The organism is Myxococcales bacterium, from assembly GCA_016706225.1.
In the GTDB taxonomy this organism is placed as follows: Bacteria; Myxococcota_A; Polyangia; order Polyangiales; family Polyangiaceae; genus JADJKB01.
This window is the reverse complement of the sequence record JADJKB010000002.1, coordinates 169,939-397,588: the sequence shown is the minus strand read 5'-3', so window position 1 is coordinate 397,588 and position 227,650 is coordinate 169,939. Positions and strand designations below refer to the sequence as shown.

Here is a 227,650-nt window from a genome sequence, read left to right as displayed (position 1 = left end):
CCCTGAGCGATGACCTCCCGCACCAGCGCCACCACCGCCCGCACGTCCGCCCGCACCTCTTCCGCCCCCACGCGCACCACGCGATACCCCCACCGGGCGAGATCTCTGTCTCTGCGCGCATCAGCCTCCCTTCGCAGCGAGTGATACCCACCATCGACTTCGACGACGAGCTTCACGCTCAGCGCGGCGAAGTCCGCCACGTATCGCCCGATGGGCACCTGCCGCCGGAACGCCACCCCGAGCCTGCCGCCCGGTTCTCCCGCCACAGGATTTCCTCGGTCTCGGTGCAGGAGCGCATTTCGCGAGCCCGTGCGATGATGAGCGGAGAGCTTCTGGGGATGATGGGCCATGGTGCTTCCTCCTCCCGGCGGGACGGCCGGGCTTTGCGACCCCACGGCGCACGATCTGTGACACGCCGCTTCGCGCTCGCTTCATCCGCGGTGCGCGTTGCAGGCTCGGGCTCACTCCGCATGCCACGCGCGGCGTGGCGCAGAGCGTGCGCCACCGGAGCACAGCCCGACCGTCACGCCGGGCGGAACACCACCCGGCGCAACATCGCGACGCTCGCAGCGAGTCATCGCGCCGCCAGACCTCGAGCAGACCCCTCAGGTCACAGTCCCTCCCCTGCCGCGCGAGCGGCGGAGCCGCGAGCACGGCTTTGGAGGGACCGGCGCGCAGCGGCGACGAGGGTGGCAGCACGAGTGGCGGGCAACCTCGGTGACGTCGAGGTGTTCCAGGGGAAGTTCCGGGATGCGGCGGAGCACCTCGAGTACTCACTGCGCAACTGGCCTGCGGGTCAGGAAGCCTCGCGCAAGCGCACGGCCGCGCGGTTCGAGGAAGCAAAGCAGAAGATCGGCACGCTGACGTTGAAGGTCAGCGAAGGCGCTGACGTCTCGGTCAACGGCAAGAGCGTCGGCAAGTCGCCACTCGCGGGACCGGTGTTCATCGAGGCGGGGGCTGCCACGATCGAGGCGAAGATCGGGGAGAAGGTCGTCAAGAAGACGGTCGCGCTCGACGTTGGCGACGCGCGAGAGATCGAGCTCGTGATCGAGGGTGAGGCCGCGGCGGTGGGGCCGGCGGCGGGGCCATCGGAGAACGGCGACGGGACGGCTAGCGGCAACGCAAACGCAAGCGCGGGTGGTGATCTCAAACCGCCAGGTGGATCGTCAGTCAAAACCGTCGGCCTGATCGCGTCCGGGGCGGTTGCGCTGATCGGTCTCGGTGTTGGGGTGGGCTTCTACATGAAGAAGCAGTCGGCGAAGGATGATGCGGACGCACTCCAGAGCGACAACAAGCTCGGCGATAGCGGCTGCAGCGGGAAGACCAAACCCGCCGCTTGCTCCGACCTGGCGGGCGCTGTCGATCGCGCGAAGAGCAGCGGCACGATTTCCACGCTTGGATTCATCGGCGCTGGTGTTGGCGCTGCAGGCTTTGTGGCATTCATGTTGATGCCCGGCTCGAACAACAAGACTGCGGTGTATCCGCTGCTCGACCAGCACACGGCGGGCCTCGGCGCCTTCGGCCGCTTCTGAGAATCAAGGGGATGAAATGAAGACGATGGGCTTTGCTTTCGTGCTTGCTGCTGTCGCCAGCGGCGGTGGGTTGATCGCCTGCGGCGGAGACAACTTCGACTCCTGCGAGGCAACCTCGACCTGTCCGCAGAAGGACGGCGGCACCGGCGCAAGCGGTGGCACCAGCGGTACCGGGGGTTCAGGAGGCACCGGCAACACGGGAGGCACATCCGGCACCGGCGGCACCGGCAACACCGGCGGAACTGCTGGAAGCGGCGGAGTTGCCGGCGGCGACGGCGGCACTTGCGACCCGACGAAGTCGCCTGGCTCCGAGCCATGCCTCATCGCTGACGACTACGGCGTCTTTGTGTCGCCGAAAGGCGACGACACGAGTGGCAGCGGCACCAAGGCCAGCCCGTACAAGACGCTGGGCAAGGCGCTCGCCAGCGCGGGGACCACGGGCAAGAGTGTCTACGCTTGTGACGACGGAGGCGGATTCAGCGAGACGGCGACGCTGGCGGTAACGGCCACTCACGACAGCCGCGGCATGTATGGCGGCTTCGACTGTGGCACCTGGACCTGGTCGGCCAGCGCAAAAGCAAAGGTGAACGGAGCGGCGGTCGGCCTGACGATTTCCGGCATCTCGACGAGCTTCACGGTCGAGAGCTTCGACATCATCGCAGCGAACGCCGCGAACTCTGGCGAGCAGCTTCGGCGCCATTGTCGCGAGCTCGAAGGGCGTCGCGTTCAAGAACGTCTCGCTCACCGCCGGCGACGGCAAGGCTGGAAACGCGGGCAGCGACGGCACGCAAGGGCTGGACGGTGACAACGCAGCGGCGGCGCAGAATGGCGCGGCGGCGACTTGCACGGGGGCGCCGGCGCAACTGCTGGGCGGTTCCTGGAGCGCACCAAGTGGATGCAACTCGCTTGGGGGTGTCGGTGGGTTGGCGGTGAAGGCTACGTCAGGGTTCGGCGGAGGGGCCGGGACGCCCAAGACCAACGTGACGCCTGCAAATACCGACAACGGCGGCGCCGTCGGTACCGGGACTGCGAATGGCAATCTTGGTCAGTCGGGTTCTAACGGCAACTCTGGCTTGCTCGGCTCGGCAGGGGGCACCGGCGTCTTCACTTCCTCGGGCTTCACTTCCGGCAACGGGAACGACGGGGGTGATGGATTCCCCGGCCAAGGCGGCGGGGGTGGCGGAGCCAGCTCGAGTTCGTCAGCCAGCTGCATTGGTGCCTCTGGCGGCGCCGGTGGAATGGGCGGTTGCGGCGGCGGCAAGGGGAGCGCCGGCAAGGGCGGAGGCGCAAGCGTCGCGCTGTTGTCCTGGCAAAGCTCAGTGTCACTAACTGGTTGCTCGCTCACCTCGAAGAAGGGCGGCGACGGCGGCAAGGGCGGAGCAGCGGCTGCCGGCGGCTCGGGCAAAGCAGGCGGACAGGGCGGGCTTGCGGGTGGGGGCCTGGCGAAGGGTGGAGGCGGGGGTGAGGGGGGTAACGGAGGCAACGGAGGATCCGGATCTGGTGGCTCCGGCGGCGGGAGCTATGCGCTCGTTTGGAACGGCTCCAAACCAGCGGCGGCGACGACCACGCTAAAGGAAGGCGCCGGGGGCGGGAAGGGTCTGGGCGGTGCGGTTATGGGTTCTGGGCTGAATCCCGCACCAGATGGAACCGGGGGCCTAGCCGCGCTGGAGTTCGAGCAGAAATGACCAAGTCGCGCGGCTTCACTTCAAGCGCCAGCGCCTAGGTCCATCACCGACGATCGCGCCGGCTTGCTTCAGTCTCGTCCTAGCCCAGGCCAACCTGTAGGCAAGCTCTGTACGAACCCCAACGGATGCATGGCGTGCTTCGCGCTGTGCGGCCGTCAAGCGAAGCGCATTCCCGACATGGAGTTCGAGCTGCTCGTTGGTCGCGCTGCCTCCCAACTCGCGCAGGGCAGCCAGCACGGGCTCCTGCAGCTCTGCTTGCGTCGGAAGACGAGGCCGGTCGTCACGGTCCATCTTCTGCCCCAAGCTCGCGCGCGGGTTGCCTGGCGCGCGCACGCGCACCGTAGCCCTTGCCAGTTCCCGGGTGGGCCGTGTGGCGTCCAGCCAGTGGCCGAAACTCGTGCGGCACATCGCGAACGCGTTCCGCGGTCGGCGCTGGCGATCGGTCCGGAGGCAGGAGCTTGGGTGTACCGCGCGGTGCACGACGACCCAGCAGTTGCACGCGAATCTCGCGGGCCAGCACTTCTCCCAGGAGGGACGGGACCGCGTTTCCAACCTGCCGCTGCACGGATGTCCGACCGCCACAAATCTCTACGTCATCAGGAAATGTCTGAAGCCTGCAAAGCTCGCGCATGCTTAGCCTGCGATTCTTCCAGTGGAAAGGGCCCACCGCGGGGCCGGGCTGAGCCTGGATAGTCCATGATGGTTGGCTCTTCGCGAGCTTGAGCAAGAAACTCCAGTAACGGCGTCTCCACCCGAAGAGAGGCAGACCACCTCCCCTGTCGGTATGCCAGAGGTAGTTGTTGCCCTCCGGAATTGAGGGGAGAAGCCTGGCCCACTTTCCACGCACCGCAAGGTCCTCGTTAGGAGATGGCTCAACATCTGCGAGCGCGTCCCAGGCCGTGCGGTATAGCGGCAAGTCAGCCTCTTTGAACAGGTTGGCCTGCTCGACCGCCGCTTGGTGCGTGGGTTGCGGAAACTGAAAGTGGGTTCCGTCGCGCGCCCCAATCACGAAGACCCGCTCGCGAACTTGTGGCACGCCATAGTCCGCGGCGCGAAGCACGGCGACACGAGGTTGGTAATTGCTCTTGGTTCTGCGGTTGATCACGCGAATTCGCTCGACGAGTAGCCGTAGTCCCTCATCCTTTCCGGAGTAAGCGAGTCCCTCCACGTTTTCGAGCAAAAAGGCGCGAGGCAGCGCTTCTTCGAGAACGCGAAGGTAGGCGCTCAATGTGTCTGCGCGCGGGTCGTCGAGGCGCTTGGTGTCGCCTTTGGCCCAGTAGCCGGACTTGGAAAAAGGCTGGCACGGTGGACCTCCAATGAGTACATCGACGTCACCCTGGCGCAGCCCAGCGCGCTCGAGCATCTCGCTCGTAGGAACGTCGAAAATGCTGCGCTCGATGACTTCCCAGCCACGGCTCGACCGCAAGGTCTCACAAGCGTCATGATCGAACTCAAGGGCCACCGCAGAGTGAAAGCCGGCTGCCTCGAAACCGTAGTCGAGCCCGCCCGCGCCGGAATAGAGGCTGATGACTGTTGGTCCACCCATCGCTTCGGCCATAGCATGACCTGACCCAGGCAAGGAGGGCGCTCCACGCTTGGGTCGGACACAGAAAGTCCCACCTCGGGAGATCATGGGGTTGTGAGCGTCATCGAGTACTATCGCGGAGTCCACGGGCACGCGAACGTCGGCAGAATCACCCGCGCACTCGAGGAGTCAGGCGCCCAAATCCTCGCGGCGCCTGATGCGACGGTCGCGCCATTTGAGTACCGGATCCGGTCGCCCAGAGGCGAGGTACTCGACCTAGTTTGCTACGCGTTTACGGCAAACAAGTACAAACAGGCGGGGCGCCCAGTCGATGAACACCGATTCCAAGTGAAATACGGAAGCGAGTTCAAGAGGTACCACGACCTCTTTGTCGATGAACGCCGACGAAAGATCACTCTCATGTTCGGCGTTCACCATGAGATGGACCTCTTTGTCGCCGTGGACCCCTCGGTCCACACACCGACCTGGTTCTCAATGTCGGTGGAATTCAAAGGCGCGGATCTTCTCGCCGCGAAACGATCTGGTTGGGTGAGCTGGGAACGCGAGCGCTCGGCAGCTCGCCGAAAAGCGGAGATGCCACGCCTCGACTTCAGCACGGAGGTGGTGTCCGCGTTTCGGCCAGGTCACTTCCTTCGATTCATTGAGTTCGAGCGTGTAGCAACTGGACTCGATCCCGGGGAGCGCCTGCTGCTCGCAGATCGAATCGCTCGCCGTCTCGACGCGCCCGAGCCCGGAAAGCGCGAGAAGCTCCACCCTCTGGAGAGAGCGCTCGGGCTGTCCGGAGGGGAGTTACTCGACGTTTTGGGCAGCTCCTTCCGGCTTGCCGCCGCCATTAGGGGTCGTGTTGCCGAGCACCACCTCGGGGGTGAGTTGGAGCGTACTGCTGGAGTCAGCGATGTCCGACATCTGGACGAAGATGGCCAGCCAGACTTCACCGTCCGGTACGAGCGGAACCTGTTCAGAATTGAATGCAAGAACGTTCTGAGAAGGAGAAACAGGGACGGGTACCCAAGGGTGGATTTTCAGAAGACACGCGCGTCCAAGGGCAACCCGTGCAGTCGCTACTATCGTGCCGCCCAGTTCGAAGTGCTCGCCGCTTGCCTTCATCCAGTAACAGAGCAGTGGGAGTTCAACTTCTGTCCGACCCGGGTCTTGGCGCCGCATCCCAACTGTCGCGGGCACCTTTCGGAGAAGGTGCTTGTCAGCGGCCGTGGTTGGCGCGAGCAGCTTCCCGCTGTGCTGGAAACGATATTGCGCAGTCGTGGCTAAGCAAACGAACATCCACCGGGCCCCGGCATGAGCGACCGGCAACGTGTGCTGCCTTGTCGTGCGACGCAGAGCGAGAACTCGACAACAATGGCCCGTCTTCGTTCCGGCTACGTGGATCCGCTGTGGCTCGTGGGAGTCCCGGCGCATTTACCGCGTGGACGTGCCTTGCAGAACCCGACGTGCCCTGTCGACAACCCTGTCCACCTCAGCCCGCACCTCGTCCGCCCCCACGTGCAGCACGCGAAAGCCCCACCGCGCGAGATCTCTATCTCTGCGCGCATCAGCCGCCCCTCGCAGCGAGTGATACCCACCATCGACTTCGACGACGAGCTTCACCGACAGCGCGGCGAAGTCCGCCACGTACCGCCCGATGGGCACTTGCCGCCGAAACGCGACGCCGAGCCGCCCACCCGAGAGCTCGTGCCACAGGATTTCCTCGGTCTCGGTCATTGCAGAGCGCATTTCGCGAGCCCGTGCGATGATGAGCGGAGAGCTTCGGGGATGATGGGCCATGGTGCTTCCTCCTCCCGGCGTGACGGCCGGGCTTTGCGACCCCACGGCGCACGATCTGTGACACGCCGTCTCCAAGTCGCTCCGATGCGCGCGCACCACTCGAGCCTCGCACACGCCCGCTGCATCACGCGCGGCGTGGCGCAGAGCGTGCGCCACCGGAGCACAGCCCGGCCGTCACGCCGGGCGGAACACCCACACGGCCCGGCATCGCCAAGCTCGCAGCGAGTCATCGCGCCGCCAGACCTCGAGCAGACCCCTCAGGTCACAGTCCCTCCCTGCCGCGCGGAGCGGCGGAGCCGCGAGCACGGCTTTGGGAGGGACCGGCGCCGCGCAGCGGCGACGGGGGTGGGCAGCACGAGTGGCGGGCAACCTCGGTGACGTGGAGGTGTTCCAGGGGAAGTTCCGGGATGCGGCGGAGCACCTCGAGTACTCACTGCGCAACTGGCCTGCGGGTCAAGAGGCCTCGCGCAAGCGCACGTGGGCGCGGTTCGAGGAAGCAAAGCAGAAGATCGGCACGCTGACGTTGAAGGTCAGCGAAGGCGCGGACATCAGCGTCAACGGCAAGCCGGTCGGCAAGTCGCCGCTGCCGGGACCGGTGTTCATCGAGGCGGGGGCGGCGACGATCGAGGCGAAGATCGGGGAGAAGGTCGTCAAGAAGACGGTCGCGCTCGATGTCGGCGACGCGCGAGAGATCGAGCTCGTGATCGAGGGGGAGGCGGCGGCGGTGGGACCAGCGGCGGGGCCATCGGAGAACGGCGACGGTTCCGGCGGCGCGAACGCGAACGGCAACGCGAGTGGTGATCTCAAACCGCCAGGTGGATCGTCAGTCAAGACTGTCGGGATGATCGCGTCCGGAGCGGTTGCGCTGATCGGTCTCGGTGTTGGGGTGGGCTTCTACATGAAGAAGCAGTCGGCGAAGGATGATGCGGACAGTCTCCGCGCAGACAACAAGTTGGGAGCCGGCGGTTGTCGCAACAACAACTCGACTGTCTGCGCAGATCTGGCAGACGCGAATGATCGCGCTGAAAGTAGCCGAACCATTTCCACGATTGGATTCGTCGGCGCCGGTGTTGGCGCTGCGGGCTTCGTGGCATTCATGTTGATGCCCGGCTCGAACAACAAGACTGCAGTGTATCCGCTGCTGGATCAGCACACGGCAGGCCTCGGCGCCTTCGGCCGCTTCTGATGATCAAGGGGACGAAATGAAGAAGATGGGCTTTGCTTTCGTGTTGGTGGCCATCGGCGCGTCCGCAGCGCTGGTCGCCGGTTGTGGTGGTGAAGACTTCGGTTCCTGTGAGGCCAACGCCACGTGCGGTACCGGAGGCAAAGACGGCGGCACCGGCGCGACCGGAGGCACATCCGGCACCGGCGGTTCAGGAGGCACCGGCAACACCGGAGGCACCTCCGGCACTGGCGGCACTGGCAACACCGGCGGCACCGCTGGAAGCGGCGGAGTTGCCGGCGGTGACGGCGGCACTTGCGACCCGACGAAGTCGCCTGGCTCCGAGCCATGCCTCATCGCTGACGACTACGGTGTCTTTGTTTCGCCGAAAGGCGACGACACTAGCGGCAACGGCACCAAAGCCAGCCCGTACAAGACGCTGGGCAAGGCGCTCGCCAGCGCGGGGACCACGGGCAAGGGTGTCTACGCTTGTGACGACGGAGGCGGATTCAGCGAGACGGCGACGCTGGCGGTAACGGCCACTCACGACAGCCGCGGCATGTATGGCGGCTTCGACTGTGGCACCTGGACCTGGTCGGCCAGCGCAAAAGCAAAGGTGAACGGAGCGGCGGTCGGCCTGACGATTTCCGGCATCTCGACGAGCTTCACAGTCGAGAGCTTCGACATCATCGCAGCGAACGCCGCGAACTCTGGCGAGAGCAGCTTCGGCGCCATTGTCGCGAGCTCGAAGGGCGTCGCGTTCAAGAACGTGTCGCTCACCGCTGGCGACGGCAAGGCTGGAAACGCGGGCAGCGACGGGACGCAAGGGCCGGATGGTGACAACGCGGCGGCAGCGCAGAATGGCGCGGCGGCGACGTGTACGAGTGCGCCGGGCACACAGGACGGAGGGAAATGGTCCGGCGCGAGCACGTGCGGATCGAAGGGCGGCAATGGCGGTTTGGCGAACAAGGGCCTTGCCGGCGAAGACGGAGCCGCTGGCCTGCCCCAAACCAGCGTGACTCCGCCCAACATCAAAAACGGCGGCGCCGCCGGCTCAGGCACGAACAACGGAACGGCTGGTGTAGCAGGCTCCAACGGAAACTCCGGCACGCTCGCAACCGCCGCTGCCTCGAGCGGGACCTTCACCTCGTCCGGGTTCACTCCCGCGAACGGCAACGACGGCGCTAATGGTTTCCCGGGCCAAGGCGGCGGCGGCGGTGGTGCAAGCGCGGGCTCGGGGTCGTGCATCGGCGCGTCCGGCGGCGCGGGCGGAATGGCGGGTTGCGGCGGCGGCAAGGGCACCGGCGGCAAGGGCGGCGGCGCGAGCGTTGCGCTTCTCTCGTGGCAGAGCGACGTGACCGTGAGCGGTTGCTCGCTCACTTCCAAGAAGGGTGGCGACGGCGGAAAGGGCGGGAGCGCCGCGCCGGGAGGAAGCGGAAAGAGTGGTGGAAGCGGGGGTCTTGCCGGGGGCGGTCTGGGGGCTGGCGGTCCGGGCGGTGCTGGCGGCACGGGCGGCCCTGGCGGCTCCGGCTCCGGCGCCACAGGTGGCGCGAGCCACGCGCTCGTGTGGAACGGAACCAAGCCCAGCATTCCCTCGACCGTGCTCGCCGAAGGCACTGGCGGAGCAAAAGGGCCCGGCGGCGCGGTGCAAGGTTCCAACTTGAATCCTGCTCCGGAGGGCACGGCCGGACCTGCTGGCAAAGAGTTCGAGCAGAAGTGATGCAGGCGCGTGCGCGTCAGCCTGCACACTCTCACCCCTGAGCGATGACCTCCCGCACCCGCGCCACGACCTCGTGCACGTCCGCCCGCACCTCTTCCGCCCCGACGCGCAGCACGCGGTAGCCCAACCGACGCAGCGAGTCATCGCGCCGCCAAATCTCGAGCAGACCCCTCCAGGTCACAGTCCCTCCCTGCCGCGCGGAGCGGCGCAGCCGCGAGCACGGCTTTGGGAGGGACCGGCGCCGCGCAGCGGCGACGAGGGTGGGCAACCCCAGAGGGTGGGCACGGGGCAGAAAGACCGCAACCCGACCCAGCCCGGGCACGACCTGGCCAAATCCGACGTCACCTGGCCCAAACGCCAGGTGAAAACTACTGAATGAGGCGCTATTCTGGGCGACTCGGGAGGGCTCATGAGCCACAGAACTGCTTTCTTTTCTCGAACGGCGCTGCGCGCGGCGTTCACCTTCGGTCTGGCTGCCTCGGCCGTGTGCGTTGCGGTTCCGGCGTGCTCCAGCGGTGACGACTTCAGCACCGAGAACACCGGCGGCAAGAGCAACACCGGCGGGAGCGCCGGTGACGCGAGCACCACGGGAGGCTCGGGCGGCGGCGGTGGCGCGTCGGGCTCGAATACGGGCGGCGTCGCGGGGACAGGAACGGGCGGCGTCGCGGGGACAGGAACGGGCGGAGCCGCGGGCTCGGGCACCGGTGGTGTTTCGGGAAGCAGCGGCAGCGGCGGTACCGCGAGCGGCGGCGCCTCCGGCAGCGACGGCGGCAGCGGCAAGGAAAACGGAAAGCCCTGCGCCAACGGCACCGAGTGCAAGAGCAGCTACTGCGTCGATCAGGTTTGCTGCGAGAGCGACTGCAAAGGCGACTGCCGCAGCTGCAAGGTCTCAGGCAAGGAAGGCTTCTGCACTCCGTACTCTCAGGGCACCGATCCGGAGGGCGATTGTGTTGGCGCCGGGACACCGACAGACCCTTGTGCAGGTACTTGCGACGGCAAGAGCGCGTGCACCTATCCGGACAGCTCGAAATCGTGCGGGGCCCAGGCGTGCGCGAGCGCGACGCAGAGCAACTACTCGTGCAGTTCGACTGGTAGCTGCACCACGATCAACAAGCCTTGCGACCCGTATCAGTGTTCCGGCAACAGCTGCCTGTCGAACTGTACCGCTGACGCCGAGTGCATCAGCAGCAACTGGTGCAATACGCCCAAATGCGTGATCAAGGCCGCGATAGGCGGCACTTGCCCCAAAGATAGCGCGTGCCAGAGCAGCCACTGCGTTGCCGGACTCTGTTGCCCGACGGCTTGCGACCAGAGCTTCACCTGCGAAAGCGGCAGCTGTAAGTGCAACGGTCAGACCTGCGCGGCTGGTGCGAGTTGTGTCACCTACTATGCAGACGTCGATGGGGACGGGTTCGGCGACCCCAACGCGCCAGCGCTGGGCTGCAGCAGCCCCGCCCCGGCCAAGTACGTGCTCAACAAGACCGACTGCGACGATGGAGACAACAAAGCGTTTCCAGGTCAGACCAACTTCTTCGACGTCCCGCGCAAGGGCAAGGGCGGGTACGACTACAACTGCGACGGGAACGCCACGCCGTTCTACGCCAATGTATCAGGCAAGAGTTGCGGTCGATGTGCACCCGGCGGGCTGTGTAGCGCGCTCTTTTGCAACATGGCTTGGGGCTGCAACCCAGCCGGCTGCTCCGGTGACGGACCGGCTGAGGGGTACTTTGGCAACGTCGCCTGCGGACAGTCCGGCACCCTCCAGACCTGCGCGGACAACCCGGGAGTTTCCGGCTGCCAGAACGTGACGGGAACGGTTTCCAACAAGCTGCAGCCCTGCTTGTAACGCCGATCACATCCAAATTCGCGCCAGGTAGATCTTGTCCGTCGGCGCCTTTTGGCTGATGCCGACCACCAGCGCCTTGCCGTCCGGCAGCATGTAGATCCCTTGCGGGATCACATTCGCGCTCACGTCCACAAAGCCTGCGCCTACAACGCCACCGTTCGCGCCGAAGACCGCGATTCGAAACGACTGAGCTGAGCGTCCGGCGGTGACGATCTGGCCAGCGGCATCCAAGGTCATCGCGTCGATGCGAATGCCAGAGTTCTTGTAGATCCCCGTTGCGCCGAAGGTCGCATCGGGAGCCCCCTGCGCATCGAGCTGGAGCAAGAAGTACTGGTCGGGCGCGGCGCCCCCCGCGCCGACGATCCGCTTGTCGGGACGCACCGCCATCCCCGTGAGAACGAGGCCGCTACCGAGTGTCATCGTTGCAACGCCGGCGGTGCCGAAGGCGTCGGCAGCGCCACCAGGGGTGAACCGCGCGACGACCGCGACCGCACTCGGGGTGTTGCCCGCAATCACAACCTTGTTGTCTGCATCGATCGCGACGGCGACGGCGTCACTGACCGTCGAACCAGTGTTCGCGGTGACAAAGGACTGGTTGCCGAAGGCAGTATCCGGCGTGCCATTCTCGTTGAGCCGACCCGCGAACCCATGCGCCGGCGTCTTGTCGTCTTTGCCCGCCGCGACCAGCTTGGTTCCCGAAACCACCAACGCGTAGGCGCTTCCACCGGGACCCGTGACCTCGCCGGCCGAGCCAAAGGTCGGGTCAAGCACTCCGTTCGTGTCGAAGCGCGCGACATGAATTAGGTCGCCAGTGAAGTACCCGGCTACCGCGGGGCGCTGTTGTGAGTCGACGACGACGCCGCGAAGAACGTGCTCGCCAGTCGCGGCATTCAAATAGCGTACGACCACCCCGTTCGTGCCAAAGGTCGGGTCGATCTGCCCCGACGGCAGATAACGCGCGAGAAAATACGCGTGGTTGTTGCCCACGGTCGAGCCAGCCTCACCCGCGACGTAAATGCTGCCATTGGGGGAAACCGCCGCGGCCCGAGCGCGGCTCCATTCTGCGTACAGGTTGACGGAAACCTCACCCCCGACGCCGAACGCGTTGTCGAGACTTCCGGGCGCACCGCGCACGAGGAGGTCCATGGCGACAGTCTTGGTGACGCCATTGGCCTGAGCACGCAGGTTCACTTTCCCCGCGATGTGGGTAGCGCCCGCTGCTGCCTGGACATTGAGGGCCACCCACTGATCCGCACTGTTCGCAATGACCGGAGCGGCGGTGACTCCCGCGGGCAGCCCCACGAAGTCCACGGTGATCGGATCGGTCATCTTGTCCCGCGCGACGACCACCCCGACGTTGATGCTCTTGCCGACCTCCAGCGTGAGCGAGGTGACGTCCGGGAAGATTGCGAAGCTCCCCGCAGGCGCGGTTCCTCCGCTTCCACCACCATCGCTCCCGCCCACGCCGCCGAAGCCGCCCACTCCGCCAAAGCCACCGCCCCCGCTGCCACCCGCACCGCCGCCGCCACCGCCCGCACCGCCGGAGCTCGCGCCACAGGTACGCGTCTCTTCGCAGGTCGTCTCCGCACACGACAACGAGCTCGACGAAGCGGCGAGCGCGACAACCAGCGCGCCGCCCATCACCCGCATCCGCCGACCACCCGTCACCACCGAACCTGACCTCCCGAATCGCTTCGAGCCTAACAGATTCTCGTTGCCGTTTTGCGCTCGGGCGCGGGATCGGACGTCCCACCTTGCCCGCGCGCCGTTACACGGCCGCGAGCAAAGGGCCGGGCCGGCGCTCGGCACGCCTTCGCGCAAAAAAAGGCGGACCCCTCTCGGGATCCGCCTTCTCTACAGCTTCAGCTCACGCGCGCCCTTGCGAGCGCGGCGCGCTCAGAAGTCGTGGCCGTGGCCGGCGTGACCGCCGCCGCCGCCGCCGCCCTTTTCCTCTTTCGGCTTCTCGGCAACGAGCGCCTCGGTGGTGAGCATCAAGCCCGCCACGCTGGCCGCGTTCTGCAGCGCCGAGCGCACGACCTTCGCCGGGTCGATGACACCCTGGGCCACGAGGTCACCGTACTCGCCGGTGGCCGCGTTGAACCCGAAGTTGCCCTTACCCTCGCGCACCTTCTGCACGATGATGGAGCCCTCTTCGCCCGCGTTCGCGACGATCTGGCGGAGGGGTTCCTCGATCGAGCGACGGATGATCGTGACGCCGAAGCGCTGATCGTCGTTGACCTTCAGCGCATCGAGAGCAGCCTGAGCGCGGATCAGAGCGACGCCGCCGCCGGGGACGATGCCTTCCTCGACCGCCGCACGGGTGGCGTGGAGGGCGTCTTCGACGCGGGCCTTCTTCTCCTTCATCTCGGTCTCGGTCGCAGCGCCGACCTTGATCACCGCAACGCCGCCCACGAGCTTGGCCAGGCGCTCCTGGAGCTTCTCGCGGTCGTAGTCGCTGGTGGTGTTCTCGATCTGACCGCGGATCTCGCTCTGGCGAGCCTTGATCTTCTCTTTGACGCCAGCGCCATCGACGATGGTGGTGTTGTCCTTGTCGATCTTGAGCGTCTTCGCGCGGCCGAGGTCGGTGATGGTGACGTTCTCGAGCTTGAGGCCGAGCTCCTCGGCGATGACCTGACCGCCGGTGAGGGTCGCGATGTCCTTGAGCATCTCCTTGCGGCGATCACCGAAGCCCGGGGCCTTGACGGCGCAGCAGGCCAGCGTGCCACGGAGCTTGTTGACGACCAGCGTCGCGAGCGCCTCGCCCTCGACGTCCTCGGCGATGATGAGCAGCGGCTTCTGCTGCCGCGCAATCGCCTCGAGGACCGGGAGCAGGTCCTTCATGTTGCTGATCTTCTTCTCGCTGAGGAGGATGTAGCAGTCGTCCAGGTGCGCTTCCATGCGCTCCGGGTCCGTCACGAAGTACGGCGACAGGTAGCCGCGGTCGAACTGCATGCCTTCGACGACCTCGAGGGTGGTCTCGGCGCTCTTCGCCTCTTCGACGGTGATGACGCCTTCTTTGCCCACCTTCTCCATGGCCTCGCTGAGCAGCTTGCCGATGGTGGTGTCGCCGTTGGCGCTGACCGTGCCGACCTGAGCGATCTCGTTCGGGTCCTTGGTCTGCTTCGCCATCTTCTTGAGCTCACCGACGATGGTCTCGACGGCCTTGTCGATGCCGCGCTTGACCTCCATCGGGTTGTGACCGGCCGCGACGAGCTTGCTGCCCTCGCGGAAGATCGCCTGCGCGAGCACGGTGGCGGTGGTGGTGCCGTCGCCGGCGACGTCGCTGGTCTTCGAGGCGACCTCGCGGACCATCTGCGCGCCCATGTTCTCGAAGCGGTTCTCGAGCTCGATCTCCTTGGCGACGGTGACGCCGTCCTTGGTGACCGTCGGCGAGCCGAAGCTCTTCTCGAGCACGACGTTGCGGCCCTTCGGGCCGAGGGTGACCTTGACCGCGTCCGCGAGGGCGTTGACGCCGTTGAGGATCAGGGTGCGAGCTTGCTCTTGGTAAACGATTTCTTTTGCTGCCATTTTTGTCTCTCCTCTAAATCTTTTGTCGGGGGTACAGGTTCACTTCTCGATCACGCCGAGGATGTCGTCCTCGCGCAGGATGAGGTGCTCCTCACCGTCGATCTTCACCTCGGTGCCGCTGTACTTGCCGAACAGCACACGGTCGCCCGCCTTGACGTCGAGCTTGCGCAGGGTGCCGTCGTCGGCGACCTTGCCGTTGCCCACCGCGATGACCTCACCCTCGATGGGCTTCTCTTTCGCGGTGTCCGGGATGATGATCCCGCCTTTGGTCTTCTCGTCTTCTTTGACTCGTTTCACGATGACGCGGTCTTGCAGGGGTCGGATCTTCATGGTCTTCCTCTCCTCATTCGGTGGGGGCCGGGATGTGACCGGGGCGGTCGCGGCGAACGTCGCTGCGGGCCCTAGCCCCGGGAACAAACCCGGTTTTCTGGGGGCTTTTTGACGCGGACGCGCCGTTCAAACCCTTGAAATTATTCGGCTAAAGAGTTAGCACTCACCTAATGAGAGTGCTAACAGGTCACCGAATCTAGTCAGCTCTCGGATGGAGTCAAGGGGGGCACAGTGTAGGCAGGAATTGGCAGCCTCACTCGGCGAGTGCTGAGGAAATGGTGTGCAGCCTCACTTCAACTTGGCCAGCTGTGCCCGCCTCGCTCATATTGAATCAAGCTAGTTGAAGAAGGCGCGCAAGGTCACCGAAACCACGACTGACTTGCCGGCCCCGCCCACTGAATGCGGGGCATGCGGTGCCGCCTCCCTCACCCCCCCTCTACGGCCCAGTTCCGGCCGCACAGGAGAGATCCGCAATGAGTGACAGCCCCAACCGTTCCCCCATCGACCTGGCCTCCAGCGTGAGCGACTTCTTCGCTCCGGTGGTTGCCGACGCCATCCGGGCTCGCGGCTACGAGGCCACCGACGCCGCCGAGGCCTACATGGTCGCGCTGCTCGCGGACTACACCAAGCCGGGGCAGCTCGGCGAAGAGACGCTGTCACGACCGCTCACGCTGCTGCTCGACGAGGCCATGCAGACCGCGGGACCCGAGCGCTTCGAGCGCCTGCGCGTGCTGGGCGACGGTGTGCTCTACGTGAGCGGATTTTTTGGTGAGCACCTCGACACCCGAGGCGTCGAGCGGCGCTACGTGAGCTCCCTCGGAGCGTGTGCGTACGAGAACGCTTCGGCCATGCTGCGGCAGCGCGAGAGTGATGGCAACGCTCCCGATCTGTTCCGGGAGCTTGCCGCGAAGTTTCGCATGTTCGTCAGCTTGATCGCCGACATCGCCGAGTCGCTGCGAGCCAAGTCGGCGCGCACGGACGGCGCGGTCGTGAAGTTGTACGAGCGTTGGCTGCGAACCGGCTCCTCGACCTTGGGCGACGCGCTGGTAGCGCGAGGCATGGTGCCCGTGCGCGGCGGCGGGATGGTGCATTGAGCGATCCGCACCGGCTGACGCTGCGACGAGTTCAACTCGAGCTCGAGCGGGTCTACGGACTCGAGCGGGCGCCGGACGTCGTGGACTTCGTGCGCGAAGGGGCCCACGACTCGCGGGAGACCCTGGTGCTCCGACAAACGGACGGCGAGCTGGAAATTGCCCTGGTTCTGCCGCCGGTCGCCGATCCTCGGCAGCTGAACGCCGCCCACCACGGCCCCACGGATGCGTGGCTGCAGCTGGTCGAGGGGGTCAGCCACTTCGTGTACGTCGCCGAGCGCGCGCGCACTCAGCTGCCCGCGACACGACTCGAGCTGGAGCTGCAAGCCGAGGTCGACAAATTCGTGCTGCTGGCCTTCGTGGGTGAGCCCCTGGAGCCAGAGCACAGCTCGGCGCTGCACGGCCATTTGTACGAGCGCGTGCGCTATCTGCACGCCGCGGACACCGAGGACGGTGTGCGCTACCGCATGGCGAACGATCTGGCCGCGCGCTTCGTGGCACGCCTGGCCCGAAACGAAAAGGCGCCGGCGGTGCTGCGCACTCTCAGGCGTTTCTACCGCGCGGGTCAGACCGAGAAGATCCAGCTCGCGCTCGCCGCTTGAGTGGACCAGAGTTCGAACCGCCGTGCAGGTCGTGTTCGTCGCCCAAGACCTCTGGGAAGCGCAGCTTCTGCTCGATCAGTTGAAGGAGCTGTGGATCCCGGCGCGCATCGACAACGCCCTGAGCATGTCGGCCTACGGCGAGCTGCCGTACCTGGCCTCACGGCCCCGGGTGGTGATCGAACGCGACGCTGACTTCGAGCGGGCGCGAGCGGCGGTGGACGAGTTCGAGACGCGCCGGCGCTCCAAGCTGGAGGGGGAAAAACCCTGCCCCAGCTGCGGGGAAGAGAGCCCGGAGAACTTCGAGCTGTGCTGGAAGTGTGGTGCGGAGCTGGGCTCCACGAAGTGAGCGCGCGGGCGCTCGAGTCAGAGCCCCATCAGCTTCGCGAGATAGTAGGTCATCGTCTCGCTGGTGCCGCCGCCAATCTTGAGCAGGCGTGCGTCACGCCAGGCGCGCGCGATGGGGTACTCCTCGATGTAACCCCAGCCGCCGTGGAACTGCAGGCAGGTGTCCATGACCTCGGCCACCAGCTCACCAGCGACGATCTTCGCCATGCTGATCAGCTTCACCGTCTCCATCGAGACGTTCGCCTTTTTCAGGTACTTGTCGGTGTTGTAGGCGTCGACACACTTGTCGACGAACGCCTGCGCCATCTCGACCTTCGTGTACATGTTCACGAACTTGTGCTGCCACACCTCGCGCTTGATGATCGGCTTGCCGAACGCAACGCGGGTCTCGCCGTACTGGCGTGAAAAATCGATGGCGTAGCGCGCGCCCGCGACGCCCGCGACGGCGCCGATCAGGCGCTCGGCCTGGAAGTTCTGCATCAGGTACATGAATCCCATGTCCTCCTCGCCGAGCCGGTAACGCTCGGGGATGCGCACGTCTTCGAGCCACAGCTCCGCGGTGTCCGAGGCGTGATTGCCGATCTTCTCCAGCTTCCTGCCGACCTTGAAACCCTTGGTGTCGGTCGGAACCAGGAAGAACGTACAGCCGTGGGAGCCGGTCTCGGGGTTGGTCTTGGCGAGCAACGTCACGAAGCTGGCGCGGGCGCCGTTGGTGATGAAGGTCTTCTGGCCGTTCAGCACGTAGTCGCCGCCGTCCCTGCGGGCCGCCGTGCGAATGCCCGCCACGTCGCTGCCGGCGCCGGGCTCACTCACGCCGATGGCGGCGATGCGATCTCCTGCCAGCGCAGGCTTCAAGAACTCGTCGATCTGTTCGGGTGTACCGAGATCGGCGATCACCGGCGTCGCCATGTCGGTCTGCACGAGCAGCGCCATCGTCACACCCGCCGAGCGGCCGCGCGGTAGCTCTTGGGCCTTGGCCACGCTGAACCAGTAGTCGCCGCCGGAGCCACCGCACTCTTCGGAGTAATGCGCGCCAAGGATGCCGAGCTGGCCGGCCTTCTTGAACAGCTCGTCGGGGAAGTCCTTCGCTTTCTCCCACTCGTCCGAGAACGGCTCGATCTCCTTCTCGGCAAACTGACGCACGGTCTTGCGGAAGTGTTCGTGTTCTTCGGTGTACGGATTCCACATGGCGTTTGCTCTTCCGGGTTCGGCCCCCGCGCGGTTCTCGTGCGGGGCCGCCGCGGCCGCGGCGAATTGATTCGTACACGAAATTTCTCCCGCCGCAACGACCGGAGAAGGCGCATTTTTGGCGGCTTTCCCGGGTTCGGGCTTGGACAGCAGGCCCTCGGACCCGTAACTTGGCGGGGCCGATGACCCCCATCAAGACCTGGCTGTGTCTGGCGCTCGCGCTACCCGTGGCGGGCTGTCACGCCAAAGAAGCGGAAGATCCCCAGAAGATCTTGGGCGATCTGACGGAGCACGGCGGCGTCGATGGCACCGTGGGGGCGCGCGGCAAGACGGAGCCGCGGTCGCAGAAAGCTCAGCAACCCGCCGAGAGCCTGGCGACCAAGACCGAGTGCGCGGCTGCAGGGCGCCGCATCGAAGAGCTGGCGCTCGAGCTTGCGGTCAAACAAGCTGAGGATGCGGCCGAGCGCGCCGAGCTCGAGAAACGACGCGCGGAGGTGCTGAAGAGCGCAGCTCATCGCGAGCGCATCACCGAAGCGGCCGACGAGTGCCTGTCTCGCGATACGTCGCAGCGTGAGGCCGTCTGCATCGCGAAAGCAAGGACCGAGCTCGACGTCGATCGTTGCAGCCGCGGCCGCTGACAGGTGACTCGCCACCGGATCGGGGTTAGCTCCGCTGTATGAGTGAGCCCTCGCCCCCTGCGCCGGTCGTGCCCGCGAGCATGCCCGAGCTGACGCTGCGATCCGTGCTGACCGGGATGTTGATCGGCGGCGTGCTCTCGACCTGCAACATCTACGCGGGGCTGAAGATCGGCTGGGGCATGAACATGAGCGTGACCGCGTCGCTGCTCGGCTTTGCGCTGTGGAAGGCGCTTCAGGTGACGGGCACCCGCGAGTTCTCGATCCTCGAGTGCAACCTGAACCAGACCACGGCGTCCTCCGCGGCGGCGGTCTCGTCCGCCGGTCTGGTCGCGCCGATTCCGGCGCTGACCATCATGACCGGCTACCAGTACACCTGGCAGATCCTGGCGGGCTGGACGCTGAGTGTGATGCTGGTTGGCATCGTGGCGGGCATTGGCCTGCGGCGGCAGCTGATCGTCGTGGACAAGCTGCCCTTCCCGGGCGGTCTCGCTGCGGCGGAGACACTCAAACAAATGTACGCCGTGGGCAAAGAGGCCATGGCTCGCGTGAAGATGCTCGGCCTGGGCGCCGTGCTGGCCGCTTCGGCCGCGCTGACGATCGAGCTCGCAAAGATCCAGAAATGGGCGCCCGCGCTCGGCTGGGCCGCACCGGCGCCGGTTGCGGCCAAGGGCATCACGAAGGTGTCGCTGACCAACCTGGGGTTCGCCCTCGATCCTTCGCCGCTCATGGCCGCCGTGGGTGTGCTGGTGGGGATCCGGGCGTCGACGTCGCTGTTTCTCGGCTCGCTGATCGCGTACGGCATCCTCGGACCGTACGCGCTCAGTCAGGGCTGGGTGCTGCCGTCGCCCAAGCTCGCCGACAAGAGCTGGTACACGCCGCTGCTCAGCTGGCTCTTGTGGCCGGGTGTATCGATGATGGTGACGTCATCCCTCGCGTCGCTGGCGTTCTCGTGGCGCTCCATGCTGCGCGCGTTCATGCCGGGCTCGAAAGGCAAGGCCAGCGATGACGACGAGCTGCCGGCGGACTCGCGACTGCGCGACGTGGTGCCCATGAAGTGGTTCCTGGGGGCGCTGGTGGTGGTGGCTATCTTCGCCACGATCACGCAGGTGTCGCTGTTCTCCATCGCCTGGTGGACCGCCATCTTGGGCGTGCTCCTGACCTTCGTTCTGGCCATCGTCACGGGACGCGTGACCGGTGAGACCAACGTCACGCCGGTCGGCGCCATGGGCAAGGTCACGCAGCTCGTCTTTGGCATCATTCAGCCCGGAAACGTGGCAGCGAACCTGATGAGCGCGAACGTGACCGGCGGCGCCGCCTCACAAGCTGGCGATCTGCTGCACGACCTGAAGGCGGGGCTCATCCTGGGTGCATCGCCGCGGCGTCAGGCCATCGCCCAGGCTTTCGGTGCACTCAGCGGCGCGCTGATTGGCTCGGCCGCGTATCTGGTCCTGGTGCGCGACGCAAAGACCATGTTGCTCACCGATCAGTGGCCGGCCCCGGCAGTGGCATCGTGGAAGGCCGTCGCGGAGCTGTTTGCGAAGGGGTTGTCGGCGATGCCGCCGGGCGCGCTCGCGGCGATCTGGATCGGCGGCGGCGTGGGCATTCTGCTCGCGGTGCTCGAGAAGAAGCTGCCGGTCGCCGCGCGGAAATGGGTGCCGAGCCCGTCGAGCATGGGGCTCGGTTTTGTGATCCCCGCCTACCAGGGTTTCTCGATGTTGCTCGGCGCCGTGCTCGCGTTGATCGTGCAGAAGCGCGCGCCGACCTGGGCCGAGCGGTTTCTGATCGTGCTGGCGAGTGGGTTCATCGCCGGCGAGAGCCTCACGGGCGTGGGCATCGCGCTTCACAAGATGCTAGGCGGCTGAACGGCTCAGGGCGGCACTGCAGGCGGATCCGCCGGAGTCTTCTGGCAGTTGATCAAGGGTGGGCTCGGCGGTGTGCTGGCCGAGGGGTATTGCTCCAGGGTCCAGGTCGAACCGGCGAGGCTCGCGCTGAGCGGTTGGGTCAGCTGCCCACCGCCGTCCCCGCAGTAGAACGGCCCCTTCCCGCAGATCACCCCGTGCATGGACACGTTGCCGACAATCGCCAGCCCGGAGATCGGGTTCGCGGGCCCTGGAATGTTCAGATTCTGTGCGGTCAGGCTGAACGTTCCGTCTTGCGCGATGGGCGCTGACGGTAGCGAGATCGGCGAGCCAACCGGGGTCGTGCGATCGGCCGCGTCGAGGGGCGTCAGGGTCAAGGCCAGGTTGGGGGCCGCGCCTTCGACGAACACGTCCGCGCGGAACAAGATCGGCTGACCCGTGGCGAGTGGTGTGGAGAACGTCAACAGGTAGTAGCCGTAGCTCCCGGTCACGTGCTGGCAGGCCGCGCCGCCTCCGCTGCCGCCTCCGCCGCCGCTGCCGCCTCCACCGAAGCTGCCACCGCCACCGAAGCTGCCGCCGCCGCCGACGACGCCGCCGGCGTTCCCGTTACCGCCACCGCTGACGACGCCACCGCCGCCACCCGCGCCGGCGCCACCCGCGCCGGCCCCGCCAACCCCGCCGCCGACACCGGCAGAGCCGCCGACGCCACCGCCCGAGCCCGCGCCGCCGCAGGCTCCGAGCGCACACACGAAGAAACAGAACGTACCAAAACGCGGGATGTGCATGACTCTATGTTCCTTCAAGATTTCCGGAGCTCGTCGATGGCCGCAACAAAACCCAAGAGCTCGTCGTCGGTCGTGTAGAAGTGCGGGCTAGCACGGATGCCGCAGCGCGGCCGGTAGTCGTGCAGCATGTCCCGCTGGAGCAGCGCACGACTCACGACCTCGGCGCCGTCGAAGTCGAAACAGATCGTTCCGCCGCGCTCGCTGTCCTCCTCCGGGGTGTTCACCTTGAAACCCCGCTCGCGCACCAGGCTGCGCAATAGCGCGGTCTGCCGCAGGGACTTGGCTCGAATGGCATCGACCCCGATCTCGGCGATGAGCTCCCAGCCCGCCCGTGCGCTGTAGAGCGCCGGAATTGCCGGTGTGCCGCCGATCATGCGCCAGCGTGTGTCCGCGTAGTTGATCGGCCCCGGCTCGAAGGCGAACGGCCGCGCATGACCGAACCAGCCGGTGCTCGCCGGTCGCAGCGTGCCCTGCAGCTTCGGGCTCACGTACAGATACGCGCATCCAGGTCCACCACACGCCCACTTCACGCTGCCGCCGCAGGCCATGTCCACACCCCACTCCTCGAGCGCGAGCGGGATTGTTCCGGCGCTCTGGTAGGTGTCGAGCAGCACCAGCGCTCCGACCGAGTGCGCCTTCTTCACGATGGCGCGCACGTCCTTCACCCCGCTCGAACGAAAGAGCACGTGGCTCACCGGGACGAGCAGCGTCCGTTCGTCGATGTTCGCCAGCAGCTCTTCCATGGGCGCGTGCACGCCGTCGCTCTTGACCACGACGACGTCGGCGCCACGCCGGCGTTGCTCCTGCCACACGTAGTCGACGGTGGAAAAATTCATGTCGGTGTAGACGACCTTGTTGCGCGGAGCCACGAAGTCGAAACACGACGCCACCATCGCCTGTACGGTCGAGACGTTCTGGTTGATGACCACCGTGCCGGCGGGCACACCCAGGACCTTCGCGATCAAGTCACCGACGGCCTCGACCTGAGGCAACCAATGCCGGCTCCAGGCCTCGATGGAGTCGTCCTGCCACTGGTCCAGGAACGCGGTCACGTGCTCCCGCGCGCGCTTCGGCATCGCGCCGAGCGAGTGGCTGATGAGGTGAGTTTTTTTCGCGAGCGTCGGGAACTCGCTGCGAAGGGAGAGCAGGCGCGTCTCGTCAGTCATGGCGGCGCGCCCAGCTTAGAGCGGCTGCAAGCCTCGGAACAGGGTCCGGCCCAGGACGGGCTCAGACCTGCGTGCGGTCCAAGATTTCTGCCGTCGAAGGCTGCCCACTGAGCCCGTCGGTCAGGAGATCGGCCGGAGAGCGCCCGGCTTCGTTCAGGGCGGCGAGCTTCGTCAGGTGGATGCGCTCGTCCTGACCGGAGTCGTTCTTGCGCGCCCGCCGCTCGAGACCCGACGACGCGATGTCGAGCAGCTCGACCGCGAGGTCCCGGGCCGAGCGCGAGCCGATCTTGGCGCCCAGGCCGATTCGCACGAGCTCGGGGCGCGCGGCGTCCACCGCATCGAAGTCGAAGCTCGACGCGAACTCGAGCGCCCGCTCGAGCGCCCGCTCGTCGTACATGAGCCCCGTGTAGAGCGCCGCGACCGAACAGGCGAGATCGGTGGGCAGCGAGTCACACGGCCGCACCTCGAAGGTGCTCTTGATGCGCGCCTCGGGGAAGAGGGTGTTCACGTGGAGCTTCCAGTCCGCGAACGTAGCGTGATGCCCTTCGAAGCCGTTCTGCATGAAGTCACGGAAGGTCTGCCCCGTGTTCGCGACGGTCTTGCCATCGCGCTTGATCAAGAACATGCCCGCGTCGAGCGCCCACTCGACGTAGTCTCGATAACGCAGCTCGGGCTTCTTCCAGAGCGCCGGGATCAGCCCCGAACGGCTCGGATCCATGCTCAGCCAGACCTCACCGCGCACGCTCTTCTTGCCCGCGAGCTTGCCCTCTTTGAAGGGTGAGTTCGCGGTCATGGCGTTGATCAGCGGTGCGAGCACGAGCCCCACCCTGAGCTTTGCCATGGCGTCCGCCTCGTTGGAAAAATCGAGGTTGGCCTGCACGGTCGCGGTGCGGCGCATCATGTCGTGCGCCGCACTGCCGCGGGTGGGCAGGTAGGCCTTCATGATCGCGTAGCGTTGTTTCGGCACCCAGGGCAGCTCGGCCTGCTGCGCGAGCGGGTGAAATCCGACCCCCAGCCAGACCAGATCCATCTCGGCCGAGATCTCGGCCAGCTCGGTCAGGTGAGTGCGAAGCTCGACGCAGATCTCGTGGATGTCCTCACACGGCGCCCCGGACAACTCGAGCTGCGCACCGGGCTCGAGGGTGATCGAGGACATCTCGCGTTTCAGCGAGATGATCGGGCCGCCTCCGCTCTCGGCCTCGGGACTCCAGCCGTGTGTGCCGGACAGGGTCTCGAGCACCCGGAGCACACCGTGCTCACCCTCGTATTGGAGCGGCCGTCCATCCGAGCGACGGACACCGAACTTCTCCGCCTCGGCGCCGATCCGCCACTTTTCCTTTGGCTTCTCGACAGAGCGAAATACCTCCTCGAGCTCGTCCAGCTCGCGAAGGGGTCGGTCGGCCGCGGGGTCTTGGTCGGTCTGGCCCATGAAGTCTGGAACGGGGTCCGGCCCGAGCGAGTATCACACGCCCCGCGCTGAAGCGAGATGCCCCAGCGTCGCGACCTCTCGTCGAAGCGTCCCCCAACCCCTCAGCCCAGCACCCCTCAAACCTACCGCCCTTGCTCCGACTTCCCGCCCCTCTCGCACCCTCAAACCTTCCCGCCCTTGCGCCGACTTCCTGTGATCTCTCTTCTTCCCCGGCCTGTTCCGACTTCTTGTGATCTCTCCTCCTCCCCGTTCCGCCTCTGCATGCCCAACCCCCCGCGCCACAGGACTTTGGGCAATCAACGCCCCTCTCGCACCCTCAAACCTTCCCGCCCTTGTGCCGACTTCCTGTGATCTCTCTTCTTCCCCGGCTCCGCCTCAGTGGTGCAACACGGACAGCATCAAGCCGAACGACATCGATGAGGCCGTCAAGTCCCCGGCGTCGTCGCTCTTCTTGGTGATCGCCCCGCCGAAGCGCACGAGCCCGCCAATGGCCCATTCGTCCGCGACCCACGCGTCGTAACCGGCCCAGGCCGCACCTCCGAACCCCGTCAGGGTGTCACTCGCGCCGCTGGAGCCCAGACCTTCGAGCGTGAGCGCCGCGAGTCCAACCGCGCCGCCCATGTGAAAGCCGCCCTTGGGATCGAAGAAGCCGTCGACGAAGGGTCCGAGCAAACCGAGGCGCACGTTTGCGTCACCAACCGAACGACCGTCACGCTCGACGCTGTGTGATACGCCGGCCTCACCGAGCAGCGCGCCACCGATGGCCAGGCCCTTCGCGGGTGTGCCACCCACCAGCACGTCGAACGCGAGAGTCCCGCCGTGTGAGTCGGCGGACACACCAGCGAGATCGTACTTGTTGCCCAGGGCGGTCACGCCGAGGTTCAGCCGCAGATAAAAACCATCGTGAACGTGATAGCTGCGCTCCACGATCGGCGGCGTCGGCGCAACGTGCAGATCGATCTTGGGCGGCGGAGCTTCGGTCGCGGGAGCCGCGGCCTTGGCCGCGGGCTCAGCGGGCGCGGGCCTCGGGCGCCGCAGTCTTTGCCGGTGCTTCCGCCTCCGCCGGCGGGTCGGTAGCTTGACCGAACACCGGGGGGGCACTCAGCAGCCCGACACACGAAATGCCGACGGCAAACGCGATCTTCATGTGCGAGCGGTGTAGCAGACCCGAGAGCCGGATCAACGGGCCGCGGAGAGTTCTCTCGGCCTGTGCTGGATCGGCACTTTTCCCGGCGCCCAAGCGGTATCAAGCTTCGGGCATGACGCTCGTTCGCCAAACGAAGACCCTGTGCCTCGCGTTCCTCCCGCTCGTTGCCCTCGCCGGGTGCGGCAGCCCACAAGCGGTGCGCGGTGAGCAGGTCGCGGGGCTCGACGACGAAGCCATGAGCACGGGGCTCGACAAACGAGACCTGCAGAAGATGCTGCAAGAGAACATGAAGGCCCTGCAGGCCTCCGCGGTGATTCAACGCTGGCAAAAGGAGAATCGGCCGACGCTCGCGGTCATGCCGCTCAGAAACGAGACGAGCGAACACGTGGACGCCGCCCTCGAGTCCCTGCTCAGCGACATCGAGACGACCCTGGTGAACGCCGGCCACGTGCAGGTCGTGAGCCTGGAGCGCCAGCCGCAGCTCATCGAGGAGGTGCGACGCCAGTACTCCGACGCCTTCGACCCGCAGGCCGTCGCGCGCTGGGGCAAACAGATCGGCGCCAAGTATTTCATTACGGGGAAGGTCTTCAGCGCCGACGAACGCCAGGACGAAGAGCGGCGGGTGCAGTACTTCCTGTTCCTTCAGGTGATCGACGCGGAGACCGGCGCGATCCAGTTTCAGCACAAGAGCAGCCTGACGAAGGCCATCGTGAAGTGACGAGCCGCCCATGATCGCGCGCCCAAAGAGCGCGCCGCTCAGCGCGGCGTGGCTCCTCGCTCTCGCGGTCGCGGTCGCGGGTTGTGCGAGTCACTCGGACCACACCAAAGAGGCGCGCAGCGCTCTGGATGCGGGTCAGCCGAAGCGCGCGCTCGCGCTCTACAACGAAGCCCTGGGAGTGGACCGGGCGGAGCAGGTGCCGAAGGACACGAGCGGCGACAAGATCCTGTTCCTGCTCGACCGCGCCATCATTCTCCAGCAGCTCGACCGCTACGATCTGTCGAGTCGCGATCTGCAGACCGCCGACAAGCAGATCGAGCTCCTCGATCTGTCGCGGGGGGTCGGCTCCGATCTCGGGCGTTACCTGTTCTCGGACGAGTCCGGCCCGTATCGTGCACCGGCGTACGAGAAGCTGATGATCAACACCATGAACATGGTGAACTACCTGGTGCGCGGGGATCTGAGCGGCGGTCGCGTGGAAGCGCGGCGCCTGGCCGTGATGCAGAAGTATCTCGCGGAGCGGAAGGACCCGAGCGCGAGCTTGCTGGGTCCGGGCAGCTACCTGGCGGGGTTCATGTTCGAGAAGAGCGGGCGCAGCCAGGAGGCCTTGCGTTATTACGACGAGGCGCTCGCCTACGGCAGTTACCGCTCGCTCGTGGAGCCGATTCGTCGGCTGGCAGAGTCCGCCGCGTACCGCTCGCCTCGCATTCGAGCCATTCTGGGTGACGCCGATCCCAAGCTCACGCCGAAGACACCGCCACCGACCAAGACCCCCGAGGGCAATCCCGAGCCGAAGGGCGGAGAAGAAGCGAACGACGGCGGCGCGAGCGAAGCGCGAGACGCAGTCAAGGCCGACTCGGACGCCAACCCGGGGGGGAGCCAACCCGCCGACGACAAAACGACACCGCAGGCCCCCGCCAAGGGTCCGGCGAAAGAAGAGCTCGCCGAGCTGCTCGTGATCCTGAGCTTCGGTCGTGTGCCCGCGAAGGTCGCCAAGCGGGTGCCCATCGGTCTCGCGCTCACCTGGGTCTCCGGGGATCTCGCGCCGCACGATCGCAATCGCGCGAGCGCGCTCGCAGCACAAGGCTTGGTCACCTGGGTCAACTATCCGGAGCTCGGCAAACCGCGCGGTCAGTACGACATTCCGGAGTTCGCGGTCGACGGCCGCTGGCAGAAGCTCGAAGGCATGGCCGCGGTCGATCGCGAAGCCGTGCGCGCGTGGGAGAGCGCAAAGGGCGCCATCGTCGGCAGCGCGATCACACGACTCATCACCCGCATCGCTGCCGGCGAGGTCGTACGCAGAAGCTCGGGCGGCGGCGCCCTCGGCATGCTGCTCAGCCTTGGTACGCAGGCAACGTTGGTCGCGGCCGACACACCCGACACGCGCAGCTGGTCGACGCTGCCGGCGCGCATTGCCTTCGGGCGAGTCTGGCTCGCGCCCGGCACTCACAACGTCTGGTTGGGCGCCCGCGGCGTCGGTAAGTCACAGCGCATCACGCTGAAGAAGGGCGGTTTTGGCGCGGTGAATCTGACCGTGTTGCAGTGAACCAGCACGCCGGCGTCAACGCCGCTGGTCATTCCTCAGCGCGACGCCGGGATCGACGGGTGCAGCGCCGTCAACTCTTCGACGAGCGTGCGGGTGAACGCTTCGGTGGTGCCGGCGCCACCGCCGATGATGCGCGCGCCGCCGCTGTCGAGCTCGAGAGCACGGGCGGCCCAGCGCACGGGATCGATGTCCTCGCTGGGAAATCCGCGCACACTGTCGCTGCTCGCCGAGAGCAACACCCCCGCCGCCAGTGAGCCTGCGAACGGCCCCATCCGGTCGAGCAGCAAGATGCCGTCGTCGATGCTCGATACCTCGAAGAGCGCCGCCGAGGCGCCCGCGCGGGACAGATCTTCGAGCAGCTGACTGAGCAGCCCTCCGTGTGCGAGCTCGCCGCCCGGCAGACACTCGACCACGGCCCAGGTCGGCAGCTCGGTCTGCGCGGCTGCGCCCACCGCGGCCATCAGCTCCAGCCGCGAGCCCTGCCCGCGCGCCAGGATCAGCTCGGCGCCGGCCGTTGCGATGCGGGTAGCATGCTCCACCAGCTCTTCGCTCATGCGATGCGGCTGCAGCGCCGCGACCATCTCACTACCGAGCACACCGGCCACGGCCACGGGTTTCTCGCCCGCGCGGGCGGCGTCGAGCGCGAGCTCGAGGGCCATGCCGGTCAAGAGCGCCGAGCGATGCTCCATGCCGACCTCGGCCAGCGCCCGCGGAGTGGTGTCGGCGGTGAGAGCAGTGAGGATGGTGACTCGACTCTTCACCTCGGCCCGGTAGTGATCGAGGACGTCGTCCGGGCGACTCCGCAGCAGCTGCCCCACCGCGCCGGGTGAGTCGATGGCCACGCCGCGCGAGCGAAAACACGCGCCGGTGTCGGCGTCGACCACCAAGGGCCGGCCAGCTACCAGCCGTGGGCTCACCGCACCGAAGCTCAAGTCAGTCCCAGCCGCACTTCTGACCCTTGTTCTGCTCGTCCAACCAGGTCGCGAGCGGCGCGTAGTAGTCGATGATCGCCGTGGCGTCCATACGACGCTCGCCCGAGATCGTCTCCAGCGCCACCGTCCAGGGGCGACTTGCCCCGAGCTTCAGCATGTCGATCATCTTCTTGCCGGCGGCGGCGTTTGCCGTAGATCGAACACTTGTAGAGCGGCCCGGTGTAACCCGCCGCTTTGCACAGCGCGCGGTGGAACTGGTACTGCAAGATACGCGCGATGAAGTAGCGCGTGTACGGCACGTTGGCCGGAATGTGATACTTCGCGCCCGGATCGAAGTCCGCCTCGCTGCGCTCCACCGGCGGCGCGATGCCCTGGTACTTGCGGCGCAGCTCCCACCAGCTCTTGTTGTACTCCGTCGCCTTGGTGCGGCCGTCGAATACTCGCCAGCGCCACTCGTCGATCAGCTTGCCGAAGGGCAAGAAGGCCACTCCCTCGAGGGCTCGCGACATCAAGACATTGAGATCCGACTTCGGGTCGTCGTTCACCTTGTCCAGCAGGCCGATCTTCTTCAAGTACTCGGGCGTCACGCTCAAGACCAGCGTGTCCCCGATGCCCTCGTGGAATCCGTCGTTCGCGCCAGCCTGAAACAGCGCGGGCAGGTTGCCGTACTGCTGGTAGTAGTAGTTGTGGCCCAGCTCGTGGTGGATCGTGACGAGGTCGTCCAAGTTGGTCTGGATGCACATCTTGATGCGCAGGTCGCCCGACAGGGCGACGTCCCACGCGCTCGCGTGACACACCACGTCGCGGTCTTTCGGCTTCAAGAACAGGCTGCGCTCCCAGAACGTCTTGGGCAGCGGCTGCATGCCCAGTGACGTGAAGAAGGCCTCACCGGTCTTGACCATCTTGGTGTGGTCCCAGTGTTTGGCCTTCATCTGCTTGGTGACGTCGATGTTGCCCTTGCCCTTGTGGGGTTCGACCATCGAATACAGCGACTGCCACTCTTGCGCCCACATGTTGCCCATGAGGTGGGCGGGGATCGGCCCGTCGGGTTTCACCTTGTCGGCGCCGTACTTCTTGGATAGCCGGCCGCGTACGAAGCAGTGCAGCTTCTCGTAGAGCGGCTTCACCTCGGTCCACAGGCGATTCATCTCCTGCTCGAAGTCGGCCGCAGACATGTCGTAGCCGCCCTTCCAGATCTCGGCCATGTCGCTGAACCCGAGCTCGCGCGCACCTTCGTTGCCGAGCCCGACGAACTCGCTGTACATCGGGCGCATCGGCGGCGAGATCGTGTGCCAGCCCTTCCACACCTCGAGCAAGAGGTCGTAGTCCTTCTCTTTGGCGAGGATGTTCCCGAGCTGATCTAGATCGAGGCACTCGCTCTTCTTGTCTTCGCCCTTGCCCTTCAGCCGAGGTGAGCAGTACTTGCCTTTGCCGTAGATGCTCTCGAGCTGCGTCGTCAGCTCGGCCAGCCGGGCACGCTTCTTGGGATCACTCGGCGCAGGCAGACCCGCCGAGAACTTGAGCAGGTACAGACTGCGCGCTGTATCCGGCGGCAGTGTGAGCCCCTCGAAACGGCGCGCCTCCTTCACCTTGCGCGTGAGGAACTCCATCACCTTCTCGCGCTCTTTGGACTCGAGGTGCTCGGTGTCGGGCGTGATGTAGGTGGACTTGACCCACGCCGCGCGGTCGGCGTCCTGCGCAAGATCGAGCAGCGTCTGATTCACGTCCTTGACGAACTCGGCGGCTTGCTCGGCATCGGGTTTGCCATCGCTCTCCGAGTCCGTGGACGGCATTGGTGTGACGACCGGCGCGATCGGCGCTGGGGTGTAGGGCGCGCCGCCGCCGCAGCTGACGGCAAGCAGGCAAGCGGGCAGGAAGACGGCGGCGAAACGGGTCTTGGTGAGGGTCATCGCGAGCCCGGGAGTACCGTCCCACGCCGATGAGATCAAGCGGCGCGGCCCGATTTTCGGCTGCGCTCGGCGGCTTGCCGGGGGTCACATCTTGGCTAGCGGGCGCGACCATCAGCGGTAGTACCGCACCGCCAGCGCCAGGGTCAGCCCGATCCCGATCGCCGCGACCGCCCAGCGCACACGCCTCGGATCGGCGCGCCGCGCGATGGCGGCCCCGGAGTATCCACCGATCATGGCGCCGACGGCCATGACCAGCGCGGTGACGAGCTGCACGCGACCCGCGACCAGGAAGTACAGCGTGGCGGCCGCGTTGATGCTGGCAACGATCACACACTTCATCGCGTTTTGCTGGTTCAAGGTCGCGCTGCCGAGCAGTGCAAGGAGCGCGAGAGTGAGCATGCCGATGCCCGCGCCAAAATAGCCGCCGTACACCGCGATGACCGCGAACCCGAGGGCCACCAGCCAAACTCGGGCGCTCGTCGGCGCACGCACGGCGCCGGCACGTGTGGGCTTCGCGAGTCGATCTTGAACGATGAGCAGCAGCGTCGCGCCGCCGATCAGCCACGGCACGACGAGCTCGAACACCCGCGGAGGCGCGGCGAGCAGCACGCTCGCTCCCACGACTCCGCCCAGCGCCGCGCACGCCGCGAAAACCAGCGTGAGGGGCCAGCGTTGTCGGAGCTCGGCTCGGTAGGCAACCGCGGATGAGACACCCCCTGGAGTGAGTGCCGCAGTGTTGGTGGCGCTCGCGATCACCGGCGGGACTCCCAGCGCGAGCAGCGCCGGAAACGAGATCAGCGAACCGCCGCCCGCGACGGAGTTGATGATCGCTGCCACCGCGGCCGCGAGCCCGAGCAAGACGAGGCGGCCGGCATCCACGCGCGCATCATGCCCGCGAGTGCGATTGAGCGCGCGGCTCTGCGGTCATGGGGCCGCGACGGCGTCACCCCAATGGCGGCTCATGACGCGCTGCGCTCAGCTGGCACGCTGCGAATGGACGCCGGCCGGTGGACCGAACAAGCTCCTGCTTGTACGCTTCGCTGCACATGGCGCGCTCGAAGCTCGGAACCGTGGTTGTACCGGCGGTCATTGGGGTGGCACTCGCCGCAGCTTGCTCGGCGACGAGCAACGATCCGGCGGGCAACGGTGGGGCCGGCGGCGGCGGCTCCGGTGGAACCGGGACCGGCGCTCAGGGCGGCGGCGCCCAGGGCGGCAGCAGCGCGAGCGGGGGCGGCGGCTCCGGCGGGGGCGGCGGGGTGAACATCGACACGGGCTTGAACGACACGGGGGATCCCGACGCCGCGTGCACGACATACACGGAGACCGCCAAGAAACCCGCGGTCGACATCGTCTGGGTGATCGACAACTCGTGCTCGATGGGCGACGAGATCGCGAAGGTTCGCGAGCAGATCAACAAGAGCTTCGTGCCGACGATCTCGAAGAGCATCATCGACTGGCAGGTGATCATGATCGCCGCGCGCGGCACCAGCTCGCAGAAGGTGTGTGTCGATCCACCGCTTGCTGGCCCGAGCTGTGGCAACAATCCACCGAAGTTCACCCAGCTCGACTGCGAGGTCGACAGCTCGAATTCACTCTACGCCGCCGCGTTCAGCTACGGGGGCGTGGGGTTTCCGCCGCTCTTCACCTGCAATCTCACGGGCGGGCCGTGGAACAAACTGGCGCGCTTCGACGCCACCAAGGTGTTCGTCGAGGTCACGGACGACGAGGCGGATTTCCCCGGCTGGAACGCCGCTGGGTTCGACAACTGGGCGCTCAACTCGGCACAGCCGCCGGGCATGTTCGGCACCGCGCAGAACCGCAAGTACATCTTCCACTCGATCATCGGGCACGACCCCACGGATCCCACCAAGACCTGCAACACGAGTGGACAGGATGCGGGCAACGCCGCCGTGGCACCCGGGATCGAATATCAGGCGTTGAGCAAGCTGACCGGCGGCATCATCCGCAGCATCTGCGAGACGGACTGGTCCGACATCTTCAACTCCATCGCGGCGGGCATCGTCGACAAGCTGAGCTGCGAGTTCGTGTTGCCGGCGCCCAAGGACGGCGGAACCATCGATCCAACCAAGGTCAACGTCAGCTACACCGCAAAGGGCGGCACTGCCCAGGAGGTGCTGCAGGACAACAACAAGGCCTGCGCAGAGGGCGCGGACGGTTGGCAGTGGGACTCAACCAAGACCAAGGTGCTGCTCTGCGGTCCCACCTGCGACAAGGTGAAGGCCGACGACGGCGGCAAGATCGACGTCGTCGTGGGCTGTCAGACGAAGGTCGCTCCGCCACCGAAGTGAGCGGCGAGAGCGCAGCAAATACACCGAGTAAGGCCGGGTGAATCGCGTCAGCGGTCCGAACGACCCGGCGGCATCCACCCGGGCGGGGCACGACCTGATAACGTCCATGGCAGGAGCGGAGCATGGCCCGAGCCGAGATCTCCCTGGGGTTCACCGAGCAGCGATTTCCTGCGGGAGCGCACGTCTGCCAGCTCTTCACCGACGACGAAGAACGGCAGAACGCCGTGCTCGCTTTTCTGCTGAGCGGGCTTCGCGCCACCGAGCGCGTCAGCTGTTTTTCGGACAAGACGAGCGAGGAGCGCGTCGCGGAGTTCCTCGACGACCACGACATCTCCTACGCCGAGCGCAAGGCTTCCGGGGCCATTTCCCTGGCGCCCGCCGGAGGCGTCTACTTCGAGGACGGCCGCTTCGATCCCGACCGCATGCTGTTGGTACTGACCGCCTTCCACGACGACGCGGTCCGGGATGGGTACGTCGCCTCCCGCGTGATTGGCGAGATGTCACCCGAGATCCAGCAGATGCCGGGCGGCTCGCGGTTGCTGGAGTATGAATCGAGGGTGAGCGTCTTGCTGCGAACACACTCGGTCACCACCGTTTGCCAGTACGACGCGCGCGGCTTCGACGGCGCTATGATCCTGGACATCCTCAAGGTCCATCCCTTGATGGTCGTCCAGGGTTCGGTCGTCAACAACCCGTTCTTCATCACGCCGGAGACGTACCTGGGTTTGTAATCGGGCCAGGCAGCGACACGATGCATCCGGACCCCTCGCCGTTGCCGAACGCGCGTGTCCTCGGACAGCTCCTGCTCATGCAGGGTGTGCTGGCCGCGCTGCCCGACGCGGACGCGATCATGGACTTCGTGTGCCGGGGCTTGGCCGACATTCCCGGTGTCGCCAGCGTGCACCACGTCGATGACGGCCGCGGGCCGACCGACGAAGTTCACCCGCAGGTACTCCGGCTTCCGCTGCGGTGTGGGCAGACCCATCACGGACAATTGCGGGTTACCTTGTCGGACCCGGATGAATTTGCACCGTACGAGCCGCATCTCCGAAACTTTGGCGTCGTTTTGGCCGTGATTCTACAGGAACGCCGGGAGCGGCGGCTCAACGAGCAGCACGCTCGCGAGCTCGAGCAGCGCATCGGTGAACGCACGCAGCAGCTGACCCAGACGATCGCAGAGTTGAGGCACACGGAGCAGGAGTTGTCTCTGTTCCGCGCGCTCATCGATCAATCGAACGACACCTTCGAAGTGATCGATCCGACGACGGGCCGATTCCTCGACGTGAATCAGAAGGGCTGCCTCGATCTAGGCTTCAGCCGTGAAGAGTATCTCTCGTCGAGTGTCTTCGACATCGATCCGAGCGTCGATCCCGGAAGGTTCCCGATGACCAGCGAGGGGATGGCACAGGACGGCTCGCTGTTCTGGGAGGGGGTACACCGGCGCAAGGACGGCTCGACATTTCCGGTGGAGGTCAACATCAGGCTCGTTCACCTCGACCGAGACTACCTGCTCGCCGCAGTCCGCGACGTGAGCGCGCGCCGGCGCGCAGAGCACGAGCATCGCCAATTCATGCTGGGAGTGGCGCGCTCGAGCGACGCGATCTTCTTGACCGACCGCGCCGGCACCATCACGTACGTCAATCCGGCGTTCGAGCTGCTCTACGGATTTACGAGCGGAGAGGCCATCGGCAAGACCCCGCGCATTCTGAAATCGGACGCGCAAGCTCCAGAGTTCTACGCCCGCTTCTGGGCGGCGCTGACGGCGAACGAGGTGGTCCGGGCCGAAATGGTCAACCGGGCGAAAGATGGCCGCGTCGTGCACGTGGATGCTTCGGCGAACCCCGTCGTCGACGAAGGCGGTGCCTTGATCGGCTTCCTCGCGATCCAGCGCGACATCACCGAGCGCAAACAGGCGGCCGAGCAGCAATCGAAGTTGGAGGAGCGACTCCGCACAGCCCAGAAGATGGAGGCCATCGGGGGCCTCGCGGGGGGCGTGGCGCACGACTTCAACAATCTGCTCGCCGTGATCCTCAGCTTCACCGGCTTCGCGCTGGAGGGGCTGCGGGAGGGTGATCCGATGCGGGATGACCTGTTGGAGGTGAAACACGCGGGTGAGCGGGCCGCCGCGCTCACGCGCCAGCTCCTCGCGTTCGGCCGCCGGCAGGTGCTCAGTCCGGTGCTGATCGACCTGAACCAGATTGCGACCGGAATCGACAAGATGCTGCGCCGGATCATTGGCGAGGACGTGGCTTTGGTGCTCGAGCTCGCGCCGGACCTCGGGTCGACGCTGGCGGATCCAGGTCAGATCGAGCAGGTCATCATGAACCTGGCGGTCAACGCGCGGGACGCGATGCCTCGCGGAGGAAAGCTGACCATCCAAACTGCGAATGTGGAGCTCGACGAGGCACTCGCGGCACGGCACCTCGCTCCGGGACCCGGACCCTACGTCCTGCTCGCCGTCAGCGACACGGGCCTCGGCATGGACGCACAGACCTTGGCGCAGATCTTCGAGCCCTTCTTCACGACCAAACAGCAGGGCAAGGGCACGGGCCTCGGCCTCTCCACGGTGCACGGCATCGTGAGTCAGACCGGGGGCAGCATTTCGGTCAGCAGCGAACCTCGGGAGGGGACCCGGTTCGAGATTTACTTGCGTCGAAGCGTCGAGGGCAGCGCGACTGTCATGCCATCCGTCAGACCCGCTCCACCTGCCCGCGGCACCGAGACGCTGCTCGTGGTCGAGGACGAAGGGGCCGTGCGCAACCTGGTCCGGCGCATCCTCGAGGCAGAAGGTTACTCGGTGCTCACCGCCGCAAGCGCTGGCGAAGCCTTGTTGACGAGCGAGACATTCGACGGGGAAATCCAGCTCGTCCTGACCGATGTGGTGATGCCCAAGATGAGCGGCAGCGAGCTCGCCGAACGGCTGACGCTGACCCGTCCCGAGATCAAGGTCCTGTACATGTCGGGCCACGCCGACGATGCGCTCTTCCAGCACGGTGTCGCGACGTCAGGGACGCACCTGATCAACAAACCGTTCAGCCCCGTGGAACTGGCGCAGAGGGTGCGGGTTCTGCTCGACGGTCGAGCGCGTTGAAACGTGCGCGATCGGCAAGTGACGGCGAGGGTCAACGACGCGGCTTGCCGCACGTAGTCATGCGTTTGCCCTGGCTGTTGATCACGACCGCCCGGTCGGTCATCGAGACTGCACGGCGCACGCCGTCGCACATTCCTTCGCGGTGCTCGCGATGGGTGTCCGTCTCCGCAAACAGGTCCGAATGGACCTCGATCTCCCGGGCCCCTTCGCGCTGGTACACACAGGCGATGACGGTGTGATTCCACCAGTCTGCACAGCCCTCGAGCAGCGACTTGTCCTTGCAGCCCTCGCTCTTCAGCTTGGCAAGGGCGGACTCGCTAGCGACCTTGTCGAAGCCGACCTCCTTTTCGCACTTGGCACGCGCCTCATCGCGCTCGGCCTGTTTCACTTCGCCGCCACAGGCGAGGAGGGCGAGCAGCACGCCGGCGGCAGCCAAGGAGCGGGTCATGTGCCGGGTTCTAGCCGGAACTGGTCGAGGCGGTCGACCGCTGCCGCAATGCGGCGTTGGATGTGTGTGCACGCGCTGCGTCCGAAGCGGCCTCAGCGCTGGTGGAATGGCTCAGCTCCGGCACCGAAGTGAGCGGCGAGCATGCCGCAGGCCGCGTGTTTCTCGGCGCCGCCGGAGTAACGTCGGACGATGGGTGCGCCCAGGACCTGTAGCGCGCTCATGAAGGCCTTGCGCTCCTCGTCCGGAGCCTGCCGAAACCCGCCGGGGCGGGCGTCGTTCACGTCGATCAGGTTGATGCGAAGCCGGAGATCACCGAACAACCGCGCGATCTCCGCGACCTCCGCCGCGTCCGTGTTCACGCCGGACATCAGCACCCAGGCCAGGGTCAGGCGACCGTGTTTGGCGACGCTCGCATATTCGCGAACCGCCGCTGCCAATTCTTCGAGCGAGACGCGACCCGCCACCGGCAACAGCTTGCGCCGGCGCTCTTCGATGGCGCTGGTCAACGAGATGATCAGCCGAAACGGCTGCCGCTCGGCAGCAAACCGTCGGATCTGCGGCGCGAGCCCGACGGTTGAAATCGTGATCGACTTTCCCGATACCCGGCCACCGCACGGGTGAGACAACACACGGGCGGCACGGATCACGTTGTCGTAGTTCTGAAGCGGCTCGCCTTGACCCTGGAACACCGCGCCGACGATGCGCCCCGGGGCTTCGTCTCGCACGTGCACGAACGCCGACACCATCTCCCAGGCCTCGAGGTTGCGGCTCAGTCCAAGCCTGCCGGTCGCGCAAAAGGTACACTGCATCGCGCAGCCCACCTGCGACGATAGGCACACGCTGAAACGATCCGGTTTCTCGAGCGGGATCCGCACCGCCTCCGACAGCGCGCCGTCCGGCGAGCGGAACAGGTACTTCACGAAACGGTCCCGAGGATTTTCGACCCGCTCGATCAGCTCGAGACGCGCCCGGTCGAACAGCTGAGCCACCCCCTCGGACTTCCGCTTGGAGAGCGGCCGTTTGGTCGGTCGCGCGGTGGGTGGCTCGAAGACCTGAGCCATCAGCCGCCGGGCCTCGTCCTCGGCCATATCCAGTCCGTCGCGCCCGCAGGCGTCCGCGATCTCGTCAGGCAGCAGCGCGAAAAGGTGCGGGCGGTCCACGGCTGCCGCAATAACACGGCGTTCGGGGGAACGCCGCTGCGACTGATGACGACGCACGCCCGCCGGTCGCGTCTTCGCGCTGCGTTGACGTGCGCCCGCGCCCGGGCAAGAGACTCCGCTGGCGACATGACTAGAGCGGGCTACGAGACTGCGCGACTCCGGCTCGCGCGCCTGCGCGTCGAGGGTGACGAGGCTCGCTGGGTAGGCGCGCGGCACGCACTGCAGATCAGCTCCGGCGCGCTGAGCGTGGAGCGAGTGGGGATCTGGCTGTTTGATTCAAGCCACAAACGCATCGACTGCCAGCAGCTCTACATCGGCTCGAGCCGCAGCTTCGGCGCCGGCAGCTCCCTCACGGCCAATGACTTCCCCGGCTACTTCGCCGCGCTCGGTGAGCGCCGAGCCATCGCTGCGGACGACGCACGAACCGACCCCGCGACGGCCGAGCTTCGTGAGGCGTACCTGGTTCCGAACGACATCAACTCGATGCTGGACACTCCGATCATTCGTGCAGGCCAGGTCGTCGGAGTCGTGTGCCACGAACACGTTGGCGCGCCCCGCATCTGGCTTCAGCGTGAGATCGACTTCGCGAGCACGGTCGCCGACATGGTCGCGCTGATCTTCGAGCAATCCGATCGACTCACGCTCGAGGCCTCGCTGGCTGCACACAACGAACGTTCGCTGGAGAACCAGAAGAGTGAAGCGCTCCGGCGTTTGGCGCGCGCCGTGGCCCACGACATCAACAACGTGCTGACTAGCCTATCACTCGCCGGTGACCAGCTCGCGGCGCGCGGAGACCCCAGCGTGACAGCGCTCGCCGAGAACGTCATGCACTCGGTCGGCCTGGTGCACGCGCTCTCGAAGCAGCTGCTCGAGCTCGGTCGGGGGCCGGCGTCTTCACCCGAGCTGAGCGACGTCCGAAGCATCTTCGAGGCTGAGCGCCCAGCGCTCACCGCGATCTTGGCCGGACGGGCAACCCTGACGTTCGAAGACCGCACGGACAGCGCGCGCGTCATGATGGAAGCGACCGAGGTCGAGCGTGTGCTGCTGAACCTGACGGCCAACGCCCGCGACGCCGTTCAGGCGGAGGGCCACGTCTCGGTCGTGCTCCGGAACCCGACCGCGGAGGACGCGGTCGCCCACAATCACCTGATCCTGGAGTTCACCGACGACGGCGCCGGCATGGACGACGCCACCCGCGCCCGGGTGTTCGAGCCTTTTTTCACCACCAAAGACCAAGGCTCCGGCCTCGGCCTGGCGCTGGTCCACGCCGCCGTGATCCGCGCCGGTGGCTCACTCGAGGTCGAGAGCTCACCGGGACACGGCGCGCGTTTCATCGTCGCACTACCGCGTGCCGAGTAGCCGAAGGTTCGATCCCTGACCGAGGACCTGCGCGAACTTGCGCTGGGAAAAGCGCGCCACCCTTCCCAGGAACAGCGCCACCCTTCCCAGGAATAGCGCCACTGGAACCGCGCCACCCTTCCCAGGAAGCGGCGCCCACCCTTCCCAGGAACAGCGCCACCCTTCCCAGGAATAGCGCCACCCTTCCCAGGAATAGCGCTCCCACCCTTCCCAGGAATAGCGCTCCCACCCTTCCCAGGAATAGCGCCACCCTTCCCAGGAATAGCGCTCCCACCCTTCCCAGGAATAGCGCTCCCACCCGTCCCAGGAATAGCGCCACCCTTCCCAGGAATAGCGCTCCCACCCTTCCCAGGAACAGCGCCACCCTTCCTGGGAACAGCGCCACCCTTCCCAGGAATAGCGCTCCCACCCTTCCCAAGGAACAGCGCCCACCCGTCCCAGGAATAGCGCCACCCTTCCCAGGAATAGCGCTCCCACCCGTCCCAGGAATAGCGCCACCCTTCCCAGGAATAGCGCCCACCCTTCCCAGGAATAGCGCTCCCACCCTTCCCAGGAACAGCGCCACCCTTCCCGGGAACAGCGCCACCCTTCCCAGGAATAGCGCTCCCACCCTTCCCAGCAGCGCCCCCCTTCCCAGGGACAGCCCCACCCCTCCCAACGGAACAGCGCCCACCCTTCCCAGGAATAGCGCTCCCACCCTTCCCAGCAGCGCCACCCTTCCCAGGAACAGCGCCACCCTTCCCAAGGAACAGCGCCCACCCTTCCCAGGAATAGCGCTCCCACCCTTCCCAGCAGCGCCACCCTTCCCGGGAACAGCGCCACCCTTCCCAGGAACAGCGCCCGCCCTTCCCAGGAATAGCGCTCCCACCCTTCCCAGCAGCGCCACCCTTCCCGGGAACAGCGCCACCCTTCCCGGGAACAGCGCCACCCTTCCCGGGAACAGCGCCACCCTTCCCAGGAATAGCGCTCCCACCCTTCCCAAGGAACAGCGCCCACCCGTCCCAGGAATAGCGCCACCCTTCCCAGGAATAGCGCTCACCCGTCCCAGGAATAGCGCTCCCACCCTTCCCAGGAACAGCGCCACCCTTCCCAAGGAACAGCGCCCACCCTTCCCAGGAATAGCGCTCCCACCCTTCCCAGGAATAGCGCTCCCACCCTTCCCAGCAGCGCCACCCTTCCCAGGAACAGCGCTCACCCTTCCCAGGAACAGCGCCCGCCCTTCCCAAAAATAGCGCTCCCACCCGCGCGCCGCCCGATCGCTCAGGAGGCGCGCTTCTTTTTGGGGACGAACTTGCGGTCGAAGATCCGGATCCTTCGCACCAGTAGATCCAGCAGGAACATCACGATGGCCGCCATGATGAAGCGGCTCCAGAGCTGCTCGAAGTAGACGATCTTTTCACCACCGGGATCGAACAGCTCTTTGGGCTCCGGGTCGACCTTGCCGCCGCCGGCGAGCGCCGCGCGCGACAAGCGCTCCAGATCAGGCTCGAAGCTCGCGTACTCCCGCGGGTAGGGGTTCGAGACGTGGCCGTAGCTCATGCCCACGTTGCTCGTCTCTCCCTTCTTGTTGGTCTTGTTGTGCTCCGCGCGCAGCAAGAACGACCCGTATTTCTCCAGCTGGAAATCGGCCTCGTATCGCCCCGGCGCGGTCTGGCGCATGGGGAACTCGCGCCGCTCTCCGCCCGGCTCCGGACCGATGACGAAGAGTTTGCTCTCGATCTCGTTGTCGAAGCGCTCGTCGACGGTGAACGCATCCACGACCGCGTGCACCTTGCCACCGACGACCTCGGTCTTCATGTCGAGCTCACGGCGGTGTTTGTGCCGCATGTGCTCGCGCACCAGCTGACCCCAGAACTTTCCGAAGCCCGACCAGCGCAGCCAGTCGACGGCCCACAGGTTCTTCACGTCACTCGTCCACGCCAGCGTGTAACCAAGGCCAACCCGCCAGCGCGCCAAGATCGGCTCGCCGTTGTCACTCGCCAAGATCAGCTGCGCCGGCGCCTCTTTCATCTGCGTCGCGACGTAGCCGTGCAAGAGCGGCGCCGACCCGACACTGATCCCCTTCAGGAAGTCGGCGTTGGTCACCGTTTGAACCGGGAACCACTCCTCGACGGCCGCCTGGCGCGCGATCATCTCGGTCTCACGCGTGAAGATCTTCGGCAGGCTGTTGGGGTCCGGCACCGCGTGGTAACGCCCGCCGCCGGTGTCCGCCAGCATGCGCAGAAGCTCGTGGTCGGCGCCGTCGCCCAGGCCCACGGTGGTGAGTGTGATGTTCTCGGCGATCATCGCCTGCACGACGTCCTTGAGCCCTTGAGTCGGCGCCCGACCGTCGGTGAGCAAGATCACGTGTTTCTTCCGGGCTTGGACCACCGAGATGTCCTGGTACGCCATGTCCAGGGCCGGAAAGATCTCGGTGCCACCGCCGGGCTGAACCCGCGCAATCTCGTTGTTGATCCGGCTGCGGTACCGCGCCGGCTGGAACTTCACGTAGCGGATCGGCGTCGAGTCGAAGGCGATGATCTCGATCAGATCGTCTCCCTCGAGCGTGGTGACCGTGGCCTTGCAGGCGCTCTTGGCCATCTCCATCGGCAAGCCCGTCATCGAGCCCGAGCGATCGATGACAAGCGCCATCGCGACGCTCGGCATCTCCTTCTTGCGCTCCGCGTCCATGCGAACCGGCAAGATGCGCTCCATGGTCGTGTGCGCCCAGCCGCCGAGCCCGTAGCCGGCCTCACCACCGGCGAACAAAAAGCCGCCACCGAGGTCGCGCACGTATCTCTCGACCAGATCTTGTGAGGCCTCGCCAAAAGCCTCACGCGCCACATCCGACACGACGACGAAGTCGTAGCGCTCCAGCTCCTTGACGCTGCTCGGAAAGCCGCTTGGCCCTCGCACGTCGACGTCGAACTGCTGCGCGGTCAGCGCGCCCGACAGGTACGTGGCGCGCTGCGGCTGCCCCTCGACGTAGAGCACGGTCGGGCGACCCGGCACGTCCACGGTCACGGCGTACTGGTTGTTCTCGGGGAACTTGTCGTCCTTGATGCTGCTGAGCTTGAGCGCGTACGTGACCTGCCCGCCGACACGCACGACACTCTTGAACTTGACCTCGTTCTCGCCCGGTTTCAGCTCCAGATCACGGATCGAGTCCAGCCCGTTCAGCGACTCACCCTGGTAGAGCTGCGCCCGCGCCTTGGTGGCGCGGCTCGAATACACGTTGGCGATCACGTCGAAGGGCTGGCCAATGTCGACCTTCTCCGGAACCTGAAGTGAGCGCAGCGCGACCTCACCCGGCGGCGGCCGCCGGAACGGCACGCTGAACACCTTCACGTCGAAACCACGGGCGCGATTCGACTCGGCGAGCATGTCCCCGCTGGTCTCGACGCCGTCCGTGATCAACACCATGCGCTTGAGATACCCCGGCGGGAACACCCCGTAACCGAGCTGCATGCCCGCCTGCACGTCGCTGCCGGCGCCGGGTTTGTCGACGCCGAGCTTCTGCAGAGTCTCCTTGGTGCTGTCCCGCAGCTCCTGGGCCGACGGCACCACGGGCTTGCCACCTTCTTCCTTGAGCTCGATCAGCCGCGGTCGTTTCGCGAACGTGATCAACCGGATGACGTCCTCTTTGCCGCGCGCGTCGATGGCAGCCTCGAGGGTCTTGCGAGCGTCTTCGAGCGACGGATCTTCGACCGAGTCACTCACATCCACGACAAAGACCGTCGCCACCTTCGAGGTCTCGGCGGTGCGGGCGAGACGCGCCAGGCCAAGCGCCACGAGCCCGATGAACATCACCCGAAACAGCACCGCCAGCACCCGCTGCTGCCACGGCAGATCTGCCAGCGAGCGGCCGAGCAGAAACAAGAGCAGCGGCGCGAGCAGAAGCAAGCCGAGCGTGCGCGGCTCGAGCAGCTCGTAGTTCTTGCCCTCGCGCACCCACTTGAACGCGGGCGCGTGGGGCCCGATGACGTAACGCTGATAGGCCCAGAACAGCCCGGCGCCGACCAGCACGATGAACAGACCCCAGATTATTTTGCGCAGGCGCGGGCTCACACCGTGATCCTCCGGTGATAAGTGAACCACTCGATGGTCGAGACGATGACCGCCGCGAGCAGCAGATAGAGCCAGATCTCACGCCGCATGCCGGGGTCGAAGCCGCTGGGCAAGATCGCCGGTTTGCCGCCGATGTCCAGCGTGTCAGCGGGTTTGATCCGGCTCTCGTCCAGGTTCGACAGGTTCGCCGCGAACATGCTGGTCGTGGGCTCCGGCTCCGTCTTGACCAAGAGCTCGTAGAAGCCCGCCTGGTCCCCCAGGTAGACAGCGCGGCCTTCCTTGACCGGAATGCTGTGGGTCTTGCCGTCGGGTGCCTTCAGCGTGGCCACCTCTGCGCCGCTCGGCGCCGGGATGTTCCACACGTCACCGGTGAAAAACGACGACACGTAGCTCGTGTCCTCTTCGATGAAGTCGTTGATGGTGTTGAGCACGAACAGCGGCCAGGCCACCCGCAGCACGAAGTCGCTGTCGCGCGGGTCGAAACCGAGCGCGACGAATTTTCGTCCACTGCGCCGCCCCGAGACCAAGATCGGCCCCGCCTCGCTGGCGCCGATCACCTTGTCTTCTTTCTCAGGCTTGAAAGCGTTGCCCTTCGCGACCTGGATGTCACCCATGCTCATCCAGCGCACGATCGGGTGTTTCTTGTCCCACACGTCGAAGCCGAACTCGGTGATGGCCTTCGCCAGCTTGACCGGCCCGCCCTCGGGCGGCGGGTTCAAGTACAACGAACCGCCGGTGTTGGGCGCGAGCGGCGGCGCCACTCCGTCGAAGATCGTGACGTCGAAGTTGCCGGGCGGCGGGTACTTCGCCGGCGCCACACTCGTGACGTCCAGGTACTCGTCGAGCAACAGGGTTGCTTCGAGGTAGGTGTTGCCCGGGGTCACCACCAGCACCCGCGCGCGCCGGCGCTCCGGCATCAGCGCAAACGCGTGATCGTCCGCCGGCAGATCGTCGCTCTCGCCGTTGCCGAGCGAGATCTTGGCCTCCAGGGTGCGGCTGGCACCCGCCAGGTCCTTGTAGAACCGTGGCAGTTTTTCGTTCGGCTGCAGCGAGATGCGCGTCACGTCGACGACCTGGCCATCACCAATCAGCGTGAGCTCGACGTCGGCCGGCTCGTCGTTCGTGTTGGTGACCTCGAGCATCACCTCGTAGCGCGCCTTGTCGAGCGGGTAACGCCGCACGGAGAAGCCGGTGATGGCAACGTTCTTGCTGCTCTTGCCCACCGGCACGTAGCGCACCTCGACCCCCTCGAAGTCGAGCCCCTCGGACAGCTCCTTCGGATCTCCGACCGCGCCGTCGCTGACCAGCACGATCTCCGGCTTGGAGAGGCCGCTCAAGCTGTCGAGGGCGAACCGGAGCCCGCGCTTCACGTCGGCGCGAGTGTCCGTTGCGTGGAGCTGATCTACCGCCGCGTCCAGATCGCTGAGCTCACCCGTCATGGTGGAGAGCGGCATGATGGCGGCGTCCATCTGTGCCACCAGCATGCGGTCGGAGCCGCTGATGCCGCGCACCAGCTTCTTCACCTCCGTCTTCGCCTGCTCGATGCGCGACGGGTAGACGTCCTTGGCCTTCATGCTGGCGCTGGCGTCCACGAGCACGATGATGTTGCGCCCCTGGATCAGCGCGCCCGTGATGCGCGGATCACCCAGGGCCAAGATCAACAGGCTGAGCAGCGCCAGCTGCAAGAGCAGAGACAACAGGCGCTTGAGGCGCGACCACCAGCTGGTCGCCTCCTTGTCGCGCAAGATGCGCTCCCAGATGCGGCTGAAGGGCACGGCCACCGGGCGCCGGCGCAGCTTCAGGATGTAGAACAAAACCGTCAGCCCACCGGCCGCAGCGGCGATCGTGACGAGTGTCCCGAAGGGCAGGCCCGCGAACAGCATCAGCGCAGGAACCCTCCACGGCGAAAGACTCGCAAGACCAGCTCGTCGAAGGGGGTCTCGACGTCACCGGCGAAATAGGGGACCTGGTGTTTGGTGCAGAAGCGCTCGATGTCGTCGCGGTAGTCGTTCCAAGCGCGCTCCATGCGCTCCAGCATCTTGGCCGTGACGGTCACCTCGCGCTCGTCGCCGGTCTCACAGTCGTAGATGCGAACGTCGCCCTTGAGCGCGGGGTGAGCCTCGGCCGGGTCGACGATGTGCAGCACGTACGGCTCGAACTTGTTGTAGCGAAGCACGTTGATGCCCGCCTCGAAGCCAGCCGGATCGTAGAGATCGCTGATCAGCACCGCCAGGCCGCGGCGTTTGTGCTGAGCGACGAAGGTCTTCAGGCTGTCCTCCAGCCCGGTCTGCCCATCGCACTCGATGCGCCGCAGGAAATCGAACACCTTGAAGATGCGACCCTTGCCCCGCGTCGTGGGCATGCGCGCCACGATCTCGTCCGTCGCCGACACGATGGTCACACGATCGAGGTTGGCGAGCCCGACGTAGGCCAGCGCGGCGGTGAGCCGTCGTGCCTGATCGAACTTGCGCCCGTCGCCGAAACCCATGCTGGTCGAGCAGTCGATGATGAAATAGATGCTGAGATCTTCCTCTTCTTCGTACAGCCGCACGAGCAGCCGGCCGAAGCGCTGGAAGATGTTCCAGTCGACGGAGCGAAAATCGTCCCCCGCGCTGTAGTCGCGGTGGTCGGCGAACTCGATGCCGCTGCCCTTCTTTTTGGTGCGTCGCTCCGCGCGCTGACGGCCGGCGAACACCCGCCGACTGACGATCGCGAGGGTCTCCAGCTTCTTCTGGAAGTCGTCGCCGAACAGGTCTTCCTTCGCCGGCTTGGCCATGCCGAAGCGGCGCGAGACGGGACCCAGACGCCGGGACACCGGCGCCGTCGCACGCTTGAAGACGTCGAGGAGGCTCATGCGAGAGGGCTGACCGCTCAGGTCTTGGCTTCCGGAAGCTCCTCGAGGATCTCACGGATGCAGTCGTCCGTCTTCACACCCTCGGCCTCGCCCTCGAAGTTGAGCAGCATGCGATGCCGCAGCGCGGGGGCGGCGCTGGCCTTCACGTCGTCGATGCTCGCGGCGAACCTGCCCTCGAAGAGCGCCCGGATCTTGGCGGCGAGCAGCACGGACTGCGCGCCGCGCGGCGACGCACCAACACGCGCATAACGCCGGACCTTTTCCGGAGCGTCCGGCCCGTCCGGATGGGTGGCCTGGAGCAGGCGCACCGCGTAGTCCTGAACGTGGCGGGCCACCGGCACGGTGCGCACCAGCGCTTGCATGCCGAGGATGTCTTCGGCACTCACGACGGACTCGACCTTGGCGGAGTAGTCCGTGGTGGTGCGCTCGATGATGGCGTGCAGGTCCTCGCGATTCGGAAACGGCACCTGCAGCTTGAAGAAGAAGCGGTCGAGCTGCGCCTCGGGAAGCGGGTAGGTGCCCTCCATCTCCAGCGGGTTCTGCGTCGCCATCACGAAGTAGGGCTCCTCGATCACGTAGGTCGTTCGACCCACGGTCACGCGGTGCTCCTGCATGGCCTCGAGCAGAGCGCTCTGGGTCTTGGGTGTGGCGCGGTTGATTTCGTCGGCCAGGACGATGTTGGCGAAGACCGGCCCCTTGCGGAACTCGAACGCATGTTTGCCGCCGCCCGCCTCCTCGATCACCGTCGTGCCGATGATGTCGGCGGGCATCAGGTCCGGTGTGAACTGGATGCGCGAGAAGTTCAGCCCCACGGCGTCCGCCAGCGTGCGCACGAGCATGGTCTTGCCCAGACCCGGCACGCCTTCGAGCAGCGCGTGCGAGCCGGCCAGCATGCAGGTCAGGACACCGTCGACGACCTCTCGGTGCCCGACGATGATGCGAGCGATCTCTTCCCTGAGCGCGCCAATCTTCTTGCGGAACGCTTCGACCTCAGCCTTGGCTTCTTCTTCAGACATCTGCCCTCTTTCCGATTCCATTCTCCAGCGGAGAGACCGGGCGAGCGTGGCCCGCACGCTCACCGAGCACGGTGCTCGCTGTCTTCAACGCCTCAATCCCTCGGCCGGATCAGCTGAAAGTAGCGCTGCACGTAGAAGCGGTACCCCGGCGGGATCTGGTCCTCGTTCATCACACGCTCAGCCACGGTCTTGTAGTCCGTGTAGACCTTCTTGTAGCCCCGCCCGACGAAGCCGCGCTGCGCAGCGCCGTAGATCACCTGGCTCGACGCGCCGCCCTGCCCCGTGTCCTGCGCTGCGGCGGTGACGTCCTTGGTGCTGCCCTTCAGGTTGCTGGCTTCACCCTTCAGGTTTTCATCGTGGCCGGTGCCGTAGCTGTCGCCGCCTTTGCCGGCCCCGCCACCGGGTTTGTCCCCGCCTTCGCCCTGACCTTGACCCTGGCCCTGGCCTTGGCCCTGACCCTGGCCTTGACCCGAACCCTGGCCCGGCATCGGGATCGATTTGCCGCCGGAGCCTTGCCCCATCACCAGATCGCCGCCCGAGCCGCCGGGTTTCATGCCCTGGCCCTTCTTGCCGCCCTGACCATCTTCGTCGCCTTGATCGCCGCCCTTGCCGCCCCGCGCTTGTTTGCCGAACTTGAGCATGCGCTGCATCCGAGCTTTGCCGCCCTTGCCCTGCTGCCGCATCACCTCACGCATCTCTTGCAGGCGGCGACGCAGCTCTTCCTTCTCTTGGTCGGACATCTCTTCCTGCGCCATGCGGTTGATGTCCTCGGCAGCCTGATCGAAGTCCTCGGCGGAAGCGCCCATCTCTTTGAGCAGATCTTCGGCGGCCTTGGCTAGCTCGCGGTCCAGCTTCGAGAGCTGACGTTGCGCGCGCTTGGCCTGATCCTTTTCGCGATCGAGGCGCTCGAGCTGTCGGTCCTTCTTCTTCAGCAGGCTCTTGTCGCTCTCCGACAGGCCGCCGTCGTTCTCCTGCTTCTTTTTCAGCAGGCGCTTCTGCTCCTCTTCGACCTTCTGCCGCTCCGCCTCGAGCTTCTTCAGCGTCTCGGCGCTCTTCTCGCTGGCCTTCTTCACCGCCTCGCGAAGTTTGTCGAGCTGGGCCTTGGTCGGCGGCTGCTTCTTGTTCTTCAGCTTCTCGGCCAGCTCACGCATGGCCTTCTCGGCGTCGGCGAGGTTCTTCTGTTTGAGCGGCTCGGCGATGGGCTTCGACAGCTCGCTCTTTTCGAGCTCCTGAGCCATGTTTTTGAGCCCCTCTTCGAGCGCCTCTTTGTCGGCCTCCGCGCCCTTCATCAGCTGGCGTTCGAGCTCTTCCAGCCGCTTGAACACCTCGCTGCGGTCGAGGCGGCGATCGGCGATGTCCTCGATCAGCTGGTTGAACTTCCGGACCGCCGACTGAACCTCCGGGTCTTGGCTCTTTTGCTCGAGCTCTTTCGCCATGTCCTTGAAGAGCTCGATGTCGTCGGGGCTCATCACCATGGCGTCGAAGGTCTTCTCCGGCGGCAGCACCTTGGTCGTGCGCACCTCGAGCAGCGCCACACCCACGAGCCCGGCGATCAAGAAGGCGACGAGCGGAACTTCACGGGGCAGGTGAAACGGCGCGGCCCGCCGCGGCTGCAGCTGTTTGGCGTTGACGATCGCGTCGTCGATGGCGGCGTTCATCAACATCGAGCGTTTGCCGGGCTCCTCTGCGGAAAAGGAGAGCGCGCTCGTGATCCGATCGTGCAAGCCGTGGTGGCGGTCGAGGGCGATCGCGCCGGCGTGCTCCGGTCTGGATTTGAGCCAAGCGTGCGCCGTGCCCACCAAGAAGAACAACAGCGGTACCAAACCCGCGAACCCGAGCGTCTGGATGGTCTCCGCAGGGGGACGGGCCACCTTGACGTAGGTCAAGGCGCCGACCGCGTACACGAGTGGAACCGGGAGCAGGAGAAAGGCGCGACCGAGGGTCAGGTCCAGACGCAGGCGGATCGCGGTCCAGAGCGCGGCACGCCGCAGGCTCTTGATGGAAGCGTCGCGGTCAGACGGGTTCACGTTGGGTTCTCGACTTGACGGTTGTAACGCACGAAAGTTCCGTCTGCTTTCGGTGACGCTGGGGTGGTTGGCGATGGTAGCCCGTAAGGGCGCTCGCCGGGGTGGGTGCAATTGCCGGCGGCGCCCGGCCCAAAGGCCTGAGAGTTCGCGCCGTTACCCTGATTGGGCGGCAGCGAGCTCCTGCTGGGATGGACCCGGTGGGCCCAGCCAACCTTGGCGGCGAAAGCTCGGGCGTCAACGGCTCTCCTTCGCACGAGTACCCCGGTGCGTGACGCCCGTCCCGGGCAGATTCTTTCCAATCGAACCCGCGGGGGTCGGTCGGGCTTGACCCACCGCACACCGCTGGTCTCACATTGGCGCCCAAACGGTCAGACAGGAGCGAGCGATGCCCGACGAGACGAAGACTCTAGTTTTGGTGGCGGACGACGAGCCGAGCACACGCGCGCTGGTGGTCGGACACCTCAAACGCAGAGGCTATCGCGTCGTCGAGGCAACGGACGGGGATGAGGCCTGGACCCTTGCGCACGAGCACCTGCCGGACCTGGTGGTGCTCGACGTGATGATGCCGGGCATGAGCGGCTGGGAGGTGTGTCGCAAGATCCGTGAGGCCGTGTCGCTGGCGCACACGGGCGTCGTGATGCTGACGGGGATCGGGGAGCACCTGAACGAGATGACGTCTCCGCTCTACGGCGCGGATGCTTACCTCGACAAGCCCTTCGAGTTTTCGATGTTGGATGCGCGCGTTCAAGAGACGCTGGCGCGTCGGCGTGCGGGTCAGGTCGGGCGAGGTGACAGCCCGAATGCGGGGACACCGAAGAAGGCGAAGGCGGCTAAACCCGCAGCGAAGAAGGCGGCTCCCAAGAAGAACGCGGAGAACGCAGAGAACGCAGAGAACGCAAAGAGCGCAAAGAGCGCAAAGAAGAACCCAAAGAAGAGCGCGAAGAAGGGCAAGGTCGTAGAGGCCAAAGCCGCGGCGCCGAGCAAGAAAGCGAAAGTCGCCAAGCCCAGCAAGACCGCGAAGCAGGCGCCCAAAGCCAAGAAGACCGCCAAGCCCGCGAAGCCGGCGCCCAAAGCCAAGAAGACCGCCAAGCGCGCCAAGCCCGCGAAGCCGACGCCCAAAGCCAAGAAGACTGCCAAGCGCGCCAAGCCCGCGAAGCAGGCGCCCAAAGCCAAGAAGACCGCCAAGCGCGCCAAGCCCGCGAAGCCGGCGCCCAAGCGCAAGAAGAAGTAACGGCGCAGATCGGCCGGCAGGGCGCACCGCGTCCCGACCGCAGACGACCGGAGATCCGCCTCGTGGAACGGCGCCCGGCGCGCCAACACGAGGCGCAAACCCAAGGTTGGCGTCCGGGCCACGAGCTGCAGCAGTCATCGCAGTTTTCCCCTCCCACCAAGCAGGCACGTCCATTGCAGCCGACGCCGGCATGTCGATGCCGCAGCGACTCCTGGTTCTGGTCGACCCCACGCTCGTTGACGACGTGAGTCGCTACGTGGCTGCGCCCCGCAAGCGCGAGGCCATTGCGCTCTCGTTGGCGGCACGTGGTCCAGCCTCGGCCGGTGCAACTGAGGTCATCGAGCGGGCTGCAGGCATTGCGGCTCGCCTCGACGGCGCCGTGCGGGCGCGTGCGCTCGCCGAGACGACACGCTCGAGCGACGACGCTGCAAACTACGGACGCCGCGTGTGGAACGAGATCGCTTGGCTGTCTGCTACGAGTGGCCCCAGCTGGGGTGAGGGCGTGGGTCGCTCACTCGCCTTCCTCGCGCACCCGGAGCGTTTTGCTCTCGCCGGTGCTCCGCGCGCCGTGCGCCACCTCTCCCGCGCCATTCGGCACCTCTTGAGCTCGACCGCCGACGTCGCGCCGGCCCTGGCGCTGCCCGGCTGGGAGGCAGGCTTGCCGGCGTGGGGCGGCAGCGGCTTCGCGAGCGGCTGTATCCCCGCCGAGTTCACCGAGTGGCTGGGCCTCTTGCTCAGCGGAGAGCGCTGGCCGCTCGAGAATCTGGCGACGGAGCTCTTTGGTGCGAGCGGCGCCCGCGCCTGGCGCGACAACGCCCGCCGCGCTGCGCGTGCCGCCGCGCGCAGCGGCTGCCATCTGCTCGAGGTCGAGACTCGCTCGCTGCGCGCGCAGTGCCTCGTGGACCCTCGCTCGATCCAGATCGCCAGCAGCCGTTTTGATTGGTCCGGAACCCTCGCGGCGCAGGTCGCCTGACACCGGGTGTGGGCGACTCTCAGCGTTTCGCGCGCTCGGGCCGTGAGCGACGCCTGAGCAGAGTGAGGCCGAACAGCGCGCCGAACGCTCCGCTGGTCGTCGGTGGGTCCCAGAACACGGTGATGTCGTTGCTCGTCGCGATCGCCGCCTCCGCTACGGATTTGAACTTCATGTCGACGAGCTGCGCGTGACCGAGCCGACCCCGCAGGCGCGCGAGGTGGATCCCCTTGGGGAACATTCGAGGCGCAGTCGTCGCCAGCGGGCTCGGCGGGGCCGTGCTGCGCTCGGCGAAGAAGCTGGCTCGAAAGTTCACCATTCCGCTCTCGAGTACGAACGCACCCGTCTCCGTCATGCGCGTGAAGACTTCGTCGTAGTTGCTGCGCGTCGGAGAGATGGCCTTCACCCCGGCTGCGATGCGCGCCGCGCGGTAGTTGGCCGGAAGAAATGGCCTCGCGCCAGCCAGGTACAGCAGCACCTCCACCCGCGCCGGCTCTTTGACGGACTCCGCTGAGAGCGCGAACGGGTACTCGAGCTCCTCGAGCGGCAGCTTGGCATAGTGGATCTCGATCGGCGCGAGGGAACCCGCCGACGCGGTGGGCCGAATTCGAGCCGCCAGAAACAGCCAGTCGCGCTTGGCGTAGCTGTCGAGCGAAGCTTGGAGCTGCGCGGGCACCGGGAACTGTTCCTTGCTCAGCCACTCTTGCAGCGAGGCTCCCGAGCCTCCCCCAACGACGACGTATTGATAGGTCTCTGTCTCACCGCGCTGAACGACGGTGACTTCTTCACCCCGCCCGGCACCGCCCGGCGCGCCGGCGCTCTTGTCACCACCCGCGCAGCCACAGCCGCTGCCGGAGGGCGTTCGCGCGGTCCGGTCGATCACACTAATGCGCGGGGCGGTCAGCTGCTCCAACTCGTCGAAGATGGCCCGATCCGCGTCGGCGACCTGAGCGGGTGCGCGCTGCAGCGGTAGCACGAAGGCATTGTCGCCATCGGCGCCTTCGTAACCGACGCTCACGACGATCGCAGTGCTCGCCTCGCCCTCGGCGATCAGCACCCGCTGGGCGTTCATGCCGGCGGCATGCTGCTCGTTGCTTCCAATCATGCCGCCGCAAGCCAACGCGGGGGAGCTGGAGAGCCAAGTGACGAATGGGATGGCCAACGCCGCCACCAGGGCATGATGAGAGTGCATGGTCACCAAAGCATACGGGAAGCGCCGAGCCGAGTGGAGCGCGGTGTGGCCCGGCCTCCCCCTCTCGCGTCGGGCTTCGGTCATCCGCCCGCGCGCGGTGCTCGTTCAGCTCGGCCCGCCGAAGATCGGCAGCCGACTCACCGGCTCCGCCAGACGTCGTTCGACGTAGTCCGCAGGCGGCAGCGCCTCGAGAGTGAAGGTGATCTGCCGTGTGTGCGGGTGCTCCTCCAGTGAAAGGAAACCCTCGTCGGCCAGCGTACACAGCATGCCGAAGGTGTGGCTGGGCGTCGAAATGGGATGGGAGCCCGCACTAGGAACGAAGGCGTTCAGATCACACGCGCGAAACGGTTTGTTGCGGCGCTCGGCTTCACCGAAAAAGTCATCCAGCAGCGCCCGATAGATGCCGCGGAAATACCCCTCCGCAAACTCGACCCACTCGAGGGGCCGGGTCACCGCGAACTTGCCGTGGGGCGCGAGCACCGCGCGGACGCTGTAGGTTCGAAAGAACTCGCGCAGGACTCGGATGCTTTCCAGAAACCGCTCGTAGGCCACCGAGTACGACTGGCCGGCGACGGTGAAGATCGGGATCACGTAGCCGTGCGTCTCGGGTTTGTCGACCAGGCCGGTGCAGATGATCGTGTCGCCCGGGACCGCGATCTGAAGCTCGGTGTCGTAATACAGCACACAGTCCAGCGAGTGCCCCGGCGTCTCGAGAGCCAGCATGCCGGGCGGCAGTTTGCCGGCGTCGACGAACGAGAGCGCCCCCTTCGGTGTGCGGGCGAAGTAGCCGCTGAAGCGCTTGCGTAGCGCGTTGTTCAGCATCTGTTCGTCGCTGAACGCGTTGTACTCGTGCAAGCCCCAATGGGCGCGGGTCTGAAAGATCTCGTAGGTCTCGTTGAGAAACGCCGCCTCGGGATGGGTCAAGAATCGGTAGCCCGCCGAGTGCAGATACACCGGCGCCCGTTCCCCTTCCGGTCGGCCGTGACCCGCAACGATGCCGGCGCTGCCCGCGTGATCGCCATGACAGTGTGTGACCAAGAGCGCGTCCAGCTTGCGTACGCCGTGAGCCTCGAGCGCACGCCGCGTCTCCTCGATGACGTCGGGGCGCGCCGGCCCGCACTCGAACAGGTAGGTCGTGCCCGCGTGCCGGCGCAGGATCAGGTTCACGTGTTTCGGGCTGGGATAGCCGCTCGGAATCGGCAACACGTCGAGGCGACCATCGAGGCCGAGCTCACGAAAGGCATCTTGAAAAGGCTGCATCAGTGGCGCTTCGTGGGAGGTCTACCACGGCCTCACCCCGGAGCGCGTTCGCTCCAGAACTCTCTCACGTCAGCCAGCTCGTCCGTTCGGCGCGCGGGCGGCAAGGCCGCAAGCACCCGTCGACCGTAGCTCTTGCGATGCACCCGGTCGTCGAACAACGCCACGACGCCGAAGTCGGCCCGGGTGCGGATCAAGCGACCGAACCCTTGTTTCAGCGCCAGCGCCGCCGCGGGCACGAACAGCTTCATGAAGGGGTTGTCCCCTTGTTCTTCCAGGCGCATCGAGCGCGCCTTCACGATGGGATCGGTGGGCACGAGAAACGGGATCTTCTCCAGCACGACTAGCCGCAGCGCGTGACCGGGGATGTCCACCCCTTCCCAGAAGCTGCTCGTGGCGACCAGCACCGCGCGCCCGTCGGCCCTGAACCTGTCGAGCAGAGCGCTCTTCGGCGCTTCCCCCTGCAAGAGCAGCAGGCGCCGCCCGACCATGCCCTGCAACATGGCGTGCAGCGCCCGCATCGAACGCACGCTGGTCGTGAGCACAAAGGCACCGCCGTCGGTCAGCGCCACTAGCTCGGCGATTCGCCGCGCCGCATCTCGAACGAACGCCGGACTGTTCGGCTCCGGAAGATCCCGCGGCGTGTAAAAGAGCGCGTTCTGCCCGAAGTCGAAGGGCGAGTCGATCAATCGCTCCGTCACCTCGGTCGAGCCGTTGGTCAGCCCGAGCCTCGAGCGCAGGTAGGCAAACGGGCTCTCGTCGGCGCGCGCCACGCCCGTCGCCAGGGTTGCGCTCGTGAGCACGACCGCGGGCACAGCGTCGAACACCAGATCGCGAAACAAACCCGAGACGTCGACCGGAGACGACGACAACACCGTGCTTCGGCTGCCCGTCTCCAGCCAGGTGACCCGACCCGGCGCGCCGTCGATGGCAACAGCGAGCTGCTCACGAAGACCCGTCACGCGGCGTCCGGCGATGTCGAGGGCATCGGTCAAGCTCTGGGGGCTCTGACGCAGGCGCGCCTTCTCTTGACTCACGCGGCCTCGCGCCGACTCCAGCAGCGCGACCACACCTTCTAGCGCCGAGTCGAGCTCGTGCCAGCGCGTCTCGAGCTCGCCGGTCCACACGTCGCGTTCGATCGCGAGCCGCCCATCCGGGCCGCCCGCGCTGGACAACTGTCGCACCAGCCGCGACCAGAAGGCGTCCGACGCGCGCCGCGCACCATCGACCGCGCTCGACCCGCGCAAGACGGCGTCTGCGGTGGCAAACACGCCGAGCAAGGTCTCCACGTCGCGCAGCACGGCGTCGATGCGAGCGCTCGATACCCGAACGCCGAAAAAATCCGTGGCGATGTCCTCGAGCTGGTGCGCCTCGTCGAAGATGACGGCGTCGTAGTCCGGGATCACACGCCCGGGATGCGGTCCGCGCAGGGCCAAATCGGCAAAAAACAGGTGGTGGTTCACCACGACGAGGCGTGCGGCCTCGGCGTCCCTGCGCATGCGAGTGACAAAACACTCGTCGAAGTGCGCACAACCAGGACCAACCCGGGTGTCGCTCGAAGCCGTGACCTCGCGCCACAGTGGGTCGTCCTCCGGCAAGCCGTCGAGCTCACTGATGTCGCCGCTCGACGTCTCGTTGCGCCACGCCTCGAGCCGCGCCATGGCCGCTTCGTGAGCGGGCTCACGGTATTTGCGCCGGTGTTCCTCGAAGCGCCGCAGACACAGATAGTTGGCGAGCCCCTTCATCACCGCAGCCTGGGGGTCGATGCCCAGGTGTTTGCGGATCAGCGGCAGGTCTCGTGTTGCAATTTGCTCCTGGAGCGCGCGTGTCGCGGTCGAGACCACGACCTTCTTGCCGCTCAGGACCGCGGGCACCAGGTACGCGAGGGTCTTGCCCGTGCCGGTGCCCGCTTCGCACAGCAGAACTCGATCGTCCGCGAGCGCACGCTCCACCGCAGCCGCCATTTCGAGCTGACCCGGACGTGACTCGTACCCCGCGAGCGACGCACCGAGAGGGCCGGCGTCTCCGAGCAGCTCGGCGGCGCGGCTCACCTTCCGTCCGGCGGCTCGCTCTTCGAATCGGGCGCTGGCGGCAGGCTGCCCGTGGGCGGCGGACCGGCGTTGGTGTCCATGTACTGCACACCCGCGATCTGTCCGTCCGCTTCTTCTTGCAGCCAGACCACTCGGCAAGGGCGGCGCACGTGCTCGTCGTCACCGAGAGAAATTTCGTAATCTTTCCCCAGCTCCACCCGGTCCTCGACGATGATGCGGACGCCCCCTCGGCTGACGTTGAGCGTCCACCCCTCGTACACCGCGGTTCCGGCGTAGAGGCGCACACGATCGGAAGCCTCACGCCGAGCGCCACCGGATTGCCGCCGGGTTCCGTGTGTGTCCGGTCCTCCGCCATCGGGCGGCGGGGTGAGATTGCGGCGGGTCACGTTCGAGCTGAACATACCAAACCTCTCCGTGAGATGCGCAGGCTGGTCGCAGATTCGTCGCCCCGGCGCGCCTGCCTTGACGCTGGCGGGCGGGTCTGCGAAGTTCTTGGCGTTGGCTTCATGGAGCGGGGGTTGGCGCTAATCATCGAAAATCGTTGACCATCGGGTGAGACCGGCCGATCGAGTGGACCCACTTGGACTGGATCTCTCGTTCTTCCACGCTGCAAGCCACATGCCCATCGCTACACCTCAAGAGCTGAAGAAACTGCTGCTGTCTTCCGGGCTGGAGGTCTATCGCACGCTGCCCGATCGAGTCGTGCTCGCGGATCGGGTGCGAGACAACCTGATCATGGACAGCGGCGTGAGTGTGTTGACGCTCGAGTCGGGGCTTGGAATTCGGGTGATCTTTCGAGCTCAAGGTTGTGATTTTCAAGGCGAAAGCCCCGAGAGTCTGTTCGAGCACGCCCGCCGGTTGGGAGAACCCGCAACCACCGGCGGTTATGCCGAGGTCACCACCTGTGTGGTGCCAATCCACGATCCGGGGGACAAATCCCGCGTTCTCGACACCTGGTACGAGGTCACCTTCGAGCTGGCGATCCCCACGGATATCGAGCTCCTCGACCCGCTGCGCGACGCCCTTCGCTGGCCGAAAGTCGCCACTCGCGCCGGGACGTAGACCATCACCGGGGGGCATGGTAGGTCCGTCGCCCTTTCGGCGCGGCACCAACGACCGCGCCCCTCCAAACCATGCTGTCGTTCTTTCGCAAGGGCGGAGTCGGTCAGATCGTGATCGGCGCGGTCGTCTTCGCCGTCATCATCGTCTTCGTCATGGAGTTTCGCCCTGGTCGCCAGGGTGGTGCCGGCATCTCGCGCGACTGCGCGGTGAAGATCGGGGATAGCTGCGTAGATCGCAAAGAGTACTTTGCCGCCTACGGCCTGATCGTTCCCCGCGAGCTGCCCCAGAAGAAGATCAAATCCATGGGCCTGAAGAAGACCGTCATGGACGGCTTCGTGGAGCGGGAGCTGTTGCTCAAGGAAGCAGAGCGCCTGGGCATTTCCGTCAGCGAAGAAGAGCTCGACGAAGAGCTGTCGTCTGGCCGCGCCCGGATTTCGTTGCCGTATCACCAGCTGGGCTTCCTTGGTTATTCGCTGGGCATCAGCGAGGAGATGGTGCGCCTCTTGCCGGTCACGAGCGTTCAGACCAGCGAGTTCGACTACAAGATCTACGAGCGCGTCGTGCGCAACACCACCAACCGCAGCCCGAAAGAGTTCAAGGAGATGCAGCGGCGCGAGATGATTGCGCAGCGCATGCGGAACCTGGTGCGAGCGCGTGTGCGGGTCTCGGAGGTCGAGGCCTACTCACAATGGGAACGGGACCGCTCGAAGGCCGTAGCCCGCGTGGTTTCGGTTTCCCGGGAGTGGTTCTCGAAGTGGGTCGTGGACTTGTCGGACGCGAGCGTCGACAGCTGGGCGCTGAAGAACGAGAAGTCGGTCGAAGACGGCTGGAAGACGGCGCAAGCCAACTGGAAGGCGGAGTGTCCGCTGGTCAGCGAGATCGTGGCGTCCGTCGAAGAGGACACGGGCGACACGATCAAGGGCGAAAAGCGCCAGAAAGTGCAGGCTGCGCTCGACCTCATCAAGAAGGGAGAGCGCTTCGAGGCGGTTGCCAAGCGCGAGAGCGACGGCGCTGCCGCGGAGCTTGGTGGTGACATGGGTTGCCTGAGCGAGACCTATGGTCCAGGTGGCAAGGAGCTGCTGGATGCGGCCAAGAAGCTGAAGCCGGGTCAGGTCTCCGACGTCATCGAGACGAAGCGGGGCTTTCACGTGCTGCGGCTGAACGGGGTCCTGGCCGAGAAGGACATCGAGAAGATCGGCAAACGCGCCACGGCGCGGAGGATGGCAGCGCCCGCGCTCGCCACGGAGCTCGCCAAGGAGTTCGCCGACAAGCTGATCGAAAAGACCAAGGCTGGCGCCAAGCTGGAAGACGCGACCAAGGAGCTGGCGCTGGAGTACGTGGCGCGTGCGCCCAAGGCAGCCAAGCCAGCGGCGGCCGCGCCGGCAGCCGCGGGGGAGAAGACGGCGGCCGAGCCTCCGGCAATGGAGGACGCGCAGCGACCGCGCGTGGAGATCAGCTCGCCGTTCAGCATCACCGGCACACCGGTCGAGGCGCCGTTGCCGGGAGAGGCACCCGCCGCGAAGGTGTTCGACCTCGCGAAGGTCGACGCGTTGGTGGAAAAACCCATCAAGACCACGACCGGCTTCGCGGTGCTCCAGCTGAAGGAAAAGACGCTGGCGAAGAAGGAAGACTTCGCCAAGGACCGGCTGTCGATCCTGCGCATGCTGCGCGGCGCGAAGGAGCAGGACGCGGTGGGACGTTACATTGCTTCGCTGCGCAGCAAGGTGAAGGACAAGATCACCTACGATCAGCGCCTTCTGGAAGACAACGCCAGTTCCGACGACGGCTCCGGAGACGGTTGACCCTCGCGTCCCTCGAGCTAGGGCAGCGGACGCTGGCCAACGGCCTCCGGGCAGTCGCCGTGTCCATGCCGGCGCTGCACCGGGTCGTGCTCAACATGCAGCTCCGCTGCGGGCCCGCTTACGAACCTCCGGTCGACAACGGAATCAGCCATTTCCTGGAGCACATGCTCTACCGCGGGACGGCTGCCTACCCGTCGGCGCACGCACAAGCCGACGCCTTCGAGAGCTTGGGTGGCACGCTGGTGGCCTCGACCTATGTCGACCACGGGGCGATGGGGATCTCGGTCCCGGCCGAGTCGTTCGCAAAGACCCTGCCGATCTTCGCCGAGGTCTATCAGCGCCCGGTCTTCACCAACATCGACATCGAGAAGGGCATCGTCGGCGAAGAGATCAACGAGAGTTTGGACGACGACGGAGAGCCGGTCGGCGCGGACGAGCTGGTGCGCAAGCTGTGTTTCGGCGACCACCCCCTCGGCCATCCCATCGTCGGGACCAGCGACAACCTCGAGCTCGTCGAGCGCGACAAACTCGAGCGTTACCACCGCGAGTTCTACGTCGGTAAGAACTCGGTGCTCTGTGTAGCCGGACCCATCGACCCGGCGCGCGTGCTGGACGAGATCGAGCGCGGGTTCGCGGCGCTCCCAGCGGGAAGCGTGCTCGCGACCCCCGCCTTGGCCGAGCAGACCAAGACCCGATACCGGCACGTCGATCACGCTGGCAGCCAGACCGAGCTGCGCATCGCCTTCCGCGCCCCGCCGGATCTGCACCCGCTCGAGCCCGCAACCGACATGCTCTTGCGGGTGCTCGACGACGGCATGTCGACGAGGCTCTACCACCGCATCTGCGACGAGAAGGGCCTGTGTTACGACGTGTCCGCCGGCTACGAGGCCTACGTCAGCGGTGGCATCTTCGATCTGGCCGCCGAGGCCACTCACGAACGCGCCGAAGAGCTACTCGGTGAGCTGTTCAGCCTGCTGCGCGAGCTACGCGATCGCGGACCGTCGGAGGCGGAGCTCGACAAGGTCAGGGCGCGTCTAGGGTGGAGCCTCGAGTCGATGCTCGACGACCCGGGGGAGCTGGCCTCCTTCGTTGCGTCGGGTGTCTTGACCGACGTTGCGCCGACCTTCGCCGCTCGACGCGAGCAGCTGATGTCGGTGACGCGCGAGGGGATTCGAAACGCCGCGGAGTTCGTGTTCAGGCCACAGAGACTCAGCGTGCTGAGTGTCGGCTCGCTGCGGAAGCGCGAGCGCAAGGCCATGGAAAAAGCCACCTACGCCTTCGCTTGAGCGGGACACCTGGTTGCCCTCTGCTGCGACGCCGGCGGGCGAGGACCAACCCCAGCGCGCCCAGCAAAGCAAGGAACGAGACGCCGGGGGCGGAGTCGCGTCGCACCACACTGGCCGCGCACGCGGATTGGTCCGAGTCGTCCGCGCTCGGCGCACCCAGGGTCGAGACCTTGCCCTTGCCGCCCGGCTCGGGGCCGTCGGGCTCGGCCTGTCCTGACCCCTCGGCGGTGTCGTCCACCAGATAGACCTGGTTGTTGGCAGTGCGCACCAGCATCGGGCGCGCGCGCAGCGGCGGGCCCTCGGGCAAGGCCATGACGGTCGCCAGCGGCCAGGTCGCGACGGACTCCGGGGCAAACGCCCAGGTCTGCATCCCGGTTGGGTTCGGAACGGCACGCCGCACGTCGCCCTCGATCAACCACACGTCACCCGAGCCATTGTCGGCCTGAACCAGCTCGGGGTTCGCCGGGAGGGCCGCGCCGTTCGGCAGAGAATCGATCACGAGATCGTTCGTCGGGACCTCGTTCCAGAACAGGTTGAAACGCCACGCGGCCATGACACCGGGTCCGATCGCGCGTTTCACGCCGTCGATCGCCGGCGAGTCACACGTAAACTGCTGCGGGCTGTCGGTCAGCTGATACTTGTGCGTCGTCGCCGCGTCGTTGCCGTACACGAACACCGTGTGGGAGACGCCGTCGAACAGCGAATACGGCGGGGCGACCCAGAAGCCGTGCTCACAGAAGCCCAGGCTCTGACACAGGTCCTGCCGATACAGATTGGCGTTGAACGTGCCGGCCGTGGCGCCGGGTGACACGGCGTCGAAGTCGAACTCGACCTTCACCGGCGGCGCCGGTGCTTTCACGTCGCGCGCCCAGCCGCTGAGCTCGTTGCAGCTCACGCTCTCGAGCAGGCCAACACTCGGCAGAGCTGGGACGCCGCCCGCGCCGGTGTTGCCCGAGCCGCCGCTGCCGGTGTTGCCGGATCCGCCTGCGCCCGTGTTGCCGCTGCCGCCGCTGCCGCCGCTGCCGCCGCTACCACCACTGCCGCCGCTACCACCCGTGCCCCCGGAGCCGGTGCCCCCGCCTGTGACCAGGCCCATGTAGTAGGTCCAGTCCCAGCCCGGGCCGGGATCGGTGTGATCCGAGCAGTCCGGCGCCTCACCGTGCCCCATGATGTGTTTACGATCTTTCGGGATGCCGTACTGACCACAGAGCCAGGCGGTGAGGGCCGCGGACGATTCGTACATCGCCTTGGTGAACCACTTGCTCGGCTGTGAGCTCACGGCCTCGTGCTCGATGCCGATGCTGTTGGTGTTGAAACAGCCGTCGTGCCACGCGATGTCGGTGTCGTCGACCATCTGGGTCACCTGCCCGTCACTCGAGCGCACGACGTAGTGCGCGCTCACCTTGGCGGTGGGATCTTTGAACCACGAGATCGCGCCGGAGTAGCTGCCTTCGGTGGTGTGAACGACGATGTAGTTGATGTCCGCCGCCGCGCGCGACGCGGCTTTGTAGTTCCCCGAATACGCCGCGCTCCAGAGGCTCTTTGGATAGCCGACTTCTTCCGCGCTCTCAGCCAGACCACCGATCGCGACCAGCTCCACACTCTTGCCGTCGTCATCACTGCCCGCGAACCCACGCTCGAGGTAGCGTCGAGCCTCGTCGAGCAGCAGTGGGCCAGCGTACGCTTCGATGGCGCCCCACCACTCACTCGGCGCCGCGGACCGACCCTGACCGCGCGCGCGCGCCGACTCGCGGATGAGCGCGGCTGCCGCCAGGATGTTCGCGTCGTCGTCGAGGCGGACGCGTTCGATGGCCTGACCCGAGAGCGTCGCAGCCACCTCGACCGAGGTGAGCCCAGAACTGCCGATGCCCATCACACCGACCTCGCGGTAACCGTCCGCGTCGTGGTGGGTGCCCGGGGCGCGAGAGCTCAAACGGGTCAACGCATACGAGACCGCTCCGAGGACCTCCGCGGGAACGCCGTGGCGCTGCTCGGCGGTCCGGAAGTGGCCGATCAACGGCGAGTCCCCGCGAAGCTCGAGGCGTCGGGCCGCGGACGAGGGGCTCGGGCTCGGACCACATGCGAGCAGGAACAACGCGATCAAGACCAGCCCGAGCGGCATGCTCCGCATGCACTCCGGCATCGCAAGTTCCGGGCCCAGCGGAGGCCCTGAAAAGTCCGCCAATCTTCGGGTAATGCGCGCCTCAGGGAGTGCAGCTCATCGCCGCCGTCTGGAGGTTGTCCGGAGGCGGTCCGGACGGATGGCGTGGCGAAGGCCTGTTCTCCGGGCGCACACACACTTCCTCACCTGGTCGCGATTTTGCTTGGTGCGCCGCCATGACTCGTCGCTTCGCATGCATCGCATGGCTCACCCTCTTGCTCGGACTCACCGGCTGCAGCGCTGCCACAGCGCCCCCTGAGGACCAGGAACAAGACAGCGAAGAGCCCAGTGACCCGGGCGCTGTAGCGCTGGCAGTCGGCAGCACGGTCGAGGACGCCGTGAGCGGCTCGTGCTCCACGACCTCGGTCAAGGGACTCTCCGAGCAGATCGTGGCGCAGATGAACTGCCTCATTCCTGGCGCGCTCGCGGAGGTCCCCGAACGACCCGGGCTCGAGTTCGGTCCGGCAACTTTTCCATTTCTGCAGACGCCGGCGCGTGACGCGCTCGTTGCCGCGCTCGACGCCCACCCAGGCTCGACGCTGACTGTGAATTCGATGCTGAGGACCGTCGCGCAACAGTACGTCTTGTATCGCTGGGCCGCGAAGGGGCGCTGCGGGATCGCCATCGCCGCGAGCCCAGGCAAATCGAATCACGAGTCCGGATTGGCGCTGGATCTCAGCCAGTACGGAACCTGGCGACCACGCCTCACTGGCCAGGGGTTTCACTGGTTCGGCAACGGCGACAAGGTGCATTTCGACTTCGCGGGCTCGGGGAAGCAGAACCTGAGAGGTGTCGACGTCGAGGCCTTCCAGATCCTGTGGAACCTCAACAACCCCTCGGACAGCATCGAAGAAGACGGCTCGTACGGCCCGAAGACCGCCGCACGACTGGCCAAGGCGCCGGCGAACGGATTTCCAATCGGCGCGAGCTGCGCAACCGACGGCTGAAGACCCGCGAGAGGCGATTGGTGATTCGGCCTGCGGCGGCAGAAAGCAGCTCCTTCCCCTGCGGAGTCCGCACGGAGCGTGTGCAGGGCGCGTTCGGCTGAGCCAGCTCAGCGCACGCGGTCTTCGACGCCCAGGCGCTCGATGCGCGGCAGCACCGCGTCGCCGAACAATGCCAGGCGCTCTCCCACCGTCGCCTCGGCGTTCCCGCCGACAGCCCGAGTCGTGTAGATGGCCGCGTAACACTGGCCAATGGTGTGGCCCACGGCCAGCGCGTAGCCCTCGATTTCGCCGGCCCCGCCCTGGCGCCGCACCCCGACGGTCAGCTCGGTCTGATAACCGAGCGGAGCGCTCAGCTCACGCCGATCGACCACACTCTCCGGGGCGGCCTCGGGGTTGGGAGCGTGCGGGCGCCAGAGCTTGATCTGGTTGGCGCAGTCCTCCCGCTTCGAGAGCCGTGAGGTGCGCCAGGTTTTGACCGCGAGCTCGGAGGAGCTGGCCGCGTGGCGCGCGGTCCACCACGGTTCGCGCTGATCCTCGATCTGCCACGCCTTGCGCTCCGGCAGCGCCACCCGCACCGAGAATCGATTGGAAACCAGGGTGCCCCACTCGCGATCGGCAATGCCGGCGCTGGTCTTGGGCGGCGGAGGCAAGAGGGGGGGCGGAGCCGCTTGGGGCGGCGGCGGCGCCGCTGCACAGGCGCTCACGAACAAGACGGCGGGCAGAGTCCGGAGAAGGAAACCCACGGCGGCGCTCAGATCCGCGTGAGCCATTCCGGATGTGAGTCGTCACTGCCGCGCACCACGTCGAAGTAACGCTCCTGCAGCGTGCGGGTGATCTTGCCCATCTTGCCGTCACCGATCGCGCGGTGATTCACCTCGCAGACGGGGGTGATCTCGGCGGCCGTTCCCGTCAAGAATACTTCGTCGGCGAGATACAGCTCGTCTCGCGTGATGAATTGCTCGTTGACCACGAGCCCTTGTTCTCGCGCCAGGGTCATCACCGTGTCGCGGGTAATTCCCTCGAGAATCGACGCCGCGAGCGGCGGAGTGAAGAGTTTGCCGTGCTTGACGATGAAGAGGTTCTCGCCCGAGCCTTCGCTCACGTAACCGTTGACGTCACACAAGATCGCTTCGTCGAACCCGCTGAGCTTCGCCTCTTGTTTGGCCATCACGCTGTTGATGTACTGACCCACCAGCTTGCCCTTGGCAAAGCTCACGTTGATGTGGTGCCGCGAGAACGACGAGACCATGCAGCGGATGCCCTTCTCGAGCGCCTCGGGCCCGAGATACGTGCCCCACTTCCACGTCGCGATGTAGGTCACGACCGGGTTCTTGGGAGCGTAGACGCCGATTGCGCCGTCACCGATCAGCGCGATGGGCCGGAGGTAAGCCTCGACCAGCTGGTTGGCGCGGAGCACGTCGATGCAGCCCTGGGTGACCTGCTCGCGGGTGACCACGGGTTTCATGAGGACCAGCTGGCACGAATCGAAGAGCCGCTCTACGTGCTCGCGGAGCCGGAAGATCGCGCTCTCGCCCTTGGCCCGTTTGTACGCCCGGATCCCCTCGAAGGCGCCGACGCCGTAGTGCAACGTATGGGTCAGAAGCGACAAATTGCCGTTCGTCTTCCAGTCGTTGATCTCCCCGTCTTTCCAGACTTTCTGTCCGTATTCGAGCATCGAGCCTCCCCGGCGAGTGGGGCGGACCATAACCCCCGCTCGGGCCTCGGTCGAGCACGCAAACCGAGAACGCCGCGAACGGCAGTTCGCTCCTCCGGAAGGGTCCAGCCGGGCCCCTTCAAATTCGAAGTGCGCGGCCCGCGGGCTGTGCTATTCACCGTGTATCTGGTGGGTTGGGAGCGCTGACGCACACGCGTCGGGCCGCAGGGACGAGAACTCACCAGGTGCTACGTAGCGCCCGGGTCGGGATCCGTAGCGGAAGGGACAGACCATGTACCAGCAACGCCAAAAGCCTGGCGGCCGGCGCAGGCGCAAGCAGCGCTCCTCCGAGCCGCGCGCCGTCGTAGAACCGATCATGATTGCAGCCCGTCGCCCCAACGCACCGTTGGCGGGCCGAGCGCCAGCGGCCATGTCCGCCGCACCCAAGTCGGTGCGACCGGTCATGCAGAAGACGACGGAAGAAGAACGCCCGCTCAAGGCTGAACCGGAGCCCGCACCGCGGCGTACTGCGCGCATCGTTCAAATCACGAAGACCGATACCGACGATCGGGAACGCTTGCGCCTGCGCTTGCTCGATCGGCTGATGGCAGCGGAGACGCGCGGCGCCATCACGCGCGCCGTCGACGAGCTCCTGCGCGAAGGGTTCGAGCTACCGCTCGAACAGCCCGTCCAGCTCCAGCTGCTCGAGCACTTCGACGATGACCGAGCCTGTGAGGCCATCGAACACCTGTCGGCGCTGGTCGACCACGAGCCCCCGCTCAAGCGCCCCGTGATGGAGCAGCGCCTGCGCCGCCTGGAAGAGTCCGCGGAGGACCCTGAGATCCAGGCCGCCGCCGCCGAGCTCCGCCGAGCCATCCGCGTCTGACCGGAAGGGGCGAGGTCTCACTCCCGCGCTTTTCGTGTCGTCGAAGGCCACTTGCGCTGAGCTGAAAACCAGCGAGGATTGCCGCGCATGCCGCCGACGGACCCGCTGCCGAAAGACCTCACGGCCCACGATTTCGAGCGCAAGCTGCGCGATCTCGTGTCGGCTCACGGACGGGAGCGCGAGAACGAGGGGTGTGTGCGCTGCACGGGTTGTGTCGCGTGTCTGGCCTGCACCTTCTGCAGCGACTCCGAGCGACTCGTTCGCTGCAACTACTGCGTGAGCTGCGCGGGCTGCACGGACTGCTCCCACTGCCGCGGCTGCCGCAGCCTGCTACTGTGCCAGCACTGCGTCGATTGTGAGAGCTGCTCCGGCTCGAGCTACCTCATGCGCTCCGTATCACTCTCGCGCTGCAGTTACTGTTTCGGTTGTGTCGGGCTGACCGGCAAAGACTTCCACGTGTTGAACGTACCGCTCTCGCGCCAGGATTATTTCGCGCTCACGCGCCGCCTCGCGCGAGAGCTTCGCCTTTGAGCGCGCAGATGCCCGAGCTACCCGACCCCGCCATCGAAGCCCTGTGGAAGAACGCGCTGGACCACTGGGACGAAGACAAATCCCACACCGCCTTTCTCGAGGCCTGCCGCGAGCGAGGGAAGCTGGCCGAGGCCGGAGCACGCTATCGCGGCATGGCCGGCGACCGTGATCGCGGGCCGGAAGCGGAGAAGCGACTGAAAGCCATTCTGGCGATCGCCATCGCATCCCTGGAGGTCACCCGCACGCCGGAGCCGGTGGTCAAACGGCGCGCGACGGCCCTCGTCATTCTGGTGGTGCTGGTTGCCGCGACCATCGGGCTGATGGTCTACGTGACCGTGGTGCGCTGAAGAGCGAGCCCCGAAAGGGCCTGACGAACGCGCTCATTCGGTCGGGAGGCCGACCGGCTGTCGATGGGGATCAACCCGCCAATTTTCGGGCGGTTGGGGCCACCCGGGAATTGGGCCTCGCCCGCCGCAGTTTCGCGACGCCCGCCAAACCTGCTATCGAACCCTGCGCCCGGGGTGACCCACCGCGGCCTCGCCGCGATGGCGGCGCGCATATTCCATCAACCTTTTTCTGGAGAATCGAATGAAGACAAGCCTATTTGCCATGTTTCTTGCTGGTTTTGCCCTCGTCGCGTGCGGTGGCGACGAGAAGAAGCCGCCGACCGCGCCGACCGGTGGAACCGACGCTCCGACCGCCGGAGGAAACAAAGCGGCCGCCACCGACAAGCCGGGCGATGACCCCGCAAAGTCGCAGATCAACATCTCCGACGAGATCAAGAAGGCCTGCGGCATCTCGGATGTCGACGCCCACTTCGGGTTCGACTCGTCCAACGTGCGCGACCAGGACCACAAGGTGTTGGGCCAGCTCGCGACGTGTTTCACGAGCGGGCCGCTCGCTGGCCGGGAAATGCGCCTGGTGGGTCACGCCGACCCGCGCGGTGAGCCGGAGTACAACATGGTGCTCGGCGGCAAGCGCGCGGACAACGTCAAGGGGTTCATCGTCAAGAAGGGCATGAACACCGACAAGGTCAACACGACGTCGCGAGGGGAGATGGACGCGACGGGCACGGACGAGGCCAGCTGGACCAACGACCGGCGCGTGGACGTCGTTCTCGGCGACTGACCTAATCGGGAAAACCCATGCTTCTTGCAGCTCCCACTGCAGACGTACAGCTCAACCCCATCAAGCTGATGCTCGGCTCGTCCGGCATCGTGCTGGTGGTGCTCTTGATCCTCATCGTCGCAGCCACCGGTGTGTGGGTGATCTGGCTGCTGAAATCGATGCAGCTTCGGCGCTTGCAGTCCGCTCAGCACAAGTTCGAGCTGGAGTCGGAGCGAGCCGCGGGCTCTTCGGATCTGATCGCCCTCGCGCTCAAACACCGGGACTCCCCGGGCGGGCGGGTGGTCCTCGAGCTGGCTAAACGCCACCACATGCCCAATCTCTCGGCCGATCTGCTGATGGCGGTGGCCAAGCGCGCCATCGCCTCGGAGCAGCAACGGGCCTCGACGCTGATGCCGACGCTGTCGAGCATCGCTTCCGCGACTCCCTTCATCGGGCTGTTCGGAACGGTGTGGGGCATCATGAACGCCTTCATTCGCATCGGGGTCGAGAAGAGCGCGTCGTTGCCCGTCGTTGCGCCGGCGATCGGCGAGGCTCTGATTGCCACCGCCTTCGGGCTGGTCGCGGCCATCCCCGCGCTGATCGGCTTCAACTACGTCGACAAACGCATCGGCGACTTGATCGAAGAGCTGACGGCGTCGTCGGAGACCTGGGCCCAGATCCTGGCCGCAGATCCGGGAGGGCCGACCTCCGCGATGCCGCTGGTCAAGGAGTCGAATCGCCCACCAGGACCCCAGGGCGCTCGAGCCCGAGGCTGACCCATGGGGATGCAGGTTGGCTCGAGGCGCCGGGGCGGATTCCGAGAGATCAACGTCACCCCGTTGGTCGACGTGATGCTCGTGCTGCTGATCGTCTTCATGGTCACCGCACCGCTCCTGACCACCGGCCTGCGCATCGATCTGCCCGAGGTCAAAGCTGCCGAGACACCCGTGAAAGACGCTCGGCTGCTCGTGACGGTGACCAAAGAAGAGCGCGTGCTGTTCGGCGAGAAAGACGTGACCGGAAAGATCGGCGAGGCGCTGCGCAACAGCATGCGAGTTCAGAAGGAGCGCGAGCTCTACATTCGCGCGGACAAGGACGCGCGCTACGGGATCGTGGCGGAAGTGGTGGCGGCGGCTCGCAACAGCGGAGTCGAGTCGCTCAACCTGCTGGTCCAGCCAGAGATGGAAGAGGTCGCCGACGAGCCCAAGAAACCAGCCGTTTCCGGCACTGGTGGAATTCCCAAGAAGCCCGCTCCGTCTCAGAAGAAGTGAGGATGAGCCGAGCTGCCACACTCTCAGCGTTCAGGCCGATGGAAGTCGGCGTCGCCGTTGCGTCGGCATCGCTCATCCAAGCCCTGTTCTTCGTGCTCCTGATCGCAGCCGGGAGGACTCGCGCCGAGATCAAGGCGAAGGAAGAGGTAATCCCTCGCGAGCTGCCGATGGCCGTCAAACCGGTGATGGACGATCTTCCGCTCCTGAAGCTTGGCGGCAAACGCATGAAGCCCAAGCTGCCCGAGATGTGGAAGAAGCTCGCCCCGACACCAATCCAGCGCCTCGAAGAGAAGAGCGCGCCCAGCGAAAAAGCCAAGGACGATCCCGAGACCATCCCGACCAGCGAAGTGGTGAAGGGCGACGCGGCGGCGCCGCCGCCGGACGCCGACCTCGCAAAAGAGGTCGACCCGGTGCTGCAGGACCTGGACGCGGCGGTCGCAGAGACCGAGCCCGAGGTCGAAGGGCCAGGCGCGAAGGACGGTGTGAAAGAAGGTACCGAGACCGACCCGCTGAAGGCGCGCGCGGTCGACCAGTACAAGATGAAGGTGCTGGGCTGGTTCAACTCGCGCTTCAAGCCGCCGATCGGTCAGATCCCTTGCGACGAGCTGCACAAGTTGAGCTCCTCGGTCGTTGCGAACGTGAGCTCCGACGGCACCGTCACCGGCTACAGTGTGTCGCGCCCGAGCGGGAACGCCGCCTTCGACGCCAAGGTGACGGCTACGATGTCTGCCATCGTCGGCCAGCAGCTGCCCCCACCCCCACCGCTCTACCCGGACATTCTGGGGTCATCGATTCACCCGACGTTCTCTGGAAAAGGCGCAAAATGCGAGTGATGCTCCGACTGATTGCCGTGCTCTGTCTCTTTTCGACCGCCGCCGCGGCCCAGCAGGCAGTCCCGGACGAGCGCGCACTCGGGGAGCTCGTGGTCACCGGCTCCGGCGCCTCGGCCGAGCACATTCCGAAGATCGCGATCTTGCCCTCGCTCTCGCCGGACATGGAAGACGTGGTCGTGCGCGGCACCGTCCGTCGCGATTTCGAGTTGACCGGCCTGTACGACCTGATTCCGGACGCGAAGGCGCCGCCCGGCATGTATGGCTTCAACGACAGCGTCGACGTCGACGCCTGGAAGAAGGTCGGCGCGGAGGCCATCGTGAAGGCCGCCGCGCGCAAGGACGCTTCGGGAAAGATCGAGGTCTTTGGCCTCGCATATTTCCTCAACGTCGGCAAAGACCCGGTCTTCGAGAAGAAGCTCCTGGTCGACCCCAAGGACGTGCGGGTCACCGCTCACCGCATCACCGATGCATTGCTCGGCGCGTTGACGGGGCGCCCCGGCGGCTTCGCCAGCCACTTCGTCTACAGCGGCAAGTGGGGCACCAAGAGTTATCGCGTCTTCAGCATGGATGCCGATGGTCACGACCTGAAACCGCTGACCGATCCGAACGACACCTCGATTGCGCCGACCTGGGGCCCCAACCAGGAGATCTTCTACGGTCACTCGAAGAACTACTCACCCTATCGACTGATGCGCTTCGACGGCACCAAACACGAACGCGTCAACGTGCCCTTCAAGACCAGCATCTACAGCGTGGCCTTCGACAAGACCCACACCAAGATGGCGGTGGCCGTGGCGGAGTCGGGCGGCAGCTCCATCTGGGTGGGCAAACCCGATGGCAGCGAGATGAAAAAGGTGAGCAGCACCGACTTCGCGACGCACCCGGTGTTCAGCCCTTCGGGCAAGCTCGCGTGGATTGGCGGCGGCAAGAAGCGCGGCTCCCAGCGGGTCTACGTCGACGACAAACCGATCTCGCCGGCGGGTTTCACGGCCGGAGCCCCGGCGTTCTGCGACACCGAAGACGGCGTGCGCATCGTGTACTCGGTGTCCGTTGGCGGTGATCGACAGGACCTGGTGATGAGCGCCGAGAAGGGCGGAGGCATCATGCGCTTGACGCAGAACCAGGGCTCCAACAACTCGCCCGCGTGCAGCCCCGACGGCCGATTGGTGGCGTTCTTCTCCACGCGAAAGAAGCGTGGCACCTACTTCATCAGCCTGAAACGCTGGCGCACCGTGCAGCTCAATACTCAGCTGGGTGAGTCCCTGCGCTGGGAAGCACTACCGCCGCCCTGAGCGGGGCTCCTTCGCCGCGCTCTAGCCGCAGAGAACTCATGCGCTGGCGGCCGGGCGGATCCGTCCGTCTTCCATTTCGTACAGGACATCGAACACGTCGAGCGCGCGGTGGTCGTGGGTCACCACCAGCACGGCAGCGCCACGCTCGTGCGCGACCTTGCGAAAGAGCTCCATGACCGCTCGGCTGCGGACACTATCCAGAGCGGCCGTCGGCTCGTCCGCGAGGACCAGCGAGGGCTCGTTGGCCAACGCTCGGGCAATGGCGACCCGCTGTTGTTCACCTCCGCTCAGCATTTCGGGATAGGAGCTCTCCCGGTTGGCGACATCGAGGTAGCTCAGGAGCTCCCGCGCACGCCTGCGGCCATCGGTTTTTCCGCCAAACTCACAGGCGATCTCGACGTTCTCCCGAGCCGTCAGGAAGGACGTCAGGTTGGCCTTCTGGAAGACGAACCCCAGGTGCCGCCGGCGCAAGCGCGCGAGGTCCGCAAGTGGCACGCCGTCCTTCACCACCGGTTGCCCCTGGAAGAACACCTCGCCAGTCTCGGCCGGCGACACAAAGCCCAGCGCTTTGATGAGCGTGGACTTGCCCGAGCCGCTCGGACCAAGCAGCGCGGCGACCGTCCCCGCCGCGATCGTCAGGCTGACGTCGTCGAGCGCGACCACCGCAGCCGAGCCAGTCCCGTAGGTCTTGGTGAGACTCACCGCGCGCACCGCGTCCGTCATCCTCATCCCTCCAGCGCCTGCGCGGGATCGATCCGCATGACGTGGCTGAGGCCGAGCATGCTCGCCAGCGTCATGACGCCGAAGGTGGCGAGCGGCGCCACCCAGGCAATCGTCGAGGTGATGAGCACGCGTCGCGGAAACAGCGGGAACACCAGTTCTCCCACCGCATACGCGAGCATGTAGCCCAGTGCTCCGAGCAACCACGCCTGCTGCAAGACCAAGCCGAGGAGACGGGGACGAGGCGCCCCCATCAGCTTGAGAACGGCGAGGTCGTGGGTCTTCTCGAGGGTCAGGTTGTAGATGACCATCATCACGATCACGGCGGCGGTGAGCGTCAGGATCACGGTGAAGAGACCAATCTGCATGCGCGCTCGCTCGACGACGCCACTCAGGAGCAGGTCCTCCTCTTCTGCTTGCGTGTAGACGCTGACGTCGCCCCAGCTCTTCATCGTCGCGCGCACTTCGGCGATGCGATGCGGGTCAACGTCGACCAAGACCGCAGCCACGGGCGGCGACGCGAGCGCCGGGGCGCGCCAGCGCGGATCGGTCGCGAGATCCGCGAGAGCAGGCTGCCCCCGCCCGAGATCGGTGCGACGCAAGCGCTCGACCACTCGCTCACGCTCGAGGAGCGTCGCTTCGGGCGGTTGGTCGTAAGCGACCAGCTGCGCGTCTGCGACACTCATGAACGCGACGGAGTCCCCACCGGAGGTGAGCGTGTTCTTCGTGAGCCCCACCACGCGATACGGCTCGCCCGCCAGCACCAGGGACTCGCCGATGGTAATCCCCAGAGATGCATCGACGATCATCTCTCCGTGCGGCTGCGCCAAGCTGCGACCTCGGACGAGCGGGAGCGAACGACCTGGATCGTCCGGCCACCCCAGTCCCACGAGAGCAATCCGCATCACTGCGCCGCCGCGCTCGCGCTGGATGAGCTGGTACGTGTACGGACGTGCGCGCTGGACACCCGGCACCGCGGAGGCGCGCGCCTCGACACTCGGATCCAGGCGCGATGCTTCCGCGAAGGGACCACGGGTGTCCCGCTGCACGACCCACAGATCTGCCTGCATCGCCCGGGTCAAGATGGTCGCGTCGTCGACGAGCCCCGCATAGATCCCCTGCATCGCGATGACGACACTGAGCAGGAGGCCCAGCCCCGCGGCGGTACCGACAAAACGCGGCAGGTGCCGGCGAACGTCGCGAAGTGCCAGGTTCATCTGCTCCTCCAGCGTCGTCCAACGGGAAGGGTCGCCCCGGCTCGCTGTGCGCCGAGGACGGCGTCCCCTTCGGAAAGACCTTCGAGCACCTCGACGTACTCGGCGCCGGTAACGCCAAACCGCGGGCGGACTAGTGCAATCTTGCCGCCACGATCGGCGTACAGGTATGGGCCGGTTGCGTCTTGGTAAATCGTCCGCATCGGAACGCGCAGCGCCTGCTCGCGTCTGGCGAGCTCGATGCGCACGTCGGCGCGCTGACCGATGGCGACACGGCGCTCGAGTCGAGCGGGAGTGACCTCTACGAGCAGCTCGTGGGTCTGTCGGTCAGACTCCCAGGCGATACTCGAGACCGTTCCCGCGACCGGTGTGCTCGAGCCCGGGAAGAAGATCAAACCCGCCTGATCCGCGGCGAGCAGTGGGAGCACCGTCTCGTCGAGCGCCGCGTTCACGTACACCCGGCTCGTATCGGCGATCCGCAGCACGGTCGAGCCGAGACTGACGGTGTCGCCGGGCTCGCGCAGCCGTCGTGTGACGAGACCGTCGAACGGCGCGAGCAGCGTGGCGCGCACCATCGCGACCCGGCGCTGCTCGGCTCCGCCCGCGGCGACGTCGATCCCGCGCGTCGCCTCCGAGCGCTGGGCCAGGACTCGGTCGAGATCTGCCCGGGCGATCCGTAGCCGATCGGTGGTCTCGTCGTGTTGCTGCCCGGTGGCGACCCCGGCGGAAAAGAGCGCCCGGGTGCGGGTGGCCTCGCGCTCTGCCGTGACGAGCAGCGCACGCACGCGCTCTTCGTCGGCGGCGAGTCGCTGGAGCGACGAGCGAGCCGCCGAGACGCCCTTCTGCGCCGAGCGCAGGTCGGCTTGGGCCTGATCCGTCTCGAGCCGCGCGAGCTCCTGTCCCAGAGTGACGCGCGTCCCTTCCTCGACGAGCACCTGACTGAGTCTGCCAACGAGGTCGAAGCCCACGGCAGCCTCCCGCTGGCTCTCGATGGTCCCGCGCCCGAACGCTTCCTGCACGATGCTGCCGCGATCGACGCGCACAACTTCGACCCAAACCGGAGCCCAGAGCCGAAACCAGGCTGCGCTCAGCCCGGCCGCAACCAGAATGACGAGCCACAGGCTGCGCCGCATGAAGCCGAACACTCGGCGAAGAACCGGCGAAACTCGCATTTTATCACCCAAGCTCTCGTTCAAGACTGGCCGGCGAAGCTCTCAACCATGGGATCATCCTGCGGAGCACACCGCCCCGTCTCACTTCCTGCACGAGCACCCCACCGACGTGCAAGACGATCAAGGTCAAGAGCACGAAGACCAGCGCCTCGTGGACCTGCCGCGACGCGAGCTGCTCGAGCTTCGGAGCTGCGCTGACACTGCCCCGAAGGTAGTCGGGCCAGGCGCTTCGAGCCCCGGTGAACGCGCCGCTCGCGCCCAGGGCGAATACGGTCGCATACAGCAGGCCGTGCACGACGCCGACCCCGCGCCGATGGAGTGCTGCAAGCGGCAATGGGGCGGGGCGCCCTCCGCGCGAGCGAACCACGAGTCGCGACACGGTGAGGAACATCAGCGTCAAACCGAGCGCCGTGTGCAGTCGCGACATCATGAGTCGCGAGCCTGACTCAGCCGCGAGATCCGTCATGACGAAGCCGAGGCCGAGGAGCCCGACGATGAGCGCGGCTGAAACCCAGTGCAGCACCAGGCTGGCCGTGGACCAGCGCGTGTTCACGAGCTACTCCCGCGGCGAAGCAGGGATGGCAGCGCCAGCGCCTGCACGACCCAGAACAGCGTCCGAAGCGTCATCGCGACCACGGTTCGCACCTCGAACGCGCCGCCCCCGATTACGTGCACGCCAAAGGCGACGAAGACGAGCCCGGTCGCAAGCGCCAGCGCCCGCGCGAGCCAGACCGCCCACGCTCGGCGCGCCAGGGTCGCGGCACCCGCGACGACGTAGATGAAACCTGCGGCGAAGTTGAAGACGAGCACGAAGGGCACGACGTTGCCTGCCTCCGCTCTCGCCGCCGGGCCGCCGAAGAGCACGCCTCCGCCTTCGGCGAGGGTCGCGAGCCCGAAGGCCAGCGCCAGTCCACCGGCGATCCATCGCCATGCGTTCGACGAGCTCGGCCGCGAGGGTGCGCTTTCGCTCTGGAGCGTTGCACTCATGCTGTCACCCGTCCCTCTCCCCAATGGCGAAGTGCGAGCACTCCACTCAGAACCACGGAGGCCGTCATCGCAACGGCTCCGATGAGCACGAAGATCGGCGAGAGCCCCAGGTACACCTCGCCGAGGATGCCGACCGGCATCAGCAGACCCGTCAGCCCGAGCCCGGCGGCGATGCTGCGCGCCCGATCCGTGGCCGAGCCGAGCCGAACCAGTACGAAGCCGAGTGCCAGGTTGAGCAGCGCGAACAGGTTGCCATGCACGTGTGCGAGCCGAGCCTCGAAGTGCTTACCGACGGAGTAACTCTCGACCCACGCCGCCTTGTCCGGCGCGAAGTCGCGCAGGTAGATGAGCACGAAGCCGTAGAACATGAAGCCTGCCATCACCAGCAGCCCCACTCCCACGTTGTAGCGCCCGGTTTTCATGGCTGGGTCTCCTTTGTGCGGCGCCGGCGCCGCGGTAGAGCTTGTTTCGTCGGGACTTTCTTGTGTTTTTTCGAGATGCGGGTTGCCACGGGCCGGAGCAGCGCGGAGAGGCCGTCTCGAACCGTCTGAGCCTCCCCGCCGTGTCGGGGGTTCGTAGTCGAGAGCGCGAGCATCTGGGTGGTCCCCATGACAACGGCGGCGAGCGCAGACGCGTCGATATCGGCGCGGATCTCGCCCGTTGCCTGTCCCTCGCGGACCGCGCAATGCACGAACGACCGGGTCTTGTCCACGCAGGACTCGAGACGCGCCGAGCTGCTCTTCGGCAGCGCGAGGAGGAACTGCTCCGAGAGCATGAGCCGCAGCATGCCGACGCGTTGGCCGACTGCCGCACTGCGCGCCTCCACGAAGCGGTCCAGCCGATCGCGCGCAGGGAGCTCACCCGGCGGGTAGGTTGCGTCGAGAACCGACTCGACCCGGGCGACGACGGCCTCGAGCAGCGCGTCCAGCGACGGGAAGTGGCGGAACAGGGCTCCGCTGCTGAGACCGACATGCTCGGCGAGCGTGCGCGTGCTCAGCGCGGTGATGCCCTGCGTCGCGATGATCTGCAGTGCCGCGTCGGTCAGCTCGACCTGACGGACCTCCGAGCTACGACGCGAGACTGCCATTCGCAGATAAGTAAGTGCTCACTTGCTACCGGTCAAGGGCCGGCGCGTGGTCTGGCGAATTCTCGGGCGATTTCTCGAACCCTCGCGCGCGGGCCTGGCTCCCACAGGGGTGCAGTGACCGCTCTTCGCCGAATCGGAACACTCTGGGCAATCGCGGCGCTGGGGCTCGGCCCCACGCGGGCGGCCTACGCAGAGGGCGAGCCCGCGCGGGCTGCCCTGGGGGCCGGCGTCGCCATTCCGGTGCTCAACCACGCGTTGTACGGCCCCGGCGTTCTGGCGCAGGGCGGGGCGGACCTCCCGCTCGGAGACGGGCAGAGCCAGCGACTCCGCTTCCTCGGGCGCTGGATTGGCCTCGCGACCACGGGCGCTCGCGCCGACATCGGATCTTTGGAGGCCGCCTTTCGCCTCTACCCCAAGTGGGGTCGTGGTCTGCTCTTCGAGGTAGGCACCGGCGCGCTGTTCGAAGTGGAGCGCCTGCAGTTGAACCTGCCAGGTCGGTCCCTCGACGAGTCGAACACCCGCTTCGGCATGCCGGCGACCGCTGCCGCAGGCTTTGGCCTGGGGCGACGCATCGAGCTCGAGGCCGGCTACGCGCAGCTTCTCTTCTTCCGTGAGCAGCCCCGCACGGTGGGCATCGTACACGTTTCGATCGGAGGTCGATTGTGACGCGCGCAAGCCTCTGGCTTTTGTTGGTGACGGCGGCCGCACTCGGCGGTTGCGCAGGCCCCCTCACCCCATCGGTCGAGGAGAGCGTCGGCCCGTTGCCGGAGACTGTGCTTCATCCGGACGACAATCCGACCAGCGCGGCGAAGGTCGCGCTGGGGCAGATGCTCTTTTGGGATCCCATCCTGTCCGGAGACAAGGACGTCGCGTGCGCGACCTGCCACCACCCTGACTTCGCCTACGCCGACGGCCGCGCGCTCTCGGTGGGCGTCGGCGGAGTCGGGCTCGGCCCGGCGCGTGCGGTCTCTGCCCTCGCTCCGCACGTTGCCGCCAAGAATTCCATGTCCGTGCTCGATACGGCGTGGAACGGGCTGAACGTGCGCGGAGAGGTCCCCGCACCCGAGGACGCCCCGATGTTTTGGGATAACCGCGCGCGCTCGCTGGAGGGCCAGGCGCTAGGGCCCATGGCCAACCTCGACGAGATGCGTGGAACACACTTCGACGAGACGGAGATCTTTCCCGAGCTCGTACGGCGTCTCAGCGACACGCCCGAGTACGTTGCGCTGTTCGACGCTGCGTTCGGGCCGTCGGCTGTGACGGAAATCAACATCGTCCGCGCCATTGCGGCCTTCGAGCGCACGCTCGTCGCGCGAGGCTCGTCGTTCGATCGGTTCATGCAGGGTGATGACGCGGCCATGAGCTTCGAGCAGAAGCGGGGCCTGGTCGAGCTCGTCGACAGAGGTTGCACCCGTTGTCACTCGGGCCCGATGTTCTCCGACTTCCGCCAGCACCAGATGCGGCGGGGGCATGGTCCACATGGCGGCTCGACCACGGCGGGCGGTTTCATGCGAACCGCGTCCCTCCGGAACGTGACGCGCACCGCGCCCTACTTCCAGGATGGCTCCCTCGCGACGCTCGACGACGTCTTCGATTTCTACCTGCACATCGACCAGGCGGCGGATCCGGATCTGGCCGGACTCGACGCGCCCATGGATCGTGGCTCTCGCAGTGATCTGAAGGCATTCCTGCGTGCCATCAGCGATGCACCCTTCGATCGCACGGTCCCCGCGCGTGTGCCGAGCGGACTGCATCCAGGGGGCTCGATTCCGTGAGCAACGGCCCCCACTCCGGGTCGTGCTGCGCCGCGCTCTTGGTCCTGGCCCTCACCGGCGCGGCCCACGCCGCGAGTGACGCAGCACCGGGCCCGCTGTTTCATCCCGATGGTCCGGGGGAGTACCGGTTTCGCGCAGCAGCTGGGGCGCTGCTCGACATTCTGCCGCGCCAGACCGTCGAGTCGGAGCTGCGCACGATCCCGCAGCTCACCGGCGCGGTGCGATTCGGGCTGCCCGCGGGTTTCTCCGCCGACGCGCGCGTGCGCGCCATCTACGTCAGCAACCAGCTCGAGCTTGGTGTCGCTTGGTCGCACCGCGTGGGCGATTTTTCCTTCGCGCTCATGGACCACTTCGGCGCCTGGTACGGGATCCTCGACATGCAGGGGTTCGATGCTTCGGGCTGGGGTTACCTGGACCAACCCGGTGTGAACCTCGGTGTTCCGCTGGGTGACATTCGCTTCTCGCTCGCGGTCGAGGCCATCATCTTGCTCGCTCAGCACGTGCGGCTGGGTGACACCACCCACGTCAGCCGGCAGAACGTCACGCTGGCGGGCGCCTCGCTGACGTTGACGGTGGAGAACTTCGTGGGGGAGCGCGGGGACATCTACTACGGCGTGGCAGCCATGTACGCCCAGCCGGATTACCAGGCATGGATCGCGTTCTCCGATTCACGCTCCCGCGTCTGGTACCCGAGATTGCTGGCGGGTTATGCGTTCTGAGCGCTACCTGGCGTTTGCCCTGCTGGTCCTGGGCCTCGGCCTCTCGTGCTCAGCCCGCGAAGAGGTCGAGCACCCGACCTTTCCGAACGGCGGGCTGCTGGCGAATTCGACGCCGGCGGATCCACAGCTCTTGCAGGCGCTCTCGGGGGTATATCGAGTCCGGGACGGCGCGGGGCATTTCGGCTCGAGTGTCGTGGTGCGATCGACGCGTCGCGCGGTCTCGCTGTTCGCGGGCAAGAACGCGGCTTACGCGGTGCTCCGCGCGGGCTGCCTCGACGCGGGAGAGCGGCTCGTGCTCGAGGGTCATTACCGCTACGCGGCGGCAGCGGACACCGGTCTGGTCCGTCTGTTCGTCGAGCCACCGGCCCATGCACGCGCGCTGTGTGGTCTCGCGCCGCCGCCGACCGATGCTTCCGAGCCGATGCTCGTGGGTGAGAGCGGGGTGGGCGGCGCGATGCCCGACAGCGCCTTGTCGGTCGAGCGGGAGCGCCCGCTCCACGACACCGCGGGCAAGTTCATGATTGTCGCGCATCGGGGCGGGTGTCGGACCATCGACGACTGCGGGGCCTCGGAGAACAGCTTGGAGCTCATTCGGATGGCCGAGGGGCTCGGCGCGAGCGCGGTCGAAGTGGACGTGCAGCTCACCAAGGACGGCGTGCCGATCTTGTTCCACGATCCGGTCCTGAGCGCGCGGTTGGTGAACGGCAACTACTGCCGCGGGTCGCTCGACGAGCACACGCTTGCGCACCTGCGCGCGCTCTGCACGCTGGAGTACGGCGAGCAAATCCCCACCGCCGACGACGCCCTGAAGACGGTCATCGACGAGACCGATCTGGAGGGGATCTGGCTGGACATCAAGCGGCCGGCGGCGGTCCAGCCGGCGCTAGACCTCGCGGCAAAACACTGGCAGCTCGCCAAGGACAAGGGGCGCAAGCTCCAGATCGCCGTCGGGCTGGGCGAGCCGGAGATCTTGGAGGCGTTTCGCAAGGCCAAACGACCCGAGGGGCCGCACTGTGTGGTGGAGCTCGAGCCGAGCGACGTGCGCAGCACCGGCTGTCACGTCTGGGCGCCGCGCTGGACCCAGGGACCAAGCGCGTCCGACGTGAAGGCTCTGCAGGCAGAGGGCCACGCCGTCGTGTACTGGACCATCGACGAGGTCGAGTACATCGACCTGTTCCTGCGTGAGGGCAGGCCCAACGGCATGCTCAGCAATCGTCCGGGGCTCTTGCAGCACCGCGTGCAGAGCCTGGCTGCCGAGATCGGGCTCGGGCCATGAGGCGCGCGCTGGTGTTGCTGTTTGCCATGGCCGTGGCGCCCGCGGCCCGCGCGGAGGGTGAGCCGAGCAAGTTCCTGGAGGTCGGGGTGTTCGGCGGCCACTCCTGGTCGCTGCGCGTGCACACCGAGAACGAACAGCGCGTGGCGTCGCGCAACGGCGGGGAGGCCTTTGCTGCGTACGCGCTGTTTCGCTCGCCGTACTTTCTCTCGCCTTACATCGACGTGGGGTACTACCCGCTCTACGCGAGCCAGGAGACGCGGGATGTCGGGCCACCGTTCGGCACGCTGCGCTCGACGAATTCGCTGTCGTCGTGGGCGTTGGTCGCCGGGCCCGCCTTCGACGTGTGGCAGCTGCGCTTCCGAGCCGGGATGGGCGTCTACCGCTTGCAGGTTCGCTCGACGGTGCTCGGCGAAACGATCACGCCCAGTGAGCTCGACGGGGGTTATCTGTTTGCGGTCAGCGGTTGGTTCCTGGTGCGGTCACGGGTGCGTGTCGGGCTCGAAGGGCGCCTCGGGCTGATCGTCGAAGCGGACGTGCCGATGCTGGCGCTGGGTGCCACCATCGCGGGCGACGCGCTGACCTGGTGACCACCCCGTCAGGGCTGACACTTGACCAGCCGCGCCTTGAGCGCGCCGTCCTCCCAGGCAATGGCGAAGGTGTTCTTGTCCACCGGAGCGATGCTGATGCCGCTCACGGTCGTGAGGGGTGACAGATCGGTGAAGGCCATGCTCGGTACGTCCAGGGTCTCCGGAACCCACAGGTACGAGACGTAGGTCGAGCGCGCGACGGTGACTACGACGCCGCCGGCCACCGCGGCGACCCGCGCGTCGCCGCCCGCAATGGGTGTGTCGAAGGAGAGGGTCTTCAGGAGCGCGCCGGTCGTCTCGTGGAAGCGAGAGAGAATGATCTTGCTGCCGCTCTGCGAGGCCACGACGAAGCTGGAGCCGACGTGAACGGCGCTGGTGGGGAACTCCCACGTAGCGTTGGCTGGAGCCTGCAGAATGGGGTGTTCAGTCCGCTCAGGTTCTTCGTGGTGATCGCGGTGCAGAGCCGCCAAGTGCTTGCGTCCGTACAGCTCCACGCGACGAGCGCGGACGACGGCCCCATCGCGACGACCTGGAGCCCCAGTGACGTGTAGGAATAGCTGAACGCCAACGGCGCGCTCGGATCGAGTAGGTGCTGGGTGGACACGAGCCCGGCCGGGGTCATGGTCGCCGCGTAGAGCGGTTGATTCACATTGTCGGCGTGGCGGTCGTTCCAGAACAACACGAACTCGGTGCCGTTCCAGGCGATGCTGGGCCGCGCAGTGTAGACCGCCGCCGAGTTCCAGCCCTGCGACAGCGTGGCGAGCGTGGTGCTGATGGGAGTGCCGAGGGCGGCATCGGTGCGATAGACGGTCGATGCGGTGGTGACTCCGCTCCCCGTGATCACCATCGACCCGATCGCAATGTCCGTCCCGTTCGTAGCAGCGGTCAGGCCCCAGAATCCGTCCTTGCCGGCGTCGAAGTTCACCGGGTTGCCTTGCACCGCCAACGCCGCGTCCAGCTTGAAACCGCGTATGCTCTTGGTCCCCGTGCCGTTGTTGAGCGCAAAAACTCGGAACGTGCCGTCCGGCATGCGCAAGATGACGGGCGCGCCAGGCACGTCCTCGTAGAGCTGCTGGCCCACGTACTCCGCCCCCGTGGCCAGGGTCGAGGTCGGCTGCGCCTTCCAGAGGCCCTCGTCGACGTAGGCGTTGCAGTTGTTGTCGATCTGATCACAGAGCTCCGGCGCTCCGGCGTAGACGCTCGGGTTCTTGTCGTCACAGTCGTCGGCCCCACTGCCACAGGCGATGGAAAAGTGGCCGTCCTTGTCCTGATCGACCGGCGTCACGTTGGCCGTGTGCTGGCACTGGCCGGTGCCCGCGTTGCACACGTCGGTCGTGCAGGGGTTCTGGTCGTCGCAGGGCGGGGTGGGGGGTTTGCAGTAGCCAAGCACACACAGCTCGACGCCGTTGCACACGATGTTGTCGCTGCACTCGGCGTTCGTGGTGCAAACCTTGCCAGCGTCGGCGCCGCCGGTGCCACCAGTACCGCCGGTACCGCCCGTCCCGCCGCCACCGTCCGAGTTGCACAGCCCGCCGCCCTTGACGCAAAAGTTCGAGACACAGCAGAAGCCAGCGGCGACGTCGCAGTCCCCGCTGTTCAGGCACTCGTAGGCGCAAACTCCGCCCGAGACACACACCAGACCGCTGGAACACTGGCTGGTGTGGGTGCAGGCCTTGCCGTACCCCGGTGGGGCACCGTCCGGCGCTTCGAGCACGCACGCATATCCCAGGCACTGTTTACCGGGCGCGCAGTCCACGCTGGTCTTGCACTCGAGCTCACAGCTGCCGGATTTGCAGACCAACGGTGACGCACACTCGCTGGTCAACTTGCACGGCGCACCGGTGTCGAGGCTGACGTCGGCGCCGGCGTCGTTCGGGCCCCCGCTTTGACAGAGGTTGCCCGCGCAGCTCTGTCCCGGCGCGCAGTCCTTGTTGCCCTTGCACTCCAGCTGACACGCGCCGGCGCGACAGATCAGGATGCCGGCGCAGTCGGAGTTGTAGCTGCACGACGCGCCTTCTTCACCGCCGGTAGGCGCGTCTCCGGTCGTTCCGGCATCCCCGACCTTCTTTGGCAGGTAGCCGCCCACCAGCTCCGGCGGATCTGCACACAGGCCGCCCGGCGCGCAGACCTGTCCTTCGACACAGTCCTGGTCGCCCTTGCACTGGTCGCGACACTCACCGTCCGGACCACACTTCTGATCTTCGGGACAGTCGCTGTTGTACGTGCAGTCCTTGATGATCTGACACACGTGCTCGGGTTTGGTACCGAGAATACAACGCTGCCCCGTCGGCTGATCACAGTCGGCGCTGGTCGTGCACTCGCTATGACACAAGCGGTAGACGCAGATCAGCGGGTCGGGCTTCTGCCCGCAGTCGCTGTTGATGATGCAGCCTTCGGCGATCTTGGCGCGGCGCAGCGCATCGGCTGCATCATCACCGCCGCAGGCCGCGGCGCAGACCAAACCCGAACAAACGCCAAGCGCAGCCCACCCCCGAACCACCCTCATTTGCATGGGCGGTGATGCTAGCGGGAAGCCAAGAGTGTTGCCTCGAAATCTCGGGACCCACAGCGCTGTGCCGGCCCGGACCAGGCGTCAGACGAACACACCCGACAGCGCCATCGGGATCTGCGCGTTACCGACGATCTTGATCTTGCCGCTCATGGCCAGCTGCATCGGGTTTTGTTTCCCGGTCTGCATGTCCATGAAGTCGTTCATCTTGCATTCCAGGCGGCAATCCGGGGCGTCCAGCTTGGGCGCGCCGCTGCCGGGGGTGATCCCGAGTTTGTGCGAGCCGCCCTCGGCCTCGACCACGAACGCAACGGTGCCGGCGATGCCCTTCACCAGCTTCACCCGCTCCGCGTCGACAGTGAGCGCCTTGAACGCCATCACCTGCTGCTCCGGCTTGATCTCCTGACCCTCTTGCAGGATCGCTCCCTGCACGAAGATCGGGGCAAAGTCTTCGGCGGCGACCGTCACCTGAATGATGACGTCGTCCTGCATGCCGTCGCTCACCTCGAGCTCCCCGTCCTTCAGCCGGAGCGTCCATTCACCAGCGCCGGAGACACGGAACACCATCGAGCCGTTGGAGGACTTGCCAGCGAGCCCGGCCTTCATCGCCTCGAAGCGCGAGGGCAGGTACGCTGTGAAGAACTCCTTGGGCGTCTCGGGTACGTCGGTCATGGCTCTCCCTCTACCAGCGCGACGGCCGGTCGAGCGAGGACTTTGATCACGCGGGGATCGAAGCGTCAATGGAGGCGTACGGGCAGGGATTTGATGGCGCCCGGCGACGAGTGTACGAATTGCCAGTGAGCATCGCCGGGCCGGACCCCGCGCCTTCCGAGGCTGAGGCCGTCGCGCCCGCGCCAGCCCCGCAGGGGCGACCCAAGAAACCTGGCAAGGCGTTCTGGGGACGTTTTGCCATCGGACACTTCGTGTCCTACCCGGTCTGTTTCCTGACCGCCGCGGGAGCGTTGCCTTACGTGATGTTTCTGCGCAGAGCGCAGCTGCTCAATCCAGGCCGGGTCGGCGCGCGGACCAAGATCGTCGCCGACGTGGCTCGCGACCTGAAGCTCTCCGGAGTGGAGGCCGCGCAGGTCGAGATCGTGCTCGAAGGGGCGATGTGGGTCTGCATCCTGGTGTTCGTGCTGCTGCACCTGGCCGCATTGCCGTGGTCTTTTGCGGCGGCGGCCGCGGCCCGGCGGCCAGAGGCGGGCGAGGGCGGAATTCGGCGTGGCTCTCGAATTTTCGCGGGCACTGCCGCCACTACTGTCGTGCTCGTTGCTTTGGCCGGCACCGCCGGCTGGATCTGGATCCTGACCCGATGAATGCTGAGCGCATGACCCACCCTGGTTGGTTGCTGCTGGGCGCCCCCGTTGTGTTCATCGCGACCTTGGCGGCCTGTGGCGGAACCAACGACGCCAAGGTCCAAGGAACCGGCGGGGCCGACGGCGGCGGCACGCCGAAAGTGATCTTGGACGGTGGCGGCATCATCCCGGACCCGCCCAAGGGCGAGACCCTCTGCCAGACCGGAGAGTGCAACTATCAGAAGCAGGACTGCGCCGCGGGCACCAACTGCATTCCGACTGACACACCTCCTACCACTGGGGCATGGCCACCCAAGTGTATGCCCGCCGGCGCAAAGGCGCTGGGTGAGAGTTGCTCGGCGTGGAACGACTGCGCGCTCGGTGCGTTCTGCGTCGGCATCGGCGGCGCGGCGGACGGCGGCGTCGTGCCCGGGACTTGCCGCAAGCTCTGTTGCGGTGGTGACTGGTCCGCGTGTCCGTCGGATCAGAGCTGCATCCGACAGGTGTACCTGGTGCGACCCGGGGGTGGCGATCCGGTGTACGCGAAGGCCGACGTGTGCGCGCCGGTCAACGATTGTGACGTCTTCGACCTCAAGGCTTGCGCAGAGCAGCCGGGGCGCAGCTGTCAGATCGTCGATCCGATCGGCAACGTCGCCTGTGTGCCGAGTGGCAATGGCGGCCCCGGTGACGCTTGCGACACCAAGTCGCCGTGCAAGTCGGGCTTTGCTTGCGTCGCTGACGAGTGCCGACGCCTTTGCAAGGCGGTCGCCGGCGGCGGCGAGCCTTCGTGTCCCGCTGCCGAGGGGACTTGCGTTCACTACAATCGGGATCCCCTCGGGGTCGGCGAGTGCACCGATCTCGGGCTCTGACCCGAGGGCGCCGGCGTCCGTCAGCCCTTCAGCATCTTGGCGATGGTGTGGGTCTCCTTGGCGCCGAGCAACCCAAACTGCACGCCAAATCCTCCCGGTTTCGCCCAGCGGACCACCCCGGGTAGCTGAAGCGCGACCCCGGTCAGGGTGAGCTCGATGGTAATCTCCGTGCCGAACGGCAGGATCTCACCCGTCTCGACGAACATGCCGCCCATGCTGACGTTGCTGGTGACTCCACCCACCGCTCCGCCCTCTTTTCGAAGACAGGAGACTTCGATCTCGAGCTGGACGCGCGGGTGAACGCGTTTGTCTTGCACGCTTGCCTCGATGCGAATTTCTGGAAACGATCCTGAGAGGACTGACTGGACGGAAACGATGAGCGCCGAGCGAAGCGAAGTCAATACGCGGAAATTGCGACCTGGCACCCGCGGGCTTTCTCGCCACCTGGAGGGCTGGCAGCCTGCGCTCGTCGCGGTGGTGATCGCCGCAGCCTGCGCGCTCCTGGTCGTCCCGCGCCCGGCCGGGGCCGATACCATCCCGCTGCCGCACGTCGACGCTGCGGAGGCGAGCCGAGCCGAGGTCCGTCGGGAGCAACAAGCGCGTGCGGCGCTGAGCGAACCGTTGCCCTTTCTGGTGCGCGCTGCCGGAGAGTCGCTGCGCAGCTTCGGACGCGCGGAGGCGGAGGGTCGTACCGGCGAGGCGGCGAGGGCGCTGCTGGAGCTGCGCGGGCTCGCTCGCAACTCACTCACCAAACACGGCGACGAGCCCGTGCTGCGTCTGCTGGCTTACCAGACCGAGCTCTTTCTCTCCGCCGTCGAAAGCTGGGAGGCGGGCGGACCCGAGGTCAGCGACATCGCGGAGCTGGGCGGCGCGTTCTTGCACAAGGCCCGCGCCGCGCGCTGGACCCGCGGTGAGCGACGACTCGTCGCAACCCGGGCTGAGCGTGCCGCGCTGTTCAAGGTTCGCTGGGTAGAAGCGGCCGGATTGCGCGCTGTGGGTGCCTTCGCCCCGACCGCGAACGAACTCCGGATCTACTATCGCTTCCTGCTCGAACATCCGGATACGACGCGCAGTGCCGAGGAGCCGCTGCGCTACGTCAGCGCCGTCGAGAAGGTCGACCTGGGCTACCCGGCGCTTTTCGCGCGCGGGGTCATCTACTATCGCACCGGGCAATTCGCGCGGGCCGCGCAGGCGTTCCGTGCTCACCTCGAAAAACAGCCAAACGGCCCCTGGCGTCTGCGCGCCCAGAACCACCTGCTTGCCGCCGCACAACAAGCACGCGAGACCACGCCGGACCCGTGAACGACTCCGAGCCCCCTGTCGAGATCCACAACCTGCGGGACGCCTTCGCACTGCCGGAGGATCGCGAGGTCGTCACCGCGCGGCAGATCGCCGCGCGTTCGCCTGAGCTCTCGCGCCTGCACGTGGTAGGCGCCGAAGGTTCGGCGGGCGGGCTGGTGGCCCGAGCGCTGGCCCTGTCCGGCGCGCATGTGCTCTACGTCACCGCGGAGGTCGATGCCGCGCGACGCGCGCTCTCCGATCTTTCATTTCTTTCCCAGGCGCTGCCCTTCGACAGCGCGCGTGTTCCGGATGGCGAGACACCGCTGTTCGTCATGCCACCGGAGTCGACCCCGTGGGCCGACGTACGTCCGGACCGGCGTGCGCAGATGGCGCGGGTCGGCGCGCTCTCTCACATCGCGATGGGTTTGCCGTGGCGATACATGGTGACCACGGCGCAGGGCCTGGTTCGACGCGTGCTGCCACCCGAACCCCTGCGCGACGCGGCGGTCGAGCTGATCGCAGAGGCGGAGATCGACGTGGGCAAGGTCACGGCTGCCCTGTCCGCCGCGGGCTACCTGCGCGCTCCGGTCGTGGAAGATCCCGGCAGTTTTGCCATGCGAGGAGGCATTCTCGATGTCTGGCCGCCGACGGCAGCGGAGCCCGTGCGCGCCGAGCTCTACGGCGACATGATCCTCTCGCTCAAGAGCTTCGATCCGGAGACTCAGCGCACGCTTGCGGCGGTCGCGCGGGTGTTGCTCCCCGCGACCCGCGAAGCAATCACGACCGAGCGAGCCTCGGAGCGCGCCCGTGAGGTCATGCGCTCGTTGTGCGACGCGGTCGACTGGCCCTCGTCGAAGGCCCGCGCACTGGAAGAAGACGTCGCAACGGCTCGCACGCTGTTCGGGCTGGATGGCTTTTTGCCAGCGTTCCACCAGCTGTGTCCGCTCTGGTCGTACTTGCCGGACGACGCGCACATTCTGGTGGAGGACCCGGCGCGTGTCGTGGCCGCAATCCGCAAGGAGCTCAGCCAGGCGGAGGCCGCGCTGGCCCACAAGTCCGGCGGCCCCTGTTTCGGCTTCTCGCAGCTCTACGCCGACGAGGCCGAGGTGGTGGACGCGCTCGGTGAGCGCAGGGTCATCGCGCTGCATCGGACCGCCGTTGCTGCGAGCGGCGCCGCGCAGACGTCACTCGAAGCTCTCGAGCTGGCTCCCCTGGACGCACCCAGCCTCGCCATCCACGATCATTCGGATCTGGAACGCGCCGTCGCCCGCGCTCGCGCGGATCGCGGCAAGAACGCCGCCCTCGAACCGCTGGTCGAGCGCATCTTTGCCTGGCACGAGGCCGGGCTCGACGTCGCCATCACGGCCCGCACCGCCACCCAGGCCGAACGCGTCGCGTCCTTGCTCGGGCACCGCGGCATCAGCGTGACTGCGACGGAGTCCCGCGCGCCCAAGAGCACGGTCAAGGTGCTGATGGGCGAGCTCGCGCGGGGTGTCATCGTTCCAACCGAGGGTTTTGTGCTCGTGACCGAGGAGGAAATCTTCGGCAAGCGCGCGCATCGCCGCCAGGAGCGGACCAAGAGCGCCCGAGCTTTCCTGGAGGACCTGCGAGCGCTCGAGACCGGCGACTTCGTGGTTCACGTGGACCACGGCATTGGTCGCTACCTGGGGCTCGACAAGAAGGAACTCGGCGGCGTGAGCGTGGAGCTCTTGGTCGTCGAGTACGCCGGCGGCGACAAGCTGTTCTTGCCGGTGCACCGCCTGAACCAGATCCAGAAGTACTCGGGCGGGGACGGTGCACCGCGCATCGACAAACTCGGCGGCTCGAGCTTTGCCAAGACCAAGGCCCGAGTTCAGAAGCGCGTGCGGCAGATGGCAGACGAGCTCCTGCGGCTCTACGCCGAGCGCACCGCGCTGAAGAAAGACGCCCTCGAGCCGCCCGATGACGAGTACGCCACCTTCGAAGCGACCTTTCCCTACGAAGAGACCCGAGACCAGGCCGCGGCGATCAACGAGGTCAATCGTGACCTCGAGACCTCGGCGGTCATGGATCGCCTGGTGTGCGGCGACGTCGGGTTCGGCAAGACCGAGGTCGCACTGCGCGCGGCATTCCGTGTCGCCATGGCGGGGCGGCAGGTGGCGCTTCTGTGTCCGACCACGGTCCTCGCACAGCAGCACTTCTTGTCTTTTGCCGGGCGTTTGTCCGGCTACGCGCTCCAGGTCCGCCCGCTCAGCCGCTTCGAGTCGAAGAAGGAGGCCACCGACACCTTGCAGGGCCTCAAGGACGGCAGCGTGGACGTCGTCATCGGCACCCATCGGCTGCTCAGCCGCGACGTGCACTTCAAGAACCTGGGCCTGTTGATCGTCGACGAAGAACAACGTTTTGGCGTGACCCACAAGGAGCGCATCAAACAACTTCGCGCTTCGGTGGACGTGTTGACGCTGTCCGCCACGCCGATTCCGCGCACGCTTCAGATGGCCATCGGCGGCTTCCGGGACATGTCACTGATCACCACCCCGCCCATGGACCGGCGCGCGATTCGCACGATCACCTCGCGCTACGACGAGCAGATCATCATCGAGGCCATCGAGCGTGAGCTGTCCCGCGGCGGGCAGGTGTTCTATGTCTACAACCGAGTCGAGGGCATCTACGAACGCGCGGCGCGCGTGCAAGAGCTGGTGCCGGGCGCCAAGGTCACGGTCGGCCACGGTCAGATGAGCGAGGCCACCCTCGAACAGACGATGCTCGACTTCATCGACGGCCGCTTCGACGTGCTGGTCTCGACCGCCATCATCGAGAGCGGGCTGGACATCACCCGCGCCAACACCATCATCATCGACCGCGCCGACATGTTCGGTCTCTCCCAGCTCTACCAGCTCAGAGGGCGGGTCGGGCGTAGCGCCGAGCGCGCCTACTGTTATCTGTTGGTGCCGCCGCCCAGTCAGCTGAGCGAAGAGGCCCGGAGCCGCATCGAGGCACTCGAGCGCCACACGGAGCTCGGCGCGGGCTTTCAGATCGCAACCCTGGACATGGAGCTGCGGGGTGCAGGGGACTTGCTCGGGGCCGAACAGAGCGGCTTCGTCGCGAGCGTGGGCTTCGATCTCTTCTGCCAGATGTTGAGCGAAGCGAGCCACGAGCTGCGGGGTGAGACCGTGATTCACGCCGTGGATCCCGAGCTCAGCCTGGATGCCGACGCACTCTTGCCGGAGGACTACGTGTCGGAGGTCGGAGTGCGATTGAGTTTGTACAAACGCCTGGCCAGCGCCGCAGACGAGCAGGAGGTCGTCGACATCGCCACCGAAATGGAAGACCGCTTCGGCCCTCCGCCGACGGAAGCCAAGAAGCTGGTGGAGCTCATGCGACTCAAGACCGAGCTCAGGCGGTTGATGGTGCTCGGCTGCGAAGCCAGCCAGAAGACCGTATCGCTGCACCTTCGAGACGACACTCCGCTCGACCCGGTGAAGATCGGAGCGCTGGTCGGGAAACGGCACAGTCCTTACAAGATCTCGCCGCAAGGACGCCTCACTCGGCGCGCGAGCGACGAAGAGCGTTTCGCCGACGGCATCGCTCACGCAGACAAGACGCTCGAGGAGCTGAGCGCGTGTCTACGAGCCGAGGCCGACTCAGAAGCGACCAGCGGCTGAGATCCCGGTCGGACCGAGGAACAGCGTCGCGCCGGCTCTCTCGCGCTTGCTGCCCCAATCGACGACGAAGATCCCGACCGCCGCGGTCCCCACCGCTGCGAGAGTAGTGACCCCGAGCAGAAGGTTGGTGCGAAGCTCTTTGTCGTGGCCCGCGGCCACGCGCGCATCGACTTCCCGCTGAGAGAGCGTGGGCAGGTCGCGCTCGTAATCGTTGAACGACTTCTGCGTGTCGAACGCGCTCCACACGCTGAGGCCACCGGCCACCGCCGTCGCGCCCACGCCAACGTAGAACCAGAGCGGGCTCGGGCCCGCCGGCGACGGCGGCGGTGGCGGTTTCGGACCGGGGCCCGCGCCGCCCCCTCCCACGATGACCTCGCGAGCGCGATCGACCGCCAGGCGCAGGCGCTCCCCGGCCCACACGCGCAGCGTCTTGTCGAGCACGGTCTTGCCATCCATCACCACGCGCACGTGGTGCTCGCCAGGATCGACGCGGGCCACTGCCGGGCGTCCCTCCACCGGTGCGTCGTCCACGAAGGCGCTCGCGCCATCGGCCGCCTCGATCTCGAGCGTGGCGATGTTGCGCTCCGCCTGAGTGCGTTCGTTCTGGACCTCCGGTAGCAAATCCTTCGGGGTCTCGGGATCGGCGAGCACCTGCTCGAAGTGCGCAAACGCCACCACGTACCGACCGAGCTTCGACTCCGCCAAGGCCCAGTTGAACAGCACGACGGGATGCGGCCTGAGCTTCTGCGCGGCCTCGAAGTGGGCCGCAGCGTCGGCGTAGGACCGAGTCTTGTAGGCCTTGATGCCAGCTTCGAATTCCAAGCGTCCGCAGGTGGCTGCGTCCTCGGTGCACTCCGCGGCCAGCGCTGGCAGCGGCGCGGCCACGAGTGCCACGCTGAAGAGCAGGTGCGGCCAGCGCTTCATGACAATGGCAAAAGGTATCCGCGCATTTCGTCCGAACCAACAACAACCATGGTGCGTGGTCGCAGCCACCACGATTTGCCGCCGCGCGAGATGTGGGGTGCCGCCCTACCGCGGGCCCCTGTCAGCGGCGCACGGCAGCTATTTCCCGAAGGGATACTTGGTCACCAGCGGGTCGTTCTTCTTGATCGGAGTGCCCGCCTGGGGGCCGGCCTTGCCCTCTGGCTTCGCTGGTTTTTCGGCGCTGGCGCTGGGCGGAGGGGTCGGCGGGGCTTCGACGATCTTCTTCAGCGGGACCACCACCCCTCGGTCGCGATCGGGGATCACGGTCAACACCGCCCGCTCGAACCCTTCTGCGGTCACCGCCACTTCGACCGGGGCCGAACCGCGCTGCACGCTGCTGCGTGCCGGCTTGCCCTGAGCGGCGATCCCAGCGACCAGGATGGTGGCGCTGGCCTCCGGTTGGGTCGTGACCTCGATGCTGACGTTGCTCGGCTCCGCGACGCTCGGCGCCGGGCCAGGCGCCGGAGTGGGATTGCTGCGCACCGCGAGCACCGTCACGCCAGTGGTCAGGACAATGGCAAACCCCAACGCCGCATACTTCCAGAGCTGGGGCTGAGGCGGCGCTGGACGCGAGATCACGCCACTGGAACGCCCCGCCTCGACCGGAAGCTCTCGGTCCGTCACGGTCTCGAAGCCCGCACTCCTCAGCGATTCGATCGACTTTTGTTGTTCGCCCCGCTCCTGCTCGAACAAACCGTGCATCGAGTCCGCGAGCAACTGCTGCGGGTCGTCGATCCCGGCGGCTTTCACGAAGGCGTCCAGGTCCCGAGCCAGCTCTGCCGCGGTCTGATACCGCTCCTCCGGCTCGGTCTGGAGCGCACGCTTCAATATTTCCGCGAGCTCATCGGGGAAGCCCGGCACACGGCTGCGCGGATCCGGAACCGCTTCGAACAGTAGTTTGTGCAAGGTCGCGGACTCATCGACGCCCGCAAACAACCTGGATCCCAGCGCTGCCTCATACAGCGTGGCACCCAACGCAAACAGATCGACTCGATGGTCGAAGTCCTTGCCCAGCACCTGCTCTGGCGCCATGTAGCTGAACTTGCCCTTGACGCGCCCGAGTGTGGTCTGAGCGATGCGACCGGCGGCGCGTGCGATGCCGAAATCGATCAGCTTCACACTCCCGTCGTAGTTGATGAACACGTTCTGCGGACTGATGTCGCGGTGGACGAGCCCAAGCGACTGCCCCTGTTCATCCTTGAGGTCGTGGGCGAACCCCAGACCCTCCGCCGTTCTTGCGCCGAGCCACGCCACGAGCCCCGGCTCCAAACGCTTGGAGCGCCGCCCGAGTGAGCTGATCAACTTCGAGAGCGGCTGCCCGTGCAGGTACTCCATCGCGAGAAACAGCGTGTCACCCTCGCGACCCAGCTCATGCACCTGCACGATGTTGGGGTGAGCAAGCCGCACCAACAGGTTCGCCTCGTCAAGGAACTGGCTGATGAACTCCTTCTCTTCCGAGAGGTGGTCGTGCACGACCTTGATCGCGACGAGTCGCTCGAAGTTCATCGGACCGGGGAGCCGACCCAGGTACACCGCCGCGCTTCCGCCGACACCGAGCCGAGTCCCGACCTGATAACGGCCGAGCTTCGCTCCCGCGTGACGGCGGCGATTCTCGTAGCTTGGTGCGACTTCGGCTGCCCCCACACGTCACCTGGTCGGGATCATATAGATGCGGTCCAAGAGCGCCTGCTCCGCCTTCGAGAATTTCTCCTCGGCGGCGCGCAGCGCTGCTTTGTAGCGAAGAACGAGCGGGCGATCGATGCCCGGAGCCCGCGCCATCGAAGCTTCGAGCACGGTGACGGATTTGTCCGGCAACGGACGAATGGCCAAGAGATGCAACTCGATGGCGACGTTTGCCCACTGCCCATCGCCGGTGACGTCCGTGAGCTTGACGCCGTACGTCCCGACGGTCTCGAGCACGTCCTTCGGAACACTTCGACCTTCCTTGGCCTTGGCCAGCACACCCTTCAGGTGGTCGCCAAGCAGCCGCGCGGCCGCGTCGTGACGCCCCATGCTCATCATTCGATCCGCCATGCGCGCCATGGTCAGCAGGCCGTCCTGCTTTTCGGTGCGCAAGGTCGCCTCGCCACCCTCCCGGCCAGGGTGCTGCGAACTTTCAGGCAGTCGCGCGTCGTCTCCGAGCGCTTGTCGAAGGGAAATCTCCGGTTGGGTGGGTTGCACGCGCTTCACCGAGACAGAGGCCAGCTGCACCGACACCTGCGCGCGAGGCGTGACCTGTTTTGCGCGAGGCGGAGACGGCGGCTCGAGCGTCTCTACGCCGTCGTCGACGGCGTGCACGACTAACTCTTGGGTCCCGACGATGACGCGGTCGCCCTCGCCGAGGGGCGTTGGCCCCGCGATGCGAACCTCGTTGACGATGACGCCGTTGGAGCTGCCCAGATCCTCGACGAACAGCGTGGCCTTCGAGACCAGGAGTCGCGCGTGGTGACGCGACACCAGCATGTCATCGACGATCACCTGACAACTGCGGCTTCGCCCCAAGAGCAGCTCACCGCGAGACAGTGGAACTTCGGTACCCTCGATCAGCAGCGCGAAGCGGCGTGCCCTCGTCGGAACACCTCCGTTCAGCTCCGCGCGCGGCCATGTGACCGGCGTATTTCGCACTTCGTCACTATAAGGGCAAAGCGCGGGAGGGTCGACTCACCCCAGCTCCGCATCCGTGTGGCATAGTGGCGTTCGTGCGCGGCGCGCTGTTGTTCAGTCTGAGCTTCGCGGCGGTGGCATGTAGCCTGTTTCCAGACACGCCGCCCAGCGTCGAGGACTCCGGCGGATCGGGCGGGATTGGTGCGGCCGGCGGCACCACGACGACCGGCGGCGGCGCGGGCAGCGGCGGCTCCGCGGGCCAGGCCGGCACGGGCGCATCGGGTGGCACGGGCGCATCGGGTGGCACGGGTGCATGCATCCGGTGGCACGGGCGCATCCGGTGGCACGGGTGCATCCGGTGGCACGGGTGCATCCGGTGGTACCGGCGCGTCAGGCGGAACCGGCGGCACCCTTGCCTGCGGAACTGCGGCGGCACCGACCGGCAGCTCTTGTCCTGTCATATGCGACGGCGGCTGCGGCAACGGAGTGTGCAGCATCCTTTGCGACACCCCGAACGAGTGCAACAACAAGACCATCACTTGCCCGCAGGGATATGCCTGCAAGGTCGAGTGCACTTTCCAAGGTGCGTGTGCCAGCGGCACCTTCAAGTGCCCGACCGGTACCCAATGCAGCCTCGACTGCTCCGTGAAGCTCGGCTGCGGCGGCGCCCATCTCGAGTGCTCGGACGGGCCTTGTTCCGTCAGCTGCGGCTCGGAGGTCAACGCATGCGCAGGAGTCACGGTGGCCTGTGGAAAGAACAGCTGCACCGGCGCCTGCGGCGGCGGCTCCAAGCCCACCGTCACCTGTGGAAATTCCTGCAATTGCAAGCCTTGCTGAGGGAAGGCCAGCGGCCCGGGAGCTTCCGCGGTTTTCATGCGCTGACCCACAAGGCAGGATGGGGCCGTTGACCCCTGCGTCGCCGCCCTACCGACTGAAGCTCCCCCATGGCTGGCTGCCCTTGGCTCCGGGGGTATTCGAGCTCGGCCGCAGCGCTCACTGTCAGGTGATCCTGGACGGCCCGAAGGTGTCGCGCTTGCACGCACGCGTCGTCATCGACCCAAGTGGCCCCAGCATCGAAGATCTCGGCAGCGCAAACGGCGTCTTCGTCAACGGACGCCGCGTGACTCGCGGACGACAACCCCTCGCCGTTGGCGATCGTATCTTGGTTGGCGATTTCGAGCTCGAGCTGTCCGTCGGCGAAGCCCGCGACACCCTGCCCCCGGACCAGCGTCCTTCAGGGCGCCCGACCCTGGTGACCTCGCTCAATCCGCCACCCACAGGGCCCGCGGCGGCAACCTCGAAAGCCCACGCGCTCGAGCTGCTGGGGAGTGTCGCGGAGCGAGCCATCGGCACGGGTGATGCGGCGCGCGCGGAGGGCATCCTGAAAGGGCGCCTGCTCGAGGTGCTCGCGTCGGCCGCCGGCGGCACTTGCGACAACCTGTCGCGCGAGCTCGCGATCAAGTTGTCGCTGTCACTGGCCCAGGCGTTGCCATCCGCCGACTGGGTCAACTTCGCCGTCAACCTGTTGATCGCGACCCGGGCTCTGCCCACCGACGCCGAGCTGAACGCCCTGGAAAAGGCCGCGCTGCGCGTCACCGGCGCGGACGCTCGCAGACTTCAGGACTACACCAGCATCGTGCGCGCGATGCCGAGCTCGCTGGAGAAGGTGCGCGGGCTCGGGCGGCTCGAAGCGGTGCTCACGACCGTCTGCGGCCGCCAGTGACCCGCGGCTCAGGCTTCGTTCGGTGCACCGTCGAAGAGCTCCGTCTGCGATGGCGCCGATAGCGTCGGGTCGAAACAACGCCGACAGCGCGCTTCGTAGGACTCGGTTCCACCCACGACCACGGTGGCGTCACGCCGCACCAGACGTTGTGAACGATCCGCGGGGTTGCCACAGCGCATGCAGATCGCGAGGTTCTTGGTCACGTACTCGGCCACCGCCATCAAGTGCGGCATCGGCTCGAAGGGGCGCCCGAGATAGTCCTGATCGAGCCCCGCCACGACGACCCTCTTGCCCTCGTTGGCGAGCCGCTCGGCCACCGCCACCACGGGCGCTCCGAAGAACTGCGCCTCGTCGATGCCCACCACGTCCACGTCCTCGGTGTGTTCGAGCATCTCGTTGGCATCATCGATCGCGACCGCGGTGAGCTCCTGCTTGGAGTGGCTCACGACGCTGTCGGGTGCGTAGCGCGCGTCGATCCGCGGTTTGAAGATCTTCACGCGCTGTTTGGCGTAGCGCGCGCGGTTCAGGCGCCGGATCAACTCCTCGGTCTTGCCGCTGAACATGCAGCCGGTGATGACCTCGATCCAGCCCGTGTCCTGAGGGATATGATGCATGTCTCGCTCCCGGGTCAAACCCTGCCGAGATGCGACGTCAAGCGACGAACGTCGGCCTGCTGGTGGTCAACCCTTCACGCCACCGGCGGTCAACCCCGACACCAGGTTTCGCTGCACGACGTAGAACAACAACATCACGGGCAGGCTCACCAGAATGGAGCCCGCGGCGAACGTGCCCCAGGCCGCGTCGTGCTCACCCACGTAGCGCTGCAGCACCACCGGCAAGGTCAACGCCTCTTCGCGTCCCAGGATCGTCGCCGCCAGAATGAACTCGTTGTAAGCGCTCATGAAGGCGAACAACCCGGTGACGGCGATGGCCGGGCGGGCGGCGGGCAGCACCACCCGCAGAAAAGCCCCGAGCCGGGTTGCCCCGTCGACCATGGCGGCTTCTTCCAGATCCTTCGGGATCGAGTCGAAGGCGCCGCGCAGCTGAAAGATCGCAAAAGGCACGCTGGTCGTGGCGTAACAGACCACCAGCCCGGTGCGGGTATCGAGCAAGTGCAGGTACTCGAGGACCATGTAGAGCGGCACCGCGCTCGCCACCATCGGGAACATCTGCGTGGCCAGCAGCACGCGCACTCCCGATTCCTTGCCGGCAAAAGAGAAGCGCGAGAGCGCGTACGCCGCGGGCAGCGCAATGGCGATGCCGACCAGCGCCGTGGCAAGGCTGACGATGAGCGAGCTCGCGGCCTGCGAGAACACGTGTGGACTACCGGCGAAGGCCGCCACGTGCTCGAGGGTGAGCTGGCGCGGGATGGGCAACAGCCGGCGTTCCGGTGCACTGCCGGCCGAAAACGCCGTGGAGACCACCCACAGCACCGGATACAGCGCAAACACCACCGCGGCCAGGATCGCGAGGTGAGAACCCACACTCTCGACGACGCTGACACGCCGCTCGCTGCTGGGGGTGCTCATGTGGCCGCCCTCCGAGCCCCGACACCCGACATCAGCTTCGACGCGATGGCCAGGAGCAAGAAGATCAGGACCGCGTAGGCCGCAGCGTAGCCGTACTGCGCCTGCCGCGTGAACGCCCAGCGGTAGGCCTCGGACACGAGGATGTCCGTCGTGCCGTCCGGCTCACCACCGGACACCAGGAACACGACGTTGAACATGTTGAAGGTCCAGATCGCGCCCAAGAGGACCGCCGGCAACATCGTGGGCACGACCATCGGCACGGTGACGCGCCACAAACGCTGCCAGCGTGTTGCGCCATCCACTTCGGCCGCCTCGAGCACTTCCTTCGGCACCGAGGTCAGCGCGCCAAGGGTGACCACCATCATGAACGGGAAGCCGAGCCAGACGTTGGTGGCGAGGTTCGCAGAGAACGCGGTCGAGAAGCGCGCCCACCACGAGAATGGCTCGACCCCCATTGCCTCGAGCAACGCGCTGACCGCGCCGAACTGGCGGCTGAACATGCCCTTCCACGCCAGGGCAGTGACGTACGAGGGCACGGCCCACGGCAAGATCAAGAGCACTCGGTAGAGCGGCTTGAGCCTCAGGCTCGGGCGCGACAGAAGTAGGCCGAGAGCGAAACCGATGCCGACGTGCAGCGCGAGGTTGGCCACCGTCCACAACACGGTGACCAGGAGCACCAGGTAGAACGAGCCGCTCGACAAGAGCGGTCCGCCCCGCGCGGTCAGGATCTCGATGAAGTTTGCGAGTCCCACGTAGTGCATCTCACCCGGCCGCCCCGCAAACAGCGCCGTGCCCGCGCCGACCGCGATGGGCAGGATGACCAGCGCGCCAGTCGCGATCACCGCGTGCGCCACCCATTTGTAAGCCGGCATCGAGCGTCGGATCTCGGGCCACAGCTCAACCTGGCGCGAGCGCTGGAAGACGCCGTAGGCCGCAAACAACAGGCCCAGGCCCAGGAGCACGAGCAGCGTGCTGGGTGATTTGCGCGGGGGTGGGGGGCGCACGACGTCGTCGAACCGGCGGGAAGCTTCTGCCAGAGCGGCCTCGGCGCTTACGCTGCCCGACAAGGTCTTCTTCAGAGCGCGCTCGGCGGGCTCCCAGGTAGTACGCATGCGCGGCGACGAGGGCATCGGGACGGAGAGCTCGGCCTGAGCCGCAAAGGCGGCCAGGAAGGCGTCTCCCCGCGCGCTCGGCGGCAACGTCGTACGGGCCACCACCTGCCGCCCGACGCGCGCACGAATGTCCGCGCCCGCCTCGCCTGCGATGAACGAGAGCAGGCGCAACGCTCCCGGGTTCGTGCGCCCGCGCGGCGTGAGTGACGCCGCTTCTACGGTGAGAAAGGGCGCGAGCGGCGCGCCCGCTGCTTCGACTCGGGGCAGTGGCACGACGCGGTATTCGAGCCCGCCGGACAGATCACTCGCGAACCACGGCCCGCTGATGGCCGTCGCGGCTTTGCCGGTCTTGAACAGCTCGCCGACCACGGCGCCCGACGCCTCGTCCGGAACTGCGCCTTCGCGCATCAAACGTTGGACGAACTCGAGCGAGCGCACGCCCGCTGGGCTGTCAAAACCGAACTTCTCGTCGGGCGCGAGCTGCGCGCCACCGAAGGCATGCAGAAACGCCGCGTGAAAGTACATGTTCCGCGTCTCGTACGCGAGCGGCACCACATCTTTGGGGAGCGTGGCCCGGAGCGCTGCGATGCCCTCGATCGTCGTCGGAACGTTGGGCACCAGCTTCGGGTTCACGTACAGCGCGAGGCACTTGAGCGCGAGGGGCAGCCCCCGCAGCCCGCCGTTCGTCGCGAGCGCCTCGAGCGCCCGCGCCGGATACTGTCCGCTCCCCGCCAGCTCCCGCCCGATCGGCGCGACCACCCCTCGCTCTTCGAGATCACCGATGCGCTCGTGGGAGTCGATGAACAGATGCGGGCCGTGTCCGCGCGGCACGGCGGCGGTCAGCTTCGAGGCGTATGCGTCGTGCGGCACTTGCAGCGCCTCGACGTGAATGCCGGTCGTGCGTTCGAACTCCGCGAGCACCTGATCGAGCGCGGCCTTCTCGTCGCCTCGATAGGCGTGCCAGACGGCGAGGGGCTCCTCCGCGCGCCCACTTCGGGCAACGAGCAAGGCGCAGGCAAACAGCGCAAACAGTAGCGCGCGCTTCATTTCGCCCGACCGGTGCGCTTCATTGCTGCTGCAACGGCGCTCGTGAGGAGCCCTCGCGGCGCCAGCTTGCTGAACAGGGTCTGCGCGCGATTCACCGCGCCCGGCACACACACCGCGTCGCCGTCCGCGTACGCGGAAAGCGCCTGGGATGCGGTCTCGCTGGCGCTCAGCGCGGCAATGCGCTCCATGCCCGGCTCGATGCCGGCGGCCGCCTGGAATCCGGTCGGCACGGGTCCCGGGCAGAGCGCGGTGACATGCACGCCCTGGCCTTCCACCTCTTTCGCCAGCGCGGCCGAGAAGCTCAGCACGAAGGCCTTGGTCGCGGCGTAGGTCGCCATGTAGGGCATTGGCTGGAACGCGGCGGTCGAGGCCACGTTCAGCACACCCCCGCGCCTGCGAGCCAGCATGCCGGGCAGAAAGTGGCGAGCGAGCACCACGACCGCTTCGCAGTTGAGCCGCACCATCTCGGCGAGTTTCTCGGGGTCGGCCCGGGTCAGTGCGCCGGCGTCCCCGAAGCCCGCGTTGTTGATCAGGTGATCGATGTCGATGCCGAGCGCGTCGACGTCGGCGCACAGCTCCAGCGCGCCGCGTGGACGAGCGAGATCCGCCACGACCACGCGCGCCTTCACGGAGTATTGCTGGCTCAGCTCTTGCGCCAGCGCCTCGAGTTTGTCCTGCGAGCGTGCGGTCAGCACCAGGCTTGCGCCGCGCTCCGCCAGCTGTCGCGCGAGCTCCAGCCCGATACCGGAAGATGCGCCGGTGACCAGCGCGGTGGTCTTGCGAAACGGAAACATGCCTCAGCTCTCCTGGCTCCAGAGCGCACGCCCGGTCTCGCCGTCGAAAACGTGGACGTGCTCGGCCTCGATGCCCAGCAAGAGCTCGACGCCGCGCGCCGGCCGCGAAGCCCCGGGCAGGCGCGCGACGAAGGCTGCGCCCGCGACCTTGCAGTGCGCAAACGACTCGCTGCCCAGCGCCTCGAGCACCTCGACCTCCGCGCGGATCTCGCCGACGGATGCGCCCTCGAGAGCTTCGACTTGCGCCACGTCGTGGGGGCGCACTCCGAGGGTGACCGGGCCGGGTCGCGGAGCCGCGCCGAGCGCGCTCGGTGGCGGCTCGATGCTCACGCCCGCGGCGGAGAGCTGCCATTTCTCGCCGTTCTTCTGCAGCTCGGCGTCGATGAAGTTCATGGCGGGACTGCCCAGGAACGCCGCCACGAAACGCGTGGCCGGCCGCGCGTACACCTCGAGCGGCGGACCCGACTGTTCGACGCAGCCCTTGTTGAGCACGAAGATCTGGTCGGCCAGGGTCATGGCTTCGACCTGATCGTGAGTGACGTAGACACTCGTTGCACCGATCCGATCGTGGAGCTTTCGGATCTCGACGCGGACCTGAGCTCTGAGCGCGGCGTCGAGGTTCGACAGCGGCTCGTCGAACAGAAAGACCTCCGCGCGCCGCACGATCGCCCGCCCCATCGCAACCCGCTGGCGTTGCCCGCCAGAGAGCTGTCTCGGGAAGCGCTGCAGCAGCTGCCCGAGCCCAAGCATGTCCGCCGCCTCGTCGACGCGCTTCTGGATCTCGTCCTTGGGGGTCTTGCGGAGCTCGAGCCCGAACGCCAGGTTCTGACGCACGGTGAGGTGCGGGTAGAGCGCGTACGACTGGAACACCATCGCGATGTCGCGCTCGCGCGGCGGGAGGCGGGTCACATCGCGACCGCCAAAAAGAATGCTGCCTTGGTCCACCTCTTCGAGCCCGGCGATCAGTCGAAGCAGCGTGGACTTGCCACAACCCGATGGGCCAACGAGCACGGCGAAGCCGCCGTCTTCCACGTCGATGTCCACGCCGGACAGCACGCGTGTCTGCCCGAACTGCTTCTCCACGCCGCGAATCGTCACGGAGGCCACGGACCGCGGACGATAGTGGAAATCCTCCCTCGCGAGGAGCTTGCCGGCGCCGAAGTGCGGGGCTACTGGCGCTGTGAGGATGCCCGCCTATCGACTGATCACGCTCGGCCCCAGTCACTACTGCGAAAAAGCCCGCTGGGCCCTGGGTCGCTCGCGTGTGCCGTTCGAAGAGGAGCCCCAGGCGCCGCTCTTGCACATGCTGGCGGCACGCAAGAGTGGCGGCAGCCGGAGTGTGCCCGTGCTGGTGACCGACAGCGGCACGCTCGGGGATTCAACTGACATCCTGGAGCTGTGTGACCGCCACACGAGCGGGGCGCTGTACGGGAGCGGGGAGCAGCGACGTCAGGCTCTGGAGCTGGAAGATCACTTCGACACCAAGCTCGGCCCGCACACTCGGCGCGTGATCTACTTTCACATCCTGGATGACGACGCGCTGATGAAGGCGCTGTTCACCCCCGGAATCACCAGGGCCCAGCAGCTGGCCTTCTCCGGCGCGCTGCCGGCCATCCGCGGCATGATGCGGCGCGGAATGAAGGTCGACTCCGAGGGTGCGCGCCGCTCGCGCGAGCGTGTTCGCGCCGTGTTCAGCGAAGTGGACGCACGCATGGCGGACGGACGGCGGTTCTTGACCGGCGATCAGTTCACGGCTGCAGATCTGACCTTTGCTGCGCTGGCAGCTCCGGTGCTCTTGCCGCCGGAGTACGGCTGGCCGCTGCCGACCGAGGATCAAGCGTCCGGCGCGCTGCGCTCCGAGGTCCGACACTTTCGCGACTCGGCCGCGGGTCAGCTCGCGCTGCGCATCTATCGAGAAGAGCGCGCGCACGTGCTGCCCATTGGTTGACGCAGCGCGGACGCGCGGGCTCGGACGTCGTGGGTTGGCAAGAGGGCGCTCGTTCGTCAGGCGCGCCCGCTCGCGCGCTGCCGGAGCCAGTGATCTGCCAGCACGATGGCCACCATCGCCTCGGCAACGGGCACGAAGCGCGGCAGCAAACACGGGTCGTGGCGGCCGCCAGTGCGAATGGTCGTGGGTTCGCCCGCCCGGGTCACCGTGTCCTGCTCGCGCGGCAAGCTGCTCGTGGGTTTGACGGCCGCGCGCAGCACGATGGGCATGCCACTCGAAATTCCGCCCAGCATGCCGCCGTGGTGGTTGCCCCGCGTCGCGATGCGGCCACCCTCCGCGACGAACGCGTCGTTGTGTTCGCTGCCACGGAGCGAGGCCGCCGCAAATCCCGACCCGTACTCGACCCCGACGACGGCAGGGATCGAGAACAGCGCCTTGGCGAGCTCGGCCTTGAGCTTGTCGAACACCGGCTCACCGAGGCCCGGCGGCACGCCCGTCGCGACGATCTCGGCGATGCCACCGACGGAGTCCTGCTGCTTACGCACGCTCTCGATCAGCGTGACCATGCGTGCGGCGGCCGCCGGGTCCGGGCAACGCACGATGTTCGGCGAGCCGTCCGGTAGTTGTTCCACGTCGCTGCGGACCAGACTCGCCGGCTCTGCAATCGTTGCGACCTCGTCTCCGATCCGGACCACGTACGCGAGCACCTGCCCGCCGAACGCCTCCGCGATCAGCTTCCTCGCCACCGCACCGGCCGCGACCCGCGCAACGGTCTCGCGCGCGCTGGCCCGACCCCCGCCTCGGTAGTCTCGCAGGCCGTACTTCGCGTCGTAGGTGTAGTCGGCGTGGCCCGGGCGATACTTGTCGGCAATCGCCGCGTAATCCTGGCTTTTTTGATCCTGGTTCCGGATCAGGATCGCGAGCGCGGTGCCCGTGGTCTTGCCGTCGAACACGCCCGACAAGATCTCGGGCTCGTCGGCCTCCGCGCGTTGCGTCGTCACGTGACTCTGCCCGGGCCGACGGCGCGCGAGATCTGCGCAGAGGTCGTCGACCGAGAGCGCCATGCCCGGCGGACAGCCGTCGATGATCACCACGTTGGCGGGGCCGTGCGACTCACCCGCGGTGGTGACCCGGAAGCACTCTCCAAAGCTATTGCCAGCCACTGACGTGCAGCATAGGTCAAAAAGCGAAACCCTGTGCTAGATGGAGCGCGCCATGACCCAATCCGCCCTCACCGCCTTGACCGAAGAAGAGCGCATGTTCAAGGACGCCGTGCTCGCGTTTGCGCGCGAGCAGGTGGCCCCCAAGGTCCATGAGATGGACCGAGCCGGCGCCGTCGACAAGTCCCTCGTCGCGGGCCTGTTCGAGCTCGGGGTGATGGCGGTCGAGGTGCCGAGTGAATACGGCGGCGCCGAGAGCTCGTTCTTCAACGCCGTGCTCGCGGTCGAGGCCCTGGCCGAGGTCGACCCGAGCATCTCGGTGTTCGTCGACGTACAGAACACGCTGGTCAACAACTGCATCCTGCGCTGGGCCAACGCCGAACAGAAGAAGCGCTACCTACCCAAGCTGGCGAGTGAGTGGGTCGGCTCGTACGCCTTGAGCGAGGCCGGCTCCGGCTCCGACGCCTTCGCGCTCAAGACCCGCGCCGAGAAACGCGGCGACAAGTGGCTGCTGAACGGGCGCAAGCTCTGGATCACGAACGGCGCCGAGAGCTCGCTCTTCATCGTGTTCGCGAACACGGACTTCGCCAAGGGCTACAAGGGCATCACGGCGTTCCTGGTCGAGAAGGGCCAGGCCGGTTTCTCCGTCGGCAAGAAGGAAGACAAACTCGGCATCCGCGCCTCGAGCACCACGGAGCTCATCCTCGAGGACTGCGAGGTCGCAGCCGAGAACGTGCTGGGTGAGGTCGGCGTCGGGTACAAGATCGCGATCGAGACGCTGAACGAGGGCCGCATCGGCATCGGCGCTCAGATGCTCGGACTGGCCGAGGGCGCCTTCGACCACGCGCTGAAGTACAGCGTGGAGCGCAAGCAGTTCGGCAAATCAATCGCCGAGTTCCAGGGCATGGAGTTTCAGTACGCGCAGATGGCGACGGAGATCGAGGCGGCCAAGCTCATGGTCTACAACGCGGCGCGCCTGAAGGACGCCGGCCAGCCCTTCGTGAAGGAGGCTGCCATGGCCAAGCTGTTCTCGTCCCAGGTCGCCGAGCGCACCGCCAGCCTCGCCATCGAGCTGATGGGCGGCGTGGGTTTCACCAAAGAGTACCCAGTCGAGAAGCTCTTCCGCGACTCCAAGATCGGCAAGATCTACGAAGGCACGAGCAACATGCAGCTGGCGACGATCGCGAAGATCGTGCGCTCGGCGTACGCTGGCGGGTGAGGGCGCTCTCAGCCGCGGATTGCAGGGGTTACCTTGCTCTCGACATCACCGCCGTCACCTGCCATCAGGGCCGTGTTACGCTCACATCGTTCGCAAGAACCTCACGAAGGGGGTCACGGCGGTGGAAGCACTGTGGCGCGTCTTTGGGATCTGCGGGGTCGGTGCGCTCGTCGCGGGAGTGGCGGGAGCGTGCGCGGCATCCGATAAGAGAGATGATGTGCGAGGCGACGACGCCGGCAGGGCCACCGGGCAGCTTCACGTCACGGCAGCGGAGTCCGCAGCGGCCCGGGCCGTGGTGACGTCGATCCAGCAACGCTTCCGGGTGGCGGATCGCGCGGGCGTGCCGGCGGGGGCGCCCAGAGGTCTTGCCCCTGCCGGCGGGCACCAGTTGCGGCCCGCGCCGGTGTTGGGGGAGGCGGAGGCCGAGTCCTTTCGGAGCGAGGGTGCGCGGCTGCGTCCGCGGATCGGGGAGGCGGCGCTCGCGAGGGTGGTGCGCCCGGCGCAGGTGAGCTTGCCGGAGAGGGCAAGCGGCGCGTTCACGGTGGCGGACGAGAGCACGAGCATGTCTATGCGGGTGTCCCTCGTCGGCGCGCTCGACGCGCCCGCGGAGGTCGCTGGGGGCTTCGTCGTGTATCGCGGCGGCGGCCCCGACGGCACGCATCTGGTGCACCGAGCGACGGCGGTGGGGACAGAAGACTTCGTGGTGCTCGAGCAGGCACCGGCGGAGCCGTCGGTCCGCTACGAGGTAGCACTGAGCGAACAGGTGGCGGGCCTGCGCCTCGTCGCCGGCTGCGTGCAGCTCTTGGACGCGGGCGGCGCACCACGCCTGCGCATGGCGCCACCGTACCTGGTCGATGCTGCTGGCACGCGCCACGAGGCATCCGTCGCGCTCGAAGGCTGCGCCTTCGACGCCACCCCTCCGCGCCCTGGGGCCGCTCGGTGACGCCACCCGGCGCCCGAAAGTGCAGCGTGCACATCGCCTGGAAAAGCGATGCCGTGAGCTATCCCGCGCTGCTCGATCCATCGTGGACGACCACCGGGAGCATGGCCACGGTGCGCTACGACCACACGGCGAGCGTGCTGGGCGACGGCCGCGTACTGGTGACCGGGGGCATGAGCGGGAGCAAGTGGGTGTCGAGCTCGGAGCTGTACGACTCCGCGACCGGCGCTTGGGCGACTACCGGGAGCCTGGCGATCGGGCGGCGAGAGCACACGGCGAGCGTGCTCGCGAACGGCCACGTCCTGGCGGTCGGAGGGTGGGGCGCGTTCTTCGGCGAGCAGCTGTCGAGCTCGGAGCTGTACGACCCGGCAACGGGCGTCTGGACGAGCGCCGCGAATCTCGTGACGGCTCGCTGGGACCACCGAGCGGGCGTGCTCGCGGATGGCCGCGTTCTGGTCGTTGGGGGAACCAATTCGAGCGGGGGCGGGAAGACACTGGCGAGCGCGGAGCTCTACAACGGCGGCTGGGCGACCACCGGCAGCATGGCAACCCCGCGCGACTGGCACACGGTGACCGTGTTGGGCGACGGCCGCGTCCTAGTCGCCGGGGGTTCCGACCTGGGCGCCGTGTCGAGCGCGGAGCTGTACAACCCTGCGACGGGTAGCTGGACGACCACCGGCAGCATGGCGAGCGCGCGGTATCTGCACACGGCGAGCGTGCTGGGGGACGGTCGCGTCCTGATCGCAGGCGGCTTCGCCGGGAGCAGCAGCGTGTCGAGTACGGAGCTGTACGACCCGGCGACGGGTGGCTGGGCGACCACCGGAAGCCTGGCGACGGCACGAAGCGTCCACACAGCGAGTGTGCTTGGGGACGGCCGGGTCCTGGTTGCCGGGGGCACCGGTCCGAACCTCGGCAAGTATCTGTCGAGCGCGGAGCTGTACAACCCTGCGTCGGGCAGTTGGACGCCCACCGCGAGCCTGGTGGCGGCAAACGCGTGGCACACGGCGAGCGTGCTGGGGGACGGTCGCGTCCTGGTTGCCGGGAGCTCTCTTCCGAACGCGGAGCTGTACGACCTCGGCGCCCCGCTCGGAACGCAGTGCAGCCAGGGCTCCAAGTGCGCGAGTGACCACTGCGTCGATGGAGTCTGCTGCAAGACCGCCTGCGGTGGCGGGCTGACCGGCGACTGCGCTGCTTGCAGTGTGAGCGCCGGGAGCAGCACCGACGGGAACTGCGAGCCGCTGACGGACGGCAGCGGTTGCGACGATGGGCTCTTCTGCAATGGCACCGAGACGTGCACGGCAAGCGTGTGCGGCAGCAGCACCGGCGATCCTTGTCCGCTCGATCCCACGAACAGCGACTGCACCGAGGCCTGCAACGAGACGGCGAAGAGCTGCTCGGGCTGGAATCCCAATGGTAGTGCCTGCAAAGACGGCACGTGCCAGCAAGGCAATTGCGAGCTACCGAGCAGTGGCGGCACCGGGGGCGTCGGAGGCACTGGTGGCAGCGGCGGTACTCCGGGCGGTACCGGAGGCGGTACTCCGGGTGGCACCGGGGGCAGCGGCGGTGCCACGGGCGGCACCGGTGGCGGTGTCACGGGCGGCACGGGCGGAGGTCGAACGGCGGCTCCGTCGGACGAGGGTGGATGTGGTTGCCGCGCGGCGGGTGGGACTGGTGGAGCTGGCTCGGGGTGGCTCGCGCTCCTTGGGCTGGGTGTCTTGTTTGGGCGGCGTTGGCGCATCGCCCCGTCCGGCCACCGCCACGGCGCGTAGGGGGAATGAACTGCCGAAACCCACTCTCTGGGCGGTGCCCTCGGGCCGAGGCCGTGCTCTGGCAGCAGGCGCGTGATCTGCGCACGCGTGTTCGCGACCTCGGCCCAGCGAGCGAGTGAGTGGGCCTCCGAGACATCGCACCTCCTCCCCGCAGCGCGGCCGGGCTTTACCCACTGACAGCGCAGGCGTCGTGACAGCCGCCTCGAGCCTCGCGCTGCGGCGTTTCGGTCTTACGGAAGGTGCAATCAGCTCGGAAGCTCACGACGCCGTCTTCGAAAGCGAGCGGACACAGGTCACAGAGAGCGTCGGCCATCCCGTCGCAAGAGCGCCACGAACTCGGAGCGAGGCGTCTCCCCCATGCGCGCGGCGCGCGCCATCGGCGAGGCGCCGTGGGTCTTGGATGGACTTCAACCGGCGCGCGCTGCCGCATGAGGGGGAGACCGCCGAGCGCAGCGAGGCGAGTGGGGGCAACCCCAATGCAGCTGGCGACGATCGCGAAGATCGTTCGGTCGGCGTATGTGAGCGGGTGAGGGCTCACTCGAACATCAGGGGCCGCTCCCGCATGGGCTCTGCCGCGCCAGCGGCTCACGGCAAGTCCTTGCAGCATCGCACGCCTCGATCTGCCTCCGGCCCGTTGGAGCCGGTTCCGTACTGAGCACAGCTCATCAGCTCCTTTTCCGGCGCGCTTCTTTGCGGCCGACCGCGTGCCCATGGGTGGGCGCACCCAGGCGACGAGCCCGAGCGTGACGGCGAGCATCTCGCTGGCGGATCCCGACCACAGCGGCCCGTACAACGTGCGCCTGTTCCATGGCACCCAGGGCGGCAAAGTCGAGGTCGTCACCGAGCTCACCGGCGTCTCGGTCGGCTGGCACGCGCTGAGCTTGGAGCTGGCTCAGCCCGGCGAGCACTTCTTCTACGTCGAGGTGCTCGAGCTCGACGCGAACCGCGCCGCCTGGTCCGCGCCCATCTGGATCGAGAGGATCTGACGCTGCCCCGGGCTGGGTGACTCAGATCACGGCCGATTCCGTGTGCGGCGCCGGCGTTCCGCGCTGGAATTGACGCGGGGCCGACGAGCGGCCGTAGTGTGGTCAATGTCGAAGCTGATCTCGCGTGCGGTGGCCATCAGTGTCGTTCTCAGCGTGACCGTCGCCGGTTGCGGCAAGCGCGGGCCGTTCACTGCGCCACTTTCCATCAAGCTGGAGGCGAACGCGGCGAAGGCCACGATCGGACCTGAAGGCGGGTCGATCCAGGTCAAGAGTGCGACAGGGACCAGCTACGTCTTGCAGGTCCCTCCAGGTGCGCTCATCCGACCGGTCGAGATCACCGCCACACCCGTCGCGTCGTTCGACAGGGCGGGCTCCGCCCGTCAAGGGGTGGTGTTCAAGCCCAGCCGCCTCCAGTTCCTCGCGCCGGCCACGCTGACCATGACGCCGAGCAAGCCGATCCCGGTGCCACGCCAGCTCGTGTTCACGTTCAACGACGATGGCTCGGAGCTGTGGGCGGCGGAGCCGATGCCGAAGACCGGCGACATCGCCGTGGTCGTCCAGCACTTCAGCGGCTTCGGGTTCGCCGACCTGGGTGACAAGGCCCGCGAGGTGTACGTGCACTGGAAGACCTCGCGCGCCGAGACGCGGATCCAGAACGAGGTCGGGGAGGCCTTGGCGGCGGAAAAGAGACGGCAGCTGCTCGGAGACGAGAGCGGATCGGGAGCTGCCGCGCGGGCGTTGAGCGAAGGATTGGACCAGTACGAGAAGGACGTGGTGAACCCGCGCATCGCGGCGGCCGGCACGTCGTGCGCAGCAGCAACGGAAGCCGCGGCGACGGGGCTCGCACTGGCGCGACAGCGTGCGTTGCTGGGCATGAAAGACAAAGACACGACCGTTCCGCTCGTGCAACTGATCCAGCTGCCGTTCGGTCCGTGCGAGAAGGAGGCCATCGCGGCGTGCAAGGCGGCGAAGGACCCGGGCATCCTGATCAAGCACTGGCTGGGTGCGGACAAGGTCATGGCGGTGCTGGGCGGTGCCCAGCCGTACGCTACCGACGGCATGCTGGAGCGAGCGCAGGCCATCTGCGATCCGCAGGCCTACCAGGTCGTCGGCGGGCTCCAGGACTGGAAGGTCAACCAGAAGGTCTGCAACATCCAGGGACCGTTCGTGCTGTCCACCGGCGTGGGCACCATGAAGCTCTCGGGGGGAATGTCGGGCACGTACAGCTTCGGTGGCGTCTTTGCGTCCCAGTATACCGGCAAATACACGATCACGTTCCCCGACGGGCCGCGCAAGCCGGGCAAGATGGTTGGAAGTGGGGGAGGTTCGATAGCAGGCCAGAAGGGCGCCGGAACCGAGACCTACACGTTGACGCCGATCGGCCCGGCTTGCTGATTGAGCCCCGGTGACGGCCGCAGCGCTGCGGCAGGCGCGCGGAAACTCTCGCGTGAGCGCAAGACCTCGCTTCGCGCGCTCTTGCTCGAGGGCCTCAGCGAAATACTCCGACGCGAGCGGCCGAGGGCCGACCGGTACCGAATGAAGGACTGTTCGTTCGGTGGCGGGGGCCTCGTCGAGGGGCTCGACTGGATCGACAGCGATAGGCTGCGCGACCTGACATACGAAGGGCGCGGCGCGTGATCTCCGTCGACACCAACATCCTGGTGTACTCGCACCGAAGCGACTCCCCGTTCCACGATCGCGCCGTGCAGGTGGTGCGCCAGTTGGTCGAGGGTGGAACGCGCTGGGCGTTGCCCTGGCCGTGTATCCACGAGTTCGTGGCCAACGTCACCAACGCTCGGATCTACAAGGCACCTACACCGCTCGATCTCGCGCTCGAGCAAGCCAGTCAGTGGCTGGGCTCGCCCGCCGTCCGACTACTCTCCGAAGAGGAGGGATACTGGGATGCCCTGGCAGCTCTGCTCCACTCATCCCAGGTCAGCGGGGCCAAGGTCCACGACGCACGCATTGCTGCGCTGTGCATCGCGCACGGAGTCGCGGAGCTCTGGACCGCCGACCGTGACTTCAACCGCTTCGCCGCGCTGAGAACAGCGAACCCTCTCGTCGAGGGTTCCGAGCACTGATGGCGCTTCACAGGGTTCGCTCGAGCTCGGCGCCCGTCGCGGATCACCAGCGTCTACGCCGCCAGGTCGCCCAGGCGTTGGGTGTGGCCATGAGCGCGCCCCAGCGCAAGGCTCGGCGGAAGACACGAAGAAGGCCCTGGATAGCTTCGACTTCGTGCTGCCGTTCGCCAAGCCAGACCCGAGCGAGCTCGGGCGAAATCGCCGTCGCGGGCCGCGACAGGCGTTGTATCTGCTTCACTGACGGGCGATGCGAGCCGCGCGGTGGTGCGGTAGACTGCGCTCATCGAGTCATGAGCCAGTCAGCGCGGCGTGCAGCGGCCCCCGAGGACTTCTGGGCGATCCCGGAGGCCGAGCGCTTCCACGAGTTGGTGGGTGGCGAGCTCGTCGAGAAGGCCGCACCGAGCGGTGAGCATGGGGACGCGCAAGCCGGGATCGTGACCGCGATCCGAGCACCTTTCCAGCGCAGGTCGGGCGGCGGGGGACCTGGAGGGTGGTGGATCGCCACGGAGGTCGAAGTCCTCTTGGAGACCGGTGACATCGTGCGCCCCGACGTGCTCGGCTGGCGGCGCGAGCGCCATTCGGAGCGGCCCACGGGGATGCCCGTCAAGCAGCACCCGGACTGGACCTGCGAGATCCTTTCGAAGAGCAACGCCACGCACGACACGGTGAAGAAGCTGCGTCTCTACCAGCGCGTCGGCATCCCGCACTATTGGATCGCCGATCCGCGCGAGGCGACGCTGACCGTCATGCGCTGGAGCCAAGACGGCTACATCACGGTGCTCAGTGCCGAGCGGCACGAGGTCGTGCGGGCGGAGCCCTTCGATGCGATCGAGATCGCCGTGGGGACCCTCTTCGGAGACGACCCGCCGGAGGGAGGCTAGACACTGGCCCGACTACTGTAGTGGCGCCGAAAGACCAACTCCGAACGGAGCACGTGCTGGGTGTCCGTAACGACCGGCATGCGCACCAGACCGATCAACGCGCGGGTCTTGCTCGCATTCTCGACGGTGCTCGGCGATTGGTCGTCGATGATTGCGGCGGACTCCCAGCACCCGATTCCAAAGAAACAACCATTGCCCGGTACGTTACTGCAATCGCGTCCACACCAGCCCGCGCACCGCTTCGAAGTGCTGGTCGAAGCTGATGAGCTCGGCACCACTCTCGAAGACGTGCGCGGCGATCCAGATGTCGTTGCTCGGGATGGGCGTTCCGGCCTCACGCAGCTCGGACGCAATCCGGCCAAAGCGATCCGCGGTGGTTCGCGTCACGTCCAGCACGCTGACGCGAACGTCCGCCAGGAGCTCGTTCAATTCCTTCGCGTTCTTCTCGAATCGCGCGCCGTTGCGAAACCCGAAGAGCAGCTCCCCGATGACGACCATGGAGAAGACGAGCTCCGTCGAATCCCGGACCAGCTCGGTAACGCCCTGATGTTCGCGCTTGAGCGCGACGTAGGCGTTCGTGTCCAAGAGGCGCTTCACTCCCAGAGCTCCGCGTCGACCTGCTCGCAGGCTTGGATGGACTCGAGGAGCTCCTCGGCTTGCGCCTCCGTCCAGGTACCGATCAGGTGGTCGAGCGAACGCCCGATCCGCGCGGAGGTGTCCGGTGTGCCGACCCCGGCCCCCTTTTCGAGCAGGCGCAGCGCTGCTTTGTTCAGCGAGATCTTCTCCCGCTTCGCCAGCTGACGAATCGCGCGCTCGAGCCGCGGGTCGAGACCCCGGAGGGTGAGCTGATTCAGGTGACTCATATGCGAGTCATAATGACTCACAAAGTGAGTCGCCGCAAAGCTAGGCGAGATCCTTTCGAACGCCGGGCGCCAGCTCGCGCTGCAGGAAGAAGTCCAGGTCTTCGGAGCGCCGATGATGCAGATGCATCATCGCGAGGGCCGCGCCGCCGCCGAATACGAGCTCCGACGCGACGTCGGACGCCGCAACGGCTTGCCACGCATCGAGCTGCCGCTCCTGGAGCTCGGGCGGCGCGCCGTCAGGCTTCCGCGCGGGTGCGCGCCGGGGCTTCTTCGATCCAGAGCTCAATCAGGCGCCTAGACCGGGCGCGGGTGCGGCCGCGCTGTGGCCGTGCGCTTCGCGCGGGTCAGCTCAGGGGGGGAGGGGCCAAGGTGGGAGCCCGGTGCGGGAAATCTGCTCGCCGGGTAGTTAGCAACGATCGCGAAGATCGTGCGCTCGGCGTACGCGAACGGTTGAGGGCGCTCTCGTCCGCTCAGGGTGTGATCACGACCAGGTTCGGGGTGGTGAACGCCGTCGCGAAGCCGGTCCCGTTGACGGTGCAACTCGAGAGCACGGCCCCGAGCGCGACCTTGCCGTGCACGCGCGCGAGCGCTGAAAACCACGCCGAATCTACCTTGTTGCAGTCGGTGAAGCCGCTCAACCAGCGCGGGGCGCCGGTCGTTTCGAAGGCCTCGATGAAGATGCCATGCTTGCCCGCTTGGTTCGTCAGCGTGGCTCCGCCAAAGCTGATGGTCTTGTCCAGATAGCCGTACACGATGGGAACGCCGTTGTCGGCCACGATGAGCCGGGGGTATCCGGCGGGCAAGATCGTGTTCGAGAACGTCACCTCGGACTTCTGCCAGGCGACCTTGCCGGAGGTGTCGAACTTCGTCAGCACGTGCTCGACTTGGCTTTGCGAAAAAGGTCCGCCGCCCCAGTCGATGTTGGCTATCGAGGTCATGTAAAGCTCTTGGGTGTTGGGTGACAGGGCCCAGCGGATGCTGTCGGAGCTGCACGACTTGACGCGTTTCACCCAGTTGACGCTGCCGGAGGAGCTGACCTGGGCCAGCGTGCAGTTCAAGGCGTCCGCGCCTGCCGGGATCAACTCCGTTCCGTTCATCGTGACGGATGGCGGGGTGGGGACACCGCCGGAACGAGTGACCTGCACCAAGCTCGCGCCGAGGTCGTCGACCGTCAGAACGAACCCCGACCCGCCCGTGATCTGGTGCGCCCACTGCACGGCTCCGCTCGCGGAGACACGGGCCAAGTAGCCATTCTTGTCCTGCGCACTCATGCTGATGCTGCCCCAAACGAACGGGTTGGCGGAATAGCCGTTCCAGAGCGCCGCCAAAAAGCCGCCCTGCTTGATGGCTTTGGGACCCGCGGTGTTCAGATTCTTGGTGAAGACGGGCGCAACGCCGAGGTCCTGAGTCGCGTACAGCGAGACGTCAAGCGTGTTCGGGTCGAAGGCGAGCACGCCGGATCCTTGCGTTCCGAGAACGCGACTGCCGTCCCACTTGTCGGTCAGCGAAGCGTTCCCGTTGGACGCGAACGCCACCCGAGCGTGCGCCGTCGTCGATTCCGTGGCGCTGAGCACGGCGCAGTGACTGACGCTGACCGCCGCCTCGGCGAACTGCTGCGGGATCTCGCGGACGGATTCGATCATCGAGTCGAAGTAGCCGGTGGAGATCGGACGAATGAACGCAAACGGAGCGCCGGGTGTGATGGTGGTCGGCAACTCTGGCTTGCAGTACGTGCTCGTTCCTCCGGTCCCGCCGCTGCCGGCTGCGCCCCCGGCGCCGGTTCCCGCGCTACCGCCGCTGCCGGCTGCTCCCGCGCTGCCCCCGCTGCCGGCTGCGCCCGCGCTGCCACCGCTGCCGGTTCCCGCGCTCCCGCCGCCGCCGGCTGCGCCCGCGCTCCCACCGCTGCCCGCCGTGCCGGCGGTTCCCGAGCTGCCCCCGCTGCCCGTCGTGCCGGCGGTTGCCGCGCTGCCCCCCGCGCCGCCGCCACTGGTGCCGCCCAGTCCGCCAGAGGCCGCGTTGCCTGCCGCCCCGCCCGCCGCGCTCCCCGAGCTGCCACCCGAGGAGCACGCAACCACGAAGAGGAGCATCGGCAGCGGCCACGTTCGTTCCATGCCCGGCGTGGTACGCACCGCCTGCCGCAATCTCCCCGCTGTCCTGCCTGCCGGTCGAGGCGCCCTTCCGCGATCCGGAGAAGCTACGCAGGCACGAGCAACAGGCAGCCGGCGATGATGAAGCTCACTCGTTGGAGAGGCACACACACGACGCGCCGTGCTGACCCAGGCATCCGCACGAGGCTTTCTCCCCCTTCTCGCAGCTGATGGAGCAGCTCTCCACGTCGTCGCCGGGTTGACACTTGGCCTTGCAGCTGCGCCGGGCCACGTACAGCGGCTCCGCGGTCGCGGCGGTGGGGGCTGCCGGCAAATCCGTGACCGGAGCCGCGGCCGCCGCCCGAGGCGCTTCGGCTTCCAATGCGAGCGCTTCGGAAGCACCGGCGGACCCGCCAAAGAGAGCTGAAACCGAGAGCGCAACGATCACCGTGGCCAGGATTTTCATGAGTCGTCCTTTTCACCACACTGTACGGTGAACCGGCTCGAGCCCTTCCCGCTCCACTGGAATGCGCCTGGCGGCCGACCTCGGATCGCCGTCGCCCGTCAGAGCCCCGCGACCACTTCCCCCGCCCGCACGAACAGCTTCCCGCTCGTCGCAGGGACCACGACAGTCAGTGTGCCGTCGCCGGCGACCGTGACGTTCTCGTTCGGGTCGAGCACGTTGACCAGCTGCGTGCCGGCGGGCACACCGACCTGCATGCCGGCGCCGTTGAACCCGCTCGAGCTCTCGTGGCTGGGGTTGGTGTTCAGCACCACGAGCGCGTAGCCGTTGCCCGCGTCGCCACCGCTGCGCTCGAAGGAGAAGATACCAGCATCGGACTCGCTGCCAGTCCGGTCACTCGCCCAGGTCACCTTGAGATCCCCGTGCGTGAGCGCGGGGTACGAGCGGCGGATGCGGGCCAGCCGCTGCACCCACTGATACTGCGAGCTCTGCCGGTTGTAGCCACTCCACCAGAGGTCTTCGCGATTCGCCGGGTCGTTGCCGCCCGAGAAACCCTGCTCGGTGCCGTAATACACACAGGGGATGCCGTCCTCGGTGAACAGGAACAAGAGCGCGTTGTTCAGCGCTGCGGTGTCGTTCTTGAAGAACAGGAAACGCCCGACGTCGTGGTTGTCGAGGAAGTTCACCAGCGCCTTGTTCGGCGGCACACCGATGCCGCCGGGCTGCGGCACCGAGCCGTAGCTGCCGCCGGCGTCGAGCCGTTTCTTCCACAGGTCCTCGATCTGCTTGGTCGCGGCGCCCTGCTGGAACACGTCACGGATCGCGGTGTAATACTGGGGAAAGTAGAACACGCTGTCGACCTCGTCGCCGAACGTGTACGAGCCGACGAGTTTGTCGTCGCCGTCGAACGACTCGCCGAACATGAAGAAGTTGTTCTTGCCCTTGGCGGCCAGCCGCTGACGCACCTGGGGCGCAAACACCTTCCAGAACTCGTGATCGACGTGCTTCAGCGTGTCGATGCGGAACCCGTCGAGATCCGTCAGCTCGACCCAGCGCACGAACACGTCGATGAGCGTCTGGCGCACCTCGGGATCTTCCGTGTTCAGATCCTTCAGCCCGCCGGGAAAGTCCCCGGTCTGCACCTGCTCGGGAACGTTGTAGTCCCAGACCCGACACTTGCGATGGTAGGCCCGCGGCTCCTGGAAGATCGCCGGCTCCGGCGGCAGGTGGTTCGTCTCGGGATCGTAGACGAACACGATCGGCGCCGGGCCCGCCTCGCCCAGGCTGGTCCAGGCCTGAACGCCGCGCGGGTCGTAGTCCGGATCGTACTCGTTGATGTGGCTGACGGGGCTGGTCGGTGTGCCGTCTCCACGCTTGGGTGCGATCAGCGGGCCGGTGCCGGCGACGCGTTCGTCGGGCTGCCCATTGAGGTTGATGTCGTAATAGAACGCCTGCCCCACGTGATTGACGACAATGTCGAGGATCACCTTCATGCCGCGGTCGTGGGCCTTGTCGATCATGCGACGCAGGCTCAGCAGATCGCCGAAGTGGGGGTTCAGCCGCGTAAAATCCTGGGTCCAGTAGCCGTGGTACCCATCGACGCCGGCGTCCGTCTCGACGTTCTTCACGATCGGCGAGATCCAGAGCGCGGTGACACCCAGGTCGTCGAGGTAGTCGAGTTTCTCTTCGACGCCGCGCCAGTCGCCACCGTGATACCGCGCCGGCGCGTTCTCGACGACGCGATAGTCGTTGGCGTAGTCGCCGTTGGCGAAGCGATCCGTCATCAGCTGGTAGACGATCTCGTTGCGCCAGTCGGCGACGTGCGTGGTCATGGGGCGCTCGCCGTCCAGGCCTTCGAAATCCATGCAACCGGCGCTGCCCAGAGCGCAGACGAGCGCGAGGACCGAGGTGAGATTCGTGTGCTTCTGCATGGTCACTGCCCGTAACTCGAAGAGTTGAACCACCACTCGGCACCAATGCCGAAGAACTGCTCGGTCTTCCGCCGCGCGAACGTGTCGTCGTAGGAATACAGCGAACGCGCGTCGTCGTTGCGCTGCGTGAAGGCGATGATGGCCCGCAGCACCGGGCGTTTGAACACCCCGGCGCCCGCCGGCGAGAGGTAGGGGATGATGCCGAAGCGCCAGAGTTTGGCGTGCACCGGCGCATTGGTGGCAATGTTCAGCACGCCCCGCTGCTGCGCTTGATACGACCCTTCGACGGCCACGCCCGCGTTGTCACCGAGGAAGACGTGGGGGCGCACGACGAAGATGCCCTCGTCCACGTTGTGGTAGTTGAAGGTCTCCGGCGTGGGCTCGCGGAACGAGCGGAAGTACCCGCCGACCACCACGGCAAAGGGGTTGCTCTCCCAGTTGCCGGACAGGCCAATCAGCGTCTCCGTCGCGCCCTCGACGGTGCGCTCGGGGCTGGTGCCTTCGGGGGTCGCCAGCTCGCCGTAGGCCGCGAGCCCGCGACCGTGGCGGAAGAACAGGTTCACGAAGGTGTCGTGCTCGCCGGTGAAGAGGCCGACTTGCCCACCGATCAACGTACCGCTATCGCCGGGCACACTCTTCAGGCGGCCTGGTTGATCTTCCCGCTCGCCGGAGGGCAACCGGTGGACCTCACCGTAGAGCACCGCCTTGAGCCCACCTTTGTCGTCGAACATGGGCACGATGTGCGAGGCCTTGAGGCTGCTGATCAGCCGCGGGCGATCGAGGATGGCGACGTCGTTGGTGCCCGGCTGGTTCTGCGGGGCAGCTCGCTTTTCGACTTGGTACTGGAAGGGATCGTCTGCGCGATTCATGCCGACGTGCCAGGCCACGAAGCTCTTGCCGTCCCGGGTGTCGAAGCGCACCCCGCCGCCAACGGTGTTCAGGTTGTCCAGCGGCCAGAAGTCCAAGAGGTAGATGTCGTCGCCGCGGTACATGCGCGAGCCTGCCCACACGCTCAGGCCCTTGTCGCCGATCCCCCGCTCTTCGAGGTACAGGTTGCGAACCGCGAGCTTCGCCTCGAACTTGCCGTCGTAATGAAAGAGCGGGCCACCGATGGCGAGCGTCGTCACGATGCGCGACGACAGCTCCTTCTTCCAGTCGTCGTCACGCCGCAGCTCGAGCTCCGCGTACGTGCTTTCGTCGATGCGTGAGCCATAGGCCACGACGTCCGCGTTGCGCCCTTCACCGCCGCGACCGTCACTCGCGACGACCACACGGCCGTAGGACCCGAACGAGAACGACGAGCGCGGATAGGTCAGCTTGGGGGCCGACGCGCTCACCGGGCCCATCATGACGGGGACCTTGCCCTTCGGAATCGGGTGATTGTCTTCGTCCTCGGGAGGGGCGGGTTCGGCGGCGGGCTTGGGTTTCGGCAGCTCGTCGGGCTCCGGAAGCGGCTCCTGGGGTTCGCTCGGCGCGGGCCCCACGCCCGGGGGCGGGTTGGGATCCGGCGGCACCGCACCCGGCTGGGCCGCCAGCGGGCGGGAGAGACCGAGCACCCCGAACACCACCACGGAAATGCACACCCCGTGTTTCATCTCGGCCGCGGATATCACATCCCGGTCGCGGCGGAGACGCGTCTCTCTTGCGCCCGCGGGCAAGCCGAGTATGAATCGCGCCGTCATGGAGCCCGGACTCGTCACGCTCGCCAAAATCGTTGGTCTCCTGGGATTCGCGATCAGCTTGATCCCGCTGGTCTTCGTGTTCTCCCCGGGCAAGCGCGAAGAACCCGAGGACAAGCTCGCGTTCCTCGAGTGAGTGTGCCCACCGGGCACGCCGCGCAGAGCCCGAGATTCCGAGCACTTGCGGGTGGTTACTCCGGCATTTGCTTGACCGAATCGAGCTGTCGAGCTACCCCCTGCGGATAGGCCGCGGGCAGATCTCTATTTTCACGGGGTCGGCAGGCGAGCTTCCTGCGAGCGAGAAACACACATGAAGAACTTGATGATCCTTGGATTGATGGCCGGTCTGGCTGCGATGGCAGCTTGTACCTCTTCGGACGACTCGAGCGGCACCGGTGGCGCGGCGGGCGCGGGCGCGGGCGGCGGCGGCACGGGCGGCGGCAGCACCGGTGGTACCGGTGGTGGCGCAACCGGCGGCAGCGCCGGCATGGCGTCCGGCGGCAGCGCGGGCATGGCAACCGGCGGCGCGGCTGGCGGCACGGGAGCGGATTGCGAGACCTGCACCGGCACGCAATGCGCAAGCGAAGTTGCGGCTTGCGAAGCCGACACCAACTGCAAGACGCTGCTCACCTGCGTTGCGGCTTGCACCGACGACCCCTGCACCGAGAAGTGCCTCAACGACAACCCGACCGGCGTCGCCGTTTTCGGCGCGGTTGCGACTTGTGCGAAGGCCAAGTGCGCGACCGAGTGCGGTCTTTGATCCAGATCTGACCGATTGTGACAACCGCCGGCGGACCCCCGCCGGCGGTTTCATTTTGTCGATGCCGGTTGGCTCGCAGGAAAAGCGCGCTACGGTCGGAGGGTGAGGATCTCGCACCGCTGGCTCGGGCTCGCGCTGGGTCTTTGCACGGCGCCCGGCGTTCATGCCGCCGATGCCGGGCCGCCAAAGGTGCAGCCTCACCGCTCGGCCAACGAGCTGGTCTCCTCGAACGGGCGGGCGGTGCTCGGCTACGACATCGCACAGGGGCGCGTCACCAGCTTCCTGGAGCACCCGTATCGACAGAAGAGCGACGGCGCGACCACCCGCGACGTGGCCTTCGACGTGTACCCGGGCGTTCGGGTCGGTAGCGCCGGAACGTGGCTGACGAACGTGGTGCCGACGAACGTCGCCTACGAGCTCGGCACCGGCATCATTCATGTCTCTCGCGTGACGTCCGGGCTCGAGCTCGACGAGTATCTGTTCTGTCCCATCGATCTACCGGAGCACGCGTTCGTCTCGCTGGTGAGCGCCAAGCGCGTCAGCGGCTCGGGCAGCGTGGACGTGTACCAATTGTTCAACTTTCACCTCGGCGCGGGTGCGCCCGAGCCTGGCGCGGGCCAAGAGACGATTTCCTGGGACGCCACCCGCGCAGCCTTCCTGGAGTGGGGGCCGAGTGGTCTGACCCTCGGGTACGGCGGCATCGGAACGGCGGCCCACCACAGCGCGAGCCCGGACAATCCCTTTTCGGCGCTGACCGCGGGTCAGAACCTGAGCGACAACGCCGGAACGGGCGGCACGTTCGATGACGCCGCGGCGGGGCTGCAGTTCAGCCTCGGAAATCTCGCACTCGGGAGCACCGCCTGGGCGGGCACGTTTGTCGTGCTCGACGCCGCGAACAACGCGGCGCCCCGCATCGATGCGGTGAAACAGTGGCTGGGCAGCAAAACCCCAGATCAAGTCCTCGCGGCAGAGAAGGCGGCGTGGGCGAGCTGGCACACGAACAAACCGAGCGGGCTCAGCGCTCTCGAATCCTCACTCTACGAACAGCAGCAGGCGATCTTGCGCATGGGTCAGGTGCGCGAGCCCGGCAAGGGTGAAGGGCAGATCCTGGCGAGCTTGCCGCCGGGCAACTGGAACATCTCGTGGGTGCGCGACATGGCGTACGCGACCGCAGCACTAGCAAAGGGCGGACACACGAGCGAAGCCAAGCGTGCGATCGAGTTTCAGCTCGGCGCGGACTCGGGCAAGTATCAGAACTTCGTGGGCCAGCCGTATCAGATCTCGATCACGCGCTACTTCGGTGACGGAGTCGAAGAGACGGACGAAAACGAGAACGGCCCCAACATCGAATACGACGGCTTCGGTCTGTTCCTGTGGGAGCTTGCGGAATACGTGGCCGCGACCAAGGACGAGACCAGCTTGAAGGCCTGGTGGCCGACGGTGAGTGAGAAGGTCGGCGACGTCCTGGTTAAGCTCCAGGAGCCGAGCGGGCTCATCGCGGCGGACTCCTCGATCTGGGAAGTGCACTGGAACGGTCAACAGAAGCACTTTGCGTACACGACCCTCACCGCGGCCAACGGCCTCTGCTCGGCCGCGAAGCTCGCAGAGCTGGTCGGGGACTCGACCCGCGCGAGCGCGTACCTGAGCGCGGGAAAAAAAGCGCAGGCGGCGCTCATCAGCCAGCTCTCGGCGCCCGACGGCACCCTCGCGCAGAGCAGCGAAGACCTGGCGGCCGGCACGGGATTTCTGGACGCCGCAGCCATCGAGGCCGTGGGCTTCGGCTTGATCGATCCGAAGGGCAAGGCTGCGACCGCCACGCTGGCCGCGATGCAAGCCAAGCTCGTGCCGGCGAGCGGGCGTGGTTTCATGCGCAACGATGACGGCGGCTGGTACGACAGCCAGGAGTGGGTGTTCGTCGATCTGCGCACGGTCGATGTCATGCGCCTGGCGGGGCACGCAGACACCGCCGACGCTCTCGGCTGGGTCACGAATCAAGGCACCGAGAACTTCGGCCTGATCTCCGAGCTGCACGACGCCGCTACCGCGGACTACAAAGGCGAGATGCCCATGGTCGGCTTCGGCGCCGGCGCTTACACCTTGGCGCTGCTCAATCGCATGGCGGGTGCAAAGCCGATGCCCTGCGGACAGTACGCGCTGGAGACGGGCGGCAGTGGCGGCAGCGGCGGGGCGAGTTCGGGTGGAGCTGCGGGCAGCAGCGGCAGCGCAGGTGGTGGCGGCGCGACGGGTGGAACGGGCGGCAAGACCAGCAACGGCTCCGAGGACGACGCGGGTTGTGGCTGCAGAGCGGCCCGCACCAGCGAGAGCGCGGTTTGCATGCTCTTTCTCGGGCTCGGAGCACTCGCCCTCCGGCGCATCCGACGCCGGTCACCCTGACCCCACCTCGGGTTTCGAGCTAGGCTCGTTCCCGAAGGCATGCGGCGATTCACGTACCTCGGGCTCGGACTCACCCTCGCAGCGCTGGCACTGTTGGGTACGGCGAGCTGCGCCGACGACGCTGCGGAACAGAAACCTGCGTTCGGCGGCGCCGGCGGTGGCGGTGGCAGCGGCGGCACGAACACAACCGGTGGCAGCGGTGGCAGCGGCGGCAGCGGTGGCAGCACCAGCAACATTCTCTGCAAGGCGGAGTTCCACTTCAAACCCGAGGCTGGCGTCGCGGTCACCAGTGTCGAGGTTGCGGGACAGTGGACGGGCTTCGACCAAACCAAGGCCACCAAGCTCAGCGGACCGGACGCAAGCGGCGCGTTCACCGGCAGCGTGGCTCTGGCGCCCGGACTCTGGGGTTACAAGCTGATCCTCAACGGGAAAGACTGGGTGCTCGACGCGGGCCAGGGTTACCGCAAATACGTGGATGGCACCGAGAACTCCGCGGTGCGAGTGCGGGACTGCAGCTTGCCCAGCGCAAAAGTGGAGACCAGCACGACGACTCGACCGAGCGCCGGCGCAGGAACCTACGCCGCCAAGCTCGCGTTCATCGAAGGGCTGTCCGCCAAGCCACTCGATGTTGCGAGCGTGAAGGCGACCCTCAGACACCACGGCGTCAGCGACGACGTGAAGAAGCAGGTGAGCGCCGCCGGGGCAAACCTCTCGGTGTCACTCAGCGGCCTGACGGATGGGAAATACTCGCTGAGCCTGCAGTTCGCGGACACGGCCGGCAAACTCTCCGAGCCGCTACGGCTGGTGTTCTGGATCGAGGCCGAGCGCTTCGAGTGGTCCGACGCGCTCATCTACATGATCATGACGGACCGCTTCAAGAACGGGGACAAGACCAACGACGCCCCGAAGACGAGCGGTGTTCAGGACCCACGCGGTGATTTCCAGGGCGGCGATCTGGAGGGTGTGCGCCAGAAGATCGCCGATGGAACCCTGGATAAACTCGGCGTGCGAGCGCTGTGGCTGACGCCGTTCCAGCAGAACCCCGCCGGCGCCTACCTCGCCTCCGACAACTACCACATGGTGACCGGCTACCACGGCTACTGGCCGATCAAGGCGCGGGAGGTCGACGCGCGCATTGGCGGCAAGAAGGCCCTGGAGGCCATGGTGCAGGAGGCGCACAACCACGGCATCCGCGTGCTGATGGACTACGTGGCGAACCACGTGCACCAAGATCACGAATACTACCAACAACACCCGGACTGGTTTCGCACCGGCTGTGTCTGCGGCACGACGGACTGCGACTGGACCGCCAAACGCCTGGAGTGTTTGTTCACGCCCTATCTACCCGACGTGAACTGGACCGTGCCCGAAGCCGCCGAGCAGTTCGTGGGCGACGCCATCTGGTGGCTGGACGAGCTGGATCTGGACGGGCTGCGGGTGGACGCGGTCAAACACGTCGAAGATCTGGCGATCCGCAACCTCTCGACCCGCATCAAGGAAGAGATGGAGCCAGGGGGGACACCGTACTTCTTGATGGGCGAGACCGCGATGGGCTGGAGCGACTGCGGCATCGACTGCAACATCGGGCAGTACGGCACCATCAGTCAGTACATTGGGCCGTACGCGCTGGATGGGCAGTTCGACTTCGTGCTCTATCATGGCGTCCCGTACCGGGTGTTTGCCTACGACGAGAAGGGCTTCTTGCACGCCAATTACTGGGTGGAGCAGAGCCAGATCCAGTATCCCGCCGGATCCGTGATGACACCCTTCATCGGCAGCCACGACTCGTCGCGCTTCGTCACACTCGCGACCTACCGCGGTCAACCCGGCTACGACAAAGGCATCCCCGGCAATCAGTGGAACGACGTGGCCGGTCCTCCGCCCGACGCCGAGCCGTACGCCCGCCACGCGCTCGCCCTGTCCTGGCTCCTGGGTCTGCCGGGCGCCCCGCTGCTCTACTACGGCGACGAGTACGGCGAATGGGGCGGAGCCGATCCGGGCAACCGCACCTTCTGGCGCGGCGACGGCACGCTCTCGGCGAACGAGAGCGGCGTGCTCGATCGCGTGCGCAAGCTGGGGACAGCCCGCAAGGAGTTGGTCGCGCTGCGGCGCGGAGCCTATCGCAGCCTGTACGCAACCGAGACCGTCTTGGCGTACGCGCGAGAGACGAAGGACGGCAAGGTCGCCATCGTTGCCCTGTCACGCGACGCAAATCCAACCACCACCGAGGTCAGCCTGCCGCTGACGTTGCCGCTGTCGAACGGCACGCTGCTGACGGATCGGCTCGGCGGAGCAAGCGTGACGGTGAACGCCGGCAAACTCTCGATTTCGCTACCCGGCCGCGGGGCCGCGCTGCTGGCCCCGTGAGCTCGCCCAGATTTTCCCTGGAAAAATGGCGGGTTGGCGCCGCTTGAAACTGATGCTGGCGCGCGCCGTACTACAAACACTCGATAGGAGGGTCATGCGACTCATCAGCACCGTTTCTCTGTTCAGCGTCTCGCTCGGTCTCGCGCTGTCGGGTTGTGACAACAAACCAGCTCCGGGGCTTGCTCCGAGCTCCACTGCCCTGGCACCCGCCGCGGCGAAGAGTGACAAGGCGATCGCTTTCGAGATCCAGGGCTCGGGCAGCAAGGTGTCGTTCTTGATGAACGCACCGGTCGAGAAGATCTCCGGTGAAGCCGCCGACTCGACCAAAGGCCAGATCTTCGTCGACCCGACGGACATCACGAAGACCACGGCGTTGATCCAGATCGACCTCGACAAGTTGACCCTCTACCAGCAGAAACGCGCGGACGAGAACGGCGAGTTCGGTGAACGAACGAAGAGCGAAAAGCAGAACGAACACGCCCGCGCGTGGCTCGAGATCGCGTCCGACGCACCGGCAGACCAGCGCGAGCTGAATCGCTGGGTGGAGTTCAAGATCGACAAGGTCGCGGACGCCTCCGCCACCGACCTGAGCAAGTTGACTGGCGCCGAGCGCAAGCTCACCGCAACGGTCGAGGGCGAGTTCCGCTTGCATCAGCGCAAGGTGCGGAAGACGGCCAAGATCGAGGCCGTCTTCAAGTACGAAGGAGACAAGGCCGTCAGCGTGAGCATCAAGACACTCGCGCCGGTCGTGGTCGGGCTCGAGGAGCACGACGTCAAGCCGCGTGAGTTGTTCGGCAAGCTGGCCCAGAAGACGCTGTCGGACCTCGGGCAGAAGGTGGCCAAAGAAGCCCCGATCGAGCTCGAGTTCAGCGCCAAGCTCAAGTAGCGGCGCTCAGCGGCGCACCTGTTCCCGGCTGATTCGGAGCTTGGTCGTCTTTCCGGCGCGGTCGATCTCGATCACCACGTCACTGTTGATGGGCCCGCTCATCCGGGTGCGAGCGTCGCGCATGTCGACCACGTCGCGACCGTCCACGCTCAGCAACACGTCCCCACCGGCGAGCCCCGAGCGCTCCGCCTCGCTGCCATCGGCGACGTGTACGATCACGACGTCGAGCTCGTCGCCGTCACCGCGCTCACCGAGCGTGACGGCAACACTCCCGCTCACCGTCGGGTCGTCGTCGCCGGCGGCATGGGTCAGGCGCAGGGTGATGCCGGTGGTCTCGCGCCCGGACTGAACCAATACGGCGCGCACGAAACCGCGGCCGACGTCCGGCGCGTAAGCCTCGACGTCCAGCTTGCCGGGTTGCACGCCAGTCAGTGAAAAACGTCCCTTGGCGTCCGTGATCGCCATGCCGCTCGGCAGGGTGCCGGCGGGAAGATAGGCGGGCACCACTCCGATGCCGACCCGGGCTCCGCGCACGGGTTTACCCACTGGGTCGAGCACTTCGCCCGTGATGCTTCCGCCTTCGACCAGGTCGACCGTGGGCAGCTCGAACGCGCGATCCGCGCGCCCCGTGTCCTTGACCGTGACGTTCGCCTCGGCCGCAGAGAAATCCGGATGGGCGACCACGATGTGCAGCGGCGCGGCGGCAACGTCGCGCACGCGGTAGTGCCCCTCCTTGTCCGTGATCGCCGCGAAGCGTCGCCCCTCGGAGATCAGCGTGACACTCGCGCCTTCGACTGAGCGCCGCCCGCGCACACTGGTGACTCGCCCCTCGACGAGCACGCCACGGCTCAGCGCGACCTCCAGCTTTTCCCCCGCGTGTTCGACGTGCCGCACGGCCACGCCAAAACCCGGCGCCTCGACCACGACGCGAAGCTCGAGTCCGCGCACGTCCGCGACGCTGACCTGACCTTCAGCCGAAGTGAAACCGGTCTGCCGAAGCGGCGCGTCCGGGTCGAGGGAGAGCACCGCAACCTGCGCACCTTCCAGCGCGTGCCCCGCGTCGTCTTTCACGGACACCACGAGCGCGTCACGCGGCGCCGGCAACGTGAGGGTGACCCTCGCCTTGCCGCCTTCGGGGATCTCGATCGTCTTCTTGAGCACCAACTTCGTCGGGTCTTCCGGGCGCGCCACCGAGAGCGTGACCTCTTCGGGTGCCGCTGCAAAAGCAAAACTGCCGTCGCTTGCCGTGAGCGTGGTGCGCTCCAGAGTGCCCCGCACTGCCGTGAGATCGACGCGCGCGCCCGAGACTCCGCGCCCCACCGCATCGACGACCCGACCTTCGATGGCACCGCCGGAGAGCAGCACGACCTTGACCTTGCCAGTGCCACCGGGCGTCAGCGCGACAGGGTCGCTGATGCCCTCGACGTAGGCGGGATGCCGCACGAGCGCGCGCACCCGACCGGGGGTCACGGGATGAGCCTTGAAGGTGCCATCGAAGCGCGTGACCCAGGGCTCGGTCGGAGGGGCTGGAGTGTCATTGCTCGGCGCGTCCGCCGGCGCGGCGCCCGCACGAGGGATGGGCGGGATGGGCCCGGGCATGACGCCGAGCTCTCCCGCGGGAATGAGCGGACGCGGCCCCGGCAGGGCCCATTCGAAGTGCGAGCGGCGGAACGCCATCAAGGAGGGTGTGTCCGCGACGGGCAGACCAAAGAGATCGATCCCGATGATCTCGATCGAAGCGCCGTCCACCGGTGTGCCCTTCGAATCGACGACCTCCCCTTCCAACGTTGCACCGCGCAAGAGCGCGATCTGGAGCGGACCCGCGAGCACCTCGGGCACCGCGATGGCCGGGCGCGTGACAAAACCCTCGGCGCTTGCCGAGACCGAGGCGGCTCCCTTCGAGATGGGCCCGAGTGTCAGCGTGCCGTCGGCACCAGTACGTCCTCGGATCGGGAACGACGAGATCCCTCCCTCGGCAAGGACCACGTCGGCGTCGCGCACCGACGCTGGATGATCAGGATCGTCATCTGTCACCGACACCGTGATCATGCGGCCGGGACCCAGCTCGAGCACGACCTTCTTCTGCGCGCCCCGCTCGAGCTCGAAGCCGAAGAATGTGTCACTCACGAGCTCGCCCTTCGTTGCACGCAGATCGAAGTGACCGGCGACCAGGCCCGAGATGCGCGTGACGCCGGCGGCGTCCGTCTCGGCCACGCGCGCGGGCCAGAGCGTCGCGCCGGAGATCTCGACGCGCGCGCCCGCTGCGGCCGAGCCATCGGGGTTCCGCACGCTGACCTCGAGGGATCCGAGGCGCCGCAGCGCGAGCGTCACGTCGCCCGTGACCCCCGACTGGGTCACCGACTCGTACCCCGGCGCGGAGCCCTTCACCGTCCACGGCGAGACGGGCAGACGCGTGAAGCTCGCGACGCCAGTCGAGCTGGTCAGTGCCCCGAAGGGCAGCGGGTCACCCGAGGTGACGAGCACGGTTGCGCGTGGGATCGACGCTCCCTCCTCGTCGCTGACCGTGACCCGCAGAGCGTTGGCCGACGACAGCACGACCTCGGCAGTGCGAGTGCCACCGTCGAGCACGAGGCGGGTCGAAGCCCGGGCGAAACCGGATGCGTCCACGATGATCCACGCCGCACCCCTCGGCAGACCGGAGATCGTCGTCACGCCCGCGTCGTCCGTGCGCCCACTTCCGGCGAGGTAATAGCGCTGGTCACGCTCCCAGAACACACGCACCTCGGCGCCCGCGACCGCACCTGCCGCCTTCACGCTGAGCGCCAGAGAAGCGTCACGCTCCTCGACCTCGGCGGGAGGCGGCGGGGCTTCGACGGCCGATGGGGGCGACCGGAGACCCACGTCCACGACGCGTGCCAGGAACGCCAAGCACGAAAAGATCGCGAGAATGGCGGTGAGGAGCTCGAAGAGGCGCGAACGCGGCAACGGCGCGACGATAACGCGGAGGCGCCCGCCGCGCTTCCGTGGCGCGCCCCATCAACCTGCTATGCTGTCCGGCGTGCGGCGTCTGCTCCCAACAGCTGCGCTTCTGTGGGCGATCGCCGCGTTTTCCGACGCCTGTGGACCGGGCGGTCACGCCAAGCCCTACACCACTCCGCCGGAGGACAGCGGCTCCACCGGCGGCTCGAGCTCCGTGGATACCGGTCTCGTCGACGGCCCCCCGTCACCAGACGCGGGCGGGCTCTGCGGCAACACGGTGATCCCCGTCCTGACCGAGAGACCCAACGTCTACTTCGTCGTGGACCGCTCCGGCAGCATGGGTGATCCACTGCCCAAGAGCCCGTTCAACAAATACGTCAACGCCCGCATCGCAATCGGCAAGCTGCTGCGTGTCATTGGTCATCGCCTGCGCTACGGCGCCGCGATCTTCCCGACTCCCGGCGGAGTCGTCGAGGGGTGCAACCCGGGCAAAGAGATCTTCCCGACGACCGACGGCGACCCGCCCACGTACGCGGCCCAGGGACTCGACGGCCCCACCCTCAAGAAACTCCTGGCGGTGCTGGGAGGCTTCCAGCCGAACGGCGGGACACCCACGTCGGCGTCGCTTGCGGTCCTCGCGCCGACACTGGCCGCGCTCCCCGGCAAGACCTTCGTGGTGCTCGCCACCGATGGCGCTCCCAATTGCAACTCCTCAGCGCAGTGCGGCCCCGAGGACTGCATGGCGAACATCGAAGGGGCAAACCTCAACGGCACGCCCTGCGTCGCACCGCTCAACTGTTGTGATCCCAAGCTGGTGCAGGACGGGCAGCAGCTATGTGTGGACCGGCAGGCGACGGTGAAGATCGTGACCGATCTGTTCGATGCCGGTATTCTCACCTACGTCATCGGCATGCCCGGGAGTGAGGTCTACCAGAGTGTGCTCGAAGAGGCCGCGGTCGCCGGCGGCACCGCGAAGTCCACGCCGCCCTCGTATTATCCGGTCACGGACGAAGAGCAGCTGACGTCCGCGCTCAAAGAGATCGGGATCAAGGTGGCCATTACGTGCACGGTGGACCTCGGCTCCGCGCCGCCCGACAAGAAGCTGGTCAATGTGTATCTCGACACCAGTCTGGTCCTGCAAGATCCACTGGACGGCTGGAGCTGGACCAACGACACGACCGTCGAGCTACACGGCGCCGCCTGTGACAAGCTGAAGAGCGGCGACGTGCTGCAAGTGCAGGTCGTTGCGGGCTGTCCGACTTCGGTGAAGTGACGGAGACCCCCGGGCCGCGGTATGCTCGACCCAGTGAGCGACGAGCCCACACTCTCCGACCTCCGAGACGAGATCGATCGCATCGACGAGCGCATTCTGGAGCTCCTGGCGGAGCGCATCCGGGTTGCGCTCCGGGTCGGCGTCTTGAAGAGCGAGCGCGGCATCCCGATCTACGACCCCGAGCGGGAACGCGGCATCTTCCTGCGGCTGTGTCAGCGCGCGCAGGCCCCGCTGTCGCCCGACGTCGTGCGTCGAGTCTTCGAGCGGGTCATCGACGAGACCCGTTGGGCCGAGCAGCGCGCCAAGAAACCCTGAGTCGATTCGGTCGCCCGAATCAGCGAGGTCAATGCAGGGTGTGCCAGGAGCCGTCGTGCTCGACGCGCGGCACCTCGCCGCCTTCTTCCAGCGGTGGCCGCATGGGTGGGATCTCCGGGCGCGGGTCCCGCGTCAGCACAATGTGAACGCGCCGTGCTTCGGCCTCGCGCATGCGCCGACGAACTTCGTCTTCCAGCGCCTCCTCGCGACCCCAGCGCGCCAGCGTGAGCTCGGCGCGCTTCTTACGCCGCCGCCAGGCCAGTGCAAAGAGGCCGATGGCGCCCGCCCAGATGAACGAACCGCTGAAGATCGCCGGCCAGAAGGTGTATCGCCGGGAGACGTCCTCGCGCCACTCGAACTCGAGAGTCGCCAGATCGAGGCCGTAGGCTTCTTTCAGCGCGACGTTGAAGGCCTCGCCCTTGCGGATGCGCTCCAGGAGCGCGATGAAACGCTCGCGGTCCTCCCGACGTAGCAAGAACCGCACGACGTCTGCGGCTTCCGCGTAAGCCACCGACACCCCCACGGCGTCCGTGGGAAAGGTCCGCTCCAGGTGCTCCAGAGGCAGCAACTGATTGGCGACCGTGGCCGTCCATAGCGTTTGCAGGCGAGTGAAGGAGCCCTCGCCCGACATGAACACCGCGAGGCCTTCGTTCATCCAGCGCGGCACGGGACGCCCACCGACCGCGTCGTGCAGCGCGACGTGGGCGAGCTCGTGGCGAAACACCTCGCCAATGTCGTGGTGTGCGTTGACGTCGACGGGCTGCAACGTGAGGAGCACGAAGCCAATGTCCGAATACGCGACCCCGGATGCGTAACGTGGGAACGGCGCGCCCTCCGGCGCGAGCTCGGCCATCTCTCCGGGGGTGCGGGCGACGTAGACAGTGACCTTGCCCAGCACCGGTCGACCCAGACGTCGAACGAGATCCGCCCGCGTCGCATCGGCCTGGGTGATGAGCGGCTGCACACGCTCTCTGAGTCCGGGCTCGTACGCAAAACGAATCCAGCCACCGTCATGAGTATTGAAGCCGGCGGGGGGCGGCGGAATCGTCAGCTTGCCGTCGCCGCGGGGTGCGTCCGACGGGGGCGCGTGGGTCTCGGGATCGGGCGTGGGCCGCTCGGGTTCCATCGGCGCCGGCGCAGGCGTCGAGACTCCAATGCGCACGGGCATGCCTGCCGGGGCCGGAGCCTCGGTCTGGGCGACCGCACTCCCGCCGCTCACGACGGCAAAAAGCACGAGCACGAGCAGCGCGAACCGGCGAAAGAAGAAGCGTCCGACGCGCAAGGCGCCCATGGTCGATTGAAGGTAAGGGCCGAGTCCCCCTTCGTCAACGCGCCAACTACCGGTCGGGCACGCGGGAACGCGCGCTCACGGGCGCAACAACCCTGCTAACCCGAGCAGCAAGGGCGCCCGATCTGCGAGCACAGCCCGCGTCTCCGCTGCCCCCATGCCGAGCCCGAGCCCCAGCACCACGGCGGCACTCCAGACCAGCAGACCGAGGAGCCACGCGCGCTGCGCGAGCCCCGAGTGAACCGCGACGCTGGCACCCACCGCGACGGTCACCAGGCCCAAGCCCGCATCGAGGACCGATGCCCGCAGTCCCGACGCGAGCAGCGAGGGCAGGAACGGCAAGGTGAGCACGCCGCCGATGATTCCCGCGAGCTGCGGTGCGCGCCCGAGCGCGGTGCCCTTTCGCTTTTCGGCCCACGCGAGCAGCCGCGCGGCGACCGCGATGGCACCCAGCACGAGCATCAGGGCGATGACGGCGAAGGTGACCGCGCCGAGCGGACGGTGATGCGTCGCCGTCTTCAGGACGCGCGCGAACATCGCGAGCGGCGCGAGTGAGAACACGATGCCGAGCGGTACGCTCCATGCGAGCGTCGAGAACGGTCGCGCGATTCGCAGGGACGCCGCCACGGGAGCGAGGGTCAGCGCCGCACCGCCCCACAGCGCAAGCCACGCAACCGGCAAGCTTGGGCCATTCGTCGCGACTCGAAGCGCGGCCGGTACCACTGCCGCGCCGCCGAGCGACGTGGCGACCAGAAGCCCGTACCCGAAGCGCGAACCGAGCGAGACCTCCGCCGGCCCACCACTCACGTGGTGCGGAACTCCAGGCGCACGCGGCGCGCCGCGTTCTCCGGAACGTAACCGTGCTCCAGATACCAGCGCACGGACCGCGACAGCGTCTGGCTCGCAGGGCGAGACTTGTAACCGAAGGCCGCGGCCGCTTTTTCGCTGGTCACCCAGGCGTAGGCGACGGCGTAGTCCCGGGCGAGCCTGCGCGTCACCTGGGGTTCTCCGCCGAAAAGACTGGCCTTGAGCTCCATCAGCGAGCCCACGAGCCCGATGGTGCCGGCGCTCAAGGTCATGCCTGGCAGCGCGAGCCCGGTGATCTCCGCCAGCTCATCGATGAGCTGGCGATACGTCATGCTCTCTCCGCCCAGGTTGTACGCCTCGCCGATCTCGCCGGATTCCATCGCACCGATGTGACCCTCGACGACGTCGTCCACGTCGACGACGCTGATGCCGCCCTCCGTGACCGGAATGCTGATGAAGGGCGGCGTCTTCAGGTAGTTGACCACGCTCGCGCCGGTCGGCGTGGGCTTCCAGTCGCCCGGTCCGTAAATACCCGCCGGGCGTACCACGACGACGGGCATGCCATTGTCCGCGGCCTCGAGCGCAACTCGCTCCGCCTCGAACTTCGAGAGCACGTAGGTCTCCGGATCCTGGAGGTTGAACTCGTGCGTCTCGTCCATCTCCTCGGGGGCGGTGGTGGTGCCGAGCGCCGCGACGCTGCTCGTGACGACAATCTTCTCGAGGCCCCGCCGGCGCGCAGCTTCGAGCGTCGCGCGTGTGCCCTCGATCGCAGGCTTCAAGATCGCTTGCGGATCCGGATCCCACATCTTGAAGTTGCTCGCGACGTGATACATGCGATCACAACTCGCGAGCGCTCGATACACCGTGTGCTCGACGGTGATGTCGCCGAAGGCCAAGCGCAGGCGGTCTGCCGGCAGATCCGCGAGCTGACGCAGGCTCGAGCCGGCTCGGACGAACGCCTTGACGTGCTCACCGCGCTCGACGAGCGCCCGCACCAGGCGCGACCCCACGAAGCCGGAAGCGCCCGTGACCAGAGTCCATGACTCGCTCATGGCCGGCTAAGTACCATCGAGGTTCCGCCGCTGTCAGCCCCGGTCGCTCCGGCCACCGGCCTGCCGCCTCAGCGCGCGGGTTTGCCGGCAGCCCGCCGACCGCAGGTCGGCTCGGCGGCGAGCGCGACCTCGGCGGCCCGACGCGCGAGCAGCGGCGCCCGCCGGTCGGTGAGAGGAGCCAGGCGTTTCTTCAGATCTGCGGGCCGAATGCGCGACAGCGCGCCGAGCGCGACCGGACCGAGCGCCCGCGCTTCGGGACTCGCGCCGGGATTCTTCAGCTGAAGCGCCAGCTCGGTCAGCTCGTCGACGGACGCGGCGTCACACATGAGCCCGAGGGCGAGCACCGCGGCCAACCTCGCGTCGAGCGCCTCGTCGCGGTCGCTCAGGCGATCACGCACCACTTCGGCGTGTGTGATCGCCCGCCGCTCGCCCAGCGCGATCAGCGCGGGCACACGCACCTTGACCGATGTGTCCCGAGCCGCGCTGGCCAACGCTGAATCTGCGTTGGCATCCGCGCCGTAACGCGCGAGGGCGACCGCCGCCGCGGCTCGCACCAGCGGCCAGCGATCGTTCAGCAACAGGCCCGCTGCCGCCGGCATCGCGAACGCGCCCTCGGGTTTGTTGAGGGTCTCGAGCGCCGCTTCGCGAACGCGTACCTCGGGGTCGCCGAGCGCGCGGCCGAGCTCGGCGCGAAAGTCCCCGACGTTCGGCACGCGGCGCGCGGCCTCGGCCCGCACGTGATGACTCGCGTCCGAGGTCAGCGAGCGCGCGAGCACCGCGCGCGCCCCCGCATCGCGCGCGGCGAGCGCAGCAGCGGGCCCCAGCACGAGATACCGAGTGCGGAAGCTCGCCTTGGGCCCTGCGATGCGCAGTAGGGCCGCAGGGGCCTCGGGCGCGAACGCAGGCGCACGCTCACCAAGCGCTCGCAACAGATCCAGCGCGGCAAGCTCTGGCAGTGCCGCATCCACCAACAACTTGCGCACGTCGGCTGCGGCGCGCGGGTCCCGCGTTGCCCAGCCGAGGGCTTTGCGCAGCAACCGCCGTCCAGCGTCGTCGCTCTCGGGCAAGAGCGGGACCACGAGCCGCACCGCGCGGTCCGGCGCCACCAATGACAGCTCCGACGCCAGCAACGGGCGCAGCCGTCGCGGCGCAATTTTCAGGGCTTTTTCCAGGGCATCCGCGCTGTCCGACCCACAGCGTCGCAGTCGCTCTCGAGCATGATTTCGCTGCGGTGCAAAGGGTCCGATGAGGGCGCGCATGTACAGCTCCACGCTGCGCGCGCAGGGCGCCTGATCCATCACCGCCAACGCAACACGGCGGCCGCCCTCGTCGAGCGAGTCGAAGGCCGCGATGATCGGATCGATTGCCACCGGCCCGAGCGCGCGCAGCGCGTCCGCTGCGGCCTCCGCCCGCTCGCCCCCGCCGGCCAGCGCACCAACCAGACTGTCCACCGTGCTCTGATCGAACTCGGTGCGAGCCGAGAGCTCCGCGAAGGTGACGTGAACATCCTTGCCAGCAGTAGCGGCGCCCTCGGTGACGAGTGCCAGACAGTCGTCGCGAATGGGTTTGTGCAGCGGGATTTCCCAGCGCGCTCCTGGATACTTCCAAGCGTCGGCGGGCAGCGTCACGTGAAACAGGCGGTCGTGGGTCGCGAGCCAGAAGTCCGATGGGGCTGTGGCGCCGGCGGGCGCGTCGCCGGGCGGCCGCACGACGAGCTCGAACCCGTTCACCGGCAGCTGGGACGGCGCATCCATGAGCACGAACTCGCCGCGCCCATCCCCACCGCGGTTCTCGGCCCAGGTCGTCTCGAGTTTGCCGTCGGTCAAAGCGGCGGGGTCGCCGATGGCGCTGCTCGCGGCGACCGCGCGTAGCAGGCGGTAGCCCTGCTTGGGTGTGTCGTCGGCCAGGCGTCGCGCAGAAATCTCCTGCGCCCGAGCGCGCTCCAGCGAGCCCAGCCGCTGCACCTTTGCGGGTTTCAGTGAGAGATCCGCCGCCAGCAATTTCGGGCTCAAGATCGCAGGCCGACCACAGATGCGCAGATCCTCGCGCTGTTCGCCGATCACGATGCTCCAGGTCCCGTCGGCGTTCGCTTCCCCCCGCTGCACCATCGGACCGCGCCGCGTGCCAGGTTCACCCTCCACCAGACCCGTCCAGCCCTTGAACAAGATCTTCGGCGTGCCGCTCTTGTCCAGCGGCGCCGCCACGACGGCCACCCAGCTGCGCGAGCGCGCGGGATCGTCGATGTCCACCGTCACCAGGCGGCGCGCCTTCGCGATTCGCACCACCGCGAGCTTGGCCCGGCCAACCATCACCTTCGCGTCATCCGGCAACCCCAGATCCACACCTGCCTCGAGCGGGCAGCGTCCGCTCGCACACACCGCGGCTCTCAATGTTGCGTCGGTGTCGAAGCCGACGCTGAGCGCCGGCTGACCGTCTCCCGCCGGTGCACTCGCCACCACGGGGCGCGCCTTCTCTGCAACGGCACCGGTCGCCGCGCAGGTAACGACTAGAGCGCCGAACAGGCCGAACGTCGTTTGTTTTCCGGGACTTGCAAGGTGTTCGGCGCTCGCGCGCGGAGCGCGCACGGCCGAAGGCCGGGGGTTTGGGGCGCAGCCCCAACGTAAAGGTTCTAGAACACGAGCAGCGCAAGCCGATCGGTGTTCTAGGAAGGCGCTCAGGCTGCGACGAAACACGCCGCGGATTCTTTCAGGTGTCGGTCGGCTGCGCCAGCTTGCGCGACCACAGGAACGCATCGACCCGCCGCTGCCCCAGCAACAAGTGCCCGCGCAGCGTGCCGGTCCGGCGGAACCCATGCACGGGAAACACGGCGCTCAGCCGCGGATCGTCGGCGGGGCTCAGCGCAAAACAGCCCACGACCTCCCGCGCCAGCAGGTCCGCGCACAGCTGCCCGATGGCGCCGGAGGTGAGCGCGAGCTCCTTGTCGGTGCTCGGCGCCGTGAGCAGCTCGATGAAGGCGTTGTTGAAACAGGTCTGCGTCTCCACCGACGCGACCAGCGACAGTCCACCGCGGGCCGTGCACTGGTAGTGCTGCCGGGCCACGTCACGCCCGAACGGTTCGAAGCTGCTGAGCGCTCGACCCGCGCGGACGGCGGCGGTCACGTGTTTTGCGGCCTCGTCCGGTTTCAGTCCGGAGACCTTCACATGCACCGGTGGCAATGCCTCGACGTCCTTGATGGCACGCCGCGCCGCCTGATACGCGCGGTCCGTCGCGATATCGTCGCCGCTCTCGGTCAGGGCTGCGCGTGTCCCCGACTGCTCGTTCTCGGTGTACGTATCTTCGGCGCCCACCAGCGTACCGAGCACGAACGCGTCGCTGCGTTTGTAGAAGCCGGGGATGCTGCCTTCGCGCACGAAGCCCATGCGCGCCCAGCCTCCGCACTCGTCGCGCTCGACCAGCGTGTAGACCCGCTCGATGCCTTCGCGCCGCGCGGTCTCCAGCACCAGGGCCCGCTTCTGCGCGCTCGGCCCGCTGCGGAAGTCGACGATGCGGAGCGACCGAGTGCGCCGGTTCAGGAGAAAGCACAGAGAGACCCCCGCCCGCTGCACGAAGATCTCCTCCGAAACCGGTTGCACGCTCTTGGTTCGAGTAGCCATCGACCCCCCTTGATTGGCTCGAAGACCGGTGGGTCGGACCAGACTTCGCGGTGTTGGCAGCCCACTTGGCTGCTCTGCTTGCAGAAGTGCAAGGCGCACTACCACGGGCCATGGGGCTGGGCAACGCCCCGCCGTCCCAGAAAAACCCCGGCCATTTCTGCTGTCGCGCTCAGGAAAAACGCTCGGCTGCGCCCGGCTCGGCGCCCAGCGCGGCGAGGATCTCCGGTAGCTGCCGGCGCGGCAGCGAAACCCGGGTCGGCATGCCACCGGCCAGCCCGAACAGCGTGAGGAAGTTGAGCCCGCTGTCAAACCGCGCCGCGACGCTCACGTTGTCCTTGTCGACGATCACGCTGACCCGCTCGCGCTCTTGCCCCATCAAGAGCAGGAGTGTCTTGTCGAGCTTGCCGTAGCCCTGGCGCACGTCGACCACGGCAATGCCCGGCGACAGCCGCTGATACTCCTTGGCAGCGCGCCGGGTCTCCTGCTCGACCGGGATCAGCTCGGCTGCGGCACGATCGACGATCTCCCACAAGCTGGAGTCGCTGAGACCGGTCGCCAGGTGACGCACGACCAACCCGAACAGCCCCGCGTCGTGGGGCCGGGCGCGGAGCGCGCGATCGAAGCGGTCCGCAATTGCGCTCGGTTTCCCCATGCGGGTATCGATCGCGCGCGCGTCATCGTCACAGCCGGGGTAGGGCTCCTGCCCTTCGCGCATCCACTTCGCTGCGCTCGCGAGCCCGTCGAAGTCGGTGTGGCATACGATCGTGTCGATGGGTCCGACCCGCGCCACCAGCGCCGGATCGATCATCTCGGGACAGGCCCCGTGCTCGGATTTCTTGGCGAGCACGAAGCGCGGGTCGTCGGCGAAGCGCGGGTGTTCGTCGTGATCGTGATGATCCACCCAGGCACGAAGTCGCTCACCGAGGCCGTTGATGAACGGCAGCGTCGCTTTTTCGAAACCCGAGCCGAGTCCCGCAAACGCGACGTCGACAACCACAACTCGCCCGGAAAGCTGCTCTACTTTCGGGAGTTTGCGCGGCGTGGCGAAGGAAAGGGCGGGGGAAAGCATCGATTTGGGGGCTCGCGCCGTCAAACGGCGACATGACACGCGCTCCGAGCTGGAGCAGAACAGGGATGAAGGGGAAGAGAGTTAGCATGATTTCTCGTCGAAACGCCGGAGCCCTCGCATTGCTCGCTGCAAGCTGCCTCGGGCTCGCGCTCGCGAGCCCCACCGCCCGCGCTGATGTCACTCAGGTGACTTCCTGCACGCTCTCCGGAAACACGCTGCCCGCCATCGACGCCGTCATCTACGAAAAGGCGGCCGGGACTGCCGCCATCGCCAAGCTCACCGGCGGCAGAGTGGGTGTGTCGCTCTCCGACTTCCTGGCGGGCGGCAGTGATCGGGTGCGCGTCAAGACCAGCGCTGGTGCCGGCGGGTTCCGAGTCGAGGGCTGGGTCGACGCGAGCAAACTCTCACTGTTCGTCAACAAGGACGTCGCCGTGGTGCAGAACCACTTGTGGATCGGCGCTCAGCGAGAGGTGACCGTGATCGGCGCCGGCAGCGGCAAGCTGCGCGTCAAGCGGCAGGTCGGCTCGCCGTTCAATCAGGCGTTCATGGGCTGGGCGGACTGCGGGGCGCTGACCCTGACAGCGACCACACCGAACGGGTGGACCCCGCCGGGTAAGGCTCGGGCGTATGTCGCGAAGAAGGACGTCGATCTGTACGACAGCGGCGACGATGGCCGCAGCGTGGTGACCCAGCTCACGCCGGACAGCAGCAGCGACGGCATCGTGCTCTGGAGCACCGAGCGCAAAGGCGGCTGGGTCCACGTCGAGCATCACTCGGACGTGGTGATCGACGCGTGGGCGCGCGCCAGCGACCTCAAGGCCTTGCCGCGCGGCGAGACCCAGGACTCCCAGGCGGCGGCCACGTCGCGCCGCAATCCACCCATCCTCAAGCTCAGCGGGAACGCAAAAACGGCGACTTCGCCCAAGGATCTGACGCTGCGCGCGTCCGCGGGGGAAAAGGGTAAGAGCATCGGCGTGCTCGAGTCCGGCGCGGAGGTGTACGTCCTCGACATCGTAGCCGGCTGGGCCAGCGTCTTGCCCAAGGGGCTCAACGTGTCACCGGTGGGTGACGGTCAGTTCTGGGTCAAGGCCAGCGAGCTCGGCGTCTCGCCCTGAGATGACGCCTGTTCGCGCGGGTTTGGCGTGATACCGTCCCGGCCGTGGCAACCGTCGACGAACAGACGATCCGAAGCGCCCTCGGCCACACCCTCGACAAGACGGACTTGCCAGAGCTCGGCAAGAAGTACGAGGGCAAGGTCCGGGACAACTACAGCGCGCGCGACGGCAAGCGGTTCATCGTCGTCACCGACCGCATCAGCGCCTTCGATCGCATCTTGGGGACGTTGCCTCTGAAGGGCCAGCTCCTGAACCACGTCGCCGCTTGGTGGTTCGAGAAGACCCGCGACGTGGCCCCCAACCACGTGCTCTCGGTCCCGGATCCGAACGTGCTGGTCGCCGAGGAGTGTACGCCGCTGCCCGTCGAGATGGTGATGCGGGCCTATCTGACCGGAACGACCTCGACCAGCATCTGGATCCACTACGAAACGGGCGCCCGCGAGTTCTGCGGGCATCGGCTGCCGGACGGGATGAAGAAACATCAGCGGCTGCCGGAGCCCATCCTCACGCCCAGCACCAAGGCCGAAAAAGGCGGACACGACGTGTCCGCAAGCCGCGCCGAAATCCTGCGAATCAGCGGCATTGCTCCGGCAGATTTCGACGCTGCCGCCGCCATGGCCCAGGCGCTCTTTGCTGCCGGCCAGCGCATCTGCGCGGAGCGCGGGCTGATTCTGGTCGACACCAAGTACGAGCTCGGAAAGACGCGCGACGGGCGCATCGTGGTCATCGACGAGATCCACACGCCTGACTCGTCGCGCTTCTGGCGGGCGAACAGCTACGAAGAGCGGTTCTCGTCGGGCAACGATCCCGAGAGCTTCGACAAGGAATACCTGCGGCGCTGGTTGTCCGAGCGCGGTTTCGTCGGCGACGGACCGATCCCGGAGATCCCCGACGACATCCGCGTGGAGGCCACGCGCCGTTACATCGAAGCGGTGGAGACGATCACGGGCGAGGCCTTCGTGCCGAACCTGGAAGAGCCGGTCGCGAGGATGCGCAGGAACCTCGGGCTCGCGAGCTGAGCCGACCTCATCGACCCAGCGCCTCCCGCACCCGCGCGAGCGCCACCGGCAGCGCGCGCTCGACGAGGCCCGCTTCCAAGCGGACCACCCGGTAACCGAGCTTCGCGAGCTTGCGGTCGCGCCGGGCGTCCGCCGCGCCGCGACCGCGGTGAGCGCCGCCGTCCACTTCGATGATGAGCCACGCGGAGGGCACCACGAAGTCTGCGATGAAGTCCCCGACCACCACCTGGCGCCGCACTTCGACGCCGAGCTGACCCGCGCGAAGCGCACGCCACAGCGCGGCCTCCGACGCGGTGGGCGCCGCACGCATGGCGGCGGCGCGGGAAGCGAGGAGCTGTTGGCGGCGGAGCTGTTGGCGGTCACGAGCGAGCACGGTTCCTCCGAGGAGGAACCACGGGCCGCTCGTGGCGCTGAGCGAAGGCGCGTCAGTCTCGGAGCGACCCGTCTTCCCCATTCGGGCGAAGCCCGAATAAGGGGAAGACCGACGCCGCGAAGCGGCGGCGAGTTGGGGCAGGAAGAGTGCCGAACCTGGAAGAGCCGATCGCCCGCATGCGGCGGAACCTCGGCCTCGCCTGAGCCTTCGCGCGCCGCTGGCTCAGTTCACCTCGGTCTTGCAACCGAGCACGATCTCGACCTTGCCCTTGCCGTTGCTGACGAGATCACAGGCGCCGGGGCAGAGCAGGATCTGCGTCGGGCTGGCGGGATTGTCGTAATACCAACCGATCTGCCCGAGACAGCTCGCCGCATCCTGAACCTGCTTGATGAGCAGCCCGCTGCCGCCGGCATCCGGCGTGAACAGCACGTTCACCTTGTTGGGATCCGCCTTGCCGCCGACCGGAATCAGGTACTGACATCCGACCGCGCCGCGGATCTTGTTCAGCGCGTCGAGGAACTCCTTCGCCGCGTTTCCGGCGCTGACGATGATGGCTTTGTCGGTACCGCCCGCGGCGGCAACTTGATTCAGCACGGTCAGATCACCGACGCCGACCACGAAGGTCTTGATGCTCGGGGTCTGGGTGAGCCCCTCCTGGGCGTGATCGGCGACGTCCTGCACCGAGTTCGGGGTGCAGTTGTTGGGTTCGCCGTCGGTCGCGAGGATCACCACGGTGACACGATCGGTGTGCTGCTGTGCCCAGATCGTGGCGTAGTCGATGGCGCCCTCGAGCGCCGGCGCCGCTGGAGTCGATGCCCCCTCGGGCTTCGCGGCGGCAAGCGCCGCCGTGATCTTGGGACCCACTCCGGGGAACGGTTCGATGCCCACGGTCGGTTTCTGGTAGTCGGTGGACACACACGAGTCATTGCCCGCGAGCGACCCGTTGCAAGCGTTGAACACGGGGAGACAGGGCCCGTAGAACCCACAATCCAGATCGCTGGCGCAGGCGCCTGGGATTGGCCCGCTTGCCGGCGTCGGGAAGAGCCCGAGCCCCATGCCCAGCTTGTCCAAGCCTGGCAGCGCGACGAACTGATTCACTGCGCTCGTCACCGCGCCCCACTTGCCACTGTCCTTCATCGATCCGCTGCGATCGAACATCAGGAACATGTCGACGGGGACCAGCTCGCCGCCGAAGGTCTCCTTCGCGCAGCCGGTGAGTGCACCCGTTCCGCCACCACCATCCAGGTTGATGCCGCCGCTGCCGCCGGCGGAAATTCCGCCCGCGCCGCCCGCGCCTGACCCGTTGCCTGACCCGCCATTGCCGCCGCCCCCGGACGCGCCACTGCAAGCTGCGACGTACAGCGAGACCACGACCGACCCGAGCAGAAAACCAAAAGCTCGACGCATGCGACGCTCCTAACGCGTGGGCGAGCGACCCGCGAATCACTCGACGCGAGGGAAATAGCACGGCACCGCGGTCCTGAGCCACTCGGCTGCGACGGAAATTCGCTCAGCCCGCTGAAACCCGGACCGCCACGGCCAGGCGCTCGAACGCTCTGACGCGCTGCGCATCACGCTTCGGCCAGCGCGCCGCCCACTCGAGCGCCGAGTCGTCGCGCTCGACCCGAAACCCGCGCTGCTCGAGCTGAGCGCCGAGCTCCGGCGGATCGAGCTGGGATTTCAGCGCCTCGCCGATCAACATCGCGCCCAGCTCTCCCACGGTCTGCAGGCGCGGGCTGGCATAGTTTCGCGGTAGATAGGTCATCGCGAGGCGGCTGCCGGGCGCGGACAGGTCGCTGACGCGATCGAGCGTCGCCTCGATGGCGTCCAGGGTCAGGTACATGGTGACCCCCTCCCAGACCCACATGCTCGGGCGCTCACGCTCGAAGCCGTGCGCTGCCAGGGCGTCGGGAATGCTCTCCCGCTCGAAGTCGATGGGGCAGAACCGGGCCTCTTTGGCCAGCGGAGCCAGCCCCCGCGTGCCCTCGCGCTTGAACCCCTGAGTGTCCGGGTGATCGAGCTCGTACACCGTGACCTCGCGCAGCTGCGGCATGCGCCAGGCGCGGGCGTCGAGCCCCGCTCCAAGCAACACCAGCTGGTCGATCCCGGCGTCGACAGCGGCGCGCACCGCGTCGTCGATCGCGGCTGTGCGCAGCGGAACCCCATACGAGAGCCCGCGCGTCGCCGCGCCGATCACGCGGTGCGCGACCCGCACACCAAACGGCAGCTTCGCAGCGCTGCGCACGATGCGCCCGAGCCCGCGCGGCAGCAGCCGCAGCGCCACCGCGTCGTCGAAGATCGCGAGCTCCGGCGCGGCCTCGCTGTACAGCGCGCGAAGGGCCGCCACCCAGTCGCTGGTTCGGCTGCGATTGCCTGGTCGCATGTCCCCTACTTAGCCCGAAGGGCGCAGCGGGTGCGAGGGTGGCTCGCCACGCGCGCCCGGGAGGGGGTGGCCGGGCCGGGAAAACCGCGTTAGAGCAGCTTTTCAAGGGAGATCAGCATGACCCACCACGTTGCTCCGGTTTTTGTCGTCAGCGCCACCCGCACGCCGATCGGTTCTTACCTCGGCGCGCTCGCCTCACTGCCCGCCCCGCGCTTGGGCGTCATCGCGATCAAAGAAGCCATCACCCGCGCGAAGATCGAGTCAGCGCTCGTGCAAGAGGTCTTCATGGGCAACGTGCTCGGTGCCGGTGTTGGCCAGGCACCTGCGCGTCAGGCCGCCATCTTCGCCGGTGTCCCCGACAGCGTGCCGGCCACGACCGTGGGCAAGGTCTGCGGCTCGGGTCTGCAGTCCGTGATCTTCGGCGCCAAGACCCTGATGTTGGGCGACGCCGACATCGTCGTCGCGGGTGGCATGGAGTCGATGTCGAACGTCCCGTACTACCTGCACCAGGCGCGCACCGGTTACCGCATGGGCGACGGCAAGCTCGTGGACGGCATGATCTTCGACGGGCTCTGGGATCCATACGGCAACTTCCACATGGGTGAGGCCGGGGAGAAGTGCGCCAAGGAGTACACGCTCACCCGCGAGGCGCAGGACGAGTTTGCCCGCGAGAGCTACCGCCGCGCCATCAACGCGCAGAAAGAGGGGCTCTTCGACGCCGAGATCGTGACGGTCGACATTCCACAGAAGAAGGGCGACCCGATCAGCGTGAAGGTCGACGAGGAACCCGGGCGCGGAGATCCGTCGAAGTTCGACAAGCTGCGGCCGGCCTTCGCCAAGGACGGGACCATCACCGCGGCCAACGCTTCGAGCATCAACGACGGCGCGTCCGCTCTGGTCCTGGCCAGTGAAAAGGCCGTGAAAGAGCACAAACTCACGCCTCTGGCCCGCATCGTTGGTTACGGCGGCGCGGCCCAGGCGCCCGACTGGTTCACCACCGCGCCGTCCAAGGCCATCGACCGAACGATGACCAAGCTCGGCATGAAGACGGAGCAGATCGATCTCTGGGAAATCAACGAGGCGTTCTCCTGCGTCACCATGGCGTGCTCGAAGATCTCCGGTATCGATCCCGCTAAGGTCAACGTGCGCGGCGGCGCCGTCGCCATGGGTCACCCCATCGGCGCATCGGGGGCCCGCATCCTCACCACGCTGCTGTACGCGATGCGCGACCAGAAGGTGAAGACCGGTCTTGCCACACTCTGCATCGGTGGTGGTGAAGCCGTGGCGGTGGTCGTCGAGCGCGTGTGAGCGCGCCGACCCACATGCTCCGCCCCCAGGAAGTCGCCGACGGAATTGCACGGTTTCCGGTCCGGACGCCGACTCTTCCGCCGGCGACACACACCCAGAGTTATGCGCTTGGCGGCCGCGAGGTCTTGCTCATCGAGCCCGCGACCCCGTACGCCGACGAACAAACGGCGTGGCTCGACTGGGCACGCAACCTGAGAAACAGCGGCCGCTCGCTGCGCGCGATCGTGCTCACGCATCACCACATCGATCACGTCGGCGGCGCCGCGGAGCTCTCGCGGGAGCTCGGGGTACCCCTGTGGGCCCACGCCCTCACGCGCGAGCGGCTGCCCGAGCTCCGCTTCGAGCGCACGCTGGAAGACGGCGAAGAGCTGGTGCTCGACGGGCCGCGGGCGCAGAGCTGGCGGGTGCTGCACACACCGGGTCACGCCCCGGGTCACGTCTGCTTGTTCGAAGCGGAGGCCGGCCACGTCATCGTGGGCGACATGGTCGCGAGCGAGGGCACGATCTTGATCGAGACCCACGACGGCGACATGGCGGAATACCTGCGGCAGCTCGCCCGCCTCGAGGCGCTCGGGGCCAGCACGGCCTTGCCTGCCCACGGCGACCCCATCGACCAACCCGCTGCCCTGTTTTCGCACTACGTGGCCCACCGACTGGCCCGCGAGTCGAAGGTCCTCGACGCCGTCCAGGCTTCGGGACCGGACGGAATCAGCGATGTGGCCATGCTGCCCACCGCCTACTCCGACACCCCTCGGCAGATCTGGCCGCTAGCCCTCTTGAGTGTGCGGGCACACTTGGTCAAGCTGGTGTCCGAGGGCCGCGCGCGAACCGACGGCGAAAAATTTTGGGCAACGTGAACGATCACCAAGCGGACTTCGCCCGTGCCTTCGTGGCCATGAGTTATCTGCTCGATCGACGCGGAGACGAACTGCTCTCCCCGCTCACCGACGGCTCCGGCACCGCCGCGCAGCTCGCCCGCGCACTTGGCCAAAACGAACGCAGTGCCCGCGCCGTGGTGCTGGCCCGGGAAATCGCCCGAGTGGTCCAGGCGCTCGACGCGCGGGGCCTCAAATGAGCATCACCCGAGGGCGCCTGCTGCGCGCGGAACAGGTGGGAGCCGCCGTGCCCTTGGCGCTCGCGAACACCGCACCCGCTCCGATGGGGCGCAGAGTCCCGAAGCAGCTCGTCGATGCGGATGCACGCGCGCGGGAGCTGATCGGGAGCGCCGAAGAGCGGGCTCGAACACTGCTGGAGAGCGCCGCCCGCGCAGCCGGCGATGCGCGGCTGGCCGCTGAAGCCGAGGGGCGAGCCGATGGCATTGCAGCGGTCGCCGCCACTGCCGTTGCCCTCGCCCGACACGAAGCCGCAGCCGACGAGCGAGCGCTCGATCGCAGCGTCGAGCTCGCACGTTTGCTCGCAGAGCGGCTGCTGGGTGAAGAGCTGCGGCTTGATCCCGCGCGTGTCACCGCGATTGCAAAGCGTGCGCTGGCGGAGGCGCGGGGCGCGCGCCGCGTGCGCATCGTCGCTCACCCCGACGACGTGCGTTGGCTCGAGAGTGAGCGCGAATCCCTGACCGGCACGCTGGAGGTGCTCGAGCTGACGGCCGATGCGACCCGCGCGTCCGGCAGTCTGCGCCTCGAGACCGAGATCGGTGTACTCGACGGGGCCCTGGCCCCGCAGCTCGATCGATTGGCCGAAACGCTTCGCGAGTCGTTGAAGAAATGAGCAGCTCCAACGACGAATGGCGCTTTCCCGCACCGCCCGAGGGCGCGGAGATCCCGCGCTCCGAGCCCGCGCCGGTCCCGCCGAGCGAACCAGGTGAAACGAGCGCCCCGGCGCGCGCCGGCGCCCGCGCTGGCCGATCAACTTGCTGCTCTTCGCCGGCACGGTCTGGAGTGTGTTCGAGGTCGGGCAAGCCTGGGCCGGCGCGAGCGACGTGGCGGGTTTTCGCGGCTGGCTCCAGGGCTGGCGCTTTGCCGTGCCGCTGCTCTCGATCTTGCTCTGCCACGAGTTCGGCCACTACATCGCCGCACGCATCCACCGTGTGCCGGCGTCACTGCCGTATTTCATCCCGTTCCCCAAGTTCAGCCCGTTCGGCACCTTCGGCGCGGTGATCGTCATGCCGAAGCGCATCCGTTCGGCGAACGCGCTGCTCGACATCGGCGCCGCGGGACCGCTGGCCGGCATGGTCGTCGCACTCCCGGTGATGCTGGTCGGTCTGTACCTGTCGAAGCTCGGCCCACGCAGCGAGGGCGGTTACATCCAAGAAGGGCAGAGCATCCTCTACTGGCTGCTCAAGCGCATCGTCCACGGACCGATTGCCGCAAATCAGGACGTGTTCTTGCACCCGACGGCGCTCGCCGCGTGGGCCGGATTTCTGGTGACGTTCCTGAACCTGTTGCCGTTCGGCCAGCTCGACGGCGGACACGTGGCGTATGCGCTGCTCGGAGAGAAGCAGAATCGCTACGCGCGCTTCGCGGTCTTCCTGCCCGCGGTCATGGTTGTCTACAACTCCGTCGTGCACGTGCTGCCGATCGTGCGCCGGGGTTTCGCCGAGGGTTTTGCCAAACAAAGCTGGCTGCCGGTCAGCGCCGCGACGGTGTGGATCAGCATTTTTGTGCTGCTCTGGGTGCTCCGAGCCGTCTCCGGCGCAGATCACCCGCCGGTCGACGAGGACACGCTCTCTCCCAAACGGCGCATCGTGGCCATCGGCACACTGGCGCTGTTCGTGCTTCTGTTCATGCCCACTCCGTGGGCGGTCTTCTAGGCCACGCTGAAGCGCCGCCGCAGCGCCGCGACGACGTTGGGCGGCGCGTAGCGCGCAATGTCCCCGCCGTGGCTGGCGATCTCTCGGACCAGCGAGGCGGAGATGAAGCCGTAGTTGGTGCGTGTCGGCAAGAACACCGTGTCGATCTCGGGGCGCAGATCCGAGTTCGCGTGCGCAATCTGGAGCTCGTATTCGAAGTCCGTCGCGGCCCGCAAACCACGCACGATGACCCGCGCGCCGATGCGTTGCCCGTAGTCAATCAAGAGGCCCTGGAACGAGTCCACCTCGACGTTCGGGTACGGGGACGAACACTCACGCAAGAGCTCCATGCGCTCGGCGGCTGAGAGCAGTGGTTGTTTGTTCGGGTGGACGCCCACCGCGACCACCACCCGCGGGAACAACTTGGCCGCGCGCTCCACGAGATCGAGGTGCCCGTACGTCGGCGGGTCGAAGCTCCCTGCGTAGATCGCGAGCTGCGCGGCGCTCATGGTTTGGCTCCGGGGGCCGGAGCCTTCGGTGCCGGAGGAGTGTTCGCAGCCGGCGCCTTCGGTGCTGCCGCGCCCTTGGGTTTCGGCGCCTTCCACCCCGCTTTTGCTGCGGGTTTCGTCGGCTCCGGTTCCGGCTCCGGGTCATCCGGAACGTCCCCGACGTCGGGGAGGCTCGGCATCTTCGGTGCGGGGATCAGGGCTTCCGCCGGCAGATCTTCGAGCCACATCGTGCGACCGCGGTCGGCGAGCGTGACCCGGAAGGTCGCCAGCAGGCCGGAGCCAACGAGGCCATCGAGATCGACGCCGAGTCCCTTCTCGAGCTCGGCGACCGGCGCGCCGAGCACACCGGGAACCTGCGGAATGGTGAACGCGCCCAGGCGAAGCTGAGGCAAAATTCCAGCCCTGAGCCCGCCCGCGTTGGGGATCGATCGCAGCGACGAGGTCGGAAGGCCCGCCTTCTTCCAACCGCCTTCGTCCAGGGCCAGCGGGAAGGTCATGGAGGTGTCGATGAGCAGCGACGCCGGGGGCGCATTGAGGTCGGTGCCAAATCCACCTCGCATCATCATGCCTCCGCCGCGCACGTAGCTGATGCGTACGGTCGTGGCCTGCGGCGGGGGCGGCGGCTCGAAGCTGCGAACGACGAACTGGCTGCCCGAGAAATCAATCGTGGGGTGCAGGTGCCGCAGCAGATTCACGCCGATCAACACCTTGATCGGCGCGTTCAGCTGCTTGGAGATCCCGGACAGATCCTTCGACAGCGCCGGCACGTCCTTCACCTCGATCCGCTCGCCGAACCGCAGCGAAATCCACTTCGGATCACCCCCCGGGCCACCACTGTCGACCACGGCTTCGGCGGTCCCCGTGGCGATCAGCCCGAGCGCAGGCTCTCCGTTGACCTCGACCGGTACGACCAGCGAGGTCGACGCAACCTGAGGCATCTCCATCATCGCAAGCAGGCCACCGCTCATCTTGAACGGTTTGCGCCCCGACCCGCGCCGCGCCAGCTTCGCCACCTCGGTCGCCCAGATGTCGCGGACCTCCGGATCCGCGACCAGCTTTTCCAGCTCGTCCGCAGCCTTGTCGATCTGGCCGGAATACCAGTAGGCGCGCCCACGGATCGCGCTCGCGTCGGCGCTCTCGACGGTCGCCAGAAGCTGCGTGCTGCGATCGTACTCCAGCTTGGCCAGCGCGATGCGCGCGCCGAGCACGCGCACCAAGGGCTCGTCGGGCAGCACGCGAAGGGCGTTGCCCAGGGAGAGCTCCGCGTCGTCGATGTCTCCGGTTCGGTAACTGGCTTCCGCTCTGTCAAACCATTTCTTCGCAGCGTCGGGCCACACCGGCTCGCTGTTGGTCACGGCGGGGCCGCACGCCATGGAGGACAAAGCGAGAGCGAGCGCGCTCGGGAGCAAGAATGACTTCACGGGGTACCTCAGGCGGCGGGTTAGCGCCGGCGGGCGACGAGATAACCCATCGCGGGCCTAGGGTCGAGGGTTGGCGGCTCGACGCGACCGGCCCGAAACCGGGCAAGCGCGGCCCTCATGCTAGGCTTTCGGAAGGTGGACTCGAGCGGCAGTGGCCTGAGGAAACGCCCGAACGCGGGGCGTGACGTGCTGGCACTGCCGGTACTGCTGCTCAATCGCTACTTCGCGCCCGTCAGCGTAACCTCCGCTCGACGTGCCGTCGTGCTCTTGTTCGGCGGCGCGGCGATGGCCGTCGATGACGACGGCGCCATGCACGATTTCGTGCGCTGGCGCTCGCTGCCGATTCGCTCGCGCGACGACGGCATCCCGATGGTCGGCGGCCAGTTGCGCGTGCCGCGCGTGCTGCACCTGGTCCGCTACGATCGCTCGCCGCGCATGATCGTACGACTGACCCGCCGCAACCTGATGCTGCGTGACGAACACCAGTGCCAGTACTGCGGACGTCGACCCATGAGCCGCGACCTCAACCTGGATCACGTGCAGCCGCGCTCGCGCGGCGGCGGGGAGAGCTGGGAGAATCTCGTCGTGTCCTGCCGGTCGTGCAACCTCAAGAAGGGTCAGCGCACCCCCGACGAGGCGGGCATGACCCTGCTGCGCCGCCCCCAGAAACCCCGCTGGACGACGCCGGCGCAGATTCTGTTGGTGGAACGCGAACCGTTCAGCGAGTGGCAGCCGTATCTCGCGGCGGGATGAGCCCAGCGAGCTTGGGTCTTGAGCAGCCGCGGCGACCCACTATGATGCGCGCATGCAGGCCTGCTCCACGCTCAACATCGCGGCTTCACTCGTCCTCGTGACGCTCATCTCGTTCGCCGGCTGTGGCGGGCAACAGCCGGAGGCTGCATCACCAGCGACCGCGGCCAAGACCAGTGACCCCAGCGCGGGCACCGAGGAAGATCCCGCGACACCTTCGGGCAAGGAGGAAGGCGCAGGAACCGACGGCGCGAATCCGGAAGGCGCGGGCGGTGAGGGGTCTGGGGACAAGGGCGGCGATGCCGAGACCCGCACCACCGAGGTGATCCAGAAGCTGGTGCAGGACAACCGCAAACCTGTGCGCGAGTGCTACGAGAAGGCCCGCAAACAGATCCCCGATCTAAAGGGCACGATGACGATTCACTTCGTGCTCGATCCCGAGGGCAAGGTGAAAGAGGCCGTGCTCAACGTCGAGAAGAGCGAGGTGAAGTCTCCGGACGTCGTCAGCTGCGCGGTCGCGGTCCTGAAGAAGATCAAGTTCCCTCCCTCCTCCCGCGGCATGGAATCAACCGTCAATTACCCGTTCACGTTCAACCCTTGAGCGCCCACTGTCGCCGTCGACATGACCTCTGCCCGACGACGGACTAGCCTGGGCCGCCGGGAGGGCCGGGTGGCTGCTCCCAAGGTGAACGCGATCGCATGAGCAATCGGCCGCTCGAACGCTTGCTGGTACGGCTCGGGGCCTTCCAGGTCGCGCGCCCCTCTGGCACATCGTCCTGATCGTGCTGGTGACGCTGATCCCGAGCGGCTGGTTGGCGTCCCGGCTCGAGCTGAAGACCGCCTTCAGCGAGCTCTTGCCGAGCGAGAAGCCGAGCGTGATCGAGCTTGGCCGCGTCAACAAACGCCTGTCGAGCCTCAGCACCCTGACGGTGGTCGCGGAAGGGCAGAATGCCGAGTCTCTGAAACGTTTCGTGGATCTCGTGTCACCGAAGATCCGCGAGCTCGGGCCCGAGTTCGTGGTGGGCGTCGATGACGGGTCCCGCGAGGTCGAAGGCTTTTTCCGCCAGAACAAGTACCTGTACGCGGACCTGAAGGACATTCAGGAGCTGCGCGACGACGTCGTCGCCCGCTACGAGTTCGAGGTCGGCAAACAGGCGGGCAGTGATCTCGGTCTAGACGACGAAGAACCCCCGGCCCTCACCGCCGAGGCAGTCGAGAAGCGCTTCCAGAAGAAGGTCGACGAGGCCAAGAAGTCCAGCAAAGGCGTGGACGGTTATTACATCGGGGAAGCAGGAAAACTCGCGGCAATTCTGGTGCGAACACCCCTCGGGAGCGGCGACCCGAAGGCCTTCGAGCTGCGCAAGAAGATCGAGGACATCGTCGCCGAGCAGCGCACGAACATCGCCGATCCGAGCCTGGCGCTCAACTTCACCGGCAACCTGATCACGAGCGCGGAGCAACATCGGGCGGTCAAAGACGATCTGGCTCACGTCGGCTTCTGGGGTTTGGCCGGCATCCTGAGCGTCACGCTGCTGTTCTTCATGCGGATGCGCACCCTCCTGGCCATGGCGCTCACCATCGGGGTGGGTTGTGTCTGGGCGTTCGGCGCCGCACGCCTCAGTGTGGGTTATCTGAACACCGCGACGGGTTTCCTGGTCAGCATCATCGCGGGCAACGGCATCAACTTCGGCATCATGTACATGGCGCGCTACGTCGAGGCGCGCCGCGACGAAAAGGTGCCGGTGGCCGAGGCGGTCGAGACCGCACATCGCGACACTCACACCGCAACGCTGGCCGCAGCCGGCGCGGCCGGCATTGCCTACGGCTCGCTGGCGATCACCGACTTCAACGGCTTCAAACACTTCGGCATCATCGGCGGCGTCGGCATGGTGCTGTGCTGGACGGCCACGTACCTGTTCCTGCCGGCCTTCCTCGTCCTCAGCGAGCGTTATTCGCCGATGTTCAGCGAGCGCGAGGCCCCCTGGCGCGCAAAAATGAAGGGGTTTTACGGCTATCCCTTCGCTTTTGTGGCCCGCAGCGCCCCGCGCGCCGTCGCCGCTGTCGGCATGCTGCTGGCCGTGGCCGGTGGCGTGCTGACCTACCGGTACTTCGCCGCCGACCCGATGGAGTACGACCTGGCGAACGTGCGCAACGAGCGCACCGCGCGCACCAGCGCCGGCAAACTCTCGGTGCGCGTGGACAAGATCGTCGGGCGCCTCGGGCAGGACGGACGCGCCGTGCTCACCGAACGGCTCGATCAAGTCCAACCGCTGATCACGGAGCTGGAGAAACGCCGAGACGCCTTCCCCGCGGACAACAAACCCTTCGACCGCGTCGTCAGCGTCTACGATCTGCTGCCCAAAGATCAGCCGAAGAAGCTCGCCCTGCTGGACGAGATCGAGGACCGCCTGCAGCGGGCCAGGAAACGCGACATCATCAAGACCGACGATTTCGCCAAGATCCGCGAGCACTTGCCCGAAAAGCGCGCCGCCATCGGCATTGGTGAGCTCCCGGAGCAGATCGTACGGGCCTTCACCGAGCTGAACGGCACCCGCGGCACCATCGTCTACATCGTGCCGACCGAAGGTAAGAGTGTGTATGACGCGCACTACCTGATGCACTTCGCGGACGCCTTCCGGGAGGTCCGCCTGCCGAACGGGGAGGTGATCCGCGGCACAGGCGACCCGGTGATCTTCTCCGACATGTTGATCAACATCGGTGAGGACGCCCCCAAAGCGACGCTGCTGTCGTTCCTGGGCACGTTGCTGGTGATCTTGATCGCGTTTCGGGGAAAACCTGCGGGTTTTGCCACTCTTTCGGCGCTGGCGCTGGGGGTGGTCTGGTTGATCGGATTCCTCGCGCTCCGCCACATCAAGCTGAACTTCCTGAACTTCGTCGCGCTGCCGATCACCATCGGCATCGGCGCAGACTACGCCATCAACGTGATGAAACGCCGGGAGCTCGACCCTGGCGAAGATCTCTATCGCGTGATGCAGCAGACCGGCGGCGCCGTCGTGCTCTGCTCGCTGACCACGCAGCTCGGATATTTCGCGCTGCTCTTGTCCATCAACCGCGCCGTGAAGAGTTTCGGCCTGGCCGCCGCGGCGGGTGAGATCACGACGCTGCTCGCTGCGGTGCTGGTGCTCCCGGCATTCCTGTTCTGGCAGGCAAAACGCAAGCGGGACGCGCAAGCTGCCGGCTCACCCCCGGGCGACACCGCCAAAGAGCCGCCCGCATGACCCAGGCACCAGCCAAACGGAGCTTCATGCCGTCCGTTCTGCCGGGCGGCGATCCCTACAGCGAGCTCCTGGCCAGAACGCGCGGCATGCGGCGCGACCAGCGGGCGCTGCGCGATACGTGGTTCCGGGCTCTGCCCCTGGAGACCAAAGAAGACGTCCTGTTCGAGCTCGAGGTCTTGCTCAAAGCGACCGCGTGTTTCGCCAATCCGCGCAACCATCCCGGCAACCCGCGGCGCGCGCCGGTCGTGGCGCAGGACTTCCGCGAGGCTACGCTGCTCTGCCGCGACGGACTGCAACACGCGCTCGGTCTGGTGCGCCAGCTGCTCGGAACCCGGGACAAAGCCCTGGTTTTCCACCGATACCTCGAGACCGTGCTGCCGGAAGACCGGCTGCGCACGCGGCTCGCAGGTGCCACTGCCGACCAGGCGACCCCGGAGGACAGCCTGGTCGCGCTACGCCACGCCCTCGCCCGCTGGGTCGAGGTGCTCGAGGGGATCTTGCGCGCGCCGCGTGTTCCGTACCGCCTGTACTACGCGGTGCTCTCGACCATCCAACGGGAGATCGCCTCGAGCGCGTTCTTCAACCCGCTCACGGCCCTGGAGTTTCGCCCCGAGTTCGACCGCATTCATTCGAGCCACGTGCTCGACCTGATCCGCGCGGTCCCCGGCGAAGAGGCCCATCGGCTGGTTGCGCTCTCGTTCCTGTCCTTGTTCCGCCTGCTCCGCTACTTGAGGCTCTTGAGCCGCATTGCGTCCGAGCCGGCAGCCCGGCGCCGGCGGCTCGCGGGTCGCGCCTACCTCGTGCTCAGTGTTCTTCGCTCCGATGCTCGCGCCCTCGGAGAACATCTGCGACGACGAGCCGGTGGCCAGCTGGCGCAGGGCTTCGAGCGCGACCTCTTGCGCGTGAACGTGCGCGACCTAGCCGACCGGCGCGACGAGCTTCGAGCCAACGGTCACCGCCTGATCGGCATCAAATCTGCGCTCGAAGGTGTGGCCGGAAGCTTGCGACTCGAGACCCGCCGCGCGTTCCACCACGAGCTGCCACCCATCGGAGCGAACATCGGCGAGAGTGAGCTCCGGGCCGCGCTGCATCGCTCCGCCAACGACCTGCGGCCTGCCCTCAGAAATGCCATTCTTTTCCTGGGAAAAGCCCTGGGGACAAGCCTCGACGAGACTGGCGTGTTCGACGACCATGCGGCGCGACGCGAGACCAGCGAACGGCTTCGCCGCGATGTCTGGATGTTCGCGCAGATCGTCAGGGCGTTCGCCGCCAAGGCGCAACACACCCCCACCGAAGATCGCTGGGCCTTCGTCCACAACTTCCAATACGTGCGCGAGTTCCTGACCTACTTCCGCACGATGGGTTATCCGCTGCTGCGCAGCACCGACTACCCGCGCTTTGATTCGTTCATGCGCGCGATGGAACGCCTGGAAGACACGGACCTCGTGGATCCGGCGCGACTCGAGGCGGCCATCGACGAGTGCGTCGCGTTCCACAGCTTCCTGTTGCAGCTGTTCGACGACATCTCGCGGCGTGACGTGCTGGCGGGTGTGCCCTTCGATCGGCGCGCGACCGCGGGCGCGCTCAAGCTGTACATCAGCGACTGAGCGAGAGGGCGCGGCGGCGCGGACCGCGGAGGTCGCGGTGCGACAGTCGCAGCGCGCGGGTCACCACAAACGAGCAAGCGGGTAGACACGGCGGTTAATCTTACCGCTGCGTCCACCCGCTTGGTCTTAGCCGAAAGAACGTGGGTGCACAGGACGTGAGCCCTCTGCACTCGCTCGATGAGCCTCCAGACACGCATTTCTGTGCGGAACGGAGACGTCCCTTCGGCGGAAGGGTTCGAATCAACTAGGGGTCGATTCGCCGGCCACCGCACGCTGCGGGGCCCTATCCCTCCCTCTCGGTGTGCGGAATGTCACCTGACTGCCGGGTGTCGGAACCGGGGCGTCCGGACATCAGCCCGATCGCCCCCAGCTCCTCGGACGAGTCGGCCACCTCGCGGCTTTCGACTCGCGCCCTGGACCACCCTCGTTGGAGGAGCCCAGGGCCAGGCAGGCATCACTGCCGCACTACCGTCCGCTCACTTCTTCTTCGCCTTCGCCTTGCGCTTCGCCTTGCGCTTGGCCGGCGCCTTGGCAGCGGCCTTCTTCGCCTTGCGCTTCGTGCGGCGCTTCGCGACTTTCGGCGCCTTCTTGGCGGCGGGCTTACGTGCGGACTTGGTACGGGTCTTCTTTGCGGCCATTTCGATGCCTCCTACGAGCCATTGGGATAAAGGCAATGAAGCCCATCCCGAGGTATGTTGCACGACGTATATTGCCACCTATTGTGATGTGTCAACGAAAAAAGTTCAGCTTGCATTTCATGGAACCCAGAAGCGCCCGCGGAAACGCGTGCAACTGCTGCAGACCGCTCAAGCGCGCAGTGCCCTGAACACCCCCGCCGCACACGCCGCGAACCCCGCGAAACTGCGTCGAAAATCACGTCTTGACGCGCGTGCCGCGAGCACGCTACGGCTGTCGCTTCGCGCGCTCCGGCGCCCCTTTCGAGACCCCCCATGATGCGCATCCGAAGCCTGTTCATTTTCCTCGCTCTCACACTGCCCGCACTGCTCGTTGGATGCGGTTACTCACAAGAAGAGTGGGACCAGAAGGTCCGCGAGAACGAGAGCCTCCGCAATCAGCTCGCCGCGCAGCGGCAGGCGCACAAGAAGTGCGAGGCGGACTACGCCGACTCGATGCACGAGATCGAAGATCTCAAGAAGAAGCTGAAGGAACGCGGGATCAACATCGACAATCTCAGCGCAAAGCTGGACGAAGAGCGCAAGGCTCTCGAGGAGTATCGCCGGCGTGCGGAGCAGCTCGACCAGATCCGCAAGCGCTTCGAGCTGCTGCGCAGCAAGCTCCAGAAGCTGACCCAGCTGGGTCTGAAGGTCGCCGTCCGCGACAACCGCATGGTGATTCAGCTGCCGGGCGACGTCTTGTTCGACTCGGGCCGGGACCGCCTGAAGAAAGAAGGCGAGGACATCCTGAAGCAGGTCGCTGACGTCGTGAAGAACGATTCAGACCTGAAGAACCGCGAGTTTCAGGTCGCCGGACACACCGACGCCAAGCCCCTCAAGGGTGGCGAGTTCAAGGACAACTGGGGACTTTCGGCCATGCGTGCACGGTCGGTGCTCATCTTCCTGACCAGCGCCGGCTCGGGCGGCCTGGAAGCGAAGAACTGGAGCGCCGCGGGTTACGCGGAGACCGATCCCGTCGCTGACAACGACTCCGACGACGGGCGCGCCAAGAACCGGCGCGTCGAGCTGGTCGTGCTGCCGAACGTCGAAGAGATGCTCAATTTGGGCAGCTTGGCGCAGTAAAATCACAGATGCCGCGCGCGGCCGCCGTCGACATCGGCACCAACACCGTGCTCGTCACGGTGGCGGAAGCGGATGGCGGCCCGCTCAGACCGCTCATCGAGTGTGCGCAGATCACCCGCCTGGGCGAGGGCGTCGATGGCGCGCGCGAGCTCTCGCCGCAGGCGATCGACCGGACCATCGCCTGCCTGGAAGACTTCGCGCGACTGATCGCCGTCCAGGGCGTCGACTTCGTCGACGTGGTGGGCACGAGCGCGTTGCGCGACGTGCGCTCGGCCGAGAGCTTTCTCGAACGCGCCGAGCGAGCGCTGGGCGTCCGCCCGAGGATCGTGTCCGGTGAGGAAGAGGCCGAGCTCACCTTCTTGGGCTCGGTGAGCGGGCTGGATGTCCGCGGCAACGTCCTGGTGTTCGACGTCGGCGGCGGCAGCACCGAGCTCGTTCAGGGGGCGGTCAACGGGCGTTCCTGCGTGACCGCCGCACGCAGCATCGACATCGGGAGTGTGCGGCTCTTCGAGCGCTACGCGGATGGTGATCCGCCGTCGGCGCGCGCCTTGGCAACGGCCCGGCAGTCCCTTCGCGCTGCGCTCTCGAACGTGGTGCCGCCGGCGGCGGATGTCACGGTCGTCGGCGTTGCCGGAACCGTCACCACGCTCGCCGCGCTGCAGCTCGGCTTGGATCATCAAACTCCAGGTTCGACGCACGGCAGAACGCTGACCCGAACTGCCATCGACGCGCTGGCGGAGCGCTTGGCGTGCATGCCGCTCTCAAGGCGAATCCGCGACGCCCACATCGAGGCGGGTCGGGCAGACGTGATCCCGTTCGGAGCCGTGATCGTCAGCGAGCTCTGCCGCTGGAGCGGTGCGGCGGAGCTGACTGTCTCGGACCGCGGGGTGCGCTGGGGCTTGCTCCAGCGGCGTCTGGGCCCCTGATGGGAATTATTCCGCCGTTTCGTTGGCTTGCTGGGCCAGGGGGTATAGATCCAAGCTTGGCGCCTGCCCTTGGTCAAAGATGGTTCATAATAAGTTGACAGAATAGCTCTCTCTGATTAGAGTGCCGCGCCTGGCGACCCCTACCTTCCGGTTGCCGTCGGTCGCCCGAAGCATTGGAATGAATCACTTATCCGCCCCGTTCGTTACACACCCTTAGGGGTCGTTACGCGCGAACGGACTCGGGTGACAGGCTTACGTATTTGTTCAGCGTCCCAACGCATAGCGTCTGGGGCGCCAACGGTCGTCTCACAGCGAGCGACCCTTCCCTCAAGGAGATCACATGTCCGCACGTTCCGAAGTTGAGTTCAAGGTCGGCGACAAAGCCGTCTATCCGGCGCAGGGCGTCGCGGAAGTCATCAGTATCGACGAGAAAGACATCGCGGGGTCGCGGCAGCGGTTCTACGTGCTGCGCATTCTCGACACCGATCGGAAGATCATGGTGCCGGTGAGCAATGCCAACGCGGTCGGCCTTCGGCAGGTCATCAGCGAGCAGGAGATCCGCGAGATCTTCGACATCCTGAAGGAGCGCACCATCGGCTTCGACACACAAACGTGGAACCGCCGTTACCGCGGCTTCATGGACAAGATCAAGACTGGCTCGATCTACGACGTCGCAGAGGTGCTGCGCGATCTCTACCGCCTCAAGGCCAACAAACAACTCTCCTTCGGTGAGCGCCGCATGCTGGATACCGCACGCACGCTGATCGTGAAGGAGATCGCCATCGCGCGGGCTCAGACCGAAGAGCAGGTTCGGACGGAGATCGAAGCAATCTTCTTCTCGAACTGATTTCTGACGACCTCGAAGCGGGACGTGCCGGGCAAAGCCTGGGCGTCCCGCGCGAGTTTTGTGCGCGGGCTTCTGGCAGCCCCGTCGATGCCACCGAATCGCGGCACTGGCGCGTCCTCAGATACCGGCGTCTTCCCGCACCTGAATCGGGGGTACCGGCGGCATCTCCAGCACGACGCGCCAACCGCCGTCCTCGCGCACACACTTCAGCTGCTCACGCTGGGTGTCCGCTGCCTCTCCGGTCACGGTGACGACCGCCCAATCGCCCTGCACCTCGGCGGTGTAGTGGCGGGGAGTGAAGCGCAGCGAGAAGCGTGACGGGACGAGCATCTCTTCCGGCGCAACCTTGCGCCCGGACAGCGCGCTCGCCCGCTTTGCGCGCTCGGACAGGTTCTGTTTGCCATCCGCCCACACCAGCTCGTAGGCCGCGCGCGCCGATTTCGGGTTGCCGTGTACGCGCTGCATGCGCTCCACGAACTCCTGCACGACCTTCTCCGGCAGCGCGTCCGCCGCCTCGCGCTCACAGCCACCCAGGCAGACCACCGCGACCGCGACCCCGGCTGCCGTCAGGAGGGAGCGACGGCTGCTCACGGCTTTGGCGCCCGGGCGAACATGCCCATCGCGTCCCGAACGTCCGACATCGTCCGCTCTGCGATGCCGCGCGCGTGCGCTGCGCCGGCCGCGAGCGCGTCAGTCACGCGTTTGCTTTCACTCCTGAGCTCGGCAGCGCGCGCCCGGATGGGTGCCAGCTCGGCGTTCAAGGTCTCGGTCAGGCGTCGTTTGCACTCGCCGCACCCGAGCGCGCCGGAGCGACAGTCGGTGTCGATGCTCTTCACGTCATCGGCGGGGGTGAGCGCGGAGTGCAGCGTGAAGATGTTGCACAGCTCCGGCCGCCCTGGATCTCCCAGTTGCAGCTTCAGCTCGTCGGTGAAGGCGCGTTTCAGCTTCTTCTCGACGACCTTTGGCTCGTCGAAGAGATCGATGGTGTTGCCCAGCGATTTGCTCATCTTGCGCTTGCCGTCCAGACCCATCACCCGCGGGGTCGGAGTGAGCAGGGGTTTGGGTTCGGGAAACACGTCGCCGAAGCGCGCGTTGAACTTGCGGCAGATCTCCCGCGACAGCTCCAGGTGTTGCACCTGATCGTTGCCGACCGGCACGACCGTCGCGCGATACAGCAAGATGTCCGCAGCCATCAGGACCGGGTAGGTGAAGAGCCCGGCGTTCACGTTCTGTTTGTACTGATCGCTCTTCTCTTTGAACTGGGTCATGCGGTGGAGATCACCCATCGGCGTGACGGTCGAGAGGTACCAGGCAAGCTCCATGTGCTGCGGCACCTCGCTCTGCACGAAGACCGCACAGCGATCGGGATCGAGCCCAGCCGCCAGGTAAGAGAGCGCAGTGCCGAAAGTCCGCTCCGGCATCTCCTTCGGGTCGTACTCGACGGTTGCCGCATGTGCGTCCACGACGCAGAAGAGCGAGTCGTACGCACCTTCATTGCTGAGCTTCACCCAGTTGCGCAGAGCACCCAGGTAGTTGCCGATGTGAAGCTCACCGCTGCCGGTGGGCTGCATGCCCGAAAAGATGCGCGGAGTGGCGGTCATGGCCGAGGTTTTCGTCAGGTAGCCTCCCATGTTCGGGCCGGCAAGCGAGGCGTGTGGTGAGGCGGGCAAAAGCCTCCGAATTTGGCCCTGAGCACACCACCCTCGCTACGATTTCACGACAGAATGCCCGCCGCACCTCGCAGCATCCGACTCGACTGGCAGGGCAGGAGCGCGCCCAGACCTGGGGTTCCCGCACGGCTCGAGGCGGCGCGCGGGGGTCACCCGAGCTGCATGCTGATTCACGGAGACAACCTGGCCGCCATGCGGGCGCTCCACGCGCGCTCCGGCGCGGCGTTCTCTCTGGTCTACCTGGACCCTCCGTTTCTCACGGGGCGGCAGCACACTCAGGTCGATCGGCATCGCGATCCGCACACCGGCAACGTCGTTCGACTCCTGCGCCCGGCGTTCGACGACCGCTGGGATGGCCTGCATCACTATTTGACCGAGCTCGGTGAACGACTCGAGGCAGCGCGCGCGCTGCTCGAGCCCAAAGGTTGTTTGGTCCTCCACGTCGATCCGAAGACCAGCCACTACGCCAAGGTGATGGCCGACGAGATCTTCGGCCCGGAGTGCTTCGCCAGCGAGATCGTGTGGCGGTATCGGCGCTGGCCCGCCAAGACCAAGAACTTTCAGCGCGTTCACGACGTGCTGCTCCGGTACGTGAAGGACTCGACCGCCGTCCCGACGTTCAAGCAGCTGTACGAACCGCTGGCGGCCTCGACGCGTGAGACCTGGGGCGACAAGAAACAAAGGGCGGTGCTCGGCGCAAATGGCCGTCGAGTGCGCTCGAGCAGCACCGAGGAAACCAGCCTCGGTACTCCCATGGGCGACGTTTGGGAGATCGGGATCGTGGCGCCGATTGCGCGAGAGCGAACTGGCTACCCCACGCAGAAACCCGAGGCCTTGCTGGAGCGATTGATCGAGGCGTGCACAGCTCCGGATGACCTGGTGCTCGATCCCTACGCGGGGAGCGGCACCACACTGGCGGTGGCTGCGCGACTCGGACGCCGAGTTGTGGGCATGGACGTCGGCAGCGAGGCGATTCGTGTCGCTCGCAAGCGGCTGAAGGCGCAGGGGTTGCGGCCGTTCGAGGAGCGCGTGGTGCTCGATACGCCCGGACCGGCCAAGGCCCGAGCTCTCCGGCGACCCAGCGCGCTGACGGGTTGAGCGCCGGCCGATGGCCGGGCCGGGTCGGACGAATGCTGCCGACAGCCTCGCGCAACAAACCGGACGCGCCTGGAGCGCCGAACAGGTTGAACTTCGTTTGTTTTCCGGGACTTGCAAGGTGTTCGGCGCTCGCGCGCGGGGCGCGCACGGCCGAAGGCCGGGGGTTTGGGGCGCAGCCCCAACGTAAAGGCCCTAGAACACGAGCAGCGCAAGCTGATCGGTGTTCTGGAGCGCCGAACAGGTTGAACTTCGTTTGTTTTCCGGGACTTGCAAGGTGTTCGGCGCTCGCGCGCGGGGCGCGCACGGCCGAAGGCCGGGGGTTTGGGGCGCAGCCCCAACGTAAAGGCCCTAGAACACGAGCAGCGCAAGCTGATCGGTGTTCTGGAGCGCCGAACAGGTTGAACTTCGTTTGTTTTCCGGGACTTGCAAGGTGTTCGGCGCTCGCGCGCGGGGCGCGCACGGCCGAAGGCCGGGGGTTTGGGGCGCAGCCCCAACGTAAAGGTCCTAGAACACGAGCAGCGCAAGCTGATCGGTGTTCTAGGATGCGTTGGCGGTGAGCGGTGAGCGATTTCATCTGCCGAGCGGAGTGAGCGTCGAGCTCGACGTCGGAAGCCAGGTCGAGCTCGACGGTCCGTTCGGACCCGAGCTCGACAAACTCCGTCTGCGCTTGCGGTCGGCGGACGGCTCACACCTGCCAATCGAGCGGCTGCCTCTGGCAGATTTCCAGGTTTTTCGTGGGATTTTGCGCCGTATTGGGCGCGTGCCGGAGCGCGAGCTCGAGCTCGTGTGCAGCAACTGCCGAGCAGCGTGGCACACGCTCCCGTCTTCCAGCTTGGAGCTCGGTCCGTTCGTGGACGGCGAGCTGTGCGACCCCGAGCTCGACCGGGCCTTCGATTTCGATCGCGAGTATTCGATCCCGGCGGTTCGCGCCGATGCCGTGGCCGCGGAGTGCTCCGTCCGCTTGGCTCCACGCAGCGTAAGCGAAGCCGCGCCGCTGCACCGGTCGCTCGCCGAGGGGCGAGCTCAGCGCGTGACGTCGAACGTCGTGCGCGGTCTGGGCATCGCGGCGCTCGACGGAGAGACCGACCCGAAGAAGATCGCTCGTTTGCTCAGGGCCGCACCCGTGGCTGCGTATGACGCGGTCGTGGCTCTGTTCGAAGATGCACACTACCCGCCGCGCTTGGACGTACCGCACGTGTGCCCGGGGTGTGGCATGTCGGAGTGGCTGTCGATCCCAATGTCACGGGAGCTCAGCCTCGAGCCGGCGCTCGGCGAGCCGGCGACGGTCGGCGACGCTGGGGCGGCGTTCATGAGCATCGACGAGTTCGAGGCACTGGTCGCGGAGGAGGCAGCTCGCCTCTACGCCGAGCTGCGCGTCCGTGAGATCGATCTCGCTGTGCTCGAAGGCCCGGCCGAGGTCGACGACGGTGGTGAGCCGCTGCTCGGCTCGTACCAACCCCCAGAGCCCGAAGCGTTGATCCCCCGTCCGGCCGAAATTCGGCTGTTTTATCGGACTTTTGCCAACATCGCCGGGGAGGAGGGACCGTACGACGTGCGCGCCGAGGTCAACGAGACCCTGCGTCACGAGCTCGAACACCACTTCGGACACCTCGCTGGCGACGATCCGCTCGACGACGAGGAGCGGGCCGAGATCCATCGTGAGCACAGCCGGCGTGTGGGACGGCGCGAGGTCGAGCGGCGGGCGGCGCGCGTCTTCTGGACCGAGGCGCGCCGCTTCTTCGCGCGCACGTGGTGGGTATGGGTGATCGCTTTCGCGGCCACCGTGCTGGTTGCCCTCGCCGAGTCCCGATAGCGCCGAACACCAGAGCTTTGCTACGCTGGGCGCCGTGGCGAAAAGAGCCGAGCCTCCCACCCCCGCGAACAAGCGGGGAAGCCCAGAAGCCATCGCGAAGAGGCGCTCGGCGCGCGCGTTCAACGATCTGCTGGACCCGAGCGGTGCTTCACGTCTCGACGGGCGGACCGAACAGCGCCGAAGGCGTCTGTTGCTGGAGCTGGAGTCAGGGAAAGCACGCGGCTCCGGGCGAGCGCTGAAGCCCGTCGACGTCCTCTCACACATCACCGAGCTCCTGGCGCTCGGTGAGACCATGGCCAACCTCAAGCGCGTGTGCCGACCGCGGCCTGCACCCGCACCGGACTCGAGATTGTTCGAGCTGCTCGGCCGGTTGCACCGGGCGTACGGTTTCCCGAAGGAGGCCTACGCCTTCTTGGGGATCTCGGAGGACGTGCTGCGGCGAGCGGGGGTTACCGGTGCGCGTCCCGGAAAACGCGGCGCAACATCGGAAGCGGAGGCCCCTGCGCCGCCGCCAACTCGGCGCCGGCGGGCCGAAAGCTGAGCGCGAGCTTGCCCGCGCCCGGGCGCTCCCTTAGAAAAGCCGGTGCATGCGCCGCCTCGTCGCCCTGGGTATTGCTCTCGCCGCCAGCACGGCGTTCGCCCAGCCAGCCTCGGCTCCTGAGGCGGGGTCCGAGGTGGTGCTCACGGTCGGAGAGTCCACCATGACGGTGGCGGACATCGACCGGCGCCTCGCCAGCGTGCCGTATTTCCAGCTCGCCAACTTCGGGAAGAAGCCGAACGAAATCCGGAAAGCGTTCATCGAGAAGGTGCTCGTCCCCGAGTTGCTCTACGTCGAGGAGGCAAAACGCCGCAAGCTGGACCAGGTGCCCGCGACCCGCGACCGGATCCGCGACGCGCTCAGGCAGGCCATCGAGGGCGAAATCAAGAACGCCTCGAACAGCGTCAGCTCGGACGAGATCAAGGCCTACTACGACGAGAATCGTCACCGCTTCAACACACCCAGGCGTATGAAGCTCTGGCGCATCTTGGTGCGCGACGAAGCCCAAGCCAAGAAGATCATCAGCGACGTCAACGCCAACCACGTCGACTCGACGACCAGCTGGAGCAAACACGCGCGAGAGGCGTCGGTCGACAAGTCGACCAACATGCGCGATGGAGACCTCGGCTTCGTCATGCCCGACGGCCAGACTGAGATGCCGCAACTGCGGGTCGATCCGGCGCTGTTCGCAGCAGCGGAGAAGGCCAAGGACGGCGAACTCGTTGGCGAGCCGGTCAAAGAGGGGGACAACTGGGCCGTGCTGTGGCGGCGCGGCAGCCTCGAGGCCGTCAACCGAACGCTGGCCCAGGAAGCGCCGTCTATCCGCCAGATCCTCGCGCGGCAAAAGGTGTCGACCGAGGTCGCCGACCTGGCGAAGAAGCTGCAGGCGGAGCAGGTCAAGAACGTGAACGCGGAGCTGCTGAGCTACGTCGTGGTCGACCCGTCGGGCGATGTCGGCGCGCGGCAGAAACCCGGCGTAGTCCCGCGACATCGCGCGCGTATGCCCGGCGCACCGCATCGTGACGAACGCGGGCTGCGCTGACTTACTTCTCTCGCAGCGGAAACCCGAGCTGCTTCAAGACTCCGCGCAACACACGCTCTTCGTCGCGAGCCCGCTGCTGATACACCAGGAAACGCTGGGCGTTGCCGTCCTGGGCGGCCTCTGCGGCGCGCTCGTGGTTCTCGAGCACCAACAACAGATGCGGGTGTGCGAGTGCGGCCTCCTTGGGCACGATCATGCTGCTGGCCGCCTTGACCCGCGCTTCGGCGACCGTGTGGATGACACGCGCCAGCTCCTTGTCGGAGAGGCGCCCGCGCAAGTAGTCCGAGTCGTGCGCTGCTTGCTCGATCAACAGTGCGAGGCGATCCAGGTAGCTCCCTGCAAAGGCGGGCTGGGCCGCTGCGAGCACGGCCAGGCCACACAGCAGCATCAAGACGCCACGTCGACTCGGGGAGTGTTTCAAGGCTCGTCTCCTCTGGAATTGCTGGGCTCGACGGGTTTCGGGGCTTCGGCGGCTTCGGCGGCTCCGGCGGGTTTCGCGAGGGCAGCCTGCGCGGCAGCGAACTCGGCGGAGCGTTTTGATTTTCCGCGACCTCGCCCGAGCTCCTTGTTCGCCACGCGCACCGAGACCTCGAACCAGCGGTCATGCGCGGGGCCGCCGCTGTCGATTACCTCGTAGCGCGGTGTGTCCCCGCGCTGGGCTTGAACCAGCTCTTGCAGCTCACTCTTCGGATCGCGAGTGCTGTCGGCATCCAGGTTCTCGAGCTGCGGCTCCAGGATGTTTGCGCATGCAACCCGCGCCGCATCGAGCCCCGAGTCGAGGTAGGCGGCGGCGACCAGCGCCTCGACCGCGTCTGCGAGCACGTTGGTGCTGGCGCGCAGCCCGCTGGACTCCGCACCCTTGCCCAGCAAGAGCGCGTCGGCGATGGAGTTGCCTCGCGCCCAAGCAGCGAGGGCATCGGCGTTGACGAGTCGCGCGCGCAGACGCGTCAGCGAGCCTTCGTCGGCGGTTGGGAAGCGCTGATACAGGAGCTCACTCGCGCACAGACCGAGCACCGCATCACCGAGGAACTCGAGCCGCTGATTGTCGGGCTCCCCGCGTTGTTCGTTGGCAAAGCTCGGGTGAGTGAGCGCAACCTTGAGGTGAGGGGCGAGCTCCGTGAGCCCGAATTGTCGTGCAATCTGCGTGAGCATCGTCGACCCGCGGGGCCCAAGGTGTAGCCAAATCAGGGCGGATGTCACCCAAGAGCGTCAGGGAACCAAACGACCCGCTCCTTGTCGGTGCTTCGGAGGCGCGAATCATCGTGGGATATGCTGTTGCCGTGGCCCGACTTCTGGCCTGTCCGTTCTGCCGCGAGCTCTTCCCCTCTGGGGAGGCGAAAGCCTGCCCAGAGTGCGGAGTTTCCCTGCAATCCTTGTCCAAGCTACCCCCGAGCCTCGACGCTCTGGGCGACGAGATCGAGGAAGGGCAGGTCACCCCCCCTGAGCATCGGGAGCTGCCGTGGAATTATTTTGGGCGAGGCAGGGGGGCACTGCTCGCACTCGCAGTCCTCGGCCTCATTGCGTTTCTGTCTCCCTGGGTCGCAGTCACGGCGCCCAACTTGGTGACCCTGAGTGGCTTCGACCTTGCTCGAGGCCGCGCAGGCTGGCTCTGGGGCGGCGCGGTGGGCTGGTTCATCATGCTTCCGCTGGTCTGGACCCGACGCACGATCGCCAAGATGCGCGGCGTACGCATGGTGACGATGGCGTTTGCTGCGCTCACAGCGGTCGAGGTCGGCATGATGTTGTCTCTGCCGCCGCAGAGCAGCCACTTGCGCCCGGTCGAGCTCAGCTGGAGCTGGGGCATCTACCTGAGCGGTCTGGTTTCGCTGGTCGGAGCGATCGTCGCCGCCCGATTCGGCGGTAGGATCGATGACTTGCCCGCGGTCCCGTGGCGTGACGACCGCGGTCGCCGACAGCGCGAGTCGAGTGACGGCGAGACGCTCCACTGAGGGCGCCCCTCGCGGAAAGCACCAACTCGTGCTAGCGCTCGGACGTGCGGCGAGCGGGACAGAACGGCTCCCGAGGGGGGCTAGCGGCGGACGAGTCGAAGGCGGATCTCTCCGCCGAGAGTGATTCTGCGCTCGAGCTCGTCGATGTCCCGGCTGCCGTCGTCTGTGCGTTGTGCGGCGATCCTGGCTGCATGGGCTGCGGCAACGACGACGAGACCACACAGACCTCCGGCATCATCGCCATCGTGCCCTGGGAGCGCCCAGGTGGTTCCATGGGTCGCCTGTGGAGCACCGCCAAGCTCACCACCCTCAGCTCCGATTCTTTCTTCGCCGCGCTCCCGGATGGCGAGCTAGCCGGACCGCTGCGCTTCGCGGTACTGGCCGAAGGCCTGGCCGTGCTTGGAATGGGCGTCGTTGCCTTGCCCGTTGTCCTGGCGTTTGCACCCTGGTTGCTGGAGGCAGTGGGGCGAGACGCCTATCTGCGCGCCTGGCTCATCAAGGTCCTGGGGCTGGGCATGCCGGCCCTCGCCTTGTTCATGGTCGTGCTCCACACCCTCCACGGGCTGAGCCTCGACCTCGGAGCCCGGCGTGTCGGCGCACGCGCTCGAACCTCCCGCGGCCTGCGCTTCGGGCTGTACTCATGCGGTTGGGATTTAATCACGCTGCCCGCCGGGATCGGGATGTTGGCGATCACCGACGGGTTCGGCGCCGCGCGCCGCGCTGCACCGATGTCGCTGACGGTGCCCCGCAGCGCGACGCGTGCGTTTCTACGCGGCGTCTACCAGCTCGACGGGGACGCCTTCCGCAAGGCGTCCCGCAGCTCGATGTGGATCGCAGGCCTGTTGGCGGTGGTGGCGGGCGCGGTGTTCGCGGCGGCAATGGCCTTCGCGGCGCTCGCCTGAGACCTCAGAACATCGCGCCAAGCTCGAGCGAAACCGTCCACTGGCGGGGAGTACCGTCGAGGTCTTTCTTGTCGGCGTCCGAGTTCTGCGCGTCCGCGGGATCGACGATGTCCGTGATGAACTGCCCGCCGACCATGACCATCTCGTAGCGGTAGTTCAGGCCGAAGATCAGGCGCTGGCGCTCGAGGCGCGTCTTCTTGAAGACGGCGTTGTTGTTGAAGTCGAGCGGCGAGCCGCCAACACAGACCGGCTGCCCGTCGTACTGCCCAGCCGGTTTGCTGGCGTCCGGGTTACCCGGCAGGTTCGCGCCCGCGTAGTTGCAATAGCCCACTGCGTCGGTCGCAGGAGTCAGGTCCACCAGCCCGGAATCGCCGAAGATCCACACGTACTGATACCCGACGTACGGCGTGATCACCGACGAGTCGGCGATCGGCAGCGGCTTCGAGATCTGGACGTCGAGCCCGGCCACCGTCATCTGAAACTGCGGCGTGCCCGTGATCGTCCGCACGCCGCCGCCGACGGCGATGTCCGGCAGGATCCCCGGGACGCCGCTGCGGAAACCCTCGAGCAGCGAGATGCGCACGTCCGCGCCACCGGAGATGATGCTGGTGTTGGGCATGAAGCCCACTTGACCGGTGAGCTCCAGGCCGAAGCCAAAGCTCTTGCGAATCTTCACCGAGTACAGCGAGAGAACGTCCGACGGACTCGAGTTCTGGATCGACGCCTTGTTGCTGTTGGGGTCGATCTTGCCGCGGGTGCCGCGCTTCCAGTAGTCGGCGCCGGAATCGATCTTCGTGTAGTCGGCTTCCATCGACAGGTGGAAGCCGCCGAAGCCGGTCGTGCGCGCCGAGTGCATGGCGGTCGGGGCAAAGGCGAAGCCGAACTGATTGATCAGGCGCTTGAACGCCTTGTGGTCCGGACTGCACCAGGCCCGTCCCGTGTCCGCCTGGAGTTGCGCGAGCGTCGTGGGGTCGTCCACGTACTCACCGCCATTGGTCCGACAACGCGAGTCCGTCACCAGGCGCTCGAGCGCTGGATCCATGGGCTCGGCCGCCGCCAAAGAGGCAGCGGTCGTCACGAAAATCCCAGTAACTAGCGCTGCGTAGCGAGCCTTCATTCCCACCGCAATCTCCGCCGGGCGAGGCTACTTGCCGGCTGGGATCATCGTCAAGCTCGGGGACCCTTGCCCGGCCATTGGGCCGCTTCTTGGGGGCTGTCCGCCCCTCCGGCGCGGGGCTTAAGCTGAGCCCATGTCGGGCGCTTGGCGGCTCAGGGGGCAGGAGGCCGAGCGCCCCTTCCACATCGTGCTGGTCGAGCCAGAAATCCCGCCGAACACGGGAAACGTGGCGCGGATCTGCGCCGCCACGAGCTGCCCACTCCACCTCGTCGGGAGGCTGGGATTCAGGATTGACGAGCACGCGGTGCGCCGCGCGGGCCTCGACTACTGGCACCTGGTCGAGCTCCGGCAGCACGAAAATTTGATCGGCGCGGAGCAGACCATCCAGGCGCTTTGCGCGCCGGTCCGTCCCCGGAGCTGGTTTCTGAGCGCCAAGGCCAGGCGGAGTTACCTCGAGGTCGAGTACCAGCTGGGGGACGCGCTCGTGTTCGGCAAGGAGAGCGTCGGACTCCCGAGCGAGCTCTTGGCCGAGCGAGAAGAATGGACGCTCGGCATTCCGACTCTCGGTGCGGTGCGCTCGCACAACCTGGGCAATGCCGTCGCCATCGTGGTCTACGAAGCACTGCGACAGACCGGACTGCTCACCCCCCGCGCGGCTCTCAGCGAATGATCACCCGCGGTGACGGGTCGGTGAAGTCGGCGTGCACGGTGCGCTTGCCCCCGGGACCCAGCGTCACCTGCGCACCCGTGCGAAGGCCCAAGGTCGTGTTCTCGAAGCTCACGAAATAACTCCCGGGTGCGAGCTGCACTCCGCTGACCGGAGTCACTCCATACGACCTGCCGGACACACTGACGGAGCTCGGGGGAGATGCGGTGAGCGTGAGCAGCGCCCGCGCACCGGGCTCGACCGCAGGGACTTCGGCCGTCGGGGCGGAAGCAGAGCCCGGCGCTGGACGTGGTGAAGATGCAGGCGCGCTCGGGGCCGGTCGAACGGGTGTCTTCTCGACGGAGCCCGCGGGGACCGCAGCGCTCGGCTCCGAAGAGGGCACCGAGGGCACGGTATTGCTGGTGCTGGCGCGGGGGCTCTCGCCGGTAGAAACCCGCTCACGGTTCGGATTTTCGGGCGCGCCGCCCGCAGGTGGCGGTTTTGTGCCCCACCAGATCGCGCCGGCCACCACCGCTACCGCCAGCAGCGAGACCAGCGGCCGACCCGCCCGATTGGGCTGTGTGCGCCGTCCGCTGTCCTCTGCGGTCGCGGGCGCCGGCTCTTCTCTTCCACTCTCGGCCGAGGACTCATCGGCGCCGTCCTCCGCGGGTTCTTCGAGGGGACGGGTCGACATCACTTCGCTCGGGACGACGGGCTCGACGACCGCGTCGACCGGCGGCGGAGCAACACTCGGCAGTTTGCGGGTCCACTCGACGAGGTCGTTCCGCACCGCGAAGGTCTGAGTGTCGCCGATGCTGGGCGCGCGCACACGACCCGTCTTCTGCTCCGCCAGGCCCGACTCGTCCGCGCCTTCTTCCGATTGGCCGAGCAGCCATGGGCTCGACGCGAGCAGCTTGCGGCGCGTCTTCCGGACGCGCGCGCCAATGCGCCGCTCCAGGTCACCGAGATCCGCAGTCTTCACGAACTCCCGCAGCGGTCGCGCCAGGAGCTCTGCCGATTGAGGTCGATCAACTGGACGCGCGGCCACCGCCGAGGCGATCAAATCGGCAATCGGCTGCAGCTCCGCATGCTCGGCGTCGACCGGCGGCGGCGCCGTTGCCAGCGCTTGCAGGCATTCTGCAGGGGTTTTCCGCCGAAACGGCGGCTTCCCGGTCCAGGCTTCGATCAACAGCACGCCGACCGCAAACACATCCGTGGCCGGCGTCAGCGCGTCGCCCGCGATCTGTTCCGGGGGCATGTGGCCCGGCGAGCCGAAGAGCTCGCCCTTCTTTACCCCGCCTTCTTCCGGCAAGGTCACCGGTGCGGCGATGCCAAAGTCGATGATGCGCACCGCCCCTTCTTCATCGAGCATCACGTTGCGCGGTGTAATGTCCCGATGAACGATGCTCGCCTTGCGGTGTGCGTAATCGAGGGCGCGGCACAGCTCGATTCCCAGGTAGGCACCCTCTTCGGCCGAGAGAACTCCGGTCTCGGCGAGTACCTCCGAGAGCGTCAGGCCCTCGCAGAACTCCATCGCGATGTAATAGATCCCCTGTTCGACCCCGAGCTCGTAGACCGGTACGATGTTGGGGTGCCCCAGCTCGACAGCAGTCTTGGCTTCCTCGACGAAGCGCCGCACGAACGCCTCGTCCGACGCCAACTCTGGACGGATCTGCTTCACAACGAGACGCTTCTCGAAGCCGACCGCCCCGCGTAAGGTGGCGAGGTAGACCCGCGCCATGCCTCCCGCCGCGATCTCCCGCTCGAGCACGTACTTGCCGAAGAGCTGGGGAAACATCAGTCTGGGCAAGCCTAGCGCCGTCTGGGCAATTCTGCTGCTTTGTGGCTGTACTCCCGAGCCCGAGCCGGACCGGATCCTGCGCATCGAGGCCCACTTGCCTGCTGCCCTCGACGCACTGCCGAGCACCATCTCGGTCGAGCTCACGGCGCTGGGCGACTTCGAGGGTTCAGCCATCACCAGCAAGATCGCCCCGGGGGACGCCCGGGGCCTCGGACTGCCGTTTCCCGCGACCACCCGTGCCGTCAACGCCCTCGGCCAGAGTGGCAGCGAAGAGTTCCTCGGCGTCGGCAGCGCCAGCACCAACGGTAACATCGACGTGCTGCTCTGGCGCGCCACAGGCACGACCCCGCTCTGGCCCACAGGCGGCGCCAATTTTCCGACCGACGCCGAGGGCGCCGCCGTCGGTTTGGACCCACAAGCACGCACGTTGCTCGTGGCAGGCGCGCTGGTGAGCAGCGCCGACGCGAGCCGAGCCTTCCGCGTCGGACTCGCGGACGGGAGCGCGGAGGAAGTCGTCGACGGCATGCTCCCGGCGCGCGCGTTCGCGAGCGTCACCGCGTTCGGCACCGACTTCATGTTGCTGGCCGGCGGTGTCGATCCAACGCTCGCGGGCGGCGATCTCGCGTCGTCGCCGCCACTCGCATCAGCCTCGGAGTACCGCGTCTCCACGGCGCGCTTCGACCGCACGAAGCTGATTCCCCTGGCACAACCCCGCGCGCGCCACGCCGCCGTGGTGCTCACGAACGGCGAGACGTTGCTGGTCGGTGGTCAGGGCCCAGGCGCTGTCGCACTCTCGTCGCTCGAGGCGATCTCACCCAAAGATCGCGCAGCGCGCATCGCCGGGCTCGCGACTCTCTCGCGACCGCGTATCGGGCCGCAGGCCATCAGGTTGACCGACGGTCGAGTGCTCGTCGCAGGAGGAACCAAGGACGGCGCACCGGTTGGTGTCCTCGAGTGGCTGACGCCGGATGCTCACGCGTTGACGCTGTTGCTGGAGAACCTGGTCCTCGCCTCCAGCCACTCCTTCGTCGCCATGCCGGGCGGCGGTGTGCTGGGCGTGGGAGTGTGCTTGCCGAAGGGCGTGCAGGCCTGCCTCGGCGACGTCCCGAAGAGCAGTGTCACTTGGTTTCGCAGCGACGGCACCCCGGATGCGCTGCCGAAGCTCGCGTTTTCGCCGAGCAAGGTCAGCCTGATCCGAGCGAACGACGGTGAACCGTGGTTGTACGCGACGACAACCGGCGGACAGGTCTGGAAACGCTTCGACCCCTGGACCGCTTCGTTCGACGAGCCCGTGCGCCGGCCTTCATCGGGCCCGGACGCGGCACTGCCAGGTCCTCTTGCGGTGGACTCCGGCGCCTTCGTTTGGCTCGAAAAGGGCGCCACCGTGCGCTTGAGCGGTTTTCGTCACGACGTGCGCGGCCCCTACGCTCGCGACGTAGCACCACTTTTGCTCACGGGCCGAGAGCACATGGTGCCGAATCGATTCCCGTCGAACCTGTCGAGCGCGGGCATCGAGTTTGGCTCGACCGGTCTGGGGTTGTCCGGCACCGAAGCGTTGGTCTCCGTTGCCGATACCGACTACGCCGGTGTCGAGCTGGCAATCACACTCTCGTCAGGGCCGCCGCCGGTCGTCGTGCTCGGCGACACGCGCCTGGGCGGTTCCGAGTGTGAGTGGCCATCGAGCGAGCCCGCAGAACCGGGCGAGCTGCTCACTCTGCTCCGACATACGAGCCAGGTCGTGCTATCGCGCAACGGCAAGAGCAGGACCTGCCCGAGCCCCAAGGGCAGACTGGGCATTGCGCTCTCCGCCAGCGGTTCGACGCCGAGCTTCGTCCGAGCGATCGAGATCCGCCGCCGCTGATAATGCAGCGTCGGACGCTCAGCGCTTGAAGAACTTCCCGAGCAGCCCGCCTTTTTCTTCTTTGCCCTTGCCGGGCGCAATCGACCGTTTGTTCGACGGGGCGTCGCCGCCGCGCATGGTGAAGAGGCGAACCTCGCGCGTAGCGTCGAGGTTGTTCGGGTTCCGTCGGGCGACCCAGTGGAAGTCCTTCACGGCTAGCTCGAGCTGGCCTGCTCGCTTCAAGAGCTCGCCACGAGCCATGCGCACGCGTTCGTTCTCGGGTTCGCGCTTCACGGCGTCATCCATCATGGTGATGAACTCGTGCCAGTCCCCCTTCGCCGCGCGCTCCGGCCTCTGCGAAACACATTGCACCCAGAGCGCCAGATACTCCGCCTGTGCCGGGTCGTCGTCCTTGGCCTGCCGCGCCAGCGTCTCGGCTTCCGCGAGGTTGCCCTTTCGGAAATAAACCGTGGCTTTCTGGTAGGCGAGGACGGCCCCCATGATCTTGTTGACCTCTTCCTGCTCGACCTCGGTGCCGCCGCCGTCTCGGACCAGCTCGTCGTAGTCACGGCGCCGCTGCTCGTCGGTCAGCGTCTGGTGCGCCTCGGTCATCTTGCTGAAGAGCTTCATCGCTTCTTCGCGCACGGGCGCGAAATCGGGGCTCAGCCGATCCGGATGCCACTTCTTCGCGAGCTGGTAGAAGGCCGCAGAGATCTCGGCGCTCGCCGACTTCACGGGCACACCCAGCATCTCGTAGTAGTTCTGACTGGGTGCGGCCTCCAGGCGCACGTTGAGCTCGCGGCGAAACTCGGCGAGGGGCGCCGGCTCGCTGCCACGGACCGAGTCCGGCGCGCCACGACTCGAAGGCGGGCCCGCCGACGACGGAGACGACCCGAGCGGGAACGAAGGGATCGAGGGTTCGTCGCTCACCGACACCTCGACGGGCGCTGGCATGCGGCGACCTGCGGGAGGTGCGGGAGGCGCCGCCGCCTGGCGCGCTGCTGGGCGGGCGGGGGGAGGCATGCCTGCAGCGCCGCTCGGGACGCCGAGCGGCGGAACACCCAGATCGAGGTGACGCGTGATCATCAGCGTATAGACCATGCGTTTCACGTCGGACGGATCACCGACTCCGCTCGCCACGAGCTCGTCCAGCGGCTGCGGTTTGGCACGCAGCACGTCGAGCACGGGACGCTCGGCGTCCGAGAACTGAAACCGTGCGAGCTGGGCATGGGAGTGCAGCCGCAGCACTCGCGACCCGAGCTTGCCGACGGCCGCGTCGATCCGTTTCAAGTTCTCGTAGCGACGAATGCCGCGCCAAATCAACTTCAACGGTTCGAGCTGCACCGGCCCGCCGCCCCAGCGTTCCAGAAAATTCTGATCCGCGTAGAAGCCGTAGGCGGTCTGCGGTCCCAGCGAGAACATCCACAGAACCTGACGCTGAAGCTGCTCGGACAGCGCCGCATCGAGGGTCTCTTGGTCGAGCGCTCGCGCCTCGACCAACAACTTTCCGTGCAGCGCGCGCTCCTTCGCCACGCGGGTGAGCGTCTTGTTGTAAATGTCCTCGTCGATCTTGCCGAGCTCGAGCAAGAGTCGCCCGAGGTGGATCACCGGCTGACCCGTCTTGGCGTTCGCCGGCGCTCCGTTCAAGAAGTAGAGCGCGCTCTTTTTCCGGTCACTGCCCTGAAAGACGAACGAGCCGGTCAGTTGTTTGTCGAGGGCGTAGACCAGGAGCTGGGAGAGCGGCGTCGTCTCCAGGTTTCCTGTCGCCGTCGGCTTGGACATGAGAGCGGTCAGCCTAGCAGAGCCTCGCCGCTGCGGAACCGGCCCGGAAGCCCTCGGGAAATTTCCGCCGCGGGCGCGACCTTTGGCCGTCCGGCCCGCCCGCCGCTTGGCCTCGGGCCGCGGGCTTGGCAAGGTCGCCTTCCCATGCCTCGCGGCCAAGTCCTCGTCGTGGACGACGAGCCCTCGATCCTGAACACCCTGAAGAAGGCGTTGTCGCTGGAGGGCTACACCGTCGACGTCGCGGGGGGTGTCGGCTTGGCTCTCGAACGCCTCGCCAAGAAGACCTACGACGTGCTCCTGCTCGACGTGTCGTTGCCCGACGGTAACGGCATCGAGCTGCTCGAGCGGCTGCGAAAGTCCGGCGTGGACACACCCGTCATCATGATGAGTGGTCACGCCACCATCGACACGGCGGTGCGGGCGACCCGCCTCGGTGCGCTCGATTTCCTGGAAAAACCGGTGTCGACGGACCGACTGCTGGTCGTCCTGGAGAACACCCTGCGCCTGATGCGGGCCGAGGAGGAGGCAGCCGAACTGCGGGCCGAGGCGGGGTTCTTCGACGACCTCATCGGCGAGAGCCGCGCGATGAAGGAGCTACGTGAGCACGTGACTCGCGCCGCCAAGGCTGCGGCGAGCGTGCTCATCACGGGGGAACGAGGCACCGGAAAAGAGCTCGTCGCTCGCGCCATTCACCGGGCGTCCCCGCGCGCGAAGGGCCCCTACGAAAAGCTGAATTGCGCGGCTATTCCTGCCGATCTCATCGAGAGTGAGCTGTTTGGTCACGAGGCGGGCGCGTTCACCGGTGCAACCAAACAGCGCCGCGGAAAGTTCGAGCGGGCCCACGCCGGCACGTTGTTCCTGGACGAAGTGGGGGACATGCCGCTCGCGATGCAGGCAAAGCTCCTGCGTGTGCTTCAAGAGCGGGAGATCGAGCGCGTTGGTGGCAACGACGTCTTGAAGGTGGACGTGCGAGTCGTCGCCGCGACCAACCGCGACTTGATCGCGGCGTGTCGTGAGGGGCAATTTCGCCCCGACCTCTACGACCGCCTGAACGTGCTGCCGCTCGAGTTGCCGCCGTTGCGGGCGCGGCGCGAGGACACTCCGCTCTTGGCCAGCCACTTCCTCACGCAAGCGGCGCGAGCCAATGCCAGACCGGGCGTCTCACTGGAGCCTTCCGCGGTCGAGGCCCTGACGCGGCACGCATTCCCTGGCAACGTGCGCGAGCTCAGGAACCTGATCGAACGCCTGGTCATCCTGAGCCCCGACGACCAGATCACGGCTGACGACGTGGCGCGATCCCTCGGCATGTCGGCATCCCCGGGGAACGCGGGGCTGTATCGTCCCGGGATCCCGTTTCGTGTGCTGGTGGAGGAAGCCGAGCGCACGATCTTGGAAGAGGCGATGGCGCACCACACGGGGCAGATGGCGGCGACCGCGCGCGCCCTCGGGCTCGAGCGGAGCCACCTCTACAAAAAAGCGAAAGCCCTCGGCCTGCGCGGCAAAGACGAGCCAGAAGAATGATGGAAGCCGCCGGAGTTCGCCCGCGAATGGGCAGCGACCCACAGGCCCGGTACAATCGCCGGGTGAGAACCGCCCGCTTCGCCGTCGTAGTCGTCACGGTGCTATTCGCCGCGGTCACACTGGCACCCGGTTGCGGCACCCGGACCGGGTTGCGCTCGCTCGATGATGACGCCGGAGTCGGCGGTTCGGGCGGCTCGGACTCGGGCGTCGCCTGCGGCGACGGCAAGTGCAAGGGCGGCGAGTCTTGCAGCTCTTGCCCCCTCGACTGCGGCCTGTGCAAGACCTGCGACGACGGCACGTGCGACCCGGACGAGAGCTGTGACTCGTGCCCCGAGGACTGCGGCCTATGTTCGACCTGCGGGAACGGCAGCTGCGACCCGAGCGAGAGCTGTCTCTCGTGCTCCGAAGATTGCGGCGCATGCCCGACCTGTGGTGATGGCTTCTGCAAACTGCCCGAGACCTGTCAGTCTTGCGCCCCCGATTGTGGAAAATGCGAGAGCTGTGGCAACGGCAGTTGCAGCCAGGCCAACGGCGAGTCGTGTTTCACTTGCCCGGAAGATTGCGGCAAGTGCGCAGGCTGCGGCGACGGCAAATGCGCCGGCAGCGAGACCTGCGCGTCGTGTACGCAGGACTGTGGTGTGTGCAGCGTGTGCGGTAACGGGAAATGTGAGGCAGACCAGTTCGAGACCTGCTCGAACTGTCACCAGGATTGCGGCGACTGCGAGCTGGTCTCGTGTTTCCAGATCGTGACCTGCGCGCTCGGCTGCGTTCAGCTGCAGCAGGAACCGCCCGAGTTCAGCATCACTTGCGTCGCCAACTGCGTGGCAAAAGGCTGCGCCGACGTGCAATTCTTCGTCGACCAGACGCTGAACTGCGCGTACCAGCACATCAGCGAGATCTCGGACTGCGCCAGCGGCCCAGGCAGCATCATCCAGTGCGCCCAGAAGTTCTGCGGGCCCGAGGTCAAGGCGTGTCTGTCGGCGTCCTGCCCCGGCTGACTCAGAGCTTCAGCTTCTTCAGGCGGGCGTTCTCCGGATCGAGCTTCCGGGCCAAGGCCGCGTGTTTCTGCGCGGCCGGGCGATTCGGCACCAGCAAGTAGGTCTCCGCCAGCTGTGCGTGGGCGTCCGCCTTCTCCTTCGGGCGACCGGGACACAGGACCGCGCTCTCGAGCTCGTAGACCGCGCGCGGAATCATCTTGTTCGCGACCAGCACCTCGGCGAAGAGCGCGTGGGTCGCGAGGCCGTTCACCTCGACCCACACGGCCGCTTCACCGGCAGCCTTGGCCTCCTTGTATTTCTTCTTGTCGAGCAGCGCGCGCATCAGCCGTCGGTGCACGCGGCCGTCGTGCTCTTCGAGCTTTGCGAGCTCGCTGAGTCCCGCCAGCTCTTCGTCCGCCTTGCCCTGTTTCTTGGCGAGATCGACCAACGCCTGGATGGGCTCCGACGCCATCGGGTCCAGGCTGTGGGCGTTCTGGAACGCCTGTTTCATGCCGGCGGCGTCACCCCTTGCCTCCGCGACGTCAGCCAGCGCCATCTGCACCGCAAAGCCATCGTTCTTGCCGTCGACCAGGCTCTTGAGCAGGCTCTCCGCCGCGGGAACCTCCTTCTTCCCGAGCGCCATCCGAGCCTTGATCCAGATGGCATCGGGGAACTTCGGGTCGATGGCGAGCGCCGCCGCGAGCGCAGCCAGACCTTCGTCCTTCTTGCCGCTCTTCAGCGCCGCCAGGGCGAACACCGTCTGCTTCATCGGATCCTTCGCGGCCTTCTCCGCCTCGGCTTTGGCCTTTTCGTAGGAGCCGGTCCGCGAAATCGGAACGAACTGGGTCTTGTAACGGACGAGGCGCTGCTCCGCCCAGCTGCGGAACTCCTTGTCGAGCGCATCGGGGCTCTGGCCGAGCACCTTCTGCACGACGTCTGGTGTCGCCGTCCCATCACCCCACGCCCTGAGCATGTCCGCCATCTTCGCCATGCCGTGACGCTTCACGAGCATGACCATGATCTGGCTGGAGGCGTAGTAGGCGGTGGCGACGTCGTTCATCTCTTCGGCGCGCGTGAAGGCCTTGGTCATCGCGCCGACCTGCGGCAGACGGTTGTCGCGCAGCGCATGAAAGAGATCGGGATCGTGCTCGCGACTCCACTCCTGGCGCTCCGACAGGGTCTCGTACTCCGCGAGCCCCTCGGTGAACCAACGCGGCACGTGGGCCTTCGAGAGCTGGATGTGAAACACGTGCGCCAGCTCGTGCCACAGCGTCATGCCCAGGTTGAAATGCTCTTCTTTGGGGCTCATCGACGCCAGCGTTTTGCCGAAACAAACCCCCTGGATCGCCGTGGTAGGCAGGCCGCTGGTGCGGATCGCGAAGTTTTGTCGCTCCGCGTACAGCTCGACGCCGACCGGCGTGGTGGGCGTGAAGCCGTACGCCTTGACGAACTTGCGCCAGGCCGTGTCCATCATGCCCGGGACGTAGCGTTCGAGAATGTCCTTCTCTTCCTTGTGGTAGCGGAAGGTGAACTGTTTGTGCTTCACCGTGACGTAGTTCTGCGGGATGTCCTTCTCGTAGAGGTTCAGCGTGTTGTACACACGCACGTTGAACGGATCCTTGTCGAAGGCCGTCTTCAGCGACTTCAGCGCGTCGTCGTCCCGACCCGCGCGGATCAGGTTCAGCCCGAGCTGCGCATGCGCCTTGGCGTCCTGTCGGTCGATCTTCACCGCCTCTTCCATCATCTTCACGATCTCGTCGTATCGATGCTCCCAGTCGGCGAAATCCCCGATGATCTGGAACATGCGGGTGTAGCGCGGGTTCAGCGTGAGCACGGTCTTCTTGGCCTGTTCGAAGCCCGGGCTGTCATCGGCCAAGAAGCGTTCTGCCGCGCGCATGCTGAGCAGGTCCAGATCACGAGGATTGTTCTTCAGCCCTGCCGCGACCTGTTTCTCGGCCTCCGCCAGCTCCATGTCGCGCAGCGCGATGCCCGCCAGCACCACGTAGGGGCCGGTCAGCTTCGGGTTCACCGCGAGTGCCTTCTTCGCCAGACGTTCGGCCTCGTCGAAATCGAAGGCTTGGTCGAGTTTCACGAACGCCATCGTGGCGTTCGCTTCCGGGTGATCCGGGGCCTTGGCCAAGATCTCCTTGATCACCTCTTCAGCGTGACCGGGATCGTACTTTTCGAGGAACAGCTCACCCCGCCAGAGCAAGGTCTGAACGTCGCCCTTCAGCACACGCTCGGACTCGTTGAAGGCGTCGTTGGCGTCCCGCGGAGAGCGCAGCAGGTGGGCGGCACGCCCGACCAGCGACAGACCTGGACCGTCGCTCTTCGGGATCTTGTCGTCGTTGTAGTCGTTGATGATCGTCATCAGCACGGCTTCGGCGTCCTGCTCCGCGCCGCGTTCGAGCAGCACCTCTCCGAGCAACAGTCGCGCGCGCCGCGCGTCAGGATCTTTCTCCACCTTGCGCAGCGCGGCCTCGGCCTCGGCGATCTTGCCCTGGCGGCGCAACGCCTCGCCTTCGACCCAGGCCGCTTCGGCCTTCAGGGTCTTGCCTTTGCCAGCGCGACCTGCGGCCGCCACAGCGTCGGCATATCGCCCCGTCGAAAGCAGCGTCTCCGCCAGGCCAAGCTCGGCCTCCGCGCGTTTGCCACCGCCGAGCGCGGCGCGAAAATGCGCCTCGGCGTCAGCGTACTTGCTGGCTTCGAGCGCCTCGCGGCCCGCCTTCAATCGATCCGCGACCGGCGCCGGCTTTTTCCCGGCGGTCTTTGCTGGCGCGGCCTTGGCAGGTTGGGCCACGGCGGGGGCGCAGGCGAACAGCTGCGCGCTGAACAACGACGACAGGACCAAAATCGAAGGACGAGCTCGCATGTTGGGGCACTCCGCTTGAGACGTCTCTACCGTACTCGCAATTGGGTGGGGGGCGATCTCCGGCGGCCAACCCCCGCGCTAGCGCGCCTGTCGCAGGCTTACTTCTGCGCCACGGCCGACGCCGAAAAAATCCGCCGCACGGCCGTTGCGCAGCGAAACCTCCAGCGTATCGAAGGAGCTGACGACGGCCACGGGTTCAGCTTCCGAGACTTCGGCGTAGGTCCCGAGCACGGGGACCTCGCGCACGCCGACGCGGACCACGGGGCGTGAGAAGCGGGCCAGGTCAGTCGCCTCCAGGTTGGTGATCAAGTTTCCGAAGTGATCGACGCTGACGACACGACCCGTCACTCCATCCGAGCCGGCTCGTGGCGAAGCGTCGGCGAGAGTCCGCGCAACTCGAGCAGGTCCGACGTCGGAGAACTTCAGCCTGCCCGCGGCAAGCTCGGCGGCAACCGGCGCAAACACGTCCCGACCGTGAAACGTCCGAGACGGCTCCGGCAGTCCGACCTGCCCCAGATCGATCTCGCGCACGCTGGCAGCGGGCAACCCGGAAATTGCGCCGAGCAGCCCATTGTCCGGCCCAACGAAGCCGTGCCCCAGCGCTTCGACGACGAGCGCGGCTCGCGAAGTCCCCACCCCCGGATCGACCACCGCAACGTGGATCGTACCGGCGGGGAAGCGACGAAAGCAGCGCTCGAGCCAGAACGCCGCTTCCTCCACCGCTTGCGGCGCAACACCGTGCGACAGGTCGACGACCCGCGCCGCCGGGAAGCGCGACAAGATCACTGCGTGCATGACACCGACGAACGGATCCTTGGTCCCGAAATCCGTGAGCAGCGTGATGATTCCTGCCGGGTTCATCGCTGCCGGAGCGTAGCACCGGCTACGCGTTCGCGGGTTTTGCGCGCCAGCGGGTGATGCGCCGTGGCCAGTGTGTTGGGCTCTCGCCCGTGCGGTTGCGCCACTCGGTGCGGACCATGGCGCGCGTCGCATCTCGGAGCCAGGTCGGCGGTTCTGCCGGGGTCCACGCCTCGAACTGCACCTCACCCGCGGCGCTCACTTCGACCGCTCCGATCCAGGTCTCGGCGCCGGAGGACAGCTCCGCACGATAACGGGCGACAGCGTTCGTCGTCGGTTCCAGCTCCAGATTCATGCGCCCGCCGGCCTGCACCACGCGGTCGAGCCTAGCGCGGATCGGCGACGTTGTGAGCGACTCGAATTGCGCGACCGTTCCCGCACAAGCGCACCCCGCAGCCGCACGCCCGGACGAGCCTGGAGAGAGTCGAGCGTCGCGCCCCACGATTGGGGCTAAGCTGGCGACGTGCACTTCGTGGTCTTCGCTCAGCGAGACGAGCCTCGCGTCGACCTGGCTGGGATCGTGAAGAACGCACGCCAGCATTTCGGCGCCAGCATCGAGGTGCTCTCCGAGCGCGGTTTCCAGCCCGGGGAACCTGCAGTGGAGACCGAGGTCAAACTCGAGCTCAGCCGCCCGGACCGGGGGATCCTCGGAAGATTCACGCTGCTCGCGCGGCTCAGAACCGACACCGACCTCGCCCGCGCACGGCGGGCAGAGATCGCGGGCCGCGCCGCAGGCATGGCCGAGCTCTGCACACGCTGCACCACGGTCTGGGTGATCCATCCCGAGCCGGAGTCATCCGAGCTCGCGCTTCACACGCTGTGTGCGATCTTGGCGAGCACCGCCCTCGGCCCCGTCCTGCCGCCGGACGACTCCACGCTCTACGGCGTGCGCGGCGCAATGCAGCGCGTCGACGCGCTACACGGTTCGGGTCTCTCACGCTGACGCTGAAGGCTTCAGAACGCATACGACACCGCCGCCCCGCCGCTCGGTCCGCCGCTGGTGGCGAGCCTGGCTTGGTAACCTCCGCGGAGCGCCAGCGAGAACCCACCACCGGCGTCCAGCGCGACCTCCCCGAGCAAGCGCACACCGTAGGTGTCCGCGCTGGGCATGTTGGTGATCTCGATCATCGGAGCCACCGTCACGCGCTCGGTCGCGACCACGTCCATGCGACTGTAAAAGCGGTTGCCAAAGGTGCCGATGGACTCGAAGCCGAGCGTGAGCTTGGTCCCGTAGGGATCCCCGAGCAGCAGCGCACCGCCGCCGCCGCCGGCGAAACCCACCTCCGTCATGCTGCCCAAGAGCTCCGTCTGCAGGTGCACCTGGTCGTGAAGCCGAAAACGAACCATCGGAGCGGCGTAGTTGAGACCCACGTCGTAGCGCTCGGACTCGCTCTGATCGGGTAACAGCTCGCGGCTCGGCACCGGCGACTTTCCCCGGACCAACCCGATGCGAATGGCGAACTCCGTCACCACACGCAGGGGCCGATAGGTGTAGCTGCCCTCCGCGCGATAGTAGTAGTCGTTGACACTCTCGGTGCCGGGCGCGTTGAGCTTCTGCGCCTGACTCGTGCCGAACGATACGACCTCGCCGGTCGCGGCGAACACCGAGCGCCGTCCGCCCAGCCGCTGACTGAGCGCACGCTCCCGAATGTCCATCAGGTCCTCTGGAACCTGAACCTCGTGAAGCTCGCTGCGCGACGCGAAGGCCGCCGAGCGTTTTCCCGAGAGCAGCTCGAGCTCGATGGCATAGGCCAGACTCGGCCAGACCACGTCCTCGGCCGGCACCTCGGCCACGTAGGGACCTGAGGATGCTCGCAGGAGCTCCACTTCCCGTAGTCCTTCTCGGCCGGCGGTGCGAAACACCAACAGCGCGCGTTTCACCAGCTCGGGATGCTCGATGTCAGCTCGCACGCTGAACGACTCGTGCGCGCGTGCCGTGGCGAGCGGAGCGTGGTGCACCTTGGGTGTGCTAGGCGGCGTCACCGGGGCGGGAACCGGCTCGGGAGCGGTGCCGGCTTCTCGCGGTGGATCGCTCGATTTCGAGGGATCCGCGGGGATTTCTGGCTCGGCCTTGGCCGAGAGCCCGAACGTCGTGGCAGCCAGCGCCGCGGCGAGCAGTGTGGACCATCGCTTCACCATGAGTACGTCACCGCCCCGCCGAACCCAGGTCCGGCGTGTTTGATCGTTCGACCTTGATAGGAACCACGCACAGCGACGACGAGCTCCGGCGTCACCCGATAACCAACCTGCACGATGGCGCGCCCGCCAATTTGCCCTTGTGACAGCGAGGTGTCGTCGGGGGTCGCGTTGGTGTCGAAGGGCCGCACGTCTTCCTTGGTGGCCGCGGAGCCTGCCGGCTGGTTGGTCACCTCGGTGCGGAACAACATCGGAACCTGCTCGAACACGTTCAGCTCGAGCTGGGTGATCCCCCGCACGCCGATCCCACCCAGGGCTTCACCGCCGAGCTGAAGGTTCGTCTTCTTGTCGTTGCCAATGCGGACCAGCGTCTGCGCCCCGCCGGCGACGCCATCGTCACGAAGCCCGATGACCCCACGCACGATCAGCGCCGTGAACGACGAGAATGCGATCTCGGTCTCGAGATACCCGTAGGTGAGGCCCACGCGGCGCGCGCTCTTTTTCTGTTCGTCGAGCTCCTCGATTGAGCCGCCCACCCCGCGAAATACACCGAATCCCGTGCGCAACGCCCGCAGCCCTTCGTCCGCGAGCCGCACGCCGACGTAACCTTCCGTCTGCCAGACACGGTCGTTCCCGCGCAGGCGGTTGTAGTCGGCGTAGTCGCTCCAGAGGCTGGCCGTGGCGTCCTTGCGCAGCGGCGGCGTGGCGCTCGGGATCGGCTCCACTTCGAGCGCGTTCGGCGAATCCGCCGAAGCCACCAGCGGCGCGGCCTTCCCGTCCGCGGTGATCGCCTCGATGAAGTACTGCACCGAAGGTGCACGCATGCGCTCCTTGGGGATGGTCACACTGAAGTAACCCGGCCCCGCCGCGCGCATGGGCGTCGAGCGGTAGGCAACCTCGCCAGCTCGGCGCGCGTGCAGCACCGCGCCCTTTGCCGCTCCCTCCACCTCCACACCCAACGTGAGGGGCATGCCCTCGAGGGCCTGCTTCGGGGCGCTGAAACCCGCCGCCGTCGGCGCGCGCGACGAAGACCGAACCGCGTCGTGGGCCAAGAGCCGACGCAGCTGGGCTGCTTCTTCCCACAAGACGACGGCGTAACGCCCCTCGGGATTCTCCCGCACGTAGTCCTCGTAGCTGATGATGCGGCGGGTGAGATCGGCGCCCTTGAGGCCGTCGAACAGCGCGGCGACCTGCTGCGCTTCCGGATCTGCGGGCGCGCGTTGCTCGTCTTCGGCCGCGCCGGATGCGTCCGCTGGTCTTGCCGTTGCGAGGGGTTTCGCCGGCCGAGCCTCGGGCAGCGGAAGTTTCTTCACGGAAGGACCGCTCGGGCCGGGCACGTCGTCCAGCTGCACTTTGCGCAGAATGACGATGTCGCCGGGCTCCGCGGCCCGTGCGAGCTTGCCGTCCGCCCGCGCCAGCGACAGTCGGTCACGGACCTGCGTCAGCTTGAGTGAGCCGATGCGGAAGCGATCCGTCACGGTCTTGCCGGTGACGGGATGCTTCAGCTTCAGCGGGCGCCACAGCTCGACGACATCACCACTCGACGCGCCGCGTTTGCCGGCCAGGTCGATGACGATGTCGTCGCTCTCGAGCGCCACGACGACCCCTTCGGTCTGCGTGGCACTCGAACCCCGAGGCGCCTGAGCGTTTGCCCACGCCGGAGCCCCGAAGGCCGCGAGCGCGATCAGCGCGACGGCCACCCGGCGACGGCGGTTCTGTGATTGGAGCCGATACACGAACGGTCACGAGAGCAACCGGCGTGCCGGGCAATTTCCCGGCGTTTCGTCCGCGAAAAACCCAGACTGTGGTGGTTAAACCACTTGGACTGTCTCCGCCGGCGCACAGGTGAGAAGCGGGCGACACGGGACCGGGTACGCAGTGCGTAGCCGAACGCGTGTGTATCGCTTTCAGTCCCTCAGGCTGCGCGCTCGGCTCGCTGCTCGGCCTCGGCCTCCTGCAACGCCTGGAAGGGATCTTGCCAGTCTTCGTACTGCAAGATCCCCAGCTCGTGGAAGCGCTCACGCTGCCGGTCGGAGAGCAGGCCGGCCTTCTTCACGGCGGGCACGATCTTGGAGAAGAGCATCTTCCGGAACTCCTGCTGACCCTGGTTGTTCAGCGTGATCTCCATGCACTCCTTCACCGGCAGGCCGGTCTTTTCCCAGACCTCCTGGAACAGGAAGCGGTCGCGCATCAGCACCGCAGCCTCGTACACGAAGTCCTCCCGCTCGCGCACCTCGGACTCCTTCTGGTCCCTGTAGAAGTCGCGCAGCGAGAGCACGCCATACGCCACGTGCCGTGCCTCGTCCTGGATCACATAGGTCGTCAAAGCCTTGAGCAAGGGCTCCTCGATGTACGCACGGGTCACACCGAAGGCCGCCAAAGCCAGGCCTTCGACCATGATCTGCATGCCCAGGAGCTTCATGTCCCAGCGCGAATCCTTGAGGATGCGGTCGAGCAGCGCCCGCAGGTGCGGGCTGATGGGGTACGAGTTGCCGATCTTCTCGTGCAAGTAGCGATCGAACACCTCGACGTGCCGCGCCTCGTCGACGACCTGCGTCCCGGCGTAGAGCTTCGATTCGATGTCGGGAACCGAGTTCACCAGCTGCGCGGCCACCAGGAGCGCGCCCTGCTCACCGTGGAGAAACTGCGACTGGCTCCACGCCGGCATCTCACGCCTCAGCTCGAGGTGCTTCTTCTCGTCGAGCTTGGCGTAGATGTCCGAGCCGTAGAGCGGGTGCATGAACTCCGGGATCTGGGCCTTCTCGATGTCGACGTCGATGGACCAGTCCAGGCGCTCTTCGGCGTCCCACTGGGATTGTTTGGCCTTGCGGTAGAGGTCCCGCAAATCTTCGCGGGTCTTCTCGTAGCCCCAGTTGAAGTTCACATCGAGCTGGGTCTCGATGCATTCGACGTTCAGCATGCGTTTCTGCGGTGCGTCCATGGGGCCTCCGGAAAGTGAAACCAGTTTCATCTTTGCAATGACCATCGTCAAGTAGAAATCTGAAGTCGGTTTCACTTTTTGTGGGGTGGGGTTAGACTGGCCGGGTGTCGGTCGCTCGTTCTACGAGAAAATCGGTGGTTTCCGGGGCGGAGAGCTCCGAGCGCGGTTCCATCCCGCCGACCCGGGACACCCGGGACTTCCCCCAGCAGCGCGCCCGGGACACCCGCCAGCGCCTGCTGGAGGCGGCCGAGCTGGCGTTCACCCAGCGCGGGTACGACGAGACCCAGACCCCGGACATCGCAGAGCGGGCGGGTGTGGCCGTCGGCACCTTCTATCGCTACTTCAGTGACAAACGCCAAGCGTTCGTCGAGCTCGTCGAGCAACACCTCGAGCGTTCTTATCAGAGCGTGATGAACCGCCTGACACCGGACTCGTTCGCGTCGACCCGGACCACCCGCGAACGCCGAGCTGCCGTGGACCAGGTGATCGACATCTTGTTCGAGAGCACCTCGGTGAATCCGCGATTGTCACGCGAGTTCATGGCCGTGGCCATGCGCGACGCGGAGATCGCGAAGCTGCGCGACGACTACGAGGAGCGGGGCCGGGTCGTGCTCGCGGCCCTGATCCGCCAGAGTGTGTCCGAGGCGCGCATTCCCGACGCAGCGGCCGCGGCACACGTGATCTCGGTGGCCGCGCAGGATGTGGCCTTCGTCACGGTCGGCCTGCGCGGGCCGCCGCCGTCGCCACGCCAGGCCCGCGCAATGCGCGCTGCGCTCGCCGACATGCTGTACCGGTACGCCTTCGGCGAGGACTGAGCGGCGCACCTCGGCGGGCGCACGAGCGCGGGCCAGGAGAGGCTCAGCCGATGGCGATCCGCAGGCGTTTTCGGCCCCATTGATCGCGCAGGCCGTCGGCAGCGAACTGCCCCGGGATCTTCTCGCCGCAGGCCGCACACTGATTTCCGCTCAAGCGGTAGGCACCGATCTGGTACCAGTCGCGCTCGATCAGCACGGCGCTGCAACTCGGGCAGACGGTGGAGCCGCCGGTCACGTCGTGAATGTTGCCCGAGTAGACAAACCGAAGGCCGTGCGCGAGGGCCTGGGCTCGGGCGCGTTTGCAGGTCTCCGGGGGTGTGGCCGAGAGGTCGAGCAGCTTGAAGTCTGGGTGGAACGCGCTGAAGTGAAGCGGTACGTCGGGGCCAAGCTCACGCAGGAACCAATCACACAGGCGGTCGACCTCTTCCACGGAGTCGTTGTGACCCGGGATCAGCAGCGTGGTGACCTCGAGCCAGACATCCGTCTCGTGCTTGAGGAAGCGCAGCGTGTCCAGCACGGGTTCGAGCTCGGCGGCGCACAGCTTTCGATAGAACTCCGGTGTGAACGCCTTGAGGTCGACGTTGGCCGCATCGATGACGGAGAAGAAGTCCTGCCTGGCCTCCGGTGTGATGTAGCCGGCCGTGACGGCCACCGTCTTCACGTCCCGTTCTCGGCAGGCTTTTGCCGCATCAATGGCGTATTCGGCGAAGATCACCGGGTCGTTGTAGGTGAAGGCAACACTCTTGCAGCCAGCTTCCACGGCAGCAGCGGCGACCTGCTCCGGTGTCGCGCGGTCCGACAGTCGCTCGATTTCCTTCGCCTTCGAGATGTCCCAGTTCTGGCAGAACTTGCAGCCGAGGTTGCAGCCCGCCGTTCCGAAGCTCAGGACGGACGACCCCGGATAGAAGTGATTGAGTGGCTTTTTCTCGATTGGATCGACACAGAAGCCCGTCGCCCGACCGTAGCTGGTGAGGTAGATGGCGTCGCCCACACGCTCCCGAATGAAACAGAACGCTCGCTGCCCGTCGTTGAGCTTGCAGTAACGCGGGCACAGGTCGCACTGGATGCGTCCGTCCGGCAGCGGGTGCTGCCAGCGGCCGAGGGCGTACGCGGAGTCCAGTTCGGGCATCGAGCTTCGCGAAGATAAGTCCCGAAGCGCGCTTGGCCAGCGCTCAGGTCTCTTCCGCCGCGGCGCGGAAGATGTTGCGAGCCATCAGGCTGACTTCCGCCGAAGACCGCGCGAAATAGACGCTCGCGCGGACCCGGCGCACCTCCGGATCGGTGGGCGCCGCAGCGAAGGCGAGCTCGATCAGGTGCGACGCCAGCGAAAGCTCGCCTTCCGCGGCGAGGGCCTCGGCCCGGGCCGAAAGCGCACCGACACCGCCGGCCAGCGCCGCAACCTCCGACCCGACCTTGGCATCCGGTGCCGGCTTGAGTCGCGCGGGATTGCCGTCCCACCAGCCCCCGTAGAGGCGCCACAGGTTGCGCACGATGAACTCCGGTTCGTCGTAGACTGGTCTCAGATAGGGACGAGCCAGCAGACGCGCTGGCGCCTTCACTTCCGCGAGAATCGTGTCCAGCCGCAGGCCGGCGTTCATGCGGGAGAGGGTCTCTTCGACGAGGAACTCGAGCAGCTCTGCGCTCTCGGTGAGCGCCTGTTCGACCCGATCGTTGCCCTCGATGGGGGGACCGTGGCCCGGCAAGAGCAGGTCTGCTCCGAGCGCAGCCATCTGGCGCAGCGCAGCCGCCCATTCGCGGGGAAAACGCTGCACTTTCTGGGGATTTCCGCAGTTCGGGGAGGCCCAGATGAAGAGATCTCCGGTGCACAAGACGCGGCGCTCGGGCAGCCAGGCGTAGGTGTGGTCGTCGGTCTCGCCGCGGGCGTGCGTGAGCTCGATGGTCTCGGCGCCGTGCTTGATGACCAGGCGCTCGCGATAGGTCTGGTCGGGGTACCGATATTCGGTGGGCCACGCCGCCATGCCGAACTGCCGACCGTTGATCACGCGGTTGTAGCCGGCGGTGAGCTGGTAGCGATCGAAGCGATCTTTCACGGCTTCGTGCGCGAACACCTCGACGGCGCCCTGTCGTTCGGCCTCGAAGGGCGGCAGCCCGAACGCGTGGTCGACGTGGCCATGCGTGTAGATCGCGCGCCGCAGCGGGGCCTTCGACCACTCGCGAACGTGGGCATGGTTCTGACCGGCCATGAAGAACCCGCCGGTATCGACGAGTGCCAGCTCCCCCTGGCTCTCGAGGGCAATCACGTTGCCGAAGCTGGACAGAAAAGCCAGACCCGGCTGCATCTCTTCGAGGCCGAGCAGCAGGGATATCGGCTGCAGCTCGGAGGTCTTGGCGTCCCCCACCCAGAGTGCATCGGCAATCTCACGCACGTTCGCCATGGCGGCCTGCCCCCTTCACTTTCGCATCAATCGAGCCAGATCCACCCCGGCAGCCTCGATCGCCTGTCGTTGCACGTTGCACAGCTCGTTCACTCCTTCGAGCCCGAGATCGATCATCGCGTCCATGTCCGAGCGCGGAACCGGTTCACCCTCCGCGGTGCCCTGAATTTCCACCATGCCGCCGCTCGCAGTCGCCACCACGTTCAGGTCGACGCGGGCGGTGCTGTCTTCTGCATAACAAAGGTCGAGGGCGTACTCGCCATCGACGTGGCCGACGCTCACTGCGGCGACCTGATCGCGGATCACGGTGCGGTCGAGGCGGAGTTTGTCGACGGCCAGCGCGAGCGCGATGAAACCACCGGTGATGGCGGCCGTGCGGGTGCCGCCATCGGCCTCGAGCACGTCGGCGTCGATGACGATGCTGCGCTCACCCAGGCGGTCGAGATCGACGGCCGCGCGCAGCGAGCGCCCGATCAGTCGCTGGATCTCCCGAGAGCGACCCGACAGGGGTTTGTCGCGGCCGTCGCGGTTCTCGCGTCGTTTTGGGTTGGCCCGCGGGTGCATCTGATACTCGGCGGTGATCCAGCCCTTGCCACGCCCGCGAAGAAAATCCGGAACCCCGTCGTCGATCGACGCGGTGACCAAGATCTGTGTGCCCCCGGCGCGGTAGAGCACCGACCCCTCTGCAAATCGGTGAAACCCGGGCTTCACCTCGACGGGTCGGATCGATCGGCGGGGCAGGCCTTTGCGCTTGTCAGTCATCACGCCGCCCCTAACACGGCGGGCGCCGGCGCCGAAAGCGCCTTGCCGAATGCCGGGCGCCGCACAATCCTGGCGCGACTCGTGGCTTCCACTTCCATGCCCACGCTGAAGGTCTCGGAGATCTTCGAGAGCATTCAGGGCGAAGGCGCGAGCGCCGGGGAGCCTGCGGTGTTCTTGCGTTTGGCCACCTGCAACCTGCACTGCAGCTACTGCGACACCAAGTACACGTGGGACTTCAACGCTCATCGGTACGAGGACGAGGTGAAGACACGTCGGCTCGATGACGTTGCTGCAGAGCTTGACCTGGCTCGCGCGCGGCGCCTGGTGGTGACGGGGGGAGAGCCACTGCTTCAGTCCTCGGCGCTCGGGAAACTGCTGGAAGAGATCGCGGATGCTTTCGTCGTGGAGGTCGAGACCAACGGCACGCTCGCGCCGACAGCGGAGCTCATCGCGCGGGTCGCGCAGTGGAACGTGTCGCCAAAACTGTCCGGCAGCGGCAATCGTGAGGGTCTGCGCCTGCGACCGGCGGTCCTGGCAGAATTCCGGAAAACACAGCGCGCTTGGCTGAAGCTGGTGGTGGCCGACGAGCGCGACGTCGCCGAAGCGGCGGAGCTGGTCGCGCGCCTCAGCTGGCCGAGTGAGCGGGTCCTGCTCATGCCCGAGGCCCAGACCCGCGACGAGCTTCACGCTCGATCACCGCTGGTCTCGGCCGCGAGTCTCGCACGCGGATTCGGATTTTCACCGCGCCTTCATATCGAACGCTTCGGCGGGCGGCGCGGCACCTGACTCAGCGCGGCCCGAGGGGTGTGACCGTCAGCGCGGGGCCGCTGCGACCGGCGCGAACCCAGCCGATTGGCGTGAGCACGGCGCCGCCGGCGAAACCGAGGAGTCCCAGCAGAAAAAGGCTCTGTTTTGCGCCGTCCCGGTCTTCGCTGCCATGACCCAGCGGAATGCCTCCAGCGAGCATGCCGGCGATTCCGGCCACCAAGAGCCCAATGCCCACACTGCCCATCACCACGCCACCACTCTGCTGCGCGTGTGTGCGCGGCTCGATGCCGATCTCGCTGGGCTCACTGACTTCGAAGCGACGCCGGCCGCGCACGAAGCGCGCCGAGTCCTCGATTTGAAGGAAGTACTTCCCGGTGACCAGCGGCACGACACATTCGGCATCACAGCGCGCGATGGGCCGACCGTCTTTGTCGCGCGTGAGTGAGAACGAGAGCGCGGGATCTTCTGCGCGAAACACGACCGGGAAGGCCGCGAAAGGCACCCAGCCAGGCGGCGGTATCGGGACGGGCGCGGGCGAAGGCGCGGGCAAAGGAGGAGGCCGCGGCGGCGGAGTTGGCGAAGCCGCGGGAGTTGGCGAAGCCGCGGGCGCTTGCGATGACACCGGCTGCGGAGTGTACGCGGGTGGGGGCGTTTCCGCGCGCGCGGCCTGGGCCGCAAGCATCACCGACATGGCCATCAACCGCACGCGCACGCCCTGCACAACTCGTCGAGCCTAACTGCGACGTAGGAGAGAGCAACTCGCGGTCGTTCGACGCGCGGCGTGAGCTTGAACAACGAGGGCGGTCATGCTGGCGGTGAGTGTGGCCGCGGTTCAACCGATGCCGGCATCGCCGACGCCACCGGTGCCTCCAGCGCCTCCACCACCCGTCGCGCCGCCTCCGCTGTCCGTGCCACCGCCACCCGTGGGTGCGCCTCCACCACCCGTCGCGCCGCCTCCGCCGTCCGTGCCACCGCCGCCCGTGGGCGCGCCACCGCCGCCCGTGGGTGCGCCACCGCCGCCCGTCGTGCCGCCTCCACCCGTGGGCCCGCCGCCTCCGCCAGTCGTGCCGCCGGTGCCACCTTTGCCACCCGTGGCTGTACCTCCGCCTCCTGTGGGTGCGCCGCCTCCGCCAGTCGTGCCGCCACCACCTCCACCCGTCGTGCCGCCCGTGCCTCCGGTTCCCGCTGGACAGCCGTCGGTGTCATGGATTGTCGCGCCGAGCGGCCGTGCGTAGACCGACAAGAGGTAGTTCTCGGAGGTCATGGTGCCGAACGTTGCCGCAGGGCCGTCCGCAAACGTGTCGTCCGCGAAGCGTGCGGCGCCGGGCGCGCCCTCGAACGTGTATTTCAAGACCGACGCTTTGAGCCCACTGTGGATCCCCACCCAGTACTCGCCCGGGACGAGAGCCAGCGGCGTATCGAAGATCATCGTCACCCAGCCCGCTGGGAGCGTTCCGGGCAGCGAAGCCTCGGTGGTCGCTCCGATCAACTTGTCGGGCTGCCCGTTGGCGTCGGTGGAGTACACGATGCCGCGCAGCAGCTGAGTGTCGGCCGAGCCGTTGGCTTGGACATAAACGACGACCGCGTCGTAGGTCTGCTTGGTGAAGAGAGAGAAGTGGCTGACGCGCTTGCGATTCGCGCCCATACCACTGGCAACCTGGGAACCAACACACGCGCGCCCCAGCGCCGGCGTCGTGGGCGCTCCGCCTGTGCCGCCCGTTCCGCCAACGCTGACGTCGGAGCTCACGTCAGCCGGCGAGTCCGTGCCCGCCTCCAGCTTTCCGCCGCTGCCGCCGGTCGCGGGGTCGGGTGCGGGTGTGCACAGCTCGGTCTCCGGGTCGCACACCCAACCGTCGGCGCATGGGCAGCGTTTTCCTCCGAGGTCGATCTCCTCGACCGTGCAGCTGGCCCACTGGCTCGCGAGCAGCGCGGTGCCGATGGCGCACAGTCGCCAGTTGAGCTGCACGCGCGTGGGCATTCAGGCCAATCCTAGCCGAAGCGCTGTCAGCGCAACACCTCAGGGTGCGGGCGCCACGGAAACCCGAAGAACGTGGTGCTCCGCGCTGCCTTTTCCACAATCGACCGCGAGCTCTCCCGGCATCGGCGAGACGAAGTCGACGGGAACGCCGTCGCACTCCACAGCCAGTGCTTCGCCGAGCAACGGGGCAATGCCAATGCGATGCGGCTCGTGCACGCGCGGATTCCCGTCCAGCTCGAGCTCGAACACACCCGTGGCCCGATCGAACTCGACGCGCGTCGGCCAGCCCGCGATGGCCATCGGCCGAACCCGCGCGAGCGCCCGCTTCACGCTGTCCCGTGGCTCGAATGCGTCGGTCGCCGTGTGGTAGTCGAAACAGCCCCAACTTCCCTGGGACTGCTCCTTCCACAACCAAAAAAACGAAGACGCAAAGTACTGCTCTTGCAGCTCACTCTGCCAGGTGAAGTATTCGCTGGCCTTGAGCGCCGCAGGGCCAAATCCCCACTCCGTGATGATCAGCGGAGCCTGCCACGCCTCAGCCTCGGCCCGCGCGTTGACGTGAGAATTTCGCAGGGTCTCCTTGGTCATCGCCTGCTTCTGGGCGTCGCTGCTGACGAAGGCCAGGGTGTAGACGTGCGGCGCGTAACCCGTCATCGGCCCGAGCGGCGCTTCCGGCACCGGCGCGGTATCGAGCACGTTGCGGATCACCGGCGGCTCGAACACGTAGAGTTTGTTCGGCGCTGCAGCTCGGAGCGCCGGGTACGCGGCGGCATTCAGTCGCGCCACACCCTGCATCGTGGCCTGGGGCTCGTTGAAGATCTCCAGGCCGATGACCGCGGGGTGAGCCGCAAATCGCTCGATGACATGAGTCGCCATCTGGGTGAAACGCCCGCGCAAGAGCGTCCCGTCTTCGCCGTCGCCGAAGAACGTCTCGAATGCGTCGAGCACCTGTTTGCTGGTGCGCCGCTGCTCGAGATCGGTCAGTGGTCCCTCCAGCAGCTTCGTGGGCGGTGGGACGATGGCCCAGAGCGGCGCACCGTCCTCGCCGATCTCCTTACTGTAGGCGTCCTGGTGCAGATCGAGCAGCACCCGGAGTCCGGCAGCGTGCGCGAGGTCCACCACCTCTTCGACACGATCGAGGTAGGCCTGGTCGAAGCCCCCCTCCTTGGTCGGTTCGACCGCGCTCCAGTCGATGGGCAGGCGCAGCGCGTCGAAGCCAAAATCTCGGAGTGCCGTAGCATCACCAGCCGCGAACTCCGGGATCTCTTCGAGCGGAATTCTCCCGTCATCGAAGCTCACGTCGAACACACCGCGTACCCGCGCGTTCACCCCACGCAAGAAGACGACGCGCCCAGCGCTGTCGATGAGCTGCCCACACTGCACGCCGAGCGGATCACCCTTCACGCCGGGTTCGCTACAAGGTGCGTTGGATCCCAGCCCGACCTCGGCCTCCTGCGAGCCGCACGCGCAGGCGCCCAGTGCCAAACCAAAAAGCAGACCCGCACGCACCCTGCGAGCGTATCAGATCCAACTGCTCATCGCGGCTGACGCTTCGAGCTGCGCGCCGACGTTCGCCTGGCAGCACGCCGCGGGCGTTCCACAAGAGCCTCGTCCTCGGCCGCTGGCACCGGCACGTCGCGATCTTCCCAGAACTTCGCGATCGCCGGCCAGAGCCCCTGGGCGGCCTTTTTGGAGACCACCGCGCCGACGTGGCCACCCGCAAGATGGATCCGATGTTTGTCATCGGAGCTGATGCGCTCTAGCAAAACGGCCGCGCTATCCGGCAAGACGATGTTGTCGTGCTCGAACGTCACGGCGAGAGTGGGGCACACGATCGCCTCGAGCCGCGCTGGTTTGCCCGACAGCGTGAAGCTCCCCGCGAGCAGTGCGTCGTTCCGGTAGAGCTCCTCGACGTAGCGCTCGTAACAAGCGCCGGGGAACGAAACATTGTCGTTGCCCCAGGTTTCCAGCGCCAGAAACCCGTTCATGAACTCGTCGTCCCAGAGCCGATCGGCGATGTGCACGGCCTTGGACAAGGTCATCGTGGGCCTCAACAGGTGAAACGCCGACTGCATGAGCTGCCACGGCACGTTGCCCGTCGCGGCCACGACGGCCTTCAAGTCGAAGCTCTTCGAGCGCGTCCACGCGCTGAGCAGGCCTGTGTCGACGAAGCCAATGGGCGCGGCCAGCGCACACAGCGACGCAAAGCGCTCCGGGTGAACGGTCGCGTGGATCGCGGCGAGGGTGCCCCCCAGGCAATAGCCGAGCACGTGTGCGTTCTCGCTACCCGAAAGCTGCGCAGACTTGCTGAGCGCCCGGCCGAGATAACGGTCGCACACGTCGTCGAAGGTCACGTACCGGTCCTCGTCGCCGGGTGTTCCCCAGTCGACGCAGTACACGTCGTGCCCCCGCGCCACCATGTACTCGATGAAACTCTTGCCAGGCAGCAGATCGAGCACGTAGTGCCGATTGATCAGCGACGGCACGCACAGGATTGGAGTCGTGTGGGCACGACCCTCGGGGCGCGGCCGATAGCGCAGCAGCCGCCATTTGTTCTCGGCATGGACCACGTCCGCAGGGGTCAAGCCCACGGCCGGCGGGCTGCGACCGCCAACCTTACCGAGCCCCGAGAACAAACCCATCACGCGTAGAGTGCCTCGAATTCGGCGGCGAATGCTGAATAGATCTGCTTTCGCCGGGGTTTGAGCGTGGAGGTGAGCAGTCCGCCGGCAACCGTCAGCGGTGTGTGCATGACCCGGAAGCGCTTCACTTGCTCGAAGCCCGCGAGGTGAGCGTTCACTCGCTCCACGCTGGCGCTGACCAGCTCCTCGAGCTTCTCGCTGCGCTCCTCGGGCTTGGCGCCCAGCTCCATCAGCCGTGCGTCGGTGGCCTCCGGGTCGAGCCAGATCCCGGCAACCAGGTACTTCTTTCCGTCGCCGTAGACGATGGCAAAGGACACGATCGGGTCGTCGGCGAAGCGCAGCTCGATGTTCGCCGGTGGCACGTTCTTGCCGCCCGCCGTCACGAGGATCTCCTTCTTGCGATCGATGATCTGCAAGAACCCGTCGTCGGTGAACCGCCCGACGTCCCCGGTCTTGAACCAACCATCCGGAGTGAACGCCTCGGCGCTGGCTGCGGGATCTTTGTGATAGCCCGAGAACACGTTGGGACCCCGGGCGAGGATCTCGCCGTCTTCAGCCAGACGCAGCTCGACCGTGGGGAGCGGTTTGCCCACGGAGTCGAAGCGAAACGCGTCCGGTCGATTCAACGTCAAGGTCGGCGCACATTCGGTCAGACCGTAACCCTCGATGATGAGCAGTCCGCAGGCGTAAAACAGCTCTTTTATCTCGCGTTTCAGCCCAGCCCCGCCTGACAGACAGAAACTCAGGCGGCCGCCGGTCAGGGCCGCGAGCCGTGCACGGCGGGCGTCCAGGTCCGGCTCTTCCATCACGAGCGTTGCGAGCTTCTCCCAGTAGGCGGGCACACTCATGAACACACTCGGCTTCACTGCTCTCAGCTGAGTGAGCACGTCCATCGGGTTGGTCAGATAGGTGGTGAAGCCCAGCGTATTGCCAAGGCAAGCCTCACCTAAACCGAAGATGTGGCTCATCGGCAACCACAGCAGATCGACCGCGTTGTCCTCGAGCAACGGCGCGTTGCACTCCAGCCAATCCAGGCCGTTCTTTGCCACGTTCTCGTGCGTGAGCGGCACCCCCTTGGGATTGCCGGTCGTGCCGCTAGTGTACAGCATCAACCCTGGTTGGCTCAGCGAGATGCCGTGCATGCGGTCGAGGAATCGCGTCGGGGCCTCGGCGTCGTGCGTCGCGCCGAGGGCGAGCGCCCGCGACCAGGTCGAGAACTTCGCTTCGATTTCGGAGTAGCCCGGCGCGGACTTGCCTGCAGCCCTCAACTCCGCGAGCAGCTTGCCGACATCGAGTGTTTCATCGAGCAGCACCACGCGCTCGAGCCGTTTCATCTCGCCAAACCGCTCCAAGATCCGCGACAAAAGCCCGGCCGTGTCCACGAACAGCACCTTGGCGTCGCTGTGGTCGACGATGTACGCCGCCTGCTCGCCAGTGCAGGCCGGATAGACCGGAACCATCACACCGCCGGCAGCTTGAATCGCCAACGCAGCCTCGATCCACTCGACACGATTCGGCGCGAAGATCGCGGCTCGGTCGCCCGGCTCGAGTCCAAAGGCCGCCAGACAACAGGCGATCTTGCGGATGCTGTCGGCGTACGCGCCCCAGGTCACGGCCTGCCAATCGCCGTTTGGCCCCGGCAACATGAACCGCGGACGTGAGCGTCGCTCCTCGAGGGAATCGAACACGGCGCGCGGCGCGATCTTCAGCTCACGGTAGGGAGTGATATCGAGCATGCTTCACTTCTCGGGCTGGGAGAGGCGTTCTTCGAGGTCGAGCAGCTTGCTCTCGAGTTGATTCAGCTTGTGCAGCGTGCGCTCCTGGTCGCGCTTGGTGGGAAGCCCGAGGCCACCCCACCAGTCCGCTGCGAACTTATCGCTCTTGACCTTGGCTTTCATCGCCGCCGTCAGCCACATGCCAGCCGGCTCGAGCACGAGCGGGCTCTTGAGCACCTGCTCCATGTAAGTGGCGGTGGCGTTTTCCCAGGCGTTGAAGGCCTTTTTGTACAGATCCCAGGGATTCATGTGTTTTCTCCTCGTTGCTCAAAACCCAATGCGGCGTAGCTCCGCGGCGATCATGAAGTCCGCGTCCGGTTCGTCGGGCTTGCTGGTGGCACGCGCGACCTCGGCGAAACACTCGAAGAAGAACGAGACCTGTCGGCGCGATGTGCTGGCACCGACCGCGGGCGCGACCGTGACCTTCGTACGCACGCGGTGGGCCTGGGTGAAGGCGAGCGCAGGTAAGACCACCTCGCCGACCGCGTCGACGGACACCTCGTACGTGTCCTTGCCCGCGTACGGCAGGCCGCGCAGGGTGCCGTTCTTCACCGTTCCGGCCGAGACGAACTCACCCCCGGGCTCGATGGGAAATCGCAAGATCTCAACCGGCGCGTCGTAAACGAGGAGCGTCTTTCCCTCCGGCGGCGCTTCGTCGCGCGAGGCAACACCCAGGAGCCAGAGCGCGGTGTCGTCGTGCCGGACGATGTTCTCGATCGTCCCCGCAGCGTCGAAGGGTGTCACGAACGCGTCCGGCGGAAACGCCGCCTGGTACCACTTGCCGGCGACGACTGCCGGCACAACCACCGCGCGCTGGTCGTCCGCAAAATCCGTGGCAAAATCCCAGCGAATGCGGCCATTTCCCAGGTCCGTTCCCGCGATGTCCACGGCTCTTTCGCCGCCCGCCGGCGACACCAGATACGAGATCTCAGCGCCGATCGCCGGTCGGGCTTCGCTGGCGTCGATGCGCCCATCCAGGTTCGGGACACACGCGAGCGCGGTCGGTTCAGCGCCCTGGTAGTCAGCGTACTTGGGAGCCTCGGTCTTGTTGTCGCCGCAACCCAACGCCAGCACGGCGAGCAGGCAGAAACTGATCTCGAGTCGAAGCATGGCTCTCCTCAGAAGGTGAACGCGGCGGCAATGCGCCAGAGTTGGGCCGCCTTGGCCTTCAGGTGCAGGTTCGGGTTGTCGAGCCCGGACTGAGGTAAAAGTGTGGCTTGTTCGAGCGCGACCACGAATCCGTCTCGGCTCTCGTAGCGCAAGGTCGGATCGAGCTCCACGCCCAGCGGCTTTTTCCCGCCCGGCGTGGACTCGGCGTTCACCGCCCACGACATCACCGCGAACAGCGACGCCTCGAGGTGGCCGCTCGCAAAGCGAAACAGCTCCCCACGCACGTGCGGCCGGACGTAGACGGCGTCGGTGACGGTGCCGATGATTTCCCGGAACAGCAGGCGATCTACGCGGTAATCCGGGTGAAAACGGAAGTTGTTCACGGTCTGGTCGTAGGCAGGACGAGCCTGGGGTCCGTCCAGATCTCCGGCGACGGGGGCCTTCTGATTCACGCCCGGGAAGGCGCCGAAACCCGGCGCCGAATCGCCGCTGGCGTATCCCGCGTCGAGCCCGAGGCCATAGCTGCCAAGCGCATCGCCGGCCTCACTCTCGATGGCGGCGCCGAGCTGCTTGCTGGTCGCAGGATCGCGGAACAACACGCCCGGGATCAGCGAAGGCTGCTCGACCTTCGCGGTGAGATAGGCGAGCTCGGCCTCGACTCGATAGCCCTTGCCACTCAGGCGGGTCCACACGTCACCCGCCGTGGCCGAATAACCCCGCGCCATCACCTGCCGTTGGTCGATCACTACGGGCTGCGCCACCGGCAGATAGGTGGCCGGCACGTCGTCGTTCTGCCAGCGGTGCGAGGCGTACGCGCCATACTCGAGCGTGGTCTTGTCGGCCTTGGCTCGCCGCACGCGGGCTGCATCCGAGCGCGAGTTGAGCACCGCGAACGTGAGCGTGTGCACCGCCGCGCTTGGCGCGATGCCGATCGAACGCTTGGCATCACGGGCAGGTACGAACGGGCCGGTCGCTGAAAAATCGTAAGAAATAGCCCAGAAATGCCCGAGAATCGGCGTAACGAACGCCACGCGGTCGGCTGCGTCGCCGCTGTCACAGTCGAGGCAATCCCCGGCGTTGGTGAGAATGCCGAGTCCCCAATGGCTACCCATGCGACCAATGGCCAGCGCACCCACCGGCGTCAGCGCCTCACCCCACACCCGCTTGACGGTGATCGTCCCGGCATCGGCGCGCTGGCTGCCGCTCGCTGCCGGAATCCCCTCCGGAGCACTGCCGAGTGCGACGTCGTCGAGGGCGTCGATGCGCGCCTTGACCGCCAGCATGCCGCCAGGAGCGAAGATCGACAGATCAGTGCGCAGCCGCATGTCAGCCCGAGTGAGGGTCTGAGCCGACGTCGAGCCCAGCGGCACCGGATAGAGCAGCTGGCCCGAGGGGGTCGCCCCGCGGTCGAGGTCGAGGTTGTAGAGGGCCTCGCCGCGAACCCGGTAGTACCCGTCGAGGCGGACATCCTCGACCGGCTTGGCGCCGAGATCGCGGCCGTAGTCCGCGTAGCCCGTCGCCCTTGCGTCCGACGCCAACAGCGCCAGCGCAAATCCCAAGGTCGTGGGCTTCACTCGCCCTCGGGTTGGGTGTCGCCAGGCGCCGACGGCGGGGCCACGGGCGGCGGCGCGGCCACGGGCTGCGCCGGCGGCGGGCTCGGTGTTTTCCGGGCCATTGCGGCTGGGTTTTTCAGGAATTCGGCCAGATCTCGCGTCGACTCCGGGCCCGCCTCGAGCATCGGGAAGTGACCGGTGCGCGGGTAAACGCTGAGCTTCGCCTGGGGCAGATCGCGCACCAGCCGCTCCCCGATCTCGATCGGCGTCACGCGATCTTCGCGGCCCCAGAGCAGGAGCACCGGCTGCTTGATTTCGCGATAGCGCCCTTCGACCTCGGCGAAACGCTGGCCGCGCGTCGCCGCGAGGGCCGCGGCCACCGTCCCGGGGCGATCGAGCGCGCGCTCGACATCCTCGATCAGACGCTGGCTCACGTTGCGCTCGTCGTAAAATGCCTGCGCGATCTTGTCTTCCGAACGCTCGGCGTAAAACGCCCCGAAGAGCGCCTCACCAACGCCATCGCTGCGGGCAAAGTGGAAAGTGCTGGGCAGCTGCTCTTCGTAGACCCAGGCGTCGTAGAGCGCGATGCGCTCGACCCGCTCGGGGTGCAGCAGTGCCATCTGCAGCGCGACGGACGCGCCCCAGGAGTGAGCCACCACGCTCGCGCTCTTCACTCCCCGCGCGTCGAGCAGGGCAAACACGAGCAGCGCCTGCGCGCGCGGTGAGTAGTCCCCGTTCGGTCGATCGGTCCAGCCGAACCCCTTCAAATCCAGGGAAATGACCCGGTGATCTCGCTCCAGGGCGGGGCGCACCGGCTCCCAGGTCTCGAGCGACGACGCAAATCCATGCAGCAGCACCACGACCGGGCCGCTCCCGCGATCGACGAATCGCACGCGCGCACCGGCCACTTTGGCGTAGGTCGCCTGAGGCTCACCCGGCATGGGGCCCGTATGGAACGCCGGCGCACAAGCGCACGCGCCCAGCAGCCCGAGGCAAATACCGAGGCGAAGCCCGCCCGAGCTCACGGCGCAAGCCTCCGCAGCTCTGCGGCCTCGCTGACCTCGGTCGTCGTGACGTTGTCCTTGGCCACCAGGTTTGCGACCGTGCCGAAGCACTCCGCGCCGTACAGGAAGCTGCGCACGACCGTGGTGACCAGGCCGACCTGCCGCGTGAGCACGACCCGCGTCCGGAGCACGGGAAATTCTCCGAACGGCGCCTTCAACGCGCCGTGCGCATCGACGCTGCTCTCGTACTTCTCGGTGTATGCAACGAGCACCCCGGAGGCGAGCCCGTTCACGTTTGCCAGCGTCGACCAGGTTTTTCCCTCTTTCAGCGGGAAATCCAGGACCACGACCGCGGGTGAATACGTGAGCTCGGTGCGGGTGAGACCGTCGGTGGGGGACACGACTCCGCGTAGCAGCAGGGACGACGCCGTGATCTCGAACACACCCTGAAGGTCGCTCGACTCGGACAGGCGCGCCGAGTAGCTGGCGCCGGGGAACTTCCCGGCGAACCACTTGCCATCGAGCTTCTGGGTCTCGACCAGCACCAGGTGGTCACCGCTCAGGCCGCCAGCAAAATCCCACACCCGACTGCCGTCTCCCTGAGAGACACCCGCACTGTCCACCGCCGTCGCACCCGAGACCAGGAACTTCGCGTTCAGACCAGCGGCGAGCGGGGTCTCACTCTTTTCGATGACGCCGTCGTGGTTGGGCGCACAGAACCCGCCGCCCGTGCCACCGCCGGCCCCGCCCGGGCTGCCCCCGGCGCCCGCCACTCCGCCCGCACCGCCAGCTGCGGCCCCCGCCACACCCCCGGCGCCCGCGGCCCCGGCCGCGCCGCCGCCCGAAGGCACACACTTGCCGTCGTTGCAGGCCCCAGAGCTGCACTCCGAGCCTTTGCTGCACTCGTCCGCATTGCCCGACGCGGCGTTGCAGCCAAGGGCCAGACCCAGGGTCAGGAACAGCAAGGGCAGCTTTTTGTTGCGTCGCACCATGGTTGGCCTGCGCATGCATAACCCCACCTTCTTTCTCGGTCAAGCGCCATGGTGCACTGCCGCAATTATGGGCTTCCCAGGGGCTCGCTGGGGAGCTAGTGTGCTGCATTGCGATATGAGCCTGGTGGTAAAAAAATACTCCAATCGGCGCCTCTACGACACGAACGAGAGCCGCTACATCACGCTCGAGGAGCTGACGGCACGCATTCGCGAGGGCGCGGACGTGCGGGTCGTCGACGCCAAGACCGGGCAAGACCTGACCCAGGCGACCCTCACCCAGGTGATCCTGGAGGGCCCGACGGCGCGCCTCTTGCCGGTGCCGCTCCTGACTCAGCTGATCCGCATGCAGGACGACGCCCTGGGTGAATTTCTGGGCAAGTACGTGACTGCAACGCTGGAAATGTACCTGACCGCAAAACAAGGCGCCCAGGCGGTCTCCCCCTATTTCCCGTTCGCCAACGTGCCGTTCAGCGCGACCAACGCCCTCGCTCGTTTGTTCTCCCAGCAGCCGAGCTGGGGTGGCGGCCAGCCGGAGGCGGCCGTGCCCCCGCCGCCTCCACCTCGCGCAACACGCGAGCCCAGACCCGCGCCGAACGGTGACGACATCGCCACACTCCGGCGCGAGCTCGACGAGCTCAAGCGCTCGCTGAAAAAGAAACCGCGCAAGCGCTGACGTGTTGCGCTGCAACAATTTCGACTTGACACGCCTGGTTCCGGTGCCTATTACCGTTGTGCGCTGCAACAATTACAGCGCAGAAAAGGCACGAGACAAACATGTTCATCCCCGGCTTCACTCAGCAGAACCCGTTCTTCGATCTCTGGACCCGCGCCGCCAAGGAGCAGCTCGAGCGCATGGAGCAGCTCGGTGAGCAGCTCGCAAAGACCCAGGGCCAAGGCGTCGAGCGCGCCCAGCAGGCCATCGACGAGAGCGCCAAGTTGATGAAAGAGTCGCTGGCTTATGGCCTGTCGCTCTCGAACGAGTGGCGCAAGCTCAACTCGGAGCTGAGCAAGAAGGCGACCGAGACTCTGCGCACCAGCGTGTGAACGGAGGAAGAGCCTCGATGACCCTCGCACCTACCCCCAAGGACACACTCTTTCGCGAAGGAAGCGCCGAGCTGCACCGGTTCCGCGCCGCCGCGGGCGCCCCCGAACCGGCGAATCGCCCGCCGGTGCTGCTGGTTCCGTCGTTGATCAACCGCTGGTACGTGCTCGATCTGCGCCCCGGCGCGTCGCTCGCCCGGGCCCTGGTCGATGCCGGCTTCGACGTGTTTTGCCTGGATTGGGGGGTGCCCGAGGACGAGGACCGTTACCTGGAATGGGACACGGTGGTGGCTCGCCTCGGGCGCATGGTGCGCAGGGTCAAGCGCGAGACCGGCGCGGCCCGCATTGGACTGCTCGGGTATTGCATCGGCGGGACCTTGACCGCGATCCACACAGCGCTCGAGCCCGATTCCATCGGCGCGCTGGTGAATCTGGCCGGTCCGATCGATTTTTCCGAGGGCGGCATGCTGGCCCACATGGTCGATCCCCGCTGGTTCGATCCCGAGGCGATCGCGGCCGCGGGGAACATCCGGGCCGAGCAGATGCAGAGCGGTTTCGTCGCGCTCCGACCCACGGCGCAGATCGGCAAATGGCTGAGCTTTCTCGACCGCCTCGGCGACGCCGAGCGGCTCGAGGCGTTCAACGCCCTCGAAGAGTGGTCGAGCGCGAACATCCCGTTCCCCGGCGCGGCCTACGCCAAATACATCCGCGACCTCTACCAGAAGAACGCGCTGGCCCGAGGTGAGCATTACGTCGGCGGCCGGCGTGTGGCCCTCGAAGCCATTCGGTGTCCGGTGCTGACCGTCGTGACCGACCGCGATGTGATCTGCCCGCCCCCGGCGGCGCAGGCGCTCAACACCCTGTCGGGGTCGAGCAACCAGAGTGTGCTCGTGATCCCCGGTGGACACGTCGGCGCGGTCGTGGGTGGCAAGGCCGCGAAACAGCTGTATCCGAACCTGGCCGATTGGTTCGGCAAGGCGCTCAGGAACTGAGCGGAGACGTTTCCGTATTTCGACTGGCGCCGGGTCCTTCCTCCGGCGCCGAAAGAGCGAGAAAGAGGCCAAAATCATGGATTTGAAAGCACTCAAGGTCATCGTGACCGGCGCCGGCAGAGGCATGGGCGCGCACTTCGCCAAAGAGCTAGCGGCCGCCGGCGCTCAGGTCGCCGCGGGTGACATCGACGAGGCCGGATTGGCCGAGTTGCCGGCAGGCATCAAACGCCGTCGGCTCGACGTGGCCGACGAAGCGGACGCGGTGGCGTTCACCCAGTGGGCGAGCGGTGAGCTGGGCGGCTTGAACGCGCTGGTCAACAATGCCGGGATCCTGCGCGACGGTCTGCTCGTGAAGCGCGACCGGGAGACGGGCAAGGTTACGACTCTGTCGGCCGACGACTGGAACCGCGTGCTGGCGGTGAACCTCACGGGCGCGACGTTCATGGTGCGCGAGCTCGTCAAAACCATGCTCGAAGCAGGCACGCGCCCGGGCGTCGTGGTGAATATCTCGAGCATTTCGCGCCACGGCAACCGCGGCCAATCGAACTACGTGGCGACCAAAGCCGCGCTCGCCGCCAACACTGTGACGTGGGCGCGCGAGTTTGCCTCGTTCGGCATTCGCGTGGGCACCGTCGCCCCGGGCATGATCGAGACACCCATGACGATCGGCATGAACCAGAAGGCGCGCGACGCGCTGGTGGCCGCAGTCCCCGTGGGCCGCATCGGCATGCCCGAGGACATCTGGCGAGCCGTGCGCTTCGTCATCGAGTGTGACTACTTCAACGGCCGCACCGTCGACGTCGACGGCGGCCTGGCGATGTGAGCAAAATTCGCTCCGCCCCGCTGTCCCGGCCGGCGAAATCCGCAAATACTAGCCGATAACTGGGCGTTTTCGCCCGGCGTGAGGGATGCTCGCCGCCGGGTGTCCAGCAGGCGTTTCATCGGGCTGTTGTTGCTGGCCGGCGGCTGCGCCGAGGCGGCGGCAGGCTCCAATTCGGCGCCATCAGCGGAGCCCGCACTCGTCGACTCGGCGGCCCAGGCAGCGACGGGCGAGGCCACCAAGCCAGCCGAGACCCCACCGGTGCCGGCGACACCCGATCTCGCGGCACCCGCTGTCACCGAGGTCAGCGCCAAGACTCCAGTCTCGCCCGGCGCGGCGCCACGGCGTGAGGTCTGTCCGCCCGAAATGTCGCTGGTGTCCCAACGCTTTTGCATCGACCGCTGGGAGGCGATCACCATCCTCGCAGATGGCAAGGAGCACTCTCCCTATCACGCGGTGACGCACGAGAAGGTGCACGCCGAGAGCCGCCCGGCGCGGGTCCCGCAAGCGTACATCTCGATGGAAGAGGCCGATCTCGCCTGCACGCACGCTGGCAAACGCCTGTGCACCACCGAGCAGTGGGTCACGGCGTGTATGGGCTCGACGAAACCCAAACGCACTTATCCGTACGGCGACAAGGAACAGCCGAGCGCGTGCAACACCAATCAAGGCGGCGCCCACCCGCTCATGGCGCTGCATGGGGGTCGCCGACCCACGGACTCGTTCGCGATGAACGATCCGCTCATCAATCAGGTGGCGGGTACCGTGGCTCCAAGCGGAGCGTTCGAGGCCTGTGTCACTCCCGAGGGCGTCCACGATCTTCAGGGCAATCTGCTCGAATGGACCCGCGGTGAGCGCCCGCTCCTGATGGGTGGCCACTACCTGGACGCAAAAGAGAACGGGGACGGTTGCCGCTACGTGACCGAGCGGCATGGCGAGAAGTACCACGACTTCACGACGGGATTTCGCTGTTGCCTCGCGCCCGAGCCGGCGCTCTTGAAGGCGGCGTCCGCGGAAAATCAGGTGGCGAGCCTCGAGCGGCTGCGTCCGCGCCGCGATGCGCCCGACCCCGAGCCGCGCGATCCGGCAAGCTTCCGCTCGTTCACCGATCCGAGCGCCAAGCTCCCGCCCAAACCGACTCCACCCGCTTACGAACCCGCCGACGCGGCCTGCCCGCGCAACATGCAACTCGTTGATGGAGATCGCTGCCTGGTCCCCGAGCAGAAGTGCCTGCGTTGGCTCGAAGTCCCCGGCCAGGAGCCGGGGCGGTCGTGCGCGGAGTTTGCGCAACCCACGCGCTGCACGGGCGGCAGACAGCGCATGCGGTATTGCATCGATCGCTTCGAGTACACGCCCGAGGGGTGGTCCTTGCCACTCGTCAACGTGTCGTGGGGTGAGGCTCAGAACCTCTGCGGCGCGATGGACAAGCGCATCTGTCGCGAAGAAGAGTGGGAGTTTGCCTGCGAGGGTCCGGAAGCCTTGCCCTACCCCTACGGCTACGTGCGCGACGGGGCAGCGTGCAATCACGACCTCGACGACCTGTTCGATCCGAGGCAAAAGCTCAAGGACCGGCGGGTGCCTGGGGACTCGCTGCCGCGCTGCAAGAGCCCGTTCGGTGTCTTCAACCTGGTGGGCAACGTGGACGAGTGGACCAGCCGCGAGAGCCGCGATCCCCCCTGGCGCTCCATCCTGCGAGGCGGTTGGTGGCTGACCGGCCGTAATCGCTGCCGGGCCGCGACCGAGAGCCACAGCGAGATCTACGCCGGCTCGCAGACCAGCTTCCGGTGTTGTAAAGCTGCTCGGAAGTGAAACGGGGCGCGATCGCAGTCTGCGCGTGGATCCTCGTCGCAGGAAGCGCGACGTCGGGCGGCGAAGCGTGGACGCCACCTGCGACCCTCTCGAAGAACGACATCGGCTCCCGTCTACGTGTGTTCGGCACGCCCGGTGATCCCAAGCTCGAGAGCCTGGACGTCACGGCCGTCGTCCGCCGAGCGGACGGATTTTTGGTGGATTTCTGGCGAAATCGGCCGATCTTGCCGACCACGTCGCAGCTCGGAACGCTGACCGACATCGACGCCATCTGGCAGATCCACCCGAGTGTGCGCTTCGGCGACAAGAGTGCGCCGGTGCTCGCCGCGCGCGTCGCGAGGCTCGCCGACGCGATCGAGGTGGAGGGTGTCGCGGTGCTCGAGGGCGTGCGTTACCGAGCGCGCACCATTCACCGGCTGCGTCGCTCCGAGGCCCGGCTGACCATGACCACCACCTTCCGCGTCGAGAGCGGCGCGGCCTCCGGACCCATCGAGCTAGGGGACGAGGTGAAGTGGGGCAACACCCGCTACTACGTCGAAGGTCTCGGCCAATCCCGCATGAAGTACAAGGGCCCGGCCAAGTGGGTCGGGCGCCGCGGCGCGGGCGGCGACCTGATGTTGCGGCCCGCGTCTGGCGAACCGATGTGGCTCGACTACACCTCGGCAAAACAGCCGGGCTTCCAGGGAGCCATCTCTGCGACCTTCTTCCGCGGCAAGATCCCGGCGGGGGAGAGCATCACGCTGACCCGTGAGCTCAGCTTCGAGCCGATCCCCGTGGCTGAGCCGGCGCCGCCCGAGCACCCGGGAACGTTGGTCGTCCACGCGGTGGACGAGCTGGGTCGCCCCATCGCCGCCAAGATCCGGGTCGACCGCGACGGCCAAAAAACGGCAGTTTTCGCGCCGGACGGCGGGCTCGAGGGCTCGGACCGTTTCATCTGGACCGGCAACGGTCGTGTGCGCCGCGAGCTCGAGCCCGGTCGGTATCGTGTGCTCGTGACCGCGGGCATCGAGCGCGACAGCGTGACCTCGTCGGTTCTCGTCAAGCCGAGCGCTGAGTCCCACGTCGAGGCCAGCCTGCCCCGAGTCGTCGACACACCCGGCTGGCTCAGCGCGGATCTTCACCTGCATCAGGCTCCGAGTGTCGACGCCGACATCGGGTTGGTCGAGCGAGTCGTTGCCATCGCCGCCGAGGGTGTCGAGCTCGCCGTCGCCACGGATCACTACGTCGTCACCGATCTCGCGCCGAGTGTGCGCTGGCTGGAGCAGCGCGGCCTCTTGACCAGCAAGCTGCAGACGATGATCGGCAGCGAGGTGAGCACGCTGGGGCGGCGTTTTGGCCACTTCAACGTGTTTCCGCTGAAGACGGGCAGCAACGTCAAGTACCTCGACGTCACGCCGAGCGAGCTGTTCGCCGACGCACGCAAACAGTCTCCGGGTGGCATCTTGCAGGTCAATCACCCGCGTCTCGACCCCAAGCTCGGGTACTTCACCTTTTTTGGGATCGACGCCAACACCGGCGAGATGAAGCTGCCGGGGTACGACCCCAACTTCGATACGCTCGAGGTCTACAACGGGGACGACGCTTACAACCTGCCAGCGGTGAAGAAGGTCTTCCGCGACTGGATGCACCTGCTCGGCCGCGGGCAGCGCTACGCGGCGACGGGCAGCAGCGACTCCCACGGCCTGGCGTTCCTGGATCCGGGCCTGCCGCGCACGCTGATCCATTACGGGGCATCGAAGTCGGACGTCGACGACCTCTCCGCACGACCCGCCGAGCTGATCGCCGCCCTCAAGCGCGGCAACGCGATCGTCACGAGCGGGCCGATCATCGAGGCGACCATCGACGGCAAGGGCCCCGGGGAGACCGCCCGCGGCAAGCGCGCGCACCTGCGCGTCGTGGTGCGCGCGGCGCCGTGGATCGACGTCCGCGCGGTGGAAATCTTCCAGGGCGGCCGGGACAAGCGCGTGAAATGGCAGCAGGTCCCCCGGAGCAAACACGTGACGCGGCTCGACCAGACCTATGACTTTCCCGTCACCGAACCCAGCTTCTTCGTGGTCACGGCGCAGGGCGAGCGCGGGCTGCCCAACGCCTCGCGGGACGGCACGACCCCGTTTGCCTTCACCAATCCGATCTGGGTCGAGCCCTGAGCCTTTGCCAGCCGCCGAGGCTCACGTACCCTGCACGGGTCATGCGTTGGTTAGCTGCCCTCGCCCCATTTCCTCTGGCTGCGGGCGTGTTCTTTTCGGCCCAGTCGTGCGCGGACAACGACGAGTCGAGTTCGACGGACGGCAAGCCCTACTGCGAGAAACTACCCACGGGCAGCGCTCACAACGCGGAGGTCGGTTGCGATCAGCGCTGCCCCGGTGACCCGGGCTGCAAACCAAGCCAGGACTCGACCTTCTACGCCGGCGCGGCGAGTGAGGACATCAGCCCGGTCGTCGACCACGTCGTGGCGTTTGCGCCGCAGAATCAGGGCAAGTCCTCGTTCGACCCGTTCGGCGGCGACAAGTGTGTGAAGAAGGGCTCTTGCGACATCACCGACGTCAAGACCTGCACCGCCGTCGATCCGATGAAGTGCACGTGGATCGCCGGTTACGGCGCCGGCAGGCCCGCCGCCGGCAACGCCGACGAAACGAGCGTGCGCTGCGCCGTCGTCAAACGTGGGAACACCAAGCTGGGGCTGTGCGCCGTCGACTCGGTCGGCTGGATGTACAACGAGATCGAGAAGACCCGCGAGCTTGTCGCACAGAAGTATCCCGACCTCGATCTCGATTTCGTCGGAGTCGCTGCGACGCACGTTCACGAGACCCAGGACACGCAAGGGATCTGGGGCCCGTCCGACACCCAGAGCGGGGTCAAGGACGAGTACAACGCGCTGATCCGTGAGAAGACCGCCGCCGCGCTGGCAAAGGCGAATGCCGCACTCGTGCCGGTGCAGATTCAGTTCGGCGCGTCGAAGGTCGACGGGCACATTGCCGGCACCGATCCGGGCGGCCACAAGACGGCGGCCTTCGTCAGCGACACGCGCGACCCGGTGGTGATCGACAACGAGCTGCGCGTGATTCGCTTCGTCTCGACCGCGGACAAGTCGACGGTCGCGACGTTGATCAACTTCACGAGCCATCCCGAGTTCGGCGGCGACGAGAACCTGCTGACGAGCGCCGACTACGTCCACACGCTGCGAGAGGGCGTGGAGAACGGGCTCGACATCAAGAGCGCGAGCGGCAAACAGCTGATGAAGACCGAGGGCTTCGGCGGTGTTGCCATCTTCTTCAACGGACCGCTCGGCGGGCAGGTCGGTCCGGGCAAGGTGAGCCACACCGATTTCGAGGGGAACCCGGTCCCCGCTGGCCTCGAGCGCGCCTACAACAACGGGCGGCTCCTGGCGGTGTACGCCCACGAAGCGCTGACCCAGGGTGTCGAGACCCTGGAGACGGCAGCGCTCGGGTTCCGCGCGCGCGAGCTGTACGTCGACGTGCTCAACGTTGGATTTCACATCGCGCTCGCGCAGCAGCTCTTTCACCGCGACGGGTACTTCTTCGACAAGTACAAGGAGCTCGGAGACGACAACCTGCCCGCGATTCGCACGCAGATCGCCGTGATCGACATCGGACCCGCGGAGCTCGTCGGATTTCCCGGCGAGCTGCACGCCGAGCTCTTGCTGGCGACGCCCGACGGAAAGAGCTCCCTCGATGCGCCGTATCCTTTCACGCCGATTCCGTATTTCATCCTCAACGACAAGGCGACCAACCCGGCTTGCGGCTCGGACGGGTACTCCCAATGTGACGATGGGCCCCCCGCGCTCGACAAGCTCGATCGCAGCAGGGTCCTAGATTTTGCGCGGGATCCGCAGGCCACCCGCCGCTGGGCCATCGGCCTCATGCAAGACCAGATCGGTTATCTCGTTCCCGACTACGACTACAAGCTCGACCCGCAGAATCCGTATCTGAACGAAGCGTCCCCCGGCGACCACTACGAGGAGACCAACTCGGTTGGAAAGAACGTGCAAGCGCAGGTCGTCGAGCCGCTCTTGCAGCTGTTGCGCTCTCCTCCGGTCGTCAAACGCTGACGCTCAGATGTCACCCCAGACGGTGAGCGCAGCGCCCGTATCCGGGTCGATGCTGGCCGGCTCACGCGGGGCGATTCGCCGCGCGGTTCCGTCCGAGAAGGCATCGAAGGTCCACTGCCACGCCGCCCAACCCGCGATGGGTTTGCTCGGAAAGGCGTCGGTCACACAGCTCGGATCCACGTCGAGCTGGCAGAGTGTGGGTGTCTTGCCCAAGGTTCCGCGGAGCAGCCACGATCCGAGCCGTGTCGTGTAACGGTCACCCAGCGAGGCGACGAGGCCGCGACCGAGCAGCGGCTCGAAGCCCTCGGCAGCAGCGAACAAGTCGACCGACTCGCGCGCCCGGAGGTGCAGCGCGCGTAAGACCGTGGCCGCGACGTCCACGGCAGTCACGGGCGTCTGCACCTCTTTCGCCGCGAATTTTCCACCGGGGAACTTCACCAGCAGCGGCACGAGCAAACGTTCTTCCGACAGCTCACCGGCCGGATCGAATGGCAGCTCTGGCGCAGCGCCCGGAGAGACGTCGCCTACGAACACGAACAGGGTCGAGTCCCACTTGCCTTTCTTCTTGAGCATCGCGATCAGCTCACCGAGCGCAATGTCCTGTTTTGCGAGCCCCGCCGTGACCAGTGCGCGCAGGCGCACCCAGTCCTCGTCACCCAGTTTTTTGTGCTGTTTTCGCTGAGCGCGCAGCCTCGCCAGGATGAGCCCGCCGCGGCGCGGTTCGAGCGCCCCGCCGTACTCCTCCGGCGGAAGCAGCGCGGCTTCCTCGCGCGTGACGTCCCAGGGTGGATGGGCACCGCGAGCGTGGATCACCAACAGGCGTCGCCCCGCCTCGCCGGCACCGAGCTCGTCGCCGAGCCAACGCGTGGCCGAAGTGATGGACTGCGTGGCGGGGGCGTCGTGCACCGGCGACACGGCCTCATATCGATCCCACCCGGCATCGAAGCCAAACGCCGCGAACGTCGACGGCGCTCCGGTGAACATGGCCGAGCGCCCGCTGGCTTCCTTCAGGAGCTCACCGAGGACTCGCGCGACCTTGGGCAAACGCGCGGCGGGATCCTCGAGCGCGTGCACCGGCGGGGACTCGGCCGTCAGCAGGCTGCCCACGACAGCCGCGGGCACTGTGGCCGGAGTGCGATACACGCTGAACGCGGCGCTCGCGCGGCTGAGCTCACTGAGCGCTGGCATTCCGGCACTCGGTCCCCACGGCGGAATCAGGCGTCGGTCGGTCCCCGCAGAAATGAACAACACCACCGTCGAAGCCTCTGGCACGCGTGTGCCCTCGACCGCTCGCACCACCGCCGGATCGCCGAACAGCACCCTTCCGCCGCGTGTGGTTTCGAGTGCGCGCAACTCCAGGGCGACGACGCGGCCCGAATACTCCTTCAGGTTCAGGTTGAGCGGCGTCCAGGTCGCGCCTTGCCCGCCAACCAGCTTGCGTTCGGCGATCACCGTGGGAGCCACACCATCGGCGACGATTCGCACGTCGAGCGATCCCTTGCCGTCGCCCCAGAACCCCAGGTCCGCGCGGAGCTGCGCGTCGGGTGACAAGAGCACCGGGCAGCGCACGGAAGCCGGCGCGCGCAGCGCAATCGCCCGACGGGGGACACCGTCGAGCGCCGCGTCGGTGACGATGTCGCGCAGCGTCGGCGCCGCGTAGTTGCCGCCGCCGTCGTCTGGAGCGCCCAGGCGAACCCAATCGATCTCGGCCAGGGCATCGGTGGAACCGCGGGGCCGACCGGAGAAGCTCAGAGTCAGTGTGTAGCGGCCTGCCGCCGTCGGCGATTTGACGACGGGGAACGTGACCGTCCGGGTGTCGGGGCCCGTCAGTCTCGCCGAACCCAGGCGCCGATCTCCGAAACTCGCCGACACCGACCGGGCAACCCCGGGACGAACGCGCAGTGAGACCTCGATTTCGTCGTGAGGTTCATCCAGGGACAGTTCGTAGGAAAGTCGCGGAACCATCACGCGCGCGACGGTCGCGCCCTCGCGCTCCGCGTCGATGGTGTCTTCGAAAGGCTCACTGCGAAAAGCCCGGCGTGCGCGGGCGGCCCGGGTGCCGAAGTCCAGGAGCAGACCGCGGTGGCGGATCTCGCAGCCCTGGAGCCGGCCGATCAGGTCGTCCTTTTCCCGGGGCGCCGGCGCCGGCGCGTTCGCGGCGGAGGCAGAAGTGGCGGCACTTGGAGAGCCCGCCGCTGGTTGCACCGCTGCATCGCGATCACAGCCCACGGGCAGCACGCTCAGGCAAAATGCAGCGATCCAGGCTTTTTTCGGCATCGAGGCGAGCGACCGCGGCGTCGGGTCACCGCGCTCGGGCATACCCCGAAACTTCGGACGCGTCGCCCTTTGCGTCGAAAACTAGGGCGCCGGGGGCGGCAGAGTCACACGCGAGCGGCGTCCGACCTTCACGTCTACCTGCACGCTCAGCTCACCCGTTGGGGCTTTGATCACGACCTCGTGTGCGCCCGGCATGACCGGGGCTTTCCTCAGCGGTCCGCGCCCGACGAACGTGCCATCGATGTAGATCGGATGTTTTTCGCCGATATCAACCTCGATCAGTCCCTTGTCGCTCGTGACGGCAGTGCCGGGACCGATGCCCAGATCTTCGACCGCAAGCTTCACGGCCGGAGGTGCCGCCGGCTTCGACACCGCGGGCAGAGCCGTCTCGGTAGCCACCGCAGCGGTCTCGCCAACGGGCGCCGGCTTCAGCTGACTACGCACGACCGTGACCGCGCCGAACGCCGCAATGGCAGCACCCAGCACGATCAGTACGATCTTGGCGGGGGCCATGGGTTTGTCCTCGGTCAACGCCTTGGCCGGCGCTGGCGCCCGGCTCGAAACGGATTTCGCGGATACCTCGTCCAGAGATCGCTTGGAAGCTCGCGGGGGAAATTCGATGGGGCGAGCAGACGGAAGTGTCACCGCAGGCACTCGCTTCGAGGGTCTGCTCAGGGGGACGGGCTCCGCCTCCAGGCTCGCTTCGTCTTCGTCCGGAGCGTCGGAGGCGGGCTCGGCGCGCAGGGTTGCCGGTGTCGCATCGGCCGGGCGGGGACTCAGGAGCGGAGCCTCGCTCGAGTCATCGTCGTCCTGGTCGCTCGCGGATCCTTCCGTGGCGCGGGCTTCAGCGGGGCTCGCCGTGGGGTCCTCGGAGCGCGCGGTCTCGACGGCGGGTTCAGGGGCGTGCATGGCTTGGGCTCCTTCGTCTCCGGGGGTCGAAGCCGAGCGGGATTCGACGGCGGAAGTAGCGGACACGGCGCTTGGTTCGGGCTCCGAAGCGGCTGACCCTGCCGGTGTCATCACCACCGGCATCGGACCAATTCCGGGCGCGGTGTGGGGTTCGTCCGCAAAGGTCGGCCGGGAATCGGGCTGCGGAGCCGCGGGGATCGGCGTCACCGCTCGGCTGAGAGGCAATGGAAACGACGCCTCGCGCATTTCGTCGGGCGCTGCCTCCCAGCGGTGGACTGCGTCCGCGACCTCGGGTGGCGCGGGTGACAGATCGAGCGTGAACAGCGGCGCTGGAGATGCATCGAGCGGCGCGACGAGCGCAGCGGGCGGAGACAGGCTGCGATCGAAATCCACGAGCTCGCCATCTCGGGTCACGTCGATCACGGCACCGCGACGCGCAACGTCCGCCAGCACCTGCTCCAGGAAATAGCGCTGCTCGGGCGCCTGCTCGAGCAGCGCGCGCGGACTGGAGCCGCCGAGCAACTGCGCGAACAACCTGCGAGCCGGCTCCGGGGTCGCGTCCAGGTAGGCGCCAACGGTCTCGCCGTCGAGCAAGAGTGAGTCGATGTGGTCGAGCTCGCGCGCATCGAAGATCTGCTGCAACGCTCGCGCTCGCTTCACCCGCGGAGCAATCAGCTCGTCGAGGGTCCCGCTGAGATCGTCTCGAGTCGGCGACGTGCTCGGGGTCACAACGAATCGCCCCGCAGTCACGCCGATGAGCGCATCGAGCGCACGGGCACCACGGTCGAACGAACCATCGGTTGCCGTGCGCGTGATGCATGACGGGCGCCCCTCGCGCATCTCGAGCTCGTACAGGTAGACCGAATCGCGGACCATGATCCGCGAATTGGGCTGATTTCTCCGGGCAAGCTCCAGCAAGAGCCGCGTGGTCATGCCGTCGAGACGACCGCGTACCTCACCGCCCGAGGCGAGTCGCGATTCCACCCGCGCGCGCGGGCGCAGCACTTCACGGAACCTGAGCAGCACCGTCGAAGCTGCCGCCTCTTTGCGCAGATATCCGTCCGCTTCGGCGCCAAGCTCCCGGAGACGCTGCAGCAGATCTTCCTTCCACGAGAGCAAGATCACTGGCACGTCGCGCACCGCGACATCGCGCTTGATCGCGCGGCAGAGCGAGAAGCCGTCCAGACCCGGCATCAGCACGTCGCTCACGACGAGATCGGGCATGTTCTCGAAGACCAGCTCGCGCGCGCGCAGCCCGTCGTGCGCCTCGGCGACCTCCACACCCGAAGTCCTCAAGAGGCCGCTGAGAAACCAGACCACCGCGGGATCGTCGTCGACGACCACCGCACGGCGCCCTTCGAGCCGGACGCCGTCCGTACGCCGCGCAAGCACACCGCGCTCGCCTGCGCGACGATCGGCGCTGGTCCACGGCGCGAGTGGCACTGCCCCCTCGGGGCCGCCTGCTGTGAATCGCACGGAGCCGCGCGAGCGCATGGTCAGAAGCTCCCGCACCCGCGCGACAGCCCCCCAGACCGCGGCCAAGACGTCGGTTCCGTCGCCGAGCGGCACACTCACGGATGCCGAGGCCGGATCCACCCCTTCGACCAGTCCGCGGCGCACCTCGGCGGCAATACGCTGCGCCAGGTCATCGACCGTCACGTCACCAATGGGCTCACGCGGTCCGCGCAGACCTGTCTCGTGCTGACAGACCTCGCGCACGGCGTTCCACAGCACGTCCGGTCCCACGGGTTTGGGCAGGACCCGCGCCGCACCCAGAGACACGAAGCTGGACGCCGCCTCTGGATTTTCGAAGGACCCCACGACGATCACCGGAAAGGGTGGAAGGTCCGGGTCGTGCGCCAGATTTTCGATCAGCTCGCGGGCGCCCCGCACATCACCATCAACGACCGCAACGTCTGGACCCACCCGCTCAGCGAGCTCGCGAAACCCCTCGGCATCCGTCGCCAGCTCGACCTCGATCATCTGGTCATCGCCCGCACTCAGCGAGCTCTGGAGCGCAGCCGGACCGAACACCACGATGCTGAGCGGCCAACCCGACGAGAGCACACCGACGTCGTCGGGCAGTTCCAGCGTGCTCTGCGGGGGTTTTGCGCCCCAGGCGATCGACGGCAACACGTCGAGCGCGCGGGAGACCTCCGCCAGCTCCGTCGAAGTCACGGCATCGCCGGCCTCGCCGCGGGAGAGGGCGAGCTCGGCGTCCCCGAGCGCCTGCCCAACTCCTTCGAATCCCAGGACCCGGGCCGCGGATCCCAGAGCGTGGACCCGGCGCAGCAACATGTTGCGTCGCTCCCATGAGCTCGGCTCGTCCTCGAGTTGGTGCAGCGTGTGCCGCAGGGCCGTCAGGCGCCGACCCAGGCTCGACACGAACTCAGCCCGAGCCCGCGAACCTCGGTTGAGCGCAGTGCTGTCGACAGCCACCTCGGCCTCCATCATTGTCCCGGCCCTATCACATGCCGGACGGATGCCCCATTTTTCGGATCCCGGCCGGCCCGGGCACGGGTCAGGCCTGAGCCAGCCGCTCGAGCACCGCCTGGGCCGCTTCTTCCGTGCTGAGCGACCCTCCGACGTCCTTGGTGCACTTCCCGGCCTCCAGGGCGTCCGCGACGGCGCCTTCGATGCGCCGCTCCTCCTCGGGCCAGCCCAGGTGCGCCAGGAGCATGCCGACCGTCAGCAGCGCCGCGAACGGGTTGGCGAGGCTTTTCCCCGCAAGCGGTGGCGCTGACCCGTGCACGGGCTCGAACAGGCCGACCTTCCCTGGAACCGCGGGGTGCACGTTTGCGCTCGCCGCCATGCCCAACCCGCCCTGAAATGCTGCACCAAGGTCGGTGATGATGTCGCCGAACAGGTTGTTGGTCACCACCACGTCGAACTGGCTCGGGTCCTGCACCAGGTACAGGCAGAGGGCGTCGATGTAGACGTGGTTGGCTTGGATCTCGGGATATTCGCGCCGAACTTCGTCGAAGACCCGGAGCCAGAGCTCATGGGCGTGGCGCATTGCGTTCGACTTGTCCGCCATGTGGACCTTCTTGCGGCCATGGGTGCGTGCGAATTCGAACGCGGCTCGCACGATCCGCTCGACGCCCTTGCGCGTGTTGATGTCCTCGTTGATGGCAATTTCGTCGGGCGTACCGCGCTTCACCTGCCCGCCCACGCCGACGTACACACCCTCGGTGTTCTCGCGAAAGACGACGAAGTCGACGTCCTGCTTGCCGCGCCCCTTCAGCGGAACGAGTCGGTCTGCCAGCGACTTCACCGGCCTGATGTTCGCGTAGAGGTCGAGCCCGAAGCGCATGCCGAACAGGATGTCCCGGGCATGCTCCATGGTCGGCACCCGAGGATCACCCAGTGCCCCGAGCAGCACTGCCGCGCACTCGCGCTGGATGGCGATGAAGATCTCCTTCGGCAGCGTCGTCCCGTCGCGCAGGAAACGGTCCGCCCCCAGATCGAGCTGCCACAGATCGATGGGGAGTCCGCGAGAGGCGTAGGACTCGAGCAGTCGAGTGGCTTCGCGCGTTACCTCTGGCCCAATGCCGTCCCCGCCGATGATCGCGATCTTCTTCTTCTTCTTGTCGGGCACGCTCCCGGTGTATTCGCGCCCCGACACGGCGTCGAGAGCCTATCCGCGGGCGCGGGTCTCAATCACTCGTCTCTCCGCTGAACACCCGACGAGCCGGGCCGCGCATGCTCACTTCGAGTGTTCCCTCCGCCACCGCGATCTCGAGCTTCCCGCCCGGCAGATGCATGCCCACCGCCGCGCCGTAGCTGGCCCGGCCAGAGCGAACCGCAGCGACAGCCGCGGCCGCGGCGCCAGTCCCGCAGGCCAAGGTTCGCCCGACACCGCGCTCCCAGACGACGAGATCGAAGGCGCCATCCGCTCTCGCCCGGGTCAGCTCCACGTTCGACCCGCCAGCGATCTGACCCGAGACCAGAGGCCCGAGACGATCCGCGTGCGCTGCATCGAGGGGCTCGTCGAAGCTCACGGCGTGGGGATTACCCATCGACACCCGACTGAGGACCACCCGCCTGCCATCGAGCTCCACGCTCACGTCTGGCAAGACCTGCCCTCGGCCCATGCCGACGCGGACGAACCCCGAGTCACCTTTGCGCTCCACCTCGCACAAGAGCGGCCCCGCATCGGTATCAATGACGTAACTCGCCGCCGGCGAGCCGTCGGCCCGGGCAAGGTGTAGCGCGACGCAACGGATCCCGTTGCCGCACATTTCCGGGCGCGTGCCGTCCGCGTTCAGCACCACCATGCGAGCGCGGGCGCCCGCGCTGACGGGTCGCTCGACCAGGAGCACTCCGTCCGCGCCGATTCCGAAATGGCGATCACACAAGGCTTGTGCGCGTTCCGGGCTGATCGCGTCGGTCCGATCCGCGTCGACGACGATGAAGTCGTTCCCGAGCCCCTGGTATTTGTCGAACCTCACGGCCGCCCGCCTGGTTGCGAAAGTTTCTGCCTGAGCAGTGTGGCGTCGACTCCGTCGATTGCCAGGGTCTTCGTCCGGGACCCTTCGCCGGCGACCAAGCGGACCGCACTCTTGGCCACACCGAGCTGTTTTGCGACGAACGCGCACAGCTCCTGATTCGCCTGCCCATCCACCGGGGGCGCTGCGACCGCGACCTCGAGATTGCCCTGACGGATCCCACACACGCGGCTGCGGGAGGCCCGCGGTTTGACCCAAACTCGCAGCCTGACGCCGGCGTCCGTTGGTTCAATCTCGAGGGCGTCCACGCACCACCAGCCTAGCCCCTTTCCACTCTGCTCGGGCAAGGCGCACATTTTCCCGTGGGTGTCAGCGCACGATTGGGGCAAGTTCACATGTTCAAGCATGACGCGGCCCCTCCTGCTCAACGGTTTCATGGCCACTGGCAAATCGACGGTCGGCCGTCGTGTTGCCGAGTTGGAGGGGGTGCCCTTCGAAGATCTGGACGAGCGGGTCGAACGCCGGGTGGGCGTCAGCGTCTCGGAGATCTTCGCGTCGCGCGGCGAGCACGAGTTCCGACAACTCGAACGCGAAGAGCTGGAGCGGGTCCTGGGCGATCCGAGCCGACGTGTGGTCGCGTTGGGCGGTGGTGCACTCCTGGATCGCGAGCTGCGTCTCCAGGCACTGGAGCACGCGACGGTCGTCACATTGGAGGCGCCGGTCGAGGTCGTCGTCACGCGCTCGCTCGGAGCACCTCGCCCGCTCCTGAGCGTCTCGGACCCGACCTCCCGGGCTCGCGACCTGATGGAAACCCGCCGCTCCGCGTATGCCGAGGCTCACGCCCGGGTATCCACGAATGACATGGACATCGACGCTTGCGCCCGTGCCGTGAGAGGTATCTGGAAGCGGGAGCCCATTGCGGTCGCGGCCGGTGAGCGAAGTTACGCCGTGGACGTCGGTGCCAATGTGCTCGAAGAGCGCCTGGGCGCGCTCCTGGGCCGACCGACCAGCGTGCTGGCGGTGACCGACGAAAACGTGCAGAGAGCCCACGGTGGCACCCTCTCCCGTGCCCTGCCGAACGCCCGCGTGCTCGCGCTGGCTCCGGGTGAGGAGCAGAAGACACCCGCAACGCTGGAGCGCGTGTGGCGCGCGGCCCTCGATGGCGGGCTCGATCGCGGGAGCCTGTTCGTCGCGTTCGGCGGCGGTGTCGTGTGTGACATCACAGGCTTCGCGGCCGCCACCTGGATGCGGGGCACACGCTGGCTGGCGCTGCCCACGACACTGCTCGCGATGGTAGACGCCTCCGTCGGGGGCAAGACCGCTGTCGATCTCGCCGACGCCAAGAACGCGGTGGGTGCGTTCTGGCAGCCTGCCGGCGTCGTGTGTGACATCGAGCTGCTCGCCACCGAACCCGATCGCGGTTTTCGTGGCGCGCTGGCCGAAGTGGTCAAGAGCGCACTGATCGGTGATCCGGCATTGCTCGGTGTTCTGGAGTCTCGGACCGAGCAGGTTCTCGCCCGCGACCCCGCCCTGCTGATCGAAATCGTACAGCGCAGCATCATCACCAAAGCGCGCGTCGTTTCCCGCGACGAACGCGAGACCGGCCTGCGTGCCGTGCTGAATCTGGGTCACACCGTGGGGCACGCGCTCGAAGCCTGCACGGGCTACCGCACCTTCACCCACGGTGAGGCGGTCTCCCTCGGTCTGGTCGCGGCGCTGCGCATCGGGCAACGTCTCGGAGTGACGAAGAGCGCAGACGTGGAGCGCGTCACCGAGCTGCTCACACGCCTGTCGCTGCCCACCTCCCTCGCCGACGCGCCCATCGGCGATGCCGTCGATTTCCTCTCGCGAGACAAAAAGCGTCTCGGCACCTACATCCACTTCGTCTTGGTCTCCGAGCCAGGTCGCGTCGAAACACAGTCAATTCCCCTGGAACAATTGCGTCGACTCACCCTCAGCTCCTGAGCGGACGCGCAGACTTAGTGAAGTGCACTCGAACTACGTCGCGATTCTTGGCGTGTGCCGGCCGCAGTCGATACACTTCGGGTGTCGTGCTCGCTCTCTCGAGCACAGGCCCCCGACATCGAGGTTCTAATGCGCCGCTTCATCACCAAGGCAGTTGTGATCGCTGGGCTCCTGGCCCCTGCCGTCCTCGCGACGCAGGGCTGCGCCGAGAACGAGACGATGCTCTTCGTCCGCGGCGTCCTCAAGCTGGACGCTGGCGAGTGCCTCGCGAAGGGTGACCCGAACTCCACCATCTTGCTGGGCGGCACACTCGACCTGCACTTCCGCGACACCTACAACGCGGCCCTGCTGGTCGGGAACCAGCTCGTGCGCCGCGGCGCCAAGACTCTGATCCGGAACGAGTCCAATCGTGTCGTGCTCAAGGGCGCCGAGATCACCTTGCTCGATGATCAGGAGAACATCGTCGCCGCGTTCACCGTGCCCGGAGTCGGCTTCGTGGACGTCGGAACCGGTGAAGATCCCGGCTATGGCGTCATCGCGACGACCCTCATCCCGCCCGGCATCGCCCAGCCCGATCGGCTCTACCTGGTCGAGGTGCGCGCCTTCGGCGACACTCTCGGGGGGACGGAGATCACCTCTGCGGCGCTGCGCTACCCCGTCTACACCTGCGACAAGTGCCTGATCACCTACCCGCTCTCCGCCGCAGATCCCGCGTCGCTGCCGAACTACGTCTGCATCGGTGGCGAGACGACGGACGACCCGCTGCCCTGCTACACGGGGCAGGATGAGTACGTCGACTGCAGGAGTTGCTCCGCCACTGACCCCGCGTGCCAGACCCCTGGCGGTTGACGGCTTCATGAGGCGCGTCGCCCTGTCGGCGCTCGTGACGACGCTGTGCGCCGCCGACCCTGCTGCTGCCGATCCGCAATGGAACGCCAGCGCAATCACGGGCCTCTGCGGCAAGGGCAGCGACGGCAGCTACTTCAGCGACACCTGCTGGTACAACGGCGTTCGCGCCGACTTGATGCTCGGACGCCAGCGCTATTCGGACATCAGCGCCGGGCCGTTTCTCGGCGTCACGACCGCCGGCTTCGATGACCTCCGCCTGGGTGGCGGCGCAACGTTGCTGCTGCCGGTCACCCAGTATTTCCCCATCGCATTGTCGCTGGGCGGCTACGCCCGCCACGAAAATGATTGGCAGCCCGGCGTCTCCGGCTGGTTGTTCGTCGGCAGTCGCTCGTACAATTTTCACTCGAGCTACGTGATGGCGGGCGGCCTCCTGCTCGGCTACGAACAGGATCTCCGGGGGCAGCGCGAGAACGCCATCGTGATCACCGCGCAAGTCGACGGGCTGCTCCTGGTCCTGCCGTTCATCATCGGCTACGAGTGGCTGCGCGGCAGCCCCGAAGACGACTGAGAGTCAGAGCTCTGGAGCGCCGGCCTCGGCGCCAGTGTGATCGTCGTCGTCGGGCAGCGTCTCGAGCGCCGCATCGATGCGCGTGAGCACGCTGCGGAGCATCTCGCGGGAACGCTGCTCCACGCTCTCCCGGCGAGCACGCTCCTCCTCGAGATCGTGCGCCAGCGAGATGGCAGCGAGCAGGAGGGTCTGCGGCGAAACCGAACGGCCTGGCCCCGCCAGCTCGCGCAGGCGGCCGTCGACGAGGTCGGCGAGTCGCTTGAGCTCGTCTTCGGCAGCGGACGCAACGACCCGATAGGTCTGTCCTCCGACTCGAAGCTCGACCGGCGAGCGGCTCATGAGACGACCGTAGCACCTGCGCCTCCGAATGGAAATGGCCCCACTCTTCAGCGAAAGAGCCGCAAGAGCACGTCCACCGCAACACGCTCGAGCACCTCCGCCGTCGCGCGACCCTCGAGGTGGATGCGGACGAGCGCTTGAAAGGAGCCCACGCCTGCGAGCAAGCGCGCTTCGTCGACCGCGCCGGTGATCAAACCCGCGCGCCGGGCATCTTCGAGCGCGTTGCGCAGCTGCTGTCGGGCGAGAGCCGCGCAGCGGGAGCTCCCCACGGAAGATAGAAAAGCGCCGATCAGCTCGGGCGCTTCATGGGTCGCGGACAACCACGCGGCGACCACCTGTCGCAAGCGATCGCGAGGCGTCACCGCAGTCCTGAGAGCCGCGTCCACGCGCGCGGCAACGAGCATCGCCGCGCTGCTTTCCACCGCGCGGGTCGCCTGTTCCAGGTTGGCGAAGTGCGCGTAGAACGTGTTGCGACCCTTGCCCGCGCGTTTCACCACGCTGTCGACGTTCAGCGTGGCGCGCTCGCTCAAAACCTCCGCCGTCGCGCGGATCAGCGCGCTCCGGTGGAGCGCCCACCGCTCCGCCTGGCTCAGTCCGCGTTGATACTGCCCGCGAGGGGCCACACAGAAACACTACAGAGTTTTCTTGCGTCGGCAAGAAAGGGCACTCTGTAGCGGAAATTCGGCTTGAAGTCTCGCTACGCGCCCGTGATATCTGCTGCATGTATTTGTATTTACTTGTATTTATCTAATAAAAACTTGTTGGTATTCTTGAGCCTCAGATGGAACAGGGAGGCCCGAACCGGCGTGTTCCTCGAGAGCAGGAAGTTCGGTTCAACCTTGCCGCTTGCTTCTCCTCCCTGTGGTGCCTCGCGACCTGCTATCTCTTGAGCCCACGGATGCTCAATTTCCTGCAAGAATCCCTGAAAGACCTGGAAACCGCCGGGGCTCTGCGCGAACTGTCTGCCGGCCGGCCCACGCTGATTGACGTCGCCTCCAACGATTACCTGGGCTACGCCCGCCAGCCTGTTTCACGTGCAACACTGCTCGCCTGTGAGGCCGCAGAGACGGGAGCGGGCGCTTCCAGGCTCATTTTCGGCACGACCGATCACCACCTCGCGCTCGAGGCAGAACTGGCTGACTGGGTGCAACTCGAGTCGGCGCTGCTCTTTTCCAGCGGGTACGCGGCAAACGTCGGGGTCCTTCAGGCCCTGGCAAGTCGAGGGGATCTGGTCGTTTCCGACGCCCTGAATCACGCCTCAATCATCGATGGCTGCCGGCTTTCTCGCGCGGATGTGGCGGTGGCGGGGCACTGCTCCGTGGACGCCGTTGCACGCGCGTTGAAGCAGTCCTCCCATCCGCGGAAGTGGGTGGTTACCGAGTCGTACTTCAGCATGGACGGGGATCAGCCAGACCTGGCAGGGCTCCGGGAGGTCTGCAACACCCACTCCGCCGGCCTGATCGTTGATGAGGCCCACGCCCTCGGGGTGTTTGGGCCGGGCGGCGCGGGACTGTGCGTCGCCGCCGGGATCCGGCCGGACGTGCTGGTCGGGACGCTCGGGAAGGCCGTCGGATTGCAGGGAGCATTCGTGGCGGGGGTGCGCCTGCTGAATCAGTGGCTGTGGAATCGCGCCCGGAGCTTGGTGTTCTCGACTGGTACTTCACCGGTGTTGAGCGTGATCGCCCTCGAACTCGTGCGTCAGGCCCGGAGCGATGATGCCGGACGCGCACGGCTGCTGGCCACGGCGGCAAGGTTGCGCCGACGGCTTGCGGATGCCGGCGTGGTGCTCCCACCAACGTCGCTGGGGCCCATCGTTCCGATCGTGCTGGGTGACAACGCCCGCGCGCTGAGCTGCGCATCGCGCCTTCAGGCTGCCGGCTTTCGAGCTTGTGCGATCCGACCGCCAACCGTGCCGGCAGGCAGCGCGCGATTGCGCATCACGGTATCTTCGGCTCTCGACGAGGCGAGCACTGAAAGACTTGCAGCATGTCTGATCGAAGCCATCACCGCGTAGTCATCCTCGGTACGGGGACCGGGGTTGGGAAGACTCACGTCACGCGTGCCTTGGCGCGAGCGCTCCGATGCTTCGGTGACGCCGTCGCCCTCAAGCCAGTGGAGTCGGGCGGGGACGCCGACGCCCGCTCGTTCGACGAAGAGAACCCCTTCCTGCCCACTCCGCATCCAGGGATTGCGCTGAGCCATGCGGTGTCCGCGCACCTGGCAGCAGAGCTCGAGGGCACGGCCATCGAGCTCCGGGAGGTCCTTCAGTGGGTGGAGCACCAGGAGCAGTTGTTGGCCCTATCTGGCACTACGTTGCCATACAGTTTCTCGGTGATTGAAACGGCGGGCGCCGCGCTTTCGCCCCTGAGCCGGACCGTGCGCAATTTCGAGCTCGCTCGAGCTCTGGACCCTGCCGTGCTGGTGCTGGTCGGCCCGGACTCTCTGGGGGTGCTTCACGCGATGACAGCCACGCTGATCGCGATGCACTCGCTCGGGCGCTCCCCGGATTTCGTCGTGCTCTCGACGCCGGGGCGGGACTCCTCGACGGGCACGAACGCGCGCGAGCTGCACGAGCTGGGCATCTGCACTCCGGCGCTGGTTCTCGGCCACAACGACGGCGACGCTACGGACCTGGCAGAAGCGATCTTTGCCCGCCTCAACCGCTGACGATTCGCCCGCCTTCGATGCGCACGGTGCGAGCGTCGAGCTTCTGAGCCAGCCCCGGGCTGTGGTTGACGACGAGCACGATCGCGCCGCGCTTTCGCTCGTCGAGCAGTACCTGCTCGAGGCGCTCCGAGCTCGCGGGATCCAGCCCGGAAAACGGCTCGTCCAGCAGCAGAATGGCCGGCTCGTGCACGAGCGCGCGAGCCAGCGCGATTCGTTGTCGCTGCCCGCGGCTCAGCATCGACACACGCCGCTCTCCAAACGATGCCGCACCAACACGCGCGCACGCAGTCTCCCACGCAGCCTTCGGCTCGACGCCGCGAAGGCGCGCCGCAAGCTCGACGTTCTGCCGACCCGTGAGCTCACGATAACAATGCGATTCGTGCGCGACCCAGCCGATGTGCGCGCGAGCCGCCTCGCGATCGGAGCCCACCGGCTCGTAGCTGACCGACCCGCTACTCGGCGCGAGCACTGTCCCCACGACCGCAAGTAGTGTGCTCTTACCCGCCCCATTCGGCCCCTCGAGGAACACGAGCTCGCCGGCGGAGAAGTCCACCGTCACGCCTCGGAGGGCCAGGGTCGCGCCAAAGAGGCGGGTGACCGCGCGGACCTCGATGCGCTCGATGTGACTCACGCGCGCATCGATATCACAGGCAGCCCAAGGGGGTTGGGCGCTCGGGCATCGAATCTTCGGCCGTTCGTGCTACTCATCCATTCTGGTCGGGAAGTTCCCCCCGGATCTCCGTGCTACCCTCTGCCCCGATGTCTTCCTCCGCCGTCGCCGTCGAGAATGAGCGCATCGAGCGCCTCGCCGAGCTCCAGCGCGCCGTCGAGCGGGCATTGGAGGGCAAGACCGCGGTGGTGGAGCTGGCGCTCATCGCGCTCCTCGCCCGCGGTCACCTGCTGATCGAAGATGTGCCCGGGGTCGGCAAGACTACCCTGGCCCGCGCGCTGGCTCGCTCAGTCGGTGGCGAGATGCGGCGCGTTCAGTTCACGAGCGACCTGTTGCCCAGCGACGTGCTCGGTGTCTCGGTGTTCGATCAGCGAGCCGGAGACTTCTTCCTGCGCCAGGGCCCGATTTTTTCCAATGTGCTCCTGGCGGACGAGATCAACCGCGCGAGCCCACGCACCCAGTCCGCGCTGCTCGAGGCGATGAACGACGGCCAGGTGTCGATTGACGGCAAGACCATCCCGCTGCCGGATCCCTTCCTGGTCGTTGCGACGCAGAACCCGCAGGACTTCACCGGCACGTTCCCGCTGCCCGAGTCGCAGCTCGATCGATTCATGGTTCGGCTGCGCATCGGATACCCGCCGCCGAACGTCGAGACCCGGCTGATGCTCGAACCGGACCTGGATCGGATCGAGAACGTCCCGGTGGTGCTCGACCCCCAGTCCCTGGTCGAACTGCAGCGAGAGGTCGACCGGGTTGTGGTCGACGGCGCGCTAGGCACCTATTTGCAGGCGTTGATCACGGCGACCCGCTCGACGCCGACTCTGGCCTTGGGTGCGTCCACCCGAGCCGGCATGAACCTGTCGCGGGCCGCCAAATCCCGGGCGTTGATCCAGGGACGGCGCTACTGCATCGCCGACGATATCCACGACCTGGCGGTCCCTCTCCTGGCCCACCGAGTCCGCTTGGCGGCCCACGCCGAGGGCTACGTCCCGACACGGGAAGAAGCCGAGGCTGCGGTGCGAGACGTCGTCGCCCGCGTGCCCGTGCCCCTCTGAGGCGCCGTGGCTGGCGCCCGCCTCGCGACCCATCCGAAGGTCCAGCGCGCGCTGGAAGATCCGACTCCACCCAAGGGCTGGTGGGGAAAGCTCCGACGCTGGTTCCGCCCGCCCCGCAAGCTGCGGCTGACGCGTGAGGGGAAGTACTTCATCGGCATCACCTTCGGTGTCGGGTTCGCAGCGATCAACACGGGCAACAACCTGCTCTATCTGCTCCTGGGCATGCTGCTGTCCTTGATCGTGGTCTCTGGCGTGATGAGTGAGCTGTCCTTGCGGCACCTGACAGTGGTGCGCCGGCTGCCCCCTCGCGCCCAGGTTGGGCGAGCCCATCTGGTCGAAATCGAGGTCTACAACCACAAGCAGCGCGTCCCGTCCTACGCGATCGAGATCGAAGATCTGCGTGCGGGTCAGCCCGCAGACAAACGCTGTTTCTTCCTGAAGATCAGCCCCCGATCGGCGCAGGTCGCCGCATACCGCCGAACCCCCGCGCGCCGCGGCCGAGACCGCCACGTCGGCTTTCGCGTTGCCACTCGATTTCCCTTCGGCCTGTTCGAGAAATCTCGGGAACTCGGCGCCGAGGGAGATCTGATCATCTACCCCGCCGTCGACGTGGTCCGACTCCCGACCGATCAAGCGGGGCGCCGACTGGGTGGAGAGGGCGCATTTGGCCGTGGCTCGGGGGACGAGATCGTGGGCGTTCGACCGATGCGCGACGGCGACGACCCGCGAGACATCTACTGGCGCAAGAGCACCATGATGACCCAGATGGTGCTGCGCGAGCGCGCGAGAGAGACCCGACGGGACGTCGAGCTGAGCCTGGATCCAACACATCCTGGCCTGACCCCAGCCGAGGACTGGAGCATCCGCTTCGAGCGGCGAATCCGTGACGTGGCGTCGCGGGCCGTTGCCCACATCAAACGTGGAGACGGGGTCACCGTGCGCTGCACGACAGGGGACCGGGTGCGAGCCGACGCCTCGGTCGGCGCCGATCCCTTGCTCAGGTTCCTCGCCCTCCTCGAGGCTTGTCCAGGCAAGGGCAGTCTGCCGCCCAAACCCGCGGATGCGCCGCTGGCGGCAAAACCACCGGAGGCGGCGTGAGGTTCGGTCTCGTTCATCGGCTCATGACCGACGCGCTTGCGGCGCTCGGACTCTTGGCTCTGGTGACCAGCGGCGAGCTGAACCGCTGGATTGCCATCGCGGTGATCGTCGGGTTGGCGGCGGCGCTGGCCCTCCCCGAGCGCTGGCAGGACGGGCGTTTGATGCGTCACCTGGGCGTGGTCGCTCCGGTCGGCTTGCTGGCGCTGCAGCTCGGGCGTCTGGTGCTCGGCGCGCCGGTGTTGCAGCTTGCGGTGGAGTTTGCCGCCGGCCTTCAGGTCGTTCGTCTGGCAACACGGCGCGGGGCGGCGCACGACCAGCAGGTCGTCGTGCTCGCCTTGCTCCACCTGATCGCAGGCACGGTGCTCGGCGGCGGACTGGCCTACGGCCTGTGTTTTCTGGGGTTTCTGATCGTTGCCCCCGGCGCGCTGGTGCTCAGCCACCTGCGCAGAGAGGTCGAGGGCAACTACCGTCAGGGTGCGCGGGACCGCACGGGGTTGCCGGTCGATGTACCTCGAATCCTGCGCAGTCGCCGGGTCATCGGCAAACAGTTCCTGCTCTTCACCTGCCTGCTCTCGGTGCCGATCTTCCTGTTCACCGCGGTCATCTTCGTGATGTTCCCGCGCGTGGGGCTCAGCCTGCTGCTGCTGAACCACGGTCGGCCCGAGCGCATGATCGGGTTTTCGGACAAGGTCGACCTCGGCGGCGTCGGAACGCTGCGTAGCGACCCAACCATCGCCATGCGCGTGGAGCCCGCCGAGCTTTCGGAGAACCCACCGCTGCGGATCGCGCTCTACCTGCGCGGCACGGCCTTCGACACCACCGACGGGCGAAGCTGGTCCCGCTCTTCGACGCAGCGAGCGCCGGCTGACATGCTGGGCAGTACCGTTCGGATCCGGCGCGCGCCGGACGTCTCACGGGATTCGAAGCTCACCGTCGATCTCGAGCCCATCGATCCGCCGGTGGTCTTCCTCCCGAACGATGCCGTCGCATTGCGGCTGGTGGGGCGCGGCGCGCCCGTGCTCGGAACGAGCACGACCGTGCTCGCAGGGCCGGAGGGGGAGTTCAAATACGTCAGCGTCGATGACCGAGGCCTGCGTTACGAGATCTTCTTGGCGGGCAAGAACGAACCTCCGCCGCGCCCGATGAGTGCCGCGGATCGCGCCCGTTATCTGAGCCTGCCCGCCGACTTGCCACCCCGAGTGGCCGAACTTGCCCGCACGTGGACCGCCAACACAAAGAGTCCGCAAGCGCAGGCGGCGGCGGTCGAGGCCCGTCTGCGGAGTGAATACCGCTACGATCTGGCCTCGCCGTCCGGCGCGGAAAAGAACCCGCTCGACCACTTTCTGTTCGAATCCAAGCGCGGACACTGTGAGTTCTACAGCACGGCGATGGCGGTGCTCTTGCGCACGCAGGGGGTCCCGACGCGCAACGTCACCGGCTTCGTGGGTGGAACCTTCAACCGCTTCGGGCGTTATTACGCCGTGCGGCAAGGGGACGCTCACTCGTGGGTCGAGGTCTACATCGACGGTGCGGGCTGGACTCGTTTTGATCCCACGCCGCCCTCCGACGCGGCACCTCAGAGTGAAATCACAGGCGCATTGGCCTTCATGCGGGACTTCGTCGAAGCCGCGGCGCAACGCTGGAATCGAAACGTGGTGGGTTACGATCTGAAACAGCAGGTCTCGCTGTTTCGCACGGTGCGCAATCGTTACGCTTCTTTGCGCAGCAAGTCCGCGGTCCTCGACAGCCTCGGTTCACCGCGGCGCATGTGGCTCTTCGGGCTTGGAATCGCGCTGATCGGCGCGGGTGTGTACTGGTTGCGCCGCACCCGGCGGACGGCTGCCGAAAACAAAGATCCGCCCAAACCCGACGAGCTGAGTGTGCAGCGCATCGTTGCGCTCTACCGCTCCCTCGAGGCCGTGCTGGTCCTGCTCGGGGTGCCGCGACCCGCGAGTGTTCCGCCGTTGGCGCACGCCCTGGGTCTCGTAGCACTCGGCCATCCGGCGGCAGATGAAGTGCTCGCGCTGACCCAGATCTACATCGACGCGCGCTTCGGCGAGCGCCGCCTGGACGATGCGGAGCGCAGTCAGTTCAGCGAACGCGTGCGGGCCCTTCGACAGGTGCGCCCGCGAGAAGCTGCAGCGGCGTGAGGCTCAGCTCGGCTTGACCACGACGTGGGCGCGCTCGCCCGGCCGCGTGCGTGACACGCCGATCAGAGCGCCGGGGTCCGGTCGCGCCGTCAAGGCGTCCAGCTCGAGCGTCGGTTCGCCGCGCTCGACCCAGGCGATGACCACGGGGTCCGTGGCGCTCACACCCACCTGAACCACGTTCACGGGAACGCCCCGCGCGAGCTCCTCGGCGCTCACCGCGCGCTGCATGGAGCCGCGTGGTCGAGCCCGGGGTGCAACGCGTCCCTCGGCGTCGACACTCTCCGGCGCGTAGGTGTGTACGACGAGGCGATAGCTGTCCTCACCGGAGAGTCCCCCCGAGATGCAGGCGCTGACCTGATCGAGAGCGCCCACGCCGAGCGTGGTGGCTGCGAGCAGCGCGAGCCAGGTTGCGGGAGGGGGGGGCATGAAGACGATTATTGATAAGCACGCTTCGTGCCAGCGCCAGGGGTCGCGGCTTCTCGCGTTTTTCTGGGTTTTCCGCCCCGGCCGGGGGCGGCGGCCGGTGTCAGCCTGACGGCGGGCAGGGGTCAGTAGGACACGGGCGTCAGCGCTGCTTCGCCACGGCGCCGGCCC

At 66.8% G+C, this 227,650-nt stretch carries 206 protein-coding genes and 1 pseudogene (1 of these 207 cut by a window edge); 99 read left to right on the top strand and 108 right to left on the bottom strand.

Going from position 1 to position 227,650, the window contains the following annotated elements; genetic code table 11:
- Positions 1 to 350 (bottom strand): DUF559 domain-containing protein (locus IPI67_01925; GenBank protein ID MBK7578939.1); only part of this gene is annotated, 350 nt, incomplete at its 3' end.
- Positions 351 to 689: 339 nt separating this feature from the next.
- Between IPI67_01925 and IPI67_01920 the strand changes: the two genes are divergently transcribed.
- The 3 genes from IPI67_01920 to IPI67_01910 all read left to right on the top strand — a co-directional run bounded on the left by IPI67_01920 (position 690) and on the right by IPI67_01910 (position 3,217).
- A complete protein-coding gene (locus tag IPI67_01920; GenBank protein ID MBK7578938.1) occupies positions 690 to 1,532 on the top strand; it encodes a hypothetical protein in 843 nt (280 codons plus the stop codon).
- A 16-nt stretch (positions 1,533 to 1,548) separates the two neighbouring features.
- The gene (locus IPI67_01915) at positions 1,549 to 2,337 is read left to right on the top strand and encodes a hypothetical protein (protein ID MBK7578937.1); all 789 of its coding nucleotides are present in this window, start codon (positions 1,549 to 1,551) and stop codon (positions 2,335 to 2,337) included.
- 124 nt (positions 2,338 to 2,461) lie between these two features.
- The gene (locus IPI67_01910) at positions 2,462 to 3,217 is read left to right on the top strand and encodes a hypothetical protein (GenBank protein MBK7578936.1); all 756 of its coding nucleotides are present in this window, start codon (positions 2,462 to 2,464) and stop codon (positions 3,215 to 3,217) included.
- Between the two features lie 15 nt (positions 3,218 to 3,232).
- Here IPI67_01910 and IPI67_01905 read toward each other — a convergent pair whose 3' ends face one another.
- Together IPI67_01905 and IPI67_01900 are read right to left on the bottom strand one after the other, a co-directional pair.
- The gene (locus IPI67_01905) at positions 3,233 to 3,508 is read right to left on the bottom strand and encodes a winged helix-turn-helix domain-containing protein (protein ID MBK7578935.1); all 276 of its coding nucleotides are present in this window, start codon (positions 3,506 to 3,508) and stop codon (positions 3,233 to 3,235) included.
- On the bottom strand, positions 3,498 to 4,763 hold the full coding sequence (locus IPI67_01900) for a DNA cytosine methyltransferase (protein MBK7578934.1): 1,266 nt from the start codon (positions 4,761 to 4,763) through the stop codon (positions 3,498 to 3,500). Before IPI67_01900 ends, IPI67_01905 begins: the two co-directional genes overlap by 11 nt.
- Positions 4,764 to 4,856: 93 nt before the next feature.
- Between IPI67_01900 and IPI67_01895 the strand changes: the two genes are divergently transcribed.
- The gene (locus tag IPI67_01895; protein ID MBK7578933.1) at positions 4,857 to 6,032 is read left to right on the top strand and encodes a hypothetical protein; all 1,176 of its coding nucleotides are present in this window, start codon (positions 4,857 to 4,859) and stop codon (positions 6,030 to 6,032) included.
- Between the two features lie 147 nt (positions 6,033 to 6,179).
- Here the strand turns inward: IPI67_01895 and IPI67_01890 are convergent, their stop codons facing one another.
- Positions 6,180 to 6,545 carry a DUF559 domain-containing protein gene (locus IPI67_01890; GenBank protein ID MBK7578932.1) on the bottom strand — a complete coding sequence of 122 codons (366 nt, stop codon included), beginning with the start codon at positions 6,543 to 6,545 and terminating at the stop codon, positions 6,180 to 6,182.
- Between the two features lie 358 nt (positions 6,546 to 6,903).
- Between IPI67_01890 and IPI67_01885 the strand changes: the two genes are divergently transcribed.
- Positions 6,904 to 7,731 (top strand): hypothetical protein, encoded by an 828-nt coding sequence (locus IPI67_01885; GenBank protein ID MBK7578931.1) that lies wholly within the window; start codon positions 6,904 to 6,906, stop codon positions 7,729 to 7,731.
- A gap of 16 nt (positions 7,732 to 7,747) precedes the next feature.
- A complete protein-coding gene (locus tag IPI67_01880) occupies positions 7,748 to 9,427 on the top strand; it encodes a hypothetical protein (protein MBK7578930.1) in 1,680 nt (559 codons plus the stop codon).
- Between the two features lie 31 nt (positions 9,428 to 9,458).
- Here the strand turns inward: IPI67_01880 and IPI67_01875 are convergent, their stop codons facing one another.
- A complete protein-coding gene (locus IPI67_01875; protein ID MBK7578929.1) occupies positions 9,459 to 9,608 on the bottom strand; it encodes a DUF559 domain-containing protein in 150 nt (49 codons plus the stop codon).
- A 228-nt stretch (positions 9,609 to 9,836) separates the two neighbouring features.
- Here IPI67_01875 and IPI67_01870 point away from each other — a divergent pair, with 228 nt between their 5' ends.
- Positions 9,837 to 11,273: a hypothetical protein gene (locus IPI67_01870; protein MBK7578928.1), complete on the top strand. Its 1,437-nt coding sequence runs from the start codon at positions 9,837 to 9,839 to the stop codon at positions 11,271 to 11,273.
- Positions 11,274 to 11,279: 6 nt separating this feature from the next.
- Here the strand turns inward: IPI67_01870 and IPI67_01865 are convergent, their stop codons facing one another.
- From IPI67_01865 to groES, 3 genes are all read right to left on the bottom strand, one after another.
- Entirely contained in the window at positions 11,280 to 12,923 is a 1,644-nt protein-coding gene (locus IPI67_01865; GenBank protein ID MBK7578927.1) for a hypothetical protein, read from the bottom strand.
- 246 nt (positions 12,924 to 13,169) lie between these two features.
- A complete protein-coding gene (gene groL / locus IPI67_01860; GenBank protein MBK7578926.1) occupies positions 13,170 to 14,801 on the bottom strand; it encodes a chaperonin GroEL in 1,632 nt (543 codons plus the stop codon).
- 39 nt (positions 14,802 to 14,840) lie between these two features.
- Positions 14,841 to 15,131 carry a co-chaperone GroES gene (gene groES / locus IPI67_01855; protein MBK7578925.1) on the bottom strand — a complete coding sequence of 97 codons (291 nt, stop codon included), beginning with the start codon at positions 15,129 to 15,131 and terminating at the stop codon, positions 14,841 to 14,843.
- 473 nt (positions 15,132 to 15,604) lie between these two features.
- Here groES and IPI67_01850 point away from each other — a divergent pair, with 473 nt between their 5' ends.
- The 3 genes from IPI67_01850 to IPI67_01840 are packed head-to-tail and all read left to right on the top strand — an operon-like array spanning position 15,605 to position 17,170.
- A complete protein-coding gene (locus IPI67_01850; protein ID MBK7578924.1) occupies positions 15,605 to 16,225 on the top strand; it encodes a hypothetical protein in 621 nt (206 codons plus the stop codon).
- Positions 16,226 to 16,239: 14 nt separating this feature from the next.
- Positions 16,240 to 16,824, top strand: coding sequence for a hypothetical protein (locus IPI67_01845; GenBank protein ID MBK7578923.1), 585 nt, complete (start codon positions 16,240 to 16,242; stop codon positions 16,822 to 16,824).
- 22 nt (positions 16,825 to 16,846) lie between these two features.
- Entirely contained in the window at positions 16,847 to 17,170 is a 324-nt protein-coding gene (locus IPI67_01840; protein ID MBK7578922.1) for a DUF2007 domain-containing protein, read from the top strand.
- 17 nt (positions 17,171 to 17,187) lie between these two features.
- Here the strand turns inward: IPI67_01840 and IPI67_01835 are convergent, their stop codons facing one another.
- A complete protein-coding gene (locus IPI67_01835; protein MBK7578921.1) occupies positions 17,188 to 18,357 on the bottom strand; it encodes an acyl-CoA dehydrogenase family protein in 1,170 nt (389 codons plus the stop codon).
- A gap of 182 nt (positions 18,358 to 18,539) precedes the next feature.
- Between IPI67_01835 and IPI67_01830 the strand changes: the two genes are divergently transcribed.
- Both IPI67_01830 and IPI67_01825 read left to right on the top strand, forming a co-directional pair.
- On the top strand, positions 18,540 to 18,995 hold the full coding sequence (locus IPI67_01830; protein MBK7578920.1) for a hypothetical protein: 456 nt from the start codon (positions 18,540 to 18,542) through the stop codon (positions 18,993 to 18,995).
- A 38-nt stretch (positions 18,996 to 19,033) separates the two neighbouring features.
- The gene (locus IPI67_01825) at positions 19,034 to 20,857 is read left to right on the top strand and encodes an OPT/YSL family transporter (GenBank protein ID MBK7578919.1); all 1,824 of its coding nucleotides are present in this window, start codon (positions 19,034 to 19,036) and stop codon (positions 20,855 to 20,857) included.
- 5 nt (positions 20,858 to 20,862) lie between these two features.
- On the opposite strand, the gene IPI67_01820 is transcribed toward IPI67_01825, so the two are convergent.
- The 5 genes from IPI67_01820 to IPI67_01800 all read right to left on the bottom strand — a co-directional run bounded on the left by IPI67_01820 (position 20,863) and on the right by IPI67_01800 (position 25,381).
- Positions 20,863 to 21,639 (bottom strand): hypothetical protein, encoded by a 777-nt coding sequence (locus IPI67_01820; GenBank protein MBK7578918.1) that lies wholly within the window; start codon positions 21,637 to 21,639, stop codon positions 20,863 to 20,865.
- 14 nt (positions 21,640 to 21,653) lie between these two features.
- Positions 21,654 to 22,805 carry an aminotransferase class V-fold PLP-dependent enzyme gene (locus IPI67_01815; GenBank protein MBK7578917.1) on the bottom strand — a complete coding sequence of 384 codons (1,152 nt, stop codon included), beginning with the start codon at positions 22,803 to 22,805 and terminating at the stop codon, positions 21,654 to 21,656.
- 61 nt (positions 22,806 to 22,866) lie between these two features.
- Positions 22,867 to 24,234, bottom strand: coding sequence for a glutamate--cysteine ligase (locus IPI67_01810; protein ID MBK7578916.1), 1,368 nt, complete (start codon positions 24,232 to 24,234; stop codon positions 22,867 to 22,869).
- Positions 24,235 to 24,609: 375 nt separating this feature from the next.
- The gene (locus IPI67_01805) at positions 24,610 to 25,161 is read right to left on the bottom strand and encodes a hypothetical protein (protein ID MBK7578915.1); all 552 of its coding nucleotides are present in this window, start codon (positions 25,159 to 25,161) and stop codon (positions 24,610 to 24,612) included.
- Positions 25,162 to 25,243: 82 nt separating this feature from the next.
- Positions 25,244 to 25,381 (bottom strand): hypothetical protein, encoded by a 138-nt coding sequence (locus IPI67_01800; GenBank protein MBK7578914.1) that lies wholly within the window; start codon positions 25,379 to 25,381, stop codon positions 25,244 to 25,246.
- Positions 25,382 to 25,493: 112 nt separating this feature from the next.
- Here IPI67_01800 and IPI67_01795 point away from each other — a divergent pair, with 112 nt between their 5' ends.
- Both IPI67_01795 and IPI67_01790 read left to right on the top strand, forming a co-directional pair.
- Positions 25,494 to 26,099, top strand: a complete 606-nt coding sequence (locus IPI67_01795) for a penicillin-binding protein activator LpoB (protein MBK7578913.1) — start codon at positions 25,494 to 25,496, stop codon at positions 26,097 to 26,099.
- A gap of 10 nt (positions 26,100 to 26,109) precedes the next feature.
- Entirely contained in the window at positions 26,110 to 27,645 is a 1,536-nt protein-coding gene (locus tag IPI67_01790) for a hypothetical protein (protein MBK7578912.1), read from the top strand.
- 35 nt (positions 27,646 to 27,680) lie between these two features.
- On the opposite strand, the gene IPI67_01785 is transcribed toward IPI67_01790, so the two are convergent.
- The 3 genes and pseudogenes from IPI67_01785 to IPI67_01775 form a co-directional block, all read right to left on the bottom strand.
- Positions 27,681 to 28,577: a homocysteine S-methyltransferase family protein gene (locus IPI67_01785; protein ID MBK7578911.1), complete on the bottom strand. Its 897-nt coding sequence runs from the start codon at positions 28,575 to 28,577 to the stop codon at positions 27,681 to 27,683.
- A 1-nt stretch (position 28,578) separates the two neighbouring features.
- A pseudogene (locus IPI67_01780) lies at positions 28,579 to 30,487 on the bottom strand (M2 family metallopeptidase).
- Between the two features lie 111 nt (positions 30,488 to 30,598).
- Positions 30,599 to 31,366 (bottom strand): sulfite exporter TauE/SafE family protein, encoded by a 768-nt coding sequence (locus IPI67_01775; protein ID MBK7578910.1) that lies wholly within the window; start codon positions 31,364 to 31,366, stop codon positions 30,599 to 30,601.
- A gap of 167 nt (positions 31,367 to 31,533) precedes the next feature.
- On the opposite strand from IPI67_01775, the gene IPI67_01770 reads away from it, so the two are divergent.
- From IPI67_01770 to IPI67_01760, 3 genes are all read left to right on the top strand, one after another.
- Complete coding sequence (locus tag IPI67_01770) at positions 31,534 to 32,796, top strand: hypothetical protein (GenBank protein ID MBK7578909.1); 1,263 nt, start codon at positions 31,534 to 31,536, stop codon at positions 32,794 to 32,796.
- Positions 32,797 to 32,918: 122 nt separating this feature from the next.
- A complete protein-coding gene (locus tag IPI67_01765; GenBank protein MBK7578908.1) occupies positions 32,919 to 33,527 on the top strand; it encodes an MEDS domain-containing protein in 609 nt (202 codons plus the stop codon).
- Positions 33,528 to 33,547: 20 nt separating this feature from the next.
- On the top strand, positions 33,548 to 35,887 hold the full coding sequence (locus IPI67_01760; GenBank protein MBK7578907.1) for a PAS domain S-box protein: 2,340 nt from the start codon (positions 33,548 to 33,550) through the stop codon (positions 35,885 to 35,887).
- A gap of 31 nt (positions 35,888 to 35,918) precedes the next feature.
- Here IPI67_01760 and IPI67_01755 read toward each other — a convergent pair whose 3' ends face one another.
- Together IPI67_01755 and IPI67_01750 are read right to left on the bottom strand one after the other, a co-directional pair.
- Positions 35,919 to 36,335, bottom strand: coding sequence for a hypothetical protein (locus tag IPI67_01755; GenBank protein ID MBK7578906.1), 417 nt, complete (start codon positions 36,333 to 36,335; stop codon positions 35,919 to 35,921).
- A 92-nt stretch (positions 36,336 to 36,427) separates the two neighbouring features.
- Positions 36,428 to 37,495, bottom strand: a complete 1,068-nt coding sequence (locus IPI67_01750) for a radical SAM protein (protein ID MBK7578905.1) — start codon at positions 37,493 to 37,495, stop codon at positions 36,428 to 36,430.
- Between the two features lie 126 nt (positions 37,496 to 37,621).
- On the opposite strand from IPI67_01750, the gene IPI67_01745 reads away from it, so the two are divergent.
- The gene (locus tag IPI67_01745) at positions 37,622 to 38,854 is read left to right on the top strand and encodes a GAF domain-containing sensor histidine kinase (protein MBK7578904.1); all 1,233 of its coding nucleotides are present in this window, start codon (positions 37,622 to 37,624) and stop codon (positions 38,852 to 38,854) included.
- A 1,260-nt stretch (positions 38,855 to 40,114) separates the two neighbouring features.
- Here IPI67_01745 and IPI67_01740 read toward each other — a convergent pair.
- The 5 genes from IPI67_01740 to IPI67_01720 all read right to left on the bottom strand — a co-directional run bounded on the left by IPI67_01740 (position 40,115) and on the right by IPI67_01720 (position 48,798).
- Complete coding sequence (locus tag IPI67_01740) at positions 40,115 to 42,901, bottom strand: VWA domain-containing protein (protein ID MBK7578903.1); 2,787 nt, start codon at positions 42,899 to 42,901, stop codon at positions 40,115 to 40,117.
- Complete coding sequence (locus tag IPI67_01735) at positions 42,898 to 44,787, bottom strand: VWA domain-containing protein (GenBank protein ID MBK7578902.1); 1,890 nt, start codon at positions 44,785 to 44,787, stop codon at positions 42,898 to 42,900. Before IPI67_01735 ends, IPI67_01740 begins: the two co-directional genes overlap by 4 nt.
- Entirely contained in the window at positions 44,784 to 45,755 is a 972-nt protein-coding gene (locus IPI67_01730) for a DUF58 domain-containing protein (GenBank protein MBK7578901.1), read from the bottom strand. Before IPI67_01730 ends, IPI67_01735 begins: the two co-directional genes overlap by 4 nt.
- A gap of 17 nt (positions 45,756 to 45,772) precedes the next feature.
- Positions 45,773 to 46,771 (bottom strand): MoxR family ATPase, encoded by a 999-nt coding sequence (locus tag IPI67_01725; GenBank protein ID MBK7578900.1) that lies wholly within the window; start codon positions 46,769 to 46,771, stop codon positions 45,773 to 45,775.
- A 92-nt stretch (positions 46,772 to 46,863) separates the two neighbouring features.
- Positions 46,864 to 48,798, bottom strand: coding sequence for a hypothetical protein (locus IPI67_01720; protein MBK7578899.1), 1,935 nt, complete (start codon positions 48,796 to 48,798; stop codon positions 46,864 to 46,866).
- 385 nt (positions 48,799 to 49,183) lie between these two features.
- Between IPI67_01720 and IPI67_01715 the strand changes: the two genes are divergently transcribed.
- Both IPI67_01715 and IPI67_01710 read left to right on the top strand, forming a co-directional pair.
- Positions 49,184 to 50,029: a response regulator gene (locus IPI67_01715; GenBank protein ID MBK7578898.1), complete on the top strand. Its 846-nt coding sequence runs from the start codon at positions 49,184 to 49,186 to the stop codon at positions 50,027 to 50,029.
- A 190-nt stretch (positions 50,030 to 50,219) separates the two neighbouring features.
- Positions 50,220 to 51,002: a hypothetical protein gene (locus IPI67_01710; GenBank protein MBK7578897.1), complete on the top strand. Its 783-nt coding sequence runs from the start codon at positions 50,220 to 50,222 to the stop codon at positions 51,000 to 51,002.
- Between the two features lie 19 nt (positions 51,003 to 51,021).
- On the opposite strand, the gene IPI67_01705 is transcribed toward IPI67_01710, so the two are convergent.
- The 4 genes from IPI67_01705 to IPI67_01690 form a co-directional block, all read right to left on the bottom strand.
- The gene (locus IPI67_01705) at positions 51,022 to 52,191 is read right to left on the bottom strand and encodes a DUF2330 domain-containing protein (GenBank protein MBK7578896.1); all 1,170 of its coding nucleotides are present in this window, start codon (positions 52,189 to 52,191) and stop codon (positions 51,022 to 51,024) included.
- A 105-nt stretch (positions 52,192 to 52,296) separates the two neighbouring features.
- Positions 52,297 to 53,451, bottom strand: a complete 1,155-nt coding sequence (locus IPI67_01700) for an MBL fold metallo-hydrolase (protein ID MBK7578895.1) — start codon at positions 53,449 to 53,451, stop codon at positions 52,297 to 52,299.
- A 32-nt stretch (positions 53,452 to 53,483) separates the two neighbouring features.
- Positions 53,484 to 55,412 (bottom strand): ATP-dependent DNA helicase, encoded by a 1,929-nt coding sequence (locus tag IPI67_01695; protein MBK7578894.1) that lies wholly within the window; start codon positions 55,410 to 55,412, stop codon positions 53,484 to 53,486.
- A gap of 83 nt (positions 55,413 to 55,495) precedes the next feature.
- Complete coding sequence (locus IPI67_01690; GenBank protein MBK7578893.1) at positions 55,496 to 55,885, bottom strand: PilZ domain-containing protein; 390 nt, start codon at positions 55,883 to 55,885, stop codon at positions 55,496 to 55,498.
- Positions 55,886 to 56,069: 184 nt separating this feature from the next.
- Between IPI67_01690 and IPI67_01685 the strand changes: the two genes are divergently transcribed.
- The 3 genes from IPI67_01685 to IPI67_01675 all read left to right on the top strand — a co-directional run bounded on the left by IPI67_01685 (position 56,070) and on the right by IPI67_01675 (position 59,649).
- Complete coding sequence (locus IPI67_01685) at positions 56,070 to 56,561, top strand: hypothetical protein (protein MBK7578892.1); 492 nt, start codon at positions 56,070 to 56,072, stop codon at positions 56,559 to 56,561.
- Positions 56,562 to 56,632: 71 nt separating this feature from the next.
- On the top strand, positions 56,633 to 58,363 hold the full coding sequence (locus IPI67_01680) for a SurA N-terminal domain-containing protein (protein MBK7578891.1): 1,731 nt from the start codon (positions 56,633 to 56,635) through the stop codon (positions 58,361 to 58,363).
- A 65-nt stretch (positions 58,364 to 58,428) separates the two neighbouring features.
- Positions 58,429 to 59,649: an insulinase family protein gene (locus tag IPI67_01675; GenBank protein MBK7578890.1), complete on the top strand. Its 1,221-nt coding sequence runs from the start codon at positions 58,429 to 58,431 to the stop codon at positions 59,647 to 59,649.
- Here IPI67_01675 and IPI67_01670 read toward each other — a convergent pair.
- Positions 59,573 to 61,780 (bottom strand): N-acetylmuramoyl-L-alanine amidase, encoded by a 2,208-nt coding sequence (locus IPI67_01670; GenBank protein ID MBK7578889.1) that lies wholly within the window; start codon positions 61,778 to 61,780, stop codon positions 59,573 to 59,575. The two genes, IPI67_01675 and IPI67_01670, sit on opposite strands and share 77 nt — an antisense overlap.
- A gap of 206 nt (positions 61,781 to 61,986) precedes the next feature.
- On the opposite strand from IPI67_01670, the gene IPI67_01665 reads away from it, so the two are divergent.
- The gene (locus IPI67_01665; protein ID MBK7578888.1) at positions 61,987 to 62,757 is read left to right on the top strand and encodes a D-alanyl-D-alanine carboxypeptidase family protein; all 771 of its coding nucleotides are present in this window, start codon (positions 61,987 to 61,989) and stop codon (positions 62,755 to 62,757) included.
- A 107-nt stretch (positions 62,758 to 62,864) separates the two neighbouring features.
- On the opposite strand, the gene IPI67_01660 is transcribed toward IPI67_01665, so the two are convergent.
- Positions 62,865 to 63,527, bottom strand: a complete 663-nt coding sequence (locus IPI67_01660) for a hypothetical protein (protein MBK7578887.1) — start codon at positions 63,525 to 63,527, stop codon at positions 62,865 to 62,867.
- A complete protein-coding gene (locus IPI67_01655) occupies positions 63,509 to 64,432 on the bottom strand; it encodes a branched-chain amino acid transaminase (GenBank protein MBK7578886.1) in 924 nt (307 codons plus the stop codon). The genes IPI67_01660 and IPI67_01655 overlap by 19 nt, the downstream gene beginning before the upstream one ends.
- 442 nt (positions 64,433 to 64,874) lie before the next feature.
- Between IPI67_01655 and IPI67_01650 the strand changes: the two genes are divergently transcribed.
- From IPI67_01650 to IPI67_01615, 8 genes are all read left to right on the top strand, one after another.
- Positions 64,875 to 65,297: a hypothetical protein gene (locus tag IPI67_01650; GenBank protein MBK7578885.1), complete on the top strand. Its 423-nt coding sequence runs from the start codon at positions 64,875 to 64,877 to the stop codon at positions 65,295 to 65,297.
- A gap of 87 nt (positions 65,298 to 65,384) precedes the next feature.
- Complete coding sequence (locus IPI67_01645) at positions 65,385 to 65,828, top strand: hypothetical protein (GenBank protein ID MBK7578884.1); 444 nt, start codon at positions 65,385 to 65,387, stop codon at positions 65,826 to 65,828.
- A gap of 8 nt (positions 65,829 to 65,836) precedes the next feature.
- Positions 65,837 to 66,175, top strand: a complete 339-nt coding sequence (locus IPI67_01640) for a hypothetical protein (GenBank protein ID MBK7578883.1) — start codon at positions 65,837 to 65,839, stop codon at positions 66,173 to 66,175.
- A gap of 241 nt (positions 66,176 to 66,416) precedes the next feature.
- Positions 66,417 to 66,956 carry an OmpA family protein gene (locus IPI67_01635; GenBank protein ID MBK7578882.1) on the top strand — a complete coding sequence of 180 codons (540 nt, stop codon included), beginning with the start codon at positions 66,417 to 66,419 and terminating at the stop codon, positions 66,954 to 66,956.
- 17 nt (positions 66,957 to 66,973) lie between these two features.
- Entirely contained in the window at positions 66,974 to 67,711 is a 738-nt protein-coding gene (locus IPI67_01630) for a MotA/TolQ/ExbB proton channel family protein (GenBank protein MBK7578881.1), read from the top strand.
- A gap of 3 nt (positions 67,712 to 67,714) precedes the next feature.
- Complete coding sequence (locus IPI67_01625; protein ID MBK7578880.1) at positions 67,715 to 68,206, top strand: biopolymer transporter ExbD; 492 nt, start codon at positions 67,715 to 67,717, stop codon at positions 68,204 to 68,206.
- Positions 68,207 to 68,208: 2 nt separating this feature from the next.
- Positions 68,209 to 69,039, top strand: a complete 831-nt coding sequence (locus tag IPI67_01620; protein MBK7578879.1) for a TonB C-terminal domain-containing protein — start codon at positions 68,209 to 68,211, stop codon at positions 69,037 to 69,039.
- Entirely contained in the window at positions 69,030 to 70,331 is a 1,302-nt protein-coding gene (locus tag IPI67_01615; protein ID MBK7578878.1) for a PD40 domain-containing protein, read from the top strand. The genes IPI67_01620 and IPI67_01615 overlap by 10 nt, the downstream gene beginning before the upstream one ends.
- Before the next feature lie 36 nt (positions 70,332 to 70,367).
- Here IPI67_01615 and IPI67_01610 read toward each other — a convergent pair whose 3' ends face one another.
- The 7 genes from IPI67_01610 to IPI67_01580 all read right to left on the bottom strand — a co-directional run bounded on the left by IPI67_01610 (position 70,368) and on the right by IPI67_01580 (position 75,511).
- Positions 70,368 to 71,060, bottom strand: coding sequence for an ABC transporter ATP-binding protein (locus IPI67_01610; GenBank protein ID MBK7578877.1), 693 nt, complete (start codon positions 71,058 to 71,060; stop codon positions 70,368 to 70,370).
- On the bottom strand, positions 71,057 to 72,268 hold the full coding sequence (locus IPI67_01605) for an ABC transporter permease (GenBank protein ID MBK7578876.1): 1,212 nt from the start codon (positions 72,266 to 72,268) through the stop codon (positions 71,057 to 71,059). The genes IPI67_01610 and IPI67_01605 overlap by 4 nt, the downstream gene beginning before the upstream one ends.
- Positions 72,265 to 73,437, bottom strand: coding sequence for an efflux RND transporter periplasmic adaptor subunit (locus tag IPI67_01600; protein ID MBK7578875.1), 1,173 nt, complete (start codon positions 73,435 to 73,437; stop codon positions 72,265 to 72,267). Before IPI67_01600 ends, IPI67_01605 begins: the two co-directional genes overlap by 4 nt.
- Before the next feature lie 4 nt (positions 73,438 to 73,441).
- Positions 73,442 to 73,990 (bottom strand): cytochrome b/b6 domain-containing protein, encoded by a 549-nt coding sequence (locus IPI67_01595; protein ID MBK7578874.1) that lies wholly within the window; start codon positions 73,988 to 73,990, stop codon positions 73,442 to 73,444.
- Positions 73,987 to 74,358 carry a hypothetical protein gene (locus IPI67_01590; protein MBK7578873.1) on the bottom strand — a complete coding sequence of 124 codons (372 nt, stop codon included), beginning with the start codon at positions 74,356 to 74,358 and terminating at the stop codon, positions 73,987 to 73,989. Before IPI67_01590 ends, IPI67_01595 begins: the two co-directional genes overlap by 4 nt.
- 62 nt (positions 74,359 to 74,420) lie before the next feature.
- A complete protein-coding gene (locus tag IPI67_01585; protein ID MBK7578872.1) occupies positions 74,421 to 74,846 on the bottom strand; it encodes a hypothetical protein in 426 nt (141 codons plus the stop codon).
- Positions 74,843 to 75,511, bottom strand: coding sequence for a TetR/AcrR family transcriptional regulator (locus IPI67_01580; protein ID MBK7578871.1), 669 nt, complete (start codon positions 75,509 to 75,511; stop codon positions 74,843 to 74,845). The genes IPI67_01585 and IPI67_01580 overlap by 4 nt, the downstream gene beginning before the upstream one ends.
- A gap of 114 nt (positions 75,512 to 75,625) precedes the next feature.
- Here IPI67_01580 and IPI67_01575 point away from each other — a divergent pair, with 114 nt between their 5' ends.
- The 5 genes from IPI67_01575 to IPI67_01555 are packed head-to-tail and all read left to right on the top strand — an operon-like array spanning position 75,626 to position 79,868.
- The gene (locus tag IPI67_01575; protein ID MBK7578870.1) at positions 75,626 to 76,177 is read left to right on the top strand and encodes a hypothetical protein; all 552 of its coding nucleotides are present in this window, start codon (positions 75,626 to 75,628) and stop codon (positions 76,175 to 76,177) included.
- Complete coding sequence (locus IPI67_01570; protein MBK7578869.1) at positions 76,174 to 77,286, top strand: cytochrome-c peroxidase; 1,113 nt, start codon at positions 76,174 to 76,176, stop codon at positions 77,284 to 77,286. The genes IPI67_01575 and IPI67_01570 overlap by 4 nt, the downstream gene beginning before the upstream one ends.
- Positions 77,283 to 78,005: a hypothetical protein gene (locus tag IPI67_01565; protein MBK7578868.1), complete on the top strand. Its 723-nt coding sequence runs from the start codon at positions 77,283 to 77,285 to the stop codon at positions 78,003 to 78,005. The genes IPI67_01570 and IPI67_01565 overlap by 4 nt, the downstream gene beginning before the upstream one ends.
- Positions 77,995 to 79,281, top strand: a complete 1,287-nt coding sequence (locus tag IPI67_01560) for a hypothetical protein (protein ID MBK7578867.1) — start codon at positions 77,995 to 77,997, stop codon at positions 79,279 to 79,281. Before IPI67_01565 ends, IPI67_01560 begins: the two co-directional genes overlap by 11 nt.
- Positions 79,278 to 79,868 (top strand): hypothetical protein, encoded by a 591-nt coding sequence (locus IPI67_01555; GenBank protein ID MBK7578866.1) that lies wholly within the window; start codon positions 79,278 to 79,280, stop codon positions 79,866 to 79,868. The genes IPI67_01560 and IPI67_01555 overlap by 4 nt, the downstream gene beginning before the upstream one ends.
- A gap of 8 nt (positions 79,869 to 79,876) precedes the next feature.
- On the opposite strand, the gene IPI67_01550 is transcribed toward IPI67_01555, so the two are convergent.
- The 3 genes from IPI67_01550 to IPI67_01540 all read right to left on the bottom strand — a co-directional run bounded on the left by IPI67_01550 (position 79,877) and on the right by IPI67_01540 (position 83,049).
- Complete coding sequence (locus IPI67_01550; GenBank protein ID MBK7578865.1) at positions 79,877 to 80,212, bottom strand: hypothetical protein; 336 nt, start codon at positions 80,210 to 80,212, stop codon at positions 79,877 to 79,879.
- Entirely contained in the window at positions 80,146 to 81,285 is a 1,140-nt protein-coding gene (locus IPI67_01545; GenBank protein ID MBK7578864.1) for a putative metal-binding motif-containing protein, read from the bottom strand. The genes IPI67_01550 and IPI67_01545 overlap by 67 nt, the downstream gene beginning before the upstream one ends.
- 1,176 nt (positions 81,286 to 82,461) lie before the next feature.
- Positions 82,462 to 83,049 carry an SCP2 sterol-binding domain-containing protein gene (locus IPI67_01540; GenBank protein MBK7578863.1) on the bottom strand — a complete coding sequence of 196 codons (588 nt, stop codon included), beginning with the start codon at positions 83,047 to 83,049 and terminating at the stop codon, positions 82,462 to 82,464.
- Positions 83,050 to 83,174: 125 nt separating this feature from the next.
- On the opposite strand from IPI67_01540, the gene IPI67_01535 reads away from it, so the two are divergent.
- Positions 83,175 to 83,693 (top strand): hypothetical protein, encoded by a 519-nt coding sequence (locus tag IPI67_01535; protein MBK7578862.1) that lies wholly within the window; start codon positions 83,175 to 83,177, stop codon positions 83,691 to 83,693.
- A gap of 11 nt (positions 83,694 to 83,704) precedes the next feature.
- On the top strand, positions 83,705 to 84,541 hold the full coding sequence (locus tag IPI67_01530; protein MBK7578861.1) for a hypothetical protein: 837 nt from the start codon (positions 83,705 to 83,707) through the stop codon (positions 84,539 to 84,541).
- Positions 84,542 to 84,561: 20 nt separating this feature from the next.
- Here IPI67_01530 and IPI67_01525 read toward each other — a convergent pair whose 3' ends face one another.
- Positions 84,562 to 84,858 carry a PilZ domain-containing protein gene (locus IPI67_01525; protein MBK7578860.1) on the bottom strand — a complete coding sequence of 99 codons (297 nt, stop codon included), beginning with the start codon at positions 84,856 to 84,858 and terminating at the stop codon, positions 84,562 to 84,564.
- A 58-nt stretch (positions 84,859 to 84,916) separates the two neighbouring features.
- Between IPI67_01525 and IPI67_01520 the strand changes: the two genes are divergently transcribed.
- Positions 84,917 to 85,843, top strand: a complete 927-nt coding sequence (locus tag IPI67_01520; protein MBK7578859.1) for a hypothetical protein — start codon at positions 84,917 to 84,919, stop codon at positions 85,841 to 85,843.
- Positions 85,771 to 89,466, top strand: a complete 3,696-nt coding sequence (mfd, locus tag IPI67_01515; GenBank protein ID MBK7578858.1) for a transcription-repair coupling factor — start codon at positions 85,771 to 85,773, stop codon at positions 89,464 to 89,466. Before IPI67_01520 ends, mfd begins: the two co-directional genes overlap by 73 nt.
- On the opposite strand, the gene IPI67_01510 is transcribed toward mfd, so the two are convergent.
- The 3 genes from IPI67_01510 to IPI67_01500 all read right to left on the bottom strand — a co-directional run bounded on the left by IPI67_01510 (position 89,446) and on the right by IPI67_01500 (position 93,075).
- A complete protein-coding gene (locus tag IPI67_01510) occupies positions 89,446 to 90,390 on the bottom strand; it encodes a hypothetical protein (GenBank protein MBK7578857.1) in 945 nt (314 codons plus the stop codon). The genes mfd and IPI67_01510 overlap by 21 nt on opposite strands.
- 138 nt (positions 90,391 to 90,528) lie before the next feature.
- The gene (locus IPI67_01505; protein ID MBK7578856.1) at positions 90,529 to 92,094 is read right to left on the bottom strand and encodes a serine/threonine protein kinase; all 1,566 of its coding nucleotides are present in this window, start codon (positions 92,092 to 92,094) and stop codon (positions 90,529 to 90,531) included.
- A 3-nt stretch (positions 92,095 to 92,097) separates the two neighbouring features.
- Positions 92,098 to 93,075, bottom strand: coding sequence for an FHA domain-containing protein (locus IPI67_01500; protein MBK7578855.1), 978 nt, complete (start codon positions 93,073 to 93,075; stop codon positions 92,098 to 92,100).
- Between the two features lie 279 nt (positions 93,076 to 93,354).
- Here IPI67_01500 and IPI67_01495 point away from each other — a divergent pair, with 279 nt between their 5' ends.
- Together IPI67_01495 and IPI67_01490 are read left to right on the top strand one after the other, a co-directional pair.
- Positions 93,355 to 93,891, top strand: a complete 537-nt coding sequence (locus IPI67_01495; protein MBK7578854.1) for a hypothetical protein — start codon at positions 93,355 to 93,357, stop codon at positions 93,889 to 93,891.
- Positions 93,892 to 93,949: 58 nt separating this feature from the next.
- Positions 93,950 to 94,777: an FHA domain-containing protein gene (locus IPI67_01490; protein MBK7578853.1), complete on the top strand. Its 828-nt coding sequence runs from the start codon at positions 93,950 to 93,952 to the stop codon at positions 94,775 to 94,777.
- Between the two features lie 8 nt (positions 94,778 to 94,785).
- Here IPI67_01490 and IPI67_01485 read toward each other — a convergent pair whose 3' ends face one another.
- From IPI67_01485 to ugpC, 5 genes are all read right to left on the bottom strand, one after another.
- Positions 94,786 to 95,391 (bottom strand): thymidine kinase, encoded by a 606-nt coding sequence (locus IPI67_01485; protein ID MBK7578852.1) that lies wholly within the window; start codon positions 95,389 to 95,391, stop codon positions 94,786 to 94,788.
- 66 nt (positions 95,392 to 95,457) lie between these two features.
- Positions 95,458 to 96,306: an ABC transporter permease subunit gene (locus IPI67_01480; GenBank protein MBK7578851.1), complete on the bottom strand. Its 849-nt coding sequence runs from the start codon at positions 96,304 to 96,306 to the stop codon at positions 95,458 to 95,460.
- Entirely contained in the window at positions 96,303 to 98,465 is a 2,163-nt protein-coding gene (locus IPI67_01475; GenBank protein MBK7578850.1) for an extracellular solute-binding protein, read from the bottom strand. Before IPI67_01475 ends, IPI67_01480 begins: the two co-directional genes overlap by 4 nt.
- Positions 98,462 to 99,259, bottom strand: coding sequence for an SDR family oxidoreductase (locus IPI67_01470; protein MBK7578849.1), 798 nt, complete (start codon positions 99,257 to 99,259; stop codon positions 98,462 to 98,464). The genes IPI67_01475 and IPI67_01470 overlap by 4 nt, the downstream gene beginning before the upstream one ends.
- 3 nt (positions 99,260 to 99,262) lie before the next feature.
- Positions 99,263 to 100,366, bottom strand: coding sequence for a sn-glycerol-3-phosphate ABC transporter ATP-binding protein UgpC (ugpC, locus tag IPI67_01465; GenBank protein ID MBK7578848.1), 1,104 nt, complete (start codon positions 100,364 to 100,366; stop codon positions 99,263 to 99,265).
- A 79-nt stretch (positions 100,367 to 100,445) separates the two neighbouring features.
- Between ugpC and IPI67_01460 the strand changes: the two genes are divergently transcribed.
- Positions 100,446 to 101,207 carry a glutathione S-transferase gene (locus tag IPI67_01460; protein ID MBK7578847.1) on the top strand — a complete coding sequence of 254 codons (762 nt, stop codon included), beginning with the start codon at positions 100,446 to 100,448 and terminating at the stop codon, positions 101,205 to 101,207.
- Positions 101,208 to 101,263: 56 nt separating this feature from the next.
- Here IPI67_01460 and aroC read toward each other — a convergent pair whose 3' ends face one another.
- Positions 101,264 to 102,370, bottom strand: coding sequence for a chorismate synthase (gene aroC, locus IPI67_01455; GenBank protein ID MBK7578846.1), 1,107 nt, complete (start codon positions 102,368 to 102,370; stop codon positions 101,264 to 101,266).
- Positions 102,371 to 102,422: 52 nt separating this feature from the next.
- Between aroC and IPI67_01450 the strand changes: the two genes are divergently transcribed.
- From IPI67_01450 to IPI67_01420, 7 genes are all read left to right on the top strand, one after another.
- The gene (locus tag IPI67_01450; protein ID MBK7578845.1) at positions 102,423 to 103,586 is read left to right on the top strand and encodes an acyl-CoA dehydrogenase; all 1,164 of its coding nucleotides are present in this window, start codon (positions 102,423 to 102,425) and stop codon (positions 103,584 to 103,586) included.
- Positions 103,587 to 103,803: 217 nt separating this feature from the next.
- Positions 103,804 to 104,529, top strand: a complete 726-nt coding sequence (locus IPI67_01445) for a hypothetical protein (GenBank protein ID MBK7578844.1) — start codon at positions 103,804 to 103,806, stop codon at positions 104,527 to 104,529.
- A 53-nt stretch (positions 104,530 to 104,582) separates the two neighbouring features.
- Positions 104,583 to 106,295: a hypothetical protein gene (locus tag IPI67_01440; protein MBK7578843.1), complete on the top strand. Its 1,713-nt coding sequence runs from the start codon at positions 104,583 to 104,585 to the stop codon at positions 106,293 to 106,295.
- Positions 106,296 to 107,005: 710 nt separating this feature from the next.
- Positions 107,006 to 107,281 (top strand): hypothetical protein, encoded by a 276-nt coding sequence (locus tag IPI67_01435; protein MBK7578842.1) that lies wholly within the window; start codon positions 107,006 to 107,008, stop codon positions 107,279 to 107,281.
- A gap of 105 nt (positions 107,282 to 107,386) precedes the next feature.
- The gene (locus IPI67_01430; GenBank protein ID MBK7578841.1) at positions 107,387 to 108,676 is read left to right on the top strand and encodes a hypothetical protein; all 1,290 of its coding nucleotides are present in this window, start codon (positions 107,387 to 107,389) and stop codon (positions 108,674 to 108,676) included.
- 239 nt (positions 108,677 to 108,915) lie between these two features.
- The gene (locus IPI67_01425; GenBank protein ID MBK7578840.1) at positions 108,916 to 109,362 is read left to right on the top strand and encodes a PIN domain-containing protein; all 447 of its coding nucleotides are present in this window, start codon (positions 108,916 to 108,918) and stop codon (positions 109,360 to 109,362) included.
- Between the two features lie 290 nt (positions 109,363 to 109,652).
- Entirely contained in the window at positions 109,653 to 110,243 is a 591-nt protein-coding gene (locus IPI67_01420; GenBank protein MBK7578839.1) for a Uma2 family endonuclease, read from the top strand.
- On the opposite strand, the gene IPI67_01415 is transcribed toward IPI67_01420, so the two are convergent.
- The 8 genes from IPI67_01415 to IPI67_01380 form a co-directional block, all read right to left on the bottom strand.
- Positions 110,240 to 110,518, bottom strand: coding sequence for a YdcF family protein (locus tag IPI67_01415; GenBank protein ID MBK7578838.1), 279 nt, complete (start codon positions 110,516 to 110,518; stop codon positions 110,240 to 110,242). The two genes, IPI67_01420 and IPI67_01415, sit on opposite strands and share 4 nt — an antisense overlap.
- Positions 110,448 to 110,840, bottom strand: a complete 393-nt coding sequence (locus IPI67_01410; protein ID MBK7578837.1) for a type II toxin-antitoxin system VapC family toxin — start codon at positions 110,838 to 110,840, stop codon at positions 110,448 to 110,450. The genes IPI67_01415 and IPI67_01410 overlap by 71 nt, the downstream gene beginning before the upstream one ends.
- A complete protein-coding gene (locus tag IPI67_01405; GenBank protein MBK7578836.1) occupies positions 110,837 to 111,106 on the bottom strand; it encodes a hypothetical protein in 270 nt (89 codons plus the stop codon). The genes IPI67_01410 and IPI67_01405 overlap by 4 nt, the downstream gene beginning before the upstream one ends.
- A 40-nt stretch (positions 111,107 to 111,146) precedes the next feature.
- The gene (locus tag IPI67_01400) at positions 111,147 to 111,392 is read right to left on the bottom strand and encodes a nucleotidyl transferase AbiEii/AbiGii toxin family protein (protein ID MBK7578835.1); all 246 of its coding nucleotides are present in this window, start codon (positions 111,390 to 111,392) and stop codon (positions 111,147 to 111,149) included.
- Between the two features lie 184 nt (positions 111,393 to 111,576).
- Entirely contained in the window at positions 111,577 to 113,217 is a 1,641-nt protein-coding gene (locus tag IPI67_01395; protein MBK7578834.1) for a hypothetical protein, read from the bottom strand.
- Positions 113,218 to 113,341: 124 nt separating this feature from the next.
- A complete protein-coding gene (locus IPI67_01390; protein ID MBK7578833.1) occupies positions 113,342 to 113,659 on the bottom strand; it encodes a hypothetical protein in 318 nt (105 codons plus the stop codon).
- 98 nt (positions 113,660 to 113,757) lie between these two features.
- Positions 113,758 to 115,587 (bottom strand): alpha-amylase, encoded by a 1,830-nt coding sequence (locus tag IPI67_01385; GenBank protein MBK7578832.1) that lies wholly within the window; start codon positions 115,585 to 115,587, stop codon positions 113,758 to 113,760.
- A gap of 2 nt (positions 115,588 to 115,589) precedes the next feature.
- Positions 115,590 to 117,182, bottom strand: coding sequence for a carbohydrate porin (locus IPI67_01380; GenBank protein MBK7578831.1), 1,593 nt, complete (start codon positions 117,180 to 117,182; stop codon positions 115,590 to 115,592).
- Positions 117,183 to 117,576: 394 nt separating this feature from the next.
- Here IPI67_01380 and IPI67_01375 point away from each other — a divergent pair, with 394 nt between their 5' ends.
- The 4 genes from IPI67_01375 to IPI67_01360 all read left to right on the top strand — a co-directional run bounded on the left by IPI67_01375 (position 117,577) and on the right by IPI67_01360 (position 123,673).
- The gene (locus IPI67_01375) at positions 117,577 to 118,026 is read left to right on the top strand and encodes a hypothetical protein (protein ID MBK7578830.1); all 450 of its coding nucleotides are present in this window, start codon (positions 117,577 to 117,579) and stop codon (positions 118,024 to 118,026) included.
- Positions 118,027 to 118,128: 102 nt separating this feature from the next.
- Positions 118,129 to 120,420: a hypothetical protein gene (locus tag IPI67_01370; GenBank protein ID MBK7578829.1), complete on the top strand. Its 2,292-nt coding sequence runs from the start codon at positions 118,129 to 118,131 to the stop codon at positions 120,418 to 120,420.
- A gap of 39 nt (positions 120,421 to 120,459) precedes the next feature.
- Positions 120,460 to 122,787, top strand: a complete 2,328-nt coding sequence (locus IPI67_01365) for a glycosyl hydrolase (GenBank protein MBK7578828.1) — start codon at positions 120,460 to 120,462, stop codon at positions 122,785 to 122,787.
- A 94-nt stretch (positions 122,788 to 122,881) separates the two neighbouring features.
- A complete protein-coding gene (locus tag IPI67_01360) occupies positions 122,882 to 123,673 on the top strand; it encodes a hypothetical protein (protein ID MBK7578827.1) in 792 nt (263 codons plus the stop codon).
- 6 nt (positions 123,674 to 123,679) lie between these two features.
- Here the strand turns inward: IPI67_01360 and IPI67_01355 are convergent, their stop codons facing one another.
- A complete protein-coding gene (locus IPI67_01355) occupies positions 123,680 to 126,619 on the bottom strand; it encodes a carboxypeptidase regulatory-like domain-containing protein (protein ID MBK7578826.1) in 2,940 nt (979 codons plus the stop codon).
- A 73-nt stretch (positions 126,620 to 126,692) separates the two neighbouring features.
- Between IPI67_01355 and IPI67_01350 the strand changes: the two genes are divergently transcribed.
- Together IPI67_01350 and IPI67_01345 are read left to right on the top strand one after the other, a co-directional pair.
- Positions 126,693 to 127,886, top strand: a complete 1,194-nt coding sequence (locus IPI67_01350) for a VWA domain-containing protein (GenBank protein ID MBK7578825.1) — start codon at positions 126,693 to 126,695, stop codon at positions 127,884 to 127,886.
- Between the two features lie 33 nt (positions 127,887 to 127,919).
- Positions 127,920 to 128,201 (top strand): chorismate mutase, encoded by a 282-nt coding sequence (locus IPI67_01345; protein MBK7578824.1) that lies wholly within the window; start codon positions 127,920 to 127,922, stop codon positions 128,199 to 128,201.
- A gap of 28 nt (positions 128,202 to 128,229) precedes the next feature.
- Here IPI67_01345 and IPI67_01340 read toward each other — a convergent pair whose 3' ends face one another.
- From IPI67_01340 to IPI67_01315, 6 genes are all read right to left on the bottom strand, one after another.
- Positions 128,230 to 129,492: a hypothetical protein gene (locus IPI67_01340; GenBank protein ID MBK7578823.1), complete on the bottom strand. Its 1,263-nt coding sequence runs from the start codon at positions 129,490 to 129,492 to the stop codon at positions 128,230 to 128,232.
- 75 nt (positions 129,493 to 129,567) lie between these two features.
- Positions 129,568 to 130,296 carry a hypothetical protein gene (locus IPI67_01335; protein ID MBK7578822.1) on the bottom strand — a complete coding sequence of 243 codons (729 nt, stop codon included), beginning with the start codon at positions 130,294 to 130,296 and terminating at the stop codon, positions 129,568 to 129,570.
- On the bottom strand, positions 130,293 to 131,348 hold the full coding sequence (locus IPI67_01330; GenBank protein MBK7578821.1) for an NAD-dependent epimerase/dehydratase family protein: 1,056 nt from the start codon (positions 131,346 to 131,348) through the stop codon (positions 130,293 to 130,295). Before IPI67_01330 ends, IPI67_01335 begins: the two co-directional genes overlap by 4 nt.
- Positions 131,349 to 131,416: 68 nt before the next feature.
- Positions 131,417 to 133,933, bottom strand: coding sequence for a hypothetical protein (locus IPI67_01325; GenBank protein ID MBK7578820.1), 2,517 nt, complete (start codon positions 133,931 to 133,933; stop codon positions 131,417 to 131,419).
- Between the two features lie 121 nt (positions 133,934 to 134,054).
- Positions 134,055 to 134,963 carry a hypothetical protein gene (locus IPI67_01320; protein MBK7578819.1) on the bottom strand — a complete coding sequence of 303 codons (909 nt, stop codon included), beginning with the start codon at positions 134,961 to 134,963 and terminating at the stop codon, positions 134,055 to 134,057.
- A gap of 169 nt (positions 134,964 to 135,132) precedes the next feature.
- On the bottom strand, positions 135,133 to 136,032 hold the full coding sequence (locus tag IPI67_01315; GenBank protein MBK7578818.1) for a hypothetical protein: 900 nt from the start codon (positions 136,030 to 136,032) through the stop codon (positions 135,133 to 135,135).
- Between the two features lie 86 nt (positions 136,033 to 136,118).
- Between IPI67_01315 and IPI67_01310 the strand changes: the two genes are divergently transcribed.
- Positions 136,119 to 137,147 carry a hypothetical protein gene (locus IPI67_01310; protein ID MBK7578817.1) on the top strand — a complete coding sequence of 343 codons (1,029 nt, stop codon included), beginning with the start codon at positions 136,119 to 136,121 and terminating at the stop codon, positions 137,145 to 137,147.
- A 68-nt stretch (positions 137,148 to 137,215) separates the two neighbouring features.
- The gene (locus tag IPI67_01305) at positions 137,216 to 138,166 is read left to right on the top strand and encodes a phosphoribosylaminoimidazolesuccinocarboxamide synthase (protein MBK7578816.1); all 951 of its coding nucleotides are present in this window, start codon (positions 137,216 to 137,218) and stop codon (positions 138,164 to 138,166) included.
- A gap of 7 nt (positions 138,167 to 138,173) precedes the next feature.
- Here IPI67_01305 and IPI67_01300 read toward each other — a convergent pair whose 3' ends face one another.
- The 3 genes from IPI67_01300 to IPI67_01290 form a co-directional block, all read right to left on the bottom strand.
- The gene (locus tag IPI67_01300) at positions 138,174 to 138,620 is read right to left on the bottom strand and encodes a DUF559 domain-containing protein (protein ID MBK7578815.1); all 447 of its coding nucleotides are present in this window, start codon (positions 138,618 to 138,620) and stop codon (positions 138,174 to 138,176) included.
- Positions 138,621 to 138,761: 141 nt separating this feature from the next.
- Positions 138,762 to 139,946, bottom strand: a complete 1,185-nt coding sequence (locus tag IPI67_01295) for a hypothetical protein (GenBank protein MBK7578814.1) — start codon at positions 139,944 to 139,946, stop codon at positions 138,762 to 138,764.
- Positions 139,947 to 140,049: 103 nt separating this feature from the next.
- Positions 140,050 to 140,922 (bottom strand): SAM-dependent methyltransferase, encoded by an 873-nt coding sequence (locus IPI67_01290; protein ID MBK7578813.1) that lies wholly within the window; start codon positions 140,920 to 140,922, stop codon positions 140,050 to 140,052.
- Positions 140,923 to 141,039: 117 nt separating this feature from the next.
- On the opposite strand from IPI67_01290, the gene IPI67_01285 reads away from it, so the two are divergent.
- The 5 genes from IPI67_01285 to IPI67_01265 all read left to right on the top strand — a co-directional run bounded on the left by IPI67_01285 (position 141,040) and on the right by IPI67_01265 (position 144,997).
- Complete coding sequence (locus tag IPI67_01285; GenBank protein MBK7578812.1) at positions 141,040 to 142,230, top strand: acetyl-CoA C-acyltransferase; 1,191 nt, start codon at positions 141,040 to 141,042, stop codon at positions 142,228 to 142,230.
- Between the two features lie 14 nt (positions 142,231 to 142,244).
- Positions 142,245 to 143,087 carry an MBL fold metallo-hydrolase gene (locus IPI67_01280; protein ID MBK7578811.1) on the top strand — a complete coding sequence of 281 codons (843 nt, stop codon included), beginning with the start codon at positions 142,245 to 142,247 and terminating at the stop codon, positions 143,085 to 143,087.
- Complete coding sequence (locus IPI67_01275) at positions 143,084 to 143,305, top strand: hypothetical protein (protein MBK7578810.1); 222 nt, start codon at positions 143,084 to 143,086, stop codon at positions 143,303 to 143,305. Before IPI67_01280 ends, IPI67_01275 begins: the two co-directional genes overlap by 4 nt.
- The gene (locus tag IPI67_01270) at positions 143,302 to 143,955 is read left to right on the top strand and encodes a hypothetical protein (GenBank protein ID MBK7578809.1); all 654 of its coding nucleotides are present in this window, start codon (positions 143,302 to 143,304) and stop codon (positions 143,953 to 143,955) included. The genes IPI67_01275 and IPI67_01270 overlap by 4 nt, the downstream gene beginning before the upstream one ends.
- Before the next feature lie 142 nt (positions 143,956 to 144,097).
- Positions 144,098 to 144,997: a site-2 protease family protein gene (locus tag IPI67_01265; protein MBK7578808.1), complete on the top strand. Its 900-nt coding sequence runs from the start codon at positions 144,098 to 144,100 to the stop codon at positions 144,995 to 144,997.
- Here the strand turns inward: IPI67_01265 and coaD are convergent.
- Together coaD and IPI67_01255 are read right to left on the bottom strand one after the other, a co-directional pair.
- Entirely contained in the window at positions 144,994 to 145,485 is a 492-nt protein-coding gene (coaD, locus tag IPI67_01260; GenBank protein MBK7578807.1) for a pantetheine-phosphate adenylyltransferase, read from the bottom strand. The genes IPI67_01265 and coaD overlap by 4 nt on opposite strands.
- The gene (locus IPI67_01255; protein ID MBK7578806.1) at positions 145,482 to 146,906 is read right to left on the bottom strand and encodes a hypothetical protein; all 1,425 of its coding nucleotides are present in this window, start codon (positions 146,904 to 146,906) and stop codon (positions 145,482 to 145,484) included. Before IPI67_01255 ends, coaD begins: the two co-directional genes overlap by 4 nt.
- Before the next feature lie 207 nt (positions 146,907 to 147,113).
- Here IPI67_01255 and IPI67_01250 point away from each other — a divergent pair, with 207 nt between their 5' ends.
- The 4 genes from IPI67_01250 (at position 147,114) to IPI67_01235 (ending at position 152,502) form a co-directional block, all read left to right on the top strand.
- Positions 147,114 to 147,659 carry an HNH endonuclease gene (locus IPI67_01250; protein ID MBK7578805.1) on the top strand — a complete coding sequence of 182 codons (546 nt, stop codon included), beginning with the start codon at positions 147,114 to 147,116 and terminating at the stop codon, positions 147,657 to 147,659.
- Positions 147,660 to 147,711: 52 nt separating this feature from the next.
- Complete coding sequence (locus tag IPI67_01245) at positions 147,712 to 148,257, top strand: AgmX/PglI C-terminal domain-containing protein (protein ID MBK7578804.1); 546 nt, start codon at positions 147,712 to 147,714, stop codon at positions 148,255 to 148,257.
- A gap of 181 nt (positions 148,258 to 148,438) precedes the next feature.
- Entirely contained in the window at positions 148,439 to 150,895 is a 2,457-nt protein-coding gene (locus IPI67_01240; protein ID MBK7578803.1) for an MMPL family transporter, read from the top strand.
- A 26-nt stretch (positions 150,896 to 150,921) separates the two neighbouring features.
- A complete protein-coding gene (locus IPI67_01235; GenBank protein MBK7578802.1) occupies positions 150,922 to 152,502 on the top strand; it encodes a hypothetical protein in 1,581 nt (526 codons plus the stop codon).
- 476 nt (positions 152,503 to 152,978) lie between these two features.
- On the opposite strand, the gene IPI67_01230 is transcribed toward IPI67_01235, so the two are convergent.
- Positions 152,979 to 153,140, bottom strand: coding sequence for a hypothetical protein (locus tag IPI67_01230; GenBank protein ID MBK7578801.1), 162 nt, complete (start codon positions 153,138 to 153,140; stop codon positions 152,979 to 152,981).
- Positions 153,141 to 153,455: 315 nt separating this feature from the next.
- Between IPI67_01230 and IPI67_01225 the strand changes: the two genes are divergently transcribed.
- From IPI67_01225 to IPI67_01215, 3 genes are all read left to right on the top strand, one after another.
- Positions 153,456 to 154,259 carry an OmpA family protein gene (locus IPI67_01225; protein MBK7578800.1) on the top strand — a complete coding sequence of 268 codons (804 nt, stop codon included), beginning with the start codon at positions 153,456 to 153,458 and terminating at the stop codon, positions 154,257 to 154,259.
- Between the two features lie 8 nt (positions 154,260 to 154,267).
- A complete protein-coding gene (locus IPI67_01220; protein ID MBK7578799.1) occupies positions 154,268 to 155,185 on the top strand; it encodes a Ppx/GppA family phosphatase in 918 nt (305 codons plus the stop codon).
- 340 nt (positions 155,186 to 155,525) lie between these two features.
- Complete coding sequence (locus tag IPI67_01215) at positions 155,526 to 156,032, top strand: CarD family transcriptional regulator (protein MBK7578798.1); 507 nt, start codon at positions 155,526 to 155,528, stop codon at positions 156,030 to 156,032.
- Positions 156,033 to 156,149: 117 nt separating this feature from the next.
- Here the strand turns inward: IPI67_01215 and IPI67_01210 are convergent, their stop codons facing one another.
- Together IPI67_01210 and trpS are read right to left on the bottom strand one after the other, a co-directional pair.
- Complete coding sequence (locus tag IPI67_01210; protein MBK7578797.1) at positions 156,150 to 156,623, bottom strand: hypothetical protein; 474 nt, start codon at positions 156,621 to 156,623, stop codon at positions 156,150 to 156,152.
- Positions 156,620 to 157,633 (bottom strand): tryptophan--tRNA ligase, encoded by a 1,014-nt coding sequence (trpS, locus tag IPI67_01205; protein MBK7578796.1) that lies wholly within the window; start codon positions 157,631 to 157,633, stop codon positions 156,620 to 156,622. The genes IPI67_01210 and trpS overlap by 4 nt, the downstream gene beginning before the upstream one ends.
- Positions 157,634 to 157,756: 123 nt before the next feature.
- On the opposite strand from trpS, the gene IPI67_01200 reads away from it, so the two are divergent.
- The 4 genes from IPI67_01200 (at position 157,757) to IPI67_01185 (ending at position 162,193) form a co-directional block, all read left to right on the top strand.
- Positions 157,757 to 158,800 (top strand): site-specific DNA-methyltransferase, encoded by a 1,044-nt coding sequence (locus IPI67_01200; protein ID MBK7578795.1) that lies wholly within the window; start codon positions 157,757 to 157,759, stop codon positions 158,798 to 158,800.
- Between the two features lie 553 nt (positions 158,801 to 159,353).
- Positions 159,354 to 160,613: a metallopeptidase family protein gene (locus IPI67_01195; protein MBK7578794.1), complete on the top strand. Its 1,260-nt coding sequence runs from the start codon at positions 159,354 to 159,356 to the stop codon at positions 160,611 to 160,613.
- 34 nt (positions 160,614 to 160,647) lie between these two features.
- Complete coding sequence (locus IPI67_01190; protein ID MBK7578793.1) at positions 160,648 to 161,154, top strand: hypothetical protein; 507 nt, start codon at positions 160,648 to 160,650, stop codon at positions 161,152 to 161,154.
- 46 nt (positions 161,155 to 161,200) lie between these two features.
- Positions 161,201 to 162,193 carry a peptidyl-prolyl cis-trans isomerase gene (locus IPI67_01185; protein ID MBK7578792.1) on the top strand — a complete coding sequence of 331 codons (993 nt, stop codon included), beginning with the start codon at positions 161,201 to 161,203 and terminating at the stop codon, positions 162,191 to 162,193.
- A 1-nt stretch (position 162,194) separates the two neighbouring features.
- Here IPI67_01185 and IPI67_01180 read toward each other — a convergent pair whose 3' ends face one another.
- Both IPI67_01180 and rnc read right to left on the bottom strand, forming a co-directional pair.
- Positions 162,195 to 162,581, bottom strand: coding sequence for a hypothetical protein (locus IPI67_01180; GenBank protein ID MBK7578791.1), 387 nt, complete (start codon positions 162,579 to 162,581; stop codon positions 162,195 to 162,197).
- Between the two features lie 29 nt (positions 162,582 to 162,610).
- Positions 162,611 to 163,345, bottom strand: a complete 735-nt coding sequence (rnc, locus tag IPI67_01175) for a ribonuclease III (protein MBK7578790.1) — start codon at positions 163,343 to 163,345, stop codon at positions 162,611 to 162,613.
- A 221-nt stretch (positions 163,346 to 163,566) separates the two neighbouring features.
- On the opposite strand from rnc, the gene IPI67_01170 reads away from it, so the two are divergent.
- Positions 163,567 to 164,142 carry a hypothetical protein gene (locus tag IPI67_01170; GenBank protein ID MBK7578789.1) on the top strand — a complete coding sequence of 192 codons (576 nt, stop codon included), beginning with the start codon at positions 163,567 to 163,569 and terminating at the stop codon, positions 164,140 to 164,142.
- A 44-nt stretch (positions 164,143 to 164,186) separates the two neighbouring features.
- Positions 164,187 to 165,044: a hypothetical protein gene (locus IPI67_01165; protein ID MBK7578788.1), complete on the top strand. Its 858-nt coding sequence runs from the start codon at positions 164,187 to 164,189 to the stop codon at positions 165,042 to 165,044.
- A gap of 4 nt (positions 165,045 to 165,048) precedes the next feature.
- On the opposite strand, the gene IPI67_01160 is transcribed toward IPI67_01165, so the two are convergent.
- Positions 165,049 to 166,161 carry a hypothetical protein gene (locus IPI67_01160; GenBank protein ID MBK7578787.1) on the bottom strand — a complete coding sequence of 371 codons (1,113 nt, stop codon included), beginning with the start codon at positions 166,159 to 166,161 and terminating at the stop codon, positions 165,049 to 165,051.
- A gap of 133 nt (positions 166,162 to 166,294) precedes the next feature.
- On the opposite strand from IPI67_01160, the gene IPI67_01155 reads away from it, so the two are divergent.
- Positions 166,295 to 166,831, top strand: coding sequence for a tRNA (cytidine(34)-2'-O)-methyltransferase (locus IPI67_01155; GenBank protein MBK7578786.1), 537 nt, complete (start codon positions 166,295 to 166,297; stop codon positions 166,829 to 166,831).
- Here the strand turns inward: IPI67_01155 and IPI67_01150 are convergent.
- Positions 166,821 to 168,605, bottom strand: a complete 1,785-nt coding sequence (locus IPI67_01150) for a serine/threonine protein kinase (protein ID MBK7578785.1) — start codon at positions 168,603 to 168,605, stop codon at positions 166,821 to 166,823. The two genes, IPI67_01155 and IPI67_01150, sit on opposite strands and share 11 nt — an antisense overlap.
- Between IPI67_01150 and IPI67_01145 the strand changes: the two genes are divergently transcribed.
- Positions 168,547 to 170,469: a hypothetical protein gene (locus IPI67_01145; GenBank protein ID MBK7578784.1), complete on the top strand. Its 1,923-nt coding sequence runs from the start codon at positions 168,547 to 168,549 to the stop codon at positions 170,467 to 170,469. The two genes, IPI67_01150 and IPI67_01145, sit on opposite strands and share 59 nt — an antisense overlap.
- A gap of 18 nt (positions 170,470 to 170,487) precedes the next feature.
- Here IPI67_01145 and IPI67_01140 read toward each other — a convergent pair whose 3' ends face one another.
- Positions 170,488 to 172,230, bottom strand: a complete 1,743-nt coding sequence (locus tag IPI67_01140; GenBank protein MBK7578783.1) for a DnaJ domain-containing protein — start codon at positions 172,228 to 172,230, stop codon at positions 170,488 to 170,490.
- 144 nt (positions 172,231 to 172,374) lie between these two features.
- Here IPI67_01140 and IPI67_01135 point away from each other — a divergent pair, with 144 nt between their 5' ends.
- Together IPI67_01135 and IPI67_01130 are read left to right on the top strand one after the other, a co-directional pair.
- A complete protein-coding gene (locus IPI67_01135) occupies positions 172,375 to 173,751 on the top strand; it encodes a sigma-54-dependent Fis family transcriptional regulator (protein MBK7578782.1) in 1,377 nt (458 codons plus the stop codon).
- Between the two features lie 62 nt (positions 173,752 to 173,813).
- Positions 173,814 to 174,749 carry a hypothetical protein gene (locus tag IPI67_01130; GenBank protein MBK7578781.1) on the top strand — a complete coding sequence of 312 codons (936 nt, stop codon included), beginning with the start codon at positions 173,814 to 173,816 and terminating at the stop codon, positions 174,747 to 174,749.
- 1 nt (position 174,750) lies between these two features.
- On the opposite strand, the gene IPI67_01125 is transcribed toward IPI67_01130, so the two are convergent.
- From IPI67_01125 to IPI67_01115, 3 genes are all read right to left on the bottom strand, one after another.
- Positions 174,751 to 177,600 carry a tetratricopeptide repeat protein gene (locus tag IPI67_01125; protein ID MBK7578780.1) on the bottom strand — a complete coding sequence of 950 codons (2,850 nt, stop codon included), beginning with the start codon at positions 177,598 to 177,600 and terminating at the stop codon, positions 174,751 to 174,753.
- Between the two features lie 78 nt (positions 177,601 to 177,678).
- Positions 177,679 to 178,461, bottom strand: a complete 783-nt coding sequence (locus IPI67_01120; protein ID MBK7578779.1) for an SAM-dependent chlorinase/fluorinase — start codon at positions 178,459 to 178,461, stop codon at positions 177,679 to 177,681.
- 22 nt (positions 178,462 to 178,483) lie between these two features.
- A complete protein-coding gene (locus IPI67_01115; GenBank protein ID MBK7578778.1) occupies positions 178,484 to 178,774 on the bottom strand; it encodes a hypothetical protein in 291 nt (96 codons plus the stop codon).
- 147 nt (positions 178,775 to 178,921) lie between these two features.
- Here IPI67_01115 and IPI67_01110 point away from each other — a divergent pair, with 147 nt between their 5' ends.
- The gene (locus tag IPI67_01110) at positions 178,922 to 179,401 is read left to right on the top strand and encodes a hypothetical protein (GenBank protein ID MBK7578777.1); all 480 of its coding nucleotides are present in this window, start codon (positions 178,922 to 178,924) and stop codon (positions 179,399 to 179,401) included.
- 11 nt (positions 179,402 to 179,412) lie between these two features.
- On the opposite strand, the gene IPI67_01105 is transcribed toward IPI67_01110, so the two are convergent.
- From IPI67_01105 to IPI67_01095, 3 genes are all read right to left on the bottom strand, one after another.
- Entirely contained in the window at positions 179,413 to 180,597 is a 1,185-nt protein-coding gene (locus IPI67_01105; GenBank protein ID MBK7578776.1) for a hypothetical protein, read from the bottom strand.
- Positions 180,591 to 182,330, bottom strand: a complete 1,740-nt coding sequence (locus IPI67_01100; protein ID MBK7578775.1) for a hypothetical protein — start codon at positions 182,328 to 182,330, stop codon at positions 180,591 to 180,593. The genes IPI67_01105 and IPI67_01100 overlap by 7 nt, the downstream gene beginning before the upstream one ends.
- A 179-nt stretch (positions 182,331 to 182,509) precedes the next feature.
- On the bottom strand, positions 182,510 to 183,535 hold the full coding sequence (locus IPI67_01095; GenBank protein MBK7578774.1) for a ferritin-like domain-containing protein: 1,026 nt from the start codon (positions 183,533 to 183,535) through the stop codon (positions 182,510 to 182,512).
- A 134-nt stretch (positions 183,536 to 183,669) separates the two neighbouring features.
- On the opposite strand from IPI67_01095, the gene IPI67_01090 reads away from it, so the two are divergent.
- Positions 183,670 to 184,350, top strand: a complete 681-nt coding sequence (locus tag IPI67_01090) for a TetR/AcrR family transcriptional regulator (GenBank protein ID MBK7578773.1) — start codon at positions 183,670 to 183,672, stop codon at positions 184,348 to 184,350.
- A 43-nt stretch (positions 184,351 to 184,393) separates the two neighbouring features.
- Here IPI67_01090 and amrS read toward each other — a convergent pair whose 3' ends face one another.
- The 3 genes from amrS to rph are packed head-to-tail and all read right to left on the bottom strand — an operon-like array spanning position 184,394 to position 187,508.
- Positions 184,394 to 185,479: an AmmeMemoRadiSam system radical SAM enzyme gene (amrS, locus tag IPI67_01085; GenBank protein MBK7578772.1), complete on the bottom strand. Its 1,086-nt coding sequence runs from the start codon at positions 185,477 to 185,479 to the stop codon at positions 184,394 to 184,396.
- 43 nt (positions 185,480 to 185,522) lie between these two features.
- A complete protein-coding gene (locus IPI67_01080; GenBank protein MBK7578771.1) occupies positions 185,523 to 186,746 on the bottom strand; it encodes an MBL fold metallo-hydrolase in 1,224 nt (407 codons plus the stop codon).
- A gap of 15 nt (positions 186,747 to 186,761) precedes the next feature.
- Entirely contained in the window at positions 186,762 to 187,508 is a 747-nt protein-coding gene (gene rph, locus IPI67_01075) for a ribonuclease PH (protein MBK7578770.1), read from the bottom strand.
- An 81-nt stretch (positions 187,509 to 187,589) separates the two neighbouring features.
- Here rph and IPI67_01070 point away from each other — a divergent pair, with 81 nt between their 5' ends.
- A complete protein-coding gene (locus IPI67_01070) occupies positions 187,590 to 188,294 on the top strand; it encodes a 7-carboxy-7-deazaguanine synthase QueE (protein MBK7578769.1) in 705 nt (234 codons plus the stop codon).
- A gap of 1 nt (position 188,295) precedes the next feature.
- Here the strand turns inward: IPI67_01070 and IPI67_01065 are convergent, their stop codons facing one another.
- From IPI67_01065 to IPI67_01020, 10 genes are all read right to left on the bottom strand, one after another.
- Entirely contained in the window at positions 188,296 to 188,754 is a 459-nt protein-coding gene (locus IPI67_01065; protein MBK7578768.1) for a hypothetical protein, read from the bottom strand.
- Between the two features lie 354 nt (positions 188,755 to 189,108).
- Entirely contained in the window at positions 189,109 to 190,254 is a 1,146-nt protein-coding gene (locus tag IPI67_01060; GenBank protein ID MBK7578767.1) for a hypothetical protein, read from the bottom strand.
- Between the two features lie 39 nt (positions 190,255 to 190,293).
- Complete coding sequence (locus IPI67_01055) at positions 190,294 to 191,763, bottom strand: cellulase family glycosylhydrolase (GenBank protein MBK7578766.1); 1,470 nt, start codon at positions 191,761 to 191,763, stop codon at positions 190,294 to 190,296.
- 26 nt (positions 191,764 to 191,789) lie between these two features.
- Positions 191,790 to 192,896 (bottom strand): alpha/beta fold hydrolase, encoded by a 1,107-nt coding sequence (locus IPI67_01050; GenBank protein MBK7578765.1) that lies wholly within the window; start codon positions 192,894 to 192,896, stop codon positions 191,790 to 191,792.
- The gene (locus IPI67_01045) at positions 192,896 to 194,632 is read right to left on the bottom strand and encodes a long-chain fatty acid--CoA ligase (protein MBK7578764.1); all 1,737 of its coding nucleotides are present in this window, start codon (positions 194,630 to 194,632) and stop codon (positions 192,896 to 192,898) included. Before IPI67_01045 ends, IPI67_01050 begins: the two co-directional genes overlap by 1 nt.
- Positions 194,633 to 194,635: 3 nt before the next feature.
- Entirely contained in the window at positions 194,636 to 194,920 is a 285-nt protein-coding gene (locus IPI67_01040) for a hypothetical protein (protein MBK7578763.1), read from the bottom strand.
- Positions 194,921 to 194,938: 18 nt separating this feature from the next.
- A complete protein-coding gene (locus IPI67_01035; GenBank protein ID MBK7578762.1) occupies positions 194,939 to 195,781 on the bottom strand; it encodes a hypothetical protein in 843 nt (280 codons plus the stop codon).
- A gap of 8 nt (positions 195,782 to 195,789) precedes the next feature.
- A complete protein-coding gene (locus IPI67_01030; protein ID MBK7578761.1) occupies positions 195,790 to 197,355 on the bottom strand; it encodes a TIGR04551 family protein in 1,566 nt (521 codons plus the stop codon).
- Positions 197,352 to 198,359: an alpha/beta fold hydrolase gene (locus IPI67_01025; protein MBK7578760.1), complete on the bottom strand. Its 1,008-nt coding sequence runs from the start codon at positions 198,357 to 198,359 to the stop codon at positions 197,352 to 197,354. The genes IPI67_01030 and IPI67_01025 overlap by 4 nt, the downstream gene beginning before the upstream one ends.
- Entirely contained in the window at positions 198,356 to 199,345 is a 990-nt protein-coding gene (locus IPI67_01020) for a hypothetical protein (GenBank protein MBK7578759.1), read from the bottom strand. The genes IPI67_01025 and IPI67_01020 overlap by 4 nt, the downstream gene beginning before the upstream one ends.
- A gap of 100 nt (positions 199,346 to 199,445) precedes the next feature.
- On the opposite strand from IPI67_01020, the gene IPI67_01015 reads away from it, so the two are divergent.
- From IPI67_01015 to IPI67_00985, 7 genes are all read left to right on the top strand, one after another.
- Positions 199,446 to 200,003, top strand: coding sequence for a hypothetical protein (locus tag IPI67_01015; protein ID MBK7578758.1), 558 nt, complete (start codon positions 199,446 to 199,448; stop codon positions 200,001 to 200,003).
- Positions 200,004 to 200,104: 101 nt separating this feature from the next.
- Positions 200,105 to 200,374 carry a hypothetical protein gene (locus tag IPI67_01010; protein ID MBK7578757.1) on the top strand — a complete coding sequence of 90 codons (270 nt, stop codon included), beginning with the start codon at positions 200,105 to 200,107 and terminating at the stop codon, positions 200,372 to 200,374.
- Between the two features lie 17 nt (positions 200,375 to 200,391).
- A complete protein-coding gene (locus tag IPI67_01005; protein MBK7578756.1) occupies positions 200,392 to 201,363 on the top strand; it encodes an alpha/beta fold hydrolase in 972 nt (323 codons plus the stop codon).
- A 76-nt stretch (positions 201,364 to 201,439) separates the two neighbouring features.
- Positions 201,440 to 202,186, top strand: a complete 747-nt coding sequence (locus IPI67_01000; GenBank protein ID MBK7578755.1) for an SDR family oxidoreductase — start codon at positions 201,440 to 201,442, stop codon at positions 202,184 to 202,186.
- A gap of 99 nt (positions 202,187 to 202,285) precedes the next feature.
- Positions 202,286 to 203,992, top strand: coding sequence for an SUMF1/EgtB/PvdO family nonheme iron enzyme (locus tag IPI67_00995; GenBank protein MBK7578754.1), 1,707 nt, complete (start codon positions 202,286 to 202,288; stop codon positions 203,990 to 203,992).
- Positions 203,989 to 206,139: a CehA/McbA family metallohydrolase gene (locus tag IPI67_00990; GenBank protein MBK7578753.1), complete on the top strand. Its 2,151-nt coding sequence runs from the start codon at positions 203,989 to 203,991 to the stop codon at positions 206,137 to 206,139. The genes IPI67_00995 and IPI67_00990 overlap by 4 nt, the downstream gene beginning before the upstream one ends.
- Before the next feature lie 41 nt (positions 206,140 to 206,180).
- A complete protein-coding gene (locus IPI67_00985) occupies positions 206,181 to 208,061 on the top strand; it encodes a hypothetical protein (GenBank protein ID MBK7578752.1) in 1,881 nt (626 codons plus the stop codon).
- A 3-nt stretch (positions 208,062 to 208,064) separates the two neighbouring features.
- Here the strand turns inward: IPI67_00985 and IPI67_00980 are convergent, their stop codons facing one another.
- From IPI67_00980 to IPI67_00960, 5 genes are all read right to left on the bottom strand, one after another.
- Positions 208,065 to 210,380 carry a sulfatase-like hydrolase/transferase gene (locus IPI67_00980; GenBank protein MBK7578751.1) on the bottom strand — a complete coding sequence of 772 codons (2,316 nt, stop codon included), beginning with the start codon at positions 210,378 to 210,380 and terminating at the stop codon, positions 208,065 to 208,067.
- Positions 210,381 to 210,419: 39 nt separating this feature from the next.
- Positions 210,420 to 213,701, bottom strand: coding sequence for a response regulator (locus IPI67_00975; GenBank protein MBK7578750.1), 3,282 nt, complete (start codon positions 213,699 to 213,701; stop codon positions 210,420 to 210,422).
- Positions 213,702 to 213,768: 67 nt separating this feature from the next.
- Complete coding sequence (locus IPI67_00970; GenBank protein MBK7578749.1) at positions 213,769 to 214,845, bottom strand: isocitrate/isopropylmalate dehydrogenase family protein; 1,077 nt, start codon at positions 214,843 to 214,845, stop codon at positions 213,769 to 213,771.
- A gap of 58 nt (positions 214,846 to 214,903) precedes the next feature.
- Positions 214,904 to 215,698, bottom strand: coding sequence for a diaminopimelate epimerase (gene dapF / locus IPI67_00965; GenBank protein ID MBK7578748.1), 795 nt, complete (start codon positions 215,696 to 215,698; stop codon positions 214,904 to 214,906).
- On the bottom strand, positions 215,695 to 216,051 hold the full coding sequence (locus IPI67_00960) for a DUF167 domain-containing protein (protein ID MBK7578747.1): 357 nt from the start codon (positions 216,049 to 216,051) through the stop codon (positions 215,695 to 215,697). The genes dapF and IPI67_00960 overlap by 4 nt, the downstream gene beginning before the upstream one ends.
- A 49-nt stretch (positions 216,052 to 216,100) precedes the next feature.
- Here IPI67_00960 and aroB point away from each other — a divergent pair, with 49 nt between their 5' ends.
- The 3 genes from aroB (at position 216,101) to IPI67_00945 (ending at position 219,077) form a co-directional block, all read left to right on the top strand.
- Positions 216,101 to 217,660: a 3-dehydroquinate synthase gene (gene aroB / locus IPI67_00955; GenBank protein ID MBK7578746.1), complete on the top strand. Its 1,560-nt coding sequence runs from the start codon at positions 216,101 to 216,103 to the stop codon at positions 217,658 to 217,660.
- Between the two features lie 129 nt (positions 217,661 to 217,789).
- Positions 217,790 to 218,509, top strand: a complete 720-nt coding sequence (locus IPI67_00950) for a hypothetical protein (GenBank protein MBK7578745.1) — start codon at positions 217,790 to 217,792, stop codon at positions 218,507 to 218,509.
- A 7-nt stretch (positions 218,510 to 218,516) separates the two neighbouring features.
- Entirely contained in the window at positions 218,517 to 219,077 is a 561-nt protein-coding gene (locus tag IPI67_00945; protein MBK7578744.1) for a hypothetical protein, read from the top strand.
- A gap of 3 nt (positions 219,078 to 219,080) precedes the next feature.
- On the opposite strand, the gene IPI67_00940 is transcribed toward IPI67_00945, so the two are convergent.
- Both IPI67_00940 and IPI67_00935 read right to left on the bottom strand, forming a co-directional pair.
- The gene (locus IPI67_00940; GenBank protein ID MBK7578743.1) at positions 219,081 to 219,416 is read right to left on the bottom strand and encodes a cell division protein ZapA; all 336 of its coding nucleotides are present in this window, start codon (positions 219,414 to 219,416) and stop codon (positions 219,081 to 219,083) included.
- Positions 219,417 to 219,463: 47 nt separating this feature from the next.
- Complete coding sequence (locus tag IPI67_00935; protein MBK7578742.1) at positions 219,464 to 220,039, bottom strand: hypothetical protein; 576 nt, start codon at positions 220,037 to 220,039, stop codon at positions 219,464 to 219,466.
- A 275-nt stretch (positions 220,040 to 220,314) separates the two neighbouring features.
- Between IPI67_00935 and IPI67_00930 the strand changes: the two genes are divergently transcribed.
- A complete protein-coding gene (locus IPI67_00930; protein MBK7578741.1) occupies positions 220,315 to 221,430 on the top strand; it encodes an 8-amino-7-oxononanoate synthase in 1,116 nt (371 codons plus the stop codon).
- A complete protein-coding gene (locus IPI67_00925; protein MBK7578740.1) occupies positions 221,403 to 222,083 on the top strand; it encodes a dethiobiotin synthase in 681 nt (226 codons plus the stop codon). Before IPI67_00930 ends, IPI67_00925 begins: the two co-directional genes overlap by 28 nt.
- Here the strand turns inward: IPI67_00925 and IPI67_00920 are convergent.
- Positions 222,073 to 222,714 carry an ABC transporter ATP-binding protein gene (locus IPI67_00920; protein ID MBK7578739.1) on the bottom strand — a complete coding sequence of 214 codons (642 nt, stop codon included), beginning with the start codon at positions 222,712 to 222,714 and terminating at the stop codon, positions 222,073 to 222,075. The two genes, IPI67_00925 and IPI67_00920, sit on opposite strands and share 11 nt — an antisense overlap.
- Positions 222,715 to 222,842: 128 nt before the next feature.
- Between IPI67_00920 and IPI67_00915 the strand changes: the two genes are divergently transcribed.
- Genes IPI67_00915 through IPI67_00905 form a run of 3 tightly spaced genes read left to right on the top strand, consistent with a single transcriptional unit; the run spans position 222,843 to position 227,056 of the window.
- On the top strand, positions 222,843 to 223,808 hold the full coding sequence (locus IPI67_00915; GenBank protein ID MBK7578738.1) for a MoxR family ATPase: 966 nt from the start codon (positions 222,843 to 222,845) through the stop codon (positions 223,806 to 223,808).
- 6 nt (positions 223,809 to 223,814) lie between these two features.
- Positions 223,815 to 224,906 carry a DUF58 domain-containing protein gene (locus IPI67_00910; GenBank protein ID MBK7578737.1) on the top strand — a complete coding sequence of 364 codons (1,092 nt, stop codon included), beginning with the start codon at positions 223,815 to 223,817 and terminating at the stop codon, positions 224,904 to 224,906.
- A 23-nt stretch (positions 224,907 to 224,929) separates the two neighbouring features.
- A complete protein-coding gene (locus IPI67_00905; GenBank protein ID MBK7578736.1) occupies positions 224,930 to 227,056 on the top strand; it encodes a DUF3488 domain-containing protein in 2,127 nt (708 codons plus the stop codon).
- Between the two features lie 3 nt (positions 227,057 to 227,059).
- Here IPI67_00905 and IPI67_00900 read toward each other — a convergent pair whose 3' ends face one another.
- Complete coding sequence (locus IPI67_00900; GenBank protein ID MBK7578735.1) at positions 227,060 to 227,482, bottom strand: hypothetical protein; 423 nt, start codon at positions 227,480 to 227,482, stop codon at positions 227,060 to 227,062.
- A gap of 139 nt (positions 227,483 to 227,621) precedes the next feature.
- A protein-coding gene (locus IPI67_00895) for a hypothetical protein (GenBank protein MBK7578734.1) crosses the window boundary here: on the bottom strand, positions 227,622 to 227,650 show its 3' end. The gene runs 1,363 nt beyond the window's last position; the window shows 29 of its 1,392 coding nt (coding positions 1,364-1,392); the start codon falls outside the window, past its right edge; its stop codon occupies positions 227,622 to 227,624.

Coding starts and splice junctions, on each gene's coding strand:
- IPI67_01245 (MBK7578804.1), top strand. CDS start 147,712: ATGCAGGCCTGCTCCACGCTCAACATCGCGGCTTCACTCGTCCTCGTG.
- IPI67_01835 (MBK7578921.1), bottom strand. CDS start 18,357: ATGTGGAATCCGTACACCGAAGAACACGAACACTTCCGCAAGACCGTG.
- IPI67_01390 (MBK7578833.1), bottom strand. CDS start 113,659: ATGAAAATCCTGGCCACGGTGATCGTTGCGCTCTCGGTTTCAGCTCTC.
- IPI67_01140 (MBK7578783.1), bottom strand. CDS start 172,230: ATGTCCAAGCCGACGGCGACAGGAAACCTGGAGACGACGCCGCTCTCC.
- IPI67_01320 (MBK7578819.1), bottom strand. CDS start 134,963: ATGGCTACTCGAACCAAGAGCGTGCAACCGGTTTCGGAGGAGATCTTC.
- IPI67_01705 (MBK7578896.1), bottom strand. CDS start 52,191: ATGCACTCTCATCATGCCCTGGTGGCGGCGTTGGCCATCCCATTCGTC.
- IPI67_01755 (MBK7578906.1), bottom strand. CDS start 36,335: ATGACCCGCTCCTTGGCTGCCGCCGGCGTGCTGCTCGCCCTCCTCGCC.
- IPI67_01865 (MBK7578927.1), bottom strand. CDS start 12,923: ATGCGGGTGATGGGCGGCGCGCTGGTTGTCGCGCTCGCCGCTTCGTCG.
- IPI67_01050 (MBK7578765.1), bottom strand. CDS start 192,896: ATGGGTTTGTTCTCGGGGCTCGGTAAGGTTGGCGGTCGCAGCCCGCCG.
- IPI67_01605 (MBK7578876.1), bottom strand. CDS start 72,268: ATGAACCTGGCACTTCGCGACGTTCGCCGGCACCTGCCGCGTTTTGTC.
- IPI67_01615 (MBK7578878.1), top strand. CDS start 69,030: ATGCGAGTGATGCTCCGACTGATTGCCGTGCTCTGTCTCTTTTCGACC.
- IPI67_01870 (MBK7578928.1), top strand. CDS start 9,837: ATGAGCCACAGAACTGCTTTCTTTTCTCGAACGGCGCTGCGCGCGGCG.
- IPI67_01180 (MBK7578791.1), bottom strand. CDS start 162,581: ATGCTGCTGTGTGGCCTGGCCGTGCTCGCAGCGGCCCAGCCCGCCTTT.
- IPI67_01725 (MBK7578900.1), bottom strand. CDS start 46,771: ATGTCTGAAGAAGAAGCCAAGGCTGAGGTCGAAGCGTTCCGCAAGAAG.
- IPI67_01665 (MBK7578888.1), top strand. CDS start 61,987: ATGACTCGTCGCTTCGCATGCATCGCATGGCTCACCCTCTTGCTCGGA.
- IPI67_01330 (MBK7578821.1), bottom strand. CDS start 131,348: ATGAGCGAGTCATGGACTCTGGTCACGGGCGCTTCCGGCTTCGTGGGG.
- IPI67_01270 (MBK7578809.1), top strand. CDS start 143,302: ATGAGCATCACCCGAGGGCGCCTGCTGCGCGCGGAACAGGTGGGAGCC.
- IPI67_01655 (MBK7578886.1), bottom strand. CDS start 64,432: ATGCTCGAATACGGACAGAAAGTCTGGAAAGACGGGGAGATCAACGAC.
- IPI67_01225 (MBK7578800.1), top strand. CDS start 153,456: ATGCGCATCCGAAGCCTGTTCATTTTCCTCGCTCTCACACTGCCCGCA.
- IPI67_01645 (MBK7578884.1), top strand. CDS start 65,385: ATGCCGCCGACGGACCCGCTGCCGAAAGACCTCACGGCCCACGATTTC.
- IPI67_01375 (MBK7578830.1), top strand. CDS start 117,577: ATGAAGAACTTGATGATCCTTGGATTGATGGCCGGTCTGGCTGCGATG.
- IPI67_01125 (MBK7578780.1), bottom strand. CDS start 177,600: ATGCGAGCTCGTCCTTCGATTTTGGTCCTGTCGTCGTTGTTCAGCGCG.
- aroB (MBK7578746.1), top strand. CDS start 216,101: ATGACGCGGCCCCTCCTGCTCAACGGTTTCATGGCCACTGGCAAATCG.
- IPI67_01880 (MBK7578930.1), top strand. CDS start 7,748: ATGAAGAAGATGGGCTTTGCTTTCGTGTTGGTGGCCATCGGCGCGTCC.
- IPI67_01020 (MBK7578759.1), bottom strand. CDS start 199,345: ATGCGCAGGCCAACCATGGTGCGACGCAACAAAAAGCTGCCCTTGCTG.
- IPI67_01680 (MBK7578891.1), top strand. CDS start 56,633: ATGCTGTCGTTCTTTCGCAAGGGCGGAGTCGGTCAGATCGTGATCGGC.
- IPI67_01790 (MBK7578912.1), top strand. CDS start 26,110: ATGATCGCGCGCCCAAAGAGCGCGCCGCTCAGCGCGGCGTGGCTCCTC.
- IPI67_00915 (MBK7578738.1), top strand. CDS start 222,843: ATGTCTTCCTCCGCCGTCGCCGTCGAGAATGAGCGCATCGAGCGCCTC.
- IPI67_01675 (MBK7578890.1), top strand. CDS start 58,429: ATGCCGGCGCTGCACCGGGTCGTGCTCAACATGCAGCTCCGCTGCGGG.
- IPI67_01360 (MBK7578827.1), top strand. CDS start 122,882: ATGCGACTCATCAGCACCGTTTCTCTGTTCAGCGTCTCGCTCGGTCTC.
- IPI67_01040 (MBK7578763.1), bottom strand. CDS start 194,920: ATGAATCCCTGGGATCTGTACAAAAAGGCCTTCAACGCCTGGGAAAAC.
- IPI67_01155 (MBK7578786.1), top strand. CDS start 166,295: ATGTCGGGCGCTTGGCGGCTCAGGGGGCAGGAGGCCGAGCGCCCCTTC.
- IPI67_01230 (MBK7578801.1), bottom strand. CDS start 153,140: ATGGCCGCAAAGAAGACCCGTACCAAGTCCGCACGTAAGCCCGCCGCC.
- IPI67_01640 (MBK7578883.1), top strand. CDS start 65,837: ATGCCCGAGCTACCCGACCCCGCCATCGAAGCCCTGTGGAAGAACGCG.
- groL (MBK7578926.1), bottom strand. CDS start 14,801: ATGGCAGCAAAAGAAATCGTTTACCAAGAGCAAGCTCGCACCCTGATC.
- IPI67_00900 (MBK7578735.1), bottom strand. CDS start 227,482: ATGCCCCCCCCTCCCGCAACCTGGCTCGCGCTGCTCGCAGCCACCACG.
- IPI67_01010 (MBK7578757.1), top strand. CDS start 200,105: ATGTTCATCCCCGGCTTCACTCAGCAGAACCCGTTCTTCGATCTCTGG.
- IPI67_01285 (MBK7578812.1), top strand. CDS start 141,040: ATGACCCACCACGTTGCTCCGGTTTTTGTCGTCAGCGCCACCCGCACG.
- IPI67_01475 (MBK7578850.1), bottom strand. CDS start 98,465: ATGAAGCGCGCGCTACTGTTTGCGCTGTTTGCCTGCGCCTTGCTCGTT.
- IPI67_01650 (MBK7578885.1), top strand. CDS start 64,875: ATGCAGAAGACGACGGAAGAAGAACGCCCGCTCAAGGCTGAACCGGAG.
- IPI67_01490 (MBK7578853.1), top strand. CDS start 93,950: ATGGGGCCGTTGACCCCTGCGTCGCCGCCCTACCGACTGAAGCTCCCC.
- IPI67_01555 (MBK7578866.1), top strand. CDS start 79,278: ATGAGGCGCGCGCTGGTGTTGCTGTTTGCCATGGCCGTGGCGCCCGCG.
- IPI67_01015 (MBK7578758.1), top strand. CDS start 199,446: ATGAGCCTGGTGGTAAAAAAATACTCCAATCGGCGCCTCTACGACACG.
- IPI67_01005 (MBK7578756.1), top strand. CDS start 200,392: ATGACCCTCGCACCTACCCCCAAGGACACACTCTTTCGCGAAGGAAGC.
- IPI67_00940 (MBK7578743.1), bottom strand. CDS start 219,416: ATGAGCCGCTCGCCGGTCGAGCTTCGAGTCGGAGGACAGACCTATCGG.
- IPI67_01310 (MBK7578817.1), top strand. CDS start 136,119: ATGATTTCTCGTCGAAACGCCGGAGCCCTCGCATTGCTCGCTGCAAGC.
- IPI67_00925 (MBK7578740.1), top strand. CDS start 221,403: ATGTCTGATCGAAGCCATCACCGCGTAGTCATCCTCGGTACGGGGACC.
- IPI67_01815 (MBK7578917.1), bottom strand. CDS start 22,805: ATGACTGACGAGACGCGCCTGCTCTCCCTTCGCAGCGAGTTCCCGACG.
- IPI67_01830 (MBK7578920.1), top strand. CDS start 18,540: ATGACCCCCATCAAGACCTGGCTGTGTCTGGCGCTCGCGCTACCCGTG.
- IPI67_00960 (MBK7578747.1), bottom strand. CDS start 216,051: ATGTGCGCCTTGCCCGAGCAGAGTGGAAAGGGGCTAGGCTGGTGGTGC.
- IPI67_01220 (MBK7578799.1), top strand. CDS start 154,268: ATGCCGCGCGCGGCCGCCGTCGACATCGGCACCAACACCGTGCTCGTC.
- IPI67_01060 (MBK7578767.1), bottom strand. CDS start 190,254: ATGCCCACGCGCGTGCAGCTCAACTGGCGACTGTGCGCCATCGGCACC.
- IPI67_01820 (MBK7578918.1), bottom strand. CDS start 21,639: ATGCACATCCCGCGTTTTGGTACGTTCTGTTTCTTCGTGTGTGCGCTC.
- trpS (MBK7578796.1), bottom strand. CDS start 157,633: ATGACCGCCACTCCGCGCATCTTTTCGGGCATGCAGCCCACCGGCAGC.
- IPI67_01850 (MBK7578924.1), top strand. CDS start 15,605: ATGAGTGACAGCCCCAACCGTTCCCCCATCGACCTGGCCTCCAGCGTG.
- IPI67_01045 (MBK7578764.1), bottom strand. CDS start 194,632: ATGCTCGATATCACTCCCTACCGTGAGCTGAAGATCGCGCCGCGCGCC.
- groES (MBK7578925.1), bottom strand. CDS start 15,131: ATGAAGATCCGACCCCTGCAAGACCGCGTCATCGTGAAACGAGTCAAA.
- IPI67_01635 (MBK7578882.1), top strand. CDS start 66,417: ATGAAGACAAGCCTATTTGCCATGTTTCTTGCTGGTTTTGCCCTCGTC.
- IPI67_01745 (MBK7578904.1), top strand. CDS start 37,622: ATGACTAGAGCGGGCTACGAGACTGCGCGACTCCGGCTCGCGCGCCTG.
- IPI67_01105 (MBK7578776.1), bottom strand. CDS start 180,597: ATGGTGAAGCGATGGTCCACACTGCTCGCCGCGGCGCTGGCTGCCACG.
- IPI67_01315 (MBK7578818.1), bottom strand. CDS start 136,032: ATGCTTTCCCCCGCCCTTTCCTTCGCCACGCCGCGCAAACTCCCGAAA.
- IPI67_01915 (MBK7578937.1), top strand. CDS start 1,549: ATGAAGACGATGGGCTTTGCTTTCGTGCTTGCTGCTGTCGCCAGCGGC.
- IPI67_01585 (MBK7578872.1), bottom strand. CDS start 74,846: ATGAAAACCGGGCGCTACAACGTGGGAGTGGGGCTGCTGGTGATGGCA.
- IPI67_01420 (MBK7578839.1), top strand. CDS start 109,653: ATGAGCCAGTCAGCGCGGCGTGCAGCGGCCCCCGAGGACTTCTGGGCG.
- IPI67_01485 (MBK7578852.1), bottom strand. CDS start 95,391: ATGCATCATATCCCTCAGGACACGGGCTGGATCGAGGTCATCACCGGC.
- IPI67_01695 (MBK7578894.1), bottom strand. CDS start 55,412: ATGGCGGCTGCGGTGGAGCGTGCGCTCGCGGACGATCGAGTTCTGCTG.
- IPI67_00905 (MBK7578736.1), top strand. CDS start 224,930: ATGACCGACGCGCTTGCGGCGCTCGGACTCTTGGCTCTGGTGACCAGC.
- IPI67_01340 (MBK7578823.1), bottom strand. CDS start 129,492: ATGGGCGCCTTGCGCGTCGGACGCTTCTTCTTTCGCCGGTTCGCGCTG.
- IPI67_01765 (MBK7578908.1), top strand. CDS start 32,919: ATGGCCCGAGCCGAGATCTCCCTGGGGTTCACCGAGCAGCGATTTCCT.
- IPI67_01560 (MBK7578867.1), top strand. CDS start 77,995: ATGCGTTCTGAGCGCTACCTGGCGTTTGCCCTGCTGGTCCTGGGCCTC.
- IPI67_01480 (MBK7578851.1), bottom strand. CDS start 96,306: ATGAGCACCCCCAGCAGCGAGCGGCGTGTCAGCGTCGTCGAGAGTGTG.
- IPI67_01795 (MBK7578913.1), top strand. CDS start 25,494: ATGACGCTCGTTCGCCAAACGAAGACCCTGTGCCTCGCGTTCCTCCCG.
- IPI67_01380 (MBK7578831.1), bottom strand. CDS start 117,182: ATGAAACACGGGGTGTGCATTTCCGTGGTGGTGTTCGGGGTGCTCGGT.
- IPI67_01730 (MBK7578901.1), bottom strand. CDS start 45,755: ATGAGCCTCCTCGACGTCTTCAAGCGTGCGACGGCGCCGGTGTCCCGG.
- IPI67_01710 (MBK7578897.1), top strand. CDS start 50,220: ATGTCGATGCCGCAGCGACTCCTGGTTCTGGTCGACCCCACGCTCGTT.
- IPI67_01405 (MBK7578836.1), bottom strand. CDS start 111,106: ATGAGTCACCTGAATCAGCTCACCCTCCGGGGTCTCGACCCGCGGCTC.
- IPI67_01000 (MBK7578755.1), top strand. CDS start 201,440: ATGGATTTGAAAGCACTCAAGGTCATCGTGACCGGCGCCGGCAGAGGC.
- IPI67_01470 (MBK7578849.1), bottom strand. CDS start 99,259: ATGTTTCCGTTTCGCAAGACCACCGCGCTGGTCACCGGCGCATCTTCC.
- IPI67_01670 (MBK7578889.1), bottom strand. CDS start 61,780: ATGCGGAGCATGCCGCTCGGGCTGGTCTTGATCGCGTTGTTCCTGCTC.
- IPI67_01890 (MBK7578932.1), bottom strand. CDS start 6,545: ATGGCCCATCATCCCCGAAGCTCTCCGCTCATCATCGCACGGGCTCGC.
- IPI67_00975 (MBK7578750.1), bottom strand. CDS start 213,701: ATGATGGAGGCCGAGGTGGCTGTCGACAGCACTGCGCTCAACCGAGGT.
- IPI67_00950 (MBK7578745.1), top strand. CDS start 217,790: ATGCGCCGCTTCATCACCAAGGCAGTTGTGATCGCTGGGCTCCTGGCC.
- IPI67_01450 (MBK7578845.1), top strand. CDS start 102,423: ATGACCCAATCCGCCCTCACCGCCTTGACCGAAGAAGAGCGCATGTTC.
- coaD (MBK7578807.1), bottom strand. CDS start 145,485: ATGAGCGCCGCGCAGCTCGCGATCTACGCAGGGAGCTTCGACCCGCCG.
- IPI67_01235 (MBK7578802.1), top strand. CDS start 150,922: ATGCCGTCCGTTCTGCCGGGCGGCGATCCCTACAGCGAGCTCCTGGCC.
- IPI67_01080 (MBK7578771.1), bottom strand. CDS start 186,746: ATGGCGAACGTGCGTGAGATTGCCGATGCACTCTGGGTGGGGGACGCC.
- IPI67_00945 (MBK7578744.1), top strand. CDS start 218,517: ATGAGGCGCGTCGCCCTGTCGGCGCTCGTGACGACGCTGTGCGCCGCC.
- IPI67_01580 (MBK7578871.1), bottom strand. CDS start 75,511: ATGGCAGTCTCGCGTCGTAGCTCGGAGGTCCGTCAGGTCGAGCTGACC.
- IPI67_01365 (MBK7578828.1), top strand. CDS start 120,460: ATGCGGCGATTCACGTACCTCGGGCTCGGACTCACCCTCGCAGCGCTG.
- IPI67_01135 (MBK7578782.1), top strand. CDS start 172,375: ATGCCTCGCGGCCAAGTCCTCGTCGTGGACGACGAGCCCTCGATCCTG.
- IPI67_01530 (MBK7578861.1), top strand. CDS start 83,705: ATGACCCACCCTGGTTGGTTGCTGCTGGGCGCCCCCGTTGTGTTCATC.
- IPI67_01625 (MBK7578880.1), top strand. CDS start 67,715: ATGGGGATGCAGGTTGGCTCGAGGCGCCGGGGCGGATTCCGAGAGATC.
- IPI67_01290 (MBK7578813.1), bottom strand. CDS start 140,922: ATGCGACCAGGCAATCGCAGCCGAACCAGCGACTGGGTGGCGGCCCTT.
- IPI67_01215 (MBK7578798.1), top strand. CDS start 155,526: ATGTCCGCACGTTCCGAAGTTGAGTTCAAGGTCGGCGACAAAGCCGTC.
- IPI67_01435 (MBK7578842.1), top strand. CDS start 107,006: ATGGGTGGGCGCACCCAGGCGACGAGCCCGAGCGTGACGGCGAGCATC.
- IPI67_01295 (MBK7578814.1), bottom strand. CDS start 139,946: ATGCGTCGAGCTTTTGGTTTTCTGCTCGGGTCGGTCGTGGTCTCGCTG.
- IPI67_01385 (MBK7578832.1), bottom strand. CDS start 115,587: ATGCAGAAGCACACGAATCTCACCTCGGTCCTCGCGCTCGTCTGCGCT.
- amrS (MBK7578772.1), bottom strand. CDS start 185,479: ATGCCCGAACTGGACTCCGCGTACGCCCTCGGCCGCTGGCAGCACCCG.
- rph (MBK7578770.1), bottom strand. CDS start 187,508: ATGACTGACAAGCGCAAAGGCCTGCCCCGCCGATCGATCCGACCCGTC.
- IPI67_01300 (MBK7578815.1), bottom strand. CDS start 138,620: ATGGGGAAGACGGGTCGCTCCGAGACTGACGCGCCTTCGCTCAGCGCC.
- IPI67_01760 (MBK7578907.1), top strand. CDS start 33,548: ATGCATCCGGACCCCTCGCCGTTGCCGAACGCGCGTGTCCTCGGACAG.
- IPI67_01095 (MBK7578774.1), bottom strand. CDS start 183,535: ATGGACGCACCGCAGAAACGCATGCTGAACGTCGAATGCATCGAGACC.
- IPI67_01630 (MBK7578881.1), top strand. CDS start 66,974: ATGCTTCTTGCAGCTCCCACTGCAGACGTACAGCTCAACCCCATCAAG.
- IPI67_01520 (MBK7578859.1), top strand. CDS start 84,917: ATGAGCGCCGAGCGAAGCGAAGTCAATACGCGGAAATTGCGACCTGGC.
- IPI67_01800 (MBK7578914.1), bottom strand. CDS start 25,381: ATGAAGATCGCGTTTGCCGTCGGCATTTCGTGTGTCGGGCTGCTGAGT.
- IPI67_01185 (MBK7578792.1), top strand. CDS start 161,201: ATGCGCCGCCTCGTCGCCCTGGGTATTGCTCTCGCCGCCAGCACGGCG.
- IPI67_01035 (MBK7578762.1), bottom strand. CDS start 195,781: ATGCTTCGACTCGAGATCAGTTTCTGCCTGCTCGCCGTGCTGGCGTTG.
- IPI67_01700 (MBK7578895.1), bottom strand. CDS start 53,451: ATGCAGCCTTTTCAAGATGCCTTTCGTGAGCTCGGCCTCGATGGTCGC.
- IPI67_01160 (MBK7578787.1), bottom strand. CDS start 166,161: ATGAAGGCTCGCTACGCAGCGCTAGTTACTGGGATTTTCGTGACGACC.
- IPI67_01600 (MBK7578875.1), bottom strand. CDS start 73,437: ATGCGAGTTTCGCCGGTTCTTCGCCGAGTGTTCGGCTTCATGCGGCGC.
- IPI67_01120 (MBK7578779.1), bottom strand. CDS start 178,461: ATGAACCCGGCAGGAATCATCACGCTGCTCACGGATTTCGGGACCAAG.
- IPI67_00985 (MBK7578752.1), top strand. CDS start 206,181: ATGCGTTGGTTAGCTGCCCTCGCCCCATTTCCTCTGGCTGCGGGCGTG.
- IPI67_01200 (MBK7578795.1), top strand. CDS start 157,757: ATGCCCGCCGCACCTCGCAGCATCCGACTCGACTGGCAGGGCAGGAGC.
- IPI67_01430 (MBK7578841.1), top strand. CDS start 107,387: ATGTCGAAGCTGATCTCGCGTGCGGTGGCCATCAGTGTCGTTCTCAGC.
- IPI67_01660 (MBK7578887.1), bottom strand. CDS start 63,527: ATGGCTCACGCGGATCTGAGCGCCGCCGTGGGTTTCCTTCTCCGGACT.
- IPI67_01510 (MBK7578857.1), bottom strand. CDS start 90,390: ATGAAGCGCTGGCCGCACCTGCTCTTCAGCGTGGCACTCGTGGCCGCG.
- IPI67_01715 (MBK7578898.1), top strand. CDS start 49,184: ATGCCCGACGAGACGAAGACTCTAGTTTTGGTGGCGGACGACGAGCCG.
- IPI67_01395 (MBK7578834.1), bottom strand. CDS start 113,217: ATGGAACGAACGTGGCCGCTGCCGATGCTCCTCTTCGTGGTTGCGTGC.
- IPI67_01620 (MBK7578879.1), top strand. CDS start 68,209: ATGAGCCGAGCTGCCACACTCTCAGCGTTCAGGCCGATGGAAGTCGGC.
- IPI67_00980 (MBK7578751.1), bottom strand. CDS start 210,380: ATGCCCGAGCGCGGTGACCCGACGCCGCGGTCGCTCGCCTCGATGCCG.
- IPI67_01145 (MBK7578784.1), top strand. CDS start 168,547: ATGCCTCCCGCCGCGATCTCCCGCTCGAGCACGTACTTGCCGAAGAGC.
- IPI67_01825 (MBK7578919.1), top strand. CDS start 19,034: ATGAGTGAGCCCTCGCCCCCTGCGCCGGTCGTGCCCGCGAGCATGCCC.
- IPI67_01540 (MBK7578863.1), bottom strand. CDS start 83,049: ATGACCGACGTACCCGAGACGCCCAAGGAGTTCTTCACAGCGTACCTG.
- IPI67_01810 (MBK7578916.1), bottom strand. CDS start 24,234: ATGGGCCAGACCGACCAAGACCCCGCGGCCGACCGACCCCTTCGCGAG.
- IPI67_01905 (MBK7578935.1), bottom strand. CDS start 3,508: ATGGACCGTGACGACCGGCCTCGTCTTCCGACGCAAGCAGAGCTGCAG.
- IPI67_01900 (MBK7578934.1), bottom strand. CDS start 4,763: ATGGGTGGACCAACAGTCATCAGCCTCTATTCCGGCGCGGGCGGGCTC.
- IPI67_01460 (MBK7578847.1), top strand. CDS start 100,446: ATGCCCGCCTATCGACTGATCACGCTCGGCCCCAGTCACTACTGCGAA.
- IPI67_00930 (MBK7578741.1), top strand. CDS start 220,315: ATGCTCAATTTCCTGCAAGAATCCCTGAAAGACCTGGAAACCGCCGGG.
- IPI67_01280 (MBK7578811.1), top strand. CDS start 142,245: ATGCTCCGCCCCCAGGAAGTCGCCGACGGAATTGCACGGTTTCCGGTC.
- IPI67_01150 (MBK7578785.1), bottom strand. CDS start 168,605: ATGTTTCCCCAGCTCTTCGGCAAGTACGTGCTCGAGCGGGAGATCGCG.
- IPI67_01770 (MBK7578909.1), top strand. CDS start 31,534: ATGGCGCGCTCGAAGCTCGGAACCGTGGTTGTACCGGCGGTCATTGGG.
- rnc (MBK7578790.1), bottom strand. CDS start 163,345: ATGCTCACGCAGATTGCACGACAATTCGGGCTCACGGAGCTCGCCCCT.
- IPI67_01610 (MBK7578877.1), bottom strand. CDS start 71,060: ATGAGGATGACGGACGCGGTGCGCGCGGTGAGTCTCACCAAGACCTAC.